This window comes from Pseudactinotalea sp. Z1732 (assembly GCF_049724975.1).
Lineage (GTDB): Bacteria > Actinomycetota > Actinomycetes > Actinomycetales > Beutenbergiaceae > CALKWS01.
On sequence record NZ_JBMPQC010000001.1, the window covers coordinates 1 to 225,205 of the forward strand.

Sequence of the window (225,205 nt, forward strand, 5' to 3'; positions counted from 1 at the left end):
ACCAATTAGTGCCACAGATCGGCGTCCCGCGGACCCATCGGCGCAGGTCAGCGAGTTACACCGTCACAGATCGCGACGCCGTGACCGAACTCAGGTCCTGCTCCGAGACGGCGTAGAGGCGGTCCGCGGACGGGTGCAGGGTGAGGTAGGTGGCACGGGACGCAGCGATCGTGCGCACCACATCGACGCCATCCCAATCCCCCGCCGGGCCGGGTCGCTGGATCCGCCAGATGCCCTCAGGGTCGGGACCCTCGTTGGCGTCCGTGCCTACCCAGATTTGCCGGTAAACAGTCATGGCACCCACGTTAACGTGAATGCCATGGCTGGTGGGCGCTACCCGCCCGGTGTCGGTGCGGGGTTCAGTGGGCCCGCTCGTACGCTTCCTTCACCTCGGCCGGAACGCGGCCACGGTCGGAGACCTCGAATCCGTTCTCCCGGGCCCAGTCCCGGATCTTGGAGGCATCACTGCTGCGGGACGACCCGGAACGACCGGTCTTCCGGCGCCCACCCGATCGACGGGCGTGACCGACCCAGGCGGCCAGATCATCCCGCAACCTGGCGGCGTTGGTTTCATTGAGGTCGATCTCGTACTGAACACCGTCCAGTCCGAAACTGATGGTTTCTGCTGCGTCGGTGCCGTCGATATCGTCGATCAGGAGGACTTTGACCTTCTGGGCCATGGGCTTTCCAATCTATTCTGGTACTGCACCGATACGAATTGAATGTGCCGGGCTCAAGCGTGACACTCCTGTGGTGCTGATGTCACAAGATACCAGTTCTCTAGGACTTGTCCTCACGCTCGATATCGATGGGGATTCGACTCACATGGTCATGACCCGCCTCATCGCCACGCTCGATTGCTTCACGCTCTCTTCGGTCGCTGCTGACGATGGCACGCAACACGACGATGAACAACACCGCCAATACGATCGAGGGAACGATCGCCGCCGAGACAAGCCACCAGTCGGTCATCGCGGCTTCACCAACGGAAATGTAATAGTTTCGCGCATACCGCGGCCGGTCAGGGCCATCAGGAGACGGTCGATTCCCATGCCCATTCCACCTGCGGGTGGCATTCCGTGTTCCATCGCCTCCAGGAACTCCTCATCCAGGGGCATCGCCTCGAAATCGCCGCGCGCTGCCAGTTCTGCCTGCGCTTCCAGCCGCTCCCGCTGGATCACCGGGTCGACCAGTTCCGAGTAGGCGGTGGCCAGTTCCACCCCGCGCACGTACAGGTCCCACTTCTCCACCACACCTGGGATCTCCCGGTGCGCACGGGTCAGCGGCGAGGTGTCCACTGGGAAATCCCGCACGAACGTGGGCGCGTAAAGGTCATCGCCGACGAAATGCTCCCAGAGTTCCTCTGCAGCCTTACCGGGAGTGATGTGGCTCTCGTCCAGTTCCAGCCCGGCAGCACCGGCGATCCTCAATAACTCCGCCAATGGGGTTTGCGGGGTGATTTCCACTCCGGCTGCGGCAGCCAACGATGGATACAACTCAATGCTGTCCCATTCCCCACCGAGTTCGTACTCGGTACCGTCGGCCAGAGTGACCAGCGTGCTATCGAAGGTTTCCTTCGCGGCCCGTTGCACCAGCCGCCGGGTAAGGTCCGCCATCGTGTTGTAGTCGCCGTAGGACTCATAGGCCTCCAGCATCGAGAATTCCGGGGAGTGGGAAGAATCGGCCCCTTCATTGCGGAAGTTGCGATTGATCTCGAAGACTTTCTCGATTCCACCCACCACGGCGCGCTTGAGGAACAGTTCCGGGGCGATTCGCAGGTACAGATCGATATCGAACGCATTCATATGCGTCATGAAGGGTCGTGCGGTTGCTCCACCGTGCTGGGTCTGCAGCATCGGGGTCTCGATCTCCAGGTAGCCACGCTGGTGGAACTCATCGCGCAGCGAGCGCACCACCCGGGCGCGCTGTCGCACCATGTCCCGGGCTGCCGGGCGGGTGATCAGATCCACGTACCGCCGGCGTACCCGGGCCTCCTCGGAGGAGTCCTTGTGCAGGGTGGGCAGCGGGCGCAACGCCTTGCTGGCGATCTGGTAGGAGTCGGCGAAAACGGAGAGCTCGCCTCGCCGGGAGGCGATCACCCGGCCGCTGGCGAACAGGTGGTCCCCCAGATCCACCCGTGCCTTGAACTCCTCCAGGGCCGCCTTGCCGACCGCTCCCTCGGAGAGCATCACCTGCAGTCGCCGGCCCTGCCCGTCCTGCAGTTGGGCGAAGCAGAGCCGGCCGGTGTTGCGCAGGTACATCACGCGACCGGCAACGCCCACCTCGTCGTCGGTCTCCTCCCCGGCCTCCAGGTGCTCGTAGGCGGCGCGGATCCGGGCGATGGTGGTGGTGACCGGCAAGGTCACCGGGTAGGGCTCGACGCCGTCGGCCAGCAGTTGCTCCCGCTTGGCCCGACGCACCTGCATCTGTTCGGGCAGGTCGGCCTCACCGGCAGCCGCACCGGTGGTCTGGTCGGGGGTGGCCGAATCGCGGGCCCGGACAGGACTGACGCTCTCATTCACACCGTCGATCCTAGTCGCTGCGGGGCCGGATCACCCCCGGCCGGGTAGCAGAGGCAGGGCTGGTACGGGGGCACAGTCGGCACGCTCCCGGACACAGGCGCGCGGCCAGCGGCGCGAGGCGCGCACGCCCCGGGCATAGGCAGGGCCACTCCCGGGGGCCGGGCAGCGGCATGGCCGCCCTGGCGGGAAGGACGCCGGGCACCGGCCGGTAGGCTCGCCGGATATCGTCTCAGTCGCGTCCAGGGAGGACCATGCTCAGCGAGATCCGTGCCGACGGCGGAGGTCATCTGACCCGGGACGGCGCACCGCACCAGATCATCTCCGGCGCCCTGCACTACGCACGAGTGCCGGCTGCCCTGTGGGCGGATCGATTGGCCCGGATCGCGGCGATGGGCTGCAACACGGTGGAGACCTACGTGCCGTGGAACTTCCACCAGCCCCGCGCCGGTGCTGAGGCGGACTTCTCCGGCAACCGGGACCTGGGCCGCTTCCTGGATCTCGCCGCGGACGCCGATCTCGGCATCCTGGTACGCCCCGGGCCCTACATCTGCGCCGAGTGGGACATGGGCGGGCTGCCGTCCTGGCTGCTCACCGACGCGGCCACCCGGGCCAATCTGCGCACCGCGCACCCGGGGTTCCTGGCCGCGGTGGATGCCTGGTTCGACGCGCTGATACCGGTGGTGGCCACCCGGCAGGTCTCCCGTGGCGGCCGGGTGGTCGGGGTGCAGGTGGAGAACGAGTACGGCAGTTACGGCAACGACGGGACCTACCTGCAGCACCTGCGCGACGGACTCGCCCGTCGCGGCATCGACGTGCTGCTGTTCACCTCCGATGGCCCCAGCGCCCTGCACCTGGCCGGCGGCACGCTGGCGGACTGTTGGCCGACGGTCAACTTCGGGTCGCGGCAGGCACAGGCCTTCGCCGCCCTACAGCAGTTCCGGCCCGGTAGCGCGAACATGTGCATGGAGTTCTGGAACGGCTGGTTCGACCACTGGGGCGCGCCCCACCACGTGCGCGACGCCGCTCACGCTGCGGCCGAGTTGCGCGCGATGCTCACCGCCGGGGCCTCGGTGAACTTCTACATGGCCCACGGCGGCACCTCCTTCGGGGTGTGGGCCGGAGCGAACTCCTACCCCGATGAGAACGGGCCGGACTACTCCCCCACGATCACCAGCTACGACTACGACGCCCCGATCGCTGAGGACGGCTCCCTCACCGAGAAGTTCGCCGCCTTCCGGGACGTCATCACCGCGCACACCGGTATCGCACCGCCACCGGCGCCACCGACGATTCCGGTCATGGTGCCCCCACCGGCGGCCGTCTCCCAGCGCCTTCCGCTGGAGGGGGTACTGGATGCCCAACCCCTGACGCACCGCGCCACGCCGGCATCGATGGAGGAACTGGGACTGCACCACGGGGTGGTGCGGTACCGCACCACCGCGGCATGGCCGAACTCGGCCGAGTACCTGCACGTGCCCGAGCTCGCGGACCTGGCCGCGGTGTCGATCGACGGCGAGCACGTGGCCCGGCTGCGCCGGGCGGGCCTGGCCGCCCCCGACCCGGCCTACCAGACCGCACCCTTCGCCCTGGCTGCCGCCCCGGCGGAGGGCGACTCGCCCGGGATCGAGAGCGGGGCCGGCTCTGCGACCGGAACCGGTGCTGTGGCCGGAGCCGGTTCCCAGAGCGGTACCGGGTCCGCGGCGGAATCCGAGCCGGCCGCCCACACAGCGCCCCGGCAGCGGAGCCTGGAGGTGCTCGTGCATTCCCTGGGCCGGGTGAACTTCGGACGATTCCTACCCGACGCCAAGGGTCTGGGGCCGGTCCTGGTGGACTTCCAGCACCTGTTCGGCTGGGACCACAGTGCCCTGGACCTGACCGAACTGCCCGACCTGGACTGGACCGATGCGTCCGCCGACGGTTCATCCGCCACCGCCTCAAGCCCCGCGACAGAAGCGCAGCCGGCGTTCCACCGCGTGCCGGTCGAGGTGGACACCCCGGGCTGCGACGCCCATCTGGACATGTCCGGCTGGGGCCATGGCTACGTGTTCCTCAACGGGTTCAACCTGGGTCGGTACTGGAGCGCGGCCGGGCCGCAGCAGTCCCTGTACGCCCCGGCACCGTTGTGGCGCGAAGGCACTAATGAGGTGGTGGTCCTGGAGTTCACCAGAGCCGGAACTCATCTGCCCTTCGCCGACTCGATGATCCTGGGCGAGGTCCTCGAGACGGCGAGCTGACCTCCGCCCCGGTCCCATCAGCCTCGGATGGGCCCGCGGGCGCTCCGGCCCGAGCCGTGTGGTTCAGGACCGCGGCCGCAGGACGATCTCGGTGTTGTCGATCAACCGGGTACGGCCCACCCTGGCCGCGACCACCAGCAGTGCGGCCCCGGCTCCCCTCCGGTGCGGACGCATCGTGACCGGGTCCACCAGTTCCAGGTAGTCCAGGTCCACCACGTCCGGGGCCGCCTCCGCCAGCACCTGCTCAGCGGCGCTGAGCACCTCGCCGGCCGGAGCGCCCTGCTCGGCGGCACGGTGCGCGGCCCGCAGGGCGCCGGACAGGCGGAGCGCCTCGGCCCGCTCGGCCGGGCTGAGGTTGACGTTGCGGCTGGACAACGCCAGCCCGTCGTTCTCGCGCACGGTGTCGCCGGCCACCACCTGCACGTCCAGGTCCAGGTCGCGGACCATCTGGCGCACCAGGGCCAGTTGCTGGGCGTCCTTGCGCCCGAACACCGTGACGTCGGCGCGGGTCAGCGACATCAGTTTGTGCACCACGGTGAGCATGCCGTCGAAGTGCCCGGGTCGGGAGGCGCCCTCGAGCCGCTCGCCCATCTCTCCGGCCTGCACCCGCACCTGCGGCACGCCGCCGGGATACATCTCCTCCACGGCCGGAGCGAACACCAGGTCCACCCCGCCCAGCTCGCGCAGTCGCTCCAGGTCCGCGTCCAGGGTGCTCGGGTACGTCGCCAGATCCTCGGCTCGGTCGAACTGCAGCGGGTTGATGAAGATGGTGACGATGACGTGATCGGCCAGATCACGTGCGGTGCGGATCAGGGACAGGTGTCCGGCGTGCAGGGCACCCATGGTGAACACCGCCGCCCGGCGCACATCCGGTCCCAGGGCGTCCAGGTGGGTGCGCAGGTCCGTCACCGAGTGCACCAGCAGCGGACCGGACGACGACGCAGCCGCCCGGGCCGTCGTCGTCTGCCCCGGGGCGGGCTCACCCGGGCCTGCCACACTCGGGCTGGTGCCGGCCAGGACGTCCATGAGGGCCTGGGCCTGGTCGGTGCGGATCCGGCCGGCCGCAAGAGCGCGTTGGGTGGTCGCGCGGGCCAGGGTGCGGTAGGTGGGCAGCACGTCGGCCGAGGTGCCCTCGGCATCCAGGCGGGCCAGGGTCTCCAGGTGCTCAGCGACGGTGCCGCCATCACCACGCGCCACCGGGCCGGTCAGGGCGCCGTCCCCGGCCCGCAGCGCGCCATCCAGGGCCGCGGAGAGCAGGGGACGCAGCATCGCTCCGCCGTCCTCGATCCCGGCTGCTCCGAGCACCCGGATGGCTTGCGCGGTCAGGGTGACCAGATGGTTCGCCCCGTGCGCCAGCGCCGCGTGGTACAAGGCACGGGAGGTCTCGGGCAGCGCCACCGGTTCACCGCCCATCTCCACCACCAGAGCCTGCGCGATCGGCAGTACCGGCCCGGGGGCGGTCACCGCGAACGGGGCGCCCACCAGGCGGCTCAGGTCCATGGAGGTGCCGGTGAAGGTCATCGCCGGGTGGATTGCCAGCGGGATCGCGCCGCGCTGCATCGCCGGGGCCAGCACGTCTGTGCCGTAGCGCCCGGCGGTGTGCACGAGGAGTTGACCGGGCACGAACCGCTCCAGGGTGGCCAGGCCGGAGACCAGGTCGGCGAGCACATCATCGGGCACCGTCAGCAGCACCAGTTCGCTGCGCTCGACCACCTCCTCCACGCCCAGCACGGGCACGCCCGGCAGCATCGCCTCGGCCCGGTCGCGGCTGGCGGTGGAGGAGGCGCTCAGCCCCACCACGGCGTGCCCGGCCGCCCGGAGCGCGCTGCCCAGGACTGCCCCCACTCGACCGGCGCCGACGACTCCGACGCCGAGCCGGCCCGGCCGATCGTTCACGCCGGGTGGTCCCCACGTGCGTCGGGTCGGGTGGGAGCCAGCCCGGGTGGAGTCTGCTGCGAGGGTGGCTGTCCCATTGCCGGGGGGATCGGCCCCGGTGGCCCCGGCGGCGCCGAGGGTGGCGGGGCTGCCGCCCTCGGTTGGGCTGCCGTCCACGGCTGGGCCGGCGCCGGCGGCGGGGGCTGGGCTCCGGCCGGCTCATCGTGCGGCACCGAGGGTGGGCGGGGCCTGCTGGGCAGCACGCCGGCGTACGCCCCCCGGTTCACCTCCGCCGGAGCCGGTGCCGGTGCCTGTGCCGCAGCAGTTCCCGGCGTACTCATCCACCGCTCGGGCCCGGCCTCGCGGCGCGCGCGGCGGGACCGCTCGGCCTGGTTGACCAGAAGTTCCCGGGCCACCTGCAGGTCCAGATGGTGGACCTGGGGGGTGACCGGCCCCGGGGTGGAGTGCACCACGAAGGTGGCCAGGCCCATCTTCCGCTCGATCGGCCCCTGGGTCAGGCCGATGGACTGCGTGCGTTCATGTGGCACCACGCTGAGGTAGCGCCACCAACGGCCGGTCCGCATCAGGATCGCGGTCCCGGTGACGCGGAAGCCGGTTCGGCGCCAGGTCAGTGGATCCACCCACCGGGCACGCCGCGGACTGGTGGTGAACCCCTCGACGTCACCGATCCCGTCCATTCCGGCGTGCAGAACGGGCAGGGGACGCTCATCGCCCAGGTCGGGCAGCACCAGGGAGAGCATGTAGGCGACCTCGGCACGGGTGGCCGCCGGGTACAGCACGGTGCCGGTCACTTCCTCCGCGCCGTAGCCGGCGATGTTGACCTGCATCCGCCACCAGTCCTTGATCCGCCACAGCGGGGGCTGGGAGATCCGCACCGCCTGCACCCGGCCCGGCGGCACCGTGCGGGACTTGGTCTCCAGCAGCCCGTGCCGCAGCCGGATCCCGTCGGGTGACACCGCTGCCCGGAAGTTGAACTCCCCGGCGAAGCGGCCCCAGAAGTAGGTCGCCGCACCCAGCATCGGGGCCAGTGCACCGAGGACGATGCTGGCGTTGCCCACGGCGATGGAGGCGGCCACCAGGCCGAGGATCGCGAGCACGATCAGAGCGATCGAGAAACTGAGGGCCAACGAGCCGATCAGGCGCCCCGGGGTGATCTCGGCGATCTCCCGCTCCGGTGCCGCAGGGGCGACCGGTGACCCGTGCGCGCCCGCGGAACCGGTGGCATCGGCACTGCCGGAGCTGCCCAGTTTCACGCCGGCGGAGCGTGCCAGGAGTTCGTTGCGCAGATTCTGCGCATCGGGTTCGCTCAGGAACGCGATCATCAGGTTGGAACCGGCACCACCGGCTGATTCGACCTTGACCGAGGCGAACCCGAAGAGGCGGGCCAGCAGCGGCTGGGTGACCTCCACGGCCTGGACCCGGTCCAGGCGCACGTGCCGCTGCTGACGGAAGAGTACGCCCTTGTGCAGGAAGAGACTCTCCCTGCTCACCCCGTACTGGGTGCGGCGCCAGGCCAGGTACCCCAGACCCAAGCCGAGCACGAAACCGACCACCAGCAGGGCCACCAGGGCGCCGAGGATCGCCGCCGCCGCGAAGCGTTCACGAAGGTCGGACATGAACTCCTGGGAGTTGTACACGGCGATCGCGAAGATCACCACACCGACCTTCCACGCGTTCAACAGTGGGGTGATGCGGTGCAACCGGCGCCATTCGGCATCGGTGCCGTCGGCCTGGGCCCGCCCGGCGTCGGGGGGCGGGGCGACCGGCTGACCGGGTAGGCGCGATCCGGTGCCGGGTCCCTCCCCGGCACGCTGTTCCGTTGCCGCCGGTCCCGGGTCGGCGGGCCCGGGCTGAGCGGGTTGGCCGGGGTAGGAAGCCTGGGGTCCGGTCGGTCCCGGGTCGGCAGGTCCGGGCTGAGCAGGTTCGCCGGGGAAGGAAGCCTGCGGTCCGGCCAGGCCCGGTGGAGGGCCGTACCGGCCAGGCGCCGGCGGTACTGCCGGTGGCGCGGGGGGCGGTGACTTCGGACCGGCCTGCGAGGGGGGCGCACCCGGGGGCACCGGCGAAGGTGGACCATAGGGTGCCTGCGGCGACGCACCCTGGGGGCCCCGGGGCGGCGGCTGACCCTGCGGCACCTGGGGCCCATACGGGCCGTCCGCAGCCTGGCCGGCCGGCTGATCGTCCTCGGAACTGTGTCGCCGGCGCGGCGGTGGCGCGAACGGGTTGTGCCCGCCCGGAGGGGGAGGCGAGGTGCTCACAGGCCGGCCAACCTCGCCTCACCGCGAGCGCTGAGCTGGTCACGCAAGCGCCCGGCCTCATCCTGCGGCAGCCCGGGGATCGAGGCGTCGGTGCCCGCGGAGGCGGTGTGCAACTGGACCTGGGCGATCTTCATCCGCCGTGCGATCGGGCCGGCGCTGACGTCCACGTACTGCATCCGGCCGTAGGGCACCATCGTCAGGGTCTTGAACATCACGCCCTTGCGGATCAACAGGTCCTCCTCCTGCTCGGCGTACCCGATCGCCTTGACCTGGCGGGGAATGAGCCAGAGCACCCACACGGTGAGCAGAGCCAGGACTGCCGGGACCAGCCACATCCAGCCGCCGACGTACCAGGCGGGCCCGACCGAAGCCACGGTCGGCAGGCCCAGGAACACCGCGGCGCTGATCATGCGCACCGGGATCAGGCGGGGTGAGACCCGGTGCCACTCCACGCCGGCGACGTCGAACGCCGGGGTCGACTCAATGCTCATGGTGGCCATTGTGTCGGATCATCGCCTCAGGACAAATGTGGCTCCACCGGGCCCGGTGGTCTCGGCTCGTCGGGGTCATCGTCGGGCGGCACGCGGCAACACCACTCGGCGATCAGCCCGGCCGCGATCATGACGCCCGAGGCGATCATCGCGCTTCCCGCCAGCAAGGCCTGCGCGCGCGGCTCCGGGGCCTGCAGCCGCGGTAGCGCCAGAACCAGTTGGCCGGTGAAGTAGCCCAGGTGGGCGGCTCCGGTGATCGCCGCGGCCTGGCCCAACACCAATGTACGGACCGCGTCGGTCGGGTCCAGCGGCTCGCCCGCACGGACGTGCCGGCGGATCCGCAGGCCGAGCAGGAGCACCACGGCCGCCAGCACCAGCACCAGGAGCACCTGCAGCAGCACGACCGGGACGGGATTGTTCCCGCGCGAGGTCCACCACCGCAGAACCATCATGCTCAGGGCCGCCGCCACCACGAAGACGGTGACCAGGGTCTGCCATCGAAGGCGCTGCATCGATGTGGTCAGGACTCCTCGTCACGGCGCTGGACGGGCTGCCAGCGCGGCGCGAACGGCTTGGGGGTCTGCTCGGGGGAGGGCGTCTCGGTGCCGCGCGGGGGCCACGGTGCAGGTGTGTCCGCAGCCGCCGGTGCGGGCTCGGCGGGATCTGGCTCAGCAGGTTGCGTCTCGGCCTGCGCGGGCTCGGGCTCAGCCGGCTCGGGCTCTGGCTCGGCCGGCTCGGGCTCTGGCTCGGCCGGCTCGGGCTCGGGCTCAGCCGGCTCGGGCTCCGGCTCCGGTGCGGTCGCCGCAGGCTCTTGCGCGGGATCGGTCGCCTCGGGCTCGGACTCGGGCTCAGCCGGCTCGGGCTCTGGCTCGGGTTCGGCCGGCCCCGGCTCGGCTGATTCGGACGGGACGCGATCCGGCGTCGGGACCGAGGCCGGCTCGACCTCCTCCTGGCCGACATTGGGCGACGAGGACTGCTCGCCGGAAGCCTGCGCCCAAACCTGGGGCTCGGGGTCCGGCACTCCTGCGGGCTCCCCCTCGACGCCGGACTCACGTGCCGGCGAAACCTCACCCCCGGGCCGGGCGCCGCCGGACTCCGCGACCGACGCGACACCGGCTGGCTGGCCGGCATCGGGCTGCGCGGGATCAGCCGGGGCCGGATCGGCCGTCGGCGCCGGGTCGAGGTCGTCGGCCCCGTCAGGCGCCTCGTCCGGTTGCCCGGCCACGGAGACCTCGGAGCCATCGGGAGCCACCGGGAGCGCACCGGACTCGGCGGCAGCGGGAGCCTGCCACACCCCGGGCGCCTCCGGGGGCACCACCGAGGGCGCTGCCTGCTCGGCCTGCTGCCCGGGTTCGGACTCCTGCGGCGCCGGCGCGTCGTCGTCCTGTTGTGGAGGCACACTCGGCGGTGCCTCCTCACCCCGCGCGGGGACACCCTGCTCCGAGCCACCCTGCTCCGAGCCACCCACCTCGCGGCCCACCGGTGCGGGGGCGGCACTCTCCGAGATCACGAAGCTGGCCGAATCGGTGCCGCTCCCGGTACGTTCGAGCCAGTCCAGCGCGAGCCATCGCACCCCACCGCGGTCCGGAGCGGTTTCGGCCAGCATCGCCACCGGCCCGCCACCGAGGCCGGGAAGGAACGCATCGGCATCGGCCTGCGCCCAGGGCACCAGCACGAAGGCCCGCTCGTTCGCACGCGGGTGCGGCAATTGCAGGTGTTCGGCGGTGGAGGACACACCCTGATAATCGATAATGTCGATATCCACGGTGCGCTGACCCCAACGGTGGGTGCGGACGCGACCGTAACTGTCCTCCAGCGACTGAGCCAGTTCCAGCAGCCGGTTCGGTGACATGGTGGTCGTGGCCAGCACGACGGCGTTGAGGTAGTCCGGCTGGGCGACCGCATCGGCGGCGGTCACCGCGGCAGTACGTGCCAGCGGAGAGACCTCCTGCACCGTCAGGCCGGGTGCGCCGCGCAGATCGTCGACCACCCCCCGCAGCGTCGACCGTACATCGCCGACGTTGCCGCCCAGGCCCAGGACCACCGCGACCTCATCATCGGGTTCGCGGTCCAGCGCGTCGCTGCCGTCCTCCTCCGCCTCGGCCGGGGAGGGAGCCGGCACTCCCTCGTTGGGCGTGTACGGAGACGCCTCGAGCACCGGACCCGGCACCGCCGCGGCCCCGCTCGCGGCCGCGGATTCGGCACGGCTCGGTGCCGAACCGCCGGCACGGTCCGCCGCGCGGCTGATCCGCACCTGCACATCGGAGAACAACAGGCCCAGGGGCGCATCGGGCTTGTGCACGGTGACGTCCACCGCCAGCACCCGCGCGTGCGCCAGCACCGCATCGGCGATCCGGGCGGCCAGGGTCTCCAGCAGGTTCACCGGTTCGCCCTCGATGAGAGCGACCACCTCGGTTGCCACCGCGGCGTAGTCCACGGTCGCACCGAGGTCGTCACCTGCCGCAGCGTCTGAGGTATCGACGTGGATGTCCAGGTCCACCAGGAAGGTCTGGCCGTCCCGGCGCTCCTCCGGCAGGACCCCGTGCCGGCCCACTCCACCTAGTCCGACCAGCCGGATCACATCCGCCTCGGGTCGGTGCGCGTTCGCTGTCATAGCCGCCATTGTGGCCCGTCCTGTTCCGATTATCCCTGCGCGACATCCGGTGTCAGCGCCAGGGCCTGCTGGTCCAGACCCCGGGTCGCGGTCCGGAACTCCTGTGCCACGCGGACCGCATCGACCGAGATCGGCACGTCGTGCACCCGGACCGCCCAGGCGCCGGACCGGGCCACCAGGGCAGATATCGCCGCGCTGGCACGGTCCCGGAAGGTGGGCAGGGACTCGGCGCCGTGCCGGGCCAGCAACTCCCCGATGAAGCGTTTGCGCGAAGCCCCCACCAGCACCGGGAATCCGAGGTCCTGCAAGCGGTGCAGGTTCGCCAGCAGGATCCAGTTCGCCTCGGCGTCCTTGGCAAAACCCAAGCCGGGGTCGATGATGATCCGCTCCTCGGACACCCCGGCATCGACCACCGCCTGGACCTGGGCGGACAGTTCCGCCCGCACGTCCTCGACCACGTCGTCGTACTTCGTCAAGGAGGCCATCACGTCGGAGTGTCCGCGCCAGTGGGACAGGATGAACCGGGCGTCGCTCTCAGCGGCGACCGCGGCCATGTCCGGATCGGCGCGGCCCCCGGAGACGTCATTGATGATGCCGGCGCCCGCCTGCACGGCGACGCTGGCAACCTGTGCGCGCATCGTGTCCACACTGAGCACCGGAGCGTGCCCGAGCAGTCCCTCGATCACCGGGAGCACCCGGTCCAGTTCCTCTTGCACACCCACCCGGGAGGCTCCCGGGCGGGTGGACTCCCCACCGATGTCCAGGATGTCGGCGCCCTGGGCCAGCAGGTGGCGACCATGGGCGATCGCCACGTCACGTTCGAACCACTGGCCTCCGTCACTGAAGGAGTCAGGGGTGACGTTGACGATGCCCATCACCTGCGTGCGTGTGCTCACGACTCCAGGGTATGACGCCGGGCGCACTGTCGGCGCAGGATGGTGCGGCGGGATCTTCGACGGGAACAGTCGCCGGCTCGGCCTGTGGACCAGACCCGGTCCCGGTTCGTCAGGCGCAGTGCGGGTTGATCAGGCTCAGTGCCGGTTGATCAGGCTCATCGCCTCGGCCCGGGTGGGACCCTGGCGCATCATGCCCCGCACCGCGGAGGTGACGGTCCGCGAACCGGGCTTGCGCACTCCACGCATCGACATGCACAGGTGCTCGGCCTCGACCACCACGATCACCCCGCGGGCACCCAGCAGGTGCACCAACGCGTCGGCGACCTCGGTGGTCAGTCGCTCCTGCACCTGGGGGCGTTTGGCATAGACATCGACCAGACGGGCCAGTTTGCTCAACCCCGTGACCCGGCCGTGGGCGTCCGGGATGTAGCCCACGTGCGCCACCCCGTGGAAGGGCAGCAGGTGGTGCTCGCACATGGAGTACACCTCGATGTCGCGCACCAGCACCATCTCCTGGTGCTCGATGTCGAAGAAGGTCTGCACCACCTCGGCAGGGTCCTGGTGCAGACCCGAGAAGGACTCGGCCAGGGAACGGGCCACCCGCTCGGGCGTCTCCCGCAGGCCCTCGCGGTCGGGGTCCTCCCCGACGGCGAGGAGCAGGTCCCGCACGGCCCGAGCCACCCCGGCGGCGTCGTAGGGCCGCACTCTCCGGCGGTCCCCGACCACCCGCCCGGCTTCCGCGCCCCGCGGGCGGTCGCCGTCGCCGTCGGCCCTGCCCGGGTGGGGGCTCCGCCCGGGCGCAGGGTCCTGCGCGGGCGCGGCGTCGTGGTCTGCCATGGCAGGCACCTCCTGTGCGGGAACCGGCGGTGAGGGAGTCCTCGCGCCAGCCTATTGCGGCGGCACCGCCACCTTAGTGCGCGCCGGCCGCCACCTTACGGCGCGCTTGCCGCCACCGGGCGCAGTGCGCGATCCGAACCGGCCGGATGCACCATCGCGTGCCTACTTTTGCTTGTTGGTAGACATAAGTGCCCATAGGGTGGTTGCGACCCTCCGCATCGACCTAGGAGCACTCCCCGTGTCCCACTCCCTCCAGCTCTACACCCTGCGCAACCACCTCGACGAAGACCTGGACGGCACCCTGAAGCGGGTGGCCGAGTTCGGGTACACCCAGGTGGAGCCGTACCGGATCGTGCCCGAGACCGAGGCACTGGGAGCAGCGCTGCGTACGCACGGGCTCAGCGCCCCCACCACGCACGCGCCGCTGCTCGGGGAGAACCAGGCCGGGATCTTCGCCGCCGCCACACAACTGGGCATCGGCACCGTGATTCTGCCGGCCACTCCGGAGTCGGAGTGGACCAGCGCCGCAGGCGTGGAGGCGATCGCCGCCGCCCTGAACCAGGCCGCGAGTGCCGCCGCCGAGCACGGTCTGAAGATCGGCTACCACAACCACTGGTGGGAGTTCGCGCAGATCGATGGCCGCACCGCGATCGAGTACTTCGCCGACCGACTCGACCCGGAGGTGGTCCTGGAGATCGACACCTACTGGGCCGCAGTTGCCGGGGTGGACCCGGTAGCCCTGATCGGCACCCTGGGACCGCGGGTGCAGTACCTGCACCTGAAGGACGGCCCGATCACCAGTGACGCCGCCGATCAGATGGCGCTGGGCGAGGGCTCGATGCCGGTACCGGACATTCTGGCGGCGGCCGAGCACCTGAAACTGGGCGTGGTGGAACTCGATGACCACCGCGGCGACATGTTCACCGCCGTGGAGCAGTCCCTGCGCTACCTGGAAGGGATCGCCAAGTGAGCGCTGCGACAGCCGGAGCAGCCGGGGCGGCACTGTCCGCGCAGGGTTCGGGACCGGTGGGGGTCGGGGTGATCGGGGCCGGGGTGATCTCCGGCGCCTACCTGCGGACCATGACCTCCTTCCCCGACCTGCAGGTGCACGCGATCGCCGACCAGAACGCCCGAGCCGCTGCGGACAGGGCCGAGGAGTACGCGATCCCCACCCACGGCGACGTCGAGGCGGTCCTGAACCACCCCGAGGTGGAGATCGTGGTGAACCTGACCACCCCGGCTGCGCACGTGGCGGTGGGCCAGGCCGCAATCGCCGCCGGCAAGCACGTGTGGAACGAGAAGCCGCTCGCCCTGGACGTGGACGCCGGGAAGTCACTGCTGGACCAGGCCGCCGCGGCCGGACTCCGGGTGGGCTGCGCACCCGACACCGTCCTGGGCACCGGCCTGCAGACCGCGCGCCGGATCATCGAGCGTGGCGACATCGGCACCCCGCTCACGGCGCTGGCGTTGATGCAGAACCCCGGCCCGGACCTGTGGCACCCCAACCCGGCGTTCCTGTTCGGGGAGGGCGCCGGCCCCTTGTTCGACATCGGGCCCTACTATCTGACCACCCTGATCCAGATCTTCGGCTCGGTGGCCACCGTGGCGGCACTGGCCTCCACCGCGCGCACCGAGCGCGTCATCGGGTCCGGCCCCAATGCCGGGCAGACCTTCGAGGTCACCGCCGACACCCATACCGGCGCGCTCATCGGATTCGCCTCCGGCGCCAGCGCCCAGGCGGTGTTCAGTTTCGACTCCCCGGCCCCGCGCACCGGGTTCGTCGAGATCGCCGGCAGCGAGGCCACCATCGCGCTACCGGACCCGAACCAGTTCGACGGGCAGATCCGGCTGTGGCGCACCGGCTCCGATGAGTGGGAGGCCATCGACTCCACCGGCCCCGCGCACGGACGGGGCCTGGGCGTGCTGGAGATGGCCCGGGCGATCCGCAGCGGCACCGGCCATCGGGCCAGCGGCGATCTGGCCCTGCACGTGCTGGAGGTGATGGCGTCGATCACCTCCTCGGCCCGCACCACCTCGTTCGTCTCGATAGGCTCCCGGGCACCGGACGTGCCGGTCCTGGACGACGGCTTCGATCCGGCCCGACCGACCCTGGGGGCAGCATGAGCGACGCAGCCACGGGCACCGGCAGCCCAGGCAGCACCGGCAGCCCAGGCACCGGGCCCCTGGGCGTGGCCTGCATCGGCTACGCGTTCATGGGCAAGGCCCACTCGGCCGCCTGGCGAGAGGTGAGCGCCCACTTCGACGTCCCGGCGACCTCGCGCCAGGTGCTGGTGGGACGCGATGCCGGCCAGGTGGCCGAGGCCGCCGCCACCTACGGGTGGGCCGAGTCCGCCACCGACTGGCGTGACGTGATCGCCCGGGATGACATCGACATCGTCGACATCTGCACACCGGGGGAGACGCACGCCGAGATCGCCCTGGCCGCCCTGGCCGCGGGCAAGCACGTCATGGTGGAAAAGCCCCTGGCCAACACCCTCACCGAGGCCGAGGCGATGGCCGCGGCCGCGACCGAGGCCACCGGGCGCGGGGCGTTCTCCATGGTCGGGTTCAACTACCGCCGGGTGCCGGCGCTGGCGCATGCCCGGAACCTGATCGCGCAGGGCGTCATCGGACAGGTCCGCCAGATCCGCGGGGCCTACCTGCAGGACTGGCTGGCCGACGCTCAGGCACCGATGACCTGGCGACTGCGGGCCGAGACCGCCGGATCGGGCGCCCTCGGCGACATCGCCAGCCACACCGTGGACCTGGTCGGCTTCCTGACCGGTTCCACCGCCACCGACGTGTCGGCCCGGCTGCAGACGTTCGTACCGCAGCGCCCGGGGCCCGCCGGGCCCGAGGACGTGACGGTCGACGACGGCGCCTGGCTGACCCTGGGCCTGTCCGGTGGGGCCGTGGCCGAGCGGGCGGTAGCCGGCGTGGAGGTCTCCCGGGTGGCGCTGGGCCGCAAGAACGCCCTCACCCTGGAGATCTACGGCACCGAGGGTGCGATCTGTTTCGACCTGGAGCGGTTGAACGAATTGCAGGTGCTGCGCGGCACCGACGCCGCCTCGCACGGGTTCGCCCGCGTCCTGATCACCGAGGAGGACCACCCCTACCTGTCCGCGTGGTGGCCACCGGGGCACGTGATCGGGTGGCAGCACACCTTCGTGCACCAGGTGCGCGACTTCCTCTCCGCACTGGACTCGGGGACCCCGCCCACGCCGTCGTTCGCCGACGGCCTGGCCACCCAACGGGTGTTGGCCGCCGCCCAGGAGTCCGCCCGGAACGCCTCGGCCACCATCACACTGGGGTCGGCCTGACCCGTCGATCCTGACCTGTCCCACCACCCACGAAGGAGTCACCATGGCACGCCCGTTCACCCTGTTCACCGGCCAGTGGGCCGACCTGACCCTGGAGGAGGTGGCCGAACTCGCCGCCGGGTGGGGCTATGACGGCCTGGAGATCGCGGTGTCCGGGGAGCACCTGGATGCCTGGCGCTGGGACGACGACGACTACATCGCCGATCGGTTGGGCATCCTGGAGCGGCACGGGCTGAGACTGTGGACGATCTCGAACCACCTCAAGGGTCAGGCGGTGTGTGATGACCCGATCGACTTCCGGCACCAGGCCATCGTGGGTGCCAGGGTGTGGGGCGATGGGGACCCCGAGGGGGTGCGCCAGCGCGCGGCCGAGGAGATGAAGCACACCGCCCGCCTGGCTCGGCGGCTGGGAGTGGACACCGTGGTGGGCTTCACCGGATCCTCGATCTGGCAGTACGTGGCGATGTTCCCCCCGGTACCGGCCGAGAAGATCGAGGCGGGCTACGCCGACTTCGCCGAGCGATGGAACCCGATCCTGGACGTCTTCGACTCCGAGGGCGTGCGGTTCGCCCACGAGGTGCACCCCAGCGAGATCGCCTATGACTACCACTCCACGGTGAAGACCCTGGAGGCGATCGGGCACCGGGAGGCGTTCGGGCTGAACTGGGACCCCTCGCACATGATGTGGCAGGGCATCGACGTCGTCGACTTCATCTACGACTTCGCTGATCGCATCTACCACGTGGACTGCAAGGACACCAAGATGCGGATGGGCAACGGCCGGGCCGGGATCCTGTCCTCGCACCTGCCCTGGGGCGATGGGCGGCGCGGCTGGGACTTCGTCTCCGCCGGGCGGGGAGACGTGCCGTGGGAGCAGGCGTTCCGGGCGCTGACCGCGATCGGATACGACGGGCCGATCTCGGTGGAGTGGGAGGACGCGGGGATGGACCGGCTGGTGGGTGCCCCGGAGTCACTGGCAGCGCTGAAGAAGTTCGACTTCGAACCGTCCACCCAGTCCTTCGACGCCGCCTTCAGCCAGGACTGACCGGGCCGCGCCACCCGCCACGCGCCACCCCGACAGCGGGGCTACTGCCCGGGGGCCGGTGGCTCCGGGTCCGGTGCGGGCGCGGTGCCGGTGGGCGGGTTCGCCGTCTCGCCCCCGGCGGCGGCGGCCTGGTCCTGGGGCAGTTCCTGGCCCTCGCCTCCGGCGATCTCCCGGGAGGAGCGCACCGGCGGTTTGTCGCTGATGGTGCGCTGCTGACTGGACAGCCACACCGGGCGCGGGTCGCGCTTGGTCACGGCGGCGAAGATCTCCGCGAGTTCCTGCTGGTTCAGGGTCTCCCGCTCCAGCAGTTCCAGCGCGAGTTCGTCGAGCACGTGGCGGTACCCGGTCAGGATCTCCCAGGCCTCGTCATGGGCAGACTCGATCAGCCGGCGCACCTCGGCGTCGACCCGGCCGGCCACGTCCTCGGAGTACTCCCGCTCGTGGCCCATGTCCCGGCCGAGGAACACCTCGCCGGAGGCCGAGCCCAGTTTGATCGCCCCGACCCGTTCGCTCATCCCGAACTCCTTGACCATCCGCCGTGCGGTGGCGGTGGCCTTCTCGATGTCGTTGGAGGCGCCGGTGGTGGGGTCGTGGAAGACGATCTCCTCGGCCACCCTCCCACCCATGGCGTAGGCGAGTTGGTCGAGCAGTTCGTTGCGGGTGGTGGAGTACTTGTCCTCGGCGGGCATCACCATCGTGTACCCCAGGGCCCGCCCGCGCGGCAGGATGGTCACCTTGGTGACCGGGTCGGTGTAACGCAGCGCCGCTGCCACCAGCGCGTGTCCGCCCTCGTGGTAGGCGGTGAGTTTGCGCTCCTGCTCGTTCATCACCCGGCTGTGCTTCTGCGGGCCGGCGATCACCCGGTCGATGGCCTCGTCCAGGGCCTTGTTGGTGATCGTGGTGCCGTGGGTGCGGGCGGTCAGCAACGCGGCCTCGTTCAACACGTTCGCCAGGTCGGCGCCGGTGAATCCGGGGGTGCGCTTGGCCACCATGTGCAGGTCCACGTCCGGGGCCATCGGCTTGCCCTGGGAATGCACCGCCAGGATCGCCTCGCGACCCTTGAGGTCCGGTGCTTCCACGGTGATCTGCCGGTCGAACCGGCCCGGGCGCAGCAGGGCCGGGTCCAGGATGTCGGGCCGGTTGGTCGCGGCGATCATGATGACGTTGGCGTTGGCGTCGAAGCCGTCCATCTCCACCAGCATCTGGTTCAGGGTCTGCTCGCGCTCGTCGTGCCCGCCACCAAGGCCGGCGCCGCGCTGGCGACCCACGGCGTCGATCTCGTCCACGAAGATGATCGCCGGAGCGTTCGCCTTGGCCTGCTCGAACAGGTCCCGCACCCGCGAGGCTCCCACGCCCACGAACATCTCCACGAAGTCCGAGCCGGAGATGGTGTAGAAGGGCACTTCGGCCTCACCGGCCACCGCCCGGGCCAACAGTGTCTTACCCGTCCCGGGCGGCCCGTACAGCAGCACGCCCTTGGGGATCTTGGCGCCCACCGCCTGGAACTTGGCCGGGTCGGCGAGGAAGTCCTTGATCTCCTCCATCTCCTCCACGGCCTCATCGGCTCCGGCCACGTCGGAGAACCGCACCTTCGGGGTCTCCTTGGTGACCTGCTTGGCCTTGGACTTGCCGAAGTTCATCATCCGCGACCCGCCGCCCTGCATGCGGGAGAGGATGAACCAGAACACCCCGATCAGCAGCGCGATGGTCAGGAACGTCATGAGGAACGTGGTCCACCACGGGGTCTGCGGCACCACCGAGTTGTACCCGCCCTCGGGCTCGGCGGCCACGATCGCCTCGATCACGGCCTCGCCCTGGGGCTCGGTGTAGTAGAACTCCAGGTCGGTGCCCTTGCTCTCCCCGTCCACCTCGTAGTCCTCGGACAGGACCAGGTTCACCCGCTGTTGCCCGTCGGTGATCTGCACCTGTTCCACGGTGTCGCCGGCGAGCAGCTCCAGGCCGGTGGAGGTGTCGATCTCCTCCACGCCCGGAGCGGAGAAGATGCGGATACTGAGCCAGAGCATGGACAGGGCGATGAGGATCCAGATGAATGGACCTCGGAAGAGTTTCTTGACGTTCATCTCCGGGGGGTGCGCCCCGTCCCTCCTGCTCGCAGTGTTCGCAGCATGACGCTATCCGACGCACCGGGGCGAAGCGGCGCGTGTTCGCCCATGGCGTCACAGCGGGGCCCCGATTGTGTCCGAGACCACACCGCGGTCGGAACCGGGTGCTCCGCTCGGTGGTCCGGACGCCAGCGACCGGTGGCGCGGCTCACGTGTCGTAGACGTGCGGGGCCAGGGTTCCCACGAAGGGCAGGTGCCGGTACCTCTCGGCGTAATCCAGGCCGTACCCGACCACGAACTCATCGGGCACGTCGAAGCCCACGTACCGCACGTCCACATCGACCTTGGACGCGGCCGGCTTGCGCAGCATCGCCGCCACCTCCACCGAGGCCGGCCCACGGGAGCGCAGGTTCGCCAGCATCCAGGACAGCGTGAGCCCGGAGTCGACGATGTCCTCGACCACCAGCACGTGCTTACCGTGCAGATCGGTGTCCAGGTCCTTCAGGATCCGCACCACCCCGGAGGACTTGGTGCCCGAGCCGTAGGAGGAGATGGCCATCCAGTCCATCCGGGCGTCGGCGTTCAGGCGCCGGGACAGGTCGGCCATCACCATCACGGCGCCCTTGAGCACCCCGACCAGCAACACCTCGCGGCCGGCGTAGTCGCGATCGATCTCGGCCGCCATCTCATCCAGACGGGTGTGCAACTGCTCCTCGGTGAGCAGGATCTTCTCCAGATCCTCACCCATCGTGCTGGCGTCCACGCGGTCCTCCTGATTCGTCGGCTCGGTCCGGCCGGGACCGCTCATGCCCATCGGTCCGCAGCGGTCCTGCTGGGCCCAACTCTAGGTTCCCACACCGGCGAACCGCACGGACGCCACCGGGTAGGTGGATCGGGCCCTGGCCGCGCCAGTGCGTCAGCAACGCATCCACGGCTTGCACATGCGCGGCGTTCAGCGATCCGGCGGGGCTGCCGGCTCGCACCGCGGCCGCGCGCAGCACCCGGGTGCGCAACGCCGTCGGGCCCTGCGCCAGCACGGCGACGGCGAGGACGACGACGCCCGCCCGGTCCGGACAGTGCCCGGCCTGCGTGGGGCTCACCCCGCCCGACCGGGCCGCCGAGCGGGGCGCGGACGTCGTGCTCACCTCGCCCGGTGCCTGCTCGGCCCGGGCACCGAGTTCCCGCGCGAGTTCATCGAGCAGGTCGGCATCGGCCCGGGCCAGGTCGGCGGTGCGGCCCAGGGCACCGATGACCTCCGGCCCGAGCACCCGGCTCAGGGCCGGCAGCACCTGCTCCCGCAGCGCCGCGCGTGGCAGCGGGGCGTCGTCGGCGGTGCGCCAGGGTCCCTCGGCGGTGTTGGCCGGATCGTGCCACGGCGTCAGGCCCGCCTCGGCACAGGCGGCCTCGGTCTGGGCCCGGCGCACCCCGAGCAGGGCTCGCAGGTACGGCCCGCGCACCGGGTCCATCCCGGCCAGGGAGCGGGTGCCCGAGCCGCGGGCCAGGGCCAGCAGCACCGTCTCGGCCTGGTCATCCAGGGTGTGGCCCAGCAAGATCGCCGCGGCGCCGGTGTCCCGGGCGGCGCGTTCCAGTGCCTCATAGCGCAGCGCGCGGGCGGTGGCCTCCGGACCCAGCCCGCCCGGGACGTCGGGCCGGGCGCGGTAGACCAGCGCCGGTTCCAGGCCCAGGCCGGCGCACGCCTCGATCGCGGTGGCACTGACCTGTGCCGAGCCGGGCTGCATGCCGTGGTCCACGCTCACCGCCCCCGCGCGCAGACCGAGGCGCGGGGCCACGAAGGCGGTCGCTGCGGCCAGCGCGAGGGAGTCCGCGCCACCGGAGCAGGCCACCATGACCAGGTCCCTGGGCACCAGCGCCGATTCCTCCAGCCGCCGGCGCAGCAGTGTGCGCACCGCACCGCGGACCGCGGCGGTGCCCGGCGGCATGGTGGGCATCGCCGGTGGTCTCAGCCGTGCACCCGGGCCAGCCAGGCGTCCGGGTCGGAGATCTCCTCGGAGGCCGGCAGGTTCGCCGCGTCGGTCCACACCGCGTTCAACCCCTCGTGGCCAACCGTGTCCACCACGGCCCGCACGAACGCGGCACCGTTGCGGTACTGGGCGAGTTTGGCGTCCATCCCCATCAACCGGCGCAGGATCGCCTCGGCCCACCCCGGGGAGTTGCGGCGCTTGTCGAAGGCGGCCCGGATCCGGCTGACCGTGGGCACCACCTGGGGGCCCACGGCGTCCATCACCACGTCGGCATGGCCCTCCAGCAGCGACATCACCGCCACCGTGCGGCCCATCATCTCGTGCTCGGACTCGGTCATCACCGAACCCAGCAGCGCCCCGGCCGGTTCGGTGCTGTCGGAACCGATCGCCCGCGGCAATGCCGAGATGAAGTCGCGCAGCCGGTCGGCGGCACTCTCCTGAGCCAGCATCGAGCCCATCAACTCACGCATCAGGCCGGCCAGGTGCTCGGGCAGCCAGGGGGCGGCGGCGAACTGCAGGGCGTGGGTCTGCTCGTGCAGGGCCACCCACAGGTGGAAGTCGCCCGGATCCAGTCGCAGCTCCCGCTGCACGTGCAGCACGTTCGGAGCCACCAGCATCAGCCGCCCGCCGGACCCCGATCCGCGTCCGCCATGAGCGCCACCGGCGGCGCCGGCGAACGGGTCGTACTGGCCCAGCACCCGGCTCGCCAGCAGCGGGAGCACCACACCCAGTTCCTCTCCGGCCAGGCGCGCCGAGGCACGGTTGGGCGCCTCGGGCAACAGCCCGTCGGTGAGGTGGGCGAACGTGGCGATATTCGCCCCGATCCAACGCCCCCGGTCCACCACGTACACCGGTTCCGCGGCGATCCGGGACGCCGGCTCGGTCAGGCCGGTGACCTCACCGACGAGTTCGGGTGCGCGCGCGCCGGCCGAGCGGAGCGACTCCACCAGCAGTGAGGCCTCGCCGCGCTCGGTGCGGGGGCCGGGGCGCACCAGGGCCCGGGCCCGGCGGGTGGCGGCCGACCAGTCCACGGACGAGACGGTCTCGGGCTGGGCGGTCGATGCAGGCGCGGTCATAACCCCAGCCTACGCTCGCCGGATGCCCCGGTACGCTCGGGACCACCGGCAACGAGAACTGTGCCCTGCCCCGGTGGGCGACGGGGACGAACGCGCACTCAACACCCGCAGTCGGCGATGCGGGAGGCCCAGTCGTCCACGGTCAGGCGCGCCAGGTAGGCCGCGCCGCGTTCGAAGTCACCGGTCAGCACGGTGAAGGCGAGCACCCGTCCGTCGGCGGTGTGCACCATCCCGGTCAGGGACACCACCTGCGGCAGCGTGCCGGTCTTGGCCGCGAGCGCCCCGGCCGCAGCCGTTCCGCCCAGGCGGTCCCGTAGCGTGCCCTCCAGCGCCCCCACCGGCATCCCGCGGATCGCGTCGGCCAGGTGCGGGTGCTCCGGGGACGCGGCCAGTTGCACCGCCTCGGTGAGGACCCGGGCGTTCACCCGGCTATCGGAGCTCAGGCCCGAGGTGTCCGCCAGGCTGACGCCCTCGACGTCCACCCCTAGCCCCTCCAGGACCTCCAGCACCGCCGCCCCGGAGCCGCTGAAACTGGTCTCCCCCTCGATCGCGTGTGCCGTCATCCGCCCGAGCACCTCGGCGAGCGGGTTGTCCGAGGCCTGCAGGGTGTAGGCCACCAGGTCCGCCAGGGGCGCCGAGGTGACCTCCCCCAGCACCGTCTCACCCAGGGAGGAGCCGCGTTCGATCTCGGTGACCTCCACGCCGCGCTCGTCCAGCCGCTCGGCGAACATCTCCGCAGCGGCCATCGCCGGGTCCTGCTGGCGGGCGTTGGTGCCCTGCTGGCGGCCCAGGTCCACCGCGATCGGCCGGATCGGCATCGCCCAGCCGCCGGTGCGGTCCCCGTCGGTCCAGTTCGGCCCCATCAGCGGTCCGGTGAACAGGGTGTCGTCCAGGCTCAGGGTCACCTGCGTGGTGCCGTCGGCCAGCAGGCTCTCGGCCACCTGCCCGGCCAGGTCGCCCAGCCCGCCGCGGCGCAGCGGCCCGCTCGCCGCCCCCTCGTCGGCGGCCAACGTGATGTCCCCACCACCCACCAGCACGATCTGGCCCACTCCGCCATCGACCACCCGGGTGGGGAAGGTGTGCTCGGGGCCCATGGTCTCCAGGGCCGCCACGGCGGCGAGCAACTTCAGCGCCGAGGCCGGCGCGCGCAGTTGCCCGGCGTTCTCATCGAGCAGCACCTCCCCGGTGAGCAGGTCGGTCACCATCACCGAGGGGTCCGGGCCGGCGCGCTCGTCATCGAGCAGGGCCGCAGTCAGCGACGCCAACGACTCCGTGCTCGGAACAGGAGCGGCATCGTCCGGGCCCGGGGCCACCGCGCCCAGGTCCGCCGCAGCCGGCACCTGGGCGGTCGGGAAGGGTTCGGCATCCGGCCAGGGTTCGTCGGTGGTGAGCAGTCCCGGGACGATGTCGCGGATGTCCAGGTAGACGTAGCCGCCCAGCAGCACCAGCACCACCAGCAGCGGGAAGAGCCGACGACGACGGCGTTGGCGCGCGCGGGCACGTGCGGCCGGGGAGGGCTTGCGTCCCCGCCCCGAACCACCCCGCGACGCACCTGAGCCGCTCGGGCGCGCACCGGCGCGACCGTCGTGGCCGGCTGGCGGGCGGGACCCGGGCCGGTGCTGCCCGGAGGAGCCCGCGCCCGCAGCAGCCGGGCTACGGCGCCCGGGCTGCGCCGTCGGCCTTCCCGTGGATGTGCCGGGGCGTTTACGGGCCGGTCCGCCACCACCGCGCCCCGGGGTGCACGCGGACCGGTTGGCCCCAGACTGGCGATCTACCACCCGCTTCTCCGCTCCTGACCGTGTTCGGCGGTGCCGACGTTAGGCACCCACCAGAAGGCTAGGCCACACTAGGCTCAGATCACGTCAACGATTCAGGAGAGCCGGCAGTGGAATTCGACGTCACGATTGAGATCCCCAAGGGGCACCGCAACAAGTACGAGGTGGACCACGAGACCGGCCGCATCCGCCTGGACCGGATGCTGTTCACCTCCACCCGGTACCCCGACGACTACGGCTACATCGACGGCACGCTCGGGGAGGACGGCGATCCGCTGGACGCCCTGGTACTGCTGGAGGAGCCGACGTTCCCGGGCTGCCTGATCCGCTGCCGGGCGCTGGGGATGTTCCGGATGCGCGATGAGGCCGGTGGGGACGACAAGGTGCTGTGCGTGCCCAAGGCGGACCAGCGGGCCAGTTGGCGCAGCGACATCGACGACGTCTCGGAGTTCCACCGCCTGGAGATCCAGCACTTCTTCGAGGTGTACAAGGACCTCGAGCCGGGCAAGTCGGTCGAGGGCGCGCACTGGGTGGGCCGCGAGGAGGCCGAGGCCGAGATCACCCGCTCCTTCCAGCGCGCCAAGGACGAGGGCTACACCCACCCCACGCCCTGGCAGACCTGAGCAGACGCTACCGGGCGCACGATCGTGGCCTGCGCGCGCCCCGTGACCGGCCCGCCCGGGTTCGCGCTCAGGGGCTCAGCGCAGTGCGCGCACGCCCCCGCCGGGAACCAGTGGCTCGTGCAGGGTCAGGGACGCCCGACCATCGGCAGCACGTTGGTCCACCAGACCGGTACCCGCTCCACGGTCTTGCCGGGCGCGGGGGCGTGTACCCGCATGCCGTTCCCGGCGTAGATGGCCACGTGGTAGATGCCGGAGGCCTGACCATTGCTGGAGTAGAAGATCAGGTCGCCCGGGCGCATGCTGTTGACCGGAACCTTCGCCACCGCGGCGTACTGGTCCCTGGTGGTGCGAGGCAGGGACCTGCCGGCGTTCTGGAAGGCCCGCTGCGTCAGACCGGAGCAGTCATAGGAGTTCGGTCCGGCCGCGCCGAAGACGTAGGGCTTACCGATCTGGGTCGATGCCCAGTTCAGGGCGGCCTGGCCCACCGAGGCTGAGGAGCCGCCACCGTTGCTGGGCGGTGGGGTGGGAGTTGGGGTCGGGGTCGGCGTCGGCGTGGGCGTCGGCGTGGGCGTCGGGGTTGGGGTCGGCGTGGGCGTCGGCGTCGGGGTTGGGGTCGGCGTCGGCGTGGGTGTCGGGGTTGGGGTCGGCGTCGGGGTTGGGGTCGGCGTCGGCGTCGGGTTCGACGGCGAGGGGGCCGGATCCGGGTCCGACGGCGAGGGGGCCGGGGTCGACGGTTCCGGCGAGGAGTTCCCCGAGGATCCCGAGCCGGAGCCAGGCTCGGACTGGGACGCGGAGCCGGTGTCGGACTCCGGCTGAGCCGGCTCCACGTTCAGTGCCGCCGCCGCTGCACGGTTCTCGCGCTCGCGGCGCTGCTCCTCGAGGCCGTTCTGGCGCTGCTCCTCCAGTTCGTAACTGGTCTGACGCAGCGTGGCCAGCTGGCCGATCAGATCGGTGCGCTGGGCCGCGGTGCTCTGCTGGATCTGCAAGGCCTCCTGGTAGGCGGCCTCGGCCTCCTGGTGGCGCAGCTCCAACTCAGCGGCGGCGTCAGCCTTCTCCGCCACCGCCCGCTCGGCCCGGTCGTGCATGAGAGCGGCCACGATCTCGGCCGCATCCAGGCGCTGGAATGCCTCGTCGGCACCGCCCCCGAGCCGGTCGAACGTGGTGGCCCGGTGCATCGCGTCCTGGACCCCGCTGGCGCTGAGGAACACCTCAAGGTGCCCCAGCCCACCGTTGTTGCGGTAGGCGGCGGTGGCCAGGCGTGCGACGTCCTCGCTGGCCTCGAGCAGTTCGGCGTCGGCTCGGGCGGCATCATCGGCGGCCGAGAGTTCCTCGGCCTCGGCCGTCTCGAGATCGATCGCTGCCTGGTTGTACAGGTCGGTGGCGATCGCGGCTTCCTGCTCGGCGACCTCGAGGCTGGCCGCGTTGGTGACCAGTTGCACTTCGAGCCGGGCGACCTGCCCGGCGGTGTCGTCAACCTGGGCCCAGGACTCCTCGATGTCGTCCTGACTGGGGATCTGCGGTGAGGCTGAGGCCGCCGCGATCCCGGCCGAACCGGCCAAGAGGAAAGCGGAGAGGAAAGCGACGCCACGACGTGAATGTCGTGCAGAACCCATGACCTACTCCATCCCCGACGGCTTACTCACCTACTGCTACCGGCGTGTCGCGTTGACCAGCCGCCTCCCACACCGTAGTGCACAAGCGCCCACTTGTGAACACCAGCACCGATATTCACAACTGTCACACTGTTCCCATTGAACGCGATCAACACATTTCCCGTGCCGGGATCGCCCACCTTGCTCCTTGGGTGTGAGGAAGATCATGACGCCGGAGCTGATTGCGCCTAGATTGGCCGGAGGCCACCAGTCGCGGTCGTCGAGGAGCAGGGGAGCCCATGACCGGCACAGCCAGAGGTGTCATCGCCCGGAGCAGGAACGCACCGGTCGAACTCGTCGAGATCGTGGTGCCCGAACCCGGGCCCGGGGATGCGGTGGTGACCGTCGAGGCGTGCGGGGTGTGTCACACCGATCTGCACTACCGCGAGGGCGGCATCAACGACGACTTCCCCTTCCTGCTCGGCCACGAAGCCGCCGGAACGGTCGAAGCGGTCGGCGAAGGCGTCTTGGACGTGGCGCCGGGAGACTTCGTGATCCTGAACTGGCGTGCGGTCTGCGGGCAGTGCCGTGCCTGCTCCCGGGGCCGGCCCTGGTACTGCTTCGACACCCACAACGCCAACCGTCCGATGACCCTGACCGATGGCACGCCGCTGAGCCCAGCCCTCGGCATCGGGGCATTCGCCACCAGAACCCTGGTCGCCGCCGGCCAGTGCACCAAGGTGGACCGCCACGCCGCCGCCGCGGCAGCCGGCCTGCTCGGTTGTGGCGTGATGGCCGGCTTCGGCGCCGCGGTCAACACCGGCGGCGTCACCCGGGGGGACTCGGTGGCCGTGATCGGCTGCGGCGGCGTAGGCAATGCCGCGATCGCCGGGGCACACCTGGCCGGGGCCACCACGATCGTTGCCGTGGATATCAGCGATCGGAAGCTGGAACTGGCCCGCACCTTCGGGGCCACGCACACCGTCAACTCCTCGGCCACGGACCCGGTCGAGGCTGTCCGGGAACTGACCGGTGGATTCGGCGCCGATGTGGTGATCGAGGCGGTCGGCCGGCCCGAGACCTACGAGCAGGCCTGCTACGCCCGTGACCTGGCCGGCACCGTCGTGCTGGTGGGTGTGCCCACGCCGGAGATGACCGTCGAGTTGCCACTCCTGGAGATCTTCGGCCGCGGCGGTGCGCTGAAGTCCAGTTGGTACGGCGACTGCCTACCAAGCCGGGACTTTCCTATGCTGATCGACCTGTACCGGCAGGGCCGCTTCGATCTCGATGCGTTCGTCACCGAGACGATCGGCCTGGACGAAGTGGAAGGAGCGTTCGAGAAGATGGCCCGCGGCGAGGTATTGCGTTCGGTGGTGATCCTGTGAGCACCGCACGGATCTCCCACACCACCACATCCGGCACCTTCTCCCTGGACGGGGGCACCTGGGAGGTGGACAACAACGTCTGGGTGCTCGGCAACGACGCCGAGTGCGTGGTGATCGACGCCCCGCACGAGGCCGGACCGATCCTGGAACTGATCGGCTCCCGCCGCCTGGTGGCGGTGCTGTGCACGCATGCCCACGATGACCACATCACCGCCGTCGGCGACCTCTACGACGCCACCGGTGCGCCGTCCTACCTGCACCCCCGGGACCGGATGCTGTGGGACCGCGTGTACGAGGTGGGCCCGGACCGCGAGCTGGCCGATGGCCAGGTGATCACGGTGGCCGGGGTCGAGATCCACGTGCTGCACACCCCGGGCCACTCCCCCGGCGCGTGCTGCTTCCACGTGCCCGAGTTGGACGTGGTGTTCACCGGGGACACCATGTTCGCCGGAGGGCCGGGCGCCACCGGACGCTCGTTCAGCAGCTTCGACACCATCATCGACTCGATCACCGACCAACTCCTCACGCTGCCAGGGCAGACGACCGTACACACCGGGCACGGGCCGTCCACCACCATTGCGGCCGAGGCCCCCCATCGGCAGGAGTGGATCGACCGCGGCCACTGAGCCGGGTTCGGCGCGGCCACCGCGTCCGCCATATGAGACAGGGTGTCCGCGGGCGAAGGTGACGCTTAGGGTGAGGATCATGTTCGGTCGAATGTGCAGCCCACTCGCGCATCCGGCCTGCCCGAAAATCGGCTGATGCGGAGTCGCGCAGATCCGCGCGCCCGCTGCCTGCCCGATGCGCCCCCGATCCAGGGATGATTGGTTCGGTAGCGCCGCCGCCGGGCCGCTCATCCCTCCACCTTCAGCGAGAGAGAGCCCGATGAGCGACAACTGGAACTTCGAGACCCGTCAGATTCACGCCGGCCAGACGGCGGACTCCGCCACGGGCGCCCGCGCACTGCCGATCTACCAGACCACGTCCTTCGTCTTCAAGGACACCGATGAGGCCGCCAACCGGTTCGCCCTGTCCGACCTGGGCCCGATCTACACCCGGATCACCAACCCGACCCAGGCCGCGGTCGAAGACCGGATCGCCTCCCTCGAAGGCGGCGTGGGCGGGTTGCTGGTCGCATCCGGCCAGGCCGCGGAGACGCTGGCGATCCTGAACATCGCCGAGGCCGGTGACCACCTGGTGGCCAGTTCCAGCCTGTACGGGGGCACCTACAACCTGCTGCACCACACCCTGCCCAAGTTCGGCATCACCGTCACCTTCGTGGCGGACCCGGCCGACCCGCAGGCCTGGCGCGAGGCCGCACAGGAGAACACCAAGCTGTTCTTCGGCGAGTCCATCCCCAACCCCAAGGGCGATGTGCTCGATGTCGAGGCGATCGCCGGCGTCGCCCATGACCTCGGCGTGCCGCTGGTGGTGGACAACACCGTGGCGACCCCGTACCTGCTGCGCCCGCTGGAGTGGGGCGCGGACGTGGTGGTGCACTCGGCCACCAAGTATCTGGGCGGGCACGGCACCACCATCGCCGGGGCGATCGTGGACGGCGGCACCTTCGACTACGCGAAGTACCCGGAGAAGTACCCCAACTTCAACACCCCCGACCCCAGCTACCACGGCCTGGTCTACGCCCGTGACCTCGGCGTGGACTCCCCGTTCGGGGCGAACCTGTCCTTCATCCTCAAGGCCCGCGTGCAGCTGCTGCGCGACCTGGGACCGGCGGCCTCCCCGTTCAACGCCTTCCTGATCTCCCAGGGCGTGGAGACGCTGTCGCTGCGGATGGAGCGGCACGTGGCCAACACGCACAAGGTAGCGACGTACCTGCAGGGCCAGGACCAGGTCGAGAAGATCTACTGGGCCTCGCTGCCGGACAGCCCCTATTACGAGCTGGCAACCAAGTACACCCCCCAGGGTGCCGGTGCCGTGATCTCCTTCGACATCGCCGGCGGGCTGCAGGCAGGCAAGGCGTTCGTGGACGCACTGGAGTTGCACTCCCTGGTCGCCAACATCGGCGACGTGCGCTCGCTGGTGATCCACCCGGCCTCCACCACCCACTCCCAGCTCACCCCGGAGGAGCAGGCCGCCAGTGCGGTCAGCCCGGGCCTGGTGCGCCTGGCGGTGGGCCTGGAGCACATCGATGACATCCTGGCCGACCTGGACAAGGGGTTCGCGGCCGCCGCGGCCGTGAGCGGCACCGCCGGGACCCGGTCCACCACCCCCGAGACAGCATGAGGCCGACACCACCGGATGAGATCACACCGGGGTCCTACCGGCGGCCGGCCCCGGCCGGCGGTGAGCCCCCCACGGTGGCCCGCCCCCGCCGTCGGCCGTTGACCGGGCCGGTACCGGCGTCGGCGGCCTGGCGCCAGGGTGACCCGGTCGGCCGGCGGCACTTCGCCGACCTGGGGCCGTTGCACCTGGAGGCCGGTGGCCGGCTACCCCAGGTGACGTTGGCCTACCAGACCTGGGGCACGCTGAATGCGCGCGGGGACAACGCGATCCTGATCCTGCACGCCCTGACCGGGGACTCCCACGTGACCGGCGATGCCGAACCCGGCCACCCCACAGCCGGCTGGTGGTCGGGGCTGGTGGGTCCGGGCAAGGCGATCGACACCACTCGCTACTTCGTGGTGGCCCCGAACGTGCTCGGTGGGTGTCAGGGCAGCACCGGACCTTCCAGCAGCGCCCCGGACGGTACCCCGTGGGGTAGCCGGTTCCCGTACCTGACCGCCCGGGACCAGGTAGCGGCGGAGATCGAGTTGGCCGACCGGCTCGGGATCGGCACCTGGGCCGCGGTAGTGGGCGGGTCGATGGGTGGTCACCGCGTCCTGGAGTGGGCGGTGAGCACGCCGGGCCGGGTGGGCAAGGTGGTGGCGATCGCCACCTGCGCCCAGACATCCGGGGACCAGATCGCCTGGGCGCACGCCCAGTTAGGTGCGATCCGCTCCGACCCGCGCTACCGCGGCGGGGACTACTACCAGGCCGCCGACGACGACGGGCCGCACCACGGCCTGGGCGTGGCCCGCCAGATCGCGCACACCACCTATCGCAGCGCCAAGGAACTGGACCAGCGGTTCGGTCGCATCCCCCAGGGCGCCGAGGAGCCCCTGGGCGGGGGCGGACGGTTCGCCGTGCAGTCCTACCTGGACCACCACGCCGGCAAGCTCGCGCGACGCTTCGACGCCAACTCCTACGTGGTACTGACCGACGCGATGCTCACCCATGATCTGGGTCGGGACCGGGGCGGAGTCGACTCGGCGCTGGCGGAGATCACCGCCCCGACGCTGTCGGTCTCGGTGGACTCCGACCGGTTGTTCCTGCCCGAGCAGGGGCTCCGGATCGCCAACGGGGTGCGCGATGGCACCTTCCGGTTGCTGCGCTCGGACTACGGCCACGACGGTTTCCTGGTGGAGACCGACCAGCTCGGCGCGGTCGTGGGTGAGTTCCTGGCGCACTGAGGGGAACGTCCCCGCCCGGTCCGGCGCCTGTGCGGCAGCGAGGGTGCGTGGTTGACTACCACCACCGCGGACCACGGCCGGAGGAGCACGATGGATCTGACCCTGCAGCGCCTGAGCACCGAACTGCGCGACCAGTGGGACCTGTTGCGGACCCGGCTGGAGGAGTTGCCCCCGGACCGTTATGCCGACCCCTCCGGGCTACCCGGCTGGAGCGTAGCCGACCTGGTCGCCCACCTGGGGCTGGCGATGGGTGCCCTGGCCGCAGCCGAGACGGTTCCCGAAGCCGAGCCGCTATCGCTGAGTGAGTACGTGCAGGGCTACGCGCCCGCGGCCCCGACCATCCGGGACCGGTCGATCGAACTGGCCGAGCGGAACGCCGAGGACCCCTTGGGCGGCCTGGACCGCGCGGCGCAGGAGGCCTTCACCGGCTTGGAGCGGCTCAGCACCGGCGGTGGTGCCGCCGTGGTGCAGGGCCGGCGCGGGCCGCTGCGGCTGCGTGACCTGGTGCTGACCCGGCTGGTGGAACTGGTGGTGCACGGCTATGACCTGGCGCGGTTCCTGGGGCCACCGGTGCCGGTGACCGGGGCCGCCCGGAGGATCGTGGCACAGGCGCTGCTGGAGATCCTGGAGCACCGCACCGGGTACGACCTGGCCGTGGCCGATGAGGCCGCCTGGATCCGCGCCGCTGCGGGCCGGATCACCTGGGCGCAGGCGATCGACGCCGGCGCGCTGCGCCCGGAGCACCTGGCCGATGGCACCCCGGACCTGACGCAGGCGCTGCCGCTGTTCTGAGGGAGGCGGCCGTCGTGCCGCGGCAGGGGGCCGAGGGACGTGCCGCACGAGCACCGACGACGGCGGGGCCTACCCGGTGTGTACCGGCTGCGGCAGGCCCGACGCGGCCGAACGCTGTGCGGCGGTGACCACCGCGAGGGTGCGCAGACCCACGTCGCCGTCGGGGCGGGGCGGCCGGCTCGAGCGCACCGCGTCGAGGAACTCGGCGATCATCCGGGCGTCCAGGTCCGCACCGAAGGCGGTGTGCGCCGGGCCGTGCTCGGTGTAGCCAGTGAGGTGGCCGGCGAAGGGGTCGATCCGCATCGACCCGGCGGTGCCGTGGACCTCCAGGGTCAGCCCGCCCCAGTTGGGAGCGTGGTCGGGCACCGACCAGGAGCAGTCGATGGTGGCGATCACCCCGGAGGGGTATCGCACCGAGACCACTCCCCCGGTCTCCACATCGCGGCCGGCCTCACTGCGTAGGATCCGGTTGGTGACCGCGTAGACCTCCTCGGCGGCTTCCCCGAGCAGTTCGTCGATCAGGTCCGACACGTGCACCACGTGGTCCATCAGCGCACCACCACCGGAGCGTTCCGGATCGGTGAACCAGGTGCGCTGGGCCAGCGGCATCTTGCCGTTGTTGGTGCCGTGGATGGAGATGATCTGCCCGAGTTCACCGGCGCGGACCCGGGCCAACAGTGCGGCGAAGGCGCTGTGGAACCGCACCGGGTAGGCCGTCATCAGCCACACGCCGGCGTCCCGAGCGGCCTGCACCATCTCACGGGCTTGCGCGTCGTTGAGGGCCAGCGGCTTCTCGCAGAGCACGTGCGCCCCGGCCTGGATCGCGGCCAGGGTGAGTTCGTGGTGCTCGGCGTTCTCCGAAGCGATCACCACCGCGTCGGGACCCCAGTCCAGCACCTCGGCGACGCTGTCCAGGTACCGCACGCCCTGATCGCGGGCGAAGTCCGCGCCGCGGCGTGTGCCCTGGTCGTAGGTACCGGTGTCGGTGGTCACCAGGTCCACACTGGCGTCATCGCGCAACGCCCGGACATAGGCCAGTGCATGGGTATGGGCGAAGGACAGCAGCCCGACCCGCAGTGGTGCCGGTGCCGGCGCCGTAGGGGTCGGCGCGGGGTTCGCGGAGGCGTCGTTCGGGGCGGCGCTCATGAATGGCTCCGTTCGGCGATCGGTTCGGGTTGTCCACTGGCGATGGAGGCGATCGCCGCTTCGGCCAGCGCGACCGCCTCCACACCGTCGGCGCCGGTCACCGTGGGGGTGCCATCGCCCCGGATCGCGGCGAGGAAGTCGGCCAGCTGGGTGGTGTAGGGGCTCTCGGCCGGGTCAGCCGCCGGGACGTACCCGCCGGGTCCGGCGGGACCGGAGATGCTGACCCGGGTGGTGTCGTCACGGGCGTAGTCGTAACTGAGGTTGCCCGCGTCGCCGGCGATGTCGAAGGAGTAGGTGAACGGTAGGCCGGGGTGTCCCCAGACGCCGTAGCAGTAACTGATCGCCCCGCTGGTGTGGGTCAGGGTCACGGTCGCGCTGGCGGTGGTGCCCTGCTCGCCGGTGCGACTGGCGGACCGGGCGAACACCGAGGCCACCGGGCCGCCGATCAGCCTGGCCTGGTCCAGGTCATGGATCATCTGGTCCAGCACGAGCCCGCCCGAGGCCGCCTCGTCGAAGAACCATGGGGCGAGCGGGGCGGCGCTCATCCGGCGGAACCGGCTCACCGCCACCTCACCGACCGCACCGGCGGACACCGCCGCATACGCGGTGGCGTACTGCGGGAAGTAGCGCACCACATGCGCCGGGAACAGGTGCACCCCGGCGTCGTCGGCGGCGCGCACGATCTCCGCGGCGGTGCCGGAGTCCAGGGCGAGCGGCTTCTCACAGACCACGTGCTTACCCGCGGCGATCGCGGCCAGGGCGATCTCGGCATGGGTGTAGGTGGGGGTGACGATGTCGACCATGTCCACCTGGGGCCACAGATCTTCGAGGTCGGCCACGACCCTGCCGCCGTACCGCGCCGTCAACTCCTCGGCCCCGGAGTTGGAGAAGACGAGGACGTCGGCACCCAGTGCCAGCCATCCCTGGATGTGTACGCCGGCGATCGCTCCGGCCCCGATCAGTCCCACTCTGGGCGGGTGCGTAACTGGTGCGTTCACATGGCTCCTTCGTTCGATCGTTTGATGTACCCGGACGAGTGCGTCCGCCGTGATCCGATCCGGTGCGGCTCCGGCTCAGAGACGGGCCCGGCGGCCCGGTACGGGCGCATCCGGGGATTGCGCGGCGGGGCGCGCGGTGTGGTGTCGCTGCGCTTCGGCCCGGGCCTCGGCGAGCGGGAGGTTGGCGTCGGCGAACCGCCAGGCCTGCCAGGGGTCGGCAGGCGCGGCGCCGGCCAGGTGCATGCTGGCGCGCGCCAGGTCGGTGTGTACCGTGCCGTCGGCCAGCACCACCCGCCCGTCCGGGCGCAACGTAGCCTGGCGGCGGGTCTTGCCGTACTCCAACTCGATCTGGACCGGAGCCCGGACCAGGACGGCCAGCCGTTGCAGATCCGAGCACCCCTGCTGCACCGTTTCGGCGGACGTTCGTGCATCGGGTCCGGAGGGTGCATCCGGTCTGGGTGCTGCATCCGAGTTCGATGGTGACTCCGGACCGGGTGGCGCCTCGAGCCCGGAGGGCAGATCGGCCGTGGTACGCACATCCTCAGCGATGACGGGTCCGGGCGGGGCGCCGGCATCGTCCGGCGTGGGGGCGGTGATCGCGGTGATCGCGGTGGGTGCCTCTGGCTCGTTCCGGCGTGCCTGGCCGTTCGTCGGAGGCGCCGCGGCGCCGTTGGTCGAGTGCACCGCTGAGCCGGCGACCGAGGCCGTCACGGCGCCGTCGGTGCGGCTCGTCGCAGTGGTGTTGGCCGGGGTCACCGCGGCGCCGTTGCTGGTGGCCGTGGCCCCGTTCACGCTCAGGGCGACGTCGCCCTCCGCGGCCACCTCGACGGCTCCGGGCCCACTCCGATCTGCTCCGGTGCGGGTGAGGACGTCCAGATCCAGCAGGTCCCGGCCGCGATCATCCTGACGCACCTGGGCCCGGACCAGATGCACCCCGGTCAGCAGCGGGAGCGCCTGGCGAACCTGGGCCGAGATCGCCCCGGTCACCACGACCAGAGCGGGCGAGCGGGCCGGCGGGAATGAGCGTGCCTCCCGGAACGCGTTCCAGTCCCGTCGGAACGCCGCCAACCCGGCCCCGTAACGCCCTGCGGTCACGTGCCACGGTTGCGTGTGGACGTGGCCGGCGCGGGCGAGCAGTTCGGACAGCGTGACCAGGTCGAGCCGCGGCAGCACCGCTGCCGCCGCCGCCGCTCCGGTGGCGTCCATCGCCGTCAGCAGCGGTGGTGTGCCCCCGTCCCACGCCACCGCGAACGCATCCAGGCCGACCAGGTCGAGCACGTCCTGTCGCACCAGGTCGCACCATCCGGCGTTGAATCCATCGGGAACGATGCCCGCACGCGTCGCCGGAGCCAACCGACCGGAGTCGAGCACGAAGGTGGACATGAACCAGCCAGAGAGAGGAACGTGAACGCCCTCATCGTCTCACGTTCCAGGGCGGCTGTGGAGGGTTCACCCCCGGGCGTCTTGGGATGCGACTGCGCTGAGGTGGTGGTGCACATCGACCCGTCCGGATCGCTCGACGAATGCGGTGGTGGGGGCCTGCGGATCGCCCCGGACCGCGCCTGCCGCCAACGGCGGGTGCGTTCAGGGGCGCGCGAGTAACTGCGCCAGGTGCACCCCACCGATCCCGGCCAGGTCCTGCGCCTGGGTGCGGCAAGAGAAGCCATCGGCAAGGAACACCGCGTCCGGCCCGGCTTCGCCGAGCGCGGGCAGCAACTCGTGCTCGGCCACCTTCACCGAGACCTCGTAATGGCCCTCCTCCATCCCGAAGTTGCCGGCGAGCCCGCAGCAGGTGTTCATGGTGCGCACGCGCGCTCCCGCCCTGGTCAACAGCGCCCGGTCCGCCTCGTACCCCATCACGGCGTGCTGGTGACAGTGCGGCTGGGCGATGATCTCCCGGCCCGTCAACGACGGCGGCTCCCAGTCGGCCGGGCCCAGCGGCGCCTCGGCGGTGAGCAGTTCCGAGAGCGTGTACACGCCTTTGGCGATCGCGTGAGCACGCGGATCGTCGGCAAACAGGTCCGGCAGATCGGAGCGCAGTGCCGCGGTGCAGGAGGGCTCCACGCCCACCACCGGTACCCCGGAGGCCACGATCGGGCCGAGGACGTCCATGGTGCGGCGCAGCCGGGCTCGTGCGGCGTCGAGCTGTCCGGTGGAGATGTAGGTCAGTCCGCAGCACGCTCCCGGACCCACCGTCTCCACCCGGTACCCGGCCTGTTCCAGCACGGTCAGAGTGGCTCGGGCGCCGGCGCCGTCCATGTGCTCGGAGAAGGAGTCGACCCAGACCTTCACGGCGGGCCGGGCACCGGACCCCCCGGATCCACCGGCGCCGTTGGACCGACGGCGCCACCAGCGGGAGGTGCGCTGTGTGGTGAAGGAGGGCATCGACCGACGCGTGTCCATCCCCCCGCCGCGCTGCACCAACCACGCCAGCGGCCGCACCCTCAGCGCGGTGTTGACCAGGAACGTCAGCGGCGGGACGGCGGTGATGATGCGTGCCCACCGGGGGAGCCAACCCAGCGCGTAGTGGCTGATCGGGCGCCGCTTGCCTCGATATGTACGGTGCAATACCTCCGATTTGTACTGCGCCATGTCCACACCCACCGGGCAGTCCCGTGAGCACGCCTTGCAGGACAGACACAGGTCCAGGGCTTCGTGGACCTGCGGCGCGGAGAAGTCGCTGTACAACTCGCCCGTGGCCATCTCCTGCAGCACCCGGGCGCGCCCCCGGGTGGAGTCCTTCTCGTTGCGGGTAGCCAGATAGGAGGGGCACATGAACGACCCGGGCAGGTCCGCCCGGCACTTGGCCACTCCGACGCACCGGTGCACCGCGTTGGTGAAGTCCCCGCCGTCGTGGGCGAAGGAGAAGCCGGACCCGGGCAGCAGCGGCAGCGGACGCGCGGTCGGGCGGCGCAGATCGGCCTCCACCGCGGCGGGCTTGACGATGATGCCGGGGTTCAGGTGCTCCTCGGGATCGAACAGCGCCTTGATCCCTGCGAACATCCCGATCGCCTCGGCCGAGTACATCAGTGGCAACAACTCCCCGCGGGCCCGGCCGTCGCCGTGCTCGCCCGAGAAGGACCCGCCGTGGGAGGCCACCAGCGCGGCGGCGTCGAGCATGAAGGAACGGAAGATCGCCGGGCCCTGCGCGTCGGTCAGGGGCAGGTCGATGCGGGCGTGGATGCACCCGTCGCCGAAGTGCCCGTACGGCAGCGCGGAGGCGCCGTAGTCCTTCAGCAGCGCGTCGAACTCGCGCAAGTAGGTGCCCAGGCGCTCCGGGGGCACCGCGGCATCCTCCCACCCGGGCCAGGCCGGTTCGCCGACGGCGGTCCGGGTGGCCAGGCCCGCCCCGTCGGCCCGGATCCGCCACAGAGCCTGGGCCTCAGCACCGGCGGGAACCACCTGGGTGTGCTCGGTGCCGGCGTCGGCGGCGACGGCCCGCGCATTGGCCATCGCGGAGTCGGCGTCCTCCCCGCCCACCAGCACCATCAGCCAGCCACCACCCGGGGGGAGGTCGGGCACCGCGGCCGGGCCGTGGTGGTTGCGGACCACGTCCACCAGCGCCGCATCCAGCCCTTCCACCGCGAGGGGCTTGTGCGCCAGCATCGCCGGGACGGCATCGGCCGCCGAGGGCATGTCCGGATAGCCGAGTGCCAGCAGGACCGGGTCCCGGGGCACCTCGACCAGATCGACGGTGGCCTCCAGCACCGTGGCCAGGGTGCCTTCGGAGCCGACCAGGAACTTGGCCAGGTCCCGCCCGTTCTCCGGCAGCAGGTGCTCGGCGGAGTAACCCGAGACCTGGCGGGAGAATCGTCCGAACTCGGTGCGGATCAGCGCCATATACTGCGTCATCAGAGCCGCGAGCCCGGGTACCTGGTCCAGCGCCTCGGGACCGGCGCCGGCCTCGAAGACGCGACCGGTGCCGTCAGCCACGAGCAGCGAGCGGGTGTTGTCCGCGGTGCGCCCGAAGGACAGCGCGTGCGGGCCGCAGGCGTTGTTGCCGATCATCCCCCCGAACGTGGCCCGGGCCTGGCTGGAGGGGTCCGGGCCGAACCGCAGGCCGTGGGCGGCACCGGCCTGCTGCAACGAGGTCATGATCACCCCGGGCTGCACCCGGGCGGTGCGGGCGTGGGGGTCGAGGTCGAGGATCTTGTTCAGGTGCCGGGAGAAGTCGATCACCATTCCCGGACCCACCGAGTTCCCGGCGATCGAGGTCCCGCCCCCGCGCGCGGTGATCGGCACCCGGTGGGTGCGCGCCACCTGCAGCGCCGCCAGCACCTCGTCGGTGTGCCGGGGGAAGACCACCACCTGCGGCACCACCCGGTAGTTCGAGGCGTCGGTGGAGTACTCCGCGCGGGCTCGTGCCGAATCGTCCACGGGGGGCACGGCGCCGTGGGGCACGTCCTCCGCGCGGAGCGCGTTGCGCAGTTCTGCCGTGAAGTCCTGGACCTGTGTCACCACAGGAGGCAGTCTGGCATGCGCGCCCCGAACGTGGGCGTATACGCCCGCACCGCGGCTACCTGCCGGCGCGATGCGGAAGTGGAAGACCGCTCAGCGAGCGCCCATGTCGAGGAACTCCTCCTGCACCGCCGGCACCGGCCAGATGTTCCCGGTCTCATCGATCAGGTTCCACGTCGGCAGGATCAGCGTGCCCGCCTCCGGGTGGGTGTAGGCCCGCAACCCCTGATCGGCATCGACGATTCGGGTCTGGCTGATCGGCCACTGCAGCGGCGCCCCCGGTTCGGGCGTGAGGGGCGGTTCGGGGGTTCCGGACTGGTCCCAATGCCCGCGGGCATGCTCGTCGAAACGGGGCCACAGATGGGAGGTGAACCGTAGATCACTCAGTCGCTCCACTGCGTTGGCGGCCGAGATGGTGGTGTAGGTGCCCAACGAGACCGGTTCGGCCAGGCCGCCCTGGGCACTGACCACCCCGTGCTGGGAGACCACCACCGACCATGCGGCGCCCGGTGCCCCGGACATGCTCGCGGGCACCGCCCGCACGGTGACCATGGCCAGGCGCGGGTCCTCGGCCAGCAGGTCCAGGCGACCGGTGTCCACGCCGATGGTGTCGAGGAACTCCGCAGCGGTCCCCTCGGGGTCCTGCGGCGGGTCCGCCTCGGTCCCGGGACACTCGTGGTCCGCGGTGATGTCCTCGCTGATGCGCCCCTCACCCTGGGTGATCGCGCACGCCACCCGGGCCGACTCGTTCCAGTAGCGCAACGTGGCGGCACCATCGCTGCGCAGCGCGAGGCCGACGTCGGCATCGCGCAGGTGCCACTCGCCGTCGACCTGCTCGGGCGTGCCTGACAGAGCCAGCGCTTGCGCGGTGGCGGCAAGAGTCTCTTCGGGTTGCACCGCGGCGGCATCGAGCATCCACGCCTCTGCTTCGCCCGGCTCGGTGGGCAGGCCGCCCTCGATGAAGTCCAGCGGCACGGGAACCCGGGCGGGCCCGACTCCGGACTCGGGCTCGACGTCCTCGGTCGGCATCAGCCCGTCCTCCTCGGCCATCACGCCGGCGTCCTCCTCGGCATCGGCGGCCTCATCGCGCTGGACGGCAAACGGCTCCTCGGCGGCGGACTCGGCGTGATCGGCGCCCTCGGTCAGCACGATCGGGGTCTCGCTGCGCTGGCTACCGATGACGTAGCCGCCCACGCCCACCGCGAGCAGCGTGGCCACGGAGGCGGCCACCACCCACCCGCTACGACGGGCCGACGACGGCACGGCCGCTGTGTCGTCGTCGTCGGCCTCTGCCCGGGACGCGGCTGCGGCACGGTACGGGTCGGCACGGCCCGCCGGGGTGGACGCGGCCGATGCTGCGAGGGCAGGGCCGACGGCGGCGGTACGGTTCGCGTCCGGGGTCGCCTCGGCGGTCGCCCCACCGGGAGTCGCCTCGACAGGGCGCTGGTCGTCACCGGAGCGCTCGGAGGGAATCGCCTCCTGCGGGTTACCTGAGGCGATGCGGCGGTCCACGGCGGCACGCAGGGCGGTCAGATCCGGTGTGACCGAGCGCGCCGGGTCGGCGCGGCGGAGGCGGTCGAGGACAGCGTCGTCGTCCTCCTCCGGTGCACCCGGGCCGCTGCTCATCGCACTCTTCCTCTCACCTTTTCCCTACCAGGCTTCTATGTGCCCGAGACTGCCGATGTTGCATCAGGCCTGACGTTCCTGCCAGATCTGGTGCAGCCGGGCGCGCGCACGGCTCAATGCCGCAGCCGCCCCACCCCGACTCATCCCGAGCGCCTCGGCCAGTTCCTGCCCGTTCAACCCGTCCCACGCGTTGAGCATCAGCACCTCGCGCTCGCGCGGACGCAACTGGGCCAGCACCTCGCGCACCGTCACCGAGTCGGTGGCCTCCTGGGCCGGGTCCGCACCGGGGTGCTCCATCCGGTCCGCCGCTATCTCGACCGGTTCGGCGCGGTGTTTGCGGCGGTGGTTGGCCAGCACGTAGCCGGCGGTGCGGTACAGCCACGGCAGTTCATGACCCCTGGGCACGTCGTCCCGGCGGCGCCAGGCGGTGGCCAGCACGTCGGCGGCCAGATCCTCGGCCTCATCGGGGGCCGCCCGGCGCAGAAAGTAGCGCTGCACCGCACCCGCGTGCGCGGCGAAGAGCTCATCGAACCACTGCCGGTCGGCAGCATCGGTGGGTTCAGTGCTCATCGGGCGCTCTCGTCGAGGGGATCTGGTGGTGGGTGCGGGTGGTCCGCCGAGTCCTTCGGTGCGTCGGTGCGGGCGTCGGTGCAGTGGGTTTGGGCCGGACAGTGTGGCCGTCAGTATTCCGCTCCCGGCGCCGGCAGGCGCGCCCCCACGCCTGAACTCCCCCGATCCGCCGCCCCAACCCGCTCGCCCGCCCCAGGCCCCCAGGCCCCCAGGCCGCCAGGCCGCCAGGCCGCCAGGCCCCCAGGCCCCCAGGCCGCCAGGCCGCCAGGCCCCCAGGCCCCCACCCCGCTGCAACCATCCAATCGGTCGGTTCGAGCGCACCCGGCACCACCCACCCCGCTGCAACCATCCAATCGGTCGCTTCGAGCGCACCCGGGCACCACCCACCCCGCTGCAACCATCCAATCGGTCGCTTCGAGCGCACCCGGGCACCACCCACCCCGCTGCAACCATCCAATCGGTCGCTTCGAGCGCACCCGGCGGGGCTGGTGCGTGGTCCACGTGCGGGCCGGCGCCGTTGGGGATCCGGCACCCGATGTGGGCAGGCACTGGTAGACAGAAGACCTCGAGCGGCACGGATGAGGGAGAGCGGACTTGTTCCTACTGGATGCACGGTCGCTGCACGGGCTCGCACACGGTGCGGCATCGCGGGCTGCGCCCGGTGCGGCTAGGCCGGGTACACAGGATGTGGCACCGGGTGCTGCGCACGCCACACCGCCACCGCACGCCGACCGGCAGGACAAGCATCTGATCATCACCGCCAGCGACGTCGTGATGGCGGCCCGCTGTGAGTACCAGTTGCTGCGCGTCCTGGACGAACGGTTGGGCCGGACCCCCAAGGCCCAGTTCGACGACGATGAGATGCTCACCCGCGCCGCCCGGCTCGGTGAGGAACACGAACGCCAAGTGTTGGCAGGACTCAAGGACACCTATCCCACCGTCGTCGAGATCCCGGACGTCGCGCGCCCCTACACCGCCCAGGCGCTCGCCGACGCTCAGGCCAGAACCCTGGAGGTCCTGGCCGACGGCGCCGACGTGGTGTTCCAGGCGTCCTTCTTCGACGGCTCCTTCCACGGCCGCGCCGACTTCCTGGTCCGCGCCGACGACGGCCGGTACGCGGTGTGGGACTCCAAGCTCGCCCGCCGGGCCAAGACCGAGGCGCTGCTGCAACTAGCGGCCTACGCCGATCAGTTGATCGCTGCCGGGGTGCCGGTGGCTCCGATGGCCACGCTCGTGCTCGGTGACCGCAGCCACGCGGAGTTCGACCTGGCCGAGATGCTGCCCGTCTACGCCGAACGCCGCCACCGGGTACTGGCCGTGACCGCCGCCCACCGGGCCCAGCCCGACCCGGTGGCCTGGGGTGATGACACGCTCCTGATCTGCGGAAAGTGCGACTACTGCGTCGAGCAGGTTCGCCTGCACGAGGACGTGCTCGGGGTGCACCGGGTCAACCTCCCCCGGCGGCGCAGGTTGCGCGCGGAGGGCATCCGCACCATCACCGACCTGGCCCACTCCGACGCCGAGCCGGGCACGGCAGCCCACCGGTTGCGGGACCAGGCCCGCATGCAAGCCGGCCTGATGCCCACCGACGGGCAGGTGCAGGTCACCGACGACGCCGGGGAACGCACCCTGGCCTACCGGGTCCTGGCCCAGCACACCCTCGCCACACTGCCCGAACCCAGCGAGGGCGACGTCTTCTTCGACTTCGAGGGGGACCCGTTGTGGCAGGACGAGCAGGGAATGTGGGGGCTGGAGTACCTGTTCGGGGTGCTGGAGGCCCCGGTCGGTACCGCCCGCCCGGCCTTCCGCCCGTTCTGGGCTCACACCCGGGCCCAGGAGGGTCAGGCGCTAGTGCAGTTCCTCGAGTACGTCGCCGAGCGCCGGGCGCGGTATCCGGACATGCACGTGTACCACTACGCCGATTACGAGAAGGCTGCGCTGCGCCGGTTGTCCCTGCAGCACGCCCTGGGTGAGGACGGAGTCGACGAACTCCTGCGCGCCGGTGTGCTGGTGGACCTGTACGACGTGGTGCAGACGTCCGTGCAGTTGTCCTCGAAGTCCTACGGCCTCAAGGCACTGGAACCGCTGTACATGGGCAGCGACCTGCGCACCGGGGACATCACCGCCGGTGGCGCCTCGGTGGTGGCCTACGCCAACTACTGCATGGCCCGGGACACCGGTCAATCCGATGAGGCCACCCGGATCCTCGCCTCGATCGAGGACTACAACCACTACGACTGCCGCTCCACCTGGAGACTCCGCGACTGGTTGCTGGCCCGGGCGGACGAACGCGGGGTACGCGTGGGGCAGCAGCCCGAGGCCGAACCGGAGGAACTGCGAGAGATCGAGCCGCTGCCGCAGGAGAAGGAGATCGACGACTTCGTCCGTGCCCGCATCGCCGAGTCGCTACGCACCGGCACCGAGCTCAGCCAGGAGCACCAGGCCCTGGCTATGGTCTCCGCCGCGGTGGGGTACCACCGCCGCGAGGACAAGCAGTACTGGTGGGCACACTACGACCGGTTGAACACCCCACCGGCGGACTGGGCCCAGACCCGGGATGTGCTGGTGGCAGAGTCCGGGCGGGTGGTGCAGCCGTGGGCGGCCGAGGGCCGCCAGGAGCCCCGACGGGTGGTGGAACTGACCGGCTCTCTCGCCGACGGCTCACTGGTGCGGCCCGGGGACAAGATGTTCCGGATGTACGACCGGCCATTGCCCGAGGGGATGTCCGACGACGGGCGGAACCGCCGCGGCGGCGTCTTCGGTGCCGAGGTACAGCAGGTGCACGTGGGAACCGAGAGCGCGCGGATCACCTTCGCCGAACCTCTACCACGAGGCATGAACGAGTTCACCGCGCTGCCGGTCGCCCTGACGCCGGGGGCTCCGGTCCCCACCGCCGCCATCCAGGAGGCACTGGCCGCCCTGGCCACGCAGGTCTCGACCGCGCTGCCCCGCCTTCCGGCGCACCCGGGGCTGGATCTGCTGGCACGCCGCCCGCCGCGGCTGGCCACCCTGGGGACGTTGCCGGCGGTGGCGCAGGGGGACTACGTCGGGGCGATCACCCGAGCAACGGCGGACCTGGACCACTCCTATCTCGCGGTGCAGGGGCCTCCCGGATCGGGCAAGACCCACGTGGGCGCCCGCGTGATCGCGCACCTGATCGCCCAAGGGTGGAAGGTCGGTGTGGTGGCCCAGTCCCACGCGGTGGTGGAGAACCTGCTCAACGCCGCCATCGACGCCGGGGTTCCCGCGGAGCGGGTCGCCAAACCCGTCGGCGGGCCGCGGCGGTCGGTGCGCTGGCGCGGTGGCACCTCCAACACGCACGTCACCGCCGCGCTGGCCGAGACCGGGGGGATGCTGGTGGGTGGGACGGCCTGGACGATGACGGGCCGTGCCGTGCCTCCCGGGGCGCTCGATCTGATCGTGATCGATGAGGCCGGGCAGTTCTCGCTGGCGAACACGCTCGCGGTGACCCGCGCCACCAACCGGTTGTTGCTGCTGGGCGACCCCCAGCAGTTGCCCCAGGTGAGCCAGGGCAGTCACCCCGAGCCGGTGGACACCTCCGCGCTCGGCTGGCTGTCCCAGCACGCCTCGGTGCTGCCGTCCCACCTGGGTTACTTCTTGGCCCGTACCTGGCGGATGCACCCGGACCTGTGCCGGGCGGTCTCGGGCCTGTCCTACGCCGGACAGTTGCGACCGGCACCGGTCACCGCCCAGCGTCACCTGGACGGGGCGGCCCCGGGCGTGGAGTGCCGGTACGTCCCGCATTCGGGCAACACCACCTCTTCGGTGGAGGAGGCACAGGAGGTTCTCGCCCAGGTTCGGGTGCACCTCGGCCTGGCCTGGCGGTACGGCCAGGATGCCGCCCCGCGCCTGCTCGGCGAGCAGGACATCCTGGTGGTGGCCCCGTACAACGCCCAGGTGCAACTGATCCGGGACACCTTGGACGGCGCGGGCCTGAGGCACGTGCGGGTGGGCACGGTGGATAAGTTCCAGGGCCAGCAGGCCCCGGTGGTGATCCTGTCCACCACGGTGTCGGCGGTACAGGAAGCACCCCGCGGGATGGAGTTCGTCCTGAACCGCAACCGGGTGAACGTGGCGGTCTCACGAGGGCTGTGGCGGGCGGTGATCGTGCGCTCCCCGGATCTGACCGACGTGCTGCCCCACCGGCCCGAGCAGTTGGCTGACCTGGGGGCGTTCATCCGGCTGTGCGGACCGGCCCCGGCACCGCAGGCGGCCAGGTGGCACGCCGACCTGCACCCCGCCAACCCGGGGACGGTCGGGGTCACCGCATGAGAAAGGCCGGCGATGAGTACGTACTCATCGCCGGCCCCACGCCAGGTCAGTCGGTGACGTCCCGAGTGGCGTCCTTGACGTTCTCACCGGCTTGCCTGACGTTCGCGCCGGCCTGATCCCTCTTGCCCTCGGACTCCAGGCGCTCGTTGTCGGTGGCATCGCCAGTGCCTTCCTTCACCTTGCCCTTGGCTTCCTGGGCCTTGTTCTTGAACTTGTCTCCGATACCCATTCGTCTTCCCTTCTCGCGGGGTTACTCCGTTCCTCACGGTAAGGGAATGCTTGTGATTCCGCTCGTTGAAAGCCGAACGGCGGGAGCAGGTCGACTGCGGTCAGCGGTACTCGTCGACGTTGAGATCGGTGACCGGCGTGGTCTCGATCGCGGTGATGAACGACCACGCATCAGGTCGTGATCCGTCCACATCCGTCAGGTCGTAGTGGGTGGCGAGGTCGAAGGAACTCACCGACTTGGTGTTCCACACCTGTCGTCGCGGATCGGCGGCCAGGGCGGTGACGCCGCGGGCCAGCATGGCCGGGGTCTCGGAGATGACGAACTCCTGCGGGGGGACGGCGCCGGCGACCCCGGCATTGTCCTCGGCGGCCCGGCGCCAGTTCTCCTCGGTGACGCCGAAGGCGTCCAGCATCATCTCCGAGCGCAGCCATCCCGGTGTGACCGACACGGCCGCGCCACCGTGCCGGGCGAGTTCGTGTCCCTGGGCGAAGGCCAGCCGGTCCACGGCGGTCTTCGTCAGGTCCAGGAACACGGTGTCCCGGTAGTGGGAGTTGTTGTAGGTGCGCGTGCCATCGGTGATCTCGATGACGAGACCGCCGGGCCGGCGGATCAACAGCCCGAGAGCGCTGTGGCTGGTGTTGAGGTGGGTGATGAAACCGGTGTCGAAGAGTTTCCTCCCGGCGTCCAGGTCGTATTCCCACACGGGCGTTCCGAATTCGACGTAGGCTTCGCCGCCGATGTCGTTGATGAGGATGTCGAGGCGGCCCTGTTCGCGGTCGATCCGGTCGACCAATGCGCGGACGGCCTCGACGTCCAGATGGTCGACGACGACGGGGTGAGCCGTGCCGCCGGCCTTGTTGATGAGGTCGGCCGTCTCCTCGATGGTCTCCGGGCGCCCGTAATCCGAGGCCCTGCCGGAGGTGGAGCGGCCGGTGCAGTAGACCACCGCTCCGGCCCGGCCGAGTTCGACGGCGATGGCGCGGCCCGCGCCCCGGGTACCGCCGGCGACCAGGGCGATCCTGCCGTTCAGATCGTGTTGTGGTGGTGATGAAGTCACGAGGACCCTCTCAGTAGAACTCTTGGGGGCATCAATCTGCCGCGGGTTCCCGACAACTCGTGTCGCAAATTGCGTACCGTTTCCCTGTGCGAACGACGCGGCTGCTGGCGGTCATGATGGACCTGGCCCGGCTGTCCACCACCACGGTGCACCACCTGGCCAGGCGCCACGAGGTGTCCGAGCGCACGATCCAGCGTGACGTGGCCGCCCTGATCAGCATGGGCGTACCGATCTGGACCCGCACCGGACCGGGCGGAGGCATCGGCCTGGTCGATGGCTGGAGGTCCCCGATCACCGGGATGACGGCCGGCGAACTCCAAGCCCTCATCATCGGCGTGGCCGGATCCCGTGATCTCGGACTGAGCGACGACTTCGAGACAGCGCGGTTGAAGATGCTCAGTTCATCCTCTGCCCAGGCCGCCGTGCTCGCACCGGCGCAGGAACGATTCCTCCTCGATCACGAACGCTGGTTCACCGAACCGGACCGACCTGCCGCGCTCACGGCTGTGGCCCGGGCGGTCTGGAACGGAACGCGGATCAGGATCGACTACGCACGATCGGGGCGTCCCGCGGTGCAGCGCCTCCTCGATCCGCTCGGGCTGGTGCTCAAGACCGACGTCTGGTACCTCATCGCCGCACACCGACGGCAGGTGCGGACCTACCGGCTCTCCCGGGTCACGTCCACCCACGTGCTCGACGACGTGGCGTGGCGCCCGCCGGATTTCTCCCTCGCCGAGTACTGGGGCCGGGCCCGGACTGCCTTCGAGTCCTCACTCAACACCCTGCCGGTCCGCCTCTCGATCCCGGTCGGTGCAGTCGACAGTCTGCGGGCGGCCGTGCCCGGGCCGGATACCGAGGGGAGCCTGCGGTCGGCGCGCACATCCGGGGATCGCCTCGTCGTCGATCTGGTGATGGAGAGTCTGGAGATAGCGGCCGCGCAACTCCTGGCAGTTCCAGGAGTGGAGGCGCACGAGCCGGTGGAGCTACGCAGCAGGCTGCACCGACTCGGCCAGGACCTCGCGGCCCGTCATCGGGTGCGGCCCGGACACCAGCAGGACTCCAGCGACATCAATCACTGAGCGACCGGACGCCCACCTACCCTGCCTCGTGGCCCTCATCCTCTTCCTTCGACCGTGGGCTGCGTACCAGGAAGTACATCGCCGTCATGGTGAGCACGCCGGCCGCCGCGGCGGCCACGGGAACACCGTCCTCACCCACGAAATCCTCAAGTGTGCTCCGGGCCTCGGACTCGGGAACCGCGAGGGCCAGGACGACGAACGCCCCCACGACGACGGTAGCCAGGACCTTGCCCAGCAGTTGGCGCCGCCGGGACTGTCCCTTCTTGGCCAGGGACTCACCGGCTTTGGCCACCTGCTTGCCTCGCATCACGCGCAAGGCGCCCACGCTGCGCCCTACCCGGAACAACTGCATGGGGCCGATGCTGAAGACCACCGCCAGGATCGCGGCAAATGTCAGGCCTATCAGCCACCAGTTCCGGCGCACCCAGGCGATCTTCTTCGGCGAGAGGAGGAAGAACACCACCGTTTCGACGACCAGGACCACTGTGGCCAGCCACAGCCCGACGTGGCCGATCATCTCGAAGGGCTCGTCCAACAGGGTAAGAAAGACCGCCGGCACCGAGGCAATGGCGGCGATCAGCACCGGCCAGCCCAGCCACTTCTCCCACCGTCCTTGAACTTCGTCGATCTCGGCTTCGGTGGCCTTGCCCAAGGTCACCGCCGCGATTTCCCTCGCTTCCTCAGGTGCGCGGTCGACAACGTCCTCGGCCCGGCGAGGCTTCGGGTCGTCGGCCGCCCGCTGCGGAGGCTCAGTGGAGGACACACTTCACGATATCCCGGTATCGGCCCCAAGGGGTCGCCCTCCACGGGCCCTCAGTACCGCAGCGAAAGGTGCGGGTTCAGGACCTCTGGCGCGCCGGCTCGCGATGTTCGCGATGACCGATCACGCTTGCGCGGGCCGGGGTGAATGTGGGAGCCGCCTGTGGGAATCGAACCCACGACCTATTCATTCCAGAGCGGTCAATAGCGAAGATGCAGGTCAGAAGGGTGTTTTCGCAGGTCACGGGCGCACCGTCGCGGCTGTCAGGGCTCTGCAGGGCTCTCGAGGTTGCCCGAAGTTGCCGACTTTGAACCAAGGTTTGAACTCAGGTCGGCATTGAGGCTCTGGACGGCTTCCACCATCGCCGAGGTGTCGCTGACGTCGGTGTAGTGACCGCGGTTGACTTCCTCGGTGTGGCCGAAGAACCCGGCGCGCTGAACCTCCGGCACCTGGCCCAGCAGCATTGAGTTCAGCGTAGCGCGCCAGACGTGCGAACGAGCCGTCTGCAGCAACTCGATGCCGAGAGCCTCGGCCAGCTCGATGTAGAGCGTCGCTGTGGCCTTGACTCTCTGTGCTGAGTCCCACTGCTTCGTCGGCACGGCCGGGGAGCCGATGACGAAGTCCTCGTCGGCCGAGTCATCGTGCCGGCGCTGCAGGATCCGGTCGGCCACACGGGCGTCGAGCAGCGGCACCCGACGGCCGCGGTGGGTCTTGGAGACCTGCGGGCGGACGGTGACGTAGAGCTGGTCGTCGATGATCTGCAGGTCGTACCAGCGCAGCGAGGTCGCCTCGTTGACGCGCAGGCCCGTGACCACCTGCAGCAGCGCCAGGTCGATGGTGTTGCGGCGGACTGCGACCCTGTCCTCGAAGGTCCAGCGGCCACGACGCGGGGCGGTGATCCCCTCGGCCGGATCGAGTGCCAGCAGGTGCTCCAGCACAGCGCTCCACTGGCTGTGGGTCAGCGCCTCGGCGGACTGCTGCCAGTCACTCTGGGATCGCAGCCCCAGCCGCCGTCCGGCGATCGGCGAGCCGGGGATCAACTCGTCGCGGACCAGTTGATCGAGGACGTACTTCGACAGGACGCTGCGGGCCTGGTGAGCCGACTCGGCACCGTGGAGCCTGGCGATCTCCCGCAGGCAGTCCTCCAGTGCTCGCACGCGGGTGCCGGAGGCGATGGTGTGGCCTTTGAGGCTGTCACGATGCTTGTGATCCTCGCGGCGGCACTGGCCCAGCAGCAGCCTCAGGGCCAGGTGGTAGCGGTCCCGGGAGGCCGGTCGCAGCTCGGCCTCGTCGATGGCGGGTTTGCTGACCTTGTCGATGTAGGCGGCCAGCTCGTCGGTGCTCTTCCAGAGGGACCCGTAGCCGGAGGTCAGCAGCTCATCAGCCGCGGCACGGGCACGGCGACGAGCCTCACCCTTCGACGCGCCCTGGTGGGTGCGCTGCAGTCGGCGGCCGTCGGGCAGTGCGATCGTCCAGGTGATGTACCAGGTACTTCCCTTCTTGCGCGGCTGGACGCGATCGATGGAGTGCTGGCCCGGCTCCAGCCGCGCGTTGGTCGCCCGGCTCATGCTGCGCTCCGGGTGGTCCGGGGCTTGTTGACCAGGTGGTCCTCGAGATAGTCGTCCAGATCCGAGACCCGGTAGACGACGGACCGTCCGATCTTCGCGTAGACCGGTCCGAAGCCCCGGCAGCGCCAGGTCTTCAAGGTGGCGTTGGCGACACCGAGGTACTCGGCGGCCTGTGGCGGCGGCAGCGCGCCGACAGCGGAGGAAGTAGCGTCTTTCATGGTGTTGCTCCGTGCATGCAGTGGTCGGGCCCTCTGCAACCGACGGGCGGGCTTCACCGTCGGCCTCCGCCGGGCGCTACACCGACGGCTGCACGGATGTTCGTGCGCTGGTTTGCCAAGCCGCGGCGCACGGGCCAGGAGCGCTACCTACCTGGCCTAGTTCTTGGGTGCTGTCACCCGACGCCTGCCGTTACTAACGGTTGCTGCGCGGGAAACGAGAGCGTGCCCTCGTTCGCGACCGAGTGTATGGACGGTGCGTGACAGCGCCAAAGGGTGCGTAGGGCGTGTCGGAGAGAAGGCTTGTCAGTTGGGCCGTCCCGGAGGCGACGATCAGAGTGGGTCGCCGCAACTCCTGCAGTTGCTCTCGCCACCTTCGTACATGACGCCGCAGCAGTAAATAGGGCTACCGCTGCCCTCGAAGCAGGAGTTCTACACCTGGAACTAGTCGTCCCAGTCAGCCTCGTCGTCGACAACCTCCTCGCACGCCGGGCACACAAGCGTCACAGCGGCTCTCCCCAGCAGTGTGGGGAAGTGAACGGGGAGCAGTACCCGCTGTCGTGCCGCTCGGAGTAGTCGTTCATGTTCGCGGTCGGCCTGCCGCAGTTCGGGCAGATCGGATGCTCACCCGGACAGGTGCGGCTGTTATGCCCACCAAGTCCGCACACCGTGCATGCCATGACAGCATCCTACGTAGATCGGAGCGATGGGAGAGGTGAGTCCACAGATCTGGCGTCCAGGTACCAGACCCGAACGCTCGGCCGACCCGGCCAGAGTAAGTGGCCGGCTCGGCGCAGGTGCCAGCTGTCAGTGGAGTGGTGTAGATATCGAGTGTGCTCGCGCCATGAGCAGCCCACCATGGGAGAGGATCAACCTTGTACCCGACTCCGGCTGGCCCCGAGTTGAACGCTGATGAGTGCCGGAAACTCGATGACGAGTATCTGATGAGTGACCCGATGGCCTATTTCCGGTCGAAGTTGGAGGGTCTGCTGGACGAGGCAGACGTGGCAGAGGCACGGACCGTAAAAGAGGGTTCGCTGCGCGCACGCTTCCAGCAGCTTGCCGGTGAGGCTGCACACTCCCGCAGCCCCATAACCGCCGGTCAGCGCACCATCCAGGTTGCTGTGGACGCGATCCAGTTCCGGCACCAAGTGGCGGAAGCGCTTCTTCGGTTGATTGACGCTCGTCTGAGACAACGCAACAGCGCCTCGCCGCAGAGCCTGTGGATGAACCTGATCAGAAGCCCGACTCGACTGCATGACCTGGTCGAGCAGTTGCGCCCGCACGTCGAGTCGGAGGAGTTCTTCCCCATCGCCGCAGGGCTGCTGATCCCGGTACCTGCCGGAACGACCCTCGACGAGGACATGAAGGAGGGCACTTCAACTGCTCTGGACTGGATCGTGCGGGCCAGCGAGATAGTGATGACGGGCCAAATCGACCTCAACGCAGCAAACAACAAGATCAAGCACGGCATCACTGCGCGCCCGGAAGACAAGCTGCGGCTCACCATTGCCACCAAACCGCCGAACGCGGACGGGAGCATGCCCCTGTCACATCTGGCAGGGCCATCCTCCCTCGACGTGTTCGACACGATCGTCCTGGAGTACATCTCGCGCCCTCCCAGCCCGAAGGGCCAAGAGCCCCACGGATACGAACGCACACTGCTCAGGGCCGACTCACCGGTCCTGTTAGCGGAAGCGTGGATGCTGGCGATCACCCACGGTGCGATCTTCCACACCGCTGCCTACCGTCACTTCGGAGAGAAGACAGTGGAAGGGATGGCCCCCTACCCGGGCATACTGATCGGGCCTACGTCTCAGAGGATCCTGGGAAAGCACGTGGTGGGCCTGCGCTTCCCGGTCACGACCTCACCTCAAGGCACGATCCACCGTCCGCCAGGCATGCTCCTTAGCGATGGCGTGTTCGTGCCTCTGAAGTTCGGTGAGGGCCGCAGTGGGGTCGTCGTCGATGGCTGACGAAACAGTCTCGCCATCGCGCCCATCTGGCCCAAGCCTCGAGGAGCGCGTTGCTGAGTTCGCTTACCGATGTGGTCGCGTCTTGGCGGTTCCGGCGGCCTCGAACAAGGAGCTGCTTCGCCGGTCGAAGATGATGGGCATCACCACCGACGAGGAGGGCGTCACCCAGTTCGTGCACATGCTCCCACTCGAGTTGGAACTCGATGCGTTGGCAGCACGGGCTCGTCCCATCTTCCTGGAGGATCGCTGCCACTACAGAACCGGGCTCAAGGCCCTCCGCCGCCTCATACGCAGTAGCGATCCTGATAGGGCTGATGAGTACTGCGACGCGGTGATAGATCTGGCTGATGGCTGGGCCACAGCATCAGAACAGGCGCACACCTACTTCCTCGCGATGTCGAAGGTCGACGGGTCGGAACCCACGCGCAGTTGGTCCTCCAAGCAAGTAGCAGAGGCTTGGCTCTACGGCGATCTGGTCCATGCCGACGAGGGACGACAGAACACGGCCACGCGCAAGGAACGCCTGATCGCCGGCTGGGCCTACCACGCCGACGTCATACGGCTGGCACGGACGAGCGTGGCCTTCGTGCGAGGCTTCGATGATGAGCTCGGCCTGGGACTGCCCAGTTGGACCTACGAAACCGGAGATCTCCCCAGTGGCATGGTCACTTCCGGCCGTCTGGTCGGGATGTGGTCAGCACCCGCTGCTGGGGGTCGCTGGGACAGTGAGCATGTCCAACATGCCGTCTCGACCGCTCTCAACGAAGGCAAGCCGCCGGGAGATGACTACGCTGTCTTCAAACCTCCGCCACCAGGGAAGACTATCTGGGTAGAGGCGTTCCCATCAGAGCCTGATCCGAAGCCCGACGCACCCTGCTGAGTGAGGGTTCTAACGCCGTGGCTCCCCGTCTGCAGAGTAGGACGTCACACAGCGACCAGCACTCTGCAGGTCCGCCAGGCGCTGCTCGGCCAGCGCCAGCGCGAGGTCCACGTCGACGAGTTCGTGCTCGCCGGTGCGGACACGCTCGTTGAGCCGCTGGACCGGGGGCATGTCGGCCTCGCGGATCGCCAGCACTCCGAGGTCGCTGAGTTCCTCACGGGCACCGCCCAATTGGTCCTCGACGTGGGTGCTGCGGATCCGCAGGTCGCTGATGAGCTGCTGGTGCCACTGGAGCCTGGAGTCGCAGTCCAGTGCGGTGCTGCCGGTCAGCCATGCCCTGTACTCGGCCAGGGGCACGTCGTCGGGCACCCCGGTGGCGATCGGACCTTCCGGCACCGGCTGGTCGACGGGCACGTGCGACAGCAGATCAGCGGGAGTAATGCCGAGTGCGTGCGCGATCGCTGTCAGATCGTCGACCGTAGCCGTGCTGATGCCGTCCTCGACAGCGCGCACGCCGTCGACGTCGAGCTCGTGGCCGGTGCGCCGCAGGAGTGAGGACAGCTCGTCGCGACTCAGTTCACGAAGCTCACGGTAATGGGTGATGGCGCTGGCGACGGCGATCGAGGTCGGCGAAAGATCTGGCATGGGATCCAGCGTAGGGCTGGGGTGCGACACGGCGGTGCCGGCGCTGGCGCACGGTTGTCGAGGGTTCACAGGGTGGAGAAGGAGGGAACCCCTCTCGTGGTGTCGGTACCCGGCCATAGGGTGGATCAGCAACATCCGAGTCCGACACAAGTGCGGTGATTTCGTGACAGCCTTCTGGGAAGGCTTCGACCGCTACCTTGCCTCGCGTGCTCCGACCGAGTCGCACAGGGCCGAGGTCCGCCGTTACCGCGAGCGAGTACGTGAAGTGATCGCTGAACATCACCGGCTGATGGGCTTTTTCCAGAGCGGTTCGTTCCAACACGGCACGGCCGTGATGCCATACAGCGACGTCGATTACATCGCCCGCATCCACTATGAAGACCGACCGGGGTCCTCCAGCACCGTCCTCAACAACCTCCGAGACCTGCTGAAGCGTGAACTCTGGGAAGCAACGGTGACCGTGAGTCGCCCAACCGTCACCCTCAAGTTTCCCGGTCTCCTCCCCTACTACGAGATCACACCTGCCTACTACGAGCGCGGCAGCACCGACGAGAATCGCGTCCTCCTGATTCCGGCTCCGGGTGGCGGCTGGCGGGAAGCGGCCCCAAAGGCGCACAATAAGATCGTCGCCGACCTCGACCGCAAGCACACTGGCGACATCCGCGTCACTGCCCGCCTCCTGAAGGCATGGAAGTACAACCACGGCGTCTCGGTCTCCTCGTTCTACCTGGAGATGCGGGCCGCCGAGTTCGGCAAGAATAACGACCGTGTCTTTCCCTTTACCGCGATCCGGTCCATCGTCACGACCCTGGTCAACCAAGGACTGCCCGCCATGAACGACCCGGCACGGCTTGTCTCGCGGATCAGCGCCTGCTCCAGCGAGTCGTCCCGCACATCAGCGATGACCCACCTACGGAAGTTCAAGAAGGACATCGACAATGCGCACTCTGCCTGGCTCGCCAACGACCGCTACGACATGAACCAGGCGTTGCAGGCCATCTGGGGCAGCGACTTCCCGTACTGCGACACGTAGGGTCCGGCGCGATGAACGACAGCACCCAGCGCACGATCTCCGCACTGCAGAACACCGAGCACGCGCAGCGCCTCCTCGCCGCACAGTCACGGCTCTACACCGACGCCAAGCGAGTTCATGACACGCGCGTCCTCACCGTCGCCGCGCTGGCCCTGGTCACTGTTGTCGTGGCGCTTGCCGTCCCGCAGGGCAGAGTCGTCGTCGGAGCCGTCGGCGGCACGGTCACCTTCCTCTGGTCCGTACTCGGCGGCGCGCGCGAGAAGAGGTGCCGAAAACAGGCGGCCTTCGTACAGGAGGAGTTCGACACCTTCGTGTTCGACATGCCCTGGAATGCGTTGGCGGCCGAGCATCCGTCTCCCACGCTCATCGCCGAGGCCGCCAGTCGATACCGAGGCGGTCGAACCAAGGACTGGTATCCAGACGCAAGCACAGTTGCTCGACCTCTTGACATCCTCATCTGTCAACGCAGCAACTTGGGCTGGGGAGCGTCGATCCATCGCCTCTACGCCGCCACCATCACCGGCCTCCTCGTCGCTCTCGTCCTCGTCGGGGTGACGGTCGCCCTCGTTGGGAATCTCACCGCCGCCGACGCTTTAGTTGCACTCGCCATGCCGCTGCTCGGACCTGCCCGCGAACTCATCGAGATGATCCGCAGCAACCGCGAAAGCAGCGACTCCAAGTCCAACGTCGAGACGAAGGTCCACGGCCTCTGGGAACAGACCCTCCGACGCGACGACCCGATCACCATCGCCGACTGCCGCGCGGTACAGGACCAGATCCTGGTCATCCGGCAGACCAACGCTCATGTCCCCGACTGGCTCGACGGCCTGCGACGGAACCGCAGCGAAATCGCAATGCAGCAGAGCGCGACGCACCTGATCGAGGAAGCACAACGACACGGCAAGACCCGATGAGTTGCGTTCTTCGACATTTTGCAGACCGGCACCAGCCTGCCGGCGTCGGCAATGGCGGTGCACCGGTTGTCGAGGAGTCACGCGGTGAAAGGATGGCACATGAAGACCTCGGAACTGAGCGATCGGTGCACCGACTGGTGAGGGGTGATGGCGGTGTTCTGCCCGGTCCGCCAGTCGGTTCCTGGCGTGCGCCGCTAGCCCCAGCACCGTCATTGACCTCGTCGTCAGTTGGCATAGGGTCGGATCAGGCCGCCGTGCTGGCCTGTCCTCCCCCACCTGGCCCGCGCACCGGGTGCACGAGGCAAGGTTCGATGAATCGCACGAAAGATGATCTGATCGCCTCTCTACCTCGCAGCGCGGGTGCGAACGGAGGGATTGCCATGACCAGAGACCGCGAGATCAAGCAACGGGCGCGCATGTATCAGCGCGAGCACGGCGGCGGCTACGCCAACGCCCGCCGGACGGTGACGCAGTGGCCGGCGGAGACGACGCTCAAGGTCGACGAGCGTCCGCAGCATTTCCTGATGCTGCTCTATGTGCGGCATGCCTGGGGCATCGCCGTCGACGAGTCCGTGCCTGAGCTGGAGCCAGCCCCGGAGCCCGGGCACTCCCAGATGCCCGAGACCGCCAGCCAGCAGGAATGGTCGTCCAGGTGGTCGCGCGCATGGCAGCGTGCCTGGGATTGGTACAGGGTCGAGGACAGAGCCGGTAGTCCTCCGGACGAGCGCACTGTCGCAGAGATTGCCAGGCCCGGACAGCCGCTGAGCCCGTCGCTGCCTCCGCAGTGGGCCCATGAGCACGGCCGCGACGGCGTGGACATGGAGAGGTATTCATTGTGGCTCTCGGCTCTGCTACCGGACTTCTCGGCTGCCCCGCACGAGCATCCTGAGCACATCAGCGCAGAGCCGGTGACGCAGGCTGCGGCAGGAGGCTTGGAGACAGTGGTGGTGTTGCCCTACGCAGAGCCTTTCGCGCGCCGGATCACCCGCAGGCATCTGGTGGTCTCAGCGGCAACGCGGCGGGATTGCTAGCGGACATGCCAACCTCCCTGTTGGCGGACACGAACTTCCCTGCTGACGGACAGCTGATCTCCCTGTCTGTGGCCCGTGGGATCGGCCCGTGTCGGTCCCGATGAAGGCGTCCCTCCGGGGTTTGCTCGAGGTTCTCGACACCTTGAGCAGGTTCCACCGGAGGGACGCATGAAGAAGTGTGACAGGGAGATCAGTCGAAAATAGGTGGGTGGGCTACGCGGGTTGCGCGGCTCTGGCAGCAACCATCGGGCCCACCTGAACGTCGTAGCCGAGGACTCTGAGCTCAGTGATGATGCGGTGCGCTCGCCTGGCCGGGTTTGGTGTTCGGGTGATGAAATGCTCGGGGCCGAGGTCTTGGTAGTCGACGTCGTGCTTCACGACCCACCAGCAGGACTCCAGGATGCTGCGTGAGATCGCGACCTTGGCGCGCTTACGGCCACGGCGACGTTGGATTCGGCGGTGACGCTCGGCGAGGTAAGTGTTCTTGCTGCGAGCGGCCGCGGTCGCGCAGTCCCCGAGCATGCCACACAGCCAGGCGTTACCGCTGCGGGTTCGTCCTGAGCGGTGCTTCCCGGCGGACTCGTTGTTCCCCGGGCACAGACCCGCCCAAGATGAAAGATGCCCCGGTGTGGCGAACCTACTCATGTCTCCGCCGGTTTCGGCGATGATGACTTCAGAGGCTCGCTTGGCAACTCCGGGAATGGTGATCAAGCGCTGCTGAATCTGACGATACGGCTCGATCGCCGTATCAATCGCGGTATCGAGGCGTCTGATGGCGGTGTCGATGTGCTCGATCTGTTCCAGCATCATCTGGCACAAGGTGGCGTGATGGTCCCCGAACCGGCCCGTCAGAGCTTCGATCAAGGCAGCGTTCTTCTTGCGCAGCTTCCCCAACGCCATGTCGGCGAGGCGATGAGGGTCGCGCTCTCCATCGATCAGTGCGCCGATCATCGCTCGACCCGAGACGCCCAGGATGTCGGTGGCGACCAGCGAGAGCTTGATGCCGGCGTCCTCCAGCACGTTGTGGAGCCGTTGTACCTGCCGAGTGCGGTCGTGAATCAGTGAAGCGCGATAGCGCGTCAGATCGCGCAGTTGGCGGATCGGTGGCGGCGGCACAAAGCTAGGGCGAACCAGGCCGTACTCAACGAGCTGGGCGATCCAGGCAGCGTCGGATACGTCGCTCTTGCGGCCGGGGACGGCCTTGATGTGCTGAGGGTTGACCAGCCAGCACTCCACGACCTCTTCCAGTAGGTAGTACACCGGACGCCAATAGTCCCCGGTGGATTCCATCCCGACGAGGCTGATGCGCTCGTCAATGAGCCACTGGCGCAGTTCGAGCAGCGACCCTGTCATGGTCGCAAAGGTTCGGACTTCCTTCCTATGAGTGCCGGCTCGCTTGCCAGGCACCCGGATGCACACCTTCACATCCGCCTTACCGATGTCGATGCCTGCGCACCGCTCGACCAACGTGTCCATGACTAACCTCTCCTCCGGTTCCTACGGCACTGCAAGCGCCGTCCGGGAGGGCCACAGGCTGCGAAGACGATCAGTCGCGTGCTCGAAGCAACAATCCGGGATCCCTGTTGGTGGCCCCAGCGTCCCGTTCATGCGCAGGCTCAAAGGCACCAATCTCCTACGACGTCACCCGGACGGGCCGCAGGACGATTTTCATCCTCCGGGGCGGCCGCCGCGCGGCCAGAGGCGTTCATGGAGATTCTCGAAGCGTTCGATGCCACAGAGAGTGCGCACTCGGCCGCGCAGTTGGCCGGGGTGGATGCCAAGACTGTGCGGCGCTATGTCGCTGCCCGCGACGCTGGCCGCCCGGTGACTGGGCCCTCACGGCGCCCACGGATGATCGACGAGCACCTGCCGAAGATCGAGGAGTGGGTCGAGCGCAGTGCGGGCAAGGTCCGCGCCGACGTCGTCCACGGCCGCCTCGTGGCGATGGGGTTCACCGGCACCGAGCGCACCACGCGCCGGGCCGTCGCGGAGGCGAAGGCGGCGTGGCGGGTGGGGAACCGGCGCACCTATCGGCCGTGGATCACCGAGCCGGGCCTGTGGTTGCAGTTCGATTGGGGCGAAGGACCGCGGGTCCCGGGTCCGGACGGGACGCTGCGGCGCACGTTGCTGTTCTGCGCGTGGCTGGCCTGGTCACGCTTCCGCGTGGTGATCCCGGTATGGGACCAGACCCTGCCCACGCTGATCGCCTGCCTGGACGCCACGCTGCGACGGATCGGCGGGGTGCCGACCTATGTGCTGACCGATAACGCCAGGACGGTGAGCATCGACCACGTCGCCGGCGTGGCGGTGCGTCACCCGCAGATCGTTGCGGCGGGGCGGCACTACGGCACCCAGGTCCACACCTGTGTCCCCTTCGACCCTGAGAGTAAGGGCGGCACGGAGTCCACCGTGCGGCTGGCGAAGGCCGACGTGGTGCCCACCGAGGCCAACCTGCGCCCCGAGTACGGCTCGTTCGCCGAGCTGGAGAGCGCGTGTGAGGAGTTCTGCGCCAAGGTCAACGGCCGCGTCCACCGCGAGTCCGCGCGGATCCCGGCCGAGGCGCTGGTCGAGGAGCGCCGGCGGCTTCATGCGCTGCCGGCCGCCCCGCACACGCTGGTGCTGGGCGAGACCAGGACGGTGAACACTGATCAGACGGTGCGCTACGGCTCGGTGCGCTACTCCACCCCGCCGGGCCTGGTCGGCGCCGAGGTCTGGGTCCGCGTCGCCGGCACTGAGCTCGTCCTGGTCGCCGACCTCGACGCCCTGCCCCGCCGTCCCGAGTGGGCCGGTGAGCGGCGCGGCCTGATCGAGGTGGCCCGCCACCGGCTCTCGACTCCGGGCAATCCGCGGATCGACCTGGCCCACTACCCCGACCATCCCCAGGACCCCACCGGTGCCCCGCGCCCGCCCCAGCCGCGGGCCCGCAGCGCCGCCGAGCGCGACTTCCTCGCCCTGGGCGACGGGGCCCGCGACTGGCTGATCGCGGCCTCGGCCGCCGGAGCGACACGCATCCGGGCCAAGATGGCCGCCGCGGTCGAGCTCGCCGCTCTGGTCGGCACCCCGGCTGTCGCGGCGGCCCTGACGGCAGCTGCGGCCGCGGGGCGCTTCGGTGAGGAGGACCTCACAGCCATCGTCGCCCATCAGGCAACCGCTGCCGCCACCGGTGACCTCGTCATGGCCGACGAAACGCACTCCGCCCAGCCCGGCACCGCCACCTGGGCCGGCTTCACGAGCAGCAAGGAGACCACCCGATGACCACCACCACGACAACGACAATGCCGGCGGTGCCGCCGCTGCCCGAGGACCTCACCGCCGTCCTCAAGCGCATGCGCATGCCCTACCTGCGCGCCGCCGCCCCCGAGGTCCTCGCGACGGCCAAAGCCCAGCGCTGGGACCCCACCGAGGTACTGCGCGTCCTGCTCGCCGAGGAGGCCCGCGGCCGTGACGAGGCCACCCGGGCCATGCGACGCAAGGCCGCCGGGCTCCCCGCCGGGAAGAGGTTCGAGTCTTGGCGCGAGGACGACTCCTCCATCCCGGTCCCGACGCAGTCGGCGCTAGCGACTCTGGAGTGGGTCCACCGCGCCGAGAACCTCGCCATCTCCGGACCGTCTGGGACGGGCAAGACGCACTTCGTTGAGGCACTGGCCCACAAGGTGATCGATGCCGGCATGCGCGTCTCGTGGTTCACCCTGGAGTCCCTCACCGCCGCGATCGGCAGGGCAGCCGTCGACGGCTCGGTCGCCAAGATCATCAGCCGCATCACCCGCGCCGAGCTCATCGTCGTCGACGACATCGGCATGCTCCCTAGTGGGCAGGCCGCCGCCGAGGCCTTCTACCGCCTCGTCGACGCCACCTACGAACGCCGCAGCCTGGCCGTCACGAGCAACATCCACCCCGCCGGCTTCGACACCATCATGCCCAAGACCCTGGCCACCGCCGCCGTCGACCGGCTCCTGCACCACGCCCACGTCATCATCACCGAGGGCACCTCACTACGCCTCGCCGAGGCCACCGCCGGACGCGGGGTGGTCCCCTTGAACTGACCCCCACAGGGAGATCAGCTGTCCGCGGACAGGGAGATGAACTGTCCGCCCACAGGGAGGTCTCCTGTCCGCCCACGAGGAGGTCCCGCTGTCCCTTGACACCTCCCCCGGACCACGAAAAAGCCCTCCAACCAGGCGTTCTACCTGGTCAGAGGGCCGTTCGGAGCCGCCTGTGGGAATCGAACCCACGACCTATTCATTACGAGTGAATCGCTCTGCCGACTGAGCTAAGGCGGCCAGCACACCGGGGCCACGTGGGCGCCGGGGCAGCCCGCCTACTGTACCTGGCGTGACTGGCACCGTTCAAAACGGCAGCCGGGTACGCCGTCGTCGGCTCTCGTGCTTGCTCGGCGCAGACGCGCCGAGCAACTCAGCACTGCGTCCCGTCCTCGGGCACCTGCCCCTCGAGCAGGTAGGCATCCACGGCCTCGTGCACACAGGAGTTGTGCCCGCCGTAGGCGCCGTGACCATCGCCGTCATAACTCAGCAGTACCCCCGATTCCAGCTGCTCGGCGAGCGCCTCGGACCACTCATGCGGTGTCGCCGGATCGCGGGTGGTCCCGATCACCAGGATCGGCGGGGCACCGGCCGCCGCGATCGGAGCGCGGGTGCCGGTGGCCTCGAACGGCATCGTGGAACACCCGACCTCGCCGTAGCCGAAGTAGGGGCCGAACACCTCGGAGACCTCCTCCAACGCCTCGGCGTCGGCGGTGATCTCGTCCCGGTCCAGTTCCACCGGGAAGTCCAGGCAGTTGATCGCCCGGAACGCCCCCTGGTCCTCGGGGTAGGTCCCGTCGTCCTCCCGCTCCAGGGCGAGGTCGGAGATGAACCGGACCTGGCTGGCGTCGTCCTGGTAGATCAGCATCGTCAATGCCTCACTGAGCACCGGCCAGGAGTCCACGTTGTACAGCGCCAGCACGATGGTGTTGATCAGGTCGGCGTCGGTGACCGGGCGGTCCGGGTCTGTGGCGGGCATCGGATCATCACGCAACGTGGTGAGCAGATCCACTGTCTCGGCGATCGCCTCGTCCACGCGGCCCTCGAAGGGGCAGTCCGGGCCCGCCTGACAGTCGGTGACGAAGGATCGGTAGGCGCGGTCGAATCCCAGCACCTGCCCGCCCGCGATCTCGGCGTAGTCCAACGCCGGGTTCATCGCCCCGTCGAGCACCAACCGGTGCACCCGGTCGGGGAAGTGCTCGGCATAGGTGGCACCGAGGAAGGTGCCGTAGGAATACCCCAGGTAGGTCATGGAGTCCTCCCCCATCACGGCGCGAAGCACGTCCAGATCCTGCGCGGCGCTGACGGTGTCGACGAACCCGAGCAGGTCCCCGGTGTTCTCCAGGCACTCCTGCCCGTAGTCGGTCTCGGTGGCGACGAAGTCCTCCCAACCGGCGTCGGTGGTCACCTCGAAGAACGAGCCGTAGTACGAATCGAGCCCCTCGGAATCCAGGCAACGGACCGCATCGGACTCCCCCACCCCCCGGGGATCGAACCCGACGACGTCGAACCGCTGCAGGATGGGCCCGGAGAACATCGCGTCGACGCTGTCCAGGAACTCCAGGCCCGAACTGCCCGGCCCGCCCGGGTTGACGAAGAGTGCGCCCTCACTGGTGCCCAGCGCCTCAGCGACCTTCACGGCCAACTCGATGGTGTCCCCGTCCGGGTCGTCGTAGTCCATCGGTACCTGCACGCGGGTGCACCGGTGCCGGTCCCCGCAGTCGGTCCAGTCCAGGTCCTGGTCGTAGTACTCCTGCAGGCCATTCGCACCGCCTTCCGGGGGAGCCTCGGGCGTGGCGGCGTCCGGCGGTTGCAGCATCGGTGCCGGAGCGCACGCGGCCAGGAGCAGCGCCCCCGCCAACAGCGAGATCAGGCCGATGCGACGGGAAGGGGACGACAGCACCAACCGAGCCTACAAAGCTCCTGCGGTCCCGGCGCACCACCACGCCCGCTCCGGCGCCGCGCACCTGGACACGCACAGGGCTCAGTGCGCGTGCGCCTCGGCTTGTGGACGCAGCGCCACGGCCATCGCCTCGATGGCCAGCAGGGGCGCGGCGTTGGCGCTGATGCGGGTGCGGGCCAGTCCGATCGCATCCATCCGGCGCAGCGTCACCTCCGGGGTGCTGGCCCGGGCGACCTGCTGCACCGCGTCACCCGAGGAGGCATTGACCAGGGCGACATCGGAGCCCACCTGCGCCACCAGCACATCGCGGTAGAAGGACAACAGGTCCACCAACGCCCGGTCGAGCACGTCCAGCAACGCTCTGCGTGCGCGCCGCTTCTGCTCCTCCTCCAGCTGCCGCAGTTGCGGCCGGAGCGCCGGCGGGACGGGGCCGCCGCCCTCGGCGCCCAGGCTGCGTAGCAGTTCGGCCTTCTCGCGTTCATCTCGCTCGGTGGTCGCCTCCTTGGACTGCTCGGTGGCCGAGTCCACAAGCCGGCCGGCGGCCAGCACGGCGTCACCCACCCCGCGGATCCCGGAGGCGATCTGCAACACGGTGCCTCGGAACTCCCGTGCCGGGGCGTGGGTGGCGAGGCGGCGCGCCACTCCGACGTGGCTCTGTGCCTCGTGGGCGCAGGCCAGCGCAAGGTCCGGGTCCACCCCGTCCCGGCGCACCAGCAGATCGGCCACCGCCTGGGGCGGTGGTACCCGCAGGTTCACCAGACGGCACCGCGATCGGATCGTCACCAGCACATCCTGCGGACTCGGCGCACACAGCACCCAGACGGTGCGGGGCGGCGGTTCCTCGATCGCCTTGAGCAGCACGTTGCCGGTCTGCTCGCCCATCCGGTCGGCGTCCTCGACGACAATCACCCGCCAGCGTCCCTGGGAGGGAGCCCGCTGAGCGAGTGAGACCAGTCCACGTGCCTCGGCCACGGTGATGACCACCTTCTCGGTGGCCAGCACGGTCACGTCCGGGTGCGTCCCGGCCAGAGCGGTGCGCGCCGAGTCCTCCTGCGCCGAGGCGTCGGCCCCGGCCTGCAGCGCGGCGGCGAAGGCACGCGCGGCCACCGACCGTCCTGAGCCAGGTGGTCCGGTGATCAGCCACGCATGCGTCATCGCCGCCGGCCGCTCGGCGGCCTCGCGCAGTACCTGGACGGCCTGCTCCTGGCCGACCAGGGACTCCCAGACGCTCACCGTCGGCCTCCCTGCGCACTCGGATGGGTGCCCCCTGCGGCGTCGTCGGACAGCAGTGGCTCCACCGCTGCACGCACCTGCTGGGCGATCTCCTCCCTGCTCCCGGCGGCATCGAGCACCAACCATCGCTGCGGCTCGGCTGCGGCCCGGTCCAGGAACGCCTGGCGGGTGCGGCGGTGGAACTCCATCCCCGCCCGTTCCATCCGGTCGGCGGCCTGTTCTCCCAGCCGCTGCACCAGTTGCTCGGTGGGGAGGTCCAGCAACACCGTCAGGGCCGGCATCAAGCCGTTGGTGCCCCACCGGGAGAGCCGTTCGACGTCCTCGGCGGCGAGTTCGCGCCCGGCCGCCTGGTAGGCGACGGAGGAGTCCAGGTACCGGTCGGTCAGCACCACCGCACCACGGGCCAGCGCCGGCCGGATCAGGGTGAGGGCGTGATGGGCCCGGTCGGCCGCGAAGAGCAGCGCCTCGGTCCGGGCATCGATGTCCTGGCCGTGCAACAGTTCGTTGCGCAGCGTCCGGCCCAGTTCGGTGCCGCCCGGTTCACGGGTGGTCACCACCTCGCGCCCGAACTCCTCGCGCAGCCATTGCGCCAGCAGGCGAACCTGGGTGCTCTTGCCGGCACCGTCGCCGCCTTCGAAGGAGATGAACAGTCCACTCACAGTGCTCAGGGTATCCGGCCCCGCCCACCCGCCCGCCCGGCCTCGGTAACCCTCGACCAGCGTCCGCGGCCGGCCCACCACCGGGCGCCCTAGTGCGGTGGCTCAAGGGGCGGCACCCTCCCCGGGCAGCACCACGCCGAGTTGGCGGCGTACCTCGTCCATCGTGCGCATCACCGCCAGCGTCTCCTCCCACGGCAGTACCGGGGACTGGGTCAGTCCGGCCTCGAGGCACCGGGCCGTCTCGGCGGCCTGGTAAGCGAAACCGGCGCTCGCCGGCGGCTCGATCGTGCGGACCGCGCCGTCGGTGGAGTGGATGGTCAGCGTGCTGGATCCGAAGAACGTCGGGGCGATCTCGATGCGGCCGGCGGTGCCGGAGATCACCGCGTCGTTGCGGGTCCCGGCCAGCATCGTGGTAGTCAGCGACGCCACCACACCGGGGTAGGTGAGCACTACGGCCTCGGTGGCGTCCACCCCGGTCTCGGCCAGGTGACCGACTGCGGTCACGGTCTCGGGGCTGCCGAGTACCTGATGGGCGAAGGAGATCGGGTAGACGCCAAGGTCGAGCACGGCACCGCCGGCAAGGTCGGGGTTCTTCAGCCGGTGCGACGGTGCCACATCCAGCCACTGCCCGTGGTGCGCGGTGAGGGTGACCACCTGCCCGATCTCACCGGAGCGCAGTACCCGGTCCAGGGCGGCCATGTGCGGCAGGAACCGGGACCACATCGCCTCCATCGCGAACAACCCGGCCGCATCCGCCGCGGCGAACACCTCGCGGGCCTCCGCCGCGCTGCGGGTGAACGCCTTCTCCACCAGCACCGGTTTGCCCGCCGCCAGCGCCAGCAGTGCGTGGTCCCGGTGCTCCGAGTGCGGCGAGGCGATGTAGACCGCCTGCACACGCTCATCGGCCACCAGCGACTCGTAATCACCGTGGGCCCCCGGGATGTCGAAGGTCGCGGCGAAGTCATCGGCCCGCTCCTGACTGCGCGAGCCCACCGCCACCACCGTTCCGGCGGTATGGGCGGGGATCTCGGTGGCGAACCGCCGCGCGATATTGCCGGCGCCGAGGATCCCCCACGCCAATGGCGGCGCCTGCGCCGGGTCGGGCACGTCATGGTCCACGTTGACCTCCTGGGATTACTTCGTGGTGCCGGCGCTCGACTTCTTCGCGGCCGGCTTCTTGGCAGTGGGCTTCTTCGCGGCCGGTTTCTTGGCAGCGGACTTCTTCGCGGCCGGTTTCTTGGCAGCGGGCTTCTTCGCCGCCGGCTTGCGAGCCGGGCCCTTCGCCCGCTTCTCGGCGAGGAGTTCATAGCCGCGCTCGGCGGTGATCGACTCCACCTGATCGTCCTTGCGCAGCGTGGCATTGGTGCTGCCATCGGTCACGTACGGACCGAACCGGCCGTCCTTGACCACCACCGGCTTACCCGAGACCGGGTCCTCCCCCAGTTCCCGCAGCGGTGCCGCCGCGGCCCTGCCCCGCCGCTTCGGCTGGGCGTAGATCTCCAGCGCCTGGTCCAACGTCAGATCGAAGAGCTGGTACTCGTTCTCCAGGGAGCGGGAGTCGGTGCCCTTCTTCAGGTACGGCCCGTACCGGCCGTTCTGCGCCCAGATCTCCTCCTCCGACTCCGGGTCGGTGCCCACCAGCCGCGGTAGGGACAGCAGCCGCACCGCAGTGTCCAGGTCGATCGTGGACAGGTCCATGTCCTTGAACAACGACGCAGTCCGGGGCTTGACCTTCTTACCGCCCTTGGTCTTACCCGCTTCCTCCTCGGGCAGCACCTCGGTGACGTAGGGACCGAAGCGCCCGGATTTGGCCACGATCGACCGGCCCGTCTCGGGGTGGGTACCCAGTTCCCGGTCGCCGTCGGAGGCGGTTTCCAGCAGTTCCCGGGCCTTGGCCACGGTCAGTTCATCCGGAGCCACGTCGTCGGGCACGCTGGCCCGGGTCGGCTTGGCCTCATCGGCACCGACCGAGGTATCGCCGGCGCCGGCCGCACCGTTCGCGCCGGTGCCGCTGTACTCCAGGTAGGGCCCGTACCGGCCCACCCGCAGCGTGATCCCGTCACCGATGTCGATGGAGTTGATCTCCCGGGCGTCGATGTCGCCGAGGTCGGCCACCAGGGCCTGCAGTCCCTCGACGTCACCCCGGCCGAAGTAGAACCCGGTGAGCCAGTCCACCCGGTCCTCCTGCCCGGCGGCGATCCGGTCCAGGTCCGATTCCATCCCGGCGGTGAAGTCGTAGTCGATCAGGCGCCCGAAGTGGGTCTCCAACAGTCGCACCACCGAGAACGCCAGCCAACTGGGCACCAGCGCCTGCCCGCGCCGCAGCACGTAGCCGCGGTCGGTGATGACCGAGATGGTGGCGGCGTAGGTGGAGGGACGGCCGATGCCGCGCTCCTCCATCGCCTTGACCAGGCTCGCCTCGGTATACCGCGGTGGCGGGCTGGTGTCGTGCCCGTCGGCGAGCAGGTCGTGCACCTGCACCCCGTCCCCGCTCGCGACCTGGGGGAGGCGATCGGTGCCGGAGTCCCGGGACTCGTCGTAGCGCGCGGCGTCGCGCCCCTCCTCGTAAGCGGCCAGGAAGCCGCGGAAGGTGATCACGGTGCCGGATGCGGAGAACTCGGCGTCCTGACCGGTCGACGACGACGCGCCGAGCCGGATCGTCGCGGTGGAACCGGTGGCATCGGCCATCTGGGAGGCCACGGTGCGCTTCCAGATCAACTCGTAGAGCCGGAACTGCTCCCCGGAGAGTTCCCGGGCCACCTGGGCGGGGGTCCGGAAGGAGTCCCCGGCGGGGCGGATCGCCTCGTGCGCTTCCTGGGCCCCCTTGGACCCGGCGTAGACCCGTGGGGAATCCGGCACGTACTCGGCGCCGTAGAGTTCGGCGGCCTGGCGCCGGGCGGCGTTGATCGCCTGACCGGACAGCGCCGAGGAGTCGGTCCGCATGTAGGTGATGTAGCCGTTCTCGTACAGCGCCTGCGCGGTGCGCATGGCTGCCCGGGAGTTCATCCGCAACTTGCGCGAGGCCTCCTGCTGCAGCGTGGAGGTGGTGAACGGCGCGGCCGGCCGGCGCTTGTAGGGCTTCTCCTCGACGCGGCGGACGGCGAAACTCGCCGGGGCCAGGCCCTCCACCAGGGCGTGGGCGGCCTCGGCATCCAGGTGCACCGCCGAGGCGGTACGCAGTACCCCGTCGTCACCGAAGTCCTTGCCGGTAGCCACGCGCGAGCCGTCCAGGGCCACCAGGCGAGCCTTGAACACGGCGCCGGAGTCGCCGTCGACGTTCTTGGCCTGCACGCTCGGGGCGGCGGAGAACTCCCCGACCACGTCCCAGTAGTTGGCCGAGCGGAACGCCATCCGCTCCCGCTCGCGTTCGACCACCATCCGGGTGGCGACGGACTGCACGCGCCCGGCGCTCAGCCCCTGCCTGACCTTGCGCCACAGCACCGGCGAGATCTCGTAGCCGTACAGCCGGTCCAGGATCCGGCGCGTCTCCTGGGCGTCGACCAGGCGGGTGTCCAGTTCCCTGGTGGACTCCAGGGCGCGCTGGATGGCCTCGCGGGTGATCTCGTGGAACACCATCCGCTTGACCGGAACCTTGGGCTTGAGGACCTCCAGCAGGTGCCAGGCGATCGCCTCGCCCTCCCGGTCCTCATCGGTGGCCAGGTAGAGCTCGTCGGCCGCCTTGAGTGCCTTCTTGAGTTCGGTGACCTTCTTCTTCTTGTCCCCGTCCACCACGTAGTAGGGGTCAAAGCCGTCCTCGACGTTGATCGCGAACTTCTTGTACGGGCCCTTCTTCATCTCCGCGGGCAGCTCGGAGGGCTGGGGCAGGTCGCGGATGTGCCCCACGCTCGCTTCCACCTCGAAGTCCGAGCCCAGGTAGCCCGCGATGGTGCGAGCCTTGGCGGGGGACTCGACGATGACGAGTTTGCGTGCGGGGGTTGTCACGCGGTTGCTCCTGAAGGGTTCGAGTGCGGGCGTTTCGCCCTGGGCGGTGTCGGACGGACGGGGCTCAAAGGCCCGACCGGTTCGGCCTATTCGTTCGGCTGGTTCGGCCGGTGCGCTAAGCTGGTGATCGTGGCGGCTCCGGCCGGGACGACGACGACACAGCATCGTAGATCAGTCCCGCAGGGTACATCCACGTCTGGGCGCATACTAACCACACCTTGCGCTGCAACCGCACACGGCCGTCGTGTCACCGACGGGAATCGAGGGGCTGCCGTCCCTCCGCGAGCACCTGCTCGCGCCACGCGATCGCTCGAGCGGGATCGTCCGACGTCACCCCGTCCGCCCCGACGCCGATCGCTTCGCGGATGTCGTCCAAGGTCCGCACCGGCCACAGATGCACCTCGATGCCCGCCGCGCCGAGCTGTTCGACCAGTCGCGGTGTCACGCCCCCGAACCCGCATGCCAGACGTGTGGCCCTCGCGTGCTCGAGCACGCCCCACAGACCACCATCATGATGCTCGACACCGGCGATCGCCTCCGTGATGAGCTGCCGGCCGACACCCGGGATGAGGTCGGCGACCGCGCGGGTCACATCGGCGCAGAAGGACGCCACGATCGTTCTGCGCGCGTGCTGCGGACGCGAGGCGTAATACTCCGCCAGGTGCGGCGTGACGGCGGGGTCTTTGATCTCGAGCTGAATGCGCACCTGAGTCGCCTCGTACATCTCGTCCAGCGTGACCACGCCCCGCCCCGAATCGAGTGTGACGCTCTGCAACTGGGCGAGCGTCAGTGCCGACACCGGTCCGAGTCCGCGGCCGGCGCCATCGGCGGCAATGCGATCCAACGTCTCATCGTGGACCAGGACGAGTTCTCTGTCGCTGCTGAGCCGTACGTCCAGCTCGATCTCATCGGCCCCGACCGCTTCGGCGAGCGCGAACGACGCGAGACTGTTCTCCGGCTCATGGGCCATGGCACCGCGGTGACCAACGATCGCAAGACTCAACGGTCCAACACTTCCTCCAGTGCTCAGGGGCTGTCCAGGCGGTGATAGGGGCGCATCCCCAACATCGCCGCCATGCTGAGGGCAGCCACGCCCATCATGCCGGCCCCCGCAGTCAGGTAGGCCAGCACCTGGGCGGAGAAGTCGACCCCGGGGACCTGGGTGAACGTCAGGATACCGCCGGTGATCCCGACCAGTACCCCCGCTCCGGCAATGAACCACAACCACGCCGAGGCGTTGCCTGCAGGCGCTTCGCCGTATCCGCGGGGCAGGGGCCGCAACCGCAACCCCCGGGCTGCTTCGACGAGGAAGTACCAGACGGCGGCCACCGCGTAGGCGGCCACGATGTCCGAGGGACGGTGCCAGCCGAGCACCAGGGTGCCGACCCCGGTGGCCCCGGCGTAGGCGGCACCGGCCAGTGCGACGGGGCCACGCCATCGCGCCGGAGCGATCAGCAGTGCCGTGGCCGCCACCGTTGCTGCGGCGGTGGTATGCCCCGAGGGCAGAGTGTTCACCGGTCGTTCGGTGAGGCCGAAGTCCGGGCGGGTGAGCAGGTACTCCTTGAGCAGTCGGGTGGTGACGTTCGCTCCGCCGAGCATCACGGTGGCAGCGATCGCGATCGACCAGCGCCGCTGCATGGCGGCAACCCCGAATACCACCAGGGCCGCCAGCACCAGGAACGGTTCGGAGATGACTCGGACCACCGGTTCGACCAGGGCATCGAGGCGGTCCCGGCCGTACTGGCTGCCCTGCCAGGCGGCGTCGTCGACGAGTTGGCCCGTGGGCCACAGCACGAAGACGCGCCAGGTGGCCCACAGCCCCACCACCGTGACGGTGGCCAGGAGCAACGGCGGCAACAGGCCTCGGGCGATGCTCGCTGCGGACCGGCCCTGCCCGGGTGTGGTGGCGGTGGACACGGGCCCACGGTAGCTCGCGGGGACCGGGGATGGGGACATGGCGTGGAGCGATCACCTCGCGGCGGGCCGCGCCCGAGGAGCATCCCTTCTCCGGGCGGTGGGCGCGGTGGCTATTTGCTCAGGTTCTTGAACTGCCGGATCGCCAACGGGATGAAGATCACCATCAGCAGGGCTGGCCAGCCGACCGCGCCGGCCAGGGCGTGGCCGTCGATCCAGTACTGGGCCTCCCCCTGCCCCGCCCCGGGGGTGGCGAAGAGTTCCCGGATCGCGTTGGCGGTGGAGGAGACCGGGTTCCATGCCGCGATCGCTCCGAGCCAACCGGGCATCATCTCCGGCGGGGCGAACACCGAGGAGATGAAACCGATCGGGAAGGCCACCGCGAACAGGCTCCCGGCCGCTTCGGAGTTCTTCAACCGCAGGCCCAGGAACACGCCCACGAAGATCAGGGCGAGCCGCAGCCACAGCAGCAGCCCGAAGGCCGCGAGGGTCGCGACGGGGCTGCCACCGGAGCGCCACCCGATGATCAACGCCAGCGCGGCGATGATGGTCAGGTCGATCGCGGCATGGATGATGTCGGCGATCCCGCGCCCGGTGACCACCGCCGAGGAGGACATCGGCATCGAGCGGAACCGGTCCATGAACCCCTTCTCCTTCTTCAGGGTGACCTCGAAGGCGGTGTTCATGAACCCGAACGCCATCGTCATCGCGAACAGCCCGGGCATGGCGTAGTCGATGTACCCCTCACCCGCGCCCTGGCCGGTGACGTCCATGGCCGAGCCGAACACGTACACGAACATCAGAACCATCATCACCGGCATGCCCAGCTGCCAGGCGAAGGTCGAGGGCTGGCGCACCAGGTGCATGAACTCCTGCAGCACGATGGTCCAGCAGTCCTTGAGCGCCCAGCGCAGGCGTCCGGCCGGCGAATCGTCGATCGCTACCGCCGCGTGGGCGGTTACGGGCGTGTGGGTGGTCATCGAACGGCCTCCTTCTGAGGTACGGGGCAGTCGCCGGTCAGGTGCAGGAACGCCTCGTCCAGCGTGGGTCGGCGCAGGGCGATGTCGGCGATCTCGATGTGGTGCGCGCGGACCTCGGCGGCAACCGCGGTCAGGGTCTGGACGCCGTCGGAGACCGCCACACTCACCGTCCCAGTGCTCTCGATCACGGCGGGTGACGCGCCGATCAGCGTGGAGACAACCTCGCTCAGGACGGGTAGGTCGGCCGGGTCGGCAACGGTGACCTCCAGGTGCTCGTCTCCGATCCGGCGTTTCAGCCCGGCGGGGGTGTCCTCGATGATGTTCCGGCCATGGTCGATCACGCTGATCCGGTCACAGAGTTGGTCTGCCTCGTCCAGGTAGTGGGTGGTCAACAGCACGGTGGTGCCCCGTACCGCCAGGTCGCGTACCACCTGCCACACCTCCCGGCGTCCGGCCGGGTCCAGTCCGGTGGTGGGTTCGTCCAGGAACAGCACCTGCGGCGCCAGGATCATGCTGGCCGCCAGGTCCAGCCGCCGGCGCATCCCTCCGGAGAAGGTCTTGGGCACCCGGGCGGCTGCCTCGGTGAGACTGAACATCTCCAACAGTTCATCGGCGCGACGGCGGGCGGCCCTCTTGTCCAGCCGGAACAGCCTGCCGAACATGGTGAGGTTCTGGCGGGCGGTGAGCAGGTCGTCGACGGCGGTCTGCTGACCGGTCAGGCCGATGCGCTGGCGCACCTGCCGGGCCTGGGTGCGGACATCCAGGCCTGCCACCTCCGCCTGCCCCTCATCCAGCCGTGTCAGGGTGGTGAGGATGCGTACCGCGGTGGTCTTCCCGGCACCGTTGGGCCCCAGCAGCCCGTGCACGGTGCCGGCGGGGACGGCCAGGTCCACCCCGTCGAGGGCGAGCGTGTTCTTGTACCGCTTGATCAGGCCGGTGGCCCGCACCGCGGTCTCGGGATGAGTCATAGGGGCGCCTCACATTCTGCGTACGGTGTCCGCAGGAGACTATAGCGTACGGTGTCCTCAGAAAGTCAAGGGAGTTGCCGCACGTACGGCAACGCGCGCGAACGGGGTGCATGATGAGCGAGGAGCAGGCGGCACGGAATCCTCTCGCGGTGAGCCAGCGGCTGCTGTGGGAAGGGCTCCCCGAGACCCGCAAAGGACCCAGGCCCAGCCTCACCCTGGACCAGATCGTCACCGCAGCGATCGACATCGCCGACGCCGGTGGGATCGACGCGCTCTCGATGCGCAAACTCGCCGCCGAACTGAATACGAGCCCGATGGCGCTGTACCGCTACGTTCCGGGCAAGACGGAACTGCTCCACCTGATGCTCGACGCCGTCGAGGTCCTCCCGGAGGACGCCGCCACCACGCCCGACGACGGGTGGCGCGAAGTCCTGGAGGCCTGGGCCTGGCGGGGACGCGCCTTGCACCTGCACCACCGGTGGCTGCTGCAGGTCAACTCCACGCGTACTCCGATCGGCCCGCACAGCCTGGCCGGCATGGAGCGGTTGATGTCCGGGCTGGCCGACATGCCGTTCAGTGACCAGGAGAAGGTCATGGTGATGTCCCTGCTGGATGGGTACGTTACCGGCACCGCGCGGCAGGAGATCCTCTACGAGCAGGCGGCTGAGGAGTCCGGGGTCAGCGATGGCGAGTTCTGGGAGTTCCAGTTGCCACTGCTGGTGCAGGCGGTGGAGTCGGGCCACTACCCCACGATGGCCGGGATGGCCGAGGACACCTTCGACGGCGGGTGGGAAGAGACCTTCGCCCTGGGCCTCCACGCCCTGCTGGACGGCCTCGAGCTGGAAGTGCAGCGGCGCCGCGCGGGCCGGACCCCCCACTGAGAACGGTCTGAGGTGAGATAGGGGGTGCCGGAGGGGGTGGCAGAGCGCGGCGGGAACAGGCGGCGGGACCGGGCTCAGGGTGAGACCGCGCGTAGGAAGCCGTCCAGGACCAACTCGCGCACCATCGGTGCCACCTCGGCGCGTACCGCCTCGACCGGCTCCTCGCTGAGCACCGCGAGGGCACCGATGATCTGCCCGACGGCCAGCTCCCCGTCGCAGGCACCCACCAGTGCCGCGGTATGGCTCGAGACCCGCAGGCTGCGTCCCAGACCACCGCCCTGGTGCAGCACGATCACCTCCGGGTCCGGCTCGCCGGGCCGGTAGTGCCGCTCCTCGGTGACATCGGAGGCCACGAGATAGCGCCGGTCCAGGACGTCCCCGGCCAGGGCGGGCACGGCGTCCAGGGTGGCGCCGATGGCTACCCCGGCACCTGCTGGCAGCGGGGTGGTGAGTTCCTCGAAACGGCGCCACGGCCCGCCCGTTGGAGCGAACTCGCCACCGCGACCGCCGCCATCCGCGGTGCTCTCCACGGCACGCATGCCCCCGCCGGTCTCGCGGCGGCGCAGCAGCACGTACCCGAACCCGATGGCACCGACATCACGCGCGGCGAAGTCCCGCAGGTAGGTCCGGTATGCGTGCTCCCAGCCCTCCCGGTCCCGCTCGGGGGTGAGACCGCCGTCGCGCAACCAGGTCTCGGCGTACCGGGCCGGATCCACCTGCTCCCGCTGGATCACCCAGACGTCCACGTCCACGTCCAGGTCCCGCGTCCAGGCCTCGAGGCGCTCACTCCAACGACCGCCGGCCGGGATCTCCCAGTTGGCCAGGAACTGCGCGGTGCCCCCGGGCCCCAGGTGCTCGGGCAGGGCGCGCACCAGGTGGGCGATGAGGTCATCGCCGCCCCGACCCCCGTCGCGGTAGGTGATGGGGGCCGCTTCGGTGCGGGGGGTGATGACGAACGGCGGGTTGGACACGATCAGGTCGAACGTCTCCCCCGCCACCGGCGCGAGCATGTCCCCGGCGCGCAGGTCGAGGCCCACTCCATTGAGACCGGCATTGAAGGAGGCGAAGGCCAGCGCGCGCGCCGACAGGTCGCTGCCCACCACGTCCGGGCAGAATCCGGCCACGTGCAGGGCCTGGATGCCGCATCCGGTGCCCAGGTCCAACGCCCTGCGCACGGGAGTGGGGACCGTGATCTCGGCCAGGGTCCGCCCTGCCGCACCCACACCGAGCACGTGCTCGGTGTCCAGCACCGCTCCGGTGACGGCCTCCCCCTGGTCCGAGGCCAGCCACCACGAGTGCTCCCCGGTGCTGACCGGTCGCAGGTCGACCTGCGCGCGCACCGGATCGCCGGCGCCCTGCCCGGCCGCGCGGACCAGACCGAGGCGGGCTGCGCCGTCGGCCCCCACCGCGGGCAGGGCACGGTCGAGTTCGGTCCTGGTCAGTTCCTGCCCGAGCGTGAACAGGCGCATCAGCGCCGCGGCGGGTTCGGTGCTCGCCGCAGCGGCGTCCCGGGCCGGCAGTGGCTCCTCCCGGTCCAGCGCGGCGATGGCCACCTCACCCACGATCTCGCCGAGATGACCCACCTCATACCTGGTGGTGGCCAGGTCGCGGCGCAGCTCGGCGATGAGAACGGGATCTGCCGTGGGCGCCGGTGGATGCGGCTGATCGGCCACCAGCGCTCCCTTCTCCCCGTGGTTCATTCGTGAATTCACGGCCGGACCTCATTCTTCCACCGCAACGACCGCCGCGGACGATACCGTGCTTGATATGACAACCCACTCCGGGCCGGGCGGACAGGATGAGCGCCCGCACCACCGGGCCGGCACCGACGCCAGCAGTTCCGCCATCGCCGCCTCACCACGGCGCCGGTCGTTCACGCCCGGGGACCGGCGGCCGCTGCGCACCCTGTCCTGGCCGGTGCTTGCCTGGTCGCTGTGGGACTGGGGCTCGGCGGCGTTCAACGCGGTGATCACCACGTTCGTCTTCACCGTGTACATCACCTCCGATGCCTTCGGGGAGAACGCCGAGACGAACCTGGGTTTCGCGCTGGCCACCTCCGGGGTGCTCATCGCGGTGTTCGCCCCGATCAGCGGCCAGCGCGCCGACCGCACCGGCCGGCGCACGCTCTGGCTCGGGCTGAACACCACGTTGGTGGTGATCGCCTCCGCCGGGCTGTTCTTCGTGGCCCCGGCACCGGAGTACCTGTGGTTGGGCCTGTTGTTGCTGGCCGCGGGCAATGTGGCCTTCGAGTTCGCCTCGGTGAACTACTACGCGATGCTCAACGACCTGTCCACGCCGAAGAACATCGGCAGGGTCTCCGGGTTGGGCTGGGGACTGGGCTACATCGGCGGCATCGTGTTGCTGCTGATCATCTTCTTCGGGTTCATCGACCCCGAGGTGGGTCTGTTCGGCGTGACCAGCGAGAACGGGATGGACGTGCGCATCTCGATGCTGCTGGCCGCTGCGTGGTTCGGGGTCTTCATGCTCCCGGTGCTCTGGGTGATGCGTCGCACCGCTGGTGAGCCGCGCCCACCGAAGGAACGATTCGCCGTCATCGACTCCTACCGCCGGCTGTTCGGCACGATCGCCCACCTGTGGAAGACCGACCGCAACACGGTGTTCTTCCTCATCGCCTCGGCGGTGTTCCGGGACGGCATGGCCGGGGTGTTCACCTTCGGTGGCGTGGTCGCTGCCACGGTGTTCGGCTTCTCGCCGGGGGACGTGATCATCTTCGGGATCGTGGCCAATGTGGTGGCCGGAGTATTCACCATCGCCTTCGGGCCGCTCGATGACCGGTTCGGCCCGAAGAAGTTGATCGTGGTCTCCCTGGTCATGATGATCACCTCCGGGATCATCATCTTCATCTTCCACGACCGCGGCCAGATCATCTACTGGGTGTTCGGGTTGTTGCTGGCGATCTGGGTGGGCCCGGTGCAGTCGGCCTCGCGCACATTCCTGTCCCGGCTCATCCCCAAGGGCAAGGAGGGGGAGTTCTTCGGCCTGTACGCCACCACCGGGCGGGCCGTCAGCTTCCTGGCCCCGACCGCCTACTCCAGCGCGATCCTGCTGGGGGTGTGGTTCACCGGCGCGGCCTCGCGCACCGAGACCTCGCACTGGGGGATCCTCGGCATCGCCACCGTTCTGCTGGCCGGGCTGGTGCTGGTGCTGCGGGTGCGCACCGGGGTGCGCACCGACAGTGCCCTGACGCAGGAACCGACGACGACGCAGGAGCCGGTGACCACTGAGTCGCCACCGACCGGGCGTGCCTGAGTAGCTCCGGCTCACCCGACCGGGCTGTCCCCGCGACGTGGTCGACGTGCAGGCCGCGCGCCTCGGGCGAGCCGCCGACGCGCGCGGCCGGGCCTGCTCAGCGCGGGCTGTGGACCGGTTCCCCGGACTGGGCTGCCATGTCCTTATCGGACTTGGCAGCCCGCAACCGGTTGATGATGATCGAGGCGAAGATGATCGCGGCCGCCACAACCGCGATCCCGATGCGCAACGTGTGGTTGGCATCCGCGGGCATGCTCATCGCCACCACGGCAGGGGCGATCAGCAGCGCCACCAGGTTCATCACCTTGATCAGCGGGTTGATCGCCGGACCGGCGGTGTCCTTGAACGGGTCACCGACGGTGTCACCGATCACCACCGCCTCGTGTGCGGGCGAACCCTTACCGCCGTGCGCGCCGTCCTCGACGATCTTCTTGGCGTTGTCCCACGCGCCACCGGAGTTGGCCAGGAAGACCGCCATCAGCACACCGGCCGCGATCGCACCTCCGAGGAACCCGGCCAGCGGCCCCACGCCCAGACCGAAGCCGACGGCGATCGGGGAGAAGGCGGCGAGCAGACCGGGGGTGATGAGTTCACGCAGGGAGTCGCGGGTGCAGATGTCCACGACCTTGCCGTACTCCGGGCGGGTCTGGCCGGTCATGATGCCGGGCATCTCACGGAACTGGCGGCGCACTTCGTAGACGATCGCCCCGGCGGCGCGGGTGACGGCGTCGATGGCCAGGCCGGAGAACAGGAACACGGTGCTCGCGCCGAGGATCACCCCGACCAGGGTGATCGGGGAGATGATGTCGTAGGAGATCATCGAGGCGACGATGTCGTGCATCGCACCGACGTCCACGCCCAGATCACGCATCGCGGCGCTGACCGAGTCGGCGTAGGACCCGAACAGCGCGGTGGCCGCCAGCACCGCAGTGGTGATCGCGATGCCCTTGGTGATGGCCTTGGTGGTGTTGCCCGCGGCGTCCAGGTCGGTGAGGATCTGGGCGCCGGCTTCATCGACGTCCCCGGACATCTCCGCAATGCCCTGGGCGTTGTCGGAGACGGGCCCGAAGGTATCCATCGCCACGATCACTCCCACGGTGGTGAGCAGACCACAACCGGCCAGCGCGATCAGGAACAGCGACAGCCACACCGAACCGCCGGCGAGCAGGAACAACCCGCACAGTGCCGCGGCGATGATGCCGGCGGTGTACACGGCCGATTCGAACCCGACCCCGATACCGGCCAGCACCACGGTGGCCGGGCCGGTGCGGGAGGTCTCGGCCACGTGCACCGTGGGCTTGGACGTGGTGTTGGTGAAGTAACCGGTGACCCACAAGATCACACCGGCCAGCACCACGCCGATCAGCACAGCCAGCGCGGCGATCAGGCGGGGGTCTCCGGGGTGGGTGCTGAGGTCCACGCTGCCGGGGGTCAGGTCCGCGAAGGTCGAGGGCAGGTAGATGAACGCGGCCACCCCGCCCAGCACCGCACCGGCCAACGCGGATTGGTAGAAACCACGGTTGATGGCAGCGAGGGCCGATTCGGCGCCCCGCACCCGGGTGATGAACACACCCATGACGGCGACCAGCGCGCCGATGGCGGTGATGATCAGCGGGAAGATCAGGCCCTGTTCACCCATCGTGGCCCGGCCCAGAATCAGGGCGGCCACCAGCATCACCGCATAGGACTCGAACAGGTCCGCGGCCATTCCGGCGCAGTCCCCGACGTTGTCGCCGACGTTGTCGGCGATGGTGGCGGCATTGCGGGGGTCGTCCTCGGGAATGTTCTGCTCCACCTTGCCGACCAGGTCCGCTCCCACGTCGGCGGCCTTGGTGAAGATCCCGCCGCCCACGCGCATGAACATCGCCAGTAGCGCGGCGCCGAAGCCGAAGCCCTCGAGCACCAACGGTGCGTCGGAGCCGAAGATCAGCACCACCGCCCCGGCACCCAGCAGGCCCAGTCCGACCACGCTCATGCCCACCACGCCACCTGTGCGGATTCCGATCCGGGCGCCCTCGACGTTGCCACCGGGCCGGGTGGCAGCCGCGGCCACCCGCAGATTGGCGCGGGTGGCCAACCACATTCCCAGGTAGCCGATCGCGGCCGAGAAACCGGCTCCGAACAGGAAGGCGACGGCCCGGCCCACCTTGACCCCCAGGTCCCCGGGCAACAGGAACAGCAGGGCGAAAACGATCACGGCGAACAGGCCAAGCGTCTTGAACTGCCGATACAGGTAGGCCCGAGCACCCTCCTGGATCGCTTGGGCGATGGACTGCATGGCTGGGGTGCCGTCATGAGCAGCCAGAACCTGGCCGCGCAGCACCGCAGCGATCGCCAGCGCGGCGAGTGCGATCAGCACGATCACCGACACGATGACAATGCTCGTGGTGTCGAGCGTGGGCATGCATTCTCCTCTATGAGAGTGGCAACGAACTGTGTCCGGCTGCACGTCCAACCGGACATGGATCCGGCCGAGTCTATCTGCCCGGAGATGGTGCGTACGCCACTCCCGGCAGGGGCGCGCCCTGGCGGTTCACCATCCCATTGTCGAGGGCCCGAATCTTGTTGGCGTACACCGCGGCAGCGGCCACGATGGCGCCATGAGATTCCTGCTCCTGACCGGTCCCCCGGCCGTGGGGAAGATGACGATCGGCCGGCGGATCGCTGCCACCAGCGACTTCCGGTTGTTCCACAACCACCACACGATCGAACCGTTACTCGAGGTGTTCGGCTACGGCACCCCGCCGTTCACCACCCTGGACCTCGAGTTCCGCCGCCGGGTGATCGAAGAGGCCGCCGAGGCCGGGCTGGACCTGATCTTCACCGTGGTCTGGGACTTCGCCGATCCTGGCGATACGCGGTACGTGGAACACATCACCGAGCCGTACCGCGACGTGGGCGCGCCGGTGCGGGTGGCCGAGTTGCTGGCGCCGTTGTCGGTGCGGCTGGCACGCAACCACGGGCAGGACCGGCTGGACGCCAAGCCATCCAAGCGGGACCTGGAGTGGTCGGACCAGAATGTGCGCGATCTGGAGCACCACGTCCTGGACTCAGCCGACGACGGCGTCGCCCCCGGGGCGACCGCCCTGCTACAGCGACTGGGCCACCGGCGGTTCGAGACCACGGATCGGTCCGCTGCCGAGACGGCCGCCGAGGTACGTGCCTGGGTGGAGACCGAGACCGGATAGAACTCACCGGCCACCGGCCCGGCGCCGGGCTCACGACGAGGGGGCGACGTCACACAGCAGGCCGAGCGCCCGCAGCGCCCCGGCCTTGTCGAGGGGGGAGTTGTTGTTTCCGCACTTGGGTGACTGCACGCACGATGGACAACCGGTGGCGCAGGGGCAGTGCGCGATCACGTCCCGGGTGGCGCTGATCCAGGTGCGGGCGGCCTCGAAACCGCGTTGGGCGAACCCGGCGCCACCAGGGAGGCCGTCGTAGACGAACACCGTGGGCGCGAACGTGTCGGCATGCAGAGCCGCGGACAGCCCCCCGATGTCCCAACGGTCACAGGTGGCGATCAACCCGAGCAGCCCGATCGCGGCGTGCTCGGCGGCGTGCAGCGCGCCGGGCACCTCGCCGGGACCAACACCCGCCTCGGTGAGCACGTCCTCGGGCACGGTCCACCAGCATCCGGTGGTGGCCAGGGTGCGTTCGGGCATCTCCAGCGGGTAGGAGCCGACGATCTCCATACCGGGCAGACGCCGCCGGTCATACCCCGTGACTCGGGAGGCCACCTCCAGGTCGCCGAACCCCCAGGTGACCGGCCCCCAGGTGCGTGAGGTCCGGGTGCTCACCACCCGCACCTCCTTGTCGGTGCGCGCGCGGGTGCGGTAGGGCACGTCCGCCTCGACCACCAGGGCCACGTCGTCCGCGAGAACCTCCACCCGGAAGGTGCGGCCCTGATGGATGTAGATCGCCCCGGTGTGCACGCTGGCATCGGCCCGGGTCTCATCCACCGTCCCCAGCACCCTGCCGGTGTCGGCCTCGACCACCTGCACCTGGGCCGAGCCCCCGCCGCGCAGGTCGGTCAGGTCCGCCGGTCGTTCGGGACGGTCGTAGTTCCAGTACCACCCGCCGGCCCGGCGGCGCAGCAGGCCCCGCGCGGTGAGCGCATCGAGCACGGCCGTGTCGGTCAGGGAGAAACGGGGCAGGTCCTCGGCGGTCAGGGGCGCCTCGGCGGCGGCCGCGCACAGGTGCGGGCCGAGCACGTAGGGGTTGGTCGGGTCGAAGGTGGTGACCTCCACATCGGCCTCGAAGATCGCCTCGGGGTGGTGCACCAGGTAGTTGTCCAGCGGGTTGTTGCTGGCCACCAGCACCGCCAGCCCCTCGGCGCCGGCTCGTCCGGCCCGGCCCACCTGCTGCCACATCGAGACCCGGGTCCCGGGCCAGCCGGCGATCAGCACCGCGTCCAGCCCGGCGATGTCGACCCCCAGTTCCAGGGCGTTGGTGGTGGCCAGGGCCAGCAAGTCACCGGTGCGCAGGCGCTGTTCGAGGTCGCGCCGTTCCTCGGGCAGGTAGCCGCCGCGGTAGGCGGCCACGGCCCCCGGTCCTATGTCGGCGCCGACCAGGTGCAGGTGCTCCCGGGTGTGCTGGGCCACGACCTCGGTGGCGAGCCGGGAGCGCACGAATGCCAGGGTGCGGTGGCCCGCGCCGACCAGATCGGCCAGCAGTTCGGACACCTCGGCCAGGGCCGAGCGGCGGGGGCCCTCGTCGTCGTCCTTCTCCTGCTCCTCACTCCACGGCACCTGCGCCGGGGCCGGCTGCCACAGGGCGATCGTGCGCCGCCCGCTCGGCGCGCCGTCGTCGACCACGGCGTGGATCCGCCCGGCATCCACGCCCAGCATCCGCACCGCGGTGGCCGCTGGGTCCCCGGTGGTGGCCGAGGTCATGATCACCTGCGGCTCCGCGCCGTAGCGGGAGGCGATCCGCAACAACCGGCGCAGCACCAGCGACACGTGCGCCCCGAACACCCCGCGGTAGGCGTGGCACTCATCCACCACGATGAAGCGCAGGCCGCGCAACAACCGGTCCCAGCGGCGGTGCGCCTCGAGCATCGCGAAGTGCAGGAAGTCGGGGTTGGTCAGCACGATGTCGGCGTAGTCCCGGGCCCAGTCCCGCTCCGGCAGCGGGGTGTCCCCGTCGCAGGTGGCCGCCCGGACATCGGTGATACCCCCGTCGGTGAGCAGCCCGCTCAGGGCGTGCAACTGGTCGGCTGCCAGGGCCTTGGTGGGGCTCAGGTACAGCGCCGTGGGCCGGCGGCGCAGCTGCGAGATCCGCCCGGTGCCGACGGGTGCGCGGATCGCCGAGACCGCCGGGAGCCAGGCGGCCAGGGACTTGCCCGAACCGGTCGTGGTGGCCAGCACCACGTGCTTGCCCTCCCAGGCAGCCTGGGCCGCCTCCACCTGGTGGGTCCAGGGGTCGTGCACGCCACGAGCCGCATAGGCGGCGACCATCTGGGGGTCGGACCAGGTGGGCCAGGTGCCGTGCCGGGCCGGCCGGGCCGGGATCTGGTGCAGGTGGACCAACCGGTCGGCCCGGCCGGCCAACACCACCTCGGCTGCTGCGGACGTCACCTGAGTGATTGTCTCAGGGACCCGACGGCGGTGGGTGGCGAGCGCCTCGCAATCCACTGGTCCGCAGCGCCGGAGCAGGCAGCCTCAGCCGGCTGCGGCTGGGTGCCGGCCGGCCCGGGGCGGGCCCGTGCAGGCCGGTCGTAGCACGAGGAGCACCACCGCGAACCAGGCCGCCCCGAGCATCCAGCCTCCGACCACATCGGTGGGCCAGTGCATCGCCAGGACCACTCGAGTGAGTCCGACCCCCACCGCCAGGGCCAGGACTCCCGCGGCGAGGAGGAACCGCCGCCAACTACGCCGCCACCGCACCAGCAACCAGGCCAGCAGCAACCCGAGCACCATCGCCCGGGTTGCGTGACCGGAAGGGAAAGCGGAGAACGTGGCGGTCTCTGCCGCCTCCCCCGGCCGTTGCCGGTCGACCAGGAGTTTGGTCACCGCCATCAGCACCGCCCCGCCTGCGAGCGCCAGCAGCGCGACCGCAGGCAGGTCGGGTCGCCGGGTCCGCCACCACAACACGCCCACCACGACCACGGTCAGCGCCACCGAGACCCACCGGTCCGCCAGGCCTGAGAGCATGCCGGCGGCGGTGATCGTGCCGGGACCGGACGAGGACCACCGCGACAGCAAGGTGAGGTCGAGACCGACGCCCGGGCCGGGAACGAACACGAGCCCGACCGTTGTTGTCGCGAGGACCAGCAGAACCGCGCCCACGGTCAGGCCGGCAGCAGCGCTCAGGCGCGAACGTGCGCCGGTCAGACGGACCTCACCCAGATCGCCATGCCGGATCTTCCTGTTGCCTTCCTGGTCGATGGCTGGCCTCCCGCCGTGGTCGAAACCATCCATTCTGCAGGAGCCGGCGAGGGCCTGTCACAAAGGGCGGACCTGTCGCAGAAGGCTCGCAGGCGCCGGGAGGTGGGGTGAACCGCGCGGGAGGCGGGAGGTGGCGCGTGCGCCGCCCGGGTCGATGCCGACCGGTCCCGCCCGCGCCCCGGCGTGAGCACTGGTTCGCCATCCCGGCAGCGGCTGGAGGGACACCACCACATGGACCTGTACGAGGGGTCCCACGGCCCGGCACTCGGTCAGTTGCACCTGGTGCCGAGCCGCCACACGGGCAGCCACCGGGCACCCGGGCACGCCACTGCGGGCGTACTCGTGCGCGGCGGCCAGCGCGGCCAGATCGGCAGCGCCCTGCGCCCGGGCCTGGGCGTTGGTGGACCGGGCCAGGGCGCCGAGGCCGAGGGCCAGGACCAGGGCCACGGAGATCACCCCGAGCATCAGCACGGTCACCGAGCCCCGGTCGCCTCGGCCCGGCCCTGCCCGAGCACGTTCCGCCCGGACCAGGCGGGCCCCCTCCGGTCCGGGGTGCGCCGCTGATCCCTGCCGGCCCTGCGCGGCGGTCACGGTTCGGCGCTGGGTTCGGGGACGGCGGAGAACTCCGCACTGATGCGCCAGGTTCCCCACCACTGGCTCACCAGGGGCCGGCTGACCTGCACCCGAACCCACTCCGGGCCGGCATCGATCCGCACCGCGGCGCCGTCACCTGCCCGGTCTGCCACGATCCGGTGCACCTCGGCCTGGCTGTGCCCGAGGGCTGCCGCCCGGGCCCCGGCGCGAGCGGCGTCCGTGCAACGCAACTGCGCCACGGACGCCGCCCCCAGGGTCACCACCAACAACAGCACCAGGAGCACTGCCGGCAGGCACAACGCGAGCTCGGCGGTCACCGAACCCCGCTGCGCTGCTCGTCGGTGGTGGGCCATGGGTCAGCCCGCCACCGAGAGCGCTTGCCGGATGATGCCCATCAGGAATCCGCGCACCTCATCGGAACGCAGGATCAGTAGCAGCACCCCGGCGAACGCAGCCGCCGCCAGGGTGGCGATGGCGTACTCAGCGGTGGCCATCCCGGCATCGGTGGTGCGTCGCACCGCCGACCACCGGCGCCGGAGCTCGGCCCCGACGTGGGTTTCGGCCATGGTTCTCTCCCTCCTGCACCCACACGGTCGGCGGGTGCGGTGCACCCACTGTGGGATGCCGTGCCCACCCCGTGCCGGGGCCGCCCGAGTGGTTGTGGACACCGGTCGCGGCGGCTGCGCTCTGTGGACCGGCGGCCATCCAGGGTCCGGGCGAACCACCGGGCTCAGGGCCAGAGCGAACCACCGGTGGACAACAGCACCGGGGCCAACCCCAGGAGCACGAACGCAGGCAGCCAGCACAGGCCCATCGGCAGGACCAGACGCACACCCAGGCGGGCCGCGGCCTCCCGCGCCTCCTCCGCCCGGCGCCTTCGGATCTGCGCCGCGGCGTGCCGCAACAGGCCGCCGGGCGCCACGCCGTCGGTCCAGGACGGCTGCAGTGCCCGGTTCAATGTCTGCAGGTCCTGGCCTGCCCGCGCCCACGCCGCCGGCCAGTCCCCACCCAGGCGAAGGGTCGCGGCCACCTGCTGCAGTTCCTGCCCCTGCTCGCCCGGCACCGCCCGGCCCAGCGCCGCCAGGGAAGCCGGGATCGAGGCACCGGCCTGGATCGCCGCGCCCAGGATGTCCGCCAGAACAGCGGCGTCCACCCGGGCGTCCTCCGCCGTCGGGCGTCCGTCCGCACCTCCCGCACTGCCGGTGGAGGGCGCCGGTGCCGGCCGTCGCAGCGCCCACGGCGCTGCCGCCAGCACCAGCAGCACCGGAACCCACCACGGGCTCATCACGACCCGACCCGTTCCGCAGCACGCACCAGTCGGGCCGACCAGAGGTGACCCGCCGCCATCAGCAGGACTCCCAGTACCAGGCAGGCGCTGCCCCAACCGCCGTCGAAGAGGACCTGGGCCGGAGAGGCACCCCACGCGCTGCCCAGCACCAGCCCGGCCAGGGGCAACCAACCCAGCAGCCGGGCGGTAGCACGCGGGGCCGCGAGCGCCGTGCGTCGTGCTGCCCGGGCACGGCCCGCCTCGACCACACCGTCCGCGCTGGCCTGGAGCACCCGGGCCAGCGGAGCCCCCACCGTGTGCGCCATCCGGCACGCCACCTCCGCCCCGGCGATCTGATGGATCAGTGCCACGTGGTCCTTGCCGGCCCGGCGCCGCCCGAACACGATGGGCCGGCCCGGGTGCGCCGGAACCGGCCGCAACGCCCCCAGCGCCGCCGGCACGCCGTCGTCGGCCATGCCCGCTCGCCCCATCGTCACGCGGCCCGGTAGCGCCAGTTGCCAGGCCCGCCCGGGCGCGGCCCCGGCACTGATGCGGGCAGCGACCTCGGTCAGCACTGCACCCAGATCCACCGGTGGTGGCCGCCGGCGCCGGTGCGCCAGTCGCTGCCGCCACCCCTGCGCTCGGCCGGCACCGCCAGATCGGGCAATCCCGCGCGTTCGGCCGGTGCCGCGGGTGTGATCGCCATCGCGATCGGGGTCCAGACCCTCACCCTCCAGGGCGCTCCGGCCACCCCGCGCGCACATGCCTGCGGCGCGGACGGTGCGGCCCACCGGCCGCCCCGGCAGGGTCCAGGCCGCCGCCGCCACCACCAGCAGCAGGGGTAGCGCGCCGGCGGTCAGCGTCGCCCAGACCGGGCTCATCGCGGTCCGGCATCCAAGCGCGCGGCGAGCGCGGGCCAGGCGGGGCCCGGGCTGAACGCCCCGTCGGAGCCGGCCGACATCGCCACCGGACAGGTCATGGCGCCCGCGGAGTCCAGGGTCATCACCGCGATCTGGTCGAGGTAACGGCGCCTGCCGTCACGGCGCAGGTGCACGATCGCATCCAGGGCGCTGGCCGCCTGCACCGCTACCGCTGCCGGATCCAGACCGGCCAGGGAACCCAGCGCCACCAGCCGGGCCGGCACGTCACCGGCGGCGTTGGCGTGCACGGTCGCCCAGCCGCCGTCGTGGCCGGTATTCAACGCGCCGAGCACCTCCCGGACCTCCGCACCCCGGCACTCCCCCAGCACCAGCCGGTCCGGCCGCATCCGCATCGCGGTACGGACCAACTGGTCCAGTCCCACCCCGCCGGCGCCCTGCACGTTCGAGCGTCGCACCTGCAGGTGCACCACGTGCGGATGATCGGGCATAAGTTCGGCAGCCTCCTCGATGCACAGGATCCGCTCGGTGGCCGGCACCAGGGACAGCATCGCCGCCAGCAGGGTGGTCTTGCCGGCGCCGGTGGCCCCGGAGACCATGACGTTGGCCCGCACCTGCACCAACTGGTCCAGGATCTGCGCGCCGATGCCATCGACGAACCCCTGCTCGCGTAGTTCGGCCAGGGACAGGGCCCGGCGCCGCATGCTGCGCAGCGAGATCACCGCATCGACGGTGGCCAGCGGCGCCAGCACCGCGTGGAGCCGGGTGCCGTCCGGCAACCTGCCCTCGGCCACCGGTGCGGCGTCATCGAGGCGCTGCCCCGCCGCACCCGCCAGCCGGGTGGCCAGCGCGCGCACCGGTCCCAGCCCCGGCACGTCCACCGGCCGCAGTCCGGCACCCCGGTCCAGCCAGACCTGACCGGGACCGTTGACCAGGACGTCGGTTACCTCCGGATCATCCAGGAGCGGCTGCAACACCCCTGCGCCGGCCACGTCCTGGTGAGCCGATCTGGCCAGGTGCCAGCGCTGGTGGTCCGAGCGCAACCCCGGCACCGATCGCACGGCCGTGGTCACCGACTGTGCGCCGGTTCCGGCGGCAGCCAGGTGCGTGCGGATTCGCGCCAGCGAGGACCGGGCTTCCGAGTCGTCCGCGTGCCCCACGGGCACCGGCTCGGGCAGCGCCCCCGCAGTCATGCGGCGCGTCTCCGGCCGGTCAGGTCGAGGGCGACGGCCAGCGCACGTCCGGTCCGCATCAGCGGCCCGTTGCCGTGATCACCCGGCGCGACTCCTCGTTCCAGGCCGGCGGCAAGTGCCCGTTCCGGGCGCATCTGTGCCGCCAGGGGCACATCGCAGGCTTGCGCGATCTCGGCAGCGGTCAGGCCGCCCGGGGAGGGCCCGCGCACCACCAGGTGCACCGCACCGGCCCCCAGCGCCCTCCGGGTGCTTTGCACCCCGGCCGCCGAGATCACGTCGCAACCGGCCAGCAGCACCACGGCATCGCACATCCGGGACCAGCGGTGCCAGCCGTCGTGGCGGGCGATGTCCAGCACCATCACATCCAGGTCCCCCCACAGGGCCTGCAGCACCGCATCGCCGGTGGGGGCCGGCACTCCCCCGCGCCAGTCCGCCGACAACACCCGGGCCGAGTGCCAGGTCGGCAGGGCGGCGGTCAACTGCTGGCTGTCATAGTCCCCCTCCGGGGCGGTCAGGTCCGCCCAGCGCACGCCCGGCTCATCCTCGATACCGAGCAGCAGGTCCACTCCGGCGCCCACGGCATCCAGGTCGACCAGGGCGGTGCGGGCCCGGTCGGCGGCTGCGGCCCGAGCCAGTACCGCAGCCAGGCTGGAGGCACCCACACCACCCCGCGCACCCACCACCCCCACCACCACGGCCTGCCGAATCCGGGCAGCGGCACGGATCCGCCGCAGCAGCTCCTCCCCCTGCCGGGGCAGCCGCAGGATCCCGTGCCGACTCCCGCCGTCGGGCCCACCCCCGGACCGGCCACCACGATCGGGGGCCTCCCCATCCCCGGCCATCACCGGGAGCACGGAGGCACCCCAGGACGGGTGGGACGGAACCGCTTGTGTGGCGTCCTCCAACAGCAGCCGGGCACGGGGCGCGGGCGCACCGGGCGGACAGATGAGGATCGCCACCTGCAGCAACTCCCCGATCGCCCGGACCTGTTCGATCAGCGCCGGATCAGCCGACCGCAGCGCCACCGGCGGTGCGTCGGGCTCGCTCTCCTGCCGGTCGTGGTCCCGATCCATCCCGCTCCGCCTCCCTGCTCGGCCAACGCCCTTCGGGCCCTCTCAGCGTGCCGACCACGCCCTCCCGCAGCACGGCCGCCGGGGCACGCTGTGGACGCCGCCCCCGAAGCACAGTCGCTGTGGACAAGCACCGCATCGGAGCACCGCTCTCGCGCACGCGCAGTTCGCCGGCGGTGTCCAGCGCAGTGCCCACAAGATGAGACCAGCACGCGGATAGATCCGCCGAACCACTCGCGCTCGGGCCGATAACGGGGTACAAAGGAAGGACAACTCCATCGGGCAGTGAGAACCCACGCGCGATCAGTCCACGCATAGGACCGGGCGAACGGGCAAGTCCCGTAGCGACCCATACGAGATGAGCACGCTTGATACCTCACCGGCACGATGAAGGCGACGACGGCGCCCCGCCCGGGCGTCGTCGTTGTGCGTAGGGCGGATTGGACACCTCCGGCGCGCCCGGGGGCGCGGCCGGCATCGGATCGCTACGGTGAACGCATCCGGATCAACCTGGAGGCATTGTGAGCACTGACCCGCGCCATGACGAGGCACGCGACCAAGGTGATGACGCCGAGCCCGTCACCTCCGATGAGGCACCCGGCGCCGCGGCGGGCGAGGAAGTCTCCCCCGGGCCGCTGCCCGGCCCCGCCCCTGCCGAGGGCACCGGCAGCACCGGGAACTCCTGGAGCGAACCGGGCGACGCCGAACCCACGACGGCCATGAGTTCCTCGTCCGAGCGTCCTGACGTCGATCGGTCCGCCACCGACGCCGAGGCCGACCCGGGTGCCCACTCGACCGGTGACGCAGGAAGCGGGAACGGCGACTACACCGGCCGCTCAACCGAGGACGAGGCCACGATGGCCGTACCGGCCGCGTCCCCGACCCGCGACGACGACGCCGCCCTGCGCGAAGAGCGCGAGCGCCGGTTCGGTCGCTTCGGGCGCTCCCGTGACGCCGACAAGGAACCGGCCGAGGGCGAGGTGCGCACCACCGCCCTTCCCGCCCCGGGCGCCACCGCGCCCGCGCGGACCGGCCGGGCCCCCGCGGCCACCGACGACGCGCGCCACTCCCGGACCGAGATCAACGAGGAGGACCCGTTCCAGGACTGGGACGACCCGCCGCGCTCGCGCGCCCAGGCGCACTGGTGGGTCGTGCTGATCACGCTGGTGTTCACACCGCCGGCCTGGTACCTGATCGCCGACGGTGGGGAGCGCTGGACCAACGCACGCGAGGTGGCGCCCGATGCCATCCACTTCGGCGCCCTGGTGGAGATCGCCGGTGGGCTCCTCCTGCTGGCGGTGGTGCTGATCGGGGCCCGGTGGTCCTCGGTGGGCCCGATCATCATGGGCAGCATCGCGACCCTGATCGGCGGTGCGTTCCTGGCGATCCCCCAGATGGTCGAGGACTTCCTGGCCGAGTACTCCGACATCTTCACCCGGCTGGGCCAGTTCGGGCAGAACGTCTACGACCACCTGCTCACCGACGGCAACACCGGGCGGATCCTGGCCTACGGCGTCGTGCTGATCCTCGCCGGGGTGATCTCCCACGGCGCGCGCCGACAGGGCAGGCGCGAGGAACGTCGCCGCGCGGCTGTCGAGGCACTCTGAGCCACCGGATCGCTTCCGTCGCCGCCGATCCAGGGTCCCAGGTACCGCGGAGCCGTCCGATCGTCTTAGGGTATGGATGGATCTGCACCATTGAGGCTGCCTGGAGGATTGATGAACGACTCAACCAACGCGTCACCCGCACTGGAGAACCTGCTGCAGGAGAAGCGCGCGTTCCCACCCGATGAGGCACTGGCCGCCAGTTCCAACTCCTCACCGGAGCTCTACGAGCAGGCGAACGCCGACATGCCCGGGTTCTGGGCGGAGCAGGCGCGCTCGCTGCTGACCTGGGACACCCCGTTCACCCAGGATCTGGACTTCTCCGATGCACCGACGGCACGCTGGTTCGCCGACGGGCGCCTGAACGCCACGTACAACGCGGTGGACCGGCACGTGGAGAACGGCCTGGGTGACCGGGTGGCGATCTACTTCGAGGGTGAACCCGGGGACTCCGCCACGCTGACCTACGCCCAGCTCAAGGATGAGGTCTCCCGCGTGGCGAACGTGCTGGGAGACCTGGGGGTGCGAACCGGGGACCGGGTGGTGATCTACCTGCCGATGATCCCCGAGGCCGTCATCGCGATGCTGGCCTGTGCGCGGATCGGGGCGCCCCACTCGGTGGTCTTCGGGGGGTTCAGCGCCGATGCCCTGCGCACCCGGATCGAGGACGCCGAGGCCAAGGTGGTCATCACCGCCGACGGCGGCTTCCGCCGGGGCAAGCCCTCCGCCCTCAAACCCGCTGTGGACGAAGCGCTGGTCTCCGGGGGATCCTCCGTCACCAACGTGCTGGTGGTGCGCCGCACCGAGCAGGACGTGGACTGGACCGACGGCCGGGACCTCTGGTGGCACGAGCAGGTCGCCCGGGCCTCCACCGAGCACGCACCGGTGCCGGTGGACGCCGAGCACCCGCTGTTCATCCTGTACACCTCCGGAACCACCGGTAAGCCCAAGGGGATCCTGCACACCACCGGTGGGTACCTGACCCAGACCGCCTTCACCCACCACCACGTGTTCGACCTCAAGCCGCAGACGGACGTGTACTGGTGCACCGCCGACGTCGGCTGGGTCACCGGTCACTCCTACGTCACCTACGGCCCGCTGGTCAACGGCGCCACGCAGGTGCTGTACGAAGGCACCCCGGACACCCCGCACCGGGGCCGCTGGTGGGAGATCGTGGCCAAGTACAAGGTGTCGATCCTCTACACCGCACCCACCGCGATCCGCACCTTCATGAAGTGGGGCGAGTCCATCCCGGCCGAGTACGACCTGTCCTCCCTGCGCATCCTGGGCAGCGTGGGTGAGCCGATCAACCCCGAGGCGTGGATGTGGTACCGGCGCGTGATCGGTGGCGACCGCACCCCGGTGGTGGACACCTGGTGGCAGACCGAGACCGGGGCGATCATGATCTCCCCCCTGCCCGGTGTCACCACCCTCACCCCCGGCTCGGCCCAGGTCGCCATCCCCGGCGTGCAGGCCCAGGTCTGGGACGACGCCGGCACACACGTGGCCCCAGGCGGTGGTGGCTACCTGGTCATCACCGAGCCGTGGCCGGCGATGCTGCGCGGCATCTGGGGTGACGAGCAGCGCTTCCGCGACACCTACTGGTCCCGCTTCGAGGGCACCTACTTCGCCGGGGACGGCGCCAAGTACGACGACGACGGCGACATCTGGGTGCTCGGACGCGTGGACGACGTGATGAACGTATCCGGGCACCGCCTGTCCACCACCGAGATCGAGTCCGCCCTGGTCTCCCACGAGTGGGTCGCCGAGGCGGCCGTGGTGGGGGCCTCGGACGACACCACCGGGCAAGCGGTGGTGGCGTTCGTGATCCTGCGCGGTGAGGCCGTCGAACGAGCCGATGAGGTGGGTGAGGGCGACGATGTCGTCTCGGTCCTGCGCAACCACGTCGCCCGGGAGATCGGTGCGATCGCCAAGCCCCGTTCGATCCTGGTGGTGGCCGAGCTCCCCAAGACCCGATCGGGCAAGATCATGCGCCGGCTGCTGCGCGACGTGGCCGAGAAGCGCCCGGTCGGGGACGTCACCACCCTGGCTGACTCCTCGGTGATGGACCTGATCACCCAGGGGATGAACGCACCGACAGCCTCGAGTTGACCGCGGCGCGTTCTGCGCGCGCCGGCGGGCGGTGCCACCGGTCCCGACCGCCGGCACTAGCCTGATCAGCGTGAACGACCCCAATCTGGTTCTGCGCGAAGGGCCGTGGCAGCACCGGATGATCCCGGCCAACGGCACCCGCATCCACGCCGCCCTGACCGGGCCGGATGATGGCACCACCCCGCTGGTGGTGCTGCTGCACGGCTTTCCGCAGAACTGGTTCGCCTGGCGCCACCAGCTCGTCGCCCTAGGTGAGCGGGGTTACCGGGTGGCCGCCCTGGACCTGCGCGGGTACGGCGCCTCGGACAAGCCTCCGGGCCGGTACGACCTGCCGGTCCTGGCCGCCGACGTGGCCGCGGCGATCCGCTCCCTCGGCGCGGCCCGCGCCGTCGTCGTCGGTCATGGCCTGGGCGGGCAGGTCGCCTGGTCCATGCCGTCGCTGACACCCGGGGTGGTGCGCGCGGTCGCGCCGCTGGCGGCGCCGCACCCGGCGCGACTGGCTGCGGTCACCGCCCGGACGGCTCCGTTGCGCACGATCCGGTGGCTGGCGCGCGTGCAGGCGCCGTGGTTCCCCGAACGCGCCCTGACCCACGGAACCATGGCCTATCGGGTTCTCGAGGACTGGTCGGCCCCGGGGTGGCGCTGCGGGCAGGCGCGGATCTACGCCGACTCGATGCGGCTGTCCTTCTCCGCCCATTCCGCGATGGAGCAGGTGCGGTGGCTGGTGCGCTCCACTCCCCGCAGCGACGGACGCGCCTTCCGGCGCGCGGTCTCCGCCGCGGTCCGGGTGCCGGTGCTGGCCATCCACGGCGGAGCGGACCGATTCCTGCCGGTGGAGGCCGCGGACCGGGACCGGGACCTGGCCGCTTCCGGTTACCGGCGAGTGGTGATCGCCGACGCCGGACACTTCCTGCCCGAGGAAGCACCGGAGCGGACCACGGCGGCGCTCACCGCTTGGCTGGATCGTGTTCACCGGGACGACTGAGGACGCGGCGCGCCGTCCTGACCTGCGCGAGCGCCATCTCATGACACACTGTGGAATACCTCACAGACGGTGCACACGATGAAAGGGATCCTTCGATGAACGAGGCCGTGGTGCGCGCAGCGCCGCTCTTCGCCGAGCTGAACGACGAAAGCTTCGCCGCGGTGCGGGCCAAGATGACCGACCTGACCTTCCGGCGCGGGGAGGAGATCTTCCACGAGGGCTCCCCGGGCGACCGGCTGTTCATCGTGGCCTCGGGCAAGGTCAAACTCGGGCACACCGCGCCGGATGGCCGTGAGCACCTGCTGGCCATCCTTGGTCCCGGGGAGATCCTGGGTGAGGTCTCGCTCTACGATCCGGGCGCGCGCACCGCGACCGCCACGGCGCTGGCCACCACCGAGCTGGCCGAACTGAGCCACACCGAGTTGCTGCGTGTGCTCGATGAACGCCCCGAGATCTCCCAGCACCTGCTGCGTTCCCTGGCCCAGCGGTTGCGGCGCACGAACAACACGGTCTCCTCGCTGATCTTCTCCGACGTTCCCGGCCGGGTGGCCCGGGCGTTGCTGGACCTGGGCCGCCGGTTCGGCCAGCAGACCGATCACGGGGTGCGCGTGACCCACGACCTGACCCAGGAGGAACTGGCCCAACTGGTCGGCGCCACCCGGGAGACGGTGAACAAGGCGCTGGCGGAGTTCTCCTCCCGCGGCTGGTTGCAACTACACGGACGCAGCGTCACCCTCATCGACATCGAGCGGCTCCGCCGCCGCGCCCGCTAACCAGCACCCGGACGCTCTGGCGAGGGACGCTCAGGAGAGGGAGAAGACGAACTCCACCTCGACCGGGGCTCCCAGCGGCAACGCCGCCACACCGACGGCGGAGCGGGCGTGCACACCGGCGTCGCCGAAGATCTCCTGCAACGCCTCCGAGGCACCGTTGATGACGCCGGGCTGGCCGCTGAAGTCCGGGGCTGAGTTGACGAATCCGACCACCTTGACCACGCCACTGAGCTGATCCACGTCACCGGCGATGTGGGCGGCCGCCGCGACCCCGTTCAGGGCGCACAGCCGGGCGAGGTCATAGCCGTACTCGGGGCTGATCTCCCCCCCTACCTTGCCGGCGGCCTGCAGTTCGCCACCGACAACGGGGAGCTGCCCGGAGGTGAACACCAGGTCGCCATGGCGGATCGCCGGAGTGTAGGCGGCCAGCGGCGCGACCACCTCCGGCAGTTCGATGCCCAGTTCAGCCAGGCGCGCCGACACGCTCATTCGCTCTTCTCCCGCTTCAGGTAGGCAACCAGGTTGTTGGTCCCTTCCGGACCGGGCACGACCTGTACGAGTTCCCAGCCGTCGGCACCCCACTGGTCCAGGATCGCCTTGGTGTTGTGGATGATCAACGGAATCGTTGCGTACTCCCAAGTAGCCATGGGCCGATCCTACGGCAGCGCGCGCACCGGGCTCGCTCGGACCCGCCCCGCCCACCGACGAACGGTCAGGCGCACTAACTGCCGGCGGCCCGCGCTACGTTGCGCCGGTTCCGGCCAAGTCCCCAGCGCTGTCCGAGCAGCACGTCGAGGTCGTTGCCATCGAGCCCCTCCAGCAACTCCGACCAAGACCCCACCTCGGGACTGCGGCGCAGCAGTGCGCGGCGTTCCCGCTCGGTCATCCCGCCCCAGACCCCGAACTGGATTCGATTGTCCAGCGCATCCGCCAGACACTCGGTGCGGACCGTGCATGAAAAACAGATCTCTCGTGCCGACCGCTGCGCAGCACCCTGGACGAACAAATCGTCCGGTGCTTCCTTGGCGCAGGCCGCACGGGCCGTCCAACTCTGATCGATGTCCACACTCATCGCAAGAACCTCCACGTTGAGGGGTGAAAGCGGCCCCTATACCGCTTCGCACTTTACCTGTTCTTGAGAACATAAGGTACCGCGGCATGGTTTGCCAAACCCGACCTTCCGCCGCCCTCGCCCGGGTCGGTCATTGACGGGCCGGCAATATGCCTCTCCGGTGCGGTCGTGGCCCCACGGGAAGGTGCCCGGGCGAGCGCACCGAACCACCTCCCGCCATGGAGGAGCGCCGTGAAGGAATCGTGAACCTTATCCGGATGTGTGGCACGCAATGGGCGATCCGGCCCCGCCGACGGCTCACATGCGCGTGCGCATCGTAGGCTAGTGGGATGGCCACGCCTCGATCCCGTAGTTCGCGGGCGGTGAATCCCGCTCAGTTGCTGTCGTTGTTCCTGGCATTCGTGCTGGTGGCAGCAACCGGTGGAGTGCTCACTGCAGGGCTGGTGATGCCGATGGTCGCCGCTGTCGGGGCCACCGCCAACGCCTCCACCGAACTCTTCGACGAACTCCCCGAGGACCTGGGCAGCGAACGGGTCTCCGAGCAGTCCCGGATGTACTCCGCGGACGGCACGCTCCTGACCACCTACTACGCCCAGAACCGCATCGTGGTGCCGCTGGAGGAGATCTCCCCGCACATGGCGGACGCGGTGATCGCCATCGAGGACCACCGCTTCTATGAGCACGGGGGCGTGGACCCCGAGGGTCTGATGCGCGCGGCCGTGACGAACCTGACCAGCAACACCGTCCAGGGTGGCTCCACCCTGACCCAGCAGTACGTCAAGAACGTGCTGATCGAAGCCGGGCAGATCGCCAATGATGCCGAGGCCGTCGAAGCCGCCCGGGCGGCCACCCTGGGACGCAAGTTGCGGGAGGCCAAACTCGCCATCGCCCTGGAGCGGGTGCGCACGAAGGACGAGATCCTCGAGGGCTACCTCAATATCGCCCAGTTCGGCCCGTCCCAGTACGGGGTGGAGGTCGCCGCCCGGTACTTCTTCAACAAGGGCGCTGCGGACCTGAACATCGTCGAGTCCGCGCTGCTGGCCGGCGTCACCCAGTCCCCCGCCCGGTGGAACCCGCAGGCCCACCCGGAGAACGCCCAGGTGCGCCGGGACCGTGTGCTCAGCCGCATGTTCGAGGAAGACTTCATCACCCAGGACGAGTACGACGAGGCCGTCGCCACCAACGTGGAGGACATGCTCGACATCACCCCCACCCCCACCGGGTGTGGCGCCGCGGAGCATGCGGCCTACTTCTGCGACTTCGTCACCCGCATCATCACCAATGATCCCGCGTTCGGGGATACCGAAACCGAACGGCGCCAGTTGCTCCTGCGCGGCGGCCTGGAGATCCACACCACGATCGACCTGGGCATGCAGGAGCAGGCGCACCAGACCGTGATGGATGCCATTCCCGCCGATGATCCCTCCGGGGTGTCGACGGCGATCTCCACCGTGGAGCCCGGGACCGGTGAGATCAAGGCGATGGCCCAGAACACCGACTACGGCAGGCCGGAAGAGGATGCCACCCGCAACACCGAGGTGAACTTCAACGTCGATCGCGCCTACGGCGGGGGTGACGGGTTCCAGACCGGTTCGACCTTCAAGGTGTATGTACTAGCTGAGTGGCTGCGTCAAGGCAACTCCCTGGCCGACCGGGTGGATGGCTCCCAGGGCCAGCACTTCCCGCGTAGTTCCTGGAACTTCAGTTGCGCGCCGGATGTGGCGGCCGATTACGACCCCCGCAACATCGAGGGCATCGGCACCGGAATGATGAGCGTGCAGGAGGCCACCACCCGGTCGGTGAACACCGCGTTCGTCGACATGGCCAACCAGATGGACGTGTGCGGCGTCGATGAGATCGCCCGCTCCACCGGCCTGCATGTGGGCAACGGTACCGCCCCGGATGGGCGGCCCTTGGAGTTGACGCCTTCGATGGTGCTCGGTGCGAACTACATCGCACCCCTGACCATGGCCTCCTCCTTCGCGACCTTCGCCTCCGGCGGAACCTACTGCCAGCCGATCGCGATCACCAGCATCACCGACGCAGACGGCGAGGAGTTGCCTGTGCCCGAGGCCGGCTGCGAACAACGCCTGGACGCCGACGTGGTCAACGGCTTGAACCACTCCCTGCAGCAGGTGGTCGGTCAGTCCCAGGGCACCGCTTCCGGCGCGGCGCTGCCCGGACGGGCCGCGGCCGGCAAGACCGGGACCTCCAACGACAACACCGCCGCCTGGTTCGTCGGTTACGTGCCGCAACTGGCCACCGCGGTGTGGGTGGGCCACTCCGAGGGTGGCGTACCGATGATCGGGACCACCATCAACGGCCGCTACTACCCCCGGGTGTACTCCAGCGTGCTACCGGTACCGATCTGGCAGCGGTACATGGCACAGGCCGTGGACGGACTGCCCGCGGAGAGTTTCCCCGAGGCGACCGAGCGTCAGATCTACGGTGACCGGGTGCCGGTGCCCAACGTGGTCGGCTGGGGTATCGATGGCGCCACAACGTACCTGGAGTCCGAGGGCTTCGAGGTGAATGTGGGCGATCCGGTGGACAACAGTTGGGCCGACGACGGCGACGTCGGCGCGACCGAGCCTGTGTCGGGGTCCCGGGTACAACCCGGGTCGACGATCACTCTGCGACCGAGCCAGAGTGCCTCGAACGAGGACGACGACGGCGACTCCGGCGATGAGGACTCCGGTGACGGTGACACCGACGCCCGCTCCCGCGGTGGCGGAAACGCCGACGCGTCCGCCCGGGGCCATGGCGGCGCGGACCGTGGTCACAACCGGGGCCCGTCCTGGCGCGACGACGGCGAGGACTCCCGCCCGGGTGAACGCGGCAACCGCGGTGGCGGCAGGGGTGGAGGCTGAGCACCACCGGGGCTGCGATGGCGCCGGTGCGAACTGCCCGCCCGGGCCGGCGCCTGGGCACCGCCGCCGCGGCACTGATGAGCGCCGGTGCCGGCGTGCTGGCATGGTCGCTTCTCGAGGCGCACTGGTACGCGCTGCGCCGGGTGGAGGTACCGGTGCTGCCTGCCGGCGCGGACCCGGTGCGGCTGCTGCACATCTCCGACCTGCATCTGCTCCCCGAGCACCGGCGCCGGATCGCGTGGGTGCGCGCGCTCGCGGATCTACGCCCTGACCTGGTCATCAACACCGGGGACAACATGGCCCACGCCCGCGCGCTGCCGGTGGTGCTGGAGGCCCTCGAACCGCTCCTGGGCACCCCCGGCGCCTTCGTGATGGGCTCCAACGACTACTACGCCCCGGTGCCGAAGAACCCGCTGCGTTACCTGCGGCCCCGTCGCTCGGGCACGCCCCCCTCTGCCCCGCGCCTGCCTGGGGAGGAACTCGGCGCCGCGCTGCGGGCACACGGCTGGTCGGATCTGACCAACAGGCGCGACCGGCTCAGGCTCGGGGACCTGGATGTGGCCCTGGTCGGTGTGGACGACCCACACCTGCACCGAGACGAACTGCCGCCACCGGACCACCCGCCGTCGTCCGCTTCCACCCGGGCCGAGCACCCGCCGTCGGCCGCCTCCCGCGAGCACGACCGCGCGGTGCTGCGCTTGGGCGTCACCCACGCCCCCTACGCCCGGGTGCTGGGAGCGATGCGTGCCGACGGGGCGGACATTGTCCTGGCCGGACACACCCATGGCGGGCAGGTGTGCGTGCCCGGGTACGGGGCGCTGGTGACCAATTGCGACCTGCCGCCGGCCATGGCCAAGGGTCTGCACCGCTGGCCGGGCGCCAAGCCGGGCCAGGACGCCCGTTCCATCTGGCTGCACGTCAGCGCCGGTCTGGGCACCTCCCCCTACACGCCGGTGCGGCTGGCGTGCCGTCCTGAGGCCACCCTGCTGACCCTTGTCCCGCGAGGCTGATCACCGTCCCCGGCGGAGTGATCAGTCCCACCCAGACACAATTTCACCTCGGGTGCTCACCTCGGCTATCCTGACCGGGCTCGGGGTGTGGCGCAGCTTGGTAGCGCGCCTCGTTCGGGACGAGGAGGTCGTGGGTTCAAATCCCGCCACCCCGACGATGGAGGGCCCTGATCTGCACCATGTGCAGGTCAGGGCCCTCGTGCTTCGTGATTCACTGAGACCATGAGCCAACCGGTGCGACTGGCCACCCGGACCACGGGTGCGGGTGAGTTGTTCCAGTTGTTCCGCAACGGGTCCGCCCGCACCCGCGCGGAGTTGGTCAGCATCACCGGCCAGTCCCGCTCCACCATCGCCGCCAGGATCGACTCCCTCCTCGCCGCGGGCCTGATCGCCCCCGCCGGTGAGGCCAGTTCGACCGGCGGCCGTCCGCCCACCACCTTCGCCTTCCAGCCGGATGTCCGCGTGGTCCTTGCGGTGGACCTCGGCGCCACCCACGCCCGCCTCGCCCTGACCGACCTCGCCGCCAACGTGCTCGCCCAGACCTACGCCACCCGACCGATCGCCGACGGACCCGAGCCGGTCCTGGCCCACGTGATGACGGCCGGGCGGGACCTGGCCGCCGCCGCCGGTCGCACCCTGACCGACCTGGCGGCGGTCGGGGTGGGCCTACCCGGCCCGGTGGAGCACTCCACCGGACGCCCGATCAACCCGCCGATCATGCCGGGCTGGGACGACAGCGACGTCCCGGGGATCCTGGCCGCCGGACTGGGCACCACGGTGCTGGTGGACAACGACGTGAACATCATGGCCCTGGGTGAGCACCGCACCTGGTGGCCCGACGTTGCGGACATGCTCTTCGTCAAGCTCGGCACCGGGATCGGGGCGGGCATCATCTCCGAGGGAGTGCTGCACCGCGGGGCCCAGGGCTCGGCCGGGGACATCGGGCACGTGGCGGTGCCCAGCGGCGCGCAGGTGCCGTGCCGGTGCGGGAACCTCGGCTGCCTGGAGGCGATCGCCGGGGGTGCTGCCATCGCCGAGACACTGGCGCGGGAGGGCATGGCTGCCCGCAGCAGTTCCGACGTGGTCGCCCTGGTGCGCTCCGGCGACCCCGCCGCCGCCCGGGCGGTGTATCAGGCGGGTCGGGAGATCGGCTCCGTACTGGCCGCCGCGGTGAGCCTGCTGAACCCCTCGATCGTGGTGATCGGGGGGAACCTCGCCGAGGCCGGCGAGCAGCTGGTCGCCGGGATCCGCGAGGTGGTCTACCGGCGCTCACTGCCGCTGGCCACCCAGGACCTGCAGATCGTGCTCTCCAAGGGGCGGGAGAACGCCGGCGTGCTCGGAGCCAGCGCGATGGCGATCGACCACGTCCTCTCCCCCGCCGAGATCGACGCCCTCATCGCCTGAGCCGCCCACGGCTGTGGGCTGGTTCATCACCCTGCAACGCCTTCGCGTCGGCCCGGCCACCGGGAGCCGAGGGCCGGGAGCCGAGGGCCGAGAGCCGAGAGCCGAGAGCCGAGAGCCGAGGGCGAGCGTGACAGCCGAGGGCGAGTGCCAGCAGGCTCGCCCTCGACGGCCAGGCTCGCCATCGGGACACTTGACCGCCAGGCTCCGCCATCGGGGCCCTTGGCGGCGATCCTGCGCCGCAGCCGCCGGCCATCATGGCAGGCTCACCAGCATGCCCATCCCGGAGTTCATCCGCACCCTGCGCACCCGGATCGGTCACGACCTGCTGTGGCTGCCCGGACTCAGCGCGGTCGTCCTGCGCGAGGACGGGTCGATCCTGCTCGGCAAACGCTCCGACAACGGGTTGTGGGCGGTCATCTCCGGCATCCCCGAGCCCGGGGAGGAACCAGTGCCGGCCCTCGAACGGGAGATCACCGAGGAGACCGGCGTGGTCGCCCGGGTGCGTGCCCTGGCCTCGATCCGCGCTACCCCGGTGATCACCCACGGCAACGGCGACATCGCCCAGTACCTGAACCTGAACTTCGTGGCCGACTACATCTCCGGCACCGCCCGCGTGGGCGACGACGAGTCCGAGGCCGTGGGCTGGTTCCGACCCCAGGACCTGCCCGAGCCGCTGGCCGAGTCCACCATCGAGCGGCTCGCCGACGCCCGCGCGTTCCTCGACCACCCCGACGGCGGACCGCTGCTGGCCCGCTGAGGCCCGCGCGGACCCGGGCGGTGAGGGGGCCGGCCGGCGAGGCCGTCAGCCGGCGACCAGTGCCTCACCCGGCGCCGTCGCGGGCGCACCCGCCCGGCGGGCCCGGACGGCCGCGGCCAACTGCTCCAGCACCTGCTCGGTGGTCTCCCAGGACATGCACGCATCGGTGACGGACTGTCCGTACACCAACCCGGCCGGCGCCGGCTGCTGGCGCCCCGCCACCAGGAAGCTCTCCAGCATCACCCCGGCGATGCCGTCCTGGCCCGTGGCCACCTGTGCGGCGATCTCCCCGGCCACCTGGGCCTGGCGCACGTGGTCCTTGCCCGAGTTGCCGTGCGAGGCGTCCACCACCAGCCGCCGACGGCGCCCACCCCGCTCCAGCAGGTCCAGGGCATCGGTCAGGGCCGGCGGGGCGTAGTTGGGGCCGCGGCGCCCACCCCGCAGGATCACGTGCGCGTCGGCGTTGCCGATGGTGCGCACCACGGCGCTGCGCCCGCCGGCGTCCACGCCCAGGAAGGTCTGCTCGGCACCCGCGGCCACGGCGCCGTCGATGGCCACCTGCACGTCGCCGTCGGAGGAGTTCTTGAAGCCGATCGGCATCGACAGCCCCGAGGCGAGTTGGCGGTGCAACTGGGACTCCACGGTGCGGGCCCCGATCGCGCCGTAACTGACCGTATCGGCGATGTACTGCGGTGAGGTGGTCTCCAGGAACTCACACGCCACGCCCACACCGGTGGCCAGCACGTCCAGCAGCACCTGTCGGGCCAGCCGCAACCCGCGCGGGATGTCGTAACTGCCGTCCATCCCGGGATCGTTGATCAGGCCCTTCCACCCCGTGGTGGTCCGGGGCTTTTCGAAGTACACCCGCATCACCACGTGCAGGTCCTCATCGAACTCCTCGGTCAGCACCGCCAACCGCCGCGCGTAGTCCAGTGCGGCGGCGGGGTCGTGCACCGAGCAGGGACCGACGACGACGAGCAAGCGGTCATCGGAACCGTCCAGGATGCGCTGGGCTGCTCTGCGCGAGCGGGCGACCAGGTCGGCGCCCGCGGCGGGCAGCGGCAACTCGGTGAGCACCTGCGCCGGTGTGGGCAGTGCCTGCATACTGCGCACCCGCAGGTCGTTGGTGCGTTCAGCAGTGAGCATGGGGGTCCTCTCGGTTCGGGCGGACCGCCCTGACCGGAGCGACCGCCTCATGAATGGCGAAAGGCGCGGACCCTGGGGGTCCACGCCTTGTGTCGGCTCCGGTTGCGCGTCAGTTCGTCAACGCGCCGGCCGGGGCCGACACGCTAAACCAATACTGGGTCGCACAACGCATGTGCCCAGCCTACACCCGTACCGATGGGGCGGTGCGGGCCGGGGCCTACTCGGAGGCGGCGGCGTCCAAGCGCTCGATGCCGGCGATCATCCAGTCCAGGCCCATGGAGTACTCCACGTCGACGTCCTGCGACTCCCCCGAGTCGGGTCTGGCGACGTACTCCCCTGCCCGGGTCATCGGGCCCAGGGTGGGCAGGCGCTCATCGGTGATGACTTCGCTGAGCAGGGCCAGGCCCTCGGCATCCAGGGTGAGATCTTCTGCCGAGGTCAGTTCCTGCTCCAGCCGGACGAACCCAGCCACCATCAGGCTGAGGTTCAGCACCACGGCGATCTTCTGCTCCATCGTGATCCGCACCGTCGACAGCACCGCGAGCGCCCGGTCGGCGACCTCCATCGAGTTGGGCATCAGCAACGCGATCGCGTTACGCGGGATCTCCAGCAGCCAGGGCCGGGCCCGGTAGATGTCGCGCAGGTGTGCGGCCCACTGCCGCAGGCCCTCCTGCCAGCCCTCCGGGGGCGGCCAGGTGCCGGACTTGGGCAGTTGCACGGCGGCATCCTGCATGAGCGTCAGCAGTTCGTCCTTGCTGGAGACGTACCGGTACAGCGACATCGTGGTGAACCCCAGCGACTGCGCCACCCGCTGCATCGTCACCGCAGCCAGTCCGTCGGTATCGGCGATCTCGATCGCCGCGCTCACAATCCGCTCATGGCTCAGCGCGCGACTCGGCCCGCGCTGGGGCGCCTCGAGCATCCCCCAGGCGATGGCCACCACTCGCGGGATGCCGTGCTCGGTCGTGTCCTTCATGCCACCTCACTGCGCTGGGTCCGATCGCCCAATGGTGGCACGTGCCGGCGGTGCCCGTGAGCCCGGCTCCGAAACTGACTGTGTACGACATCCACTGCGTATGTCATACTCTGTCTATGTCACACGCAATGCAGACGCAAGTAACGTCATCCGCACCGGCCATCGATGTCACCGGACTGCGCAAGGCCTACGGCACCCACACCGTCCTGGACGGTCTGGACCTGCGGGTCGATGAGCGCATCCACGCCCTGCTCGGCCCCAACGGTGCCGGCAAGACCACGTTGATCAACATCCTGTCCACCCTCGTCCCACCCGACGCCGGCGACGTCCGCATCCTGGGCCGGGTCCTGCCCCGGGACCGGCGGACGGTGCAGCGCATGATCAGCCTGACCGGTCAGTTCGCCGCCGTGGACGAACTCCTCTCCGGCACCGAGAACATGGTGATGATGGGCAGGCTCATGGGCCTGCCCCGCGCAGACGCACGCGCCCGCGGAGCCGATCTGCTGCGCCAGTTCGACCTGACCGAGGCGGCGAGTAAGCCGGTGAGCACCTACTCCGGAGGGATGCGGCGTCGTCTCGACCTGGCCATCAGCATGATCTGCGCCCCGGCGGTGCTGTTCCTGGACGAACCCACCACCGGCCTGGACACGCGCAGCCGGCAGGGTCTGTGGGATCAGATCCGCGCCCTCGCCGAGGCGGGGACCACCGTGTTCCTCACCACGCAGTACCTGGAGGAGGCCGACGTGCTCGCCGAGCGGATCTCGGTGCTCGACCGGGGCACGATCGTGGCCCAGGGAACCCCGGAGGAACTGAAGTCCGGAGTGGGAGGCACCGTTCTGCAACTGCGCGACGACGAGGGGCACCTGACCAGCGAGTTCCCCACCGACGGCTCGGCCGGCCACGTCGCCCACGTCCTGGCCGATCTGGCCAGGAACCAGCCCGAGGCCAGGGTGTCCCTACGCCGCCCCACGATGGACGAGGCGTTCCTGCACCTGACCGGCACCCGGCCGGCACCCGCACCGGGTGTCGATACGGACCCGGCCGACCCCGACGCCTCCGACCCGACGCCAGTCGATCCGGTCCCGGCAGGCCCCCACGCGGCGGGCGATACCCCCACCCGACTCCAAGGAGCACAGCGATGACCACGTTTCCCCTGACCACCGGCTCCGGCGTCCTGCGCGCCTCCAGCATCTTCGTGGGGCGCAGCATGCGCCACAGCATGCGGGACGTGGAGTCCCTGCTGATGGCGGTGATCCTGCCGGTGATGATGCTGCTGCTGTTCACCTTCGTCTTCGGCGGTGCGATGGACGTCGGCGCAGGAGCACGCACCGATTACCTCACCTACGTGGTGCCCGGCATCATCCTGACCTGCGCGGGGTTCGGCGCCGCCGGAACCGGGGTCTCGGTGAGCCAGGACATGACCACCGGCACCATGAACCGGCTGCGTACCATGCCGATCCCCAGCGCCACCGTGCTGGCCGGCCACACCCTGGCCTCACTGGCACGGAACCTCGTCAGCACCGCGCTCGTGGTCGTCGTCGCGGTGGCGGTGGGCTTCCGCCCCGGAGCGGGCATCCTCGGCTGGGTCGTCGCCACCGGCAGCGTGGCGCTCTGGATCCTGGCTATCACCGCGCTGTTCGCCATGCTCGGCCTGATTGCCGAATCCCCCCAGGCGGCGAGCGGGTACGGGTTCATCCTGCTGTTCCTGCCCTACGCCTCCAGCGCCTTCGCGCCGATCGAGACGATGCCGGCCTGGATGCAGCCCTTCGCCACCCACCAACCGGTGACCCCGGTCATCGAGACCATCCGCACGGCGCTGGCCGGCGGCTCGGTGGGCTCTGAGGCGCTCGTGGCCCTGGCCTGGAGCGTGGGCATCATCGCGGTGGCGGTCGCACTGACCGCCTGGTTCTTCCCGCGCCGAGTCGCGCGCTGAGGCGCCCCCGCCACGCCCCCGCAGCGCCCCGGCAGCGCCCCGGCAGCGCCCCGGCGGCGGGGCCTGCCCACCGCGCGGGACCGGGGCAGGGCCGCCCGGGCCGAACTAGGCTGGGCGGCATGAGTAGTGCCTTCCTCCTCGCGCCCGCCCATCCACCGCACCCTGTCTCTGCACACGGGTGGGTGCGCCTGGTCCGCGGCCTCGGCATCGCGGTCGTCGGAGCCCTCGTCCTGGCCGCCGCCCTGGTCTGGTCGAGCCCGGCCCACGCCCATGCCGAACTGATCGGGTCAGACCCTGCCGACGGCGCCGAACTGAACGAGGCGCCCGATGAGATCGTGCTGACCTTCAACGAGCCCCTCGAGCAGATCGGAGCCGAGGTGCTCATCACCGACGCCGACGGAAGCGAGGTCCAGGACGGTGACCCCCGGATCAGCGGCCCGACGCTGACCCACGACCTCACCGAGGACCGGCCGGCCGGGGAGTACACCGCGCAGTGGCGGGTGGTCTCCGCCGATGGGCACCCGGTCTCCGGGGCGTTCACCTTCACCGCTGCCGAGGCCACCGGCCCCGAAGCCGGGAGCGAGCCCGATGCCGGCGACGCGGCGCAGGATGCCACCGAGGACGACGAGGCCCGAACCAGCGAGGGCGCGGGTGACACCGACACCGGGGATGAGGCTGCCGGCGCCGATGCTGCCGGCGCGGATGCCCAGAACCCCGCAGACGAGGTCGCCGAGACCGAAGCCCAGCCGCTGCTCCCCTGGGGGTTGATCTTCGCCCTGGCTGGTATCGGCATGGTGCTGGCCCTGGTGGTGCGTGCGCGCCGCCAGCTCCGGGACCGCGAGGAAGCCGGACCCCGGGCGATCGATCCGGAGGATTCCGATCCGCACACCTGATCCCGCCGGCCTGTACCCGCCCCCGCGCTGGGAGCAGCGCTTCCGGGCCGGGCGCGTCTTCCTGCCCGAGTGGGCCTCCCTGGCCCCGGAGCGGGCGGTACTGATCGCCAGTTCCGGGGGCGCATTGCAGGTGCACTCCTTCGAGTCCGACACCGGGCGGCTGGTCCGGGCCACCGACCGTCCCGGCGGCACCACCCGCGCCACGATCGACCCCACCGGGCAGTGGATCTGGTGGTTCGACGACACCGACGGCAACGAGTTCGGCACATGGCGGCGCCAACCCTTCGGCTCCACCCCGCCGCGCTACTCCTTCGGCTCCACCCTGCATCGCCACGAGAGCGCCCTCGACCTCGCTCCGGCCTACGACGCCGGGCTCGTGCTGGGCGCCGACGGCACCGCGATCGTGGGACGCTCCGATCCGCGTTACGGCACCCAGATCCACCAGGTGCTGGTGGGCGCAGCCGGTTACGGGGCCACGGCGCCGGTGCCGCTGTACGCCCACCCCCAGGACGCCCGGGTGGCCGCACTGAGCCGGGACGGGAACCTGGTGGCGATCAGCCACTCCGAACGAGGGGACGCCCTGCACCCGGCGATCAGGGTGGTGCGCGGGGACACCGGCACCGTGGTGGCGGATCTCGACGACGGTGCCGGACTGGGCCTGTGGGCGCAATCGTTCGCGCCGGTCGCCGGGGACAACCGGCTCCTGGTCCGCCACGAACGCACCGGTAGCCCGGCGTTGCTCATCTGGGATGTGGCCAACTCGCTGCAGCGACCGGTGGACCTGAGCCTGCCGGGCGACGTGGCGGGCGCCTCGTGGGCCCCCGACGGCCGGTCGCTCCTGGTGAGTGTGGACCACCGTGCCCGCACCCTGCTGTTCCGCTACCGGCTCTCCGACGGCCGCACCCACGCCGTCGGGCCCAGGTCGGGCACGGTCACCGCGGCCACGCCGCGCCCGGACGAGGATGCCTGGGCACACTGGTCCTCAGCGGCCGAGCCCCCCTCGGTCACGGCGACCAGCACCGGCGCCGAACTCCTCCACGTGGGCACCCGGGCGCCGTCGTCGGTCCCGGTGACCGACGTCTGGGCGGAGGGGCCGGGCGGGGCCGTGCACGCGCTGCTGCGCCGCCCGCCCGGGGTCAGCGAACCCCACCCGGTGGTCGTGCGCCTGCACGGGGGCCCGCACGCTCACGACACCGACGCCTTCGACGCGGAGGCCGCGGCGTGGGTCGATCACGGCCTGGCCGTGCTCAACGTGAACTTCCGCGGCTCCACCGGATACGGCAACACCTGGCGCGAGGGGCTGGGCGCCGACGCCGGGTTCGCTGAGCTCGCCGACGTGGCTGCCGTGCACCAGACACTGATCGATGACGGCGTGCTGGACCCGGGAAGGTCGGTACTGTCCGGCAAGGGCTGGGGCGGGTACCTGACCCTGCTGGGTCTGGGCACCCAGCCCGAGCGATGGGCGGCCGCCGTCGCCGTGGCGCCGGTGGCCGACACCGTCGAGGCTTACCGCAGCGAGTCCGCGGCGCGCCAGGCGTGGGACCGGTCCATGTTCGGCGGGACGCCGGAGCAAGTGCCGCAGGCCTACCGCAAGGCCTCCCCGATCACGTACGTGGACCAGGTGCGCGCGCCGGTGCTGATCGTGGCCTCCCGCAACGACACCCGCGGGCCGATCGGCCAGATCGAGGGATACGTCCAGGCGCTGCGCACCGCGGGCGGTCACGTCTCGACCAGCGTGGACAACCTGGGGCACGGCACCCATGTGGACACCGACCGGATCGCGCAGATGCGCGCTCAATTGGTGTTCGTGCACGAACACGTGGCGCCCACCGGCTAGCCTCTGCAGGCCCAGCGCGGCGGCGGGTCCCGGGGCTCAGCGCTGGGCGAGCAACTCGGCGATCTGGATGGTGTTCAGGGCCGCGCCCTTGCGCAGGTTGTCACCCGCCACGAACAGCGCGAGCCCGCGACCGTCCGGAACGCCCGGGTCGGTGCGGATGCGCCCGACGAGGCTGTCATCGATCCCAGCCGCATCCAGCGGGGTGGGTACCTCCTGCAGCCGTACGCCCGGGGCGCCGGAGAGCACCTGACGGGCCCGCTCCGGGCTGATCGGGCGCTCGAACTCGGCGTTGATGGACAACGAGTGCCCGGTGAATACCGGCACCCGCACGCAGGTTCCGGACACCAGCAGATCCGGAAGGCCCAGGATCTTGCGGGACTCGTTGCGCAGTTTCTGGTCCTCATCGGTCTCACCGGAGCCGTCATCGACCAGGGAACCGGCCAGGGGCAGCACGTTGAACGCGATCGGCGCGGTGTAGGTGGCCGGCTCCGGCAGGTTCAACGCGTGCCCGTCATGGGTCAGGGCGGCCAGATCCTGCTCCGCCGCGGCCCGCGCCTGGGTCTGCAGTTCGTCCACGCCCGCGAGCCCGGATCCGGAGACCGCCTGGTAGGTCGAGACGATCAGCCGTTGCAGCCCTGCCTCGGAGTGCAGCACCTTGAGCACCGGCATCGCGGCCATGGTGGTGCAGTTGGGGTTGGCCACGATGCCCTTGGGGATGTGGCGCAGGGCCTCGGGGTTGACCTCGGAGACCACCAGGGGGACGTCGGGGTCGGACCGGAAGGCCGAGGAGTTGTCCACCACGACCGCGCCGGCCTCGGCGAACCGGGGAGCCAGGGTCCTGGAGGTACCCGAACCGGCCGAGAACAGCGCGATGTCCACGCCCTCGACGTCGGCTGTGGTGCTGTCCTCCACCACGATCTGCTCATCGCCCCACGGCAGGGTGGTGCCGGCCGAACGCGGAGAGGCCAGGAAGCGGACCCGATCAGCCGGGAAGTTGCGCTCCGCCAGCAGGGTGCGCATGACTTCACCGACCTGCCCGGTGGCTCCCACGATTGCCAGGTTGACACCCATCAGCGTCCCGTCCCTCCGTAGACCACGGCCTCGACCTCATCGGCGTCCAGGTCGAACGCCTCGTGCACAGCGCGGACCGCCTTGTCCAGGTCCCGCCGCCGGGTCACCACCGAGATCCGGATCTCCGAGGTGGAGATCATCTCGATGTTGATGCCGGCATCGCGGATGGCACCGAACAACTTCGCGGCCACCCCGGGGTGGGATCGCATCCCGGCGCCGACGAGTGAGAGTTTGCCCACGCCGTTGTCGAAGACCACGTCGTGGTAGCCGATCTCGTCCCGGCAGGCGCGCAACGCGTTCGCGGCGGATTCGGCGTGCTCGGTGGTGAGGGTGAAGGAGATGTCGGTGACGCCGCTGCCCTTGGTGGTGGGGACGTTCTGCACGATCATGTCCAGGTTGATGCCGGCCGCGGCGACCACCTCGAACACTCGGGCGGCCGAACCGGGGATGTCGGGTACGTCGATGACGGTCACCTTCGCCTGGGACCTGTCGTGTGCGACGCCGGAGATCAGGGGGTCTTCCATGCTTCCTTCTTCGGGTTCTTCATCGGTGACCAGGGTGCCGGAGTTCTCCGAGAACGAACTGCGGACGTGCAGGGTGACGCCGTAGCGGCGAGCGTACTCGACGGCTCGCAGGTGCAGGATCTTGGCGCCGTGGGCTGCCATCTCCAGTGTTTCCTCGGTGGAGATGCGTTCGATCCGCCGGGCCGTGGGCACGATCCGGGGATCGGCAGTGAACATGCCGTCGACGTCGGTGTAGATCTCGCACACCTCGGCCTGCAGCGCGGCTGCCAGTGCCACCGCGGTGGTGTCCGAACCGCCCCGGCCCAGCGTGGTGACGTCGTTGGTGGTCTGGGTGACGCCCTGGAACCCGGCCACGATCGCGACCGAGCCGCCGTCGACGCTGGCCTGGATCCGTTTCGGGGTGACCTCGGCGATCCGGGCGTTGCCGTGCGCGGTGTCGGTGATGACCCCGGCCTGTTGTCCGGTGAAGGCCTGGGCATTGACGCCCAGTTCGGAGATCGCCATCGCCAGCAGCGCCATCGAGATGCGTTCCCCGGCGGTCAGCAGGATGTCCATCTCCCGGGCCGGGGGGTTGGGACTGATCTGCCTGGCCAGGTCCAGCAGTTCATCGGTCGTGTCACCCATCGCGGAGACGACGACGACCACCTCGTGACCAGCACGTTTGGTGTCGACGACCCGTTTGGCGACACGGGCGATACTGGCGGCGTCGGACACCGACGATCCGCCGAACTTCTGGACGATGAGGGTCACAGGAACTCCGCTGGGGATCAATGTTTGGTGAACAGCGCTACTGGTGATGCGTACCGGGTGCGTATCAACTGAAGGGCATCGCGAGCGTGTGCTGCTCGGAACCGGCCGGCGGGGATGGACGCACGCGCCACGTACCCGTCCGGGCCCCCGGCCGGGACAACCCGCCCTCGACCGACGTGCCCGACCATGCTCGCATCACAAGCGCACCAGATACCCAATCACACTTTCAGTCCGGAGCTACCACTTGATAATACTCCCGCCGTACACTCGCCGGTTCCGCCGGCACACACCGGCATCCGGGCGGGAAGCGCGACGAAGCCGCGGATTCTCAGTCCTTCCGGCGCAGGTTCAGTTGCGCCGCACCACCGAGGTCCCGGGTCGGAGACCTTGTGACGTGTCTAACGATCTCACCGGGGGACCCTGGGGCCGACGTGATTCGTCTCACTATTCGGACGAGATTTCGATTGATTGACCCGCCATTGATCCACCCCGAGCTTCGGTTGCGCTATCAACGATTACCCCGAATCCGCTCGGCGGCGATCCGCCCAACCTGGGCCCGGATCAGCCCCGGGCACCGGTTTAGATCCGGGCGCAACCTCGCTACGGTGAATGGCGGTATGACTACTTCCACAACGACCTCGCCCACTACTGCCCAGATTACTTTTCGAAACCCAGCCGTTGAGGACGGCGCCACCATGTGGCGCCTGGCGCGCGATTCCGGATCCCTCGATCTGAACACCTCCTACGCCTACCTGTTGTTCGCCAGGGACTTCGCGCAGACCTGTCGCATCGTCGAGGTTGACGGTGAACCTGCCGGCTTCGTACTCGGGTACCGCCGTCAGTCCGAGCCCGGGACCCTGTTCGTATGGCAGATCGCCGTTGCCGCCGAGCACCGCGGTCGCCAACTGGGTCTGCGTCTGCTTGACGACGTGGCGACCGAGGCCACCTACGTCGAGGCGACCATCACTGCGGACAACACCGCCTCACAGCGGTTGTTCACCAGTTTCGCCCGCTCCCGCGGCTCCGAGCTGAACCGCCGCGAGATGTTCACCACCGAAGACTTCCCCGACGGCCACGAGGCCGAGGGGTTGGTGCGCATCGGCCCGATGCGCACGAACGCCAATGAAACGGAGACCCGTCCTATGAGCACTGTCGAACTGGAATCCCAGGTTCGCAGTTACTCCCGGTCCTGGCCCACCTCGTTCGATCGCGCCTCCGGCGCGACGATCCACGACGTCGACGGCCGGGCCTATCTTGACTTCTTCGCCGGCGCCGGGGCCCTGAACTACGGCCACAACCACCCGCACCTGAAGGAAACGCTGCTGGACTACTTCACCAGCGACCGGGTGGTGCACTCCCTGGACATGTTCACCCCGGCACGGGACGACTTCCTGGCCACCTTCCACAACGAGATCCTCAAGCCCCGCGATCTCGACTACAAGATGGTGTTCCCCGGACCGGGCGGTTCCAACGCCGTCGAGGCCGCACTGAAGTTGGCGCGCAAGGTCACCGGCCGGGAGTCGGTGGTGAACTTCACCAACGCCTTCCACGGCATGACGCTCGGGGCACTGTCGGTGACCGGAAACGCGATGAAGCGTGGCGGAGCGGGCCTGCCCCTGGTACATGCCACCCCGATGCCCTACGACGACTACTTCAACGGGGACGTCCCGGACTTCATCTACCTCGAGAAGTTGCTCGGCGATGGTGGCGGGGGCCTGAACGAGCCCGCCGCGGTGATCGTGGAGACCGTCCAGGGTGAGGGTGGGCTCAACACGGCCCGCGCCGAGTGGCTGCGCAACTTGTCCGAGTTGTGCAAGAAGCACGGCGTGCTGCTCATCGTCGATGACATCCAGATGGGGGTGGGACGCACCGGCTCGTTCTTCAGCTTCGAAGAGGCCGGCATCGTCCCGGACATCGTCACACTGTCCAAGTCCCTCTCCGGGTACGGCCTGCCGATGGCCGTCACCCTGATCCGTCCGGACCTGGACATCTGGTCACCGGGTGAGCACAACGGCACCTTCCGTGGCATCGGCCCGGCCTTCGCTACCGCTGCTGAGTCCATTCGTCACTTCTGGCGGGATGAGTCGTTGAAGCAGCAGACCGTCGCCCGCGGCCTGCAGGTCGAGTCCCGGTTCAACCGCATCGTGGCTCAGTACGAGGAGCACCAGTTGGTGGCCAAGGGCCGCGGCATGGCCCGGGGACTGCAGTTCGCCAACGGTGAGCTCGCCGACCAGGTCACCACGACAGCATTCGAGCGTGGCCTGCTCGCCGAGACCTCCGGCCCGGAGGGTGAGGTGCTGAAGTTGCTGCCGCCGCTGACCATGACCAAGGATGAGTTCGAGCGCGGCATGACCATCCTCGAGGAGTCCATCGACGACGTCCTCGCCGCCAACCCGGCCGACAAGATTGAGGAGCTCGCCACATCATGATCGTCCGCCACCTGGATGACATCTCCGACACCGACGCCGACATCACGACCGAGAACTGGCGCTCGCGCCGGATCGTGCTGGCCAAGGACCACGTCGGGTTCTCCCTCCACGAGACCGTCCTGAAGCCCGGAACGGTGAACGAGTTCTGGTACGCCAACCACATCGAGGCGGTCTTCATCACCGAGGGCGAGGGCGCCATCACCGACGTCGCCACCGGCGAGGTGCATGAACTGCGGCCCGGGTCGATGTACCTGCTCGACCAGCACGACAAGCACGTCCTGCGCCCGCGCACCCAGATGCGCACCGTGTGCGTGTTCAATCCGCCGGTGACCGGCCGGGAAGTGCACGACGAGAACGGCGTCTACCCGCTGATCAAGGAAGACCCGCTGCAGCCGGCCTGAGCGCTCTGCACATCCAGTGGCACGATCCCCGCGAGGCGGGGGTTGTGCCACTGTCGTTCCTGCGCACGAAACCTTCACTCATCCGGCGCCACCGGCTACTGCGAAGCGGGGCCGCACGGGCCTAGATTGTGCTCATGGCAACAACCGCCGATGCCGTGCCGCCCGTCACGCCGTCGGCGACCCCACCGGCGATCTGGGCCCGGGGCCTGTCCCGGGCCTTCGGTGACGTGCGAGCCGTGGACGGCGTGGACCTGGATGTGCGGCGGGGCAGCGTCACCGCGCTGATCGGCCCGAACGGGTCGGGCAAGACCACGTTGCTGCTCATGCTCGCCGGGCTGCTCGCCCCGGACACCGGTGAGGTGCTGGTGGCCGGCGCGGACCCGACGCGCTCGGCGCAGGCCCGGTCACGGATCGGGTGGATGCCCGATGCCTTCGGCACCTGGGAATCCCTGAGCGCCACCGAGATCCTCACCACGATGGGTGCTGCCTACCGGCTCAACCCTGCCCTGAGCCGCCGTCGTGCCGCCGAGTTGCTGGCGACCGTGCACCTGAGTGAGTTCGCCGATGCGCCTGCCCAGGTGCTCTCCAGGGGGCAGAAACAGCGCCTGGGGATGGCCCGGGCGCTGGTGAACCGGCCGCAGGTGCTGTTGCTGGACGAACCGGCCTCGGGTCTGGACCCGCGCTCACGGATCGACATGCGGACGCTGCTGCGCTCCCTGGCGCAGGCGGGCACCACCGTGCTGATCTCCTCCCACGTGTTGGCCGAACTGGACGAGATGGTCGACGACGCGGTGTTCCTGGCGCGCGGTGCCACGGTCTCCTCGGCCGGGTTGCTCGCCGCTACCAACGCACGACGGCGCTGGCGGCTGCACAGTCTGGATGCGACCGCACTCACCGTCTGGGCCGACCGTGCCCAGGTCAGGCTGATCCCGGACACCGACGCACCTGCAGGGGCCGCCACCGTCCTGGTGGAACTGCCCGATGAACGGGCTGCGGCACGGTTGCTCGCCGACGCGGTGGGCGCAGGAGTGCCGATCAGCACGCTGACGCCGGTGGGCGGGTTGCTGGAGCAGGCCTACCTCACGTTGGACGCGGACCGGCGATGACCACCGGGATCCCCACCTCCCAGCACCCGGGCGGCGCCGACCCGGGTGGCCCGGAGCACCCGTTCGGTCCCGCCCCGGTCGAACCTGCCGAGCAGCGGGCGCGCGCGGTGAGCTGGCAGGGTGTCCGCACCGTCCTGGTGCTGGAGTTGCGCCAGCGAGTGCGCTCGACCCGGTGGAAGGTGGCCCTGGTGGCCTTCTTCGTCCTGGTGGGGGTGGTCTCCATCCTGTTGCACCAGGCCCTGACCACCGTGGGCGGGGCGCCCGGGAGCCGTTTCGTCTACGAGTTGATCCTGATGTTCGTGCTCGGCCTGGGGCTGCTGGTCACGCCGACCTTGTCCTCCACCGCCATCAACGGGGACCGTCAGGCCGGCACGTTGGCGATCATGCAGATCACCAAACTGAGCCCGGTCGATCTGGCGCTGGGGAAGCTACTGGCCGGGTGGTTCGCCGCGCTGTCCTTCCTGGCGGTCTCGATGCCGTTCCTGATCTGGTCCTGGGTCCTGTCCCGCACCGGTATCGGACGCCTGGCCCTGGCCCTGGTGGTGCTGGCGTTGCTGCTGGTGGTGGTGTGCGCGGTCAGTCTGGGGTTCTCCGCACTGACGAACCGTCCGGCCGGGTCCACGGTGTTGTCCTATCTGACGGTGGGCACCCTGAGCATCCTCTGTCTGGTGCTGTTCGGGCTGACGTTCCCGTTGATCACCCAGGAGCGGGAGGTGCAGGTGTACACCGTGCCCTTCGCCCAGGCCGAGGATGCCCGGTGCCGCTGGGAGACCCACCTGCAATCAGTCTCCGACACCGACCGCACCTGGTGGCTGCTGGCGGTGAACCCGTTCGTGATCCTCGCTGACTCAGCCGCGCCGTCGATCGACCCCGCCGACAGGCACTCCTCCGAGGGGCCCCTGGGTGCGATCCGGGGCGCGGTGCAACTGGCCCGCGAGGGGCCGAGCGCGCAGGTGGATCAGTGCTGGAGCGGCAACTACGGTCCGGACGCACCCGAACCACCGGCGCTGTCCCAGACGCCCCACTGGCCCTGGGGGCTGGGTCTGCACCTGCTGCTGGGGGCCGGTGGCCTGACCCTCGCCATCCGCCGGCTCGCGGTGCCCTACCGGACCCTGTCCCGGGGAGCGCGAGTCGCCTGACCGCACGGTCCCATGGCGTGGCCGACGACGGCGCACGCGGGCTTCGCGCGACGGGTTCGGTGCCGGCGCGGGTCGCAGCGTGGGCGGGCAGGCGCCGGGTCAGTCACCCGATGCGGGGGTGCCCCGGGACGGCCGGCCGTCCGCGGGCACCTCGCCGGGCGTGGCGTGCAGGGCGTGGAACTCGGCGTCGGCGGCAACCTCGTCGTCAACGTCCAGGCGCAGGTGCGCGATCAGGCTGATCAGGACCCGGGTGGCGCTGGTGGCTCGTTCACCCCAGACCGAGAGGTAGGAGAACTGCCACCACCACAGCGCCTCGTCGGGGTGTCCGGCACGGTGGTGCTGCAGCCCGGTGGACAGCGCGGTGGCGATGTCGGCCAGGTCGTCGCTGAGCCGGGCGGTACCGGTGTCGGCGCTGATGAGCGGGTCGATCACCTCGGAGTAGGCATCCAACCCGTCGAGCACGTTCGCCAGGGAGACCCGCAGCGGCTCACTGTCGACCTCGGGGCCGTCGTCGGGCTCGAACCGGTGGGCCGGGACGACGTCGGTGATGGCGCCCAGCCGCGCGCCGGCGGTGACCAGATCCGAGACCGCGAGCAGCAGCAGCGGGATCGCCACGTCCGGGCTGGACCCGGAGGCCACCTCCTTGGTGGTGCTGAGGAACTGCTCGGCGACCGCTGCGGTCGCCGTACCCAGCACGCGCAGGTCCGCATCGAGGCTCGCTTCCATCGGTTACCCACCTCCGGTCTCGTTGGTGTGCCCCCACCGTAGGCAATCGACGTGGGTTGCGGCTATCTTCCCGGCTGCGGCACGCCGATCGGCCCGGCTTCCCGCGGGGCCGGCACGTTCAGTACCGCGAACCGGCCATCCCGTCGGCGAGGATCGCCTCAACGCTCTGCGAGGGGTCGAGGGCGCTGGTGTCCAGCCACAGCCCGCGCCGCGGGCCCTGCTCCAGGAACTCCTGCAGCGTGCGCACCCCCTCTGCTGGCGACCCGCTGCCGTGGTCCCAGTCCCGGTAGGAGTCCCCGCCCCTCCCCCGCTCGCGCGCCAGCACAACCTCCGGGCCGGGGTTCAGCACCACCAGGTGTCGTTCAGCGGAGGCGATCCGCTCCATCCAGGCGGTCACATCCTCCCCGAGGACCACGTCGGCGATGACGACGTGGAATCCGGACGCGGCATAGTGGTTGGCGACCAGGGCCGAAGCCTCGTACCGCAGCCGTAGTTGGCGCACGGCCTCCGGGTCGGGGTCGGGGCCCATCCGGGCGTGCCCGGCTCGAACCGCGGAGTAGAAGACATCACCATCCAGCGCCATCGACGGCGGGCCGAGGTGGTCGGCCAGCAACGGCGCGAGGGTGGACTTGCCGGCGGCCTGGACCCCGGTGATCAGGACCACCTTGGGGCGGCGGCTCATGCGTCGACGGCCCGGCGGCCCTCGAACGCCCGGCCCAGGGTGACCTCGTCGGCGTACTCCAGGTCCCCGCCCACCGGCAGGCCGGAGGCGAGCCGGGAGATGGTCAGGCCCATCGGTCGCAGCATCCGCACCAGGTAGGTCGCGGTGGCCTCCCCCTCCACGTTGGGGTCGGTGGCGATGATGATCTCGGTGATCTCATCATCGCCCAGCCGGGTCAGCAGTTCGCGGATGCGCAGATCGTCCGGACCCACCCCGTCGATCGGGTTGATGGCCCCACCGAGCACGTGGTAGCGCCCGCGGAACTCCCGGGTCCGTTCGATCGCCACGACGTCCTTGGCCTCCTCGACCACACACAGCAACGCGCCGTCGCGACGTGGGTCACGGCAGATGCGGCACTGCTCCTCCTCGGCCACGTTGCCGCACACCTCACAGAACCGGACCCGCGCCTTGACCTCGGTCAGGGCGGTGGCCAGGCGCTGGACGTCCTCGGGATCGGCGCCGAGAACGTAGAAGGCGATCCGCTGGGCGCTCTTGGGCCCCACCCCGGGCAGTCGGCCCAGTTCATCGATCAGGTCCTGGACGGCGCCGTCATAGGCCACCATCACCGCACCTGCCCGGGATCGTCGATCTCCTCATCGATCACGGTTCCGCCCAACAGACGCGCCACCAACGGCGCGCCCACCACCTCGGTGGTCTCCAGGGCCGGATCGTCATCGGAGTGCTCATCGGCTTCGTCCCCGAGGCGCTGCACGGGTGCGGGCGCATCTGGGTTGCGCGGTGGCTCGGCTACCAGGGCGGCTTCCTGCGCCTGGGTGGCGATCGCCCGGTAGCCGGAGGTGCCGTGGTCCGGTGCGTCCGGGGCCGAGGAGGGGTGCGAGTGGTCGGGTGTGGCATCGGAACCAGGTGAGGCCGGCGCGACCGGACCGGCCGTCTCATCCGGGATCGCGCCCGCGCGGGGCGGCACGTCATGGTCCGGCGCACCCGTAGTGCCGGATTCGCTGCCGGAGCCGGTGGGGTCGCTCGCCGCTGCGGACCAGTTCTGCGGTGGCCTCCGTACCGGGACATCGGCCCAGCCATCGCCGTCGATTCCCGGCGTGGCATCGCTCGCCGGAGCCTCGCGCGGACCCTTGACCTCAGCGGAGGTCGTGCCCGCCGACCGGGCCGCGCCCGTGGCACTCGGTCCGGTCCGGCCGGCACCGTGCGGCCGGTCCGATGAGTGGCCGTCACCGGCTTCCGGGCCCGCAGGCTCCGCACCGCCACTGACCGCACCGAGACTGCGAGGCGCGGGCTGCTCGGCTCGCGCCGCCTGTTCCGGCTGCGCGGGTCGCTCCGGCTGCGGGGCCTGCCCCGGTCCCGCGGTCTGCCCCGGTCCCGCGGTCTGGGCCGCTGGCCCGGCTGCCGACTGACGACCCGATGCCGGCCGGGAGGTCTGCTCGTGCGGGGCACTCGGGGCGGACGCGGTGGGATCGGCGGCCGGGGTCCCGGGACCGGATTGCGTCGGCGCCGGCCGGTGCGCAGCGGCGCCACCACCGCCCGCGGAACCGTCGTTCAGGACCGGCTCGATCCGAACCTCCACCCCCAGGGTCTCCCGTAGCGCCTGCGCCACCATGTCGCCGTGCGGGCCGGACCGGAACGCGGTGGCCAGGCCCGAGGTGGAAAAGCCCAGCGACAACGTGGTCGGGGATAGATCCATCACCTGGGCATCCTGGGAGACCAGCGCCCACGAGGTCCGCTTGAGCCGGGCCAGGGTGTCCAGCACCTCGGGCCAACGACGACGAACCTGATCCGTCGTCATCGCGCCTCCGGCCTGCTCGCCTGCCTGGGTTTTCTCGTCTGGCGGGGTCTGCGCGGCTGCGGGTGCTGCCGGTTCCTCTGGCGCCGCCGGTGCCTCCCGACTCGTTCCCGGCCGGTGAGGTCCCACGTCCGGCGCCGGTCCGGAGTCCGGTTCGGGTGCGGGCTCGGCCGGCCGGCCGGCCGGTTCGGGCTGGGCCGCCCGGGCCGCCTCCTGGGCTCGTACCGGAGCCGCAGCGGGCCGCTCGGTCGTTCCTCCGTTCGCGGGCACTTCCCGGGCCTGCGGCTGGGGGGCCGGCTCCGTCGTCGGGCGGGCAGTTGTCGGGCTGCTCGGCGCCGGCGCACCTGCGATCGCTGCTTCCAACCGGTCCAATCGTGCGGCGAAGCCGTCCACGCCGTCATCGGCAGCGGGAAGCAGCAGGCGTGCGCACAGCAACTCCAGCTGCAGGCGCGGGGACGTGGCGCCGGTCATCTCGGTCAGGCCATCGTTGACCAGGTCCGCGGCGCGGGACAGGGCTCCGGCGCCCATGTGCTGGGCCTGGGAGCGCATGCGCTCGAGTTGGTCGGCAGGGACGCTGCGCAGCACCGAGGCCGCCTCCTCGCCGGCGGCGCGGACCACGATCAGGTCCCGCAGCCGCTCGAGCAGGTCCTCCACGAACCGTCGAGGGGCGTGCCCGGACTCGATCACCCGGTCCACCACCCGGAACACGCTCAGCCCGTCACGCGCGGCCAGGGCCTCCACGGCATCGTCCAGGAGGGCGGCGTGGGTGAACCCGAGCAGCGCCACCGCCCGCTCATAGGTGAGTTCGGCATCCTTGGCCCCGGCGATGAGCTGGTCCAGCACCGACAGGGAGTCGCGCACCGACCCACCGCCGGCCCGCACCACAAGCGGGAGCACGCCGCCGGCCACGCTGATCCCTTCGGCTTGGGCCAGGGACTGCAGGTAGTCGGTGAGTTTCTCCGGGGCCACCAGACGGAACGGGTAGTGGTGGGTGCGGGAACGAATGGTGCCGATCACCTTGTCCGGTTCGGTGGTGGCGAACACGAACTTGATGTGCGGCGGGGGTTCCTCGACGAGTTTGAGCAGGGCGTTGAATCCCTGCGTGGTGACCATGTGCGCCTCATCGAGGATGAAGATCTTGTACCGGTCCCGGGCGGGGGCGAACGCGGCCCGCTCGCGCAGTTCCCGCGCGTCGTCCACGCCGTTGTGGCTGGCGGCGTCGATCTCCACCACGTCCAGGCTTCCCGACCCGCCCCGGGCCAGTTCCACGCAACTGTCGCACTGCCCGCAGGGCTGGGCGGTGGGGCCCTGGGCGCAGTTGAGGCAACGTGCCAGGATCCGCGCCGACGTCGTCTTCCCGCAGCCTCGCGGACCGGAGAAGAGGTAGGCGTGGGTGACCCGGTCCGCGGCCAGCGCGGCCATCAACGGCTCGGTGACGTGCTCCTGCCCGATCACGTCGGTGAACGTCTCGGGCCGGTAGCGGCGGTACAGGGCGGTACTCACGCGCCTCACTCTAGGTGAGTGGGCTGACATCGGGCGAGCTCGCTGTGGATGTATCCGGGCAGCGAAGGACCCCCCGCGCACCCGCCAGAGCTCACCTGCCCTTGCTGCCTTCCGGCCCTGGGGGAGTTCAGCAAGATGACGCCACGCGAGGGGTCGCCTCCAGTGTAACCGGGAGTCGGCGGTGGGTCGACGAGGTCGAGGAGCGACTCGGGGTCGGGCCACTCCCAGCCGGTGACGAGCAACGAGGGTCGGCGATCTCACAGCATGCGGATTCGGCCCGTGCGCGCAGTTCCGGTATCCTCATGGGGCAGTTCCAGGAGGATTCGCATAGTGGCCTAGTGCGCACGCTTGGAAAGCGTGTTGGGTTAACGCCCTCGGGGGTTCGAATCCCCCATCCTCCGCCATGTGATGTCACCGCACATCACCCACGGACCGGACCACACCTGGATCCGGGCACCCCGCGTCCGGGCCCCCCGCGTCCGGGCCCCCCGCGTCCGGGCACCCCGCGTCCGAGCCCCCCGCGATCCGGGCCCCCCGCGTCCGGGCCCCCCGCGTCCGAGCACCCCGCGTCCGAGCACCCCGCGTCCGAGCCCCCCGCGATCCGGGCCCCATCCCCTGTTCCGGCCCCACCCCCAGCCGAATCCGCACCCACCCGGACGGGTCCGCGCCCCACCCGGACGGATGAACCGCCAGAACCATCCAATTGGAGAGTTGCGGCGCCCCAGGCGTGCCGAACGGCGCCGGGAGCGCTCAATTGGATGGTTCCGGCGACGTGAGGTGCTCCGCCGCTCAGGGCGCCCGGCGGCCGGGGGGCGCCCGGCGGCCGGGGCGGCGGCAGCCGCGAGGTGCGCCCCGGGCGGTCAGTCCGAAGGAGTGGGGTTGTGCGGCACCGACGCCGGGGAGGCGGGCTCGGCCGAGGTCCCGCGCCAGCGGGAGACGCTGCGCATCAGGTGGTAGACCCCCAGCGCCGCAGCGGTCCCCAGCGCGATGCCCTCGAACCGCAGTTCGCCCACCACCCAGGTGTAGTTCGCGATGCCGATCACCAGCGCGATGCCGGCGGTGGTCAGGTTCACCGGGTCGGAGAAGTCGACCTTGTTCTGCACCCAGATTCGCGCACCGAGCACCCCGATCATCCCGTACAGCACGGTGGCGGCACCCCCGAGCACACCGGCCGGCACCGTGGCGATCAGTTCACCGAACTTCGGCGACAGGCTCAGCAGCAACGCCGCCACCCCGGCCACCGCGTAGGCGGCGGTGGAGTACACCCGCGTGGCTGCCATCACGCCGATGTTCTCGGCGTAGGTCGTGGTGCCCGAACCGCCACCGGTCCCGGCCAGGGTGGTGGCCACGCCGTCGGCGAAGAGCGCCCGGCCCATCGCATCGTCCAGGTTCTCCCCGGTCATCGTCGCCACCGATTTCACGTGGCCGACGTTCTCGGCAACCAGCACCAGCACCACGGGCACGAAAAGGCCGACGACGGCGATGTCGAACGTGGGGGCGGTGAACTGGGGCAGGCCCACCCAGGCGGCCTCGGCGACGCTGGTGAAGTCCACCTCGCCGCGGATCACCGCGACCGCGTAGCCGGCGAGCACGCCCACCAGGATCGCCAGGCGCCCGAGGATCCCCCGGAACAACACCGTGATCAGCACGATCCCGGCCAGGGTGACGATCGCCGTCACCGGTGATTCCTGCACGTTGCCCCAGGCGGCCGGGGCGAGGTTGAAGCCGATCAGAGCCACGATGGTGCCGGTCACCGCCGGTGGCATGACGATATCGATCCACTTCGCACCCGCGAAGTGGACCACGAGCCCCACCAGGGCGAGCAGGACCCCGGTGATGAGGATTCCGCCGACTGCGGTGGACATGCCCTGGGAGGCCGTGACCGCACCGATCGGGGCGATGAAGGCGAAACTCGATCCGAGGTAGCTGGGCACCCTGTTGCGGGTGATGACCAGGAAGAGGATGGTCCCGATCGCGGAGAAGAACAGCGTGGTGGCCGGCGGGAACCCGGTGAGCAGCGGCACCAGGAATGTGGCGCCGAACATGGCCACGACGTGCTGACTGCCCAGACCGATGGTGCGGGGCCACGTCAGGCGCTGCTTGGGACCCACCGCCTCCCCGGGAGCTACTGACTTACCGTCTCGGTACAACGTCCATATCGCCACAGCGCACCTCTGCGTTCCTATTCGGCCCTGATCCTGTCGTCCACCTCGGCGTGGCTCGCCCGGCATCGTATCGGTACGGATTGCACGTCGTGGGCGTTCCCACGAGCCGGTCCACTCACCCAGAACCCGCCCGGCTCCGGGCCGGCACCCAGGCACAACCACCCTCAGGGCTCGACCTGCCGCGCCCACCGCTACCGGGCACAATGACGAAGGTGAGTTCTGACCAGGAGGCGCCGAGCCGGAAGGCACCCCGCGCCGAGCGCGCCGAGACCGAGACCGAGCGCTCGGACCGCAACTGGGATGAACTCATGCAGGAACTGCGCGTCACCCAGACCGGGATCCAGATCCTCACCGCGTTCCTCCTCACCCTGCCCTTCCAACCGCGGTTCACCGAACTCGACGACTTCCAGCGGACCCTGTACCTGGTGCTAGTGGCACTGGCTGTCACCACCACCGCGCTCCTGGTGGCTCCGGTGAGCCTGCACCGTCGGCTGTTCCGGCGCCGCCGCAAACCGCAACTGGTCGAGACCGCGAACACACTGGCCCAGATCGGCCTGCTCACGTTCGGTCTGGTGGTCACCGGGACGGCCGCGTTCGTGTTCGAGATGGTGCTGGGCGCCCCCGCCACCTGGATCGCGGCCGGCGCGGCGGCGGTACTGCTGGTCGGCCTCTGGCTCGCGCTGCCGTGGCGCATGGGTCGACGGCCCCTCTCCCCGCGAGATTCCTAGAGTCAGCGCGGCCATGATCCCCGCCCGGCCCCCGATCTGCACACGCCCACCGGCGCACGAGCATCAGGCGGCACTTTCCCCAAGCCGCGCCCGGAGCACCGGACACACTCACACCGGCCCCGCCGGGCGAGCGAAGCGGCGCCGGCATCCGTCACAGCACCTCCGGGTCGCAGGTACCATCGAGGGGTGATCTTCAAGGCCGTGGGCGACGACCGCCCCTACCCCGAGCACGGTCACGACACCCCCAAGGACTGGGCGGAGATCCCGCCGCGGCAAGTCCGCCTCGATGAGTTGATCACCACCAAGGCCACCCTGGACCTGCGCAGCCTGCTGTCGGAGGACTCCACGTTCTACGGTGACCTCTTCGCCCACGTGGTGGCCTGGCGCGGACAGTTGTACCTCGAGGACGGGCTGCACCGGGCGTTGCGGGCGGCGCTGCAGCAGCGCAATGTGCTGCACGCCCGGGTGCTCGAACTCTGATGCCCTTACGTTCACAGTTCGGACCACGGGCCGTGCTGGCCAGCGTCATCAGCCCGTTGTCGGATACGGTTCTGCCGTGAGTTCGATCGACGCCAAGCGCGCACACGAGGCGCGCGAGTCCCGCCGCCGGCACCTGCAACAGCGCCAAACCGTCATCTTCGGTTCGCTGATCGCGGGTCTGCTGGTGATCGGCCTGGCCGCCGGGGCGATCTGGGTGGGCATCCTGCCGGCGCCGGTGAACATTCCGATCCAGACCCCCGAACCCGAGGAAGCCGCACCCGCCGCCCCGTGCCCTCCTCCCGATGCGCTGCCGGTGCCGATGGATGAGATCGCCGCCGACGTACTCAACGGCACCAATCGCGCCGGCCTGGCCGCCGGAACCGCCGCGTCGCTCGCCGAGCGCGGAGTCGTCATCGGCGATGAGGGCAACGCCCCCGTCCGCTTCGACGGAATCGTGCGGATCGTCTCCGGCCCCAGTGCGGTGGCCAACGCCTACACCGTGGCCGCCCACTTCCCCGAGGCCCTCATCGAACTCGACGGGCGCACCGAGGACACCTTGACCATCACCGTCGGTGGCGAATTCGACGGGCTACTGCCGCTGGAGTCGGTGACCCTGGAGGACGAGGTCCCCCTGGACCCGCTGCCCGGCTGCGAACCCGTGGTGCTCGACGAGGCCGAGGAGGACGACGGCGAGGGCGGCGAGGGCGGCGAGGGGGACGACGGCGACGCCGATGAGTGACACCGGCACGGCTACCCGCGCCGGCACCACACGCTCAGCCGGCTTCGCTCCGTTGCGCACTCCCGCCACCCCGATGCCGGCCGCACCGGTGCAAGTCACCTCGGGTCCCTACGCCCGGAGCCCGGCCGGCACCGCCCGGCTGCTGCCGGACTCGTCAGCGTTCGTCAACGAGTTCACCCGGCCGCTGCCGGACCCGGCGACTGTCTTCGCCGGGCCGGGCTACTTCTCCCCGCGCACCCCGGCCTGCGGGTTCGCCGCGGCCTCCCTCGTGCTGGCCCTGGCCGGGGTGGTGGTCGCCGTACCCGCGCTGCTGGCGATCGTGTTCGGGCACCTCGGGGTGTACCGGACCCGGAACTACCAGCGCACCGGACGGGGAATGGCCCTGGGCGGGATGGTCCTGGGCTACGCGGTGACCCTGTTCTGGAGCGTGCTGATCGGCACCACCTGGCTCACGAACCTGTGAAGCCGTTCCTGCTCATCGCCACCCGGGCCGAGGACGACGCAGCGGACAGCGAGTACGCGGCGTTCCTGAACTACGGGCAACTGCGCCCGGAGGAGTTGCACCGGGTGCGGGCCGAGGCCGGTCCGCTGCCGCGGATCGAACTGGACGCCTACTCCGGCGTGCTGGTGGGCGGTAGCCCGTTCAACTCCTCCGACCAGCCGGAGGCGAAGTCGGCGGTGCAGCGCCGGGTGGAGGCCGACCTGTCGACACTGCTCGATGAGGTCGTGGCCCGGGACTTCCCGTTCCTGGGTGCCTGCTACGGCGTCGCCACCCTGGGCGTGCACCAGGGTGCGGTGGTGGACACCACCTACGGCGAGGCAGTCGGAGCGGTGCCGATCACACTCACGCCCGACGGGCGGGCCGACCCGCTGCTGGAGGGACTGCCCGACACCTTCGATGCCTACGTGGGCCACAAGGAGGCGTGCTCCCAGTTGCCACCCGGCGCGGTGCTGCTGGCCACCTCCGCCGGCTGCCCGGTGCAGATGTTCCGGGTCAAGCAGAACCTGTACGCCACGCAGTTCCACCCCGAACTTGATCTGCCCGGGCTGCTGGGGCGCCTGGCCACCTACGACCGGCACGGGTACTACCCACCGGAGGAACAGGCCGCGTTGTTCGCCGCGCTGGAGCAGACCGCCGTGCAGCACCCCCCGGCCATTCTGCGCAACTTCACCGCCCGCTACGCTTAGTACTGAAACCACCCACTGCGGGAGTCGTCGCACGCCCATGCTCGGCGGGCACATGCCCGCGGCACCGGAGATGTCCGGCCACAGGAGCGCTATGCACCCGAACGAGGACCAGAACCGCCGGTTGCTGCGCGCCCGGGACGCGATGGACCGCGACTTCGCCGAGCCGTTGGACGTGCCCGGCCTGGCCCGGGTGGCGGTGATGTCTCCGGCCCACTTCTCCCGGCAGTTCCGCGCCACCTTCGGGGAGACGCCGCACCGGTACCTACAACGCCGCCGCATCGAACGTGCCTGTGCGCTGCTGCGTGACACCGGGCTGAACGTCACCGACATCTCCTTCGCGGTCGGGTTCGAGAGCCTGGGCACCTTCAGCCGTACGTTCACCGCGATCATCGGGCGCTCGCCGAGCGCCTACCGGGCACAGGCGACACCACTGACGGCACCGGTGTGCTTCGTGAAGGGGTGGACCAGGCCGAGCAGCGCGGACAAAGCAGGCGTACCGGATCGAGCAGGCAGCGCGGACAAAGCAGGCGTACCGGATCGAGCAGGCAGCGCGGACCGAGCAGTTTCGGATAAGCACCCGGTCCTGCCCACCTCCTAGCGTGGGGACCATGCTCACCACCATCGGAATACACGGAATCTACGTACTCGACCAGGAGGAGGCGCTGGACTTCTACGTCGGCAAACTCGGCCTGGAGATCACCAGCGACGTGGACATGGGCTTCATGCGCTGGCTCACCGTCGCACCACCCTCGGACCCGGCCCGACAGATCCTGCTGGAGGTGCCCGGGCCACCGGCGATCTCCGACGACGACGCCGCGCGGATCCGCGATCTGGTCACCAAGGGCGCCATGGGGGCGGTGGCGATGTTCAACACCGACGACTGCCACGCCACCTACGCCGCCCTCCGGGACAAGGGGGTGGAGTTCACCCAGGAGCCGGTGCACCAGCCCTACGGAATCGACTGCGCGTTGCGGGACCCGTTCGGGAACCACATTCGCATCACCCAGCCCACCGAGATGTCGCAGATCACCGACGACGACCTGGCGCGCTGGCAGGCAGACCCGCAGGCCTGAGCAGCGCCGGGGTTCCCGGCGGGGCTGCTAACGTCGGGCGGGTGTTCGCCCCCGGCCTGTCGATGCTGTGGGAGCGCGTCGACGCTGCCCGGGCGCTCACCGAACGATTCGGATTCGCGGACCTGTCCGCGATGTCCCGTTGGCTCACCGCCGTGCTGCGGTGGCACTGGTCGCTGCGCGTGCGACAGGTGGAGCGCATCGTGCTCAGCGACCACAACGCGATCGCCTGGACGCACACCGACCAGGGCATCGTCGTGGTCAAAGCGTGCGCCGATGCCACCAGGTTCGACCGGTTGGCCCTGATCGCCGACGTCGTGGCCCACCTGGGGGAGGTGGGCCTTCCGGTCGCGGCTCCCACGCCGGCGAACGACGGCTCCACCCGGGTGGTGCTGCAAGGACCAGCAGCCGGAGTCGAACGCCGCGATGGGCTGCACAGCGGAGGTCGTTGCCTCACGCAGCACGACGGCGACGACCCGGCGGCGCAGGCGGGCGCGGCACCCGCGGCGCCCGGCCCGCGCGGTCGGCGGTTGTCGGTCATCGTGCAGCCGCTGGTACCAGGCACTCTGCTGGATGCCGGGGACCTGGCCGGGGTCCGCGCGGCCGGTGCCGTACTCGCCCGGCTGCACAGCGCCGTCGTCGACCTGCCCCAAGCCGGGCACCGGGTGGGCGAGCCCGACCTGCACCGCCGTCTGCACGGCGCCGTCGCGGGCCCCGCCCGTCCCTGCGTGCCACACGCTGCGGACCGCCTGGATGCCCTCCTTGCTGACCTACCCGCCCTGGGCACCCCGGCCCAACTGGTGCACCGCGATTTCCGGGGCCCGAACGTGCTCATGAACGGCCCCGAGGTCAGCGCGGTACTCGACTTCGACGAGATGACCCTCGATCACGCGGTGCTGGACCTGGCCCTCGCTTGCACCCTGCTCGCTACCCGTTACACCACCTGGGACCCGGCACCCCCGGCGGCCCGGGAGTCCCTGATGGACGGATACCGATCGGTGCGGCCGTTGAGCGATCTGGAGGAGCGCTGGCTGGGAGCGCTCGTGCTGGGGCTGACCATCGCCCAGGTCCCCGACGGGCGGAATCCGGACGGGTGGCGACAGGCAGTTCAACACCTGAGCGCCGGCCTGTGACTCAGTGATCCATCTGGAGCCTGGACCAGGACCGCCAGAGCAGCAGGGCGAAGAACACGGAGGTCATGACGACGATCAGCAAGTGCACGCCCGTGACCGACGTCCCAGGGGCGATACCCACGGCCGGCGTCCCGGAGCCGGACATCGCCCACAGCGCCGGCGCGGCGAGCGGGAACCAGCCCCCGGCCCCGGCCAGGACCCCCACCTGCGCGAGCGCGACGAGGCCGATGGTGGCCCCTACTCCGGCCAGGACCGAGCGCGTCAGGGTCGCGACCCAGGCCACCGGCATCGCGATCGCGCCGGTGAGCAGTCCCAGCACGAACAGCCTCAGGAGCCCCGCCCACCCTCCGGCGTCCGGGACGCCGTACCCGAGCAACAGACCCAGCGCGAGCAGCCCGGCGGCGAGCGCCAGGTGCACCGCCACCACCCACAGGCCATAGACGGCGATCTTCCCCAGCACGATGCGGCCAACCGACACCGGGAGGGCAAAGAGGGCACTGATCGTGCCGTCACTGAACTCTCGGCCCACCAGCCAGGTGAGCACCACCCCGCACCCCAGCAACGCGCCGGCCGCAGTGATCTGCATCGACATGGCCAACATGCCCGCCCAGTCCAGTTGCGCGCCGGGGCCGGCTTGGGCGATCACCTGAGCGTTCCCGGCGCGCACCGCCGTGGTGAGCCCGGCAACCAGGACGAGCACACCCCCGACGAGTGCGATCGTGCCCAGCACTCCCACCGCGGACCGGAAGAGTTTGAGCGCTTCGGTTCTGATCGCCGCCGTCATCGCGGCTCCTCGCCCGAAGCGCCGTCATCAGGTCGATTGCTGGCGGGGGCCTGGGACCCCCGGCGTTGTTCGTCGTCGCGGCGGACGCTTTCGAAGAAGACCCGCTCCAAGTCCGTGGCGGCCGGATCCAGGTCGGTGATGAGGCGACCGGCGTTCATCACCACGATGCGGTCGGCGATCCTGGCCACCTCATCGAGGTGATGGCTGCTGACCAGCACACCCGCGCCGGCCCCGGCACGGCGCCGCAGCGTCTCTCGCAGCACGATCACGCCCGCAGGATCCAAGGCGGCGCTGGGTTCGTCGAGCACGATCAGTTCCGGATCATGGCCCAGGGCCGCGGCCAGACCCACCCGCTGTCGGTTCCCCGCGGACAACCGGCGGTAACGGCGAGCGGCCAGCTCGGTCAGTTCCCAGTGCTCCAGCGTCTGCGCGATCCGGTGGGATCCGGTGCCCCGCAGCAGCGCCACCAGATTCAGGTTCTGGAGCACGGTCAACTCCGGATAGGCCAACGGCGCCTCTACCAGCGCGCCGAGGCGAGCCAGTTGGGAGGCGGGCAACCCGCGCAACGGCCTGCCGAAGAGGTGCGCGGTGCCGCGATCGGGGCGGAGCATGCCCAACGCCAGGCGCATCAACGTCGTCTTGCCTGCCCCGTTGAGGCCGACGAGCGCCACGATCTGACCGGCTCTGACACGTAGGTCGAGGTGGTGCACCCCGGGTCCGTTGCGATAGGTGCGACACACGTCCTCCAGGACGAGCATGGCTATGACCCTCCCAGGAGGTCGAGGGCGACGTCGAGCGCGATGTAGATGTCAGTCACTAACACAGGTCGATGGGCCTGCCGCATCACCCAGGGCGCAGACTGTGGAGATCAGCCCCGGCCGGTGGCCCGCCGGACGAAGTCAGCCAGGTCGGCGCACTGGGCCACCCGACTCGGCTCGTGCACGTACATCATGTGGCCGGCCTTGTAGTACCTGCGCTCGATATTGGCCTGCAAGGACTCCGGGATGTCCAGGTGGGCCAGATCCTCCTCCGCACTGGTGAACGGGGTGGCGCCGTCGAAGTAGCCGAAAGCCGCGTGTACCTGCAGGTGCGGGTTCTGCCGCATCGCACGGGAGAGCCGGTCCAACACGTACACCGGGGCGTTCTCGAACTCCTTGTAACTCCACTCCCCGATCACGTTCGGTCCGAACACATGGAAGGGGCTGGGGTCCTTCACCTCCAACTCGGCCCGCATGTAGTGCTGGTAGGCGGTGGCGTAGGGGCCCAGGATCACATCCATCGACGGGTCGGCGTCCATCCGCGCGGCGATACCGGAGGCGGCCGGCCCGGTGAACCGGGAGTCCAGCCGGCCCACCGTGAGGCCCTCATCGCGGCGCAACTCGGTGAAGTAGCGCAGATGCTCCAGGCGCAGGTTCGCCCGGTCCACGTACTCCTCGCTCACCCCGGCCAGGCGGGCGATGCTGGTCACGGCCTCGGCACGCTCCTCAGCGGTGAGCCGGCTGCCCCGGCTGAGCACGTACGGATAGTCACGCGCCGCGTAGGCCTCGGCCTCGGCGATCACCTCATCCAGCTCCCGGCCCGGGTGCTTGCCGTGATAGTGCGCCGTCGCGGCATAGAAGGGCAGGAACATCGCATACGCGGCGTCGTTGCCCGGCTGGAACCGGTTGGTGGCGAAGTTCAGTACCGCCGAGATCAGCATCAGCCCGTTGAGGTACATCCCGCTGGACTGCAGGTGCTGGGCCAGCGCGGCGGCACGGGTGGTGCCGTAGGACTCCCCCGCCAGCAGTTTCGGGGACATCCAACGTCCCTCTGCGGTGACCCACTGCCGGATCACCTCGCCCACCGACTCGATGTCGCCGGTGAACCCGTGGAAGTCAGCGGCCTTCTGCCCCTCCACCACACGGGAGTGCCCGGTGGAGACCGGATCGATGAACACCAGGTCGGAGACGGTGAGCAGGCTCTCGGGGTTGTCGGCCAGGGCATAGGGCGGTGGGAGGAGGTCGCCGACGTCACCCATCACCACCCGCCGCGGACCGAGCACTCCCAGGTGCAGCCAGACGCTGGCCGAGCCGGGACCGCCGTTGAAGGCGAAGGTGACCGGCCGCTCGGCCGGGTCGGCGTCGTCCAGGGTGTAGGCCGTGACACCCACCTGGGCGCGGGCCTTACGACCCTGCCACACGCCGTCGTCGACCTTGTCCTCATACAGCACCACCCGGCCGGCCTTGGCGGTGTAGTGCAGGGGTCCGGCAGAGGTGGTCAGGGTGTGGCTGGTGGTGACCAGTTCGTCCTCGACACCGGGCTCCGGAGTGGGTTCGCTGGTTTCGGTTTTCTCAGACATCACCGGCGAGCCTACCGAGTCCGGCGCACCGCACTGAACCCGGGACAGGCGCAGGCGCCGCCCTGCGCATCGACCGGGTCACCGTGAACGATAGAGCCTGGAACGGCGCGGATCTCGTGGCGTGACGCAGCGGTTGCCACCACCCCTTCCGGCCACGACCACACCGTTCAAGATGCCGAACCACACGATTGCCGCCATGCTCAGATGCACAACTGAGCGTCGGAAGGCGCATCGAACGAAGGAGCAGAGTATGGCCCTGTGGTTGATCCTCATTATCGTTGGCGTGATCATGCTGGTGATCGGAGTCGCGGTCGAAGCGGCCCAGATCCTGATTTGGATAGGGATCATCATCCTGGTCGCCTCGATCATCATGTCCTTGGTCACGAGGGGCCGGGGTCGCGTGTAGCCCTACATACTGCCCATGATCTCCGTGCACCGGGCCGCCCCACGTGGGGCGGCCCGGTGTACGCATGTGCGGGCCCGGGCGACACAGGTGTCACGGGCGCACTTCTCGGGCCCAGCGCGCCCCGAGTGCCCCGAGCCCCTACCGCAGTAGGGGGTGGAGGTTCGCTCTGGCGGGTGATGTGCCGGTGCCGATCGGCAACCTAGATTCCAGGTATGACCACTACTGCTCCGGCACCCCAGTCCGTCCAGCCCGGGGACGACGCACTGATCGGTGGCGCATCCTCACCCGCCGGTCCTGCGCAGGCCGGTGCCACGCCTTCTGCTCGGGCCGGTGCCGCGCCCCGAACTCCTGGGCGCGGGAGTGCCGTGCAGGCTGCGCAGCGCGACTTCCTGGAACTGAAGCGCAAGGTGAAGGCCGCCGGGCTGCTGGGTCGCCGTCCGGGCTGGTACATCGCCCGTGGTGTGGTGTTGCTGGTCGCCTTCGGCGGAGCGTTCACCCTGCTGTTCACCTTGGGTCGCACGCCGTGGCAGTTGGCGGTGGCCGTGCTGTTCGGGGTTCTGTTCACCCAGGCCGCGTTCCTGGGCCACGACGCCGCACACCAGCAGGTGTTCTCCTCCGGCAAGCGCAACGAATGGCTCTCCATCCTGGTTGCCAACCTGGTGGTGGGGTTGAGCAATGGCTGGTGGGCTCGCAAGCACGGCAAGCATCACGCCGACCCGAACACCATCGGCAAGGACGGGGACATCAAGACCGGGGCGCTGGTCTTCAACCCCGAGGACGCCCCCGGCCGCAGCGGCGTGCTCGGCTGGGTCACCCGCCGGCAGGGATGGCTGTTCTTCGCGATGATCACCCTGGAAGGGTTCAACCTGCACTTCCGGGCGATCCAGACGATCGTCACCAGCAAGGACCTGCGCTACCGCGCGTTGGAGTCGGTGCTCGTAGCAGTGCGGCTGATCGGCTTCCCGGTCCTACTCGTGTTCGCGCTCGGACCGTGGCTGGGCCTGGCGTTCCTGGTGGTGGAACTGATGGTCTTCGGCTTCTACATGGGCGCGAGTTTCGCACCCAACCACAAGGGCATGCCGCTGATCGGCAAGAACGACACGGTCAACTTCCTGCACCGTCAGGTGATGACCTCCCGGAACATTCGCGGCGGGGCGGCGATGACCTGGGCGATGGGCGGGCTCAACCTCCAGATCGAGCACCACCTGTTCCCGAGGATGCCCAGTGTGAACCTGCGCCAGGTGCGCCCGATGGTGCGCGAACTGTGTGAAGCCCGGGATATCCCCTACACCGAGACAGGTCTGCTGGAGTCCTACCGGATCGTGGTGGAGTACCTCAACCGCGTCGGGCTGGGGCACGCCGACCCGTTCGAGTGCCCGATGGTGATGAACAACCGCCCCTTCTGAACGCCGGCCGCCGGCAGCGGCTAACAGCAGCGCAGCGGCACCCGGCGCCACGACCCTCCCACACAGTGAAGTGTCTCCAAGGGTGTGGCGCCCGGTATCGCACTGGACGCACCTGAAACGTCCGGAGGTGGCGCGGTCGATCTCCACCGCACCGAACTCCGCCCCGCCCCGTTCCGGACCGGAATGTGGACGCTGCCCCGAAACCTGGATGTGGCCTGGGTAGGAGCGCTAGAGTGTGGCGCACTTCACCGAACCAGTCCGGGCCGGGTGGTTCCTCCGGGGAATCGACCGGTCGTCATCGACGAAGATCGGAGACGGTGTGAACTCCCTCATCCTCGCCCTCGTCGGCGTCAGCATGATGATCCTGGGTTACCTGCTCTACTCCAAGTTCCTCGGCCGGCGTATCTACCGGCTCAGTGCCTCGTTCCGGACCCCCTCCCATGAACTCCGCGACGGGGTGGACTACGTCCCGACCAACAAGTACGTGCTCTGGGGACACCACTTCACCTCCGTCGCCGGCGCCGCACCGATCGTCGGCCCCGCAGTCGCCGTCATCTGGGGCTGGCTGCCGGCCTTCCTGTGGGTCACCCTGGGCACCGTCTTCTTCGCCGGTATGCACGACCTGGGCGCGCTGTGGGCCTCGGTTCGCAACAAGGGTCAGTCGATCGGCACCCTGTCCGGCCGGTACATCGGCCCCCGGGGGCGGAACCTGTTCCTCGTCGTCATCTTCCTGTTACTGCTGATGGTCAACACCGCCTTCGCCGTGGTCATCGGTGGGCTACTGGTCGCCAACCCCAGCGCGGTGATCCCCGCCTGGGGAGCGCTGGTCGTGGCCGTGCTCATCGGGCAGGCGATCTACCGGTGGAATCTCAACCTGATCTGGGTCTCCATCATCGGGCTGGTTGCGCTGTACGCCCTGATCATCCTGGGCGACAACTTCCCGATAGTGCTGCCCGAGACCGTCCTGGGCTTGTCCGCCGAAGCGTTCTGGGTGCTGGTGCTGTTCCTCTATGCCGGCCTGGCCTCGATGTTGCCGGTGTGGGTGCTGCTGCAGCCACGCGACTACATCAACGGGCTGCAACTGTTCCTCGCCCTGGGCATCCTGTACGTGTCGGTGGCCATCGCCTCACCGACGATCGTGGCCCCGGCGTTCAACGACGCCGTACCGGCGGGCACCCCGAGCCTGGTGCCACTGCTGTTCGTCACCATCGCCTGCGGGGCGATATCGGGCTTCCACGGAATCGTGTCCTCGGGCACCAGTTCCAAACAGCTCGACAAGGAGTCCGATGCCCGGTTCGTCGGGTATTTCGGTGCCGTGGGGGAAGGTCTGCTGGCGCTGGGGTCGATCATCGCGGTCACCGCGGGCTTTGCCACCCTGGCCGACTGGGAGAGCGTGTACACGGCCTTCAGCGAAGGCGGGGCCCCCGCTTTCGTCCAGGGCGGCGCCAACATCGTCAACTCCGGGCTGGGCCTGCCCGTCTCGCTCAGCACCACCATCCTGGCGACGACGGCGGTGCTGTTCGCGGCCACCACCATGGACACCGGTGTGCGTCTGCAACGCTACGTGGTCCAGGAGGCATTCAGCATCGTCAACAAGAAGATCGGCACGATCCTGGCGACCGTCATCGTGCTGATCTTCGGCATGGGTCTGGCGTTCTCCATCAGCGCCGAGGGCGCCGGGGGCATGATCATCTGGCCCCTGTTCGGGACCACGAACCAGCTGCTGGCCGGGCTGACCCTGTCGATCATCACGGTGATGCTGCTGCGCAAGGGCCGCAACCCCCTCCCGGCGCTGATCCCGCTGGTGTTCGTGTTCGTGATGTCGCTGTATGCGGCGCTGGTGCAGGTGGGCCAGTTCTTCTCCGATGCCAACTGGTTGCTCTTCATCCTCGATGTCATCATCATCGTCGCCGCCCTGTGGGTGATCGTGGAGGCGGTGAACGCCATGCTCAAGGCCCGCAAGGAACCACTCGAGGTCGACGACGAGCCGGTGGTCGCCGAGGGTAGGACGGTTGAGGAGGGGCGGGAGCGTTGACGAACGGGGGCGAGAACCTCTCGGCCCCACGCCGCTTCGCGGCCGGGCTGCGGGAGTTCTACGTCGCCCCCTACCGGCGCACCTTCGCCCGCGCCCAGCGTGACGAGGACGACCTGTTCATGATGATCGTGCTCGCCGAGATGCTGGGCGTGCCCAACCCGGCCAACTACTACACGGTGGAACTGCTGCCGGTGATGTACGACCGCTTCCACGACTGGCACCGCCGGATGGGGATGGACCACTCGCCCCTGGATCACTTCTCGTGCTGCTAGGACTCGCCGGGTCCCGCCGAGTGTTGTTCGTCGGCGGCAAGGGCGGAGTGGGCAAGACCGTGGTCGCCTCCGCGGTCGGATACCACCAGGCCAGGGCCGGACGACGGGTGCTGGTGGTCTCCACCGACCCCGCCCACAACCTGGGTCACCTGTGGCGCCGGGAGGTGGGTGATGAGGTCGTGCCCCTGGCCGGGGACGTGGAGAACCTGGAGGGTCTGGAGATCGATCCGGCCCGCACCACCGACGAGCACCTGGCCGCGGTGGGCCACCAGGTGCGGCGGCTGATGCCCGAGCACCTCTCCGGTGAGGTGGACAAGCACCTGGCACTGGCTCGCGACGCCCCCGGCACCCATGAGGCGGCCGTGCTGGAGCGGGTGGCGCAGGTGCTGGAGGACGCCTCGCACGATCTGGTGATCTTCGATACCGCGCCCTCGGGGCACACCTCGCGACTGATGAGCCTGCCCGAGACGATGTTCGCCTGGACCGAGGGTCTGCTGCGTCGGCAGGACCGCTCGGCCAGGTTCGGGGCCGCGCTGCGCGGGCTCGATCCGGACGCAGGAGCCGCCGGGATCGTGGGGACTGGGCGGCGAGTGGACCAACGGGCCCAGCGTGATCACGAGATCCGGCGGATCCTGCTGCGCCGGCGCACCCGGTTCGAACGGATGCGGGACCTGATCACCGACGCCGAGCGCACCGCGTTCGTGATCGTGCTCGCCGCCGAACGGCTCCCCGTCCTGGAGACGATCGAACTCTACGGCCAGCTGCTGCGCTCGGGGGTGCACGTGGGCGCCCTGGTGGTGAACAAGCGCTCCCCCGCCGACACCGGAGGCCTGCTCGCCGACCGCCGCGCCCAGGAGGAGGTCCATCTGGACACCGTGCGCGAGGCGCTGGGGCACGTGCCGATGATCGAACTGCCACTGCTGGCAGGTGACATCGTCGGTGAGGCAGCGGTGCGACGCTTCGCCGATCTCATCGCCGCCGCCTCCTGAGCCCGCCGCACCCCCGCACGATCCGGTGCCCCACCGGTGACATCTGGCACTTCTTGGCCGGCACCTGCCTTGCCAGGGTCTGAGAGTCCCCGGACCGCGGGACGACGAGCGGCGAGACAGAGGAAGAGCATCCGTGTGCAGCACCCACCCAGCCCGAGCGAGCAGCAACACCGAGGCCGACGGTCCCGGTCAGCCGGCGAACCCTGAAAAGCCTCGGACGTCGCGCGGAGTGACCCGCCGCCGGCTCCTGTGGGCCGGGGGGATCCTTGCCGGTGGCGCGGTGGCAGTGGCCGCTGGTGGTGCGACGGCGTACAACCTCACCCGCTTCCCGGGCGGGGAGGCGCACTCGGGTTGGCTCGCCCTTCGCGGGCTCACAGCGTTGACCGGACCGGACCTGGAGCCGGTGGCGGATGCGATCGTGCTGGTCCGGGACGGCCGGATCGTCGACGCCGGATCCCGGCTGGAGATCCCCGACGGCGCCGCGATCCTCGACGCCCCCGGCGCCACGGTGCTGCCCGGCCTGATCGACATGCACACCCACCTGGGCTTCCCCCCGATCGACCCCGACGGCGGACTCGGGCTGTCCGACCTGCCCGGTTACTACTGGGACATGGCTCGCTATCTGCCCGGGGGTCGGCGCGACCTCCTCGCCCACGGGGTGACCGCGGTGCGCAGCCTCGGCGACGAACTCACGTGGGTCCATGAACTGCGTCAGCAGGTCGAGAACGGCACCCTGGAGGGTCCAAGGGTGTTCTTCGCCGGCCCGACGCTGACCACCCCCGGTGGCCACCCGATCAGCACGTTCGACGTTCCTGCCGATTCCGAAGGGATCCGGCTTCCGGGCAACCCGGCGCAGGCTCAGGCGATCGTGGCGGAGTTGTGCGAGGGCGATGACCGGGTCGATGTGATCAAGGTCATCCAGGAGAGCAGAACCGCCGACCGCCCGCTCACCCCGCACGAACCCGAGGTGCTGGCCGCGATCGCCGCCGCCGCCCATGACCTGGGCGTGCCGGTCACAGCCCACTGCGGCACCGTCACGGACCTGGCCCAGGCGGTTGGGGCCGGCTTCGACGGCATCGAGCACCTGTCCCTGCGCGACCCCACGGCCCCCTGGGATGAGGTCCTCCGGACCGCAGCGATGGGCTGGCCGGAGGGCTTGTTGGACCAGATGGCCGCCGGCGGCGTGGCATTGGACCCGACGTTGCTGGTCGAACTCGGCGACCCGGCCGACCAGCCCCCGGAGCGCGCCCACCTGGCAGAGCGGGTGTACTCCCGGCTCCTCGAAGCCCATCGTGCCGGCGTCGCCATCATCGCCGGCAGCGACGCAGCCGTGAATGGGATCGGTTTCGGCAGCGGCCTGGTCCGGGAGGTGCGGGCCCTCGGTGCAGCCGGGCTGGACAACCGTGCGGCGCTGCGCGCGGCCACGTCCCGGGCCGCCGCCGCGCTGCGCTCTGATCAGATCGGGGTCCTGGAACCCGGTCGGGTCGCGGACCTGGTGGTCCTCGACGGCGATCCGCTCGCTGACCTCGGGGCCTTGCAGCACGTGATGGTGGTGCTACGCGAGGGACGCGTGGTCTCCGGGGAGATCGCGGCCGCCTGAGTGGTTCCGGGCACGCCCTCGAGGACGACGCTAGGGCCGTAGTCGAGTGTCCCGCCCGTCGTGGTCGACCACATGCGTCGCTTTCGGCGCCGTGCCCCAGGGCGGGGGGCTGGTGATCGCCGTTAGGCTCCGTTCCCATGGAGTCCCCGATCGATGTCTACCTGCGCAGGGTGCACGCGGAGATCTCCGAGGTGCGCGAGGGCACGCCCTACACGGTGGGCCCACGGGGCACCACGATCAACCCCGACGACTTCGGCATCTGCCTGGCGACGGTGGACGGGTACATCTACGAGGTGGGGGTGACATCCAAGGCGTTCTCGATGCAGTCGCTGTCCAAACCGTTCAGTTACGGGCTGGCGCTGAGCGACCTGGGCCCGGAGGTCGTGGACGAGAAGGTGGATGTGGAACCCTCCGGGGAATCCTTCACCGAGATCTCCCTCGCCCCGGGGTCCGGGCGTCCCGCCAACGCCATGATCAACGCCGGCGCCCTCGCGGTGAGTTCGTTGCTCAAGGGGGCCGGCGGCAAGTCGGCGATCACCCGGATCGAGGAGCACTACTCCGCCTTCGCCGGCCGTGAACTGCGCAGCAACGCCCGGATCTACGGCGCCGAGCGTCGCAACAGCGACCGCAACCACGCCCTGGCCTACCTGCTCAGTTCCGTCGACATCATCGAGGGCTCCCCGACCGCCGCGCTGGAGACCTATCTGCGCCAGTGCGCGGTCCAGATCACCTGCCGCGACCTGGCCATGATGGCGGCCACCCTCGCCAACGGCGGTACCAACCCCCGCACCGAGGAGGAGGTGCTGGACATCGGCGCCGTGGAGCGGGTGCTGTCGGTGATGATGACCTCCGGGATGTATGACAGTGCCGGCGACTGGGTGGTCAACGTCGGTATGCCGGCCAAGTCGGGGGTGGGGGGAGGCACGCTCGCCGTCCTGCCGGGCCAGGCCGGGCTCGCGGTCTTCTCCCCGCCGCTGGACGAGCACGGCAACAGCATCCGCGGCGTGGCCACCTGTCAGCGGCTGTCCAGAGACACCGACATGCACTTCGTGCGCTCCGCCCGGGCGGGCCGGTCCGCGATCCGGGCGACCTACCCGATCACCGAGGTTCCCTCCGACGTGCGCCGCACCGAGGACGCCGAGGTGGGGCTGCGCGAGACGGGCGAGCGGGCGATGATCATCGAACTGGCCGGGGACCTGCTGTTCGCCGGCACCGAGTCGATGATCCGGGAGATCGCCGACCTGCCCGGGGACGTGGAGTTCGTCGTGCTCGATGCGCGCCGGGTCGATGAGGTCAGTCGCATGTCCGTGAACCTGCTGGGAGAGGTGATCGACCTCTTCGAGGCGGCCGGACGGCGACTGGTGCTGATCGACCCCGACGCCAACCTCACCTCCGTACTGCCCGTTGATCACCTACCCGGCGGCCAGGTGCCGGTCTTCAGCACCCGCAGCACCGCCGTCGCCCACTGCGAGGAGCAACTGCTGCGGCGCCACTTCCCCGACCTCGCGGTGCCCGCGCGCGTACCGGTGCGCGACTCCCCGGCGATGGCCCAGATGAGCCCGCAGGACGCTGAGGCCCTGGTGACGCGGATGGAGTCGCGAACCTACGACGACGGTGCGGTGCTGCGTCGCATCGGCCAGCGATTCGGCGGGGTGTACTTCATCGTCTCCGGGACGGTCACCACCACCGCACGCGACCCGGAGGGTAACCAGGTGCGCCTGACCACCCTCAGTGCGGGCATGACCTTCGGCGAACTCTCCCTGGGCCGCCAGGACCGCCAGCGGACCACCCAGCGTGCCGTCGGGCCCGTGGAGGTCATGGTCCTCACCGACGAAGCGATCGCTGATCTCGAACACAGCGACCCCCGACTGGCGGTCGAACTCTGGCGGTCCCTGACCCGGGAGGCCTACACCCGGGTGGACCAGTACATGCGCGAGGTCACCGCCCTCGTTCGCGACTGAGGCGATCCTCAGTAGACTGGGAAGCCCGGACCGGGGATCCATGACACGAACCGACGACGCCGTCAGCACGAAACCATCAAGGAGCCATAGCCCGCACCGGGACCCTGCGAGGGAAGGAGCACAACGGTGAACTTCTTCGAGTTCCTCGCCAACCGCAGCAGCGACTTCATCGAACTCGGGATCGAACACGCCGCCGTCGTCGGCGCGTCCGTCGTGATGGCGACCATCATCGGCATCAGCGTCGGCATCCTCACCTACAAGAGCGAACGCTCCCGTGAACTGGTGCTGGCCACCGCCGGGGTCATCCTGACCATTCCCTCCTTCGCCCTGTTCGTGCTGTTGCTCGGTCCGCTCGGGCTGGGTTGGCAGCCGGTGCTGGTGGCGCTCACGGGATACGGCCTGCTGCCGATCCTGAGGAACACGATCACCGGGTTGCGCGGCGTCGACCCCGCCGTCATCGAGTCGGCCAAGGGCATGGGCATGAACCGGCGCCAGCAGTTGCTCAAGATCGAGTTGCCGCTCGCCTGGCCGGTCATCATCACCGGCATCCGGGTCACCACCCTGGTGCTGCTCGGGATCGCCGCCATCGGCGCCATCGTCAACGGCCCCGGCTATGGCGACTTCATCTTCGAGGGTCTGCGCAGGGTCGGGACCCCGGTGGCGGTGAACCTGGTCCTGGCCGGCATCGTCGGCGTGATGGTCCTTGCCGTGTTGTTCGACCTGGTGTTCTACTCCGCTCGCCGCCTGACCACCTCCAAGGGGATCCGATGACGACTTCCGAACCGACCGCCAGTGCCGACCGCGAGGTGATGATCCGCCTGGAGGGTCTGACCAAGCGCTACCCGGGCCAGTCCCAGAACGCCGTGGATGCGCTGGACCTGGAGATCTACCGGGGTGAGATCGTCGTGCTGGTCGGACCGTCCGGGTGCGGCAAGACCACCACGATGAAGATGATCAACCGCATCATCGAGCCCACCGACGGGCGCATCATCATGGCCGGGGAGGACGTCACCAAGGGCAACCCGGATGAGTTGCGGCGCAAGATCGGCTACGTGATCCAGCAGGTCGGGTTGTTCCCGCACATGACCATCGGGGAGAACATCGCCACCGTCCCGCACCTGCTGGGCTGGGACAACCCCCGCACGGCCGAGCGGGTGGACGAACTGCTGAACCTGGTCAACATGCCGGCCGAGACCTACCGCGACCGGTACCCCAAGGAACTCTCCGGCGGCCAGCAGCAACGGGTGGGGGTGGCCCGCGCACTCGGCGGTGACCCCGCGGTGCTGCTCATGGATGAACCGTTCGGCGCGATCGACCCGATCACCCGGGACCGGCTGCAGAACGAGTTCCTGCGCCTGCAGGCCGAGGTGCGCAAGACCATCGTCTTCGTCACCCACGACATCGACGAGGCGATCAAGATGGGCGACCGGATCGCGATCCTGCGGGAGGGCTCGCACGTGGCCCAGTACGACACCCCCGAGCAGATCCTCACCGCCCCGGCCGACGACTTCGTCTCGGAGTTCATCGGCCGCGGCGCCTCGCTGAAGCGGCTGAATCTGTCCAGGGTCGCCGACATCGAGTTGCGGCCATGGCCCACGGTGAGCCTCGACACCCCGCCGGCCGAGGCGTTGCAGACCCTGCGAGGCGTAGCGGAAGCCTCACTGCTCGTGCTGGACGAGGCCGGCCGGCCCCGGCGCTGGGTCAATGCCGAGGACCTCAGTCGCGCCGACGGGCGCCGGCTGGACCAGGTCGGGCTGGCTCCGCGGGCGGTCGTGGAGCCCCGCGCCACCCTCAGCGACGCCCTCAACGAACTCATCACCGCTCGTTACGCCATCACGCTGGTCGTCGACGACACCGGCGCCTACCAGGGCGTGGTGGACATCGATCAGATCAACGAGGCGATCCGCACGATGCGTGCCTCGGCGGTCGACCAATCACGGGCCGGGCTGCAGGAGCAGACATGAGCGTGGCACCTGCGGCACAGGCCAGATCCAGCACCGGGACGGCGGCGGGTGGGCGCAGCCTCGGCAGCTACCTGCTCATGCCGCTGCTGCTGGCGGGGGTGCTCCTGGCGCTGTACCTGTACGTGTCGAACCAGGAACTGGATTCGATCGAGGCCCGCACCCTGACCTTCCCGAGAATCCTCGATGCCGCCCGCGACCACGTCCTGCTCACCGCGGCCTCCACCGTGATCACGTTGCTGATCGCCATCCCGCTGGGGATCATGCTCACCCGCCCCTTCGCCCGCCGGATCAGGGCGTACGTGATCGGCGTACTCACTGTGCTGCAGGCGGTTCCCACGATCGCGGTCCTGGTGCTGCTGGCCGTGGTGTTCCTGATCCTGGGGTTCTGGATAGCGATCATCGGGCTGGTGCTGTACGCCATCGTCCCGGTGCTGCTGAACACCATGGTCGGGATCGAACAGGTCGACGACAACGTCCTGGAAGCCGGCCGCGGCATGGGGATGTCCAAAGCCACCGTGCTGCGCAAGATCGAACTCCCCCTGTCCATCCCGGTGATGCTGGCCGGGATCCGCACCGCACTGGTGATCAACGTCGGCACCGCCACGCTGGCCACCTACATCAATGCCGGCGGTCTCGGCGACATCATCTCCGCGGGCCTGGCCACGAACCGGTTCACCATCCAACTGGTCGGTGCGGTCCTGACCTCGGTGCTGGCCCTGTTGATCGACTACCTGGCCGGGGTCGTCGAGGAGGTGCTCCGGCCACGAGGGCTGTAAGCCCGCCCCGGACCGCGGCGGTGACGCCCGGCAGAACCACCCACACAAGGAGACGAAACCATGATTCGGAAGCGAACCACCGCAACGATCGCGGGCGGGGCCACCGCGCTGCTCATGCTCGCCGCATGCAACGGTGACGGCAACGGCGGCGCCGGTGACGGCGAGTTGGAGGGGGCCACCATCATCGTCGGCTCCAAGGAGTTCACCGAGCAGCGCCTGCTCGGGCAGATGACCGCGGCGCTGCTGGAGGACGCCGGTGCCTCGGTCACCGACCAGACCGGCCTGGAGGGCACCGCCACCGTCCGCTCGGCCCTGGAGAACGGTGAGATCGACATCTACTGGGAGTACACCGGAACCGGCTGGGTGAACATCCTCGGCAACAGTCCCGACGACGTGCCCGAGGACCTGTGGACCGCTGTGTCCGAGGCCGACACGGAGAACGGGATCGCGTGGCTGGAGGCGGCGCCGTTCGAGAACACCTATCGGATCGCCGCCACGGAGGAGTTCGCCGCGGAGAACGGGCTGGCCACCAGCACCGACATGGCCGAGTTCGTCCAGGCCAACCCCGACCAGGGCCGGATCTGCGCCGCCGCGGAGTTCATCGCCCGTGACGACGGGCTCCCCGGTCTGGAGGAGACCTACGGGTTCGAGTACTCCGAGGTGGTCGAGATGGCCCTGGACCTCATCTACACCCAGGTGGGCGAGGGTTGTGAGTTCGGTGAGGTGTTCTCCACCGACGGGCGCATCGTCGCCAACGATCTGATGGTGCTGGAGGATGACCAGAGCTTCTTCGTCGAGTACGCCGGGGCCGTGACCCTGCGCCAGGAGACCCTGGATGAGTACCCCTACATCGGCGAGGTCATGGAAGCGGTCAGCGCCGAACTGACCAACGAGACCATGCTCGAACTCAACGCACGCATCGACGTCGACGGAGAGGGCGAGCGGAACGTCGCCGAGGACTGGCTGACGGAGAACGGCTTCCTCGACTGACACCGGCCGACTCAGGCCACCGCCCAAGCACGACGACGACGGGGCGTCCGGGGCAACGGGCGCCCCGTTCTCGTGTGGCCGGCCCGGCGATGCTACGCCTCGACGAACCGTCCGATCGTGCGGCCCACGTCGAATCCGGGCAGTGCCTCGGTGAACATCCGGTAGTAGGCCAGTTCCTCCCGGGTGCGCAACGGGGGGGTGAGCACGCCGGCGTTCGCGCGCAGATCCTCCTCGGTGACGGTGGCCTCATAGTGCTCGCGCAGCACGTCGTTCATCCCGGTGCCCTCACCGAACTGCTCCTTGCGGCGCCACAGCACCTCATCGGGCAGCCACCCGTCGAACGCCCGCCGCAGCATCCACTTGGCCGGCCGGTCCGGCCCGATCAGCTTCCACTCCGGGGGCAGCGCGAGAGCCAGCTCGACCACATCCAGGTCCAGGAAGGGCAGCCTCGGCTCGATCCCATGGGCGCCGGCCATCCGGTCCACCCGCTGCAGCCCCCCGATGTGCATCCCCTCGAGGGTCTCTATCAACTCCTCGTGCAGTTCCGCACCGGAGGTGTGCCGCCCGTAGTGGGCATACCCGGCGAACAACTCATCGGCACCCTCGCCGGCCAGCACCACCTTCACATGCTGCCCGGCCAGACCACAGACCAGGAAGTGGGGCACCGCGGAGTGCACCAGGGTGGGGTCGAAGGACTCCAGTTCGGCGATGATCCGCGGCACCAGTTCGATGGCGTCCACCGCGGTGTAGGTGAGTTCGTGGTGCTCGGTTCCGCAGTGTTGCGCCACCAGTCGCGCGGCGAGCAGGTCGGGACTGCCCTCGAGTCCGACGGCGAACGTCGGCAGGGTCCGCCCCTGCCGGCCGGCTAGGTGGGCGGCCACAGCCACCACGATGGAGGAGTCGACGCCGCCGGAGAGCAGCACCCCCACCGGCACGTGCGCGTCCAGGCCCTGCTGCACCGACCGGACGATCGTGTCTCGGAGCGCGTCGAACACCCAGGGCGGGGGCTCCTCGTGCGGCGCCCTGCTGTTCAGCAGCACCGGGGAGGCACCGGGGAAGGTCGGCCCGGCGATCAGCCCCTCCTCCGGGGTCCAGGAGTGCCCGGGCGGAAATGGTTCGACGTCGGCTCGCCAGTCGGGATCGAACGCGGTCAGTTCGGAGGCGAACAGCACCGTGTCCCCGCGACGTGCCCAGTACAACGGTGCGATACCGAGCACGTCCCGGGCCACCGTGAAGCGGCCGTCCGCTGCCGTGATGACCAGGGCGAACGTGCCCCACAACTGCTCGAAGGCGCGCCGGCCCTGGTCCTCGTACAGGTGCAGTGCCACCTCCAGATCGGACTGGGTGCGGAACCGGTCGCTGCCCAGCTGGTCACGCAGGCGCCGGTCGTTGTAGATCTTCCCGTCCCCCACCAGCCAGATCGCCTGCCGGGTTCCGGCCAGCGGCTGCGCGCCGGTGTCGGGGTCGGTGATCGACAAGTAGCGCGAGCCCACCCATCCCTCGCCCGCCCGGCGGAAGCCCACGCCGTCGGGCCCGCGGTGTGCCATTCGTTCCAGCATGCGCCTGCCCAGGTCGTCCTCGAAGGGCCCGTGGGCGGCAACGATCGCTGACATCTGCTCCTCGTTCCTCTCGGCGGTGCCGATGGTATGTCCCGGCAGCACTTCCATCATCGGATGCTGTCGGCGATGGGCAACTCGGCGCACGGCAGTCCGGCGCAGGAGCCTCGTGGGCCACGTCCACGCTGCACGCCGGCGAGGAGCGGCACACAATGGTGCGATGCCCCTGCTCACCGTTGGTCACGGCGCGCTGTCTCGCGCGGAACTTCGGGACCTGCTGATCGGCGCGGAGGTGGAATCCGTGGTGGATGTGCGGCGCTTTCCCGGTAGTCGGCGTAACCCCGATGTGGGCCGGGACGCGTTGGCGTCCTGGTTGCCCGAGGCCGGCATCGGCTACCGGTGGGAGGAGCATCTGGGCGGCCGCCGGCACCTGACCAGGGCCGCGCAGGCACGCTCACCCGACACGTGGTGGCAGGTGGCGGCCTTCCGCGCCTATGCCGGTTACACCCGCACCGAAGAGTTCCGTGCCGCGCTGACGCGGGTCGTTCAGGAGGCACGCGCCGCACGGGTGGCGGTGATGTGCTCGGAGTCGGTGTGGTGGCGCTGCCACCGCCGGATCATCGCGGACGTGACGGCGATGACGACGGGCGTCCCGGTCCTCCACCTGATGCACGACGGGGCCGTGCGAGCGCACCCGCCTTCCGAGGGTGCACGTGCGGGGGAGGATGGCCTCGTGTGGGACGTGCCCGGTAGCGTGGGCGCCCCCAGTCACGACGACGAGGATGGAGCACAGCGATGAGCGCCACGATTCAGGTCACCTTCGATGCCCGTGATCCACGAGCCCTCTCGATCTTCTGGCGCGACGTCCTGGGGTACACCCACCCCGCGCCACCGGGGGTGGACCTGCCGCCGGGAGGCGATCCACTGGCGGCCTGGGATCAGTTCCTGGAGGATTCGGGATTACCGAAGGAACTGCACAACAGTGCCTCGGCCCTGGAGGACCCCGATGGCTCGGGTCCGCGGATCTTCTTCCAGCGGGTGCCCGAGGACAAGGTCGCCAAGAACCGTGTGCATCTCGATGTGCGGACCGCCTCGGACCTTCGGGGCGAGGCACGCATGGAGGCACTGGAGTCAGAGTGCCGGCGCCTGGTGGCCCTCGGCGGCACTCGATTGGAGCGGCACGAGCCGGAGGAACCGACCAGTATCGGCTTCATCGTGATGGCCGACCCCGAGGGCAACGAGTTCTGCCTCGACTGAAGGGCCCCCGGCCCAGCGCGGCGAGACCGTCCCGCCGGGCCGGGGTGGATGCTCACGCCAACGGTGTGAAGTCCCGGCTGGCGATGTGCTCGGGCCGTGGCCGGCTCGCGCCGAATGGCTCGACCAGCGCGTTCTCCACGCTGTTGAACACCAGGAAGATGTTCGAGCGCGGGAAGGGCGTGATGTTGTTGCCCGATCCGTGCATGATGTTCGAATCGAACCACAGGGCCGAACCGGCCGGTCCGGTGAACTGCTCGATGCCGTAGCGGTGGGCCATGTCGGTGATGGCCCCGGTGCTGGGCACGCCGATCTTCTGCTCCTTCAGGGAGGACGCGTGGTTGTTCTCCGGCGTGGCACCCACGCTGGGGACGAACTCCCTGTGGGAGCCGGGCATGACCATCAGGCCGCCGTTGTAGGGGAAGTTGGGGGTGAGTGCGATCGAGCAACTCACCGCCCGCGGTGCCGGCATCCCGTCCTCGGCGTGCCACGTCTCGAAGTCGGAGTGCCAGTAGAAGCCGGCGCCCTTGAATCCGGGCATGTAGTTGACCCGGCTCTGGTGCAGGTAGACCTCCGATCCCAGGAGTTGCCGGGCGCGGTCAAGTAGCCGCGGGTCGCGGGACAACGCGTCGATCATCGGGCTGAGGCTGGTCACCTCGAAGATCGAACGCACCTCACCGGAGGCCTTCTCGGTCACCACGCGCTCATCGCCGGTGATCGACTGATCGCTCACCAGGCGGTCCAGCTCGGCGCGGTAGCCCTTGACCTCCTCGGCGGTGATGAAATCCTGCAAGATCGAGAAGCCACGCTCCTCGTGGGCTTGCAGGGCAGTGTCATCGAACGGGCCGCCCTCGGCCGACCCCCAGACTGTGGGGTGATTCCGCTGGACCGGCGCTCCGGCCTCGGTCAAGCGGGTTGGGTACAGGTCGTGGGCGCGTTGGGCCACGGCTGTCACGGATCTCTCCTCTCATCGGGTTCAGGGATCGAGCCCTGCCCCTGCAAGAAGCGTCCGGTCCGGTGGCACCGAACCGGTCGATACCTGAGGGAACTAGGACCCGTATTCGACCGTACGCCACATCGGCGGGTGGTGCGCGCAGACAGCCGTGACCGGCGCGCAGTGGCCGTGCCATAGCCCGGGTGCAGGAAAGAGGTTTCCGGGCGATACACCAGGCGAAACCGGGCCACGGAAGGACGAGAAGAACTTCTTCGAAAAAGACTTGGCTCGCCTGGGCCGGCGCTCTAGTCTCGATCTGTTCCTGATCCCCTGGACCGTTGCCTAGCCAGCACGACGCGGTTCCACGACGCTGAAGGAGGTGAGCACCCTGATGAACATCATGAAGATCATGACCGGTCTCGACACCGGCGCATGCATTGCCCGTACCGGCGCAGATCTGCGTCCTCGTGGCGACCGCGCCCCGGGTGCCGCCTATGGCGCATTCGGCACCGGCGTCACCACCAGCGGCTTCGCGGCCGGCAGCTAGCCACCAGCACTGCACTCATCCGCCGCGGAGCCCTCCCTTCAGGGTCCGCGGCCTTCCTGCTTGATGGCAGGAGGAACCCTCCGGGCTCGGTAGACATCACCACCGCTCAGGAGCATCTCGTGCAGTACACATCGATTCTCGACCAGCCGTCGGGGTCGTCGACCACCTGGCCGCTGGACGCGGGCCCGCTGGTTGCCGTGGTCCAGGTAGACCTGCCCTGTCAGGACGTGACCACCAGCGACCTGTGGTTCGCCGAACACACCCAGCAGATCGAGCAAGCCAAGGCTTTGTGCCAGGCGTGCCCCCTCAAGGCCGAGTGCCTCGATGGCGCGCTGGCACGTCGGGAGCCCTGGGGCGTCTGGGGCGGTGAGGTCCTCGTGGACGGGGCCATCGTGGCCCGCAAGCGTGGCCGCGGCCGACCCCGCAAGGACGATCCGAGCGCCACCTCCAATCACCGCACCACCTCCGCCGCGTGAGGTGTGCAGCGGAACCAAGCACTAGCAATGAGGAGTACCCATGGCTATCAGCCAGTTGCACCTGATCCCCCGTCGGGTCGCGTACTCGGCAGGGCATTCGCTCATTCACTGGGCGAGCGGTCCGGCCGCTGAGACCGACCGCGCCAGGACCATCGCGCGGGAGGCCGCGCACCGGCGGCACCGCGCCCGGCGCGACGTCGAACTGGAGCAGCAGCGGGCCCTGAACGTGAATTCCTTCGCGTGGCTGCGGCTCTGAGGGACGACCCCGGACGGGACAGCGCCCCGCACAACGCCTCGGGCCCCTGGTCAAGCAATCATGCTGATCGGGGGCCCGAAGTCGTTTCCAGGCGCGCCGTAGGTCGCGACGGATCCAGGACCCCGTCGCGACCTACGGCGCGGAGTTGACCCGATCGGTATAGGTTTCGTGTGGAGCAGCGGGAGCGGTGGCACGTTGGTCGAATGACGGTCACCCTGCGTGAAGGTGGTGGAGGTCTGGACCATGCCGAACGATTCGGCGGTAGCTCCCGGGCCACGCAATGGCATCGGCCGGTTCGCCCTGCAGCTGGGTGTGGTTGCCGTCGTCACCGCCTTGATCCCGGTCGCGGGGGATTTCATCGCCGCGCCGGCCGCCCTCACCTCGCTGGTGTTGGGGACCGTGGGATATCTGCGCGTCGAGAAGGGGGCGGGGACCAACCCCATCCAGGCGATCGCCGGCGCGATCCTGGGTTTGTCGGCCGGCCTCCTCATCTTCATCACCTACGTCATCACCGCGGCCGCACCTTGATCGGTCGCACCAGGAAAGGACTCGGACCCCAGTCGCAGTTCGGTCGGCCGTCTCAACCGGCCAGGAGCACCGCGGCGACCGCCCCGGCCATCATGGCCGGCCCGAACGGGATCTGCGAACGTCGCGACCCCCGCCGGCTGACCAGCACCACGGTCGCCACGAGAGCGTTGATGAGGAACGCCAGCAGCGTGCCCGCGCCGACCTGCCACCACCCGAACCAGCCCAGGAAGGCACCGATCACCGCAGCGAACTTCACATCCCCCAACCCCAGCCCCGAGGGCGCGATGAAGGCCAGCACGAAGTACCCGGCCACCAGGGCCAGGGCGCCCAGGCCGGCTCGCCCCAGATCGGCCCACGCACCGCTGATCCCCGCTTCCAGGACCAGGGGCAGCACCAGGCCGAGCAGGGTCGCCCCCACAACCCGGTCCGGCAGCCGGCGCACCGCCAGGTCGATGACGGACAGCAGCGCACAGCCCACCGCCGCCGCTGCGAACCCCACCAGTTCGGCCCACCCATCGGCAAGCAGTGCGGCCCCCGCTCCCCCGGCGGCGGCCAACGGGACGTGTGCCCGGGAGCGCAACCACCCGGACTCCCTGGGTGTCACCGCCGCGACCTGGCTGGTGAGCAGCCACGCCACCGCTGCAGCCACGACGGCGGTCAGGCCCGCCAGCATCGGTCCTGTCATGCCTCACATACCGCTGAAAGCCGCGACCATGCTCATCACCGCCGGCCCCATCACCACGATGAACAGCACCGGCAGGATGCACAGCATCAGCGGAGCGAGCACCTTCACCGGGAGCTTCTGGGCCTTCTCCTCGGCCCGCTGGCGTCGCTTCAGCCGCATCTCGTCGGCTTGGGTGCGCAACACGTCGGCGATCGAGATTCCATAGGCGTCGGCCTGGACGACGGCACGGACGAACCGGCGCAGGTCCACCACGGTGGTGCGGGTGGTCAGCGCCTCGAAGGCCTGCCGCCGCGAACGGCCCACCTGGATGTCCTGCAGCGTCCGGGCGAGTTCGGCGGCAAGTGGTCCGTTACCGTTCTGGGCGGCACGGGCCATCGCCGAGTCGAACCCGAGACCGGCTTCCACCGCGATCGTCATCTGGTCGAGGGTATCGGCCAGTTCCAGTTGGATCTTCTCGTTGCGTTTCTGGCCCTGGCTGTTCAGCAGCAACTCGGGCAGGAAGTAGACCACCACGGTCGCGAACACCCACATCAGCCCGAAGAACGGGGGTGCATCGGCCAAGAGGATCAGGACACTGAGTGCCGTGCCCAGCGGCACCCAGAGCAACTTCAACGTGAGCAGCCTGTCCATCGGCCAGGCCGGGGGGCGGCCACCCAGGGCGTGCTGTCGCTCCAGCACATCGGCGATCAGCCCCGGGGTGAGCCGGCGCGCGAGTCTAGGGAGCACGCCGTCGCTGCGCTCGTCTGCCTCCGGGTCCTCCGCGGGCTGCACGAGTGCGGCACCGGGCCGGTTCAGGTTGGCCTGCACCCGGCGGCGGTCGGGGTCCAGTGCGCTCCAGGCGGTCCAGGCGCCGATGGCCACGGCAAGGGCGGCGAGGACGGCTGCGATCATGATCGGGGCCATATCAGAACTCGATCTCCACGACCTTCTTCAGCCACAACCCGCCGACCGTCAGCATGATCGCCCCGACCGCCAGCAACCCGTAGCCGAGCAGGCTCTCGATGAACGGCGCCAGATACGCGGGGTTGGTCAGGAGCAGAAAGCCCCCCACCCCGAACGGCAGCACCATCAGCACCAGCGCGGACAACCGGCCCTCAGCGCTCAGGGTGGCCACCTGACGACGGATCTCATTGCGCTGGCGGATGGTGTCGGCCACCCCGTCGAGGACCTCGGCAAGGTTGCCTCCCACCTCCCGGTTGATGGCGATGGCCTGGGTGATCCAGGTGAAGTCATCGCTGGCCATCCGGGCGGCGGTCAACCCCAGCGCATCGCCCAGGTCCCGGCCGACCCGGGTCTCGTTGACCACCCGGGCGAACTCCTCCGAGGTGGGGCTGTCCGCCTCCCCGGCCACCGAGGCCAGCGCCTGCGGCAGGCTGTGCCCGGCCCGCAGGTTCGAGGCCATCAGCTGCAGCGAGTCATCGAGTTGGGCGGCGAACATCTTCTGCCGCTTGGCGATCCGCCTGCTCACACCGAGTTTGGCGCCGATGGGCGCCGCACCGGCGAGGAGGACGACGACGAGGGGGTGTGCTCCCAGCACGGCTCCTGCCGCGATGCCGACCAAGGATCCGACCAGGACGAGGAAGAAGAAGTCCTGTGGGCGCATCTTGATCGCGGCCAGTTCGAGCGGGGAGGCTCCCGCGGGGGTGCCCCGGCGGCGCATCACCCGATCCACCGTCGCCGTGGCCACCGCCGCGGCGCGCTGTAACGCGCTCGGTTCGGGTCCCCGGTCGGGTCGGCGCCGCTCCACCGGGATGCGCACGGGCCGGGGGCCGAGGAGCAGGTAGCCGGCGATACCGGCGGCGGCTGCGGTAGCGATCACGGCTGCGCTCAGCGCCGGGTCGGCAGCGAGGACCGCCATCATCGGGCGAACCCACCCTCGGGCTTGGCGAAGACTCGCGGTGACAGCGAGATGCCCTGTTCGGCGAGCTTGTCGGTGAACCGCGGCCGGATCCCGGTCGGGATCGGTTTACCGAGGAAGCGGCCGTTGGCATCCACCCCCGCGGAGTAGTCGAACGTGAAGACGTCCTGGAGCGTCACGGTCTGGCCCTCCATCCCGTGCACCTCGGTGACGCCCGTGATCCGCCGGGTGCCATCGCGCAGGCGGGTCAGCTGGATGAACAGGTCCACCGCGGAGGAGACCTGTTCCCGGATCGCGCGCAGCGGCAGGTCCATCCCGGCCATCAGCACCAGGGTCTCGAGCCGGGAGATCGCATCGCGAGGGGAGTTGGCGTGCACGGTGGACAAGGACCCGTCGTGCCCGGTGTTCATCGCCTGGAGCATGTCGAGGCTCTCCCCGCCGCGGACCTCACCGACCACGATGCGGTCGGGCCGCATCCGCAGTGAGTTGCGGACCAGGTCGCGGATCGTGACCTCGCCCTTGCCCTCGATGTTGGGTGGGCGGGCCTCCAGGCGGACCAGGTGCTCCTGTTGCAGTTGCAGTTCGACGGCGTCCTCGATGGTGACGATGCGTTCGCCGTCGGGGATGAAGGAGGACAGCACGTTCAGCAGGGTGGTCTTGCCGGTGCCGGTACCCCCGGAGATGATCACGTTCAGCCGGGCCTGCACGCAGGCTTGCAGCAGTTCGGCCATCTCCGGGGTGAGCGTGCCGAACCGGATCAGGTCCTGGACCTTGAACGGATCCTTGCTGAACTTGCGGATCGTCAGCGACGAGCCGTTGAAGGCCAGCGGCGGGATGACGGCGTTGACGCGCGAACCGTCGGGAAGGCGGGCGTCGACCATCGGTGCGGACTCGTCGATCCGTCGTCCCACCCTCGAGACGATCCGTTCGATCACGCGCCGCAGGTGCTGCTCGGACGCGAACCGACCGTTCGCTCGCTGCAGCCGCCCGCTCTTCTCGGTGTAGATCATGTCCGGGCCGTTGACCATCACCTCGGTGACCTCGGGATCATCGAGAAGACGCTGCAGCGGGCCGTAGCCGAGCACGTCGTCCTGGACCTCGGTGGTCAGCCGCGCGCGTTCCGTGCCGGACAGCGGGATGGCGGATTCCTCGATGACCTCATGCAGTTCAGCGCGCACCAGGGCGTGCAGCTGGCTCTCGTCGAGGGAGGGGTCGTTCAGCCGGGCACCGATCCGCTTGAACAGGGTGTCCGCCGCCCGGTCCTTGAGGCGTCGGACCGCGTCGTCGGCGGGTCCGGTCCCGGCCGGCGCGATGGCCGCCGTCCGCTTCGGGTTCGACCGTGACGTGGCGGCACCGCTGGTCCCCCCCGGCGCCGGGGGAGCCGCGACCGTTGCCGATACGGGTGCGCTCTCCCCGGCCGGTGCCGGTGTGTCGTTCACGGCAGTGGCCGGCTCCGCCGGTGCGACGTCCGGCCCGGTCGCGGGGTGGCCCTGGGCGGCGCGCAGTCGTTCGGACAGTCTCATCGGACACCTCTGCGTGCGCCCCGGTGCTTGCCCCGCCCGTCCAGCGTGATGCCGTCGGGCAGGAGGCTGTCCACCACCGGCGTCAGCGCCTTGACCAGGGGGTCACGGATCCGGGACTGCATCAGCGGTACACCGAGGTTGAGAGAGGCCGGGGCTGCCTTCGAGGTGGGTAACGACGTGCCCACCGGCACCCCGAGGGTGGCCTCGACGTCAGCGGCGGACATCCCGTGCCCGGCGTCGGCGAAATTGACCAGGACGCGATGGCCCTGGGAGAGCATCCGCAACTGGAACAGCGTGTCGATCACCTTCCGCATCCCGCGGGCCGAGGGCACGCTCAGGGCGGTGAGCAACAGCGGGTCGGTGGTCTGCTCCAGCGCTGCGAGGGTGTAGTCGGACAGGCCCGGGGAGGTGTCCACCACCACGTGGGCGAACTCGGTGGCCAGCATCTGCAGCAACTGGCTGATCTGGGCGCTGGTGACGGCGTCGGCGGCGGCCGGGTGTTCCGGTGCCGGGAGCACGTACAGTCCGGTGTCGGCGTGCAGGGTCAGGTACGTCTTCAGTGCGATGGTGTCGCCGTTGGCGACGCTGGGCAGCGCATCGGGAAGGGCGTAGTCCGGGGTCAGGCTCAACGCGGTGGCCACGTCCCCGAACTGCAGGTCCAGGTCCACCAGCACCGTCGAGTGCGGCATCGTGCGCGCCAGCGCGACAGCGAGGTTGGTCGCGACCGTGGTCTTGCCCACCCCGCCCTTGGAGGAGACGACTGTGACGAGGCGGGCCTTGCGGCCGGCCGCGCCCTCCCCCGGCTGGGCGCTCACCGCGCTGGTCGAGAGCCGGTTCGCGGTGGTCACCGCGGCGTCCAGGGCGTGCCGGATCTCGGTGGCGTCGGCCGTGGTCGGGATGATGTCGCGCACCCCGGCACGCATCGCGCGCAGCCCGACCTCGTCTGACCGGTCACTGGCCAGCAGTACCACGGTCCCTGGGCGCTGCACGGTGAACCGGTCCGCGAGGGTGAGCGCGGCGTCCGGATCGGCCGTGGAGTCCAGCACGAGCACCTCCGGGTACCCGGCGCCATTGACGTGGGTGAGTAACGAAGCGGGATCGGTGGTGAATGGTCCGGGCATGGACAGGTAGGCGCCGCCGGTGGCCTCGGCGAAGGTGTGCTCGAAGTCGGGGCCGGCACCTGCGAGTGCGACGTAGGTCATGGCAGCAGGTCCTCTCTGTCCACCACTCGGGTGTCGCTCTCGGGTGCATCCCCCGGCTCCAGGGAGAGCCAGATGCCTCGGAACTCGGCGGCGTTGACCAGGATCTCGGCATCCGGTGCGGAGACCGCGAAGGTGACCATGAGCGAACTGGACGCTTCCTGGGTCTGCTCCTCGCCGTCGTCGCTCTCGTTGATCGTGGCCCCGCCGTGGACGCGGGTGACGAGCACCTTGTGCAACCTGAGGTGCGTCTCGTCCTCGTCGCTGATGAAGATGCCCACGGTGTCGCCGGCCACCAGGTGCCCGCCGATGACCCGGTTGGCGGGCAGTTGCACGCTGACCTGGTGGAACCCCTCGGGAACCTGGAACGCCTCCGGCTCCTCCTCCGGCGGGGCGAACCGGGCGGCCAGGAGTTGTTCCCCGGCTTGCAGTGCCGCGGTGGTGACCTGCCCGGCGACCTCATCCAGGTCCTGCACCCCGCCGGGAACGACGGCGGCGGTGGGCACCTCGGCCACGGTCAGGTACTCGGCCAGGTCCTCCGACGGGGTGCCTTCCGGCACCGGCTCACTCACGACGAACACTGACGTCGGTGACATACCGGCCATGGCCCGTTCATCGGCACCGGAGACGTAGTTGATCACGACGGCGGCGGCGCCGGCGGCGAGCACGAGGGCCACGACGGCGGCGATGGGTCGACGGGACATGATGGTGCCTTACTCGGTCAGGGCCACGACGGCGACACCGAACCGGGGGCCGTCGGGGCTGTAGTCGAAGTCGTCGCTCAGGTCGACGAAGCGGCCGAAGGTGCCGCGGATACAGTTGTCGCCCCCGGTGCACTGTGACGCGTTGTGAGACATGCCGGGGAAGCGGTACCCGGTGAGGGTGAAGGCGGCGTAGCCGATGATGCGGTACTGGGCACCGCTGCCGTTGTCCCTGGCGTCGTCGAACAGGGGCACCAGCACGGGTTCGCCGAGCCAGTCCTGGAAGGTCGCCTGTTCACAGGGCGAGTTGTTGCCCGTGTCGGTTCTGACCCAGTCGCCGGTCGCGGTGGAGATGCTGCCGCACCCGCTGGTACCGGGACGCAGCCACCCGAAGCCGCCGGGCACCACGTTCCCGGAGTTGGGGGTGCAGTCGGTGTTGGAGGCCTTGGTGAACTGGATCGTCTGCTCCTGGGTGGCCTCGGGCAGGTCGATCCCGACCAGCTCACCGTCCTCGCGGATCTCGGTGCTGCCGGTCTGCACGGTGAGTTCGCACACGTAGATCGCCAGCGGCAGGATCGTCGAGCCGCCGGTGGGATAGCCCCAGCGGGCGCTGGCCCGCGCCTGCAGCGAAGTCTGGTCGATGCCGATGATGGGGGCGAACCAGTGCTCGCGGACGGCGTCGGTGCGGACCGTCACCCTTCCGGCGGCCGGGTCCAGCTCGGCCACGTCGCCGGTGGCTTCGCCGTCGTTCTTGTTCGCCGCGGCCATGGTCTGGGCGGTGGCGCCCGAGGGTTCGCAGTCGCCGCCGGCGCAGTCCTGGGCGATCGCGAGGGCGGCAGCGTCGGCGCCGGTCTGCAGTTGCTGGCGGTCGGTGTGCATGGCCGCCACGTCGATGGTGAGGGCGGCGAAAACGAGCAGGGGGACCATCAGCAGCGCCACGACGACCGTGGTGGCCCCGCGGTCGTCGTTCCTCAGCCGTTGCATCGCATGGTCCCCTTTCCGGTGAGGGTGATGGGTCCGCCGATGTCGCCGAACAGCAGAAGGTTCATCTGGTACCGAATGGTCACCGTGGCGGTGCGGCCCGAGCTCCCGGCGCCCTCGCAGGATGGATCGATCGTGATGTGGCTGGGATCCAGGGCGACAGAGGGTGACGCCGAGGCGATCGCGGCCGCCCGGGCGTTCGCCGGGGCGTCGCCCTGATCGAGCGCCACGATGCGGACCGCGTCCCGGGCGGCGCCGGACAGCGCCGACTGCACGTGGTAGGCCTGCCCGAAGGCCATGATCCCCAGCACGAGGGCGAACAGCAGCGGGACGACGAGCGCGAACTCGATCGCGGACGCACCGCGATCACGCGACTGTGCTCGTGGCACGTCGGCCTCCCCCGAGGTTATGGCCGGCCGTCGGATCAGGCCGGCTCAGATGTGGCGGTGCTGCCGGCGGCGCGTGTCAGCGCTCACCGGCAGCCCCAGCACCTTAGAGACGTCGGGTTCACTCGACCCCGACAGTTGTCAACCGGTCGGCGATTGCGCTGAAGAGACGGTCTAGTTCCCCACCAAGAAGTAGGACAGCTCCGATGATGACGACGGCGATGAGGCCGACGAGCAGGCCGTACTCCACGGCGGTGGCGCCCCGGTCCTTACGGTCGGTGAAGCGGTCGCCCACGACGGCGACCATGGTTGCAACGTATGCAGCGAGTTGGCTCATGAAACTTTCCCTTTTCTAGCATCTTTGGCCGCTCTGGCCTTGGTCAAGCCCCCGGTACCTGCTGGAAGCGGGTGCCGATAGTCACTCTCACAGATAGTTGCTGACTACGCACGTCTACGTGTCCAGTAATTTTCGTGAGATGGCGCACATCCTTCTGTCCGCTATGCTTGCCACGTTCTCGCGCCCAATTCGGCAGTTTGTGAGCCGAGACACAATGCCTAGGACTTAGGTCCTATCCTGCGCAGCGGCGTCGTCAGGTAAGATTGCGCTCCACGCATAACGACGTGGTGCGCATACATCCGGGCAGGCGTTTGAGTGCCGGGCGATCTGGGTTACCATGACGTTCACACCGGGGGCGTTCATGGGAGGGGCACGATGGAAGAAGAGTTGAGTCTGCGCGAGATCAAGAAGCGCATGACGCGCGAGGCGATCGCTGCGGCCGCGCTGAAGTTGACGGTGGAGAAGGGGCTCGCCAACGTGACCCTCGACGAGATCGCCCGGGAGGCCTTCGTCTCGCCCCGGACGGTCTCCAACTACTTCTCCTCCAAGGAGGAGGCGGTCCTGGCCGCCGGCAACCACGGCCTGAGCGAACTGATCGAGGAGCTCGACAGCGAGGACTCCCAGACCCCTCCGCTGGCGGCGTTGTGGGACATCGTCAGCGCCTACGCCCGACAGCACCCGGAGAACCTGCAGAAGGCAGCCCAGACGGCGGATCTCGAGCGGGACAACCCCTCGCTCCGGCCCTTCCGGGTGGCCGAGCAGGCCGAGTTGGAGGACGTGCTTCGGTCAAGGATCGCCGCCCGCACCGGGACCGACCCGACCACGGACCTCTATCCGTGGCTGGTCTCATCCGCTGCCGGCGCCGCCCTCTCGGCCTCCCTGGCGATCTGGTCGCGCCGAGGGTTCCCCGACGGAGAGCTCCCACGCCTCCTCGATGAGGCGTTCGCGATCGTCACCACCGGCTACCCGGCCGTCGCGGTCGCCGAACCGCACGCAGCGGCAGATGGCGCCACGTCCGCCTCCGGCGGGCCGACCGACCACAGCACGGGCATCGAGGACTCCACACCGATCGAGAACGGCACACCGACCACGGTCGGCAGTCCTGCGCACTAGGCCGGCAGCACGACCGACCGCCGGCGTCCGCACTCCCGTCACCCTGTGCCGGCATCATCGATGTCGACGCCCGCGGCGGTGGCTGTTCGGCTCAGCCGCGCACCCGGACGCAACAGAATCCGGGTCGGGGTGCGAGTTCGGGGGTGAGGTGGGCACCGAGCCCGTCGACCACTCCGCCGATCAGGTCGAGGTTCATCCCGCAGACCAGTTCGGCGTGCTGGGTGGCGAGGCGGTCGAAGGGGCAGTTGGCCAGGCAGATCTCACGCGTGGACGCGCGCGGCTCGTAGCCGTGCCGGGCGAGGACGCGCGATGTCCGCTCGAGGTCGTCACCGCCCGTGGCGACCTCACCGGCCATCTGCCGCCCGGTCTCCCGGGCCACCTCACGCACCGCCTCCGCCACCGGCGTCCCGTCGCGCATCGACCGGTGCACCGCGGCGGCGAGGATCTCACCGGCGAGGTCATACCGCCGTGCGGGCAGCGAGACCGAGAACTCCCGGTCCGAGCGCCGGTAGAGCTTGGCCGGCCGTCCCGCACCCGGCCCGCTCCGCCCGGTCAGGCGGCGGTACTCGACGTCGAGCAAGCCCTCGTGCACCAGCCGGTCGAGGTGGAACTTCGCGATGTGCGCCGGAACCCCGACGCTGGCGGCGGCCTGCTCCCGCCCGACGGCATCGGGCTGGGCCGCCACATACAGGTACAGCGCTCGCCGCGTGGGCTCGGCGAGCGCACCCACCCGCAGGTACCACGGCCGGCGCACACCAGGCCCTCCTCCTACTCCGCGCAGGCTTCATCGCACTGCGGGACCTCGGGCTCCTGCTCGGCGCACTCGCCCTGGCCAGGTTGGCCTCCCCGACCGGCGACCGGCGACCGGACACCTGCGATAGGGGTCGCAGCGAACGAGCCGAGGTCCGTCGTCGTCCTCGGTGGTGGGCCGGCGGTGCTCGAGGCCATCGAGTAACCGGGCGAGTCCCGGCTCCCAGACTTGCGTTTCCGCAGGTCCGGGAGCCGGCGCTCCGTCGGCGGTAGCGGTGGGATTTGAACCCACGGTGGCTATGAACCACACGGCATTTCGAGTGCCGCACCTTCGGCCGCTCGGACACGCTACCTCGGCGGTTCAGCGTACCCGGATCGGCGGGTGTGCCTCAAACCCGCGTGCTCAGTATCACGGCCCGCTCGTTCCGGCTCAGGCCGGCAGTGCCGGCTGGCCCAGCGACAGCATCAACCGGTTCGCCCAGTTGAAGAACGCCGTGGCGGAGACCAGATCGACGATCTCGGCATCGATCAGCCCTGCGGCGCGCAGCGACTCCAGGTGCACGCCGCCGAAGTCGGCCGGGGTTCGGGTCAGGGCGGCGGCTGCCGCGGTGAGCACATTCCAGCGTGGCCCCAGGTCGGCGTCGGTCCCCTCGTCCAGGAGCCGCTGCACCGCGTCGACGTCCTTGCCGTAGTGGGCGGCGAACCGGGCGTGCACGGACGCGCAGAAGACGCACCCGTTCACCCGGGAGGCGACGGTGGCGGCCAGTTCCCGCTCGGCGCGGGGCAGTCCGCCGTCGGTGTTGTGGAAGATGTCCTTGTCCGTGCGGGTTCGTGCGCCCAGGGCCTCGGGGTCGCGGGCCAGCAGCATGAAGTACTCCGACCTGGCACGTGCGGCGTCGACCAGGCCGTGGTGGTGCCGCTCGGTGAGGTCGTCGGCAGTCAGCGGCGCCAACCAGGGCAGCCAGCCGAGTTGGTCCCGGGTGAACGCGGTCGGTCCGGTGCCGCCGGGATGGGTGCGAACACGATCGCCGCCGCTGTGCCCGGCTGTGTCCGCAGCGTCCACCTTCGCCCCCTTCGTCGCACCGGAAGCGCCCTGCGGGGCCGTGACGCCGTCCAACCCGCCACCGTGGTCGGGCGCACCGGACCCGCCGGCGCCACCGAGGTAGGACAAGCCATGAACCAACCGAACCTGGTAGGCCAGGAACGAGATCAGTTGGGACAGGGTGACGATCCCGTCGGTGGACCATCCGGCATCGAGCAGCCGCTGCAGATCAGCCGGACCGGCCTCACGCGGACGGAAGGTGAGCAGGTGGGCGTGTTCCAGTCCCGCCCGGACCCGGGCGGAGGTGTCCGCGGCCGGATCGGCCTCGATCCGGTACACCGGCCCCGTGGTGGACTCCTGCGCCAGGCCCGGCTCGGCGTAGGCGCCGTAGGGCCCGCGGGCGCGGGCGGCTTCCGCGCGGGTGATCACCGCCCCGGCCAGGCCGGGCTCGAGGTGCTGCAACGATCCGGTGTAGTGAGCCGCGAGCGCCCGCACCGCCCCGGGCGCACCGGTCCGCAGGTGCAACGTGACCGTGAAGGCCGCCACCGCGAACCGCTCGATAACACTGACGGCCGTGACATCGACCGGCTCGAAGAGCACCTGGTAACTGCGCTGCGTGTGCTCGCGAGCCTGCGCCCGGGCGGCCCGCAGGCGGTCCAGCTCATCGCCGGGTGTGATCCCGAGTACGCGATCCACCAGGTCCGCTGCCCCGCTGCCGGCCGGTGGTCCCGCGGGCTCGGCCTGCTCCGCTGCGTGCGTCCGGGTCATGGTGTCGTCCTAACCGTCTCGTCATGGTGCGGCGCGACCGGTCTATGCCCGGGGATCGCCGCGATCAACTCTTGGGTGTAGGCCTGGCGCGGACTGGTGAACACCTCGCGCACCGGCCCGGACTCCACCACCTTTCCGTGCTGGAGCACGCTGACTGTGTGGGCCAGCCGGCGCACCACCGCCAGGTCGTGGGAAATGAACACATACGTCACGCCGAGTTCGCGTTGGAGGTCGGCCAGCAGCCGGAGGATCTGGGCCTGCACCGTCACGTCCAGCGCCGAGACCGGCTCGTCCAGCACCACCACCTCGGGGTCGAGCACCAGGGCTCGGGCGATCGCCACCCGCTGGCGCTGCCCTCCGGAGAGCTCCCCGGGACGGCGGGCCAGCATGGACCCGGCCAGCGCCACCTGGTCCAGTTGCGCGCGCACCCGTGCCCGGCGCTGCTGGGGATCGCCGATCCCGAAGTTGCGCAGGGGCTCGGTCAGGATCGTCTCGACGTCCTGGCGTGGGTCCAGGGAGGAGAACGGGTTCTGGTACACCATCTGGGTGGTGGCGCGCATCTGCCGCCACGCCTTCCCGCGCAGCCCGTCGACCCGCTGCCCGGCCACGCTGATGGAGCCGGACGTGGGCTGTGCGAAGCCCGACAGCAGTCGCGCCGTGGTGGTCTTGCCGGACCCGGACTCCCCCACCAGCGCATGGGTGCTGCCTTTGGTGACGGTGAAGGAGATCTGGTCGACCGCGCGAAAGGGTGGGCGGCGCCGGCCGAGCGTGAACTCCTTGACCAGGTCCTGCACCTGCACCACCTCCTGCCCACCGGGTGGCTCGGGGGCGTCCTCGACGGCGAAGGCCGGGGCATCACGCAGCAGTTGCCGGGTGTAGGGGTGCTCGGGGTGGCTCAGCACCGAGGCGGTGGGCCCGGACTCCTGGACCGCACCCTCGGAGAGCACGACGACGTCGTCGGCCCGGTCCGCCGCGACCGCCAGGTCATGGGTCACCAGCAGGATCGCCGTGCCGGACTCCGCGCGCAGGTCATCGAGCAGGTCCAGCACCCGGTGTTGCACCGTCACGTCCAGGGCGCTGGTGGCCTCATCGGCCACGATCAGTTCCGGGTCCAGCGCGATCGCGCTGGCGATCAGCACGCGTTGCTTCATCCCTCCGGAGAGTTCGTGCGGGTACTGGCGGGCCCGCAGATCCGGCTCGGGGATACCCACCCGGTCCAGCAGTTCCACCACCCGGGCCCGGATCGCCCTGCGGTCGCCCCACTTGTGAATGCGCAGCACCTCGGCCAGGTTGTCGCCCACCCGGCGGACCGGGTTCAGGGAGTTGTTCGGGTCCTGGGGCACGTACCCGATCCGGGTGCCCAGCGCCGCCCGCAGCTGCTTGGGTGACCAGCCGGTGATGTCGGCCCCGGCGAAGTCCACCCGCCCGCCGGTGCGTTCACCGGCCGGGGGCAGCAGGCCCAGCAGGGTCTGGATCGTGGTGGTCTTGCCGGAGCCGGATTCGCCCACCAGCGCCACTGCGGTGCCCGGGGCGACGTCGAAGGCGACCTCCCGCACGGCCGGTACCTGCCCGGCGCTGCCGTGGTAGACCACGGACAGGTCACGCACGCTCAGCAGCGGGCTACTCACTGGTGCCGTCCGATCAGGGCCGAGATGCGGTTGGCCGACAGCACCACCGCCACCACCACCAGACCCGGCAGCGTGGTCAGCCACCAGGCGGTGGCCAGGTAGTCACGGCCCTCAGCCACCATCAGGCCCCACTCCGGGGTGGGGGGCGGGGCACCGTAGCCGAGGAAGCCCAGAGTGGAGATGGCCAGGATCGCGGTGCCGAACTGCAGCGCGGCCAGGGCCAGCACCGCGGTGGTGGAGTTGGGGAGCACGTGCCGCAACAGCACCGAGAAGAACGTGGCGCCCGAGCCGAAGGCCGCCTCGACGTAGTCGCTGCGGCGCACCCGCACCACCTCGGAGCGGGCCAGCCGGGCGAACGCGGCGATGGAGGCCACCCCGACCGCAAGGGCGGCCTGCAGGGTGCCGAAGCCGAGCAGGATGATCACGCTCAGGGACAGCAGCAGGGAGGGGATGGCCAGCAGCACATCCACCACGCGCATGATCACGTCGTCGAGCACCCGTGGGGCCGACCCGGCCACGATGCCCAGCGTCGACCCGACGATCAGCCCCACGGTCACCGCCAGCAGCGCTCCGGACAGGGAGTGGATCGCCCCGTGCACCACGCGGCTGAACACGTCCCGTCCGGTGGCGTCGGTGCCGAAGAGGTGCCCGGCGCTGGGCGGGGACAACGCCACCGCCGCGTTTCCGGCGATCGGGTCCGCCGGGGCGAACAGACCGGGGAACGCCGCCCAGGCCACCACCAGCACGATCACCGCCCCGGGCAGGATGTACGCGCGCTTGCTGCCTCGTCGGCGTCGGTCCCTGCCGGGCCGTTTCGGCCCGCGCGGGCCGGTGGTGGTGAGTGGCTCGGGCTGCGCGCCCCGGGGTTCGGCCGGCGCGGGTGAGTCGAGGACCTGCAGATTGCTCATCGTGCCGCGGCCACCTTTCCTCGCAGACGTGGATCGACGCGTGGGTAGAGCAGGTCCACGCCCAGGTTGATCACCACGAACACCGCCGCGGCCAGCAGCACCACGCCCTGCAGCACCGGGATGTCCTGGTTACGCACCGCCTGTTCGGTGACCCGGCCCAGACCGGCCCGGGCGAAGACCGTCTCGGTGACCACCGCGCCGGCGATCAACTCACCGAAGAGCACCCCGGCCATGGTCATCGTGGGCAGCACCGCGTTGCGCAGCACGGCGTGCCACTGGGTCCACAGTTCGGTGGCGCCCTTGGCGCGGGTGACGGTCACGAACGGTTGCAGGCTGACGGCGTCCATGGAGCGGATCAGGATCTGGGCCAGCGGCGCCGAGATCGGCACCGCCAGGGTCAGCACCGGCAGCACCAGGCCCGCCACCGGGCCCGGGTTGATGATCGGCACCCAGCCGAGCCGGAAGGAGAAGATCTGGATGAGCAGGATGCCCAGCCAGAACACCGGCACCGACACGAACAGGCTCGGCGCGGCCCGCAGCAGGGAGCGCAGCCAGGCGAACCTGCTCAGGCCGGCGGCGAAGGCGATGGAGAAGGCCAGGCTCGCGGCGACCACGAATCCCCACCCGGCCAGCATCAGGGTGCGGGGCACCACGTCGGCCAGGATGGCGCTGACGGCGGTGCCCGACTCGATGGAGTAGCCCAGGTCCCCCCGGAAAACCCCGGACAGGGAGTGCCAGAACTGCAGGTGCAACGGGGTGTCGGCGCCGTAGGCGGTGCGCAGGTCGGCGATCTGGGCCGGGGACAACCCGAGTTCGGGGTTCTCGAACCGGATCATCAACGCGTCCCCAGGCATAGCCTGCAGCAGCAGGAACGCGGCGGTGAAGGCCACCAGCAGCACGGTGGCTGCCTGGCCGAGACGGACGGCGAAGTACGGCACCTGGGTCCCTCTACTCATCCAGCCAGGTCTGGTACCAGCTGGGCCGTGCCACCGACTCCCAACCGAAGTCACGCACGTGGGTGCCGGCGCCGTAGACCTGGGGCTCCTCGAACAGCGGGATCACGTAGGCGTTCTCGGCCAGGTAGGTCTGGACCGCCTCGGTGTTGGCGATGCGCTGGTCCGGGTCCGCCTCCGAGGCGACGGCCTCGAGCAGGTCCTCGAGTTCGGCGTCCGCCACCGGCTCGTCACCGACCCGGTTCAGCAGCGTGTTCCGGTTCTCGCTGTGGTACTGGGACTTGATCACGTCCAGGTCCGCCCGGCCCACCATGGAGTGGAACAGGTGCACCTGGTCGGGGTCCAGGATCGCCTCGGCGTAGGTGCCGGCGTCGGCCCGCAGGATCTGCAGATCAACCCCGATCTGCTGCCACTGCTGGCTGATCAGGGTCAGCGCCTCGAAGGAGCGCGGCTGCGGGGCGGCCTCGTTGACCACCAGACGCAGCGGCTCACCATCCTTGACGCGGATGCCGTCCGGGCCCTCGCTCCAGCCGGCCTCCTCGAGGAGTTCGACGGCCCGCTGGGGGTCGTAGGCCAGGTGCTCGGAGGTGTCCAGGTATCCCGAGGCCCCGGAACTGAGGGTGGAGGTGGCCAGGGGGTAGTGGTCGGTGTAGATCGTCTCGACCACCTCGGCCCGGTTCGTGCCGGCGATGAGGGCCTGGCGCACCCGGATATCGGACAGGGTCTCCTGGGTGAAGCGGATGGAGAGGGAGTTGTTCACCCCGTTGGTCTGCGGGGCGTGGAGCTCCACGCCGGCGGCCTCCACCTGTGCCTCGTCCTGGGCCTGGACGTAGCGCACCACATCGGCCTGCCCGGACAGCAGCGACCCCACCCGCACGCTGTCCTCGGGGGTGACCTCGATCTGCACCGCGTCCAGCAGTGCCCGGCCCTGATGGGGCAGCGAGGGTGGCGCCCAGTCGTAGTCCTCCCGGGCACTCAGTGTCAGCGAGGTGCCCAGCGACTCATCGGTGATGACGAACGGCCCGGTGCCGATCACGTCGGCGGAGTTGCCGGGGGCGAAGTCCTCGAAGGCCCCTTCGAGTGTCTCGGCCGAGACCAGCCCGGAGTTGATCGTGGAGGTGGCCTGGAGGAAACCCGGTGCCGGGGCGTCGAAGTGGAACCGCACGGTGGTCTCGTCGATCACCTCGCTGCGCTCGTAGTTGTTCACCGCCTCCGAGACGATCAGCGCCCGTTCGGGGTCACCGTGGCCGTACAGGTCGAAGTTGGCCGCCACCACCTCGGCGGTCAGCGGGGTGCCGTCGGAGAAGGTGACGTCGTCACGGATGGTGAAGGTGTACTCGGTGGCGTCGTCGTTGATCTCCCAGTCGGTGGCGATCCACGGCTCGAACTCCAGCGTCTCGGGGTTCTGGTAGACCAGCCGGTCGGTGATGTTGTTGACGATGCCACCGTTGGGATAGAAGCCGGCCGACGGCGGGTACAGGGTGTCATGCGGCTGGTGCTCCAGGTACACCAGGGTGCCGCCGTCGCGTTCCCCGTCCTCGCCCGCACCACTCGCCGTGGTCCCGCATGCGGACAGCACCAGGGCGGACGTGAGGACCAGGGCTGCGCCGGCGGCGCGGGAACGGATCAGTGACATCATCTACCTCTCTGCGCGGACCGGGTGGTCCGCCGTGGTGACGAGCGTGCGCCAGCGAGGGCAGGGGTATCCACAGCACCCCGCCTGGTATCAGCATGTGGACACCGCGCCGGAGGCGGTCGGCGTTCGACGCCGGCCCCCCGGCGTGCGCAGGCGCCCGGTGACCCGGACGCTCAGGCCCGGTCGATGGTGTCGCGCTCCAGGGTGGCCTCGGCCAACTCGGCGATGGTGCGCTGCCATCCACCCAGCACCACATGCTGGTGGGCGGCGAAATGCTGAGCGACCTCCGGGGCCACGTCGGTGTCCATGTCCGTCAGGATCCGGGCCAACTCCCCGCGCCGGTCCTCCACCTCATCGTTCCAGGCCTGCAGAGCGTCGTTGTAGCCGGGCAGCGCCTCCGATCCGGTGCCGAGGGATCCGCGCAGCAGGTCCATCGCGGTCTCGGCGCCCTCCAGTTGCGCGCCCGTCAGGGCCCGGTCGGCCTCGCACGCGGCTTCGTAGTCATCGAAGCAGTGATCGGTGGCCAGGGCCGTGCGGACCTGATGCATCCGGGTGTAGAAGTCCACCGTGGCATCGGCGTACTCCTCCCGGTCCGCGCGCACCACCGGCAGGCATCCGTCCGGGTCGGAGCACTCCACGGTCCAGCCGGCCTCGCGCTGGGTCTGCCCCTGGGGCACCAGGACCGCCTCCATGCGCCGGTGGTAATCGGACTGCTCCGCGGTCATGGCGGTCACCGCCTCCGACCACGCCATGCAGTAGAGGAGCAGCTGTTCGGACAGGTCCCGCCCTGTGGTCAGATACTCCTGCTCCGCCTCGGCCAGTCGCGCGGAACTGCGCGCCGCCGATATCGCGCTGCGGTAGGAGGGGCTCGATCCGGGCACCTGCGCCAGGGTGGGCCGGGTGGATCCGTCCAGTCCGGAGAAGGCAGCGAATGCCTCCTCCTGGTCGGTGCAGGCCCGGGCCAGATCCGCGGCCGGCTCGGCCAGTTCGGCCGCGTCGAGGTTGAGGCGGAAGAACGCATCGGCCACCTCCACCCCGTAGGTGGCCTGCACCGCCTCGGCGCTCCAGTGTTGCTCGTGTCCCTCGACCGCGGCGAAGAAGTCCCGGGCGGCCTGATCGGCCTCCTCGGTCTGCTCGCGCTCCAGCTCCTCGGCGTCGCGCCGCTCCCGCTCCGCGGCGAGGTAACTCAAGGTCGCCGCGATCCCGCCCAGGACCAGGGCGATGATGGCCACCGCCGCCACGATCGGGACCCACCGGGGCCGTCGACGCCGTGGCTCGTCCGGTGCCAGGTGCGGGTCAACGCCGTGCCCGCGTCCGTCGTCGGGCGGGGGCGAGGGTGGAAACGGATCCGGCGGCACAGACATGATGGGGCCAGCCTAAAAGATCCGGCGCCCACCCGGGATCCGTCACGGCCGGCCGATGGCGGCGCACCAGGACGGCGGTGGTCCCGCGTCAACGCAGCATGAAGAACAAGAACGCAAGCGCCAGCACCAGCATCGGGACGAACCACGCGATCACCGAGCGGATCAGCACCCGGCGGCGCACGGCTTCGCGGGCCGCGGCGTCCTCGTCCTGAACCATCAATCCACCCTCTGCACTCGCTGCCGCACACCGGCGCGATCCGATGCGACCGGGTCCGGTGGTGCTGGATCCCACCTTATCCTGGCTCGCGCGGCGCGAGCGGGCCGAGGCCGAACTCGTGCCGGAGCCGAGTTCGCGCCGGAACCGTACCCTGAGGCCTGGACCGTACCGAATCTGACGGATGTCACGACCGGACCGGGCCCGGACGCACATGAGCCGATGGCAGCCCACATGGCCCGCCGGGCCCGCGATAGGACAAAGTGGAGTCATGAACAACGCCAGCGACACCCCGACCGAGGAGAACCCGGAACACGGGCAACCGTGGGCACGCCCGGACGGCGCCCCGCGCTCTGTTGCACCACCCGGCCCGACGGGGGGAGCGCAGGTCGAACCGCAGGGAGCGGGGCGCAGCCCTGCCCCCGGTGCCGATCCGTACGCACCACCGACGACGACGCCTCCCGGCCCGCAGCGGACCGGCACCGATCCGTACGCCGCGCCCGTGGCTGAGCCCTACGGTGCCGCACCGGGGCACGCCCCGACGCCGACCCAGCAACAAACGCCCCCCGGCCACCCCGGCTACCAACCCGCACCCGGCCACCCGGGGTACCAACAGGCGCCCGGTTACCCCGGCTACCAACCCGCACCCGGCCACCCGGGGTACCAACAGGCGCCCGGTTACCCCGGCTACCAACCCGCACCCGGCCACCCGGGGTACCAACAGGCGCCGCAGCCACCGCGCGCCTACCACCACGCGCTGCGCCGGGACCAGGGCGGCAACGTCTGGCGCGGCATCCTCGCGCTCGTCATGTTCGGCGTCGGGTTCGTGCTGCTGCAGATCCCCGCCACCGTGGTGATCCTGCTCCAGAGCGACGTCAACCTGCTCGGTGAGGACCTGATGTCAGGGCTGCGGATCACGCCGCTGGGCATGCTCGTGACCAACCTGTCCCTGGCCGCGCTGTGGCCGTTGTCGCTGGGGATCCAGCGCCTGTTGTACGGGGTGCGCCCCGGGTCCCTGCACTCGGTGGCCGGGAAGATCCGGTGGCGGCTGTTCCTCATGCTGGCCGCCGTCCTGCTGCCGGCCTACCTGCTCTACACGGCGCTGAACCCGTTGGTCTTCCCCACCGAGACCGGGGTCTTCACCGCCACCCACGCTGCCTTCATCGTCATTGCCATCCTCACCACACCGCTGCAGTCCGCCGGTGAGGAGGTGGGTTTCCGCGGCCTGGTGCAACGCGCCGTCGGGGGCTGGTTCGTCTCACCGCGGGTGGCGCTGGTGATCGGCACGTTGATCTCGGCGGTGCTGTTCGCGATCGCCCACGGCGCCGGGGACATGTGGCTGAACGTCTACTACGTCGTCTTCGCGGTGGCGCTGACCGTCATGACCTGGCGAACCCAGGGGTTGGAGGCGGCCATCATCGTGCACGCCGCCAACAACACCTTCATCATGATCCTCAACTCCGCGCTCGGGATGGACTTCGACGGGATGTTCGATCGCGAGGCGGGCGTGGGCGGTCCGTTCATGCTCGTCGGGATGGCCATGTGCGTCCTGGCCACCGCGCTGGTGTGGTGGCGCACCCGCACCCCCAAGGCACGCGAGGCGATGCGGTTGCCCGAGCCCGTCACGCCCAATCCCTGGGAGGGTAGGAACCCGGGTTCATAGCCTGGCCCGATGGTGCCACGGCCCGGTCCACCGCGCTGCGCCGCACGCCTCGACCTGCCGGGATGGCCCCGCCGAGTGGTCCGGGGCGCCCGGGACCGGCTACAGGCCCTGCCACTCCGGTTTGGCCTGGAACGCCCGGCGGTAGTAGTCACCCAGTTGCAGCCGGGCGGCGGCGCCCTCATCCAGGAGCACACTCACGTGTGGATGGTGCTGCAGGATGCTGGCCGGCCACATCGCACTGACCGGCCCCTCGACCATCTGGTGCACAGCCTCGGCCTTGCCGCCACCCTGGGCGAGCAACACGATGTGCCGGGCCGCGCTGATGGTCGCCAGGCCCTGGGTGAGACAGTGGTGCGGAACCCGGTCCACGTCGTCGTCGAAGAACCGGGCGTTGTCGACGCGGGTCTGCCCGGTCAGGGTCTTGATCCTGGTACGCGAGGCCAGGGAGGATCCCGGTTCGTTGAACCCGATGTGGCCGTCGGTGCCGATGCCCAGCAGTTGCAGGTCCACCCCGCCTGCGTCGACGATCGCCTGCTCGTAGCGCGCGCAGGCCGACGGGATGTCCCGGGCCAGGCCATCCGGCCCATGGACCCGTGCCGGGTCCAGATCGATCCTGTCCACCAGTTCGGCCAGGATCACGTTGCGGTAGCGCTGCGGGTGATCCTGCGCCAGGCCCACGTACTCATCGAGCAGGAACGCACTGACCCCGGCGAAACTGACCTCCCCGGCGCGGTGTCGCTTCGCCAGCTCGTCGTAGACCCCCAACGGGGAGGATCCGGTGGCCAACCCGAGCACGGCGTCGGGTTTGGCGTCGATGAGGGCCACGATGGCATCGGCCGCCAGACGGGCCGTCTCCTGGGCCGGCTTGATCACAACTTCCATGCCGGAATTCTGGCAGGTCCCACGCGGCCCCACCTAACTCGTCGCCGCCGGGCTCCCCCGAGAGCAGCGGCATCGCGGTCGCGGCACCTTGCAGCGGGCCGCGCCTGCGCGAGCGCTCCGCTTCCCAGGGCGCTATCCTCGGCCGACGCGATCGAAGACGCTCCAGAACGTCCTTGCGCTCTCCGTATCGCCTGAGGTTCCCCGACACACTCAGAATCCGTTCCGTGACAACGCAAAGGATGCTCGATGTCGAAACGTAGATCCTCCCCGACCACGATCGCCATCTGGTCGTTGGTCATTGCCGGGCTGGCCGTGCTGCAGTTCCCCGGGATTCTCCTGTATCACGACGTGGCCGAGCCGCGGATCCTGGGGATGCCATTCATCTATGGCTTCAACCTGGTTGTCTGGGCGATCCTGTGCGTGGTGCTGTTCTGGGCCTACAAGGTGCACTGGGGCCGCCCCCGCCCGCACACGTCGGATGAGCGGTTCGAGGCGGAGGTGGACCAGTGAGCAACGCAGAGATTCTCGGACTCGGCGCGATCGCCGCCTTCCTCATGGTGCCGCTGATCATCGGGGCGTACTCGGCGACCAAGTCCGCGGGCACCGCCAGTGACTACTTCGTCCAGGGCCGGTCCATGGGGTCGATCGCGGTCTTCTTCACCGTCACCGCCACCTGGTGGAGCGCGTTCGCGTTCCTGGGTTCCAACGCCAGCTTCTATCTGGACGGCCCGCTGTACTGGACCGCCCTGGTCTGGAACATCTTCTTCGGGGTGATGTACTACTGGATCGGCAAGCGGGTCTGGTTCCACGGCAAGCGCGGCAACTACGTCACCGCCCGGGACTTCTTCGCCGACCTGTTCGGCTCCTCCCGTCTGGCCACCCTGGTCGCGGTGATCCTGGTGATCTTCACCCTGCCGCACCTGCAGATCCAACTCACCGGGGGCGCCTACCTGATGGAGGTCGCCTCCGGTGGCGCGCTGCCCTTCTGGCTCGGCGCGTTGCTGTTCTACCTGGTCATCATCATCTACGTGTGGGCCGGGGGCGTGCGGGCCATCGCCTGGACGGACATCTTCTACGGGGTGACCATCTTCGTGGGGCTGATCGCCGCCGGCATCTTCGTGGTCGGCGAGGTCGGCGGAATGGGCACCATGTTCGATGAGATCCAGCAGGTCCAGCCCGAGCACCTGATCCTTGCCGACGGACAGTGGATGACGTGGGTCGCGATGTTCCTCATCACCCCACTGGGTGCGCTGATGGGCCCGCAGATGTGGACTCGGATGTATGCCACGAGGAGTTCCCGGCTGTTCGACCTGATGCCGTTCCTGGTGGGGTTGATGGCGATCGCCTACATCGGTTCGATGCTGATCGGCAACACCGCGGCCGTGGTCCAGCCCGACGTCGACGAACCCGACCAGGTGTTGGCGGTGATGCTGCTCGACTACGCGCCCCTGGTGCTCGCCGTCGTGGTGATCGCCGCCGGGGCAGGGGCGGCGATGTCCACTGCGAACTCCCAGGTACATGCCCTCGGCGCCAGTTACACCATCGACTTCCACGAGAGGTACTTCCAGAAGAACCTGCCCGAACACAAGCGTGTGTGGGTAGGGCGTTGGGCGATCCTGGGCTTCTCCGCGATGGCCTACATCATGGCCCTGTACGTCCCCGGCCTCCTGGTCACGATCGGGCTGGTCGCCTTCGCCGGCCTGGCTCAGGTTGTGGTCCCCACCGTCGGGGCGTTGTTCTGGCGGCGGGCGAGCGTGGCCGGCGCCACCGCGGGCCTGCTGGTGGGCGTGATCAGCCTGGTCGTCTTCACCGCGCTCCCGGCCACGATCCCCGGACCCTTCTCCGTCGGTGGTGGCGGACTGCTGTCGTTGCTGCTGAACATCGTCGTCTTCGTCGGGGTGAGCTTGTTCACCAAGCCCCGCGATTCGCGCCTCCTGCTCAAACTGAGCCGGCGCAGGGATGACTTCGACCGGGAGCGGTTCAACGAGCCGGACCCGGAGGAGTTCGCCGACACCCTCCCGGATGACTCCCGTCGGTGGCCCTTCACCGAGCCGGGCGGCGGATCGGCCGGCCGGCCCGGAAGCGGACGATGACCATCGACCAGGTACAGAACGCCACGCACCAGCTCGACGTGCCCGCCTTCCTCGCCGATTTCCGTCACAGCACCACCTTCGGCGCGACCGTGGCCGGCGGGATCGACCGGCAGGCGGGCACGAGGGAGCACGGTGCGGTCCGGGACTGGTTCTGCTCCCGGGCCACAGACCTGGGGTTCGAGATCCGGGTCGACCAGATCGGCAACGTCTTCGCGTTGTGGTCCTGGGACCCGGGCGCGCCGTACCTGCTGGTCGGGTCCCACCTGGACAGCCAGCCCCTGGGTGGGCGCTTCGACGGCACCTATGGAGTGATCGCGGCGTTGCACGCCGCTCACGCGGTGGCCCGGGCGGCCACACGCGACGGGATCAGCCCCGGCCTGAACCTCGCCGTGGTGGACTGGTTCAACGAGGAGGGGGCCCGGTTCGCACCCTCCATCATGGGCAGTTCGGTCTTCGCCGGTCTGTTGGATCTGGATCGGGCGCTGGCCACCACCGACCCCCAGGGCGTCACCGTCGCCGAGGCGATCGGCGCAATCGGCTACCGAGGTGAAGCGGTGACGATCCCGGCGGGCGCCTACGCCGAGATACACATCGAGCAGGGACGGCGCCTGGAACAGTCCGGCATCCCCATCGGTGTGGTGCAGGAGAGCTGGTACACCCAGAAGCTCCTGGTCCGGGTGCTCGGCGAGCAGTCCCACACCGGCGCCACCGCGATGTCCGACCGGCGCGACGCCCTGGTGGCGGCCGCGCACGTGGTGCTGGAGGCGGAGCAGGTCACCGGCGAGTTTCCCTCGGGATCCATCGTGACGTCGGTGGGCAAGTTCGACGTGCGACCCAACTCCCCGATCGTGGTGCCCCGCCAGGTGGACCTGGTGCTGGACATCCGCGCCGACGACCCCGCGCACGTGGCGCGAGCCCGGGCGTTGTTGCTCGAGCGGATGGCTGACCTGGCCCGGCGCCGGAATGTGGAGATCAGCGCCGAGGACTTCGACATCCGCCCGGTGCAGCGCTTCCCGGCCGAAGGCGTGGACCTGGGCGCCAAGTCCGCGAGCGACGAGGGTGTGGAGTCGATGCTGCTGGCCACCATGGCCGGACACGATTCGGTCGCGATGAACAGGATCACCCCCTCGGTCATGCTGTTCGTGCCCTCGGTGGACGGGGTGTCCCACTGTGAGCGGGAATTCACCTCCGATGCGGACCTGGTGGTCGGGTTGAGGGTGCTCACCCAGGTCGTGCAGCGCCTGGTGAACCGGGAGATGGCCGAGGTGGCCCCGGCGTCCGGACCCTAACCGCGGCCCGCCGGCGCCAATGACAGCGCCGCGACCACGGCGATCTGCTCCTCCAGTTCGGCCACCGTGGCCGGCACCGGCAGGTCCGCATCCAGTACGTGCAGCACCAACTCGTCGGCGCCGATATGCACCGACAACGACCCGGGCATCAGGTTCATCAGGCTCGCCACCGCCACGCGGCCCGCCCCCGGCGGCAGTCGCATCGGGCATCGGACATAGCCCGGGTCCAGGTCCGGCCGCGGCGTCAGCGACCTGCGGGCCACGTCCAGCCCACCGTGCAGGGAGCGGCGCAGGAACCACCCGGTCAGCCGCACCAGCGCCCAGGTGCGCCGCAGCCGGCCGGCGCCGGGCCGGGGACCCCGGTAGGGCGCCAGCGCCAGGCTGGTCGCGACCGCGATCGGGACGACGACGGCGCCGTAGGCCCAGGTGGTCATGTCGCCTTCGGTCAGGACCCACCACAACAGGGCGAAGACCGCCATCCTGCGCACCAGTGAGGCGGCACGATGCCACCAACGGAACGGGGGTACCCGGTTGCCCATCATGCCCCCCACCAGGCCAGGATGACGAAGACCCCGGCCATGCCCAGGAACGTCAGTCCCGAGGCCCGCCACGTGGCCAGGTGCTGTTCCCCCAGGTTGAACCAGCGAGCCGGTGCGGGCACCCGCCGGGTGCCCACGGCGATGACGTCGCGACCCCGAGCGATCGACCGGCTGAGGGCCTGCACACCCTGACGGATCATGCTCGCCAGCCACTCCTCGGCGACCACCAGGTCCCCCGGTGGCACCGCCCGGCCGTCGGGGTGGGCGAGCCAGTCCGGCAGCGCCCGCGTCCCGGACAGGCGCAGTGCCAGCGCCGCAGCACCCACACCGGCCAGCACCGGCCAGCCCTGGGCCCACCAGGTGCCCAGGTCCCACCATCCCGGCACCGACACCTCGCCCCCGCCCGCTGCGGTCCACAGCACCAACGGGATCGAGGCGCCGATGAGTCCCACCCAGCCCAGCAGCATGATGTCCACCCCACGCGAGCCGGCCCGGCTGTGCCCCAGCAGCCACACCGCCCGGGCCAGCAGCACCGTGGACCCCATGCCCACCAGCACCAGTGCCGAGGCGACGTCGAGGCCGGCCACCAGCACGCCGTCGGCGGCTTCCTTGGCCGAGTACTTGGCCAGGTAGCCGCTGGTCCAGGGCAACCCGGCCAGGGAGAGTCCGGCCACCGCGAATCCGGCGATCACCACCACCCGGCCCGAACCGGCGCCGTGGGCTCCCCACAGGCCCACCCCGAAGAAGAGGGCGGCCTTGATGATCCCGTGGTGCAGGGCGTAGAGCACGGCCGCGGCCACGAGCACCGGTGCGCCGTCCGGGTCGATCAGGGCGGCCCCCACCAGCGCCGAGAGCATCCCCATCTGACTGATCGAGGAGTAGGCCAGCACCGCCTTGGTCTTGGCCTGCATCACGCCCAGCAGCACCGCCAGGTAGGCCCCGGCCAGGCCGCCCACCACGAACACCAGGCCCCAGGTGGGCATCGCAACCTCGCCCAGGGGCAGCATCCGCAACCACCCGGCGAGCCCGCCGGTGATCATCGCCCCGGACAGCACCGCGCTGGCCGGTGTGGGTGCCGCCGGGTGCGCCAGCGGCAGCCACACGTGCAGGGGCACCACACCGACCTTGATGCCGAACCCGAGCCAGAGCAGCGCCACGATCAGACCGGTGTGCCCCGATGCGGCCACCCGTTCGGCCGTCACCGCCAGTTCCAGACCACCGGCGCGCACCACCAGCATCGCGGCCACCAGCACCGCCGCCTCCCCGAGGACGGCCAGGAACAGGTAGATCCGGCCGGAGCGCCGCGCATCGGCGGTGCGGTCGTGGATCACCAGGGCATATCCCACCAGGCTCATCACGGTGAAACACAGATACAGGGTGACCACGTCCGCGGCGACGAACACCCCGGCGTTGGCCACGAAGCACAGCAGCAGCAAGCCACTCAGCGCCGATGGCCTGGGCAGATCGGAACGGGCCACCATGACCAGGGCCAGCCCGTACAACACCGCCGCCAGCACCAGGAGGGGCCGGCCCACGTCGTCGATCCGGAACGTGGTGCCCACCAGGAGCCAGTCCATCGCCACCTCGACCCCGTCCGGGGCGGTCGACCCCAGCCATGCTGCCGGGAGCACGGTGACCGGCGCCAGGGAGGTCAGCAACAGGCGAGACTTCTCGGCCAGGTGGTCCGGGAGCAGCCCGGCCATCGCGAGTCCCAGCGCCACCAGTAGCGGCAGCGCTGCGGTGCCGATCCAGAGCGCGGTCATGAGTAGCTCCTGACCGCGACGAGTTCCGCCAGCGACAGTGGCGAGTAGCCGAGACCGGCCAGCACCCCCACGGCAAGGGCGAAGACGGCCGTCAGCAGCGCCGGAACCAGGAGCGGCAGCGGGGCCTCCACCCCGTGGCGCTGGTGGGTATCCGCACCCTGCCAGGCGGCGCCCTCGTCCGGGTCCTTGAACCACAGGACGTAGATGATGGGCAGGAAGTAGGCGGCGTTGAGCAGGGTGGAGGCGGCCAGCACGCCCAGCACCCACGGCTGCCCGGCCTCCAGGGCGCCCACTCCGAGGTACCACTTGGACACGAACCCGGCCATCGGCGGGATACCGATCATGCCCAGCGCGGCCACGGTGAAGGACGCCGAGGACACCGGCATCCGGCGGCCCACCCCGGCCAGTTGGCTCACTCTCGTCAGCCCCAGCACCTCGGCGAACAGGCCGGCGCAGAAGAACAGGCTGACCTTCATCAGTCCCTGGTGCACCAGGTGCGCGATGCCCCCGGTGGTGGCGGTGACCGCGAGCAGGGTGGCGCCCAGGGTGATGTAGGAGACCTGGCTGACGGTGGAATAGGCCAGCCGGGCCTTCAACTCGTCCTGGGCGAGCGCACGCACCGAGCCGTACACGATGGTGACCCCGGCCAGTACCGCCAGCGGCGTCAGCACGCCCAGGTCGGAGGCCAGGTGCACCCCGAACACGTCGTGGACCACCCGGATGATCCCGAACACGCCCGCCTTGACCACGGCCACCGCGTGCAGCAGCGCACTGACCGGCGCCGGGGCGACCATCGCGATCGGTAGCCAGCCGTGCACCGGCACCAGCGCCGCCTTGACCGCCAGCCCGGCGATCAGCACCGCGAAGATCCCCACCGCCGTGCCGGGATCGGCGGCTGCGAGTTCGATGACCTCCTCGGCACCCCGGGAGCGGAACTCCACCGGCCCGGCCACCGCCGTCAGCCAGGCCACCCCGCCCAGCAGCACGATCCCGCCGGTGACGGTGTAGGCCAGGTAGGTGCGCGCTCCGCGCAGGGCCGCCTTGGTGCCCCGATGGGCCACCAGGGGGTAGGTGACCAGGGTGAGGACCTCGAAGAAGAGCAGGAAGGTGACCAGGTTCCCCGAGAGCGCGATCCCCACCGTGGCGGTCACGCACAGGCTGAAGAAACCGAAGAACCGGGACCGGTTCGCGGAAGTCTCCAGATACCCGATCGCATAGATCGTGGTGAGCAGCCACAGGAGGGTGGACAGGCCCACGAACAGCAGCGCCAGCGGATCGGTAATCAGCACCAGGTCCACCCCGGGCAGCAGTTGCTGGCGGTACTCCAGGCGCAGCCCGGAGGTCACCGGGGGCACCAGCGCGATCACCAACCCGACCTTGATGATCGCACCGGCCAGGTTCAGTGTGGTGCGCCAGCGCACCTGGTGCTCGCGCAGCCCGAAGATCACCAACCCCGGCAGCAGCGAGGTGAGCAGGATCGCCAGCGGAATCCAGCTGGCCTGGGTGACGGTCTCGTTCACGGGATCCCCCCGATGGGCAGCGCCGGGGCGAGAAACTCCGCCAGCGGCACCGCCAGCAGCCCGGTCCCCACCGCCACGACCGCGAGGAGCAGCGCGATCGCCGGCATCCGGGCCGGCACCGCCACCGGCTGCTGGCGGCCGGCCGACCCGGGTTCATCGAAGGTGGCTCGCACCACCCGGGCGGTGTAGGCGAAGGTGAGCAGCCCGCCCCCGAGCAGCGCCGCCAGCCACCACCACTGCCCTCCCTGGAGTGAGGCCTGGAGCAGTTGCCACTTGCCGGCGAACCCCAGCGTGGGGGGCATCCCGGCCAGGACCACCCCGGAGACAGCGAAGGCCAGCACCGTCCCGGGCATCCGGTTGACCGCACCGACCAGACCGTCCAGGTCATCCCCGCGGTGGGCCAGGGCGAGCACCCCGGCGGCCATGAACATCGCCGCCTTGGCCAGTGCGTGGGACAGCACCATCAGCAGCACCCCCACCCAGGCCGCCTGAGCGGCAAGTGCTGCCGGGCTGCCCGCCGGCGCGCCCAGGGACGGGGCGAGGTAGGCGAACAACAGGAAGAAGTACCCGACCTGGGCCACGGTGGAGTAGGCCACCACCGACTTCAGCCGGTCCTGCCGCAAGGCCACCACGTTGCCCCACACCACCGCGACGCAGCCCAGCACGCCGAGCACGGTCGGCAAGCCCGCCAACGGCGGGGCGGCGGCGTCGAACACCACGTACCAGACCCGGATGAGCAGGTACAGCGAGGCCTTGATGACCAACGCAGACAACAGCGGACTCACCGCTGACGGGGCTGCTGCGTGGGCTGAGGGTAACCAGGTGTGCGCCGGGAACAGCGCGGTCTTCAGCGCCATCCCCGCGGTGATCAGCACCAGGGCCACCGACGCGGTGGCGCCGGCGGTCAGCACCTGCCCGGCCCCGGCCATGTCCAGCGTGCCGGTCTGTGCATAGACCAGCGCCACACCGAACAGGTAGGCCAGCGACCCCAGCACCGCCACGAACAGGTACCGAAGGCCGGGGCGCCACGCCGAACGCCCACCGAGTACCACCAGTGCCACCGCGGACAGGCCCATCAGTTCCAGCGCCACGTAGGCGTTGAACAGGTGCGCGGTGACGTACACGGCGTTCAGCCCGGACCACAGCATCGCCACCAGGGGCCAGAACGCCTCGCTGCCGCGCACCCGCGATGTCCCGGTGGCGTACAGCAGCACCAACACGCTCACCACGGCCGTCATCGCCAGCATCAGGGCGCTGAGCGCGTCCACCCGCAGCTCGATCCCCAACGGCGCACGCCACCCGGCCATCCGGTACTGCACCTCCGCCCCGGAAGCGACGTCGAGGACCACCGCCACCACCATCGCGGTGAGGCCCAGCCCGAGGGTCACGGTGAGCCAGGGCCGCCACCGGGGCCGCACCAGCGCCAGGACCACCGCACCGGCGAGCGGGGCCAGCACCAGAGCGGGCAGCAGGCCGCCCATCAGCACTCACCCCCGGGCGCCTCGGAGCGACCGGACCCGGAGGGCAGTTCCCGAGATGCCCCCGGCGCCTCGTCCGGCTCGGCCGCGCCGTCCGGCCCCCGGCTGGATGCGCCCCCCGGCGCCTCGATCCGGCGGATGAGCACCAGCGCCAGCCCGGTCACCGAGACGGTGATGACGATGCCGGTCAGTACCAGCGCGTGCGGAACCGTGTCGGGCGGGTCGGTGCGTGCGGCGAGCGCCACCAACACCATCAGCACACCACCACTGGCGATGTTCAGGGCGATCACCCGGCGAACCAGGTCGGTGGTGGTGAGCAGTCGCACGATGCCCAGCACAGCCAGGGCGACCGCCAGGATCACGAACACATCGGAGCGCATCACACCCGATCACCAGCCGCGGCGTTGATCCGGTCCATCAGCACCAGCAGCACCGCCAGGGTGGCCCCGATACTGAGCATCAAGATCGCCTCCAGGCCGAGGATCACCCCGCCGGCCCAGCGCTCCCCCAGCACCAGCCAGCCCCCGGCCAGCGCCACGCTCACGGCCGCCAGCAGCAGAAACGCCGCCAGGCCGGCCAGGAGCACCGGGCGCACCCACCGCTCCATCGAGCGCCGCGGGCCGAGGCCGGCCAGGTAGATCATCAGCACCGCGCCGGTGAGCAGTGCGCCGGCCTGGAAGGCTCCTCCGGGACGGGTGGACCCCGCCACCAGCAGCCAACCGAGGAGCAGGACCAGGACCGGCACCACGACCCGCACCATCGCCCCCATCGGTCCGGTGTCCGGCACGGGCTCGGGCAACAGCCGCCCACCCGGCGCCAGGGCCAGGGCACCCAGCGCGGCCGCGGCCAGCACCCCGATCTCCAGCAGGGTGTCGTAACTGCGGAAGTTCAACAGCACCGCCGTCACCGGATGCGACACCCCGGTTGCCGCCATCTCCCCCCGGGCCACCGCGCCCGGGCCGGTGACGGTCTGCCACTGCCACACCGCACCGAGCAGGGCCATCGCCAGCACCGCGGCAAGTGCCCCGCCGAGCAGGCCGTACCAGGGGCCCGGGCGGTGGCCGGCACCGGCCAGGGCTCGCGGCGGTTCGGGGGTGGCGGTCACCGCGTTCATGACCAGCACGCCCGTCACCCCGGCACCGAGCACCGCCTCGGCGATCGCCACGTCCGGTGCGTGCAGCCAGGCCCACGAGACCGCCAGGAGCACACCGAACACCAGGAACATCGCCGCGGCATGCACCCGCGAACGGCCGAACAGCGCGTAGCCGGCAACCGCGAACAGGCCCACGGCCAGCACGACGTCGAAGGCTCCCACCGCTTCCATCAGCGCGTCCGCGGCCCGCGGCCGCTGCTGCCGGCCTCCTCATCACGACCGACCAGGTCATCATCCGGCGCAGCGCCGTCGTCGTCGGCCTCGGATGCCTCGGTCATCGCCGATACCGCGGCGACCTCGGACCGGTCGGCGAGCAGGTAGGAACTGGTGGCCGCGGCAAGGAGGGCGAGCAGCCAGATCAGCACGAGCTTCACCGCGACCGCCACACTCGACTGCAGCGCCAGGGCCGCCAGCACCAGCCCGAGGCCCAGGTTGTCGGCCTTGACCAGGGCGTGCAGCCGGTTGTTCAGGTCCGGGAAGCGCAGCAGACCCACCGTGCCGGCCCCGAAGAAGGCGCACCCGGCCACAGCCAGCACCACCGAGACCACGTCCAGGATCATCGGCGCGCCCGCAGGGTTCGGACCCGGGCCAACACCACCAGGGCGGCCAGTGCCACCAGGGCCAGCGCAGCATCGCGCAGTGCCGCCACCACCATCACGTGGGCAAGCACCGCCAGCACGGCGGTGGCGGTGGTGCCCATCAACAGCAGGGCCAGCAGCCGGTCGTGGTCGGCCGGCCCGCGCACCACCCGGACCAGTGAGACGAGCACGTTGATCACCAGGAAGACGACAGCCCCGTACAGGACGGCATCGATCACAGGGGTCTCCATGGTGGGGAGTGGAAGACGACGTAGGCGACCATCCGGCCGAGCCCTACCACCCTATGCGCCACCGCTCGGCGTGCCACCGGTGGGGACTCAGCCCGGCGGACCGGGCGGTCCGCCGTCGGCCTCTCCTGCGGCAGCCACGCCGGGTCGGACGGATGATCGGTCACGGTCGCCGGAATCGCGTGGACGCAACCGGCCGGCCCCGGAACGGGTGCGACGACCGGCAAGGGCCAACGCGACACTGATCGCCCCCAGCCCGACCAACTCCCACGAGGTGGGCCGTTGACCCAGCACCAGCAGCGCGATCACGGTCGCCGAAGCGGGCAACAGGGCGTTCAGCAGCGCGAAGGTCGCCATCCGCAGCCGTTTCAGGGTGACCTGGTCCAGCATGTAGGGGATCACCGAGGTGAGCACCCCAACGGCGACCACCACCACGAACACGTCCATCGACAGCGCCGGCCCCGCCCACGGCGCAGCGATCGGGGCGAACAGTACCGAGGCCACGGCGGTGCCCACCGCCAGGGAGGAGATGCCGTCCCGTTCGGTCACGATCCGGCCACCCAGCAGCATGTACACCGCCCACGCGGAGCCTGCCGCCAGCGCACAGACGATCCCGAGCAGGAGGTACCAGCCCGATTCGGCACCGGCCCAGTCCAGCCCGAGCACCGAGATCGCTACCACGCCGAACGCGGCCAGCACGATCGCCACCCGCTGCCGCAGCGTGCGCCCGCCCCAGGCGGCCACGGCGACCGGCCCGGCGAACTCGATCGCCACGGCCGCACCGAGCGGCAGGTACTCGATGGAGATGTAGAACAGCATGTTCATCGCCATCAGCACCACGCCGAAGACCGCGCTCTGGGCGAACGTGCGGCGGGTCCAGTGCTGGCGCCGCCAGGGTTGCACCAGCACCAGCAGGATCAGTGCGCACACCACCGAACGAAGCCACGCCACCGTGTGCGCGGGCATCAGCGGGTACAGTCCGACGGCGATCGCCGCGCCCAGGTACTGGGAGGCACCGGCGATCAGGAACAGCAGCGGCGCCGGGACCCGGTCCAGAGGGTTCCTCATGCCCATTCCACCTCGGTAGCCAGGACCCGGTGATCGGAGACGGCCAGCCGGTGCGATGCGGTGTTCGCGGTGGTCCCGCCCCGGACCAGGATGTGATCGATCTGTCGGAGCGGGGTGCCGGCGGGGAAGGTCAGCGCCTCGGGCAGGTGCCAGTCCGGGGCGATCTTGCGCACCGTGCGGGTGGGCAGGTTGAAGTCTCCGGCCACGATCGCGCGCCGGGCCAGCCCGTCCACGCCGGTGAGCAGGGTCTGCAACTGTCGCCAGGCCACCGGCGGCAACAGGGACAGGTGGGTACATGCCACCGCGAAAGGGCCGTCTGGGCCCTGCAGCACCGCGGCCAGCCCCACCCGGGGTTCGTGCACCCACCAGCCCGGCCGCAGTCCCTTCAGGGTGGGCAGGCGCTGCACCCCCTGGGGCAGCCGCGTGGCGAACCAGGCGGTGATCGGGAACCGGCTGGCCAACGCCACCCCGTATGCCGGGCCGGGATACTCTCCGATCGGATCGGCCATCCAGCGCAGCCCGCGCACGTTTCCGGCCAGCGCGGCTGCATACCGGTGGTGCGGCAGACCGAGGGCCTCGGCGATGACCGCCACCTGGTCGATTCGGTTGCTGCGGTTCTGGTACCTGTCCACCTCCTGCAGCACCACCACGTCCGTCTGGATCCCGGTGAAGGCGGCCGCCAGTTCGGGGCCGGTGGTGGGCACACCACCGGCCGATAGGCCCGACTGAATGTTCGCAGACAGCACGCGCAGGGGGGTCATCAGGTGGCCTTCATCAGTCGGTGGCCTCCGGGGCGAATCTCATTGCGACCGAGTTCATGCAATACCGGTCACCGGTCGGAGTCTGGGGGGCGTCGTCGAACAGGTGCCCAAGGTGGGAGCCGCACGAGGCGCAGCGCACCTCGGTGCGGACCATGCCCAGGGACCGGTCCTCGAGCAGTTCCACCGCGTCACCGGCGCTCGGTTGGTAGAAACTGGGCCAGCCGCAGTGGGCGTCGAACTTGGTCTCGGAGCGGAACAGCTCCGCCCCGCAGGCCCGGCAGGAGTAGATCCCCACCCGGTCCTCATACAGCAGTTCCCCGGTGCCGGGCCGTTCGGTGCCGGCCTGCCGGAGCACCTGGTACTCGGCGGGGTCGAGTTCGGCCCGCCACTGCTCCTCGGTCTTGGACACCTCGTAGTCGTTCTTCACCTCACGCATGCCTCTATCCTCGCCCATGATGGCGCAGGTGTCCCAGCGGACTGTCACGGCGTCCCAGCACATCGGCATCGCCGGGCCGGGCGCCCGCTATTCGTAGCCGCTGCCAAGCAGACGACGACGCAACTCCCGCCCGGCGAGTTCGGTGCGCGAGGTGGTGCCCGAGGCCGCCAGCAGCGCCGAGACGTGCACCGCGACCGTGCGCTGGGAGCAGCCCAGTCGCCCAGCGATGTCCCGGTTGCTCCAGCCCTCGACGAGGAGGTCGAGCACCCGGCGTTGGGCGGGGGTGCCCGGCACCGAGGGAGTCACCTGCTCCACCGCTGCTTCGACTCGCTGCAGTACTCGTCCGGGCCAGTGCCGCACGATGGTGCGGGCCTGTGCGAGATCCTGGGCGGCAGCGGTGTGCAGCCCGGTCCGGCCGCGTTCGGCAGCACGCACCAACAGGATCCGCGCCCGTTCCGGGGCCCGTTGCCGGGTGATGTCCGCGGCCTCGAACAGGTCGGGGTCGACCGGCCTGCCCTCCCGGTGGCGAAGTTGCACCTCGGCTGCCGCATGTAGCGCCGGATGCTCCAGCCCACCGGGCAGGGTCCGGTCCAGGAACGTCCGCACCTTCGCTGCCGGAAGACCGTCCTCCAGGGCCACCTGGGCGGCCAGCCACGCGCGGTTCGGCCGGGTGGCGTGCCCGGCGCGGGTAGTGCACCGGGTGTAGGCGCGCAGGGCGGCCTCCACTGAGCCCGCCCCCGCGGCCGCGGCGATCACCCCACCCAGGTAGGCGTACACGCGCACCCATGGCAGGTCCACCCCCACGCTGGCCGTGAGGGCCTGCTGGCCGTAGTGCCGAGCGTGGTCCTCCCAACCACGCTCCCAGGCCAGTTGGGCCGCCTTGGTCAGCAGCGCCACCTGTTCGTTGCGGTGTTTGTCCCGGTCGATGTCGCTGAGGGCGTGGTCCCAGGCGCGCGCCCACTGCCCGGTGTGGAAGCCCAGATCCACTGCCTGGCGCACGACCGTTCCGGGGTCGCGCAACTGCTCGCTGAGCACGCGGGCGCGGGACACCCAGATCCAGGCCTGCGCCTCCCCGTGCCCACTGCCCAGGGCCGCCTCGATACCGGCCAGCCGCAGCACCAGTGCTCCGGTGATGGCGCGGATGCGCGCTCCCACCAGCGCCGGATCACCGCTGGTGGCCACGGCGTCGAGGTCGGCCACGGCCTCGGCGATGGCCTCCTCGTTCCGGCGCCCGGCGGAGATCGCCCCGCCGCGGGCAAGGGCGTGGCTGACCCGCGCATCGGCCACCGCTGCACGTACCGCGTCGTCCCGCGCGGTCGGTCCTGCCTCGCCGAGCGGGCGGTCCCGTTCCGCCGGGCTCGGCTGCCCGGCCGCTCCGGGCTGCCCGGCCGACTCGGCCGCCAGCGCCAGGCACTGCGATGCGGCAGCGAGTGCCTCGGTAGCGCGTTCGGCGCGCACGCACGCCACCGACCGCTCGGCCAGCACCAGGATCTGGAGGCGGCGGTCGGCTCCGGCCAGTTCCTCGGCCTGCGCCAGTGCCGCCCAGGTCCCGGCAGCATCACCCAGGAGCCACCTGGCCCGGGCGTCCTGGAGCAACCGTGCGCACCGGGAATCGACCGACGTCATCTACGCATTATTGACTAGGTTCACATCACAGCGTCGGACCATCCTGGATGGCGTGAACGAGTGGGCACTGGACCTGCAGTCGCTACGACGCACCTTCCGTCGCCGCGGCCAGGTAGAACGCATCGCCCTGGACAACGTGGACCTACGCCTGCCCGCCCGCGCCTCGAGCGGGCTGGTGCACGGGCTGCTGGGTCCCAACGGAGCGGGCAAGACCACGATCTGCAAGATCGTCGCCACGGTGCTGCTGCCGACCTCCGGCCGCGCCCGCGTGCTCGGTCACGATGTGGTCACCGAGGCTGCCGCCGTGCGTCGCCTGATCGGGATCGTCTTCGGAGGTGAGCGGGGCCTGTACGACCGGCTCAGCGCGATGGAGAACCTGCAGTTCTGGTGCGCCATGCACGGCCTGGGTGCCCGGGCCGGGCGGCGGCGCTCGACCGAACTGCTGGAGCGGCTCGGCCTCGGCGAACGGGCGACGGAGAAGGTGGAGACCTTCAGCCGGGGAATGAAGCAGCGCCTGCACCTGGCCCGCGGCCTGGTCGCCGAACCGAGGGTGCTGTTGCTGGACGAGCCGACCGTCGGCATGGACCCGGTCTCCGCCCGCGACTTCCGAACCCTGGTCACCGAACTGCGGGGCGAGGGCCGCACGGTGCTGCTCACCACCCACGACATGGCCGAGGCCCAGGCTCTGTGCGACTCGGTCACGTTCATCGATCAGGGCCGGGTCCTGGGCACCGGCCCACCGGCGCAGGTCCGGGCCATGGTGGCCGGCTCCCAGCAGATCACGGTGGACGACGTCGACCCCGCTTCTGCGGAAGCGCTCACCGGCGCACTGGGTACCCTGCCCGACGCGGCCGAGCGGATCCACGCCGTGCACGACGCGCGCTCGGGCGTGCTGCAGATCACCGTCAGCGGCGGCGCCGAGGCCGTCTCGACCGCCCTGCGTACCGTGCTGGCCGCCGGACACACCCAGATCACCTCCGCTCCGCCGTCGCTGGAGGATGTCTACCTGGATCTGCTCGGGACCGATGCCGCCGGGCAGCGCCGCGGGATGGACGTGTGATCGGCCCGGCCCGGGCGGGTTTCGCCCACCAGGTGCGCATGATGCGGGGCACCCCGGACTGGTTCCTGGCGCTGTTCACCGCACCGCTGCTCACCGCGGTCTTCGTCTCGATCTTCACCCACGCCGGGCGAGGTGACCTGAGCAGTTACGGCGTGCTGGCTCCGGCGCTGATGGCGTTGTGGGCGATGTCGTTGCAGACCGCCGGGGAGTTGATCTCCCGGGAACGGGAGAACGGCTCCCTGGAGGCGTTGCTTGCCGCACCGGCCCCGTTCGCCGCGGTGCTGTTCGGCCGGATCAGCGCGGTCACGAGCATCTCCATGGTGGCCTTCGCCGAGTCCTGGCTGGTGGGCTGGGCACTGACCGGGGACCCGGTGAGGATCATCCATCCGGGCCTGTTCGTGATCACCGTCGCGCTGACCGTGGTGGCGATGACCGGGTGGGCCGGGGTGATGGCGTGCGTGTTCGTGCTGGCCCGCTCGGCGCGCACGTTCCAGAACTCGCTGAGTTACCCGTTCTTCGTGCTCGGTGGGGTGATCGTGCCGGTGGCGCTGCTCCCGGACTGGCTGACGTGGCCGGCCCGGGCGGTGTTCCTGTCCTGGTCAGCGGACCTGCTGCGCGATTCCCTCGCCACCGGTCCGGTCGACGCCGCGGCCCTGCGGCTGCTGATCGTGGCCCTGCTCGGAGCGGTCGGGTTCGTGCTCAGCCACGTGCTGCTCGACCGGACGCTGCGCCGGGTGCGGATGACGGGGAGGCTGGCTCATGCCTGAGCGCGTGCTACCCGGCCACCGGGTCCCCGGGCCGTGGGCGATCGTCCGGGCCGCCACCCGCACCGCATTCGCCGACATGCGCGCCACCTACACGCCGCTGACCTGGAGCGTCGGCTGGCTCGGCCGGATCCTGATGCAGGTGACGTTCTTCGCCCTGATCGGGCTGCTGCTCGATGACCCCGGGGCGGTGCTCTACCTGTTCATCGGCCAGGCAGTGATGGCGTGTGTGGTGGAGGTGTTCATGTCGGTGCCCTCCACCACCTGGGAACGGTTCGCCGGGACCATGGGGTTGCTGGTGGCCGCACCAGGGCCGCTGTGGCCGGTGTTCGTGGGCCGTTCGGTGCAGTGGCTGCCCAGCGGGATCGCCACCGCCGGTATTGCGCTTTTCGCCCTCGGGCCACTGTTCGGGGTGGGCTGGAGCCTGGCCGGTGCCCTGGGAGCCTTCGCGATGCTGGTGCTCACCGCGACCACGATGTACGCGGTGGCGCTGTTCGTGGCTGCGCTGGTGCTGCGCGGGCCCCGGTGGCGCAACGTGGCCAGCAACGTCAGCCACACCCTGGTCATGCTGATCACCGGCGTGACCGTGCCGACGCTCATCTGGCCGGCGTGGCTTCAGGTCGCCGGGCAGGGCCTGCCGATCACCCACGGGCTGGGCGCGATCCGTGATCTGCAGGCCGGCACCGCCGACGCCGGTTCGCTCGCGGTGGCCGCCGGCGCCGCACTGGGCGCTGGCCTGGTGTGGTTCGCGCTCGCGGCCGTGGCGTTCACCGCCTTCGCCGGGTCCGGCCGGCGCGACGGCAGCATCGATCTGCAGGAGTGATCAGGCCGGCGTCACCAGCCGCGACCGACGCGGTGCGGTGGCCCGGACCGCGGAACGCGGACCCGGTGATCCTGGCGGTCAGCGCTCGCGTTCCTCGTCGGGCAACTCCGGGTCGGCTCCCGGGCCCCCACTATGGGTCGGTTGCTGCTCGTCCTGGGGTGTGTCCCCATGCTGGGAGCCGGGCACGTTGTCCTGGTCCGCCTCTGGCTTCGGGCGGGAGGTCCCCTCCGATGTCATCACAGTCCTCCTCATTCGGGTGGCGCCATCTCAGGCTAGGTGGCCCGACCCGCCGCCGCGACTCGGGCCCGGAGAGTCCCTACCGGGCCAGACCGCAGCACTGTCGGTGGGCACCTGCGCCCGGTCGGACATCCCGTAGTCACGGCTGACCCCGGCGACGCGCAGCCGATAGTGGGCGAACACCTCGGTGATCCCGGCCCGTTGCGCGTCCCGGTGTGCGGCGTTCGTGCGCCACGTGCGCACCGCGTCCTCATCGCGCCAGAACGACAGCGACAGCACTTTGCCCGGGTCGGTCAGGCTCTCGAATCGTTCGATGGAGATGAACCCGTCCACGTCCTCCAGCTCGGCGCGCAACTGCCCCGCCAGGTCGAAGTACCGCTCTCGCTGAGCCGGTTCGGGCCATACTTCGAAGATGACCGCGATCATCCCAGAGCTCCCGGGGCGTGCGGACCGGAGACCGGCCGGGTGAAGAGGCGCTCCTCCGACCGGATGAACTGTCGTTGCCTGGCGAACTCGTAGTTGCGCCGTCCCAGCGGATCCTGCGCCAGTCGTTGCCGGTACGTCTCATAGGAGGCCAGGTCGGGGAGGGTGTAGATCCCGTAGGCAGTGGTCAGTGAACCTTCATGGGGAGCGAAATAGCCCAGCAGGTCGGCGCCCGAGCGGGGGATCGCCTCCCCCCAGGTCCGGGCATAGTGCTCGAAGTCCCCCTGCCGGTAGGGATCGATCTCGTAGCGAATGATGCACGTGATGGCCATGTGCCTCTCCTGGGTGGCTCGATGGGTATCGGTCCCTGCCGAGTCAACCCTGCGATGTTTCGGGCTGCGCCGAAGTGGTCATCGGTACCGTAAGAACCGTGACGTCCGAACGGCTGGTCCTCGTCGGCGCGATGCTGGCCGACCGCAGCCGGGTCGCCCTGCTCACCGCCCTGTTCGACGGCCGCGCGTACACGGTGACCGAGCTCGCCCGGCACGTGGGCGTGGCCACCGCCACCGCCAGTGAACATCTGGCCAGGCTGCGCGATGCCGCCCTGGTGACCGTGGAGCCCTCCGGGCGGCACCGTTACTACCGGCTCGCCGGACCCGAGGTCGCCGAGATGCTGGAGTCGCTCGGTGCCGACCCCGCCGCGGCACCACCCCGACCGCATCCCGCCGGCCTGGACCTGGCCCGCAGTTGCTACGACCACCTCGCCGGAGCGGTCGCCGTGGCCGTGTACGAGGACTGCGTCCGCGCCGGCTATCTGACGCAGGAAGAAGGGTCGGCGCTCCGGCTGACCACCATCGGGCGCACGTTCTTCGACGATCTGGGCGTAACGGCTGCCGTTGCCCGTACGGACCGGCCGCTGGCCCGGCGGTGCCTGGACTGGACCGAACGGCGTCCCCATCTGGGCGGACTTCTGGGTGCCGGCCTGCTCGCGTGGCTGTTGGCCCACGGCTGGGTGGTCCGCGGCGACAGACCCCGCACGATCCGGTTGACCAGGGCCGGCCAGCACCATCTGCCGAGCCACTTTCCCGGCGTCTTCAATGGCAGGCCCTGACGTCCGCGTGCCAGCATGAGCCCATGCGCCTGTGGTCACTGCACCCGCGATACCTGGATCGGCAGGGACTGCTGGCGTGCTGGCGGGAGGCCCTGCTGGCCCAAGCCGTGCTGACCGGACGTACCGTCGGCTACCGCGGCCATCCTCAGTTGGACCGGTTCCGGACCACCCCGGACCCTGCCGGCTCGGTCCGGTGCTACCTGCGGCACGTCGCCGACGAGGCCGACGCCCGAGGCTACCGGTTCGACCGCACGCGCATCGACAACGCACCTCCCGCGGAAGCCCCCGTCGCAGTCACCTCGGGGCAGGTGGAGTTCGAACGAGCCCACCTGCGGGCCAAACTCGTGCACCGCAGCCCGGCGACGGTAGCGACCCTGGACGCCGATGACCCACCGGACCCGCATCCGCTGTTCATGGTGGTCCCCGGTCCCGTGGAGCCCTGGGAGCGGGGCTGAACCGGTTCGCCGCTCCGCTCGGGCACCGGGCACAATGGTGCGCGGACCAACCAGGCGGGCCAGCCCCCTGCCACGAAGGAGAACTTGTGCGATGCGCGTCCTGATCACCAACGACGACGGGGTCTCCTCCCCCGGACTGACCGTCCTGGCCAACGTGGCCCATGAAGCGGGGCACGAGGTGATCATCGCCGCGCCGAACCGCCAGTACTCCGGATACAGCGCCGCACTCAGCGCGGAGAACGGCGACAACACCGCCGGCTACCCGTCCGGGCCCAGCAGGCCCCAGCACGGCTTGCGGATCTCGACCGCGCGCCCCCCGGGAATCTCCGATGACGTCGAGTCCATCGCCGTGCACGCCAGCCCGGCCGCGATCGCCTACGCCGCCGGGATGGGCGCGTTCGGGCCGCGTCCGGACCTGGTGCTGTCCGGGATCAACCTGGGACCCAACGTCGGTCCCGCGGTGGTGCACTCCGGCACGGTCGGTGCCGCCCTGTCCGCGGCGGCCCAAGGCATCCCGGCCCTGGCTGCCTCCAGCGCCTCGTTCGACCCCGAGCACTGGGACACCGCCTACCCGGTGATCGCCGAGGCCCTGCACTGGTTGAAGACCCACCCCCAGGACGGCCGGGTGCTCAACATCAACATTCCCGACGTTCCCCTGGAGCGGCTCCGCGGCCTGCGCCCGGCCGAACTCGCGACCTTCGGGACGCTGCCGGACACCGTGGACCGATCGGTGCGGCAGATCCTGTTCGCGCACATGGACGATAGCGGCGAGGCGCCCGCGACCTTCCCCGAGGGCACCGACGTGCACGAACTGATGCAGGGCTGGGCCACCTTGTCACTGATCCGGGCGCCCCGTCACGACGTGCACGATGCCGCACTGCCCGCCTTCGACGATCTCTCGTTCGCTCGGGGCCGCGCGGGGGTGGCGCGATGACGTGGTTGGTCACCGGGGGCGCCGGGTATATCGGTGCGCACGTCGTGCGAGCTTTCGCCGGGCAGGGCATCGGCACCGTCGTGATCGATGACCTCTCCAGCGGGCACGCCGCGTTCGTGCCGGAGGGAGTCCCGTTCGTCCGCGCCTCGATCCTGGACACCGAGGCGGTCCGCAGTGCCCTGGTGGAGCACCGGATCTCCGGGGTGGTGCACGTGGCCGCGTTCAAGTACGCCGGCGTCTCGGTGCAACGGCCGCTGCACACCTATGCCCAGAACGTGACCGGCACGATCTCGGTGCTGGAGGCGATGGCGCAGGCTCAGGTCAACTCGATCGTGTTCTCCTCCTCCGCCGCGGTCTACGGGACCCCGGAGGCCGAGCAGGTCACCGAGTCCACGCCCACAGCGCCGGAGTCGCCCTATGGGGAGTCCAAACTGATCGGCGAGTGGCTACTTGCCGACCAGGCCAGGGCCGTGGGGCTGAGGCACACGTCGCTGCGGTACTTCAATGTGGTGGGCTCCGGATATCCCGACCTTCCCGACACCTCCCCGCACAACCTGTTCCCGCTGGTCCTGGACGCCCTGGCCGCCGGCCGCACCCCGCAGATCAACGGCACCGACTACCCGACTCCGGATGGCACCTGCGTGCGGGACTACATCCACGTCGCGGACCTGGCCGCGGCCCACGTGGAGGCGGCAAAGGCGTTGGCGCAGGGGACCGCCCTGGAGCCGGTGTACAACCTGGGCAGCGGCACCGGCGTGTCGGTCCGGGAGATCATGGACGCGATGGCCGCCGGCACCGGGATCGACTTCGACCCCATCGAAGCGGAGCGCCGCCCGGGCGACCCGGCCCGGATCGTGGCCGATGGTGAACTGGCTGCCCGCGACCTGGGCTGGACGATGCGCCACAGCCTGGAGCAGATGGTCACCAGCGCCTGGCGGGCCCGCCAGCACCAGCCGTGACCCTACCCCGCTATCAGCCCCAGCCGAGGTCGTGCAGGCGCTCATCGTCGATGCCGAAGTGATGTGCGATCTCGTGCACCACCGTGATCGCAACCTCCTCGACCACCTCCGCCTCGTTGTCGCACAGGCGCAGCGTGGGGTTACGAAAGATCGTGATCCGGTCCGGTAGCGAACCGGCCGCCCACCACTCGCCGCGCTCGGTCAGCGGGACGCCCTCGTACAGCCCGAGCAGATCGGGTTCGCCGGCATCGGCCGGGGGTTCGTCCTCGACCAGCACCACCACGTTGTCCATCAGGTCGGCCAACTCGTCCGGGATCAGATCCAGCCCGTCGGCCACCGCATCCTCGAACTGCTCCAACGACATCTCGATCACGGCGCTGTGCACCCGCTCGCGCCGGTGGCAGCCTCCGTCGCAGCAGGTCCGCGGCTGGGACCGTTCGGCACCCCGGTCACAGGCCCCCGGCCACCGCGGCACCGGCGCGCAGCCAGGCGCGCTGGGTCTCCGCCCCCAGCGATTCGAACCGCAGCACCGATTCCACCATCGCCCGGTCATAGGGAATGGTGACCACCTCGCGCACCCAGCCGGCGAACCCGTCGGCGATCTGCTGCACCGAGGGATTCACGTCCTTCTCCCGGGCCTGGGAGACCACCACCACGGCGCCGTGGGCCAACCGGGCGCTGTGCTCATCACGCTGGCCCAGGGCCTCCAGCAACAGCGCACCTGCCTCGGCGTGCTCGGGCTTGGCGATCGTGGCCACGACCAACTGGTCGGCCTTGTCGATCATCCGCAACCAGTGATCGGCGGACTCATCGTTGCCGGAGTCGATGAAGATGAGCCGGTAGTAGCGCCCGGCCACGTCATGCACCAGATCCACGTCCTCCCCGGTGATGCGCTGCTCGGCGGAGAGCACATTCGGGTTGGACCGCAGTACGTCGTACTTGTCCGCGGCCTGGTGATGCACGAAGTGGGAGATGTCCCCGGCCTTGGCCGCCGGATCCAGCAGCGCGTGACCCCGGGGCAACAACTCCTGCACGGTGGCCTCGTGCTTGCCCTGCTCGGTGCGCCAGCCCAGCGTCCCACGCGTCTCGTTGTTGTCCCACGCCAGGGTCGCCGCACCGGAGTTGCGCGCGAAGACCGCCGCCAGCAGCGCCGTCGTCGGGGTCTTGTTCGCCCCACCCTTACCGTTGACCACCGCGATCGTGCGCACCCCGGGCCAGTGCTGGGAGACGGCGTTGACGTCGGCCCGCTCGGCCCGCTCGGCAGCGCTGGGACTGGTCCGGATACCGACCTTGGTCAGGGCACCGCGCACCCCCTGCGTCGCCGGGGCCTCGGCCTGCTCGGTGCGCAGGAACGACTCCCGCAGTTCCCGGCGCCGGGGGGAGGACTGGGCGTCGTCGCCGGATTGTGCGCTGCCGGTGTGGCGCATGGGGGACTCACGGTCCTGCACCGTCGAGCCCCCGGCGCTCCCGGGCACCTGCGCCGGCGGAGCGTAGGCTCCACCGGCGGGGGCGGGGACGGCCGGGACCTCCGGCAGTACCTCGGTCTCCTGTGCCCGAGCGGTGCTGCCCAACACATCGCGCAACCCGCCCACCTGTTCCGGCGCCGCCGGCGCCGCGGGTGCTCCGGGCTGGTCCCGGAAGGCGTGCGATACCGAGCCGGGCGAGAACGCGGGACGCACGGAACGACGTTCGGGGGCGGCTGGGGGCGCGAACGCCTCCGGTCCCGGCTCGACGCCGAGGCCCAGGTCGGGCCGGGCAGCCGGGTCCGCCGCAGTGGGCGCGGCCAGAATCGCCGGGTCCGCCGTCTCGGGATCCAGGGTGCCGGATCCGACGGCGGAGGCGGTGGCCGGCGAGGCCTCCTCGGCAGAGCCTGCCGTCGGGGCCGTGCTGTGGTCCTCGGCTACGGTGCTCATCGTTCCCCCTGCCGCCGGCGCCTCATCGATCACCTCCCCATCCGGGGTGACCACCAGCCGCCACCCCGTACCGTCCGGGTCCGTCAGGGTGACCTGTACCGGCCCACCGACGATCTGTGCCGCCAGGCCGGTGATGTAGTGCAGGGCCTCCGCCCGGGTATCGGTGAGGTCCCGGCCGCTCAGTTCGTAGGTGCCGCCGTTGAACACCACCACCGCGGTGCGCTCGGAACGCACCTGCGCCAAGACCTCGGGAAGCACGCTGTGCTCTCCGATCCCCATCGCTTACTCCTCAGTAGATCGGGTCACGTGCGGATTCCCCAGCACTCTATCGACAACCAGCAGCCGCACGCGCTTCGAAGCCGGCCGAACGACCCGTGACAGTTCGCAACCGCCCGGTTCCGGCACCGTCACCAGGGTGCGCAAGACCACACCGGGCCGTTTTGCCCTGCGGCAGTTGGGTACCGTATGCTTTCGGAGGTCTTGGGGCGCCGAAGTGCGTCACGGGCGTCCAGTAGGAACAGACCGGGCCCCCATCGTCTAGCGGCCTAGGACCCCGCCCTTTCACGGCGGTAGCACGGGTTCGAATCCCGTTGGGGGTGCGAATCGCAACAGGAGAATGTCCAGTACCATCAGTATCTGCAAGGCCCCGTAGCTCAGTTGGTTAGAGCGCCGCCCTGTCACGGCGGAGGCCGCCGGTTCAAGTCCGGTCGGGGTCGCGAGACAACAGGCCCGGCTCACCCGCACCATGGTGGCCGGGCGTTCGTCTCGGGGCTCTGTAGCTCAGTTGGTAGAGCGTTCGACTGAAAATCGAAAGGTCACCGGATCGACGCCGGTCGGAGCCACCTCGCGAGAACTGCGGCTTCACCCTCCGGGGTGGAGCCGCAGTCGCGTTCCGGGCCCGACTCGCCAGGTCGCGGCCTTCAGTAGCCCGCCCCGGCCGGTGCTGTGTCGTGATCGACGCCCAGGACCACCGGCGTGGAACGATAGCCAATGCCCATCCGGTCGATGCCGGCGTCGATCAGCCGCAGGAAGTGTGCGCGATCCCGGATCGAGCCCGAGCCCTTCACCTTGCAGCGCCCCGCGGCTGCGTCGAGCATGATCGCGATCATGTCCTCGGAGGCTCCGGTCTGCTCGTGCTGTGTCGTGCCGGTGAAGAATCCGGTGGAGGTCTTGATGAAGTCGGCACCGGCGGCGATCGCCGCCTCGGCGCCCGCGCGCACCTCGTCCACGGTGAGCGCGTCGGTCTCCAGGATGACCTTCACCTCCGCACCGGCCTCATGACACACCTCGGCGACGGTTCGCAGATCCTGCTCCACCCGATCAGCACGGCCGCTGCGTAGCCAGCCGTAGTTCGCGACGATGTCGACTTCCGCCACCCCCGCAGTGAGGACGTCCCTGGTCTGCGCGAGCCGTGACGGCGTGCTGGACAGACCGAACGGAAAGTCGACGACGACGCACAGTCCGGTGCTCGTCCCCTCGCACAGGGGCGCGGCGATCTCGATGGCGGTGGGGTTGATACACACCGTCCGGCAGCCGTAGCGGACGCCGTTGCCTACCTCACGACCCACGTCCTCCACCGTGAACTCGGGCTTGAGGACCGAGTGGTCGATGTAGGCCGCCAACTCAGCGACGGACATCTGCTCAGCGGATTTATCGGGACTCATCGGGTCTCCTGGGTCTCAGATTGACGCCAACGCTGCGCTGGCCTGCCCCGGATGCACGGAGCAACGGGTGGTTGTCTATACTTCCTAGTATCCTCAGTCTGGTCAAGTGAGACGGCGACCTTCCACTTCGCCTGCCCGGACGGAGCCCGCCGGGTCCTGTCATCGACACCGACGCCGGAGCCAGCCTCTGGGGGACATCACGGTGTCGCGGTGACCTTGGCCAGCCCGAAGGCGGTGTCAGGATCCTGCCCGAACGCCACGGCCATCCGTTCGGCCAGCATCTGGGCCCGGACCAGGCCCGCGAGCAGGCCGGGGAGTTCATCCTGCGGCAACTGGATCGTGCCTCCGGGGGCGACGAGCGCGGTCTCGGCACCACGCGCCTCGGCCCGGCTCAGCACGTCGGCCACGGTGCGTCGAGCGGCGGTGCCGACGGCGAAGCCGACCACGCTTCGTCCTGAGGTCGCGATGGCAACGGGCCCGTGTGCCAGTTCTGGGGCGCTGGCCGCATAGATGGGTAACCCCGAGGTCTCCATCACCTTGTGTGCCCATTCCGCCGCCAGCCCGCCCGTGACGCCTCTCCCGGTCCCGGCGACCGGCGGCGCCGAAGCAAGCCGTTCAACCGCCCGGTCGACCGGCACGGTATCGGCGAGCGCATCGGCGACCGCATCGACCAACGGCTCGACCACCACCTGCCTCTTGGCGCCGTTGGGACCCCCGCGCTGCGAGGCGGCCTCGATCCCTAGCAGCCACAGCAGCGCCACCTGGGCGAGCACCGTCTTGGTCGCCGGGATCGCGCGTTCGGCACCGACTCCAAGTTCCAACACATACGAAGCCTCCGACGCCAGCGCGCCGCGCTCGTTGACCAGGGCGACCACACGGCACCCGGCGGAGCGCAGCCGGCGCGCCGCATCGACCACATCCGGTGTCCGACCCGATTGACTGATCACGATCACCGTTGCCCCCGGCGCCGGCAGCGCGGCGGGCTCGGACAACACGGCGTCAACGCGTAGCGCCGGCACCGGAGCGCCCACCGCGCGGGCCAGCCATGGTGCCACCATGCTCGCCGCGTGAGCCGACGAGCCGCGCGCGAGGGTCCACAGGCCGGGCCCCGGGATCCCGAGGACCTGCCCCGCCAGCGCCTGGGCTACCTCGACGCGTCGATCGTCCAACCCGCGCAACCATCCGGGCTGATCGGCCATATCCGCGCGCATTCGTACCCCGGTGCGAGAATCCATCGACTCCCTCCTTCTGAACGTGTGAAGTCTGGTCTGACGCTACAGTCTTGTCTATACTTTTGGTGGTTGACTCGACGACGAGAGGTTCTCCCCGTGACTGCACATCGCATTGCCATGCTCGGCACCGGCCTGATCGGTGACTTCTACACCGCTACCCTGCATCGTGGTCGAAACCGCGATCGGGTCGAGCTTGTCTACTCCCGCACCGAGGAACGGGGTGCCGCCTTCACGGAACGCTGGGACGTGCCCCGATCGACGACGTCGCTGGAGGCCGCCTGCTCCGATCCGGAGATCGACACGGTCATCATCGGGCTGCCGAACGACATGCACGTCGAGGCGGTGCGGCTGGCCGCCGAGAACGGCAAACATGTCCTGTGCACCAAGCCTCTGGGGCGCACCGCGGCCGAGGCCAAGGAGATGCTCGACATCGTCGAGCACCACGGCGTCTTCGCCGGCTACCTGGAGGACCTGGTCTACACCCCGAAGACCCTCGCGGCCGTGAAGTCGGTCCAGGAGGGCGCGCTCGGGGACATTCTCTGGGTCCGCTCCCGCGAGACCCACCCCGGCCCCCACAGCGCCTGGTTCTGGGACGAGAACCGGGCCGGCGGTGGCGCGATCGTGGACCTGGGCTGTCATTGCATCGAGATCTGCCGCAACTTCATCGGCAAGGACAACCGGCCGGTGGAGGTGTTCTGCTGGAAGGACACCCTGGTCCATCCGATCACCGCAGAGGACCACGCGGTGGCCCTGATCAAGTTCGAGTCCGGAGCGATCGGCCAGTTCGAGGTCTCCTGGGCGTTCCGGGGCGGCATGGACCTGCGCGATGAGGTGTCCGGAACCGAGGGCACCATCTGGCTCAACCACTTCCTGCGCACCGGGTTCGACATGTTCACCACCGGCGTGGGCGAGGGCTACGTCGCGGAGAAGGCCGAGAGTGACAGCGGCTGGCTCTTCCCGGTGGGCGATGAGATCAACGAGCTGGGCTACGTCGACATGTTCGTCGACATGTTCGACTCCATCGACAACGGCACCACCCCGCAGGAGACCTTCTACGACGGGTATGTGGTCAACGCGATCATGGACGCCTGCTTCACCTCCTCCGACAGTGGTCGGTGGGAACCGGTCGAGTTGGTCGATTGGCGCGGGGGGTCGACGCCACGCATCTCCCGACAGGCCGAGTCGTTCGAGGGGCATCCGGTGATCAAGCGGGAGACCCTGCCCGACGGGCGCTCCAAGGTGCTCTACCAGCACAGCGAGAGCGGCGAGGTCATGGAGCAGGTCACCTCCTGATGCGCCGGTGCGGGGGCGGGTCGGTCCGCCCCCGCACCACCGTGCTGCCGCTCCGCGATCACCCGGGCGTCGCTACAGCAGCGGCACCAGCGGACGGATCACGTCCCGAGCCATGATGAAGCCCTTCTTCACCAGGTCGTCGCTACCTTCGAAGTCACGGTCCTCGTGCTCCACGCAGAGCACGCCGTCGTAACCCGCCCGGTACAACGCCGCGACGAACCTTGCCCAATCGACCTCACCCAGCCCGGGCAGCCGCGGCACCTGCCAACCGACGCCGGCGGACATGCTGCCGTTCTCATACAACCCTTCGCGGTCGATCTCCAGGTCCTTGATGTGGACGTGGTAGATCCGATCGGCGAACTCGCGCACCACCCGTTGCGGGTCGATCATGAGCCAGTGCAGGTGCGAGGGGTCGAGATTCAGGCCGAGGGTCTCGCCCTCGAAGTCCTCGAACATCCGGCGCCAGATGACGGGGTTGTAGGCCAGATTCTTCCCTGATGGCCATTCATCAGCGGAGAAGATCATCGGGCAGTTCTCGATCGCGATGCGTACGTCGTGCTCGGCGGCATAGGCGACGATCTCGGGAAACACCTGGAGGGCGCGGGCGTAGTTCTCCTCCAGCGACCGGGTGTGATCGGCACCGATGAAGGTGCTGATCATCGGCACTCCCATCAGGCTCGCGGCGCGGATCACCGCCTTGGTGTGCTCATTGGCCGCGGTCCGCGCACTCTCATCCGGGTGCAGGTTGTTCGGGTAGTAGCCCAGCGCCGAGATGCTGATCCCGAGGTCGGCGAGTTCGCCGACGATCTCCGTTCCGCGTTCGGCCGTCATGTCCTCGATGGGCAGGTGCGCGGTACCGGCGTACCGGCGCGCCTCCATCCCCGATTGGGGCCAGCAGGCGACCTCGAGCTGTTCGTAGCCGACCGAGGCGGCCCAGGCGGCGACCTCGGTCAACGGCGTGTTCTCGAAGGGGGCGGTCAACAGTCCGAGTTTCATCACGTGATCCTCTCCACATCGACCCATCGGTCCTGGGCCGCACTGATCCGAATCGCTTCCTCCACCGCCAAGGCCCGCAGGCCGTCGGTGAAGGTGGGGTAGGCGGGCTCCGCGCCGGGGCTTCCGGCTGCGACATCCTGGTAGACCCGCTCGAACAGGCCGCGGAAGGTCTCCCCGAACCCCTCGACGTGCCCTCCGGGGTAGAAGGTAATCTCCGCGGCGGTTTCGCTCAACGTGACCGGATCTCGGTGCTGCACCTCATTGGGCCGGTCGCGGTGGCCGATCCACAACTCATCGGGGTTCTGGGAAGCCCAGGAGAGCGCCGCCGTCGATCCATCGACCTCGAAGGACATCGAGTTCTTCCGTCCGGCCGAGACCTGCGACACGGTCATCGCCCCGCGCGCTCCCCCCGCATACCGCAACAGCACCTGGGCGGCGTCGTCGGTGTCGATCGGCACCGGCGTACCGGTGTGCCCGGCACCGGCAGAGAATGTCTCCCTTGAGCCCGACGGCTTGATCCGGGTGGGCACGAACGTGTGCAGTTGGGCGTAGACGGCCTCGATGGGTTCCCCGATCACCCATGAGGTCGCATCGAGCCAGTGGCTTCCGATGTCCGCCACCGCCCGGGTCTGCCCCGCCAGCGCCGTCTCCACCCGCCAGTTCCAGTCGGTTTCGTACAGCAACCAGTCCTGCAGGTAGTTTCCGGTGACAAGCCGGGGCGCTCCGATCGCGTCGGCGGCGACCATGCTGCGGGCGTGGTGGATGAGCGGATAGAAGCGCAGGTTGAAACACAGCGCATTGACGAGCCCACGCTCCTCGGCCAAGCCCCGCAGCCGGCGGGCGTCGGAGATGTTCGTGGTCAGGGGCTTCTCACAGACGACGTGCTTACCGGCCTCGATGACGGCGGCCGCCTGCTCGGCGTGCAGGTGGTTCGGGGTGGCGACGTGCACGACGTCGACATCGGAATCAAGCAATTCGGTCATGTCCCGGTAGGCCGGCACCCCCAGCCGGTCCGCCGGCGCCGCGGCGCGCTCCGGTGCCGAGCCCAGCACCCCGGCCAGGTGGCCACCGGCTCGGCGCACTGCCTCAGCATGAACCAGCCCGATGAATCCCGTGCCAATGACCGCTGCCTTGACCGGCCCGCCGTCGTCCGCCATCGACCCTCTCCTTGTTCTGCTAGTCCGAGCGCTGGCGGGACACCGCCACGTACGCCCACGCCAACGCGAGCACGATGATCCCGTAGACCATCTGCTGCACCGCCTGACCGGCGCCCAGCGTGAGCATCAGCCGGTTCAGCACGGTCAGCACCAGCGCCCCGACGACGGTGCCCCCGTAGCCGCCGGACCCGCCCAGGATCGAGGTGCCGCCGATGACGGCGGCCGCGATGCTCGGCAGCAGGAGTGAGTTCGACTGGCTGGGACCGACCGACCCGGAGGTGCCCGAGATGATCATGCCCGCGATCGCGGCCAGAACTCCGACGAGGGCGTAGGTGACGATCAGGACCTGCCACACCTTGATACCGGACAGGCGGCAGGCGATGGCGTTGTCGCCCACGGCATAGATGTTGCGGCCCAGGCCGGACCTGGCCAGCATCCAGATCAAGAACACCGAGATCCCCGCCCACACCACGGCGTTGAGCGGTATCGGGCCGATCAGCGTGCCCCCGCCGAGTTGCTGCAGGAGCCGCGGGACTACGGCGGAACCGGAGAGGAAGCCGCCGCTCGCCTGGCCCACGGAGACCACCCCGAGCAGGACGCTGGACATTCCGATCGTCATGATCAGCGGGTGCACCCTGAACACACCGACCCCGATGCCGTTGAGCAACCCGGCCCCGACTCCCACGGCGAGGCCCAGGGCCAAGGCGGTCGCAGTCCCGGCACCGCTCTGGGTCGCCACCACATACGCGGCGAAGTTCGCGATCATCGCCACCGACAGGTCGATTCCCCCGGTGAGGAAGGCGAGGGTCTGCCCGGCGGCGAACAAGGCCAGCGGGCAGGCCAGCAGCAGGATCGAGCGCAGACCCCGGACGGTGAACAGGCTGGGATCCAAGGCTGCGGTCACGAGGTAGAACAGCACGAAGACCACGCTGAGCACGATGATCGGATGGTCGGTGAGGTAGTTGCGAGCGCGTTCGGTGCCCGTTGGGCCCTCGCTCGCGGCGGCTGCCTGCGGGGTGGTGGCGGCGCTGGTCATAACTTCCTCCGCTTCATCTCAAGGAAGCCCCCGAGCATGACCACCACGATGATGATCAGGCCCTGGAGCAGCGTCGCGATGTTCGAGTTGACGCCCATGCTCAGCAGGATCGAGGGGATGAGGGTGAGGACGAACGCCGCGAGCACCGGTCCCAGGAGTTGGCCGCGGCCACCGGCGAGCGCCACACCACCCAGCACGACGGCGGCCACCGAACTCAGCAGCGCCCCGAGGGCGACCGTGCCCTGGGGGCTTCCGCTACCGAGCAGGGCGGTGGTCACCAGTCCGGCGAAGCCGGCGAATACCCCGGAGATCAGGTATGCCTTCACCCTGGCTCGCTTGACGATGACACCGGCCAGGAACGCCGCTTGCCGGTCGCTGCCGATCGCATAGGTTGCGATCCCCGACCTGCTGTACCGGAACGGCAGCCAGATCAAGCAGAAGACCGCCGAAAGCCACAGCAACGAGGGCCAGGGGTTGGAGAATCCGCCGACGATCATGTTCGCGAAATCCGGGTTGGCTCGCCCTCCGGGCCCGCCGAGGATGAACAGGGCCAGCCCCACGAACGTGAAGTGCAGCGCGAGGGTGACGACGATGTCGGGCATGCCCGAGACCGTGATGATCCAGCCCATCAGTCCCGACAGCAATGCTGTGCCGATGATGGTGAGGATCGCCACGACGATGCTCATCGCGAAGGAGGAGTCCTCCATGAGCAGCGCTGAGACGCAGTTCGCCAGCACCATCAGCGCACCGACCGCCAGGTTGATGCCTCCGGAGAGGACCACCACGCCCTGCGCCATCGCCAGGAAGGCGAGCATCAGGCCGCCCGCGGCCAGCGCGCGCACCTCGAATCCCCCGAAGTTCGCCACCTGGGTGGAGCGCAGGACGATCATGCCGACCAACAGGAGCGCCAACCCGACGACCCAGCCGTTGCGTTGCCGGAAGCGCGCGGCTGCACTGGAGGGTTTGGGCACTGTGGTCTGTGGCGCGACCTCGGTCACGTTCCCGCCTCCGATGCCTCGACGAAGCCGTGGGCAGCGCGCAGGAGTGCCTCTTCACCGGCGTCGGCCGGCAGTTCGGCGACGACGCGCCCGCGGTAGAGCACCAGGGCGCGATCACAGACGAGTTCGATCTCGCGCAGTTCGCTGGTGTACATCACGATCGCCGCCCCTTCCTCGGCAAGGTCACGAATGAGGTCATATATCTGCCGCTTGGTTCCGATGTCGATACCCCGGGTCGGGTCGAAGAGCAGCAGCGTTCGGAATCCCTCGGCGAGCCACCGACCGATGGTGAGCTTCTGTTGGTTTCCGCCCGAGAGGCGCCGGGCCTGAGATGCCGCCCGGGTATCGATGGAGAGCCGATCGATGGCTCCGTTGACAGCGCGGTTCTCCTTGCGGCGGGAGATGGGCCCCCACCGCCAGAAGCGCGCCCGGGAGGGCAGCGCGATGTTCTCCCGGATTGAGCGCTTCGGCAGGATCGCCAGCGTGCGGTCAGCCGGGACGAGGGCGACCCCTTGGCTGATGGCCGCGGCGGGGTGACGCGCGTTCAGCCGTTCCCCATCCACCACGATCTCGCCGGCGCGTGGGCGCTGGGCACCGGCAAGCACGTCGAAGAGCGCCTCTTGCCCCTGACCCTCCAGTGCGGTGATGCCCACCACCTCACCGGGGGTGACCGAGAGGTTCACATCGTCCAGGATGTCGCCGGCGCTCAGCCCGCGGACCACCAGGGACGGCTCGTGGATCTCGGGCCGTTCGGCTCGCGATCGCCGTCCCTGCTCCTGTTCGCCGGCGGCACCCTCGCCAAGCATCGAGTTGACGATGCGCTCCTCGCGTCCGTCCTTCGGGGCGAAGGACGCCACGTCGCCGCCGTCCCGGAAGACGGTGCACATGTCGCAGTGCTCGATCACCTCTTCCAGTCTGTGCGAGATGAACAACACCGAGCCGCCGGCGGCCGTTTGGCGGGCCATCACCTCGGTGACCTTGTCGCTGAGGTCGGAGGGCAGTGCCGCGGTGATCTCATCGAGGATGAGTAATCGAGGCTGATGCGAGAGGGCCCGGGCCAGGTCGAGCATCCGCAGGAACGGCAACGGCACCTCGCTGACCCGTTCGGCCAGGTCCAGCCCATGGATGCCGAGCCGCTCGAGTTCAGCGGTCACCGCGGCCGGGTCGGTACCGGTGAGTCTGAGGTTCGCCCGGACCGTCAGGTCCGGGATCATGGCGGGGTCCTGGAAGACCGAGGCGATCCCCCGTTCGTAGCCCTGCGCCGGAGAGCGCAGCGCGACCGGCTTCCCCTCCATGGTGATGCTCCCGGCATCCTTGGTGATGACACCGGTGAGAATCTTGACGAACGTGGACTTTCCGGCGCCATTGGCTCCGAGCAGAGCATGGGCTTCACCGTGCCGAACCGTCAGGTCCGCAGACCGGAGTGCACGCACCGCACCGTAGGACTTGGCCACGGCTTCGGCATGCAGAAGTGGTTCAGCGTCCATCGCGTGCGATCATCCTCCCACGTGGGCGTACCGGACCTCGCAGATGTGCCGGGAACGAGGGTGAACTCGTTCCCGGCACACCGTGCGAATCGGTGGCTCGATCAGCCATCGCTGGGGCCGTCGCAGGCATACAGCTGCTCGCGCGTCATCTCCAAGGGGTAGTCGATGTCGATGGCGGCGCTGGTGTCCGGTCCGCGGTCCGGGTCGAAAGCGGCTTCCATCTCCTCGGCGGCGTTCTCCATCGTCCAGAGCGCCGGGGTGAGCATCGTGGTCTGATCGACGTCTTCGCCGTTGAGGATGCGTAACGCAACGTTCGTACCGACCGCACCGATGACGGCGGGGTTGGTCACCACGGCGCCCGGGGCGCCGTCGATGAGCTGGCCGACGAATGCGCTGGAGTCCTGGCCGGTCACGGGGACCAGGTCCTTGCCGACCGACTCGATGCCGTTGACCACGGTGTAGTCCGCGCCGGTGGTCCACACGCCGTCGTAATCGCGGGCGCTGAATTCCTGGACCGCAATCTCCCCGCCCAGGGTGTAGTCCCAACTGGTCCACACGGTATTGAGGTTGATGTCCGGGTAGTCGGCCAGGGCGGCCTCGACGCCTTCGTGGCGGTCGGTATCGGACTGGACGCCCTCGATCCCCCGCATGTACAGGACGTCGCCCGATCCGCCGATCTCCTCGGCGAGCCACTCCATCCCGATCCGACCCCACTCGACCTGGTCGTTGGTCACGATGTAGGCCTCCGGGGTGCTGACGGACGCGTCCACTGCGACCACGACGATGTCCTGGCTGACAGCCTCTTCGATGATGCCGTTGAGCTGCTCGGGATCGGAGGGATTGACGACGATGGCGTCGACGCCCTCGGAGATCAGCGTCTGCAGGTGTTGCACCTGCTCGGTCGGCCCGGCGTTCTCGGAGAACACCACGACCTCCGAGACCTGCCCGCTGGCCAGGGACTCGGCCTGGATCGAGCAGATCATCTGCTCCCGCCAGCCGTTCCCGGCCAGTGTGTTGCTGACTCCGATCACGTAGTCACCGCCACCGGCCTCTTCACCTCCCTCGTCGCCTTCCTCCGTTTCGGCACTGTCAGTGGCGGGGTCGGTGTGGCCATCGCCGTCACCGTTGCTGCCGTCACCATCGCCGTTGCCGCAGGCAGCTACGGTTAACGCGAACGTCGCGGCAACCGCCGCGACCTTGAATCTTGCGGAACGCTTCATTGCGGATGCTCCCTTTCCCGGACCTTTCCGGGTATTCGGGGTGGTTGGCTCCGGATCGCAGCACCGACCACCTTGATGTCTGGCGTACCTGTCGAGAATGCTCTCACGCACTGCCGAACCTGTATAGACATTATGACTTTAACCATGTGCCAGGTACCGGTCAAGCGACGAGACCGATTCGTGACGGAGGGCAGCGCCGACGGCGCCTCCGGACGGTGGAGCGAGCCGCGGCCGGCATCACGATAGTCGGTACGTGACCGGTTCAGGGTGCCGCGTCCGAGGCCGCGACCGCCGCCCCTACCGCTCCAGCGAGGGGTCCCAGTTCTGCCGGCAGCACGCGGTAGGTGTCCGGCGGCACCAGCGGTGCACGCGCTCGCAGTTGCTCGACCAAGGGCTTCATCAAAGAGTCCCCGGCGAGCGCCACGCCGCCACCGATCACCACCACCTCGGGGGTGAGCACGGTGACCTGGTTCGCCAGACCGAGGCCGATCCAGGTCCCGGCCTCCCATAGTGCCGACCGGGCCCGCGGATCACCGCTCGCGGCGGCAGCGGCAGCGTCGGCAACGGTGGCGTGCCCTGCTGCCACGGCGATGATCTCCGCCCGCGCCAGCGCCTCCAGGCACCCACGGTTGCCACAACCGCATGGCGGCCCGTCGTGCATCAGGACCTGATGACCCACTTCCCCGGCATTGCCCGAACTACCGGTGAACAGCCTCCCGCCAAGGACCAGCCCACCGCCGATGCCGGTGCCCAGCACGATGCCCAGCACGTCGTCGACCCCCCGAGCCGCACCGAGCCGGCTCTCCGCCAGCACGAACGCGCGAGCATCGTTGATCATCTCGATCGGGCGTCCCGCAGCCACCTGCAACGGCCTGGTCACCGACACCCCGCGCCAATCCCCAGGGATGTTGGGGACGACGAGCCCGAGCCCGGACTCGGGGTCGATGTGGCCGGGAAGGGTGACTCCCACCCCGCGCACCTCTGGGTTCCGCGCGACCCAGCCGCCGATCAACCGCGCACATGCGGCGACCGTCCGGTCCGGGTCGGTTCGGTCGGTCGGCACAGTGGCTTGCTCGGTCACCGTCCACTGGGCGTCGTCGACCATGGCGACCTTGGTCATGGTGGCGCCCACGTCCACCCCCAGCCAACGCGCCATCAACGGCCCCTATCGTTCAGGAACCGTCGGAACTCGTCGGGGAAGCCGGCTGCCCACCGGTACCGCCCGGGACGCCCAGATCCGGCACAACCCTGCCGTCCAGGTGCGTCGGGTCGGCGTTGCGTCGCGCGGCACCGGCTCCACCAATGGCGCGCGCAACACGCTCGGCATGCTGATCGTAGGCTTCGTCGAACAACTGAGCCGAGCGCTCCGCGCCCACCACCGAGGCCGCAGTCAGCACCGGAGGGCGGATGCCACGCTGGACGAGCAGTTCGGCCGTCTGCGCCTTGAGTTCGTTGACGACCGTGATCGTGGCGGCAGTCGAGCCCGGCCCGACCGGTTCCTCAAGCCCGGGTACGGACACCAGTGCATCTCCGGGAGGTGTTCCGATGTCGATGACGAGGTCGGCGAATCGTGCCAGGTGGTCGGCGCTCGGATCGGCCGGTGCCGCAGCCCTGGAGGTGACCGCAATCGTCCGCAAGCCTCGTCTGCGCGCACCCTGGGCCATCTCCATCGCCACAGCCGACGTGCCGGAAACGCTGAACACCACCATCACATCCCGCTCACCGAAGGCAAAGTTGGACAGGATCACCTCGGCGAGACCCGGGGTCCGCTCGATGTACATCGCTTGCCGCTGGCCGTTGGCGCCGACGACCTGGGTATGGAACGTCGTCGACAGCTCCACGATGGGATGGAAGCCGGGATAGGAGCCGTAACGCGGGAACATCTCTTCGACGGCGATCCGGGAGTGGCCGCTGCCGTACATGTGCACAAGCCCGCCGGCCGCGATCGCCTCGCAACTCCATCGGGCCGCATTCGAGATCGCGTCCGCCTGCGTCCGCTGGACCCGGCGAATGAGGTCGATCGCACGCTCACTCCAGCGCCCGGCCACACCACTTTGTGTCACCATACGTCCAGACCTTCCTTCATAGTTGTATAGCCAACTATACGGGCGCCGAGAAGCCTATGATGTGGGACATGAGTGGTCAAGCGGTGCGACGTCAGCGTCCTGCGGCCCGCTATACCGAGATCGAGAAGTGGCTGCGCGAGCGGGTTCTCAACGGGGCTCCGGGAGACCCCCTGCCCTCGGAGACCGAACTCGCCACGCAATTCAAGGTCAGCAGGATGACGGCGCGGCAAGCGGTGCAGAATCTCGCAATCGATGGGCTGGTGCGACGCCAGCGCGGCTCCGGTACTTTCATCGCTCCCCAGCCGATGCACCGCCACAGCGGTGCGCTGATGAACTTCTCCAGCGACATGCGCCGTCGTGGGAAGCGGGCATCCTCGCGGCTCCTGGAGGCAAAGCTCCGGGCGCCGACCGCGGCCGACGTCGAGGCACTGCGCCTGGAGAAGGGCAGCCGGGTGGTGAGCCTGTCCCGGCTCCGGCTCGCCGACGGGGTCCCGATGGCGATCGAGAACGTCGTGCTGCCGTCGAGTTGCGCACCCGTCCTGGCCGAGGATCTCGAGAACGGGTCGCTGCACGAGGCGCTGGTCGCCCTGGGCCGGGTTCCGACCACCGCGCAATGCTGGATCAGCGCACGCACCGCCACGGGTGCCCAAGCCCGCCTGCTCGACATTCCGCCGCGCTCGGCGCTGTTGGTGGAACGGCGCATCATCGTCGATGCTGATGACGTTCCCCTGGAGCATACCGAGAGCGCCTACGTCGCCGATCGGTACGTCATCGATGTCACCTTCTCGGTGGGTGGCGTGCTACCCGGCGCCGCTGAGCCGGCGGTTGGTCCGTCAGGGACCTCGGGGTCATGACGTCGACGTCACCGACCAGCCGCCATCGACGGCGATGACCTGGCCCGTGACTGCGGCGGCCTCCAGAACCGAGCACATCACCGCTGCGACATCGTCGGGGGTGAGCATGCCGCCGGCGAGCGGCTGCTTGCGCCGTGCGAAAGCACTGATCTGCGGTGACTTCGCCGCGCGTCGGGACATCGGGGTGTGCACCAACCCCGGGGCGACCGCGTTGATCCGGATCCCGTCGTTGGCGTAGGCAGCCGCAAGCGGAACGACCCAACCACTGATCGCAGCCTTCGCAGCGGCATAACCGTGCGTGGTGAAGTCCTCGGGCTGGGGCGAACTGGCCAACACGCTCGAGGTGAGAACGATCGACCCGCCCTCCCCACGCATCCGCCGGACCGCCTCACGGACGGTGAGGAACGTCGTCGTCAGGTTCAACTGCAGCGCCGCCTCCCAGGACGCCAGCGACATCGCGTGCAACCAGCCGTCTCCCTGGCTGCGGGCGCTACCGCCGGCCACCGCGACCACCCTGCCGATGGTGCCCAGACCCCGCTGCGCCGCGGTGAAGGCGTCCTCGGCCTGGTCCTCGCTCTGCAGGTCCGCCACGGCGTATCCGACGCCGGCGGACCCGAGGCTGGTGGCAAGGTGCGCGCAGGAGTCCTCATCGCGTCCGATGATGAAGACCGGCCGCCCCTGACCTGTCAGTCGTGCTGCCACTGCGGCCGCGATCCCCGAGGACCCGGTGATCACCACCCCTGGGAGAACGGGCATCGTCACCACCCTCTTTCATCTAGGCACCTTGCTCCCTATAGTCTAGACAACCACGAGTCCTGAGGCTAAGGAAATGTGATCGCAGTGGCAGCAGACCTTTGGGCCCAGGTGCCCCAACTCGAGCGGGTCGATGTGGTCGTCGCCGGGGCCGGCTCGGCCGGTTCGACCGCAGCCATCGCGGCAGCCCGCCAAGGCGCTTCGGTACTGCTTCTGGATAAATTGCCGTTCCTGGGCGGGTCCAGCACCGCGGTGCTGGATACCTTCTACGGCTTCTATTCCCCTGGTTCCAGTCCGCGGCGGCTGGTCGGCTCCATTCCCGGCGAGGTGGTCGACCATCTACGCACCCTGGGTCCGGTGGTGGAAAGACCCAACACCTACGGCGCCGGTACCGGGGTGACGTATCACGCCGAGCATCTCAAGGTCACCTGGGAGACCATGGCGACCGAGGCCGGCGTGCGCGTCCTCCTGCACACGATGGTCCAGGACGCGAAGGTCATCGACGGACGCCTCACCGAACTCCTGCTGGCCACGAAGGCCGGGCTGCGACGCGTCAGCGCCCACACCTTCGTGGATGCCTCCGGTGACGCCGATCTGTGCCACTTCGCCGGTTTCGGCTACGAGACGGCCGGAGCGGACTCACCCGCGCAGACCCTCACGACGACGTTCCGGATGATCAACGTTGATCACGAGCAACGCCGCTCGATCGACAAGGAGGGCCTGCGAGCGCTCATGCTCGAGGCAGCCGAGGACGGATACGAACTCCCGCGCCGGGACGGCAGTGACCACATCACCCCGGTTGCGGGCATGACCGCCACGGTGATGACCCGGCTCGACTCGGTGCAGCGCGATGCCGATGGCCAACTGCGCTCCGTGCTGGAGCCCGAGCGGCTGAGTGCAGCGGAACTGGCCGGGCGCCGTCAGGCCCTGGAGTACGTGCGATTCCTCGTCGACCGCGTCCCCGGCTACGCCGATGCCGCCCTGGGCGCTCTGAGCACACAGGTGGGTATCCGCGAGAGCCGGCGCGTCTACGGCGACTACCGGGTCACTCGCGAGGACGTCCTGGGCGCCCGGCAGTTCGACGACCAAGTGGCCCTGTGCGGTGCCCCGATCGAGGACCATCACTCCGGCGATGGCACGGCATGGGCGTACCTCCCCGACGGCACCGCGGTGGGAGTGCCGCTGCGCAGCCTCATCGTCCGGGACGCGCCGAACGTGCTCGTGGCCGGACGCTGCTTCTCGGCGACCCACGATGCCCACGCGAGCATTCGTTCCATGGCCCAGTGCATGGCGATGGGACAGGCTGCGGGCACCGCCGCCGCGCTCGCGGCGACAACACCCGGACTCAGCGGGGATGTGCGAGAGGTTGCGCCGCAGCAGGTCCGCGCGGTGCTGCGCCGGGCAGGAGCCGTTCTGGAACTCGACGAGGCCCGGGAGGTCATGCCATGAGCGCCGGACCGGGGCCCACCAGCCCGCAGTCCAGCCCGCCCGGCGCGGGAATGGTGCGCACCGTCACCGGCGACGTCCCCGCGACGGACCTGGGGCGCACCTACGCCCACGAGCACCTCGTCCTGCACAGCGCGCTCATCGCCGCGGGCTTCCCGCACATCCTGCTCGACGACGTGGATCTAGCCGTCGATGAGGTCCGTGCCTGTGTGGCGGCCGGCATCGCCACCATGGTCGACGCAATGCCCTGCGCATCAGGCCGGGACGTGGTGCGACTGGCCGAAATCGCGCGCCGCAGCGGCGTACGCGTGATCGCCGTCACCGGGGCCCACCATGAGCGCTACTACGGCGCGGAGCATTGGACCGCGCAGTTGGATCCGGCCGAAATCGGTGAGCTGTTCGCTGCCGACCTGCTCCTCGGGATCGACGCGTTCGATTACACCGGGCCAATCGTCCGCAGAACTTTGCATCGGGCCGGCGCGATCAAGGTGGCCACCGGCGGGCCGGAACTCAGCATCCGCGATCGCACCCTGATCGCCGCGGCCGCCTACGCCCACCAGCGCACAGGTGCTCCGGTGCTGACGCACTGTGAGGGCGGCACCGGCGGGCTGGAGCAGATCGAGGCGTTCGCCGAGGTCGGGGTGCCGGCGGGCGCGCTGATGCTCTCCCATGTCGACAAGGTGACCGACCCGGGCTACCACGCCGAGTTGGCGAGAACCGGCGCCTGGCTGGTGTACGACCAGGGACTGCGCCAGCACCGTGACGAACTGCCGGCGACCGCCGGGCTGATCAGCCGTGCGACCGAGTCCGGCTACCTGGACCAGGTGCTGCTGGGCACCGACGGCGCTCGGAGGGACCTGTGGCGCGGCTACGGCGGCGAACCCGGTCTGGACTGGCTCGCCGGCCAGTTCCCGGCCCGCCTGCGCGCGATCGGGCTCGACCCGGAACAGATCGATTCCCTGTTCGTCAGCAACCCGGCCCGGGCTCTGGCGTGGCGTGCCGGCCCCGGCCCCGGCCATGGCCCGGGTTCGGGCGATCCCTGAAGCGGCGTGGTGCCCGTTGCCTCCCCGATCGGTCCGTAGCAGCATCGAGCCGACGAACACCCATGGAAAGGGACCTCAAGATGCGAGTCGCGATCGGAGCACCGGGCAACGGGGCGGTGCTGAAGGACGAACTGAAGGCCCACCTGGAGGCGGACCCGCGCGTGAGCGACGTCATCGACCTTTCCACGGCGGAGATCACCTATCCGCAGGTGTCCTTCCAGGCGGCCCGTGCCGTGCTCGACGGCACGGCCGAGCGCGCGATCCTGGTCTGCGGAACCGGGATCGGCACCGCGATCGCGGCGAGCAAGGTCAAGGGCGCCCGGGCGGCCACGGCGCACGACCTCCTCACCGTGCGCGGGTCGGTGGAGAACTACGACGCACAGATCCTGTGCATGGGTCAGAACGTGATCGCCCCGGTGGCGGCGAAGGCGCTGGTCGATGTGTGGCTGGACCTGCGCCACGATCCGGCGAGCAGTTACGGGCCCCGGCTCACCGAGATCGAGGACTACGAAGCACGCTGACGCCCCGTAGCGGCGGCCGGTCGAGCGGCCGCGCCGGTCAGTCGGGCGGCGCCGGCCCACCGGGCGGCGCCGCTACGGGCGCAATCCGCGTCCTGAGTTGCCCCGAAGCCACGGGAGCGGTTGGCTGAGTCAGCAGACTAGGGTGAGGGATAACGCAGGACGGAGACAAAACATGGTCCAGGACAGTCACACTACGAGGGTTCCCTCCGGCGAGACGCCCTCGGTCGGCGCACTGCTGGCCAAGGTCACCGAGAACATCTCCGCGCTGGTGCGCGATGAGATCGAACTCGTTCAGACCCAACTCGCCGAGAAGGGCAAGGCGATGGGCCTGGGTATCGGCCTGTTCGTCGGTGCGGGAGTTTCCGGGCTGTTCATGCTCGGTTGGCTGCTCACCGCCGGGATGTTCGGTCTCGCCACCGTGATGCCCTACTGGGCGGCCTCGCTCATCGTGGCCGGGGTGCTGCTCGTGGTCGTCGTGATCCTGGCCCTGCTCGGCAAGTCGGCGCTGTCCAAGGCGCCGTCGCCCCAGACCGGTGAGAACATCAAGAAGGACGTCGAAGCCGTCAAGCAGGGAGTCAAGTCATGAGCACCGAGACCGGCAAGGGGCCTGGGGCAGCCGACCCCAAGGAGACCCGTAAGCGCACCGCCGACGAGATCGAGGCGGACCTGGCAGCCAAGCGGCTCGAACTGACCCGCAGCGTGGACGCCTTGGTCGACCGCGTCGACCCGCGCACCCAGGTCTCCGGTTTCGTCAACGACGTCAAGTCGGGCGAGCCCCGCGCGGTCTCCATCGTCGGGGGCGTTGCCGCCGCGATCATTGGTGTGATCGGTGTGACGATCCTGCGCCGTAGCCGCTGATCCCGGCGTTTTTCCACGGGCCCTGGGCAGCCTGCCGCAGGTAACCAGTTGGCCCATCGCCACCGCCTACATGTACGGTGGTAGCACGAACACATTGACCAAATCCCGGTGGTCACTACGTCCTCGGACGGTGTGGCCCCGGCAGTATCCGGTGGAGGGGGTCTCGCTCATGGGGCGCGGCCGTCAGAAGGCAAAGCAGACCAAAGTCGCTCGGAAGCTGAAGTACTACAGCCCCGAGACGGACTACGAGGCGCTCGAACGCGAACTCGCCGGTGGGACGCAGACCGATCTTGCCGATCGGTACGACATCCCGCCCGCGACCGACGAGGACGACGACTGGGACAGGCCCTCGAACTGAGGCCGTGACCGGGTGTGCCACAGGGGTCCGTGACCCCTGAACCACCTGGGTTGCTCAGCCGTGCCCGGAACGGGACGACGGTGGCGCCGTCACGCGGTGCGGTACGCGCCATGCAGCTGCACACCTCCGCCGTGCACACCCTTGGTGCCCCGCACCACCGGCGCCACGGACTCGTCGATGCTGCCGGCCCGGTGCACCTGACCCAGCACCCAGGCGGGCACGCCGCGCTCGCCGAGCAGCCGCAGCGTCTCATCCACCCCGTCTGCCGGCACGATGGCGACCATCCCGACGCCCAGGTTCAACGTCGCCTCCAGATCCGTCCAGGGCACCCTGCCCAGGCCGCGCACCACGTCGAACACCGCGGGCACCTGCCAGGACGAGCGGTCCACGGTGGCCACCAGATCGGCCGGCAGGACCCGGGCCAGGTTCGCCGCCAGCCCACCGCCGGTGATGTGGCTGAAGGCGCGCACACGTGCCGGAGCGTGGGCGGCCAGGGCCAGGGCGTCACGGGCGTACACCCGGGTTGGTTCCAGTAGTTCGGCGCCCAGGGTACGGGCGAACTCCGGGACCTGCCGGTCCAGTTCCCATCCGGAGCGGGCGATCACGGCGCGCACCAGCGAGTACCCGTTGGCGTGCAGACCGGAGGAGGCCATCGCGACCACCACGTCACCGGCACCGACTCGGTCCGGGCCCAGCACGTCGTCGGCCTCCACGACCCCGGTGGCCGCGCCGGCGACGTCGTACTCGTCCGGGGCGAGCAGCCCGGGATGCTCTGCGGTCTCCCCGCCCACCAGGGCCGTGCCGGCCACCTGGCACGCCTGCGCGATCCCGCGCACGATGTCGGCGATGCGCTCGGGCACCACCGAGCCGGTCGCGATGTAGTCGGTCATGAACAGTGGCGTGGCGCCGACCACGACGATGTCGTCGACCACCATGCCCACCAGGTCGAAACCGATGGTGTCGTGCACATCCATTTCCTGGGCGATGGCGACCTTGGTGCCCACCCCATCGGTGGAGGTGGCCAGCAGCGGGCGTCGGTAGTCCTTCAGGGCCGAGGCGTCCACCATTCCGGCGAACCCACCCACGCCACCGATCACGGCGGGTGTGTGCGTGGCGCGCACCGCGTCCTTCATCATCTCCACGGCCTTGTCACCGGCCTCGGTATCCACTCCCGCGGAGGCGTAGGTGATCGGGCTCCCACCCGGGCCACCCGGTCCCCCGTCCGGGTCCGCTGCGCCCGGCGCCCCTGGTACGTCGGGGCCGTCCTCATCGTGGCTGGTCACGGCCGCAGCAGCGCTCCTTCACCACCGGGGGCGGTCGAGAGGGCGTTCAACCCGTTCTGCGGATCGCCCAGCGGCAACTCCTCCTGGTCCAGCATCATCGCCTCATCAGCCGGTTCGGAGACCGGCAGCGGATAGTTCCCGGTGAAGCAGGCCGTGCAGAGCCGGGCGGCGTCCTGTTCGGTGGCCGCGATCATGGCCTCCACGGAGATGTAGCCCAGCGAGTCCGCACCCAGGCTGGCCCCCACCTCCTCGGCGTTGAGCCCGTTGGCGATCAACTCGGCCCGGGTGGGGAAGTCGATGCCGTAGAAACAGGGCCATTTCACCGGAGGAGCGCTGATCCGCACGTGCACCTCGGCGGCACCGGCCTCGCGCAGCATCCGGATCAGGGCGCGCTGGGTGTTGCCGCGCACGATCGAGTCGTCCACCACCACCAGCCGCTTGCCCCGGATCACCTCCCGCAGCGGGTTGAGTTTGAGACGGATGCCGAGTTGTCGGATGGTCTGGGAGGGCTCGATGAAGGTGCGGCCCACGTAGGCGTTCTTGGTCAGCCCCTGGGCGAAGGGGATGCCGGACTCGGTGGCGTAGCCGATCGCGGCCGGAGTGCCGGACTCGGGCACCGGGATCACCAGGTCGGCCTCGGCGGGCCATTCCCTGGCCAGCGAGCGGCCCATCTGCACCCGCGCGGCGTTGACGGACCTGCCGGCGATGGTGGTGTCCGGGCGGGCCAGGTAGACGTACTCGAACACGCAGCCCTTCGGGGCGGCCTCGGCGAACCTGCGTGAGCGCAGCCCGTCGTCGTCGATCACGATCAGTTCCCCGGGTTCGACCTCGCGCACCACCGAGGCGCCGATGATGTCCAGGGCGGCGGTCTCGGAGGCGACCACCCAGCCCCGGGACAGGCGCCCCAGCACCAGTGGGCGGATCCCCTGGGGGTCGCGCGCGGCGTACAGGCCTCGTTCGTCGATGAAGGCCAGCGAGAAGGCGCCGCGCACCCGCGGCAGCACCTCCATCGCGGTGGTCTCCAGGTCATGGCCGGGGTCGCCGCTGAGCAGGGCGGTGAGCACGGTGGTGTCGGTGGCGCAGGAGTCCAACCGGTGCCGCACGGCGCTGCCGTAGCGCTCCTCGACCAGGCCGATGAGCTCGGAGGTGTTCGTCAGGTTCCCGTTGTGCCCCAGCGCGATCGTGCCCGAGGAGGTCGGCCCGAGGGTGGGTTGGGCGTTCTCCCAGACCGAGGCCCCGGTGGTGGCATAGCGCACGTGACCCAGGGCGATGTGCCCGGTGAGCGGACGCAGCGCGGTGTCGTTGAACACCTGGGAGACCAGACCCATGTCCTTGTACACCAGGATCTGCTTACCGTTGGAGGTGGCGATCCCGGCCGACTCCTGGCCGCGATGCTGCAGGGCGTACAGGCCGAAGTAGGCCAGCTTGGCCACTTCCTCCCCCGGTGCCCAGAGCCCGAAGACGCCGCAAGCGTCCTGGGGGCCCTTCTCCCCGGGGAGCAGTTCATGTGAGAGTCGACCATCTCCGCGCGCCACGGCACCATCGTCCCACATAACGCCAGGGCCGCGTATGCCGCCAGGGCGGGCTCGCCGGGTCAGGATCGACGACGACGGGCCCGGGCGTCCATGAGCAGCGCCACCGCGCAGGCGACCAGGGCGAACACCGGAACCAGGAAGACCGAGAGGAACAGGAAGACGCCGGGCAGGGACAGGAACTCGGTGGGCCGGGCGAACACGGCCGTGACCACCGCGCAGACGATCAGGCCCACCAGCGCGCCGAGCATCCCGATCCGGCGGAAGCGAGGCACCTTGCGCACCGTGGTCGGGTCCGCCATCGCCATCGCCTCGTCGCCGCTGACCACGTCAGCGGTCGACGGCGCAGCCTCCCGGGCGGTATCGGCGCCGGTTCCGGCGCGGGCATCCTGAGCGTCATCCACTCCTCCGACGCTAGCACCACCGATCACAGCGGCAACGGCAGCACCTCACCGAGGTCGGCGCGCAGCCCGGAGGCCTGCACGCGACCACTGGCCAGCGCCTCATCCCAGCCGAGCGTGCCGGTGGCCAGGGCCAGCCAGGTGTGCGCGTCCGTCTCGATCACGTTCGGTGGCGTACCGCGGGTGTGCCTGGGCCCGGCGATGGCCTGGGTGACCCCCGCCGGGGGGACCCGCACCTCCACCGCGTTGCCGGGGTGGTGCCGGGTGAGCACCTGCAGGGCGAACCGGACGGCGGTACGCACCTGCGTGCCGTCGGCCGCGCCGGTGCGCCACGCCTGCAGTGCCTGGACGCCCTCCTGGGGCGCTATCGCTCGAGCCACGCCTGGAGGTTACCGGTCGCCGCAGCCGTGGCACTCCCGAGGGAGCACGACCGGCCCTTCATCGGACCAGGCTGCGCGCGGCGGGGTCCGATAAGGGGTTGCAACGCCGGTACCTAGCGCTACTATGTACCAGTAGTGAGTGACACTGAGTAGTGAGGTGCGATGAGTAAACAGGTCACCGAGATGCTCAAGGGCACGCTGGAGGGTCTGGTGCTGGCCATCTTGGCCTCCCGGCCCGCCTACGGCTACGAGATCACCGCGTGGCTTCGCGATCAGGGCTTCACCGATATCGCGGAGGGCACCGTGTACGCCCTGCTGGTCCGCATCGAGAAGCGGCAACTGGTGGATGTGGAGAAGGTCCCCTCGGAGAAGGGTCCGCCGCGCAAGGTCTACACACTCAACGCCCAGGGACAGCAATACCTCGATGAGTTCTGGAGGAACTGGACGTTCCTCACCGAGCGAGTCGACCAACTCCGTCAGGAGGGGAAGTAGAGATGGCAGAGAAAAGGAAGTGGTTCGAGTGGCTGACCGGCTCGCTCGAGCAGAAGAAGCGGTACAAGCAGCAGCAGGAACGCGTGAAGCAACTGCCGGCCGGCTACCAACAGGCGCAGGAAGCCATCGAGCGCTATCTCATGCACCGAGGTGGGATCAGCGACGGTGAGGAGTTGCTGCAGATGCTCGACGACCTCACCGAACTCATGGAACGTGCCGCGGCCGACGGCACCGCCATCAACGACATCATCGGCGAGGATCCAGTGGACTTCGCCGACGAGTTCCTTGCCAACTACACCGACAGCCAGTGGATCAACAAGGAGAAGGCCCGGCTGAGGAGGTCCGTCGATGACGCGACCCGGAGGCAGGACGCCGCGGACACACCATGACCCCGACGACGCTCACCAAACCCGCCATTGACGTCCGTAACCTGACCAAGAGGTACAAGGACAACGAGGTCCTCACCGGCGTGGAGTTCGCAGTTGCAGCGGGAAGCATCCTCGCGCTGCTGGGCTCCAACGGCGCCGGCAAGACCACGACCGTTCGGATCCTCTCCACACTGCTGAAGGCCGACTCCGGGACCGCCCTCGTCAACGGTATCGACGTTGCCCGCGACCCCGGCAAGGTGCGCGAGTCGATCAGCCTGACCGGACAGTTCACCGCCGTGGACGAGATGCTCACCGGCCGGGAGAACCTGATGCTGGTCGCGCAATTGCGCCATCTTGAGAACCCCCGCGTCATCGCAGAGGAGTTGCTGGAGAAGTTCTCGCTCATCGATGCCGGCGCACAGAGGGCCTCCACCTACTCCGGCGGCATGCGGCGACGTCTCGACCTCGCCATGAGCCTGATCGGTGACCCGGAGGTCATCTTCCTCGATGAGCCCACCACCGGCCTGGACCCCAAATCCCGGCTGGAAGTGTGGGACTCCATCAGAACACTGGCGCGCGGGGGCACCACGATCTTGCTCAACACCCAGTATCTCGATGAGGCCGAGCAACTCGCCGACCGGATCGCGATCCTGCATGAAGGGCGCATCATCGCCAACGGGACCTTGTCCGAACTCAAGGAACTGCTACCCCCGGCCGAGGTCGAGTACGTGGAGAAGAGGCCCAGCCTGGAGGACATCTTCCTGGCTATTACCAGCACTGACCCGGGCGCACGCTCCCCGGAGAAGGACCAATCATGAGTACGCACGCCTTCAGTGAGACCAGAACTCTGCTCGGACGGTCCCTGCGCCACATCGCCCGCAGCCCGGACACCATCATCACCACCGCGATCATGCCGATCGCGTTCCTGCTGCTGTTCGTCTACGTCTTCGGCGGCGCCATCGACGCCGGTACCGACGACTATGTGAACTACCTGCTGCCCGGGATTCTCCTGATCACCGTGGCGTCCGGGATCGCCTACACCGCGTACCGGCTGTTCCTGGACCTGCAGAGAGGCATCTTCGAACGGTTCAGTTCGTTGCCGATCTCCCGATCCGCCACCTTGTGGGCACACGTGCTGACCTCGCTGGTCGCCAATCTGATCTCACTGACCATCGTCATCGGCGTGGCTCTCCTGATGGGATTTCGCTCCGGTGCCGGTGTGCTGGAATGGCTGGCGGTCGCAGGAATTCTGATCCTGTTCACCATGGCGCTGACCTGGCTAGCCGTCATCGCCGGCCTCTCCGCCAACAGCGTCGAAGGAGCCAGCGCATTCTCGTACCCGCTGATCTTCCTGCCGTTCCTCAGCTCGGCGTTCGTACCCACCGACTCGATGCCCTCTGCGGTGCGAGCCTTCGCTGAGAACCAGCCGGTCACCCCGATCGTGGAGGCACTGCGCAACCTGCTCACTGGTCAGGCGCTCGGCGAGGAGATCTGGGTCGCCTTGGCCTGGTGCGTCGGAGTACTGCTGGTGGCCGTCCTCATCGCGGTGAGGATCTACCGCCGCAAGATCTCGTAGACGACTCGCCTCACCGCGCGCCCGCCCGGCACGGGGCAGATCCGGCCGCCTGGCCCGGCACTTCCGCGGCACTCTCGACCGAGCCCGCCGGCGCCCGGCCGCCCGCTCCCTCAGAGCACCTCGAGGATCGCCACAGCCCGTTCGCGCAGATCGGCAGCAGCGTCTGAGGCGAGGGTGTCCGGGCCCTTCGGGTTATCCAGGTGCCGGACGAACCGGGTCAGCGCCTGCTCGGCGGGATTGGCGCTTCCGCCCTCCAGATGCCGCTGCGCCTGCGCGAGCGCGTTCGTCAACCGGTGCCCGATCGGGCCGTCGACGTCACCGGAGGTCCGGTAGTCCTCCAGCGCACGTCACGTTAGTGATGATCGCGCGCGCGGCCAAGCCCGTTCACCAACTGTTCCTCCGCCGGTGGCCGCGCGGCTACCGCGGGGTTCGCCTCCGGCTCGTCGGTGCTGGCCCGGTACTCGACCCGGCCCGAGCCGCTGGTCCCGGCCCGGTAGGCCCGCACGGAGCGCAGCCGCGGAGATGGGCCCCGGAGTTCGATGCGCAGCCGCCGGACGGTGACCGGGCTGACGGCGTGGAGACGCTTGTGACCCACGCTCAGCCCGGCGGCGAGCACCTCGGCCCCGGCGGGATCCGTGCCGGCCGGGGCGGCGTCGTCATCGATCAGCACCCGATGGGCGCCGATGCGCTGGCCGTCGTCATAGTCCTCGGCGAGTTCAACGTGGTCGATCGTGACCGGGTCCTCGAATGTGGCGGTCCAGACGTCGCCGGAACCGCTCAGGTGTGCGCGGATGGGCCACGCGAACCGCCGGTCGAGTTCGGTGCGCCACTGGCGCAGCCTGGCCGCGTCGTCATCCCCGATCAGCCCGCGGTCATCGGGCGGGACGTTGAGGAGCAGGTTCGTTCCCATCCCGACGGAGCGGTAATAGATCCCCAGCAGGTGCTCGGCGGACTTGGGCTCATCGTCACGAGCCCAGAACCAACCGCGGCGCAACGAGACGTCGCACTCCGGGGGCAGGTAGCGCGGTGCGTCGAGGGCTGCGGTGTCGGAGACGTAGTTGGACACCTCGGTGCTCTCGACCACGTAGTGCACCGGATCGGCAGCCAGGCCGTCCTCGTTGCCGATCCAGCGGATCGTGGGCCGTCCCATGTTGAAGACCATCGCCTGCGGCTGGAACTGGTCGATGACGGCCATGACGCCGTCCCAGTCATAGGCTCGTCCGTGGCTGCCGGCGCCGTCGAACCACAGTTCCACCAGCCGTCCGTAACCGGTGCACAACTCCCGTAGTTGCGCCTGGTAGAAGCGGTCATAGGCGTCCGGGTCGTCATAGCAGGCGGCATTGCGGTCCCATGGCGACAGGTACAACCCGAACGGCATGCCGGCCTCCCGGCAGGCGCGCGCCACCTCGGCCACCACGTCCCCCCGCCCGTCGCGCCACGGCGAGGACGCCACGGAGTAGTCGGTGGTGGCCGTGGGCCACAGGCAGAACCCGTCGTGGTGTTTGGCGGTGAGGATGAAGTAGCCCGCGCCGGCGTCCTGCGCCGTCCGTACCCACTGAGCCGCGTCGAGGTCGCGCGGATTGAAACTCGCCGCCGGCAAGGTGCCGTCACTCCACTCCATGCCGTGAAAGGTGTTCACGCCGAAGTGGCAGAAGAAGCCCAGTTCCAGGTCTTGCCAGGCCCGTTGACCCGGGCTGGGCGGGATGGGTCGCATGGTCGGGGAGTTCGGCAGAGGCGGCATGGTCGGCGAGGCTACCGGCCGGCCGTCCTCTCCGCGATCACCACCACGTGGCGCGCCCGGGTGCCAGCGTCTCTGCGTAGAACGCGTGAGGACAGCCCTCAGGGGTGCGTGCCGGTCTCGGTGTGACTGTGGCTGGCCGGTTCTGCACCAGCACTTCGACATTGACCGTGTCAGAGGCTCCAATTCGGGACCACCCCCGCATGCGCGGGGAGCGCGTAGACATTGGCCCTGCCCGGTATCGGCGCGCGGGACCACCCCCGCATGCGCGGGGAGCACGCCTTAGCCTCCTGGGGTTGACCCCAGGGGAGCACGGTCCGCTGAGTCGGGGTGGGGCACGTCGAACGGGACCACCCCCGCATGCGCGGGGAGCACACGAGTCGTGCCCGGATGAGTTGCTGCCGGTGGGGACCACCCCCGCATGCGCGGGGAGCACGCATGTCGCCCAGGGCAAGATGTGGCGCGGAAGGGACCACCCCCGCATGCGCGGGGAGCACCAGGTCATCAACGGCACCGACGACCGCCAAGGGGGACCACCCCCGCATGCGCGGGGAGCACGGCGATCTGGTACGTGGACGTGACGGCGGACAGGGACCACCCCCGCATGCGCGGGGAGCACATCGGCGACGGCTGGCAACAGATGGAAGACCGGGGACCACCCCCGCATGCGCGGGGAGCACGGGCTGCGCGCTACGGGCCGCCCATCGTGGCAGGGACCACCCCCGCATGCGCGGGGAGCACGCGGACCGCTCCGCCCACACGCTGCGGCACCGGGGACCACCCCCGCATGCGCGGGGAGCACCTGTGGAGCGCCGGTGTGGAACTCATCCAGGGCGGACCACCCCCGCATGCGCGGGGAGCACTTGTGCTTCTGCTAGCCGGCGGTCGTGGTGGCGGGACCACCCCCGCATGCGCGGGGAGCACCCCAGTTGCATGGACGAGCCGCGGGGGCGCAGGGGACCACCCCCGCATGCGCGGGGAGCACGTGGTGGTGCGCTCCCATGCCCCGGTCTCAGCGGGACCACCCCCGCATGCGCGGGGAGCACGAGGCGCTACGGCAGATCCTCGACGGCGCCACGGGACCACCCCCGCATGCGCGGGGAGCACCCGGTTGAGCCATGCGAGTGGTCGTTCGAGGGGGGACCACCCCCGCATGCGCGGGGAGCACCTGGTCGATGTGGTGTGGCGTGAGCGCTCCCAGGGACCACCCCCGCATGCGCGGGGAGCACTCATCGCTGGCGCCGGCGGCAAGCCCCGCGCCGGGACCACCCCCGCATGCGCGGGGAGCACGTTGTTCTCCGCGACGGCGTGCGGTGCGGGCAGGGACCACCCCCGCATGCGCGGGGAGCACATGGACTTGGCCACCAGGACGCCGGCGCGACTGGGACCACCCCCGCATGCGCGGGGAGCACCCCAACTCGTTGCCGTCCTCAACGGCCGGCAAGGGACCACCCCCGCATGCGCGGGGAGCACCCCCGAGGTTGGCTACGGCATCGACGTGCACCGGGGACCACCCCCGCATGCGCGGGGAGCACCGGATCATCCGACCAGTCCGGCACCGGTTCGCAGGGACCACCCCCGCATGCGCGGGGAGCACGGCCCGGTGTTCGCGGCGGCTGACGGGACCGTGGGACCACCCCCGCATGCGCGGGGAGCACGTGGAGAAGGTGGAGCAGTTGACCGATCCCGAGGGACCACCCCCGCATGCGCGGGGAGCACTCATCTGTACCGCGATCCATCGAACAGTCACCGGGACCACCCCCGCATGCGCGGGGAGCACCTAGGGCGCCTGGTGCTTCTGATGCGACGCTGGGGACCACCCCCGCATGCGCGGGGAGCACGGGTTCGCCTCCCGCCCGGGCCTGCAGTGGAAGGGACCACCCCCGCATGCGCGGGGAGCACGCGCTGATCCAGCAGTGGATGGATGCTCAATTCGGACCACCCCCGCATGCGCGGGGAGCACCGCTCGGCCATCGCGTTGGACATCTGATTCGTGGGACCACCCCCGCATGCGCGGGGAGCACGTGCCAGTGCCTAGGTTGGGGTCGGTATTCCACGGACCACCCCCGCATGCGCGGGGAGCACCTCAGTGATGCGAGCCTACTAGGACCTAATAGGGGACCACCCCCGCATGCGCGGGGAGCACTTGTATGCTTGAAGCAGGCGCCGGTTCGCCTCGGGACCACCCCCGCATGCGCGGGGAGCACGCCATGACTTACGTGGACGCTAACGGCTGGACGGGACCACCCCCGCATGCGCGGGGAGCACCAGGCCGAGGACGGTCGCGGCTTGGAGGTATCGGGGACCACCCCCGCATGCGCGGGGAGCACAGTTGCTGACCTGCAACGTTACCAACCAAACCGTCGCGTCCGTATTAGTTTGCGCTAACCGCAAGGCCCATCGCCGCGCTACCGACTACCGCGCAGCCGACGTTCGGCGAAACTCCAGTTCTTGGGCGGCGAACTGCCCCGAGTCTGTCGAGCCATCACCTTCTGGGCGCAACATCAATGAAAGACCTTCGAAATCGATGGGCTCCCAATCGTGCCCGTGAACCCAGAAGCCGAGGCGCTGCTCCGAGCGTTGTTGGAACACCATCAGCGCTCGGCCTCGTCCGACGCCGTCGACGATGCGGTCCCATAAGTGCTCCCGCACGCGGCGCGATACGTGTCCCACGAACACTCCCGGAGCAATCTCCAGCAGCCACCGTGTCAACACGCCACGTAGTCCGGCCGGTACCGCCGTGAGCACGACCACCGTCACCAGTCAACCTCGTCCGCGTAATTCGTCCCGGAAGCAACTGAACCATCGGCGGCGTCCCAAAGGACGATAACGTCAGCCCACTCATCATTGAGGTCGCCCTGGTCTCCGATCAAGAGTTGACGAACATCTCGCACGCAACGCTCGAGGATGTGCTCTTGGTAAATCGCATCACGCATACAGCGACGAGCATGGGCACCTACATCGGTAACGCCAGCGGAGGCCACGTCAAACGCTACGGGAATCGAGGTCGACGCCTTGTACAGATCGGCCACGTCATGGACGAACGCTCGATCTCCGCCACTGTGCACAAACCCGAGGCCGGCGGCGCAGCCCATCGCCACAATCACTGAGTGAACGATGCCGTAGAGTGCGCTGTTCGCCGATGAGAGCGCCTTATTGACCGGGTCCGACGCATCGAAATCATCAGGGCGGTAATCGCGCCTGTTCCATGTCACTCCGGTACGTTGACTCTCTTCGCGGTAAAGGGCGCGTACGCGAGCACCCTCGCGTCCGCGGAGTTGTTGCATTGTCAACGTCGACACGTCTTCGTCCGGAAATCGCATCTCGTACATTGCGCGCGCCACCCGGAGCCGGCTTCGTGTATTGGACACCAGTGCGGCCTGCGCCTCCAAGAGCCGGCTTGATCGAGTCAGGCCCCGCCCTCCCGCGTAGAATCGCACGCCGTTCTCACCGACCCACACAACTGAGGATCCGGAATCTGCCAGCAGCATGACCGCATGGTGCGTCACCCGGCATCCCGGCCCGATCAACACACAGGACAACTGAGCGGCTGGAACATGTACGACACCGCGGGAACTCTTGAGGGTGATCGCGTTGTCCGCCCGGCTAATCAACGCGTGCTCAACATAGAGAAAGGAGATCCGCTCACCAGCCCGGACAAGTTCAACTGGCGTCGGCGGCCTCGCGCCCGTCAGACTCACGGCGAACTGAAAGGCGCCAAAGTCATGAGGCCGCAGCCATAAGCCTTGGCGGGCCCGAACCCATCAAGGAGCCGACGGCGCAACTCCCCCTGATCGGTCACGGTCAGGATCCCTTCAAAGACCGCGGTACTGAGCGTGACCGTCCGAGACTTCTTCGCGAAAGTCCAAACCTTCCGCTCAACGACGTCGGCGGAGGGAGCATTCTCGTCGCCCATTGTAAATCCCCATCGCGAGGCTCGCGTGAGGAGCCAGTGGCGCTGCTGCGCGACTGTCACGTGGCCAACCCGCTTCCCTCGGATCCGTCTGACCTCTCCAGAGCCGCTATTACCAGCCTGTACCTGGTCGTTCGCAGGTTCTAAGACGTTGCGAACAGGGTTTGCGCGCAAGCGGAACTGGAATTGCCTTCCGTTTTGAACGGCATCAAGGACAGGTTGGTATTCCTTGCTCTGCCATGGTGACTCGAATTGGGGCCATCCGTAGTCCTCCACCAGACTGGTGGCGTCCGGTGGTAGCGACGAGAGGACAAAGAGAAACACGCCATCTTCACGCTCGTCCAGCCTCCACATCACTCGTCCGGGGTCGACTGATCTGGGAAAGCAGGCAGTCACCGCCCCGTGCATCCGATGAGGGTTGGCGAGGACTTGCCTCGTTGCGCGTCTGCGTTGGTTGATCTCTATACGCGTCAGGAACATCAGGATCCTGTCATCTCAAAGGGATCATGCGTCGTGAGGTACCGGCCTTTCATGCGTGGCCGTCCCTCATGATTACGCACCGAGCACACCGCGTGGAGCACTGGTCTCATGGCATATCGCCGGTGGTGTGGATCGAAACTCAGCGGAGCATCCGGTACCAGTTCCGTGGTCGCTTCGCCTGGGAGAACATCACGGACTATTTCGAGATCGACTTCAACCGGCTGCCGGCGGCGCCACCAAAGCGCAGCTTCCCAAGGTGCGCCAACCTCCTCCTCGGTCGAGGCGAGCGCATCAGCGACCCCCATCTCCCGCACACCGATGTGCACGCTCCGTGCTGGTGGGCAGGAACGGCGGCCGAGATAGAGGGGGTACTCTGGCCGCCGCACGGCCAGCGACAATGAGTCGATCAACTCCTGTGGTCCTTCAACACCAGCTACATAGACCGCGTCGCTGAGGTAATAGCGTTGCGTCAACGGCATGGCTCGACTGCCATCGAGACTTCGTGCTGTCTGAAAGTCTCGAATCACCCGGCCCGGCTGATCAAGGCGCACGCCGAAGCGCAGGTGTAGTAGGTCCTCGATCGGTTCACTGCGCCGCCGCCCTTGTGCGGCCGCAAGCAAACCGAGAATCGCGCTCTTCGAGGGCTGGGAGTCGGTGAACCGGTAACTGAATCTGGACCTGGTCCCCCACGACTGCATCGGGCCAGCCAATCGCAGCAAGAGGGTGCTCATGAGGCCACCGTGAGGCGCTCGTCCACGACCGCCCCTACTGCCTGGGGAAGGTCGGCGAAGTTTGTCGGTTCCCCCAGGCCGTCGAGATACTCCGCAACCGGGCCCACGCCGACTGCCCACGAACGGGCGGGACCCATGCCGTAACTATCTGTGATCGAACGGGCCCAGTTGCGCAGGGCTTCAGCCGCCTCGTGGACGTACCCGCCGTGCTGTCCAGGTGTCACCGGGGTCTCGAATGCCCCGACGTAGGAGACCGGTTGATCGTCACGCACGGAGACGACCACCGCCTCCGGCAGAGTGTGGTTGGCGAAGGTATTTACCTTTCCGGTGGGCATGGAGCGCACGAAGGCCGAGATGAACGCCTCCACGGCCCGTCGAGCCATTAACTGATCGCCCAAGTTTTCACTTAGGTCTCGCAGGTTGATCGACGCGTAGCGGTACAAGGTGGCCGAGGTGAACTCGACTGTGCCAATCATTCCCGCGCCGGCGTCTGCAGCCTCCTCCTGCTCCCCCTCGCGTTCCTTGAGATCATCAACCGCGGTGAAATAGTCGTACTCGGTGTCAGCGGCATGCACCGAGATGGCGTGGGCGACCTGGCAGGATGCATCGACGTTCAGATCGGTGTCGTTCGCCACCATGCGTCCGAATAGCGCCAGGTCGATCGAACTCCCCTGACCCAGAGCCTGCTTCGCCGCCCTCTTACCCTTAGTGACGGCTTTGATCGCTTGTTCAACGTCGTCGTCGGTCTCTCCGAGCGCATCCAAAGCGAGTTGAGCCAGCGTTGCCGCTTGCTGCCACGACACCAGAACGAGGAACTCAGTCTCCTCTCGGTCCGCCCGCCTGGACTTCTCCAGCTTCAGCCCGGCCGCCTCGACGGCAGCCGTCGCCAGCGCAGTGCTCGCTTCGATGTCAA

The 225,205-nt window shown here is 69.8% G+C and carries 212 protein-coding genes, 7 tRNA genes, 1 other RNA gene, 2 pseudogenes and 1 CRISPR repeat array (1 of these 223 cut by a window edge); of the genes and pseudogenes, 94 read left to right on the top strand and 128 right to left on the bottom strand.

Annotation, left to right across the window (positions count from 1 at the left end; translation table 11 throughout):
- Window positions 1–55 precede the first annotated feature (55 nt).
- From ACPL7H_RS00005 to lysS, 4 genes are all read right to left on the bottom strand, one after another.
- Entirely contained in the window at window positions 56–295 is a 240-nt protein-coding gene (locus tag ACPL7H_RS00005) for a hypothetical protein (RefSeq protein WP_424795187.1), read from the bottom strand.
- A gap of 64 nt (window positions 296–359) precedes the next feature.
- A complete protein-coding gene (locus ACPL7H_RS00010; RefSeq protein ID WP_424786699.1) occupies window positions 360–680 on the bottom strand; it encodes a histone-like nucleoid-structuring protein Lsr2 in 321 nt (106 codons plus the stop codon).
- Window positions 681–780: 100 nt separating this feature from the next.
- The gene (locus ACPL7H_RS00015; protein ID WP_424786700.1) at window positions 781–972 is read right to left on the bottom strand and encodes a hypothetical protein; all 192 of its coding nucleotides are present in this window, start codon (window positions 970–972) and stop codon (window positions 781–783) included.
- Window positions 969–2,426: a lysine--tRNA ligase gene (lysS, locus tag ACPL7H_RS00020; protein ID WP_424795772.1), complete on the bottom strand. Its 1,458-nt coding sequence runs from the start codon at window positions 2,424–2,426 to the stop codon at window positions 969–971. The genes ACPL7H_RS00015 and lysS overlap by 4 nt, the downstream gene beginning before the upstream one ends.
- 347 nt (window positions 2,427–2,773) lie before the next feature.
- On the opposite strand from lysS, the gene ACPL7H_RS00025 reads away from it, so the two are divergent.
- Window positions 2,774–4,756 carry a glycoside hydrolase family 35 protein gene (locus tag ACPL7H_RS00025; RefSeq protein ID WP_424795188.1) on the top strand — a complete coding sequence of 661 codons (1,983 nt, stop codon included), beginning with the start codon at window positions 2,774–2,776 and terminating at the stop codon, window positions 4,754–4,756.
- 63 nt (window positions 4,757–4,819) lie between these two features.
- Here ACPL7H_RS00025 and panC read toward each other — a convergent pair whose 3' ends face one another.
- The 8 genes and pseudogenes from panC to folE form a co-directional block, all read right to left on the bottom strand.
- Window positions 4,820–5,752, bottom strand: coding sequence for a pantoate--beta-alanine ligase (gene panC, locus ACPL7H_RS00030; protein ID WP_424795773.1), 933 nt, complete (start codon window positions 5,750–5,752; stop codon window positions 4,820–4,822).
- Window positions 5,735–6,652: pseudogene (locus tag ACPL7H_RS00035) on the bottom strand (Rossmann-like and DUF2520 domain-containing protein); the annotation flags it as partial. The gene panC and the pseudogene ACPL7H_RS00035, both read right to left, overlap by 18 nt.
- On the bottom strand, window positions 6,649–8,331 hold the full coding sequence (locus tag ACPL7H_RS00040; RefSeq protein WP_424786702.1) for a PH domain-containing protein: 1,683 nt from the start codon (window positions 8,329–8,331) through the stop codon (window positions 6,649–6,651). The gene ACPL7H_RS00040 and the pseudogene ACPL7H_RS00035, both read right to left, overlap by 4 nt.
- A 572-nt stretch (window positions 8,332–8,903) precedes the next feature.
- Window positions 8,904–9,398 carry a PH domain-containing protein gene (locus ACPL7H_RS00045; RefSeq protein ID WP_424786703.1) on the bottom strand — a complete coding sequence of 165 codons (495 nt, stop codon included), beginning with the start codon at window positions 9,396–9,398 and terminating at the stop codon, window positions 8,904–8,906.
- Between the two features lie 26 nt (window positions 9,399–9,424).
- Window positions 9,425–9,910: a DUF3180 domain-containing protein gene (locus ACPL7H_RS00050; RefSeq protein WP_424786704.1), complete on the bottom strand. Its 486-nt coding sequence runs from the start codon at window positions 9,908–9,910 to the stop codon at window positions 9,425–9,427.
- Between the two features lie 8 nt (window positions 9,911–9,918).
- Window positions 9,919–12,012 (bottom strand): 2-amino-4-hydroxy-6-hydroxymethyldihydropteridine diphosphokinase, encoded by a 2,094-nt coding sequence (gene folK / locus ACPL7H_RS00055; RefSeq protein WP_424795189.1) that lies wholly within the window; start codon window positions 12,010–12,012, stop codon window positions 9,919–9,921.
- A 29-nt stretch (window positions 12,013–12,041) separates the two neighbouring features.
- Window positions 12,042–12,908 (bottom strand): dihydropteroate synthase, encoded by an 867-nt coding sequence (gene folP / locus ACPL7H_RS00060; RefSeq protein ID WP_424786706.1) that lies wholly within the window; start codon window positions 12,906–12,908, stop codon window positions 12,042–12,044.
- A 135-nt stretch (window positions 12,909–13,043) separates the two neighbouring features.
- A complete protein-coding gene (gene folE, locus ACPL7H_RS00065) occupies window positions 13,044–13,745 on the bottom strand; it encodes a GTP cyclohydrolase I FolE (protein WP_424795190.1) in 702 nt (233 codons plus the stop codon).
- Between the two features lie 238 nt (window positions 13,746–13,983).
- Between folE and ACPL7H_RS00070 the strand changes: the two genes are divergently transcribed.
- Genes ACPL7H_RS00070 through ACPL7H_RS00085 form a run of 4 tightly spaced genes read left to right on the top strand, consistent with a single transcriptional unit; the run spans window position 13,984 to window position 18,110 of the window.
- Window positions 13,984–14,715, top strand: coding sequence for a sugar phosphate isomerase/epimerase family protein (locus tag ACPL7H_RS00070; RefSeq protein ID WP_424795191.1), 732 nt, complete (start codon window positions 13,984–13,986; stop codon window positions 14,713–14,715).
- On the top strand, window positions 14,712–15,869 hold the full coding sequence (locus tag ACPL7H_RS00075) for a Gfo/Idh/MocA family protein (protein ID WP_424795192.1): 1,158 nt from the start codon (window positions 14,712–14,714) through the stop codon (window positions 15,867–15,869). Before ACPL7H_RS00070 ends, ACPL7H_RS00075 begins: the two co-directional genes overlap by 4 nt.
- The gene (locus ACPL7H_RS00080; RefSeq protein ID WP_424786710.1) at window positions 15,866–17,065 is read left to right on the top strand and encodes a Gfo/Idh/MocA family protein; all 1,200 of its coding nucleotides are present in this window, start codon (window positions 15,866–15,868) and stop codon (window positions 17,063–17,065) included. Before ACPL7H_RS00075 ends, ACPL7H_RS00080 begins: the two co-directional genes overlap by 4 nt.
- A 43-nt stretch (window positions 17,066–17,108) precedes the next feature.
- Window positions 17,109–18,110, top strand: a complete 1,002-nt coding sequence (locus tag ACPL7H_RS00085; protein ID WP_424786711.1) for a sugar phosphate isomerase/epimerase family protein — start codon at window positions 17,109–17,111, stop codon at window positions 18,108–18,110.
- Window positions 18,111–18,151: 41 nt separating this feature from the next.
- Here the strand turns inward: ACPL7H_RS00085 and ftsH are convergent, their stop codons facing one another.
- From ftsH to dacB, 5 genes are all read right to left on the bottom strand, one after another.
- Entirely contained in the window at window positions 18,152–20,191 is a 2,040-nt protein-coding gene (gene ftsH, locus ACPL7H_RS00090; protein ID WP_424786712.1) for an ATP-dependent zinc metalloprotease FtsH, read from the bottom strand.
- Between the two features lie 190 nt (window positions 20,192–20,381).
- Entirely contained in the window at window positions 20,382–20,921 is a 540-nt protein-coding gene (hpt, locus tag ACPL7H_RS00095) for a hypoxanthine phosphoribosyltransferase (protein ID WP_424795774.1), read from the bottom strand.
- Window positions 20,914–22,122 (bottom strand): tRNA lysidine(34) synthetase TilS, encoded by a 1,209-nt coding sequence (gene tilS / locus ACPL7H_RS00100; RefSeq protein WP_424795193.1) that lies wholly within the window; start codon window positions 22,120–22,122, stop codon window positions 20,914–20,916. The genes hpt and tilS overlap by 8 nt, the downstream gene beginning before the upstream one ends.
- 11 nt (window positions 22,123–22,133) lie before the next feature.
- Window positions 22,134–23,231, bottom strand: a complete 1,098-nt coding sequence (locus tag ACPL7H_RS00105; RefSeq protein ID WP_424786714.1) for a zinc-dependent metalloprotease — start codon at window positions 23,229–23,231, stop codon at window positions 22,134–22,136.
- Window positions 23,232–23,329: 98 nt separating this feature from the next.
- Window positions 23,330–24,685: a D-alanyl-D-alanine carboxypeptidase/D-alanyl-D-alanine endopeptidase gene (gene dacB / locus ACPL7H_RS00110; protein WP_424795194.1), complete on the bottom strand. Its 1,356-nt coding sequence runs from the start codon at window positions 24,683–24,685 to the stop codon at window positions 23,330–23,332.
- Between the two features lie 431 nt (window positions 24,686–25,116).
- Here dacB and ACPL7H_RS00115 point away from each other — a divergent pair, with 431 nt between their 5' ends.
- Window positions 25,117–25,629 (top strand): inorganic diphosphatase, encoded by a 513-nt coding sequence (locus tag ACPL7H_RS00115; RefSeq protein ID WP_424786716.1) that lies wholly within the window; start codon window positions 25,117–25,119, stop codon window positions 25,627–25,629.
- Window positions 25,630–25,754: 125 nt separating this feature from the next.
- Here the strand turns inward: ACPL7H_RS00115 and ACPL7H_RS00120 are convergent, their stop codons facing one another.
- Window positions 25,755–27,242, bottom strand: a complete 1,488-nt coding sequence (locus tag ACPL7H_RS00120; RefSeq protein ID WP_424795195.1) for an NlpC/P60 family protein — start codon at window positions 27,240–27,242, stop codon at window positions 25,755–25,757.
- Between the two features lie 278 nt (window positions 27,243–27,520).
- Between ACPL7H_RS00120 and ACPL7H_RS00125 the strand changes: the two genes are divergently transcribed.
- From ACPL7H_RS00125 to ACPL7H_RS00145, 5 genes are all read left to right on the top strand, one after another.
- The gene (locus ACPL7H_RS00125; RefSeq protein WP_424795196.1) at window positions 27,521–28,606 is read left to right on the top strand and encodes an S-(hydroxymethyl)mycothiol dehydrogenase; all 1,086 of its coding nucleotides are present in this window, start codon (window positions 27,521–27,523) and stop codon (window positions 28,604–28,606) included.
- Window positions 28,603–29,232 (top strand): MBL fold metallo-hydrolase, encoded by a 630-nt coding sequence (locus ACPL7H_RS00130; RefSeq protein WP_424786719.1) that lies wholly within the window; start codon window positions 28,603–28,605, stop codon window positions 29,230–29,232. Before ACPL7H_RS00125 ends, ACPL7H_RS00130 begins: the two co-directional genes overlap by 4 nt.
- Window positions 29,233–29,491: 259 nt before the next feature.
- A complete protein-coding gene (locus ACPL7H_RS00135; protein ID WP_424795197.1) occupies window positions 29,492–30,850 on the top strand; it encodes a bifunctional o-acetylhomoserine/o-acetylserine sulfhydrylase in 1,359 nt (452 codons plus the stop codon).
- On the top strand, window positions 30,847–32,076 hold the full coding sequence (gene metX, locus ACPL7H_RS00140; protein WP_424795198.1) for a homoserine O-acetyltransferase MetX: 1,230 nt from the start codon (window positions 30,847–30,849) through the stop codon (window positions 32,074–32,076). The genes ACPL7H_RS00135 and metX overlap by 4 nt, the downstream gene beginning before the upstream one ends.
- Window positions 32,077–32,166: 90 nt before the next feature.
- Entirely contained in the window at window positions 32,167–32,868 is a 702-nt protein-coding gene (locus ACPL7H_RS00145; RefSeq protein ID WP_424795199.1) for a maleylpyruvate isomerase family mycothiol-dependent enzyme, read from the top strand.
- A 69-nt stretch (window positions 32,869–32,937) separates the two neighbouring features.
- On the opposite strand, the gene ACPL7H_RS00150 is transcribed toward ACPL7H_RS00145, so the two are convergent.
- From ACPL7H_RS00150 to ACPL7H_RS00175, 6 genes are all read right to left on the bottom strand, one after another.
- Entirely contained in the window at window positions 32,938–34,014 is a 1,077-nt protein-coding gene (locus ACPL7H_RS00150) for a Gfo/Idh/MocA family protein (RefSeq protein WP_424786723.1), read from the bottom strand.
- Window positions 34,011–35,012 (bottom strand): Gfo/Idh/MocA family protein, encoded by a 1,002-nt coding sequence (locus ACPL7H_RS00155; RefSeq protein WP_424786724.1) that lies wholly within the window; start codon window positions 35,010–35,012, stop codon window positions 34,011–34,013. Before ACPL7H_RS00155 ends, ACPL7H_RS00150 begins: the two co-directional genes overlap by 4 nt.
- A gap of 75 nt (window positions 35,013–35,087) precedes the next feature.
- Window positions 35,088–36,395, bottom strand: a complete 1,308-nt coding sequence (locus ACPL7H_RS00160; protein ID WP_424795200.1) for a hypothetical protein — start codon at window positions 36,393–36,395, stop codon at window positions 35,088–35,090.
- A 201-nt stretch (window positions 36,396–36,596) separates the two neighbouring features.
- Window positions 36,597–39,473 (bottom strand): FAD-binding and (Fe-S)-binding domain-containing protein, encoded by a 2,877-nt coding sequence (locus ACPL7H_RS00165; RefSeq protein WP_424786726.1) that lies wholly within the window; start codon window positions 39,471–39,473, stop codon window positions 36,597–36,599.
- Window positions 39,474–39,563: 90 nt separating this feature from the next.
- On the bottom strand, window positions 39,564–41,096 hold the full coding sequence (locus tag ACPL7H_RS00170; protein ID WP_424786727.1) for a hypothetical protein: 1,533 nt from the start codon (window positions 41,094–41,096) through the stop codon (window positions 39,564–39,566).
- Between the two features lie 63 nt (window positions 41,097–41,159).
- Complete coding sequence (locus ACPL7H_RS00175) at window positions 41,160–41,666, bottom strand: RNA polymerase sigma factor (RefSeq protein ID WP_424786728.1); 507 nt, start codon at window positions 41,664–41,666, stop codon at window positions 41,160–41,162.
- Window positions 41,667–42,353: 687 nt separating this feature from the next.
- Here ACPL7H_RS00175 and ACPL7H_RS00180 point away from each other — a divergent pair.
- Complete coding sequence (locus ACPL7H_RS00180; RefSeq protein ID WP_424786729.1) at window positions 42,354–45,959, top strand: TM0106 family RecB-like putative nuclease; 3,606 nt, start codon at window positions 42,354–42,356, stop codon at window positions 45,957–45,959.
- 46 nt (window positions 45,960–46,005) lie between these two features.
- Here ACPL7H_RS00180 and ACPL7H_RS00185 read toward each other — a convergent pair whose 3' ends face one another.
- Window positions 46,006–46,188, bottom strand: coding sequence for a CsbD family protein (locus ACPL7H_RS00185; RefSeq protein WP_424786730.1), 183 nt, complete (start codon window positions 46,186–46,188; stop codon window positions 46,006–46,008).
- 100 nt (window positions 46,189–46,288) lie between these two features.
- A complete protein-coding gene (locus tag ACPL7H_RS00190) occupies window positions 46,289–47,245 on the bottom strand; it encodes an SDR family oxidoreductase (RefSeq protein ID WP_424786731.1) in 957 nt (318 codons plus the stop codon).
- An 86-nt stretch (window positions 47,246–47,331) separates the two neighbouring features.
- Between ACPL7H_RS00190 and ACPL7H_RS00195 the strand changes: the two genes are divergently transcribed.
- On the top strand, window positions 47,332–48,324 hold the full coding sequence (locus ACPL7H_RS00195) for a helix-turn-helix transcriptional regulator (protein WP_424786732.1): 993 nt from the start codon (window positions 47,332–47,334) through the stop codon (window positions 48,322–48,324).
- Window positions 48,325–48,340: 16 nt separating this feature from the next.
- Here the strand turns inward: ACPL7H_RS00195 and ACPL7H_RS00200 are convergent, their stop codons facing one another.
- The 3 genes from ACPL7H_RS00200 to ACPL7H_RS00210 form a co-directional block, all read right to left on the bottom strand.
- The gene (locus tag ACPL7H_RS00200) at window positions 48,341–49,087 is read right to left on the bottom strand and encodes a hypothetical protein (protein ID WP_424786733.1); all 747 of its coding nucleotides are present in this window, start codon (window positions 49,085–49,087) and stop codon (window positions 48,341–48,343) included.
- Between the two features lie 260 nt (window positions 49,088–49,347).
- On the bottom strand, window positions 49,348–50,652 hold the full coding sequence (locus tag ACPL7H_RS00205; protein WP_424795201.1) for a tyrosine-type recombinase/integrase: 1,305 nt from the start codon (window positions 50,650–50,652) through the stop codon (window positions 49,348–49,350).
- Window positions 50,649–50,870: a helix-turn-helix transcriptional regulator gene (locus tag ACPL7H_RS00210; RefSeq protein ID WP_424795202.1), complete on the bottom strand. Its 222-nt coding sequence runs from the start codon at window positions 50,868–50,870 to the stop codon at window positions 50,649–50,651. Before ACPL7H_RS00210 ends, ACPL7H_RS00205 begins: the two co-directional genes overlap by 4 nt.
- 941 nt (window positions 50,871–51,811) lie before the next feature.
- Here ACPL7H_RS00210 and ACPL7H_RS00215 point away from each other — a divergent pair.
- Together ACPL7H_RS00215 and ACPL7H_RS00220 are read left to right on the top strand one after the other, a co-directional pair.
- Window positions 51,812–52,843, top strand: coding sequence for a hypothetical protein (locus ACPL7H_RS00215; protein WP_424795203.1), 1,032 nt, complete (start codon window positions 51,812–51,814; stop codon window positions 52,841–52,843).
- On the top strand, window positions 52,836–53,723 hold the full coding sequence (locus tag ACPL7H_RS00220) for a hypothetical protein (RefSeq protein WP_424795204.1): 888 nt from the start codon (window positions 52,836–52,838) through the stop codon (window positions 53,721–53,723). Before ACPL7H_RS00215 ends, ACPL7H_RS00220 begins: the two co-directional genes overlap by 8 nt.
- A gap of 9 nt (window positions 53,724–53,732) precedes the next feature.
- Here the strand turns inward: ACPL7H_RS00220 and ACPL7H_RS00225 are convergent, their stop codons facing one another.
- Window positions 53,733–54,368, bottom strand: a complete 636-nt coding sequence (locus tag ACPL7H_RS00225; RefSeq protein ID WP_424795205.1) for a helix-turn-helix domain-containing protein — start codon at window positions 54,366–54,368, stop codon at window positions 53,733–53,735.
- Between the two features lie 163 nt (window positions 54,369–54,531).
- Here ACPL7H_RS00225 and ACPL7H_RS00230 point away from each other — a divergent pair, with 163 nt between their 5' ends.
- The 3 genes from ACPL7H_RS00230 to ACPL7H_RS00240 all read left to right on the top strand — a co-directional run bounded on the left by ACPL7H_RS00230 (window position 54,532) and on the right by ACPL7H_RS00240 (window position 57,346).
- On the top strand, window positions 54,532–55,401 hold the full coding sequence (locus ACPL7H_RS00230; RefSeq protein ID WP_424795206.1) for an SMODS domain-containing nucleotidyltransferase: 870 nt from the start codon (window positions 54,532–54,534) through the stop codon (window positions 55,399–55,401).
- An 11-nt stretch (window positions 55,402–55,412) separates the two neighbouring features.
- Window positions 55,413–56,315, top strand: a complete 903-nt coding sequence (locus tag ACPL7H_RS00235) for an S-4TM family putative pore-forming effector (RefSeq protein WP_424795207.1) — start codon at window positions 55,413–55,415, stop codon at window positions 56,313–56,315.
- Window positions 56,316–56,626: 311 nt separating this feature from the next.
- The gene (locus tag ACPL7H_RS00240; RefSeq protein WP_424795208.1) at window positions 56,627–57,346 is read left to right on the top strand and encodes a hypothetical protein; all 720 of its coding nucleotides are present in this window, start codon (window positions 56,627–56,629) and stop codon (window positions 57,344–57,346) included.
- A gap of 213 nt (window positions 57,347–57,559) precedes the next feature.
- Here the strand turns inward: ACPL7H_RS00240 and ACPL7H_RS00245 are convergent, their stop codons facing one another.
- Window positions 57,560–58,822, bottom strand: a complete 1,263-nt coding sequence (locus ACPL7H_RS00245; protein WP_424795209.1) for an IS110 family transposase — start codon at window positions 58,820–58,822, stop codon at window positions 57,560–57,562.
- A 231-nt stretch (window positions 58,823–59,053) separates the two neighbouring features.
- Here ACPL7H_RS00245 and istA point away from each other — a divergent pair, with 231 nt between their 5' ends.
- A complete protein-coding gene (istA, locus tag ACPL7H_RS00250; RefSeq protein ID WP_424795210.1) occupies window positions 59,054–60,601 on the top strand; it encodes an IS21 family transposase in 1,548 nt (515 codons plus the stop codon).
- A complete protein-coding gene (gene istB, locus ACPL7H_RS00255) occupies window positions 60,598–61,389 on the top strand; it encodes an IS21-like element helper ATPase IstB (protein WP_424795211.1) in 792 nt (263 codons plus the stop codon). Before istA ends, istB begins: the two co-directional genes overlap by 4 nt.
- Before the next feature lie 164 nt (window positions 61,390–61,553).
- Here istB and ACPL7H_RS00260 read toward each other — a convergent pair.
- The 10 genes from ACPL7H_RS00260 to ACPL7H_RS00305 all read right to left on the bottom strand — a co-directional run bounded on the left by ACPL7H_RS00260 (window position 61,554) and on the right by ACPL7H_RS00305 (window position 72,985).
- Window positions 61,554–61,626 (bottom strand) — tRNA-Thr (locus ACPL7H_RS00260).
- Window positions 61,627–61,759: 133 nt separating this feature from the next.
- On the bottom strand, window positions 61,760–63,289 hold the full coding sequence (locus tag ACPL7H_RS00265) for an alpha/beta hydrolase (protein WP_424795212.1): 1,530 nt from the start codon (window positions 63,287–63,289) through the stop codon (window positions 61,760–61,762).
- An 81-nt stretch (window positions 63,290–63,370) separates the two neighbouring features.
- Window positions 63,371–64,522: a DNA polymerase III subunit delta' gene (locus ACPL7H_RS00270; RefSeq protein ID WP_424786735.1), complete on the bottom strand. Its 1,152-nt coding sequence runs from the start codon at window positions 64,520–64,522 to the stop codon at window positions 63,371–63,373.
- Window positions 64,519–65,190: a dTMP kinase gene (tmk, locus tag ACPL7H_RS00275; RefSeq protein WP_424786993.1), complete on the bottom strand. Its 672-nt coding sequence runs from the start codon at window positions 65,188–65,190 to the stop codon at window positions 64,519–64,521. The genes ACPL7H_RS00270 and tmk overlap by 4 nt, the downstream gene beginning before the upstream one ends.
- Window positions 65,191–65,283: 93 nt before the next feature.
- Entirely contained in the window at window positions 65,284–66,300 is a 1,017-nt protein-coding gene (locus ACPL7H_RS00280; protein ID WP_424795213.1) for a Gfo/Idh/MocA family protein, read from the bottom strand.
- A 15-nt stretch (window positions 66,301–66,315) separates the two neighbouring features.
- Complete coding sequence (gene topA / locus ACPL7H_RS00285) at window positions 66,316–69,123, bottom strand: type I DNA topoisomerase (RefSeq protein ID WP_424795214.1); 2,808 nt, start codon at window positions 69,121–69,123, stop codon at window positions 66,316–66,318.
- 247 nt (window positions 69,124–69,370) lie between these two features.
- Window positions 69,371–70,126 carry a glycerophosphodiester phosphodiesterase gene (locus ACPL7H_RS00290; RefSeq protein ID WP_424786738.1) on the bottom strand — a complete coding sequence of 252 codons (756 nt, stop codon included), beginning with the start codon at window positions 70,124–70,126 and terminating at the stop codon, window positions 69,371–69,373.
- A 23-nt stretch (window positions 70,127–70,149) separates the two neighbouring features.
- Window positions 70,150–71,040: a phosphatase PAP2 family protein gene (locus ACPL7H_RS00295; protein WP_424795215.1), complete on the bottom strand. Its 891-nt coding sequence runs from the start codon at window positions 71,038–71,040 to the stop codon at window positions 70,150–70,152.
- A 110-nt stretch (window positions 71,041–71,150) separates the two neighbouring features.
- Window positions 71,151–72,017 carry an ABC transporter permease gene (locus ACPL7H_RS00300; RefSeq protein ID WP_424795216.1) on the bottom strand — a complete coding sequence of 289 codons (867 nt, stop codon included), beginning with the start codon at window positions 72,015–72,017 and terminating at the stop codon, window positions 71,151–71,153.
- Complete coding sequence (locus tag ACPL7H_RS00305) at window positions 72,014–72,985, bottom strand: ATP-binding cassette domain-containing protein (protein ID WP_424795217.1); 972 nt, start codon at window positions 72,983–72,985, stop codon at window positions 72,014–72,016. Before ACPL7H_RS00305 ends, ACPL7H_RS00300 begins: the two co-directional genes overlap by 4 nt.
- 149 nt (window positions 72,986–73,134) lie before the next feature.
- Between ACPL7H_RS00305 and ACPL7H_RS00310 the strand changes: the two genes are divergently transcribed.
- Window positions 73,135–73,866: a TetR/AcrR family transcriptional regulator gene (locus tag ACPL7H_RS00310; protein ID WP_424786742.1), complete on the top strand. Its 732-nt coding sequence runs from the start codon at window positions 73,135–73,137 to the stop codon at window positions 73,864–73,866.
- 74 nt (window positions 73,867–73,940) lie between these two features.
- On the opposite strand, the gene ACPL7H_RS00315 is transcribed toward ACPL7H_RS00310, so the two are convergent.
- Window positions 73,941–75,578, bottom strand: a complete 1,638-nt coding sequence (locus ACPL7H_RS00315; RefSeq protein ID WP_424786743.1) for a DUF7059 domain-containing protein — start codon at window positions 75,576–75,578, stop codon at window positions 73,941–73,943.
- A 55-nt stretch (window positions 75,579–75,633) separates the two neighbouring features.
- On the opposite strand from ACPL7H_RS00315, the gene ACPL7H_RS00320 reads away from it, so the two are divergent.
- The gene (locus tag ACPL7H_RS00320; RefSeq protein ID WP_424795218.1) at window positions 75,634–77,136 is read left to right on the top strand and encodes an MFS transporter; all 1,503 of its coding nucleotides are present in this window, start codon (window positions 75,634–75,636) and stop codon (window positions 77,134–77,136) included.
- Between the two features lie 97 nt (window positions 77,137–77,233).
- Here the strand turns inward: ACPL7H_RS00320 and ACPL7H_RS00325 are convergent, their stop codons facing one another.
- The gene (locus ACPL7H_RS00325; protein WP_424795219.1) at window positions 77,234–79,540 is read right to left on the bottom strand and encodes a sodium-translocating pyrophosphatase; all 2,307 of its coding nucleotides are present in this window, start codon (window positions 79,538–79,540) and stop codon (window positions 77,234–77,236) included.
- Between the two features lie 196 nt (window positions 79,541–79,736).
- Here ACPL7H_RS00325 and ACPL7H_RS00330 point away from each other — a divergent pair, with 196 nt between their 5' ends.
- Window positions 79,737–80,324 (top strand): hypothetical protein, encoded by a 588-nt coding sequence (locus ACPL7H_RS00330; protein ID WP_424786746.1) that lies wholly within the window; start codon window positions 79,737–79,739, stop codon window positions 80,322–80,324.
- 30 nt (window positions 80,325–80,354) lie between these two features.
- Here ACPL7H_RS00330 and ACPL7H_RS00335 read toward each other — a convergent pair whose 3' ends face one another.
- From ACPL7H_RS00335 to ssd, 9 genes are all read right to left on the bottom strand, one after another.
- Complete coding sequence (locus tag ACPL7H_RS00335; protein WP_424795220.1) at window positions 80,355–82,712, bottom strand: DEAD/DEAH box helicase; 2,358 nt, start codon at window positions 82,710–82,712, stop codon at window positions 80,355–80,357.
- A gap of 84 nt (window positions 82,713–82,796) precedes the next feature.
- On the bottom strand, window positions 82,797–83,555 hold the full coding sequence (locus tag ACPL7H_RS00340; RefSeq protein ID WP_424795221.1) for a phosphatase PAP2 family protein: 759 nt from the start codon (window positions 83,553–83,555) through the stop codon (window positions 82,797–82,799).
- A 24-nt stretch (window positions 83,556–83,579) separates the two neighbouring features.
- The gene (locus ACPL7H_RS00345) at window positions 83,580–84,113 is read right to left on the bottom strand and encodes an Rv3654c family TadE-like protein (protein ID WP_424786749.1); all 534 of its coding nucleotides are present in this window, start codon (window positions 84,111–84,113) and stop codon (window positions 83,580–83,582) included.
- A complete protein-coding gene (locus tag ACPL7H_RS00350) occupies window positions 84,110–84,433 on the bottom strand; it encodes a TadE family type IV pilus minor pilin (RefSeq protein ID WP_424786750.1) in 324 nt (107 codons plus the stop codon). Before ACPL7H_RS00350 ends, ACPL7H_RS00345 begins: the two co-directional genes overlap by 4 nt.
- A 39-nt stretch (window positions 84,434–84,472) precedes the next feature.
- A complete protein-coding gene (locus tag ACPL7H_RS00355) occupies window positions 84,473–84,682 on the bottom strand; it encodes a DUF4244 domain-containing protein (protein ID WP_424786751.1) in 210 nt (69 codons plus the stop codon).
- A gap of 164 nt (window positions 84,683–84,846) precedes the next feature.
- Window positions 84,847–85,401 (bottom strand): type II secretion system F family protein, encoded by a 555-nt coding sequence (locus ACPL7H_RS00360; protein ID WP_424786752.1) that lies wholly within the window; start codon window positions 85,399–85,401, stop codon window positions 84,847–84,849.
- Complete coding sequence (locus ACPL7H_RS00365) at window positions 85,401–86,264, bottom strand: hypothetical protein (protein WP_424786753.1); 864 nt, start codon at window positions 86,262–86,264, stop codon at window positions 85,401–85,403. Before ACPL7H_RS00365 ends, ACPL7H_RS00360 begins: the two co-directional genes overlap by 1 nt.
- Window positions 86,261–87,454, bottom strand: a complete 1,194-nt coding sequence (locus ACPL7H_RS00370) for a TadA family conjugal transfer-associated ATPase (RefSeq protein ID WP_424795222.1) — start codon at window positions 87,452–87,454, stop codon at window positions 86,261–86,263. Before ACPL7H_RS00370 ends, ACPL7H_RS00365 begins: the two co-directional genes overlap by 4 nt.
- Window positions 87,451–88,527, bottom strand: a complete 1,077-nt coding sequence (ssd, locus tag ACPL7H_RS00375; protein WP_424795223.1) for a septum site-determining protein Ssd — start codon at window positions 88,525–88,527, stop codon at window positions 87,451–87,453. Before ssd ends, ACPL7H_RS00370 begins: the two co-directional genes overlap by 4 nt.
- Before the next feature lie 518 nt (window positions 88,528–89,045).
- Here ssd and ACPL7H_RS00380 point away from each other — a divergent pair.
- From ACPL7H_RS00380 to ACPL7H_RS00395, 4 genes are all read left to right on the top strand, one after another.
- Window positions 89,046–90,131 (top strand): hypothetical protein, encoded by a 1,086-nt coding sequence (locus tag ACPL7H_RS00380; protein WP_424795224.1) that lies wholly within the window; start codon window positions 89,046–89,048, stop codon window positions 90,129–90,131.
- Window positions 90,132–90,242: 111 nt separating this feature from the next.
- The gene (gene acs, locus ACPL7H_RS00385) at window positions 90,243–92,240 is read left to right on the top strand and encodes an acetate--CoA ligase (protein WP_424795225.1); all 1,998 of its coding nucleotides are present in this window, start codon (window positions 90,243–90,245) and stop codon (window positions 92,238–92,240) included.
- Window positions 92,241–92,310: 70 nt separating this feature from the next.
- Window positions 92,311–93,225 carry an alpha/beta fold hydrolase gene (locus tag ACPL7H_RS00390; protein WP_424795226.1) on the top strand — a complete coding sequence of 305 codons (915 nt, stop codon included), beginning with the start codon at window positions 92,311–92,313 and terminating at the stop codon, window positions 93,223–93,225.
- 95 nt (window positions 93,226–93,320) lie between these two features.
- Window positions 93,321–93,998, top strand: coding sequence for a Crp/Fnr family transcriptional regulator (locus tag ACPL7H_RS00395; RefSeq protein WP_424786759.1), 678 nt, complete (start codon window positions 93,321–93,323; stop codon window positions 93,996–93,998).
- 30 nt (window positions 93,999–94,028) lie between these two features.
- On the opposite strand, the gene ACPL7H_RS00400 is transcribed toward ACPL7H_RS00395, so the two are convergent.
- The 3 genes from ACPL7H_RS00400 to ACPL7H_RS00410 all read right to left on the bottom strand — a co-directional run bounded on the left by ACPL7H_RS00400 (window position 94,029) and on the right by ACPL7H_RS00410 (window position 95,070).
- Window positions 94,029–94,487 (bottom strand): RidA family protein, encoded by a 459-nt coding sequence (locus ACPL7H_RS00400; RefSeq protein ID WP_424786760.1) that lies wholly within the window; start codon window positions 94,485–94,487, stop codon window positions 94,029–94,031.
- Window positions 94,484–94,645 (bottom strand): DUF4177 domain-containing protein, encoded by a 162-nt coding sequence (locus ACPL7H_RS00405; protein ID WP_424786761.1) that lies wholly within the window; start codon window positions 94,643–94,645, stop codon window positions 94,484–94,486. The genes ACPL7H_RS00400 and ACPL7H_RS00405 overlap by 4 nt, the downstream gene beginning before the upstream one ends.
- 74 nt (window positions 94,646–94,719) lie before the next feature.
- On the bottom strand, window positions 94,720–95,070 hold the full coding sequence (locus tag ACPL7H_RS00410) for a WhiB family transcriptional regulator (protein WP_424786762.1): 351 nt from the start codon (window positions 95,068–95,070) through the stop codon (window positions 94,720–94,722).
- A gap of 329 nt (window positions 95,071–95,399) precedes the next feature.
- Between ACPL7H_RS00410 and ACPL7H_RS00415 the strand changes: the two genes are divergently transcribed.
- The 5 genes from ACPL7H_RS00415 (at window position 95,400) to ACPL7H_RS00435 (ending at window position 101,111) form a co-directional block, all read left to right on the top strand.
- On the top strand, window positions 95,400–97,940 hold the full coding sequence (locus tag ACPL7H_RS00415) for a transglycosylase domain-containing protein (RefSeq protein WP_424795227.1): 2,541 nt from the start codon (window positions 95,400–95,402) through the stop codon (window positions 97,938–97,940).
- Window positions 97,941–97,957: 17 nt separating this feature from the next.
- The gene (locus ACPL7H_RS00420) at window positions 97,958–98,950 is read left to right on the top strand and encodes a metallophosphoesterase (RefSeq protein WP_424795228.1); all 993 of its coding nucleotides are present in this window, start codon (window positions 97,958–97,960) and stop codon (window positions 98,948–98,950) included.
- Between the two features lie 81 nt (window positions 98,951–99,031).
- Window positions 99,032–99,105 (top strand) — tRNA-Pro (locus ACPL7H_RS00425).
- A 67-nt stretch (window positions 99,106–99,172) separates the two neighbouring features.
- Window positions 99,173–100,354, top strand: coding sequence for an ROK family protein (locus ACPL7H_RS00430; RefSeq protein WP_424795229.1), 1,182 nt, complete (start codon window positions 99,173–99,175; stop codon window positions 100,352–100,354).
- Window positions 100,355–100,625: 271 nt separating this feature from the next.
- Complete coding sequence (locus tag ACPL7H_RS00435; RefSeq protein WP_424795230.1) at window positions 100,626–101,111, top strand: NUDIX hydrolase; 486 nt, start codon at window positions 100,626–100,628, stop codon at window positions 101,109–101,111.
- Between the two features lie 45 nt (window positions 101,112–101,156).
- Here ACPL7H_RS00435 and ACPL7H_RS00440 read toward each other — a convergent pair whose 3' ends face one another.
- Window positions 101,157–102,257: a 3-deoxy-7-phosphoheptulonate synthase gene (locus ACPL7H_RS00440; RefSeq protein ID WP_424795231.1), complete on the bottom strand. Its 1,101-nt coding sequence runs from the start codon at window positions 102,255–102,257 to the stop codon at window positions 101,157–101,159.
- Between the two features lie 217 nt (window positions 102,258–102,474).
- Window positions 102,475–103,233 carry a TetR/AcrR family transcriptional regulator gene (locus ACPL7H_RS00445; RefSeq protein WP_424795232.1) on the bottom strand — a complete coding sequence of 253 codons (759 nt, stop codon included), beginning with the start codon at window positions 103,231–103,233 and terminating at the stop codon, window positions 102,475–102,477.
- 116 nt (window positions 103,234–103,349) lie between these two features.
- Here ACPL7H_RS00445 and ACPL7H_RS00450 point away from each other — a divergent pair, with 116 nt between their 5' ends.
- The 4 genes from ACPL7H_RS00450 to ACPL7H_RS00465 all read left to right on the top strand — a co-directional run bounded on the left by ACPL7H_RS00450 (window position 103,350) and on the right by ACPL7H_RS00465 (window position 107,896).
- A complete protein-coding gene (locus ACPL7H_RS00450; RefSeq protein WP_424795233.1) occupies window positions 103,350–104,375 on the top strand; it encodes an ATP-binding cassette domain-containing protein in 1,026 nt (341 codons plus the stop codon).
- The gene (locus ACPL7H_RS00455) at window positions 104,372–105,166 is read left to right on the top strand and encodes an ABC transporter permease (RefSeq protein ID WP_424795234.1); all 795 of its coding nucleotides are present in this window, start codon (window positions 104,372–104,374) and stop codon (window positions 105,164–105,166) included. Before ACPL7H_RS00450 ends, ACPL7H_RS00455 begins: the two co-directional genes overlap by 4 nt.
- Window positions 105,167–105,285: 119 nt before the next feature.
- Window positions 105,286–106,059 (top strand): copper resistance CopC family protein, encoded by a 774-nt coding sequence (locus ACPL7H_RS00460; RefSeq protein ID WP_424795235.1) that lies wholly within the window; start codon window positions 105,286–105,288, stop codon window positions 106,057–106,059.
- The gene (locus ACPL7H_RS00465; RefSeq protein ID WP_424795236.1) at window positions 105,980–107,896 is read left to right on the top strand and encodes a prolyl oligopeptidase family serine peptidase; all 1,917 of its coding nucleotides are present in this window, start codon (window positions 105,980–105,982) and stop codon (window positions 107,894–107,896) included. Before ACPL7H_RS00460 ends, ACPL7H_RS00465 begins: the two co-directional genes overlap by 80 nt.
- Window positions 107,897–107,932: 36 nt before the next feature.
- Here the strand turns inward: ACPL7H_RS00465 and ACPL7H_RS00470 are convergent, their stop codons facing one another.
- A complete protein-coding gene (locus tag ACPL7H_RS00470) occupies window positions 107,933–108,967 on the bottom strand; it encodes an aspartate-semialdehyde dehydrogenase (RefSeq protein WP_424795237.1) in 1,035 nt (344 codons plus the stop codon).
- Entirely contained in the window at window positions 108,967–110,241 is a 1,275-nt protein-coding gene (locus ACPL7H_RS00475) for an aspartate kinase (RefSeq protein WP_424786775.1), read from the bottom strand. Before ACPL7H_RS00475 ends, ACPL7H_RS00470 begins: the two co-directional genes overlap by 1 nt.
- Before the next feature lie 617 nt (window positions 110,242–110,858).
- Between ACPL7H_RS00475 and ectA the strand changes: the two are divergent.
- The 5 genes and pseudogenes from ectA to ACPL7H_RS00500 all read left to right on the top strand — a co-directional run.
- A pseudogene (gene ectA, locus ACPL7H_RS00480) lies at window positions 110,859–111,338 on the top strand (diaminobutyrate acetyltransferase); the annotation flags it as partial.
- Window positions 111,339–111,383: 45 nt separating this feature from the next.
- Window positions 111,384–112,670: a diaminobutyrate--2-oxoglutarate transaminase gene (gene ectB / locus ACPL7H_RS00485; protein WP_424795775.1), complete on the top strand. Its 1,287-nt coding sequence runs from the start codon at window positions 111,384–111,386 to the stop codon at window positions 112,668–112,670.
- Window positions 112,667–113,071 (top strand): ectoine synthase, encoded by a 405-nt coding sequence (locus tag ACPL7H_RS00490; RefSeq protein WP_424786776.1) that lies wholly within the window; start codon window positions 112,667–112,669, stop codon window positions 113,069–113,071. The genes ectB and ACPL7H_RS00490 overlap by 4 nt, the downstream gene beginning before the upstream one ends.
- A gap of 134 nt (window positions 113,072–113,205) precedes the next feature.
- A complete protein-coding gene (locus tag ACPL7H_RS00495) occupies window positions 113,206–114,177 on the top strand; it encodes an ABC transporter ATP-binding protein (protein WP_424786777.1) in 972 nt (323 codons plus the stop codon).
- Complete coding sequence (locus ACPL7H_RS00500; protein WP_424786778.1) at window positions 114,174–115,316, top strand: ABC transporter permease; 1,143 nt, start codon at window positions 114,174–114,176, stop codon at window positions 115,314–115,316. Before ACPL7H_RS00495 ends, ACPL7H_RS00500 begins: the two co-directional genes overlap by 4 nt.
- Window positions 115,317–115,415: 99 nt before the next feature.
- Here the strand turns inward: ACPL7H_RS00500 and ACPL7H_RS00505 are convergent, their stop codons facing one another.
- The 5 genes from ACPL7H_RS00505 to ffs all read right to left on the bottom strand — a co-directional run bounded on the left by ACPL7H_RS00505 (window position 115,416) and on the right by ffs (window position 120,177).
- Entirely contained in the window at window positions 115,416–116,042 is a 627-nt protein-coding gene (locus tag ACPL7H_RS00505) for a DUF5063 domain-containing protein (protein ID WP_424795238.1), read from the bottom strand.
- 118 nt (window positions 116,043–116,160) lie between these two features.
- Window positions 116,161–116,724 carry an AAA family ATPase gene (locus tag ACPL7H_RS00510; RefSeq protein WP_424795239.1) on the bottom strand — a complete coding sequence of 188 codons (564 nt, stop codon included), beginning with the start codon at window positions 116,722–116,724 and terminating at the stop codon, window positions 116,161–116,163.
- Entirely contained in the window at window positions 116,721–117,326 is a 606-nt protein-coding gene (gene recR, locus ACPL7H_RS00515) for a recombination mediator RecR (RefSeq protein ID WP_424786781.1), read from the bottom strand. Before recR ends, ACPL7H_RS00510 begins: the two co-directional genes overlap by 4 nt.
- Window positions 117,326–120,019 (bottom strand): DNA polymerase III subunit gamma and tau, encoded by a 2,694-nt coding sequence (locus ACPL7H_RS00520; protein ID WP_424795240.1) that lies wholly within the window; start codon window positions 120,017–120,019, stop codon window positions 117,326–117,328. Before ACPL7H_RS00520 ends, recR begins: the two co-directional genes overlap by 1 nt.
- A 61-nt stretch (window positions 120,020–120,080) precedes the next feature.
- An RNA gene (gene ffs / locus ACPL7H_RS00525) (signal recognition particle sRNA small type) lies at window positions 120,081–120,177 on the bottom strand.
- A 158-nt stretch (window positions 120,178–120,335) separates the two neighbouring features.
- Here ffs and ACPL7H_RS00530 point away from each other — a divergent pair.
- A tRNA-Ser gene (locus tag ACPL7H_RS00530) sits at window positions 120,336–120,423 on the top strand.
- 456 nt (window positions 120,424–120,879) lie between these two features.
- On the opposite strand, the gene ACPL7H_RS00535 is transcribed toward ACPL7H_RS00530, so the two are convergent.
- Complete coding sequence (locus tag ACPL7H_RS00535) at window positions 120,880–122,250, bottom strand: uracil-xanthine permease family protein (RefSeq protein WP_424795241.1); 1,371 nt, start codon at window positions 122,248–122,250, stop codon at window positions 120,880–120,882.
- 146 nt (window positions 122,251–122,396) lie between these two features.
- Here ACPL7H_RS00535 and ACPL7H_RS00540 point away from each other — a divergent pair, with 146 nt between their 5' ends.
- The 8 genes from ACPL7H_RS00540 (at window position 122,397) to ACPL7H_RS00575 (ending at window position 127,522) form a co-directional block, all read left to right on the top strand.
- Window positions 122,397–122,912: a DUF6328 family protein gene (locus ACPL7H_RS00540; RefSeq protein ID WP_424795242.1), complete on the top strand. Its 516-nt coding sequence runs from the start codon at window positions 122,397–122,399 to the stop codon at window positions 122,910–122,912.
- A gap of 186 nt (window positions 122,913–123,098) precedes the next feature.
- Window positions 123,099–123,392: a type II toxin-antitoxin system VapB family antitoxin gene (locus tag ACPL7H_RS00545; protein ID WP_424795243.1), complete on the top strand. Its 294-nt coding sequence runs from the start codon at window positions 123,099–123,101 to the stop codon at window positions 123,390–123,392.
- 76 nt (window positions 123,393–123,468) lie between these two features.
- Window positions 123,469–124,131: a LytR C-terminal domain-containing protein gene (locus tag ACPL7H_RS00550; RefSeq protein ID WP_424795244.1), complete on the top strand. Its 663-nt coding sequence runs from the start codon at window positions 123,469–123,471 to the stop codon at window positions 124,129–124,131.
- Window positions 124,124–124,594, top strand: a complete 471-nt coding sequence (locus ACPL7H_RS00555; RefSeq protein WP_424795245.1) for a DUF4190 domain-containing protein — start codon at window positions 124,124–124,126, stop codon at window positions 124,592–124,594. Before ACPL7H_RS00550 ends, ACPL7H_RS00555 begins: the two co-directional genes overlap by 8 nt.
- On the top strand, window positions 124,591–125,319 hold the full coding sequence (locus tag ACPL7H_RS00560) for a glutamine amidotransferase (RefSeq protein ID WP_424795246.1): 729 nt from the start codon (window positions 124,591–124,593) through the stop codon (window positions 125,317–125,319). The genes ACPL7H_RS00555 and ACPL7H_RS00560 overlap by 4 nt, the downstream gene beginning before the upstream one ends.
- A gap of 91 nt (window positions 125,320–125,410) precedes the next feature.
- The gene (locus ACPL7H_RS00565; RefSeq protein WP_424795247.1) at window positions 125,411–125,917 is read left to right on the top strand and encodes a helix-turn-helix domain-containing protein; all 507 of its coding nucleotides are present in this window, start codon (window positions 125,411–125,413) and stop codon (window positions 125,915–125,917) included.
- Between the two features lie 10 nt (window positions 125,918–125,927).
- Window positions 125,928–126,392 carry a VOC family protein gene (locus ACPL7H_RS00570; protein WP_424795248.1) on the top strand — a complete coding sequence of 155 codons (465 nt, stop codon included), beginning with the start codon at window positions 125,928–125,930 and terminating at the stop codon, window positions 126,390–126,392.
- A gap of 41 nt (window positions 126,393–126,433) precedes the next feature.
- Complete coding sequence (locus ACPL7H_RS00575) at window positions 126,434–127,522, top strand: phosphotransferase (protein WP_424795249.1); 1,089 nt, start codon at window positions 126,434–126,436, stop codon at window positions 127,520–127,522.
- Window position 127,523: 1 nt separating this feature from the next.
- Here the strand turns inward: ACPL7H_RS00575 and ACPL7H_RS00580 are convergent, their stop codons facing one another.
- The 3 genes from ACPL7H_RS00580 to ACPL7H_RS00590 all read right to left on the bottom strand — a co-directional run bounded on the left by ACPL7H_RS00580 (window position 127,524) and on the right by ACPL7H_RS00590 (window position 130,644).
- Window positions 127,524–128,306: an ABC transporter permease gene (locus ACPL7H_RS00580; RefSeq protein WP_424795250.1), complete on the bottom strand. Its 783-nt coding sequence runs from the start codon at window positions 128,304–128,306 to the stop codon at window positions 127,524–127,526.
- Window positions 128,303–129,064 carry an ABC transporter ATP-binding protein gene (locus tag ACPL7H_RS00585; RefSeq protein ID WP_424795251.1) on the bottom strand — a complete coding sequence of 254 codons (762 nt, stop codon included), beginning with the start codon at window positions 129,062–129,064 and terminating at the stop codon, window positions 128,303–128,305. Before ACPL7H_RS00585 ends, ACPL7H_RS00580 begins: the two co-directional genes overlap by 4 nt.
- Window positions 129,065–129,174: 110 nt before the next feature.
- On the bottom strand, window positions 129,175–130,644 hold the full coding sequence (locus ACPL7H_RS00590; RefSeq protein WP_424795252.1) for a S10 family peptidase: 1,470 nt from the start codon (window positions 130,642–130,644) through the stop codon (window positions 129,175–129,177).
- A gap of 196 nt (window positions 130,645–130,840) precedes the next feature.
- Here ACPL7H_RS00590 and ACPL7H_RS00595 point away from each other — a divergent pair, with 196 nt between their 5' ends.
- From ACPL7H_RS00595 to ACPL7H_RS00645, 11 genes are all read left to right on the top strand, one after another.
- On the top strand, window positions 130,841–131,050 hold the full coding sequence (locus tag ACPL7H_RS00595; RefSeq protein ID WP_424786995.1) for a DUF3040 domain-containing protein: 210 nt from the start codon (window positions 130,841–130,843) through the stop codon (window positions 131,048–131,050).
- Between the two features lie 212 nt (window positions 131,051–131,262).
- Window positions 131,263–132,456: a fatty acid desaturase family protein gene (locus tag ACPL7H_RS00600; protein WP_424795253.1), complete on the top strand. Its 1,194-nt coding sequence runs from the start codon at window positions 131,263–131,265 to the stop codon at window positions 132,454–132,456.
- Between the two features lie 319 nt (window positions 132,457–132,775).
- The gene (locus tag ACPL7H_RS00605) at window positions 132,776–134,491 is read left to right on the top strand and encodes a carbon starvation CstA family protein (protein WP_424786796.1); all 1,716 of its coding nucleotides are present in this window, start codon (window positions 132,776–132,778) and stop codon (window positions 134,489–134,491) included.
- Window positions 134,488–134,763: a cory-CC-star protein gene (locus tag ACPL7H_RS00610; protein WP_424795254.1), complete on the top strand. Its 276-nt coding sequence runs from the start codon at window positions 134,488–134,490 to the stop codon at window positions 134,761–134,763. The genes ACPL7H_RS00605 and ACPL7H_RS00610 overlap by 4 nt, the downstream gene beginning before the upstream one ends.
- Window positions 134,754–135,752, top strand: coding sequence for an ArsA family ATPase (locus ACPL7H_RS00615; protein ID WP_424795255.1), 999 nt, complete (start codon window positions 134,754–134,756; stop codon window positions 135,750–135,752). The genes ACPL7H_RS00610 and ACPL7H_RS00615 overlap by 10 nt, the downstream gene beginning before the upstream one ends.
- A 229-nt stretch (window positions 135,753–135,981) precedes the next feature.
- The gene (locus ACPL7H_RS00620; RefSeq protein WP_424795256.1) at window positions 135,982–137,352 is read left to right on the top strand and encodes an amidohydrolase family protein; all 1,371 of its coding nucleotides are present in this window, start codon (window positions 135,982–135,984) and stop codon (window positions 137,350–137,352) included.
- A 137-nt stretch (window positions 137,353–137,489) separates the two neighbouring features.
- The gene (glsA, locus tag ACPL7H_RS00625; RefSeq protein ID WP_424795257.1) at window positions 137,490–139,313 is read left to right on the top strand and encodes a glutaminase A; all 1,824 of its coding nucleotides are present in this window, start codon (window positions 137,490–137,492) and stop codon (window positions 139,311–139,313) included.
- Window positions 139,314–139,439: 126 nt separating this feature from the next.
- Window positions 139,440–140,084, top strand: coding sequence for an ABC transporter permease (locus ACPL7H_RS00630; protein WP_424795258.1), 645 nt, complete (start codon window positions 139,440–139,442; stop codon window positions 140,082–140,084).
- Window positions 140,081–141,277, top strand: a complete 1,197-nt coding sequence (locus ACPL7H_RS00635; RefSeq protein WP_424795259.1) for an ABC transporter ATP-binding protein — start codon at window positions 140,081–140,083, stop codon at window positions 141,275–141,277. Before ACPL7H_RS00630 ends, ACPL7H_RS00635 begins: the two co-directional genes overlap by 4 nt.
- Window positions 141,274–142,053, top strand: a complete 780-nt coding sequence (locus ACPL7H_RS00640; protein WP_424786803.1) for an ABC transporter permease — start codon at window positions 141,274–141,276, stop codon at window positions 142,051–142,053. Before ACPL7H_RS00635 ends, ACPL7H_RS00640 begins: the two co-directional genes overlap by 4 nt.
- A 60-nt stretch (window positions 142,054–142,113) precedes the next feature.
- Window positions 142,114–143,043, top strand: a complete 930-nt coding sequence (locus ACPL7H_RS00645; protein ID WP_424795260.1) for a glycine betaine ABC transporter substrate-binding protein — start codon at window positions 142,114–142,116, stop codon at window positions 143,041–143,043.
- Between the two features lie 92 nt (window positions 143,044–143,135).
- Here ACPL7H_RS00645 and ACPL7H_RS00650 read toward each other — a convergent pair whose 3' ends face one another.
- Window positions 143,136–144,656, bottom strand: a complete 1,521-nt coding sequence (locus tag ACPL7H_RS00650) for an asparagine synthase-related protein (RefSeq protein WP_424795261.1) — start codon at window positions 144,654–144,656, stop codon at window positions 143,136–143,138.
- 163 nt (window positions 144,657–144,819) lie between these two features.
- Here ACPL7H_RS00650 and ACPL7H_RS00655 point away from each other — a divergent pair, with 163 nt between their 5' ends.
- Window positions 144,820–145,398, top strand: coding sequence for a DUF488 family protein (locus ACPL7H_RS00655; RefSeq protein ID WP_424795262.1), 579 nt, complete (start codon window positions 144,820–144,822; stop codon window positions 145,396–145,398).
- On the top strand, window positions 145,395–145,856 hold the full coding sequence (locus ACPL7H_RS00660; protein ID WP_424786807.1) for a VOC family protein: 462 nt from the start codon (window positions 145,395–145,397) through the stop codon (window positions 145,854–145,856). The genes ACPL7H_RS00655 and ACPL7H_RS00660 overlap by 4 nt, the downstream gene beginning before the upstream one ends.
- 52 nt (window positions 145,857–145,908) lie before the next feature.
- Here ACPL7H_RS00660 and thpD read toward each other — a convergent pair whose 3' ends face one another.
- On the bottom strand, window positions 145,909–146,808 hold the full coding sequence (thpD, locus tag ACPL7H_RS00665; RefSeq protein ID WP_424795263.1) for an ectoine hydroxylase: 900 nt from the start codon (window positions 146,806–146,808) through the stop codon (window positions 145,909–145,911).
- A 358-nt stretch (window positions 146,809–147,166) separates the two neighbouring features.
- Between thpD and ACPL7H_RS00670 the strand changes: the two genes are divergently transcribed.
- From ACPL7H_RS00670 to ACPL7H_RS00685, 4 genes are all read left to right on the top strand, one after another.
- Window positions 147,167–147,334, top strand: a complete 168-nt coding sequence (locus tag ACPL7H_RS00670) for a hypothetical protein (protein WP_424795264.1) — start codon at window positions 147,167–147,169, stop codon at window positions 147,332–147,334.
- Window positions 147,335–147,453: 119 nt separating this feature from the next.
- Complete coding sequence (locus ACPL7H_RS00675; protein WP_424795265.1) at window positions 147,454–147,810, top strand: WhiB family transcriptional regulator; 357 nt, start codon at window positions 147,454–147,456, stop codon at window positions 147,808–147,810.
- Between the two features lie 40 nt (window positions 147,811–147,850).
- On the top strand, window positions 147,851–148,066 hold the full coding sequence (locus ACPL7H_RS00680; protein ID WP_424795266.1) for a hypothetical protein: 216 nt from the start codon (window positions 147,851–147,853) through the stop codon (window positions 148,064–148,066).
- Window positions 148,067–148,285: 219 nt separating this feature from the next.
- Window positions 148,286–148,594 (top strand): hypothetical protein, encoded by a 309-nt coding sequence (locus tag ACPL7H_RS00685; protein ID WP_424795267.1) that lies wholly within the window; start codon window positions 148,286–148,288, stop codon window positions 148,592–148,594.
- A gap of 52 nt (window positions 148,595–148,646) precedes the next feature.
- On the opposite strand, the gene ACPL7H_RS00690 is transcribed toward ACPL7H_RS00685, so the two are convergent.
- The 9 genes from ACPL7H_RS00690 to ACPL7H_RS00730 form a co-directional block, all read right to left on the bottom strand.
- Window positions 148,647–149,279, bottom strand: a complete 633-nt coding sequence (locus ACPL7H_RS00690; RefSeq protein ID WP_424795268.1) for a prepilin peptidase — start codon at window positions 149,277–149,279, stop codon at window positions 148,647–148,649.
- 3 nt (window positions 149,280–149,282) lie between these two features.
- A complete protein-coding gene (locus ACPL7H_RS00695) occupies window positions 149,283–150,182 on the bottom strand; it encodes a type II secretion system F family protein (RefSeq protein WP_424795269.1) in 900 nt (299 codons plus the stop codon).
- A gap of 1 nt (window position 150,183) precedes the next feature.
- Window positions 150,184–151,140, bottom strand: a complete 957-nt coding sequence (locus tag ACPL7H_RS00700) for a type II secretion system F family protein (protein WP_424795270.1) — start codon at window positions 151,138–151,140, stop codon at window positions 150,184–150,186.
- Window positions 151,137–152,660, bottom strand: a complete 1,524-nt coding sequence (locus ACPL7H_RS00705; protein ID WP_424795271.1) for an ATPase, T2SS/T4P/T4SS family — start codon at window positions 152,658–152,660, stop codon at window positions 151,137–151,139. The genes ACPL7H_RS00700 and ACPL7H_RS00705 overlap by 4 nt, the downstream gene beginning before the upstream one ends.
- Entirely contained in the window at window positions 152,657–153,862 is a 1,206-nt protein-coding gene (locus ACPL7H_RS00710) for an AAA family ATPase (protein ID WP_424795272.1), read from the bottom strand. The genes ACPL7H_RS00705 and ACPL7H_RS00710 overlap by 4 nt, the downstream gene beginning before the upstream one ends.
- The gene (gene cpaB / locus ACPL7H_RS00715; protein WP_424795273.1) at window positions 153,859–154,563 is read right to left on the bottom strand and encodes a Flp pilus assembly protein CpaB; all 705 of its coding nucleotides are present in this window, start codon (window positions 154,561–154,563) and stop codon (window positions 153,859–153,861) included. The genes ACPL7H_RS00710 and cpaB overlap by 4 nt, the downstream gene beginning before the upstream one ends.
- 9 nt (window positions 154,564–154,572) lie before the next feature.
- Window positions 154,573–155,544 carry a TadE/TadG family type IV pilus assembly protein gene (locus ACPL7H_RS00720; RefSeq protein ID WP_424795274.1) on the bottom strand — a complete coding sequence of 324 codons (972 nt, stop codon included), beginning with the start codon at window positions 155,542–155,544 and terminating at the stop codon, window positions 154,573–154,575.
- The gene (locus ACPL7H_RS00725; protein WP_424795275.1) at window positions 155,532–155,930 is read right to left on the bottom strand and encodes a TadE family protein; all 399 of its coding nucleotides are present in this window, start codon (window positions 155,928–155,930) and stop codon (window positions 155,532–155,534) included. The genes ACPL7H_RS00720 and ACPL7H_RS00725 overlap by 13 nt, the downstream gene beginning before the upstream one ends.
- Before the next feature lie 118 nt (window positions 155,931–156,048).
- Window positions 156,049–156,264, bottom strand: coding sequence for a Flp family type IVb pilin (locus tag ACPL7H_RS00730; protein WP_424795276.1), 216 nt, complete (start codon window positions 156,262–156,264; stop codon window positions 156,049–156,051).
- 375 nt (window positions 156,265–156,639) lie between these two features.
- Here ACPL7H_RS00730 and ACPL7H_RS00735 point away from each other — a divergent pair, with 375 nt between their 5' ends.
- The gene (locus ACPL7H_RS00735; RefSeq protein ID WP_424795277.1) at window positions 156,640–157,377 is read left to right on the top strand and encodes a TetR/AcrR family transcriptional regulator; all 738 of its coding nucleotides are present in this window, start codon (window positions 156,640–156,642) and stop codon (window positions 157,375–157,377) included.
- Between the two features lie 91 nt (window positions 157,378–157,468).
- Here the strand turns inward: ACPL7H_RS00735 and ACPL7H_RS00740 are convergent, their stop codons facing one another.
- From ACPL7H_RS00740 to ACPL7H_RS00780, 9 genes are all read right to left on the bottom strand, one after another.
- Window positions 157,469–158,131 (bottom strand): helix-turn-helix transcriptional regulator, encoded by a 663-nt coding sequence (locus ACPL7H_RS00740; RefSeq protein WP_424795278.1) that lies wholly within the window; start codon window positions 158,129–158,131, stop codon window positions 157,469–157,471.
- Between the two features lie 263 nt (window positions 158,132–158,394).
- A tRNA-Ser gene (locus ACPL7H_RS00745) sits at window positions 158,395–158,480 on the bottom strand.
- A gap of 77 nt (window positions 158,481–158,557) precedes the next feature.
- Window positions 158,558–159,937 (bottom strand): alkylhydroperoxidase domain protein, encoded by a 1,380-nt coding sequence (locus tag ACPL7H_RS00750; RefSeq protein ID WP_424795279.1) that lies wholly within the window; start codon window positions 159,935–159,937, stop codon window positions 158,558–158,560.
- On the bottom strand, window positions 159,934–161,565 hold the full coding sequence (locus ACPL7H_RS00755; RefSeq protein ID WP_424795280.1) for a dipeptide ABC transporter ATP-binding protein: 1,632 nt from the start codon (window positions 161,563–161,565) through the stop codon (window positions 159,934–159,936). The genes ACPL7H_RS00750 and ACPL7H_RS00755 overlap by 4 nt, the downstream gene beginning before the upstream one ends.
- Entirely contained in the window at window positions 161,562–162,473 is a 912-nt protein-coding gene (locus ACPL7H_RS00760; RefSeq protein WP_424795281.1) for an ABC transporter permease, read from the bottom strand. The genes ACPL7H_RS00755 and ACPL7H_RS00760 overlap by 4 nt, the downstream gene beginning before the upstream one ends.
- On the bottom strand, window positions 162,470–163,429 hold the full coding sequence (locus ACPL7H_RS00765; RefSeq protein WP_424795282.1) for an ABC transporter permease: 960 nt from the start codon (window positions 163,427–163,429) through the stop codon (window positions 162,470–162,472). The genes ACPL7H_RS00760 and ACPL7H_RS00765 overlap by 4 nt, the downstream gene beginning before the upstream one ends.
- The gene (locus ACPL7H_RS00770) at window positions 163,422–165,062 is read right to left on the bottom strand and encodes a TIGR04028 family ABC transporter substrate-binding protein (RefSeq protein ID WP_424795283.1); all 1,641 of its coding nucleotides are present in this window, start codon (window positions 165,060–165,062) and stop codon (window positions 163,422–163,424) included. Before ACPL7H_RS00770 ends, ACPL7H_RS00765 begins: the two co-directional genes overlap by 8 nt.
- A gap of 173 nt (window positions 165,063–165,235) precedes the next feature.
- Window positions 165,236–166,426, bottom strand: a complete 1,191-nt coding sequence (locus tag ACPL7H_RS00775) for a hypothetical protein (protein ID WP_424795284.1) — start codon at window positions 166,424–166,426, stop codon at window positions 165,236–165,238.
- 88 nt (window positions 166,427–166,514) lie between these two features.
- Window positions 166,515–166,643 carry a hypothetical protein gene (locus ACPL7H_RS00780; protein WP_424786833.1) on the bottom strand — a complete coding sequence of 43 codons (129 nt, stop codon included), beginning with the start codon at window positions 166,641–166,643 and terminating at the stop codon, window positions 166,515–166,517.
- Between the two features lie 499 nt (window positions 166,644–167,142).
- Between ACPL7H_RS00780 and ACPL7H_RS00785 the strand changes: the two genes are divergently transcribed.
- Entirely contained in the window at window positions 167,143–168,303 is a 1,161-nt protein-coding gene (locus ACPL7H_RS00785) for a type II CAAX prenyl endopeptidase Rce1 family protein (protein WP_424795285.1), read from the top strand.
- A gap of 99 nt (window positions 168,304–168,402) precedes the next feature.
- Here ACPL7H_RS00785 and nagB read toward each other — a convergent pair whose 3' ends face one another.
- Window positions 168,403–169,185 (bottom strand): glucosamine-6-phosphate deaminase, encoded by a 783-nt coding sequence (gene nagB / locus ACPL7H_RS00790; protein WP_424795286.1) that lies wholly within the window; start codon window positions 169,183–169,185, stop codon window positions 168,403–168,405.
- Window positions 169,186–169,431: 246 nt separating this feature from the next.
- On the opposite strand from nagB, the gene ACPL7H_RS00795 reads away from it, so the two are divergent.
- Genes ACPL7H_RS00795 through ACPL7H_RS00805 form a run of 3 tightly spaced genes read left to right on the top strand, consistent with a single transcriptional unit; the run spans window position 169,432 to window position 172,567 of the window.
- Window positions 169,432–169,695 carry a hypothetical protein gene (locus tag ACPL7H_RS00795; RefSeq protein ID WP_424786836.1) on the top strand — a complete coding sequence of 88 codons (264 nt, stop codon included), beginning with the start codon at window positions 169,432–169,434 and terminating at the stop codon, window positions 169,693–169,695.
- A complete protein-coding gene (locus tag ACPL7H_RS00800) occupies window positions 169,692–171,278 on the top strand; it encodes a sodium:solute symporter family protein (RefSeq protein ID WP_424786837.1) in 1,587 nt (528 codons plus the stop codon). Before ACPL7H_RS00795 ends, ACPL7H_RS00800 begins: the two co-directional genes overlap by 4 nt.
- Window positions 171,275–172,567 carry a M20 family metallo-hydrolase gene (locus ACPL7H_RS00805; protein WP_424795287.1) on the top strand — a complete coding sequence of 431 codons (1,293 nt, stop codon included), beginning with the start codon at window positions 171,275–171,277 and terminating at the stop codon, window positions 172,565–172,567. Before ACPL7H_RS00800 ends, ACPL7H_RS00805 begins: the two co-directional genes overlap by 4 nt.
- Here ACPL7H_RS00805 and ACPL7H_RS00810 read toward each other — a convergent pair.
- The 12 genes from ACPL7H_RS00810 to ACPL7H_RS00865 all read right to left on the bottom strand — a co-directional run bounded on the left by ACPL7H_RS00810 (window position 172,564) and on the right by ACPL7H_RS00865 (window position 183,737).
- Entirely contained in the window at window positions 172,564–173,109 is a 546-nt protein-coding gene (locus ACPL7H_RS00810) for a Na+/H+ antiporter subunit E (RefSeq protein ID WP_424795776.1), read from the bottom strand. The two genes, ACPL7H_RS00805 and ACPL7H_RS00810, sit on opposite strands and share 4 nt — an antisense overlap.
- Complete coding sequence (locus ACPL7H_RS00815) at window positions 173,106–174,869, bottom strand: complex I subunit 5 family protein (RefSeq protein WP_424795288.1); 1,764 nt, start codon at window positions 174,867–174,869, stop codon at window positions 173,106–173,108. Before ACPL7H_RS00815 ends, ACPL7H_RS00810 begins: the two co-directional genes overlap by 4 nt.
- A complete protein-coding gene (locus ACPL7H_RS00820) occupies window positions 174,866–176,389 on the bottom strand; it encodes a complex I subunit 5 family protein (RefSeq protein WP_424795289.1) in 1,524 nt (507 codons plus the stop codon). The genes ACPL7H_RS00815 and ACPL7H_RS00820 overlap by 4 nt, the downstream gene beginning before the upstream one ends.
- Window positions 176,386–177,870: a complex I subunit 5 family protein gene (locus ACPL7H_RS00825; protein ID WP_424795290.1), complete on the bottom strand. Its 1,485-nt coding sequence runs from the start codon at window positions 177,868–177,870 to the stop codon at window positions 176,386–176,388. Before ACPL7H_RS00825 ends, ACPL7H_RS00820 begins: the two co-directional genes overlap by 4 nt.
- On the bottom strand, window positions 177,870–178,247 hold the full coding sequence (locus ACPL7H_RS00830; protein ID WP_424795777.1) for an NADH-quinone oxidoreductase subunit K: 378 nt from the start codon (window positions 178,245–178,247) through the stop codon (window positions 177,870–177,872). Before ACPL7H_RS00830 ends, ACPL7H_RS00825 begins: the two co-directional genes overlap by 1 nt.
- Complete coding sequence (locus tag ACPL7H_RS00835) at window positions 178,247–179,191, bottom strand: hydrogenase subunit MbhD domain-containing protein (protein WP_424795291.1); 945 nt, start codon at window positions 179,189–179,191, stop codon at window positions 178,247–178,249. Before ACPL7H_RS00835 ends, ACPL7H_RS00830 begins: the two co-directional genes overlap by 1 nt.
- A complete protein-coding gene (locus tag ACPL7H_RS00840; protein ID WP_424795292.1) occupies window positions 179,191–179,580 on the bottom strand; it encodes a monovalent cation/H(+) antiporter subunit G in 390 nt (129 codons plus the stop codon). The genes ACPL7H_RS00835 and ACPL7H_RS00840 overlap by 1 nt, the downstream gene beginning before the upstream one ends.
- Window positions 179,577–179,849, bottom strand: coding sequence for a hypothetical protein (locus ACPL7H_RS00845; RefSeq protein ID WP_424795293.1), 273 nt, complete (start codon window positions 179,847–179,849; stop codon window positions 179,577–179,579). Before ACPL7H_RS00845 ends, ACPL7H_RS00840 begins: the two co-directional genes overlap by 4 nt.
- Before the next feature lie 87 nt (window positions 179,850–179,936).
- Complete coding sequence (locus tag ACPL7H_RS00850) at window positions 179,937–180,914, bottom strand: EamA family transporter (protein ID WP_424795294.1); 978 nt, start codon at window positions 180,912–180,914, stop codon at window positions 179,937–179,939.
- A complete protein-coding gene (locus ACPL7H_RS00855) occupies window positions 180,911–181,675 on the bottom strand; it encodes an endonuclease/exonuclease/phosphatase family protein (RefSeq protein ID WP_424786847.1) in 765 nt (254 codons plus the stop codon). The genes ACPL7H_RS00850 and ACPL7H_RS00855 overlap by 4 nt, the downstream gene beginning before the upstream one ends.
- 13 nt (window positions 181,676–181,688) lie before the next feature.
- Window positions 181,689–182,111, bottom strand: coding sequence for a peptide-methionine (R)-S-oxide reductase MsrB (gene msrB, locus ACPL7H_RS00860; RefSeq protein ID WP_424786848.1), 423 nt, complete (start codon window positions 182,109–182,111; stop codon window positions 181,689–181,691).
- Window positions 182,112–182,198: 87 nt separating this feature from the next.
- Window positions 182,199–183,737 (bottom strand): LuxR C-terminal-related transcriptional regulator, encoded by a 1,539-nt coding sequence (locus ACPL7H_RS00865; RefSeq protein ID WP_424795295.1) that lies wholly within the window; start codon window positions 183,735–183,737, stop codon window positions 182,199–182,201.
- A 52-nt stretch (window positions 183,738–183,789) separates the two neighbouring features.
- Between ACPL7H_RS00865 and ACPL7H_RS00870 the strand changes: the two genes are divergently transcribed.
- The 3 genes from ACPL7H_RS00870 to ACPL7H_RS00880 are packed head-to-tail and all read left to right on the top strand — an operon-like array spanning window position 183,790 to window position 186,384.
- A complete protein-coding gene (locus ACPL7H_RS00870) occupies window positions 183,790–184,797 on the top strand; it encodes an ABC transporter ATP-binding protein (RefSeq protein ID WP_424795296.1) in 1,008 nt (335 codons plus the stop codon).
- Window positions 184,794–185,564: an ABC transporter permease gene (locus ACPL7H_RS00875; RefSeq protein WP_424795297.1), complete on the top strand. Its 771-nt coding sequence runs from the start codon at window positions 184,794–184,796 to the stop codon at window positions 185,562–185,564. The genes ACPL7H_RS00870 and ACPL7H_RS00875 overlap by 4 nt, the downstream gene beginning before the upstream one ends.
- On the top strand, window positions 185,557–186,384 hold the full coding sequence (locus ACPL7H_RS00880; RefSeq protein ID WP_424786852.1) for an ABC transporter permease: 828 nt from the start codon (window positions 185,557–185,559) through the stop codon (window positions 186,382–186,384). The genes ACPL7H_RS00875 and ACPL7H_RS00880 overlap by 8 nt, the downstream gene beginning before the upstream one ends.
- Before the next feature lie 78 nt (window positions 186,385–186,462).
- Here ACPL7H_RS00880 and ACPL7H_RS00885 read toward each other — a convergent pair whose 3' ends face one another.
- From ACPL7H_RS00885 to ACPL7H_RS00895, 3 genes are read right to left on the bottom strand one after another with little or no spacing between them, the layout of a single operon-like run.
- On the bottom strand, window positions 186,463–186,621 hold the full coding sequence (locus ACPL7H_RS00885) for a hypothetical protein (RefSeq protein ID WP_424786853.1): 159 nt from the start codon (window positions 186,619–186,621) through the stop codon (window positions 186,463–186,465).
- A gap of 30 nt (window positions 186,622–186,651) precedes the next feature.
- On the bottom strand, window positions 186,652–187,047 hold the full coding sequence (locus ACPL7H_RS00890) for an antibiotic biosynthesis monooxygenase family protein (RefSeq protein ID WP_424786854.1): 396 nt from the start codon (window positions 187,045–187,047) through the stop codon (window positions 186,652–186,654).
- A complete protein-coding gene (locus tag ACPL7H_RS00895) occupies window positions 187,044–187,376 on the bottom strand; it encodes an NIPSNAP family protein (protein ID WP_424795298.1) in 333 nt (110 codons plus the stop codon). Before ACPL7H_RS00895 ends, ACPL7H_RS00890 begins: the two co-directional genes overlap by 4 nt.
- A gap of 98 nt (window positions 187,377–187,474) precedes the next feature.
- On the opposite strand from ACPL7H_RS00895, the gene ACPL7H_RS00900 reads away from it, so the two are divergent.
- The 4 genes from ACPL7H_RS00900 (at window position 187,475) to galE (ending at window position 190,503) form a co-directional block, all read left to right on the top strand.
- Window positions 187,475–188,155, top strand: a complete 681-nt coding sequence (locus ACPL7H_RS00900) for an ArsR/SmtB family transcription factor (protein WP_424786856.1) — start codon at window positions 187,475–187,477, stop codon at window positions 188,153–188,155.
- A gap of 23 nt (window positions 188,156–188,178) precedes the next feature.
- Complete coding sequence (locus ACPL7H_RS00905) at window positions 188,179–188,610, top strand: pyrimidine dimer DNA glycosylase/endonuclease V (RefSeq protein ID WP_424786857.1); 432 nt, start codon at window positions 188,179–188,181, stop codon at window positions 188,608–188,610.
- Between the two features lie 91 nt (window positions 188,611–188,701).
- Complete coding sequence (gene surE / locus ACPL7H_RS00910; RefSeq protein WP_424786858.1) at window positions 188,702–189,544, top strand: 5'/3'-nucleotidase SurE; 843 nt, start codon at window positions 188,702–188,704, stop codon at window positions 189,542–189,544.
- Window positions 189,541–190,503, top strand: coding sequence for a UDP-glucose 4-epimerase GalE (gene galE / locus ACPL7H_RS00915; protein WP_424786859.1), 963 nt, complete (start codon window positions 189,541–189,543; stop codon window positions 190,501–190,503). The genes surE and galE overlap by 4 nt, the downstream gene beginning before the upstream one ends.
- Before the next feature lie 13 nt (window positions 190,504–190,516).
- Here the strand turns inward: galE and ACPL7H_RS00920 are convergent, their stop codons facing one another.
- Window positions 190,517–190,867, bottom strand: a complete 351-nt coding sequence (locus ACPL7H_RS00920; RefSeq protein ID WP_424786998.1) for a metallopeptidase family protein — start codon at window positions 190,865–190,867, stop codon at window positions 190,517–190,519.
- An 85-nt stretch (window positions 190,868–190,952) separates the two neighbouring features.
- Window positions 190,953–192,695, bottom strand: a complete 1,743-nt coding sequence (locus ACPL7H_RS00925; RefSeq protein ID WP_424795299.1) for an AAA family ATPase — start codon at window positions 192,693–192,695, stop codon at window positions 190,953–190,955.
- 247 nt (window positions 192,696–192,942) lie between these two features.
- Between ACPL7H_RS00925 and ACPL7H_RS00930 the strand changes: the two genes are divergently transcribed.
- The 3 genes from ACPL7H_RS00930 (at window position 192,943) to ACPL7H_RS00940 (ending at window position 193,258) form a co-directional block, all read left to right on the top strand.
- Window positions 192,943–193,015: transfer RNA gene (locus tag ACPL7H_RS00930), tRNA-Glu, on the top strand.
- A 43-nt stretch (window positions 193,016–193,058) separates the two neighbouring features.
- Window positions 193,059–193,132: transfer RNA gene (locus ACPL7H_RS00935), tRNA-Asp, on the top strand.
- 53 nt (window positions 193,133–193,185) lie between these two features.
- Window positions 193,186–193,258: transfer RNA gene (locus ACPL7H_RS00940), tRNA-Phe, on the top strand.
- Between the two features lie 78 nt (window positions 193,259–193,336).
- Here the strand turns inward: ACPL7H_RS00940 and deoC are convergent.
- Window positions 193,337–194,080: a deoxyribose-phosphate aldolase gene (gene deoC / locus ACPL7H_RS00945; RefSeq protein WP_424795300.1), complete on the bottom strand. Its 744-nt coding sequence runs from the start codon at window positions 194,078–194,080 to the stop codon at window positions 193,337–193,339.
- 197 nt (window positions 194,081–194,277) lie between these two features.
- Window positions 194,278–195,315: an SIS domain-containing protein gene (locus ACPL7H_RS00950; RefSeq protein ID WP_424795301.1), complete on the bottom strand. Its 1,038-nt coding sequence runs from the start codon at window positions 195,313–195,315 to the stop codon at window positions 194,278–194,280.
- A gap of 93 nt (window positions 195,316–195,408) precedes the next feature.
- Here ACPL7H_RS00950 and ACPL7H_RS00955 point away from each other — a divergent pair, with 93 nt between their 5' ends.
- A complete protein-coding gene (locus ACPL7H_RS00955) occupies window positions 195,409–196,605 on the top strand; it encodes a Gfo/Idh/MocA family protein (protein ID WP_424795302.1) in 1,197 nt (398 codons plus the stop codon).
- Between the two features lie 72 nt (window positions 196,606–196,677).
- On the opposite strand, the gene ACPL7H_RS00960 is transcribed toward ACPL7H_RS00955, so the two are convergent.
- The 8 genes from ACPL7H_RS00960 to ACPL7H_RS00995 form a co-directional block, all read right to left on the bottom strand.
- Entirely contained in the window at window positions 196,678–197,601 is a 924-nt protein-coding gene (locus ACPL7H_RS00960) for a sugar phosphate isomerase/epimerase family protein (RefSeq protein ID WP_424795303.1), read from the bottom strand.
- Window positions 197,601–198,758: a Gfo/Idh/MocA family protein gene (locus ACPL7H_RS00965; RefSeq protein WP_424795304.1), complete on the bottom strand. Its 1,158-nt coding sequence runs from the start codon at window positions 198,756–198,758 to the stop codon at window positions 197,601–197,603. Before ACPL7H_RS00965 ends, ACPL7H_RS00960 begins: the two co-directional genes overlap by 1 nt.
- 19 nt (window positions 198,759–198,777) lie before the next feature.
- The gene (locus ACPL7H_RS00970) at window positions 198,778–199,794 is read right to left on the bottom strand and encodes an ABC transporter permease (RefSeq protein WP_424795305.1); all 1,017 of its coding nucleotides are present in this window, start codon (window positions 199,792–199,794) and stop codon (window positions 198,778–198,780) included.
- Window positions 199,791–200,792, bottom strand: coding sequence for an ABC transporter permease (locus tag ACPL7H_RS00975; RefSeq protein WP_424786867.1), 1,002 nt, complete (start codon window positions 200,790–200,792; stop codon window positions 199,791–199,793). Before ACPL7H_RS00975 ends, ACPL7H_RS00970 begins: the two co-directional genes overlap by 4 nt.
- The gene (locus ACPL7H_RS00980) at window positions 200,789–202,279 is read right to left on the bottom strand and encodes a sugar ABC transporter ATP-binding protein (protein WP_424795306.1); all 1,491 of its coding nucleotides are present in this window, start codon (window positions 202,277–202,279) and stop codon (window positions 200,789–200,791) included. Before ACPL7H_RS00980 ends, ACPL7H_RS00975 begins: the two co-directional genes overlap by 4 nt.
- A 101-nt stretch (window positions 202,280–202,380) precedes the next feature.
- A complete protein-coding gene (locus tag ACPL7H_RS00985) occupies window positions 202,381–203,499 on the bottom strand; it encodes a substrate-binding domain-containing protein (RefSeq protein ID WP_424795307.1) in 1,119 nt (372 codons plus the stop codon).
- 262 nt (window positions 203,500–203,761) lie between these two features.
- Window positions 203,762–204,655 (bottom strand): ROK family protein, encoded by an 894-nt coding sequence (locus ACPL7H_RS00990; RefSeq protein ID WP_424795308.1) that lies wholly within the window; start codon window positions 204,653–204,655, stop codon window positions 203,762–203,764.
- 16 nt (window positions 204,656–204,671) lie between these two features.
- Window positions 204,672–205,565, bottom strand: a complete 894-nt coding sequence (locus ACPL7H_RS00995; protein ID WP_424795309.1) for a sugar isomerase domain-containing protein — start codon at window positions 205,563–205,565, stop codon at window positions 204,672–204,674.
- 68 nt (window positions 205,566–205,633) lie between these two features.
- On the opposite strand from ACPL7H_RS00995, the gene ACPL7H_RS01000 reads away from it, so the two are divergent.
- Entirely contained in the window at window positions 205,634–206,419 is a 786-nt protein-coding gene (locus ACPL7H_RS01000; protein WP_424795310.1) for a GntR family transcriptional regulator, read from the top strand.
- Here the strand turns inward: ACPL7H_RS01000 and ACPL7H_RS01005 are convergent.
- On the bottom strand, window positions 206,414–207,175 hold the full coding sequence (locus ACPL7H_RS01005; protein ID WP_424795311.1) for an SDR family NAD(P)-dependent oxidoreductase: 762 nt from the start codon (window positions 207,173–207,175) through the stop codon (window positions 206,414–206,416). The two genes, ACPL7H_RS01000 and ACPL7H_RS01005, sit on opposite strands and share 6 nt — an antisense overlap.
- Window positions 207,176–207,259: 84 nt before the next feature.
- Here ACPL7H_RS01005 and ACPL7H_RS01010 point away from each other — a divergent pair, with 84 nt between their 5' ends.
- From ACPL7H_RS01010 to ACPL7H_RS01035, 6 genes are all read left to right on the top strand, one after another.
- Window positions 207,260–208,621, top strand: a complete 1,362-nt coding sequence (locus ACPL7H_RS01010; RefSeq protein WP_424795312.1) for an FAD-dependent oxidoreductase — start codon at window positions 207,260–207,262, stop codon at window positions 208,619–208,621.
- The gene (locus ACPL7H_RS01015; RefSeq protein ID WP_424795313.1) at window positions 208,618–209,661 is read left to right on the top strand and encodes a phosphotriesterase family protein; all 1,044 of its coding nucleotides are present in this window, start codon (window positions 208,618–208,620) and stop codon (window positions 209,659–209,661) included. The genes ACPL7H_RS01010 and ACPL7H_RS01015 overlap by 4 nt, the downstream gene beginning before the upstream one ends.
- Before the next feature lie 62 nt (window positions 209,662–209,723).
- Window positions 209,724–210,182, top strand: a complete 459-nt coding sequence (locus ACPL7H_RS01020; RefSeq protein ID WP_424795314.1) for an RpiB/LacA/LacB family sugar-phosphate isomerase — start codon at window positions 209,724–209,726, stop codon at window positions 210,180–210,182.
- Between the two features lie 172 nt (window positions 210,183–210,354).
- Window positions 210,355–210,768: a phage holin family protein gene (locus ACPL7H_RS01025; RefSeq protein ID WP_424795315.1), complete on the top strand. Its 414-nt coding sequence runs from the start codon at window positions 210,355–210,357 to the stop codon at window positions 210,766–210,768.
- Entirely contained in the window at window positions 210,765–211,040 is a 276-nt protein-coding gene (locus tag ACPL7H_RS01030) for a DUF3618 domain-containing protein (protein WP_424786878.1), read from the top strand. The genes ACPL7H_RS01025 and ACPL7H_RS01030 overlap by 4 nt, the downstream gene beginning before the upstream one ends.
- Window positions 211,041–211,209: 169 nt before the next feature.
- Window positions 211,210–211,398 (top strand): DUF3073 domain-containing protein, encoded by a 189-nt coding sequence (locus ACPL7H_RS01035; protein WP_424795778.1) that lies wholly within the window; start codon window positions 211,210–211,212, stop codon window positions 211,396–211,398.
- 89 nt (window positions 211,399–211,487) lie between these two features.
- Here ACPL7H_RS01035 and purM read toward each other — a convergent pair whose 3' ends face one another.
- The 4 genes from purM to ACPL7H_RS01055 all read right to left on the bottom strand — a co-directional run bounded on the left by purM (window position 211,488) and on the right by ACPL7H_RS01055 (window position 214,994).
- Complete coding sequence (gene purM, locus ACPL7H_RS01040) at window positions 211,488–212,588, bottom strand: phosphoribosylformylglycinamidine cyclo-ligase (protein WP_424795779.1); 1,101 nt, start codon at window positions 212,586–212,588, stop codon at window positions 211,488–211,490.
- 89 nt (window positions 212,589–212,677) lie between these two features.
- Window positions 212,678–214,216: an amidophosphoribosyltransferase gene (gene purF / locus ACPL7H_RS01045; protein WP_424795316.1), complete on the bottom strand. Its 1,539-nt coding sequence runs from the start codon at window positions 214,214–214,216 to the stop codon at window positions 212,678–212,680.
- 59 nt (window positions 214,217–214,275) lie between these two features.
- Window positions 214,276–214,617, bottom strand: a complete 342-nt coding sequence (locus ACPL7H_RS01050; RefSeq protein WP_424795317.1) for a hypothetical protein — start codon at window positions 214,615–214,617, stop codon at window positions 214,276–214,278.
- Window positions 214,618–214,640: 23 nt separating this feature from the next.
- On the bottom strand, window positions 214,641–214,994 hold the full coding sequence (locus tag ACPL7H_RS01055) for a sterol carrier family protein (RefSeq protein WP_424795318.1): 354 nt from the start codon (window positions 214,992–214,994) through the stop codon (window positions 214,641–214,643).
- A gap of 162 nt (window positions 214,995–215,156) precedes the next feature.
- Between ACPL7H_RS01055 and ACPL7H_RS01060 the strand changes: the two genes are divergently transcribed.
- The 4 genes from ACPL7H_RS01060 to ACPL7H_RS01075 are packed head-to-tail and all read left to right on the top strand — an operon-like array spanning window position 215,157 to window position 217,430.
- Window positions 215,157–215,486: a PadR family transcriptional regulator gene (locus ACPL7H_RS01060; protein ID WP_424786882.1), complete on the top strand. Its 330-nt coding sequence runs from the start codon at window positions 215,157–215,159 to the stop codon at window positions 215,484–215,486.
- A 2-nt stretch (window positions 215,487–215,488) separates the two neighbouring features.
- Window positions 215,489–215,875 carry a DUF1048 domain-containing protein gene (locus ACPL7H_RS01065; RefSeq protein ID WP_424795319.1) on the top strand — a complete coding sequence of 129 codons (387 nt, stop codon included), beginning with the start codon at window positions 215,489–215,491 and terminating at the stop codon, window positions 215,873–215,875.
- Window positions 215,872–216,672, top strand: coding sequence for an ABC transporter ATP-binding protein (locus ACPL7H_RS01070; RefSeq protein WP_424795320.1), 801 nt, complete (start codon window positions 215,872–215,874; stop codon window positions 216,670–216,672). Before ACPL7H_RS01065 ends, ACPL7H_RS01070 begins: the two co-directional genes overlap by 4 nt.
- Window positions 216,669–217,430 carry an ABC transporter permease gene (locus ACPL7H_RS01075; protein WP_424795321.1) on the top strand — a complete coding sequence of 254 codons (762 nt, stop codon included), beginning with the start codon at window positions 216,669–216,671 and terminating at the stop codon, window positions 217,428–217,430. Before ACPL7H_RS01070 ends, ACPL7H_RS01075 begins: the two co-directional genes overlap by 4 nt.
- 110 nt (window positions 217,431–217,540) lie before the next feature.
- Here ACPL7H_RS01075 and ACPL7H_RS01080 read toward each other — a convergent pair whose 3' ends face one another.
- The 7 genes from ACPL7H_RS01080 to cas7e form a co-directional block, all read right to left on the bottom strand.
- The gene (locus tag ACPL7H_RS01080) at window positions 217,541–217,771 is read right to left on the bottom strand and encodes an FIMAH domain-containing protein (protein ID WP_424795780.1); all 231 of its coding nucleotides are present in this window, start codon (window positions 217,769–217,771) and stop codon (window positions 217,541–217,543) included.
- Between the two features lie 11 nt (window positions 217,772–217,782).
- Complete coding sequence (locus tag ACPL7H_RS01085) at window positions 217,783–219,171, bottom strand: alpha-L-fucosidase (protein ID WP_424795322.1); 1,389 nt, start codon at window positions 219,169–219,171, stop codon at window positions 217,783–217,785.
- Window positions 219,172–219,357: 186 nt separating this feature from the next.
- Window positions 219,358–221,498: direct repeats of the CRISPR family, unit length 29 nt; unit sequence GGGACCACCCCCGCATGCGCGGGGAGCAC.
- Window positions 221,499–221,583: 85 nt separating this feature from the next.
- On the bottom strand, window positions 221,584–221,928 hold the full coding sequence (gene cas2e, locus ACPL7H_RS01090) for a type I-E CRISPR-associated endoribonuclease Cas2e (RefSeq protein WP_424795323.1): 345 nt from the start codon (window positions 221,926–221,928) through the stop codon (window positions 221,584–221,586).
- The gene (gene cas1e / locus ACPL7H_RS01095) at window positions 221,925–222,869 is read right to left on the bottom strand and encodes a type I-E CRISPR-associated endonuclease Cas1e (protein WP_424795324.1); all 945 of its coding nucleotides are present in this window, start codon (window positions 222,867–222,869) and stop codon (window positions 221,925–221,927) included. The genes cas2e and cas1e overlap by 4 nt, the downstream gene beginning before the upstream one ends.
- Window positions 222,866–223,561: a type I-E CRISPR-associated protein Cas6/Cse3/CasE gene (gene cas6e, locus ACPL7H_RS01100; RefSeq protein WP_424795325.1), complete on the bottom strand. Its 696-nt coding sequence runs from the start codon at window positions 223,559–223,561 to the stop codon at window positions 222,866–222,868. Before cas6e ends, cas1e begins: the two co-directional genes overlap by 4 nt.
- A complete protein-coding gene (gene cas5e / locus ACPL7H_RS01105) occupies window positions 223,561–224,292 on the bottom strand; it encodes a type I-E CRISPR-associated protein Cas5/CasD (RefSeq protein WP_424795326.1) in 732 nt (243 codons plus the stop codon). The genes cas6e and cas5e overlap by 1 nt, the downstream gene beginning before the upstream one ends.
- Window positions 224,289–225,205: the 3' portion of a type I-E CRISPR-associated protein Cas7/Cse4/CasC gene (gene cas7e / locus ACPL7H_RS01110; RefSeq protein WP_424795327.1), read on the bottom strand. It continues 244 nt past the right edge of the window; 917 of the gene's 1,161 nt are visible here — the last part of the coding sequence; its start codon lies off the right edge, out of view; the stop codon is at window positions 224,289–224,291. Before cas7e ends, cas5e begins: the two co-directional genes overlap by 4 nt.

What these genes read in the sequence shown, in the direction of transcription:
- ACPL7H_RS00795 (WP_424786836.1), top strand. Translation starts at nt 169,432, where the DNA reads ATGTCGAAACGTAGATCCTCCCCGACCACGATCGCCATCTGGTCGTTG.
- ACPL7H_RS00805 (WP_424795287.1), top strand. Translation starts at nt 171,275, where the DNA reads ATGACCATCGACCAGGTACAGAACGCCACGCACCAGCTCGACGTGCCC.
- ACPL7H_RS00965 (WP_424795304.1), bottom strand. Translation starts at nt 198,758, where the DNA reads ATGGCGGACGACGGCGGGCCGGTCAAGGCAGCGGTCATTGGCACGGGA.
- ACPL7H_RS00460 (WP_424795235.1), top strand. Translation starts at nt 105,286, where the DNA reads ATGAGTAGTGCCTTCCTCCTCGCGCCCGCCCATCCACCGCACCCTGTC.
- ACPL7H_RS00305 (WP_424795217.1), bottom strand. Translation starts at nt 72,985, where the DNA reads ATGACTCATCCCGAGACCGCGGTGCGGGCCACCGGCCTGATCAAGCGG.
- istB (WP_424795211.1), top strand. Translation starts at nt 60,598, where the DNA reads ATGACCACCACCACGACAACGACAATGCCGGCGGTGCCGCCGCTGCCC.
- ACPL7H_RS00160 (WP_424795200.1), bottom strand. Translation starts at nt 36,395, where the DNA reads ATGTCCACCTTCGTGCTCGACTCCGGTCGGTTGGCTCCGGCGACGCGT.
- ACPL7H_RS00855 (WP_424786847.1), bottom strand. Translation starts at nt 181,675, where the DNA reads ATGACCCCCCTGCGCGTGCTGTCTGCGAACATTCAGTCGGGCCTATCG.
- ACPL7H_RS00420 (WP_424795228.1), top strand. Translation starts at nt 97,958, where the DNA reads ATGGCGCCGGTGCGAACTGCCCGCCCGGGCCGGCGCCTGGGCACCGCC.
- ACPL7H_RS00845 (WP_424795293.1), bottom strand. Translation starts at nt 179,849, where the DNA reads ATGGAGACCCCTGTGATCGATGCCGTCCTGTACGGGGCTGTCGTCTTC.
- ACPL7H_RS00355 (WP_424786751.1), bottom strand. Translation starts at nt 84,682, where the DNA reads ATGGCCGAAACCCACGTCGGGGCCGAGCTCCGGCGCCGGTGGTCGGCG.
- tilS (WP_424795193.1), bottom strand. Translation starts at nt 22,122, where the DNA reads ATGCCCACCATGCCGCCGGGCACCGCCGCGGTCCGCGGTGCGGTGCGC.
- ACPL7H_RS00775 (WP_424795284.1), bottom strand. Translation starts at nt 166,426, where the DNA reads ATGTCTGTGCCGCCGGATCCGTTTCCACCCTCGCCCCCGCCCGACGAC.
- recR (WP_424786781.1), bottom strand. Translation starts at nt 117,326, where the DNA reads ATGGTGGCCTATGACGGCGCCGTCCAGGACCTGATCGATGAACTGGGC.
- ssd (WP_424795223.1), bottom strand. Translation starts at nt 88,527, where the DNA reads ATGGATCGGGACCACGACCGGCAGGAGAGCGAGCCCGACGCACCGCCG.
- ACPL7H_RS00905 (WP_424786857.1), top strand. Translation starts at nt 188,179, where the DNA reads ATGCGCCTGTGGTCACTGCACCCGCGATACCTGGATCGGCAGGGACTG.
- ACPL7H_RS00240 (WP_424795208.1), top strand. Translation starts at nt 56,627, where the DNA reads ATGAATCGCACGAAAGATGATCTGATCGCCTCTCTACCTCGCAGCGCG.
- ACPL7H_RS00185 (WP_424786730.1), bottom strand. Translation starts at nt 46,188, where the DNA reads ATGGGTATCGGAGACAAGTTCAAGAACAAGGCCCAGGAAGCCAAGGGC.
- ACPL7H_RS00645 (WP_424795260.1), top strand. Translation starts at nt 142,114, where the DNA reads ATGATTCGGAAGCGAACCACCGCAACGATCGCGGGCGGGGCCACCGCG.
- metX (WP_424795198.1), top strand. Translation starts at nt 30,847, where the DNA reads ATGAGGCCGACACCACCGGATGAGATCACACCGGGGTCCTACCGGCGG.
- ACPL7H_RS00080 (WP_424786710.1), top strand. Translation starts at nt 15,866, where the DNA reads ATGAGCGACGCAGCCACGGGCACCGGCAGCCCAGGCAGCACCGGCAGC.
- ACPL7H_RS00710 (WP_424795272.1), bottom strand. Translation starts at nt 153,862, where the DNA reads ATGACCTACGTCGCACTCGCAGGTGCCGGCCCCGACTTCGAGCACACC.
- ACPL7H_RS00970 (WP_424795305.1), bottom strand. Translation starts at nt 199,794, where the DNA reads ATGACCAGCGCCGCCACCACCCCGCAGGCAGCCGCCGCGAGCGAGGGC.
- ACPL7H_RS00980 (WP_424795306.1), bottom strand. Translation starts at nt 202,279, where the DNA reads ATGGACGCTGAACCACTTCTGCATGCCGAAGCCGTGGCCAAGTCCTAC.
- ACPL7H_RS00410 (WP_424786762.1), bottom strand. Translation starts at nt 95,070, where the DNA reads ATGAGTGTGGACATCGATCAGAGTTGGACGGCCCGTGCGGCCTGCGCC.
- ACPL7H_RS00210 (WP_424795202.1), bottom strand. Translation starts at nt 50,870, where the DNA reads ATGAAAGACGCTACTTCCTCCGCTGTCGGCGCGCTGCCGCCGCCACAG.
- ACPL7H_RS00225 (WP_424795205.1), bottom strand. Translation starts at nt 54,368, where the DNA reads ATGCCAGATCTTTCGCCGACCTCGATCGCCGTCGCCAGCGCCATCACC.
- ACPL7H_RS00495 (WP_424786777.1), top strand. Translation starts at nt 113,206, where the DNA reads ATGGCAACAACCGCCGATGCCGTGCCGCCCGTCACGCCGTCGGCGACC.
- ectB (WP_424795775.1), top strand. Translation starts at nt 111,384, where the DNA reads ATGAGCACTGTCGAACTGGAATCCCAGGTTCGCAGTTACTCCCGGTCC.
- ACPL7H_RS00340 (WP_424795221.1), bottom strand. Translation starts at nt 83,555, where the DNA reads ATGGATGGTTTCGACCACGGCGGGAGGCCAGCCATCGACCAGGAAGGC.
- deoC (WP_424795300.1), bottom strand. Translation starts at nt 194,080, where the DNA reads ATGAGTCCCGATAAATCCGCTGAGCAGATGTCCGTCGCTGAGTTGGCG.
- ACPL7H_RS00135 (WP_424795197.1), top strand. Translation starts at nt 29,492, where the DNA reads ATGAGCGACAACTGGAACTTCGAGACCCGTCAGATTCACGCCGGCCAG.
- galE (WP_424786859.1), top strand. Translation starts at nt 189,541, where the DNA reads ATGACGTGGTTGGTCACCGGGGGCGCCGGGTATATCGGTGCGCACGTC.
- ACPL7H_RS00720 (WP_424795274.1), bottom strand. Translation starts at nt 155,544, where the DNA reads ATGCAACGGCTGAGGAACGACGACCGCGGGGCCACCACGGTCGTCGTG.
- ACPL7H_RS00690 (WP_424795268.1), bottom strand. Translation starts at nt 149,279, where the DNA reads ATGACAGGACCGATGCTGGCGGGCCTGACCGCCGTCGTGGCTGCAGCG.
- ACPL7H_RS00635 (WP_424795259.1), top strand. Translation starts at nt 140,081, where the DNA reads ATGACGACTTCCGAACCGACCGCCAGTGCCGACCGCGAGGTGATGATC.
- ACPL7H_RS00780 (WP_424786833.1), bottom strand. Translation starts at nt 166,643, where the DNA reads ATGGTTCAGGACGAGGACGCCGCGGCCCGCGAAGCCGTGCGCCGCCGG.
- ACPL7H_RS00830 (WP_424795777.1), bottom strand. Translation starts at nt 178,247, where the DNA reads ATGCGCTCCGATGTGTTCGTGATCCTGGCGGTCGCCCTGGCTGTGCTG.
- ACPL7H_RS00770 (WP_424795283.1), bottom strand. Translation starts at nt 165,062, where the DNA reads ATGTCACTGATCCGTTCCCGCGCCGCCGGCGCAGCCCTGGTCCTCACG.
- ACPL7H_RS01030 (WP_424786878.1), top strand. Translation starts at nt 210,765, where the DNA reads ATGAGCACCGAGACCGGCAAGGGGCCTGGGGCAGCCGACCCCAAGGAG.
- ACPL7H_RS00005 (WP_424795187.1), bottom strand. Translation starts at nt 295, where the DNA reads ATGACTGTTTACCGGCAAATCTGGGTAGGCACGGACGCCAACGAGGGT.
- ACPL7H_RS00640 (WP_424786803.1), top strand. Translation starts at nt 141,274, where the DNA reads ATGAGCGTGGCACCTGCGGCACAGGCCAGATCCAGCACCGGGACGGCG.
- ACPL7H_RS00010 (WP_424786699.1), bottom strand. Translation starts at nt 680, where the DNA reads ATGGCCCAGAAGGTCAAAGTCCTCCTGATCGACGATATCGACGGCACC.
- ACPL7H_RS01070 (WP_424795320.1), top strand. Translation starts at nt 215,872, where the DNA reads ATGACCCCGACGACGCTCACCAAACCCGCCATTGACGTCCGTAACCTG.
- ACPL7H_RS00835 (WP_424795291.1), bottom strand. Translation starts at nt 179,191, where the DNA reads ATGGAAGCGGTGGGAGCCTTCGACGTCGTGCTGGCCGTGGGCCTGTTC.
- ACPL7H_RS00580 (WP_424795250.1), bottom strand. Translation starts at nt 128,306, where the DNA reads ATGACGGCGGCGATCAGAACCGAAGCGCTCAAACTCTTCCGGTCCGCG.
- ACPL7H_RS00840 (WP_424795292.1), bottom strand. Translation starts at nt 179,580, where the DNA reads ATGATCCTGGACGTGGTCTCGGTGGTGCTGGCTGTGGCCGGGTGCGCC.
- ACPL7H_RS00765 (WP_424795282.1), bottom strand. Translation starts at nt 163,429, where the DNA reads ATGAGTAGAGGGACCCAGGTGCCGTACTTCGCCGTCCGTCTCGGCCAG.
- ACPL7H_RS00325 (WP_424795219.1), bottom strand. Translation starts at nt 79,540, where the DNA reads ATGCCCACGCTCGACACCACGAGCATTGTCATCGTGTCGGTGATCGTG.
- ACPL7H_RS00445 (WP_424795232.1), bottom strand. Translation starts at nt 103,233, where the DNA reads ATGAAGGACACGACCGAGCACGGCATCCCGCGAGTGGTGGCCATCGCC.
- ACPL7H_RS00330 (WP_424786746.1), top strand. Translation starts at nt 79,737, where the DNA reads ATGAGATTCCTGCTCCTGACCGGTCCCCCGGCCGTGGGGAAGATGACG.
- ACPL7H_RS00760 (WP_424795281.1), bottom strand. Translation starts at nt 162,473, where the DNA reads ATGAGCAATCTGCAGGTCCTCGACTCACCCGCGCCGGCCGAACCCCGG.
- ACPL7H_RS00730 (WP_424795276.1), bottom strand. Translation starts at nt 156,264, where the DNA reads ATGAGCCAACTCGCTGCATACGTTGCAACCATGGTCGCCGTCGTGGGC.
- ACPL7H_RS00660 (WP_424786807.1), top strand. Translation starts at nt 145,395, where the DNA reads ATGAGCGCCACGATTCAGGTCACCTTCGATGCCCGTGATCCACGAGCC.
- glsA (WP_424795257.1), top strand. Translation starts at nt 137,490, where the DNA reads ATGGAGTCCCCGATCGATGTCTACCTGCGCAGGGTGCACGCGGAGATC.
- ACPL7H_RS00885 (WP_424786853.1), bottom strand. Translation starts at nt 186,621, where the DNA reads ATGACATCGGAGGGGACCTCCCGCCCGAAGCCAGAGGCGGACCAGGAC.
- ACPL7H_RS01005 (WP_424795311.1), bottom strand. Translation starts at nt 207,175, where the DNA reads ATGCCCGTTCTCCCAGGGGTGGTGATCACCGGGTCCTCGGGGATCGCG.
- ACPL7H_RS01015 (WP_424795313.1), top strand. Translation starts at nt 208,618, where the DNA reads ATGAGCGCCGGACCGGGGCCCACCAGCCCGCAGTCCAGCCCGCCCGGC.
- ACPL7H_RS00500 (WP_424786778.1), top strand. Translation starts at nt 114,174, where the DNA reads ATGACCACCGGGATCCCCACCTCCCAGCACCCGGGCGGCGCCGACCCG.
- ACPL7H_RS00985 (WP_424795307.1), bottom strand. Translation starts at nt 203,499, where the DNA reads ATGAAGCGTTCCGCAAGATTCAAGGTCGCGGCGGTTGCCGCGACGTTC.
- ACPL7H_RS00395 (WP_424786759.1), top strand. Translation starts at nt 93,321, where the DNA reads ATGAACGAGGCCGTGGTGCGCGCAGCGCCGCTCTTCGCCGAGCTGAAC.
- ACPL7H_RS00735 (WP_424795277.1), top strand. Translation starts at nt 156,640, where the DNA reads ATGGAAGAAGAGTTGAGTCTGCGCGAGATCAAGAAGCGCATGACGCGC.
- ACPL7H_RS00490 (WP_424786776.1), top strand. Translation starts at nt 112,667, where the DNA reads ATGATCGTCCGCCACCTGGATGACATCTCCGACACCGACGCCGACATC.
- ACPL7H_RS00570 (WP_424795248.1), top strand. Translation starts at nt 125,928, where the DNA reads ATGCTCACCACCATCGGAATACACGGAATCTACGTACTCGACCAGGAG.
- ACPL7H_RS00455 (WP_424795234.1), top strand. Translation starts at nt 104,372, where the DNA reads ATGACCACGTTTCCCCTGACCACCGGCTCCGGCGTCCTGCGCGCCTCC.
- ACPL7H_RS00015 (WP_424786700.1), bottom strand. Translation starts at nt 972, where the DNA reads ATGACCGACTGGTGGCTTGTCTCGGCGGCGATCGTTCCCTCGATCGTA.
- ACPL7H_RS00085 (WP_424786711.1), top strand. Translation starts at nt 17,109, where the DNA reads ATGGCACGCCCGTTCACCCTGTTCACCGGCCAGTGGGCCGACCTGACC.
- ACPL7H_RS00405 (WP_424786761.1), bottom strand. Translation starts at nt 94,645, where the DNA reads ATGGCTACTTGGGAGTACGCAACGATTCCGTTGATCATCCACAACACC.
- ACPL7H_RS00430 (WP_424795229.1), top strand. Translation starts at nt 99,173, where the DNA reads ATGAGCCAACCGGTGCGACTGGCCACCCGGACCACGGGTGCGGGTGAG.
- ACPL7H_RS00650 (WP_424795261.1), bottom strand. Translation starts at nt 144,656, where the DNA reads ATGTCAGCGATCGTTGCCGCCCACGGGCCCTTCGAGGACGACCTGGGC.
- folK (WP_424795189.1), bottom strand. Translation starts at nt 12,012, where the DNA reads ATGACAGCGAACGCGCACCGACCCGAGGCGGATGTGATCCGGCTGGTC.
- ACPL7H_RS01085 (WP_424795322.1), bottom strand. Translation starts at nt 219,171, where the DNA reads ATGCCGCCTCTGCCGAACTCCCCGACCATGCGACCCATCCCGCCCAGC.
- ACPL7H_RS00045 (WP_424786703.1), bottom strand. Translation starts at nt 9,398, where the DNA reads ATGAGCATTGAGTCGACCCCGGCGTTCGACGTCGCCGGCGTGGAGTGG.
- hpt (WP_424795774.1), bottom strand. Translation starts at nt 20,921, where the DNA reads ATGGGTGAGGATCTGGAGAAGATCCTGCTCACCGAGGAGCAGTTGCAC.
- acs (WP_424795225.1), top strand. Translation starts at nt 90,243, where the DNA reads ATGAACGACTCAACCAACGCGTCACCCGCACTGGAGAACCTGCTGCAG.
- ACPL7H_RS00890 (WP_424786854.1), bottom strand. Translation starts at nt 187,047, where the DNA reads ATGATCGCGGTCATCTTCGAAGTATGGCCCGAACCGGCTCAGCGAGAG.
- ACPL7H_RS00925 (WP_424795299.1), bottom strand. Translation starts at nt 192,695, where the DNA reads ATGGGGATCGGAGAGCACAGCGTGCTTCCCGAGGTCTTGGCGCAGGTG.
- ACPL7H_RS00220 (WP_424795204.1), top strand. Translation starts at nt 52,836, where the DNA reads ATGGCTGACGAAACAGTCTCGCCATCGCGCCCATCTGGCCCAAGCCTC.
- istA (WP_424795210.1), top strand. Translation starts at nt 59,054, where the DNA reads ATGGAGATTCTCGAAGCGTTCGATGCCACAGAGAGTGCGCACTCGGCC.
- ACPL7H_RS00510 (WP_424795239.1), bottom strand. Translation starts at nt 116,724, where the DNA reads ATGAGCCGCCGCCCCAAGGTGGTCCTGATCACCGGGGTCCAGGCCGCC.
- ACPL7H_RS00145 (WP_424795199.1), top strand. Translation starts at nt 32,167, where the DNA reads ATGGATCTGACCCTGCAGCGCCTGAGCACCGAACTGCGCGACCAGTGG.
- ACPL7H_RS00595 (WP_424786995.1), top strand. Translation starts at nt 130,841, where the DNA reads ATGCTCAGATGCACAACTGAGCGTCGGAAGGCGCATCGAACGAAGGAG.
- msrB (WP_424786848.1), bottom strand. Translation starts at nt 182,111, where the DNA reads ATGCGTGAGGTGAAGAACGACTACGAGGTGTCCAAGACCGAGGAGCAG.
- ACPL7H_RS00175 (WP_424786728.1), bottom strand. Translation starts at nt 41,666, where the DNA reads ATGAGCACTGAACCCACCGATGCTGCCGACCGGCAGTGGTTCGATGAG.
- ACPL7H_RS00370 (WP_424795222.1), bottom strand. Translation starts at nt 87,454, where the DNA reads ATGACTGCGGGGGCGCTGCCCGAGCCGGTGCCCGTGGGGCACGCGGAC.
- ACPL7H_RS00950 (WP_424795301.1), bottom strand. Translation starts at nt 195,315, where the DNA reads ATGGATTCTCGCACCGGGGTACGAATGCGCGCGGATATGGCCGATCAG.
- ACPL7H_RS00320 (WP_424795218.1), top strand. Translation starts at nt 75,634, where the DNA reads ATGACAACCCACTCCGGGCCGGGCGGACAGGATGAGCGCCCGCACCAC.
- ACPL7H_RS00895 (WP_424795298.1), bottom strand. Translation starts at nt 187,376, where the DNA reads ATGGCCATCACGTGCATCATTCGCTACGAGATCGATCCCTACCGGCAG.
- nagB (WP_424795286.1), bottom strand. Translation starts at nt 169,185, where the DNA reads ATGGAAGTTGTGATCAAGCCGGCCCAGGAGACGGCCCGTCTGGCGGCC.
- ACPL7H_RS00235 (WP_424795207.1), top strand. Translation starts at nt 55,413, where the DNA reads ATGAACGACAGCACCCAGCGCACGATCTCCGCACTGCAGAACACCGAG.
- ACPL7H_RS00300 (WP_424795216.1), bottom strand. Translation starts at nt 72,017, where the DNA reads ATGACCACCCACACGCCCGTAACCGCCCACGCGGCGGTAGCGATCGAC.
- ACPL7H_RS01060 (WP_424786882.1), top strand. Translation starts at nt 215,157, where the DNA reads ATGAGTAAACAGGTCACCGAGATGCTCAAGGGCACGCTGGAGGGTCTG.
- ACPL7H_RS00880 (WP_424786852.1), top strand. Translation starts at nt 185,557, where the DNA reads ATGCCTGAGCGCGTGCTACCCGGCCACCGGGTCCCCGGGCCGTGGGCG.
- ACPL7H_RS00205 (WP_424795201.1), bottom strand. Translation starts at nt 50,652, where the DNA reads ATGAGCCGGGCGACCAACGCGCGGCTGGAGCCGGGCCAGCACTCCATC.
- ACPL7H_RS01065 (WP_424795319.1), top strand. Translation starts at nt 215,489, where the DNA reads ATGGCAGAGAAAAGGAAGTGGTTCGAGTGGCTGACCGGCTCGCTCGAG.
- ACPL7H_RS00025 (WP_424795188.1), top strand. Translation starts at nt 2,774, where the DNA reads ATGCTCAGCGAGATCCGTGCCGACGGCGGAGGTCATCTGACCCGGGAC.
- cas5e (WP_424795326.1), bottom strand. Translation starts at nt 224,292, where the DNA reads ATGAGCACCCTCTTGCTGCGATTGGCTGGCCCGATGCAGTCGTGGGGG.
- cpaB (WP_424795273.1), bottom strand. Translation starts at nt 154,563, where the DNA reads ATGTCCCGTCGACCCATCGCCGCCGTCGTGGCCCTCGTGCTCGCCGCC.
- ACPL7H_RS00990 (WP_424795308.1), bottom strand. Translation starts at nt 204,655, where the DNA reads ATGGCGCGTTGGCTGGGGGTGGACGTGGGCGCCACCATGACCAAGGTC.
- ACPL7H_RS00850 (WP_424795294.1), bottom strand. Translation starts at nt 180,914, where the DNA reads ATGAGGAACCCTCTGGACCGGGTCCCGGCGCCGCTGCTGTTCCTGATC.
- ACPL7H_RS00050 (WP_424786704.1), bottom strand. Translation starts at nt 9,910, where the DNA reads ATGCAGCGCCTTCGATGGCAGACCCTGGTCACCGTCTTCGTGGTGGCG.
- ACPL7H_RS00815 (WP_424795288.1), bottom strand. Translation starts at nt 174,869, where the DNA reads ATGACCGCGCTCTGGATCGGCACCGCAGCGCTGCCGCTACTGGTGGCG.
- ACPL7H_RS00920 (WP_424786998.1), bottom strand. Translation starts at nt 190,867, where the DNA reads ATGTCGTTGGAGCAGTTCGAGGATGCGGTGGCCGACGGGCTGGATCTG.
- ACPL7H_RS00245 (WP_424795209.1), bottom strand. Translation starts at nt 58,822, where the DNA reads ATGGACACGTTGGTCGAGCGGTGCGCAGGCATCGACATCGGTAAGGCG.
- ACPL7H_RS00535 (WP_424795241.1), bottom strand. Translation starts at nt 122,250, where the DNA reads ATGCCGGGCGAGCCACGCCGAGGTGGACGACAGGATCAGGGCCGAATA.
- ACPL7H_RS00105 (WP_424786714.1), bottom strand. Translation starts at nt 23,231, where the DNA reads ATGACCGCGCCTGCATCGACCGCCCAGCCCGAGACCGTCTCGTCCGTG.
- ACPL7H_RS00585 (WP_424795251.1), bottom strand. Translation starts at nt 129,064, where the DNA reads ATGCTCGTCCTGGAGGACGTGTGTCGCACCTATCGCAACGGACCCGGG.
- ACPL7H_RS00365 (WP_424786753.1), bottom strand. Translation starts at nt 86,264, where the DNA reads ATGAGCCCGGTCTGGGCGACGCTGACCGCCGGCGCGCTACCCCTGCTG.
- surE (WP_424786858.1), top strand. Translation starts at nt 188,702, where the DNA reads ATGCGCGTCCTGATCACCAACGACGACGGGGTCTCCTCCCCCGGACTG.
- ACPL7H_RS00810 (WP_424795776.1), bottom strand. Translation starts at nt 173,109, where the DNA reads ATGATGGGCAACCGGGTACCCCCGTTCCGTTGGTGGCATCGTGCCGCC.
- ACPL7H_RS00505 (WP_424795238.1), bottom strand. Translation starts at nt 116,042, where the DNA reads ATGGAAGCGAGCCTCGATGCGGACCTGCGCGTGCTGGGTACGGCGACC.
- ACPL7H_RS00865 (WP_424795295.1), bottom strand. Translation starts at nt 183,737, where the DNA reads ATGACGTCGGTCGATTCCCGGTGCGCACGGTTGCTCCAGGACGCCCGG.
- ACPL7H_RS01075 (WP_424795321.1), top strand. Translation starts at nt 216,669, where the DNA reads ATGAGTACGCACGCCTTCAGTGAGACCAGAACTCTGCTCGGACGGTCC.
- ACPL7H_RS00960 (WP_424795303.1), bottom strand. Translation starts at nt 197,601, where the DNA reads ATGAAACTCGGACTGTTGACCGCCCCCTTCGAGAACACGCCGTTGACC.
- ACPL7H_RS01000 (WP_424795310.1), top strand. Translation starts at nt 205,634, where the DNA reads ATGAGTGGTCAAGCGGTGCGACGTCAGCGTCCTGCGGCCCGCTATACC.
- ACPL7H_RS00590 (WP_424795252.1), bottom strand. Translation starts at nt 130,644, where the DNA reads ATGTCTGAGAAAACCGAAACCAGCGAACCCACTCCGGAGCCCGGTGTC.
- ACPL7H_RS00470 (WP_424795237.1), bottom strand. Translation starts at nt 108,967, where the DNA reads ATGGGTGTCAACCTGGCAATCGTGGGAGCCACCGGGCAGGTCGGTGAA.
- ACPL7H_RS00695 (WP_424795269.1), bottom strand. Translation starts at nt 150,182, where the DNA reads ATGGCCCCGATCATGATCGCAGCCGTCCTCGCCGCCCTTGCCGTGGCC.
- ACPL7H_RS01020 (WP_424795314.1), top strand. Translation starts at nt 209,724, where the DNA reads ATGGAAAGGGACCTCAAGATGCGAGTCGCGATCGGAGCACCGGGCAAC.
- ACPL7H_RS00825 (WP_424795290.1), bottom strand. Translation starts at nt 177,870, where the DNA reads ATGGGCGGCCTGCTGCCCGCTCTGGTGCTGGCCCCGCTCGCCGGTGCG.
- ACPL7H_RS00440 (WP_424795231.1), bottom strand. Translation starts at nt 102,257, where the DNA reads ATGCTCACTGCTGAACGCACCAACGACCTGCGGGTGCGCAGTATGCAG.
- ACPL7H_RS00435 (WP_424795230.1), top strand. Translation starts at nt 100,626, where the DNA reads ATGCCCATCCCGGAGTTCATCCGCACCCTGCGCACCCGGATCGGTCAC.
- ACPL7H_RS00555 (WP_424795245.1), top strand. Translation starts at nt 124,124, where the DNA reads ATGAGTGACACCGGCACGGCTACCCGCGCCGGCACCACACGCTCAGCC.
- ACPL7H_RS00120 (WP_424795195.1), bottom strand. Translation starts at nt 27,242, where the DNA reads ATGGGTTCTGCACGACATTCACGTCGTGGCGTCGCTTTCCTCTCCGCT.
- ftsH (WP_424786712.1), bottom strand. Translation starts at nt 20,191, where the DNA reads ATGAACGTCAAGAAACTCTTCCGAGGTCCATTCATCTGGATCCTCATC.
- ACPL7H_RS00125 (WP_424795196.1), top strand. Translation starts at nt 27,521, where the DNA reads ATGACCGGCACAGCCAGAGGTGTCATCGCCCGGAGCAGGAACGCACCG.
- lysS (WP_424795772.1), bottom strand. Translation starts at nt 2,426, where the DNA reads ATGCAGGTGCGTCGGGCCAAGCGGGAGCAACTGCTGGCCGACGGCGTC.
- ACPL7H_RS00215 (WP_424795203.1), top strand. Translation starts at nt 51,812, where the DNA reads ATGAGTGACCCGATGGCCTATTTCCGGTCGAAGTTGGAGGGTCTGCTG.
- ACPL7H_RS00600 (WP_424795253.1), top strand. Translation starts at nt 131,263, where the DNA reads ATGACCACTACTGCTCCGGCACCCCAGTCCGTCCAGCCCGGGGACGAC.
- ACPL7H_RS00565 (WP_424795247.1), top strand. Translation starts at nt 125,411, where the DNA reads ATGCACCCGAACGAGGACCAGAACCGCCGGTTGCTGCGCGCCCGGGAC.
- cas6e (WP_424795325.1), bottom strand. Translation starts at nt 223,561, where the DNA reads ATGTTCCTGACGCGTATAGAGATCAACCAACGCAGACGCGCAACGAGG.
- ACPL7H_RS01025 (WP_424795315.1), top strand. Translation starts at nt 210,355, where the DNA reads ATGGTCCAGGACAGTCACACTACGAGGGTTCCCTCCGGCGAGACGCCC.
- ACPL7H_RS00360 (WP_424786752.1), bottom strand. Translation starts at nt 85,401, where the DNA reads ATGAGCCCGTGGTGGGTTCCGGTGCTGCTGGTGCTGGCGGCAGCGCCG.
- ACPL7H_RS00150 (WP_424786723.1), bottom strand. Translation starts at nt 34,014, where the DNA reads ATGAGCGCCGCCCCGAACGACGCCTCCGCGAACCCCGCGCCGACCCCT.
- ACPL7H_RS00415 (WP_424795227.1), top strand. Translation starts at nt 95,400, where the DNA reads ATGGCCACGCCTCGATCCCGTAGTTCGCGGGCGGTGAATCCCGCTCAG.
- folE (WP_424795190.1), bottom strand. Translation starts at nt 13,745, where the DNA reads ATGGCAGACCACGACGCCGCGCCCGCGCAGGACCCTGCGCCCGGGCGG.
- ACPL7H_RS00400 (WP_424786760.1), bottom strand. Translation starts at nt 94,487, where the DNA reads ATGAGCGTGTCGGCGCGCCTGGCTGAACTGGGCATCGAACTGCCGGAG.
- ACPL7H_RS00170 (WP_424786727.1), bottom strand. Translation starts at nt 41,096, where the DNA reads ATGAGCAGCGGCCCGGGTGCACCGGAGGAGGACGACGACGCTGTCCTC.
- ACPL7H_RS00995 (WP_424795309.1), bottom strand. Translation starts at nt 205,565, where the DNA reads ATGGTGACACAAAGTGGTGTGGCCGGGCGCTGGAGTGAGCGTGCGATC.
- ACPL7H_RS00450 (WP_424795233.1), top strand. Translation starts at nt 103,350, where the DNA reads ATGTCACACGCAATGCAGACGCAAGTAACGTCATCCGCACCGGCCATC.
- ACPL7H_RS00680 (WP_424795266.1), top strand. Translation starts at nt 147,851, where the DNA reads ATGGCTATCAGCCAGTTGCACCTGATCCCCCGTCGGGTCGCGTACTCG.
- ACPL7H_RS00750 (WP_424795279.1), bottom strand. Translation starts at nt 159,937, where the DNA reads ATGACCCGGACGCACGCAGCGGAGCAGGCCGAGCCCGCGGGACCACCG.
- ACPL7H_RS00655 (WP_424795262.1), top strand. Translation starts at nt 144,820, where the DNA reads ATGCCCCTGCTCACCGTTGGTCACGGCGCGCTGTCTCGCGCGGAACTT.
- ACPL7H_RS00700 (WP_424795270.1), bottom strand. Translation starts at nt 151,140, where the DNA reads ATGATGGCGGTCCTCGCTGCCGACCCGGCGCTGAGCGCAGCCGTGATC.
- ACPL7H_RS00705 (WP_424795271.1), bottom strand. Translation starts at nt 152,660, where the DNA reads ATGAGACTGTCCGAACGACTGCGCGCCGCCCAGGGCCACCCCGCGACC.
- ACPL7H_RS01035 (WP_424795778.1), top strand. Translation starts at nt 211,210, where the DNA reads ATGGGGCGCGGCCGTCAGAAGGCAAAGCAGACCAAAGTCGCTCGGAAG.